This window comes from Phenylobacterium sp. J367, assembly GCF_024699985.1.
GTDB lineage: Bacteria > Pseudomonadota > Alphaproteobacteria > Caulobacterales > Caulobacteraceae > Phenylobacterium.
The window spans coordinates 2,781,913-3,007,200 of the sequence record NZ_JAJONA010000001.1 but is presented as its reverse complement, the minus strand read 5'-3'; the positions used below and the strand labels follow the sequence as shown (position 1 = coordinate 3,007,200).

Annotated in this window: 205 protein-coding genes and 45 pseudogenes (2 of these 250 cut by a window edge); 110 read left to right on the top strand and 140 right to left on the bottom strand. The window is 69.9% G+C overall.

Translation table 11 applies throughout. The features are described 5' to 3' along the window. A protein-coding gene (mnhG, locus tag LRS04_RS16105; protein WP_257817220.1) for a monovalent cation/H(+) antiporter subunit G crosses the window boundary here: on the top strand, positions 1-248 show its 3' portion. 115 nt of this gene lie to the left of the window's left edge; 248 of the gene's 363 nt are visible here — the last part of the coding sequence; its start codon lies beyond the left edge, outside the window; it ends in the stop codon at positions 246-248. A gap of 397 nt (positions 249-645) precedes the next feature. On the opposite strand, the gene LRS04_RS16100 is transcribed toward mnhG, so the two are convergent. Next, positions 646-1,152, bottom strand: a complete 507-nt coding sequence (locus tag LRS04_RS16100) for a hypothetical protein (protein ID WP_257817219.1) — start codon at positions 1,150-1,152, stop codon at positions 646-648. Positions 1,153-1,307: 155 nt separating this feature from the next. Next, positions 1,308-1,670 carry a response regulator gene (locus LRS04_RS16095; protein WP_257817218.1) on the bottom strand — a complete coding sequence of 121 codons (363 nt, stop codon included), beginning with the start codon at positions 1,668-1,670 and terminating at the stop codon, positions 1,308-1,310. An 83-nt stretch (positions 1,671-1,753) separates the two neighbouring features. Between LRS04_RS16095 and LRS04_RS16090 the strand changes: the two genes are divergently transcribed. The 7 genes and pseudogenes from LRS04_RS16090 to LRS04_RS16060 all read left to right on the top strand — a co-directional run bounded on the left by LRS04_RS16090 (position 1,754) and on the right by LRS04_RS16060 (position 7,686). Then, positions 1,754-2,005, top strand: coding sequence for a hypothetical protein (locus LRS04_RS16090; protein WP_257817217.1), 252 nt, complete (start codon positions 1,754-1,756; stop codon positions 2,003-2,005). A 1,006-nt stretch (positions 2,006-3,011) separates the two neighbouring features. Beyond that, positions 3,012-4,168 (top strand): annotated as a pseudogene (locus LRS04_RS28120) (AMP-binding protein); the annotation flags it as partial. Then, entirely contained in the window at positions 4,166-4,660 is a 495-nt protein-coding gene (locus LRS04_RS28115; RefSeq protein ID WP_374577223.1) for a class I adenylate-forming enzyme family protein, read from the top strand. The pseudogene LRS04_RS28120 and the gene LRS04_RS28115, both read left to right, overlap by 3 nt. After that, a complete protein-coding gene (locus tag LRS04_RS16075; RefSeq protein ID WP_257817215.1) occupies positions 4,647-5,441 on the top strand; it encodes an enoyl-CoA hydratase/isomerase family protein in 795 nt (264 codons plus the stop codon). The genes LRS04_RS28115 and LRS04_RS16075 overlap by 14 nt, the downstream gene beginning before the upstream one ends. Further along, positions 5,438-6,214, top strand: a complete 777-nt coding sequence (locus LRS04_RS16070; protein ID WP_257817214.1) for an enoyl-CoA hydratase-related protein — start codon at positions 5,438-5,440, stop codon at positions 6,212-6,214. The genes LRS04_RS16075 and LRS04_RS16070 overlap by 4 nt, the downstream gene beginning before the upstream one ends. A gap of 16 nt (positions 6,215-6,230) precedes the next feature. After that, complete coding sequence (locus LRS04_RS16065; protein ID WP_257817213.1) at positions 6,231-6,635, top strand: hypothetical protein; 405 nt, start codon at positions 6,231-6,233, stop codon at positions 6,633-6,635. 79 nt (positions 6,636-6,714) lie between these two features. After that, positions 6,715-7,686 carry a PaaX family transcriptional regulator C-terminal domain-containing protein gene (locus LRS04_RS16060; protein WP_257817212.1) on the top strand — a complete coding sequence of 324 codons (972 nt, stop codon included), beginning with the start codon at positions 6,715-6,717 and terminating at the stop codon, positions 7,684-7,686. On the opposite strand, the gene LRS04_RS16055 is transcribed toward LRS04_RS16060, so the two are convergent. The 16 genes and pseudogenes from LRS04_RS16055 to LRS04_RS28095 all read right to left on the bottom strand — a co-directional run. Next, on the bottom strand, positions 7,683-8,504 hold the full coding sequence (locus tag LRS04_RS16055; protein WP_257817211.1) for a Phenylacetic acid catabolic protein: 822 nt from the start codon (positions 8,502-8,504) through the stop codon (positions 7,683-7,685). The two genes, LRS04_RS16060 and LRS04_RS16055, sit on opposite strands and share 4 nt — an antisense overlap. 48 nt (positions 8,505-8,552) lie before the next feature. Further along, positions 8,553-9,746: an FAD-dependent oxidoreductase gene (locus LRS04_RS16050; protein ID WP_257817210.1), complete on the bottom strand. Its 1,194-nt coding sequence runs from the start codon at positions 9,744-9,746 to the stop codon at positions 8,553-8,555. Beyond that, positions 9,743-10,435 carry an alpha/beta fold hydrolase gene (locus LRS04_RS16045; RefSeq protein WP_257817209.1) on the bottom strand — a complete coding sequence of 231 codons (693 nt, stop codon included), beginning with the start codon at positions 10,433-10,435 and terminating at the stop codon, positions 9,743-9,745. The genes LRS04_RS16050 and LRS04_RS16045 overlap by 4 nt, the downstream gene beginning before the upstream one ends. Before the next feature lie 148 nt (positions 10,436-10,583). Next, positions 10,584-10,796, bottom strand: a pseudogene (locus LRS04_RS28110) (epoxide hydrolase N-terminal domain-containing protein); the annotation flags it as partial. Between the two features lie 132 nt (positions 10,797-10,928). Beyond that, a complete protein-coding gene (locus LRS04_RS16040) occupies positions 10,929-12,335 on the bottom strand; it encodes a long-chain fatty acid--CoA ligase (protein WP_257817208.1) in 1,407 nt (468 codons plus the stop codon). A gap of 29 nt (positions 12,336-12,364) precedes the next feature. Next, positions 12,365-12,763: pseudogene (locus LRS04_RS28105) on the bottom strand (AMP-binding protein); the annotation flags it as partial. 68 nt (positions 12,764-12,831) lie between these two features. Next, positions 12,832-13,380, bottom strand: coding sequence for a flavodoxin domain-containing protein (locus LRS04_RS16035; RefSeq protein ID WP_257817207.1), 549 nt, complete (start codon positions 13,378-13,380; stop codon positions 12,832-12,834). Between the two features lie 110 nt (positions 13,381-13,490). Then, the gene (locus LRS04_RS28100) at positions 13,491-13,583 is read right to left on the bottom strand and encodes a hypothetical protein (RefSeq protein ID WP_374577221.1); all 93 of its coding nucleotides are present in this window, start codon (positions 13,581-13,583) and stop codon (positions 13,491-13,493) included. Beyond that, positions 13,540-14,454: an NADPH:quinone oxidoreductase family protein gene (locus tag LRS04_RS16030; RefSeq protein ID WP_257819148.1), complete on the bottom strand. Its 915-nt coding sequence runs from the start codon at positions 14,452-14,454 to the stop codon at positions 13,540-13,542. The genes LRS04_RS28100 and LRS04_RS16030 overlap by 44 nt, the downstream gene beginning before the upstream one ends. A 17-nt stretch (positions 14,455-14,471) precedes the next feature. Then, on the bottom strand, positions 14,472-15,020 hold the full coding sequence (locus tag LRS04_RS16025; RefSeq protein ID WP_257817206.1) for a 3-phenylpropionate/cinnamic acid dioxygenase subunit beta: 549 nt from the start codon (positions 15,018-15,020) through the stop codon (positions 14,472-14,474). Further along, entirely contained in the window at positions 15,017-15,892 is an 876-nt protein-coding gene (locus LRS04_RS16020) for an RHO alpha subunit C-terminal catalytic domain-containing protein (RefSeq protein WP_374577218.1), read from the bottom strand. The genes LRS04_RS16025 and LRS04_RS16020 overlap by 4 nt, the downstream gene beginning before the upstream one ends. 504 nt (positions 15,893-16,396) lie before the next feature. Beyond that, complete coding sequence (locus tag LRS04_RS16015; protein WP_257817204.1) at positions 16,397-17,215, bottom strand: hypothetical protein; 819 nt, start codon at positions 17,213-17,215, stop codon at positions 16,397-16,399. Further along, complete coding sequence (locus tag LRS04_RS16010; RefSeq protein WP_257817203.1) at positions 17,215-17,487, bottom strand: hypothetical protein; 273 nt, start codon at positions 17,485-17,487, stop codon at positions 17,215-17,217. Before LRS04_RS16010 ends, LRS04_RS16015 begins: the two co-directional genes overlap by 1 nt. Further along, on the bottom strand, positions 17,484-18,329 hold the full coding sequence (locus tag LRS04_RS16005) for an alpha/beta fold hydrolase (protein ID WP_257817202.1): 846 nt from the start codon (positions 18,327-18,329) through the stop codon (positions 17,484-17,486). Before LRS04_RS16005 ends, LRS04_RS16010 begins: the two co-directional genes overlap by 4 nt. Before the next feature lie 124 nt (positions 18,330-18,453). Continuing rightward, positions 18,454-20,181, bottom strand: coding sequence for an AMP-binding protein (locus LRS04_RS16000; protein WP_257817201.1), 1,728 nt, complete (start codon positions 20,179-20,181; stop codon positions 18,454-18,456). Positions 20,182-20,908: 727 nt separating this feature from the next. Then, positions 20,909-21,034, bottom strand: a pseudogene (locus LRS04_RS28095) (hypothetical protein); the annotation flags it as partial. A gap of 212 nt (positions 21,035-21,246) precedes the next feature. Between LRS04_RS28095 and LRS04_RS26990 the strand changes: the two are divergent. Together LRS04_RS26990 and LRS04_RS15990 are read left to right on the top strand one after the other, a co-directional pair. Continuing rightward, on the top strand, positions 21,247-22,086 hold the full coding sequence (locus tag LRS04_RS26990; RefSeq protein WP_308238158.1) for a hypothetical protein: 840 nt from the start codon (positions 21,247-21,249) through the stop codon (positions 22,084-22,086). Then, on the top strand, positions 22,083-24,719 hold the full coding sequence (locus LRS04_RS15990) for an indolepyruvate ferredoxin oxidoreductase family protein (protein WP_308238157.1): 2,637 nt from the start codon (positions 22,083-22,085) through the stop codon (positions 24,717-24,719). Before LRS04_RS26990 ends, LRS04_RS15990 begins: the two co-directional genes overlap by 4 nt. A 135-nt stretch (positions 24,720-24,854) precedes the next feature. Here the strand turns inward: LRS04_RS15990 and LRS04_RS15985 are convergent, their stop codons facing one another. The 10 genes and pseudogenes from LRS04_RS15985 to LRS04_RS15940 form a co-directional block, all read right to left on the bottom strand. Continuing rightward, complete coding sequence (locus LRS04_RS15985) at positions 24,855-27,164, bottom strand: TonB-dependent receptor (protein ID WP_257817199.1); 2,310 nt, start codon at positions 27,162-27,164, stop codon at positions 24,855-24,857. A gap of 239 nt (positions 27,165-27,403) precedes the next feature. Next, entirely contained in the window at positions 27,404-28,207 is an 804-nt protein-coding gene (locus tag LRS04_RS15980; protein ID WP_257817198.1) for an aldolase/citrate lyase family protein, read from the bottom strand. A gap of 1 nt (position 28,208) precedes the next feature. Beyond that, the gene (gene hpaH, locus LRS04_RS15975) at positions 28,209-29,009 is read right to left on the bottom strand and encodes a 2-oxo-hept-4-ene-1,7-dioate hydratase (protein WP_257817197.1); all 801 of its coding nucleotides are present in this window, start codon (positions 29,007-29,009) and stop codon (positions 28,209-28,211) included. A gap of 116 nt (positions 29,010-29,125) precedes the next feature. Next, positions 29,126-29,932 carry an SDR family NAD(P)-dependent oxidoreductase gene (locus tag LRS04_RS15970; RefSeq protein ID WP_257817196.1) on the bottom strand — a complete coding sequence of 269 codons (807 nt, stop codon included), beginning with the start codon at positions 29,930-29,932 and terminating at the stop codon, positions 29,126-29,128. Between the two features lie 10 nt (positions 29,933-29,942). Further along, positions 29,943-30,521, bottom strand: a complete 579-nt coding sequence (locus LRS04_RS15965; protein WP_257817195.1) for a 3-phenylpropionate/cinnamic acid dioxygenase subunit beta — start codon at positions 30,519-30,521, stop codon at positions 29,943-29,945. A gap of 2 nt (positions 30,522-30,523) precedes the next feature. Beyond that, positions 30,524-31,852, bottom strand: coding sequence for an aromatic ring-hydroxylating dioxygenase subunit alpha (locus tag LRS04_RS15960; RefSeq protein ID WP_257817194.1), 1,329 nt, complete (start codon positions 31,850-31,852; stop codon positions 30,524-30,526). Further along, positions 31,849-32,184: a non-heme iron oxygenase ferredoxin subunit gene (locus tag LRS04_RS15955; RefSeq protein WP_257817193.1), complete on the bottom strand. Its 336-nt coding sequence runs from the start codon at positions 32,182-32,184 to the stop codon at positions 31,849-31,851. Before LRS04_RS15955 ends, LRS04_RS15960 begins: the two co-directional genes overlap by 4 nt. Positions 32,185-32,296: 112 nt before the next feature. After that, a complete protein-coding gene (locus LRS04_RS15950; protein ID WP_257817192.1) occupies positions 32,297-33,502 on the bottom strand; it encodes a CaiB/BaiF CoA-transferase family protein in 1,206 nt (401 codons plus the stop codon). Between the two features lie 31 nt (positions 33,503-33,533). Further along, complete coding sequence (locus LRS04_RS15945; protein WP_257817191.1) at positions 33,534-34,454, bottom strand: MFS transporter; 921 nt, start codon at positions 34,452-34,454, stop codon at positions 33,534-33,536. Between the two features lie 100 nt (positions 34,455-34,554). Next, positions 34,555-34,803: pseudogene (locus tag LRS04_RS15940) on the bottom strand (MFS transporter); the annotation flags it as partial. 320 nt (positions 34,804-35,123) lie between these two features. Between LRS04_RS15940 and LRS04_RS15935 the strand changes: the two are divergent. Continuing rightward, positions 35,124-35,663 (top strand): TetR/AcrR family transcriptional regulator, encoded by a 540-nt coding sequence (locus tag LRS04_RS15935; protein ID WP_257817190.1) that lies wholly within the window; start codon positions 35,124-35,126, stop codon positions 35,661-35,663. Positions 35,664-35,736: 73 nt separating this feature from the next. On the opposite strand, the gene LRS04_RS15930 is transcribed toward LRS04_RS15935, so the two are convergent. Both LRS04_RS15930 and LRS04_RS15925 read right to left on the bottom strand, forming a co-directional pair. Then, entirely contained in the window at positions 35,737-36,021 is a 285-nt protein-coding gene (locus LRS04_RS15930; RefSeq protein WP_257819147.1) for a hypothetical protein, read from the bottom strand. Positions 36,022-36,070: 49 nt separating this feature from the next. Continuing rightward, the gene (locus LRS04_RS15925) at positions 36,071-37,168 is read right to left on the bottom strand and encodes an AMP-binding protein (RefSeq protein WP_257817189.1); all 1,098 of its coding nucleotides are present in this window, start codon (positions 37,166-37,168) and stop codon (positions 36,071-36,073) included. A 378-nt stretch (positions 37,169-37,546) separates the two neighbouring features. Here LRS04_RS15925 and LRS04_RS15920 point away from each other — a divergent pair, with 378 nt between their 5' ends. From LRS04_RS15920 to LRS04_RS15900, 6 genes and pseudogenes are all read left to right on the top strand, one after another. Beyond that, positions 37,547-37,810 carry a hypothetical protein gene (locus LRS04_RS15920; protein ID WP_257817188.1) on the top strand — a complete coding sequence of 88 codons (264 nt, stop codon included), beginning with the start codon at positions 37,547-37,549 and terminating at the stop codon, positions 37,808-37,810. A gap of 10 nt (positions 37,811-37,820) precedes the next feature. Further along, a complete protein-coding gene (locus LRS04_RS15915; RefSeq protein ID WP_257817187.1) occupies positions 37,821-38,654 on the top strand; it encodes a hypothetical protein in 834 nt (277 codons plus the stop codon). 23 nt (positions 38,655-38,677) lie between these two features. Continuing rightward, on the top strand, positions 38,678-39,508 hold the full coding sequence (locus LRS04_RS15910) for an alpha/beta fold hydrolase (protein ID WP_257817186.1): 831 nt from the start codon (positions 38,678-38,680) through the stop codon (positions 39,506-39,508). Positions 39,509-39,528: 20 nt separating this feature from the next. Further along, the gene (locus LRS04_RS15905) at positions 39,529-40,698 is read left to right on the top strand and encodes an NAD(P)/FAD-dependent oxidoreductase (RefSeq protein ID WP_257817185.1); all 1,170 of its coding nucleotides are present in this window, start codon (positions 39,529-39,531) and stop codon (positions 40,696-40,698) included. Continuing rightward, positions 40,695-41,498 (top strand): annotated as a pseudogene (locus tag LRS04_RS28090) (spinster family MFS transporter); the annotation flags it as partial. The gene LRS04_RS15905 and the pseudogene LRS04_RS28090, both read left to right, overlap by 4 nt. A gap of 49 nt (positions 41,499-41,547) precedes the next feature. Further along, positions 41,548-42,132 carry a hypothetical protein gene (locus LRS04_RS15900; RefSeq protein WP_257817184.1) on the top strand — a complete coding sequence of 195 codons (585 nt, stop codon included), beginning with the start codon at positions 41,548-41,550 and terminating at the stop codon, positions 42,130-42,132. Positions 42,133-42,582: 450 nt separating this feature from the next. On the opposite strand, the pseudogene LRS04_RS15895 reads toward LRS04_RS15900, so the two are convergent. Then, a pseudogene (locus tag LRS04_RS15895) lies at positions 42,583-43,608 on the bottom strand (IS110 family transposase). A 610-nt stretch (positions 43,609-44,218) separates the two neighbouring features. On the opposite strand from LRS04_RS15895, the gene LRS04_RS15890 reads away from it, so the two are divergent. Beyond that, entirely contained in the window at positions 44,219-45,523 is a 1,305-nt protein-coding gene (locus LRS04_RS15890; RefSeq protein WP_257817183.1) for an acyl-CoA dehydrogenase family protein, read from the top strand. Between the two features lie 18 nt (positions 45,524-45,541). Here LRS04_RS15890 and LRS04_RS15885 read toward each other — a convergent pair whose 3' ends face one another. Next, positions 45,542-45,862, bottom strand: coding sequence for a 2Fe-2S iron-sulfur cluster-binding protein (locus LRS04_RS15885; RefSeq protein ID WP_257817182.1), 321 nt, complete (start codon positions 45,860-45,862; stop codon positions 45,542-45,544). Positions 45,863-46,004: 142 nt separating this feature from the next. On the opposite strand from LRS04_RS15885, the gene LRS04_RS15880 reads away from it, so the two are divergent. Together LRS04_RS15880 and LRS04_RS15875 are read left to right on the top strand one after the other, a co-directional pair. Next, the gene (locus tag LRS04_RS15880; RefSeq protein ID WP_257817181.1) at positions 46,005-46,979 is read left to right on the top strand and encodes an MFS transporter; all 975 of its coding nucleotides are present in this window, start codon (positions 46,005-46,007) and stop codon (positions 46,977-46,979) included. Next, positions 46,952-47,362 carry a hypothetical protein gene (locus LRS04_RS15875; protein WP_257817180.1) on the top strand — a complete coding sequence of 137 codons (411 nt, stop codon included), beginning with the start codon at positions 46,952-46,954 and terminating at the stop codon, positions 47,360-47,362. Before LRS04_RS15880 ends, LRS04_RS15875 begins: the two co-directional genes overlap by 28 nt. Before the next feature lie 6 nt (positions 47,363-47,368). Here the strand turns inward: LRS04_RS15875 and LRS04_RS15870 are convergent, their stop codons facing one another. From LRS04_RS15870 to LRS04_RS15855, 4 genes and pseudogenes are all read right to left on the bottom strand, one after another. Further along, positions 47,369-48,589, bottom strand: coding sequence for a xanthine dehydrogenase family protein molybdopterin-binding subunit (locus tag LRS04_RS15870; RefSeq protein WP_257817179.1), 1,221 nt, complete (start codon positions 48,587-48,589; stop codon positions 47,369-47,371). 484 nt (positions 48,590-49,073) lie between these two features. Next, a pseudogene (locus LRS04_RS15865) lies at positions 49,074-49,529 on the bottom strand (molybdopterin cofactor-binding domain-containing protein); the annotation flags it as partial. A gap of 62 nt (positions 49,530-49,591) precedes the next feature. After that, entirely contained in the window at positions 49,592-50,071 is a 480-nt protein-coding gene (locus tag LRS04_RS15860) for a (2Fe-2S)-binding protein (RefSeq protein WP_257817178.1), read from the bottom strand. A 215-nt stretch (positions 50,072-50,286) separates the two neighbouring features. After that, positions 50,287-50,973, bottom strand: a pseudogene (locus tag LRS04_RS15855) (phytanoyl-CoA dioxygenase family protein); the annotation flags it as partial. 167 nt (positions 50,974-51,140) lie between these two features. On the opposite strand from LRS04_RS15855, the gene LRS04_RS15850 reads away from it, so the two are divergent. Next, positions 51,141-53,111 carry a PQQ-binding-like beta-propeller repeat protein gene (locus LRS04_RS15850; protein ID WP_257817177.1) on the top strand — a complete coding sequence of 657 codons (1,971 nt, stop codon included), beginning with the start codon at positions 51,141-51,143 and terminating at the stop codon, positions 53,109-53,111. Here the strand turns inward: LRS04_RS15850 and LRS04_RS15845 are convergent. Then, positions 53,108-53,389, bottom strand: coding sequence for an alpha/beta hydrolase domain-containing protein (locus LRS04_RS15845; RefSeq protein ID WP_257819146.1), 282 nt, complete (start codon positions 53,387-53,389; stop codon positions 53,108-53,110). The two genes, LRS04_RS15850 and LRS04_RS15845, sit on opposite strands and share 4 nt — an antisense overlap. A gap of 25 nt (positions 53,390-53,414) precedes the next feature. Between LRS04_RS15845 and LRS04_RS15840 the strand changes: the two are divergent. The 5 genes and pseudogenes from LRS04_RS15840 to LRS04_RS15820 form a co-directional block, all read left to right on the top strand. Continuing rightward, positions 53,415-54,290 (top strand): annotated as a pseudogene (locus LRS04_RS15840) (acyl-CoA dehydrogenase family protein); the annotation flags it as partial. Continuing rightward, complete coding sequence (locus LRS04_RS15835) at positions 54,241-54,612, top strand: acyl-CoA dehydrogenase family protein (RefSeq protein WP_308238362.1); 372 nt, start codon at positions 54,241-54,243, stop codon at positions 54,610-54,612. The pseudogene LRS04_RS15840 and the gene LRS04_RS15835, both read left to right, overlap by 50 nt. Positions 54,613-54,672: 60 nt before the next feature. After that, positions 54,673-54,879 (top strand): annotated as a pseudogene (locus LRS04_RS15830) (acyl-CoA dehydrogenase); the annotation flags it as partial. Between the two features lie 106 nt (positions 54,880-54,985). After that, complete coding sequence (locus LRS04_RS15825; protein WP_257817176.1) at positions 54,986-55,432, top strand: acyl-CoA dehydrogenase family protein; 447 nt, start codon at positions 54,986-54,988, stop codon at positions 55,430-55,432. Then, positions 55,432-55,793 (top strand): annotated as a pseudogene (locus tag LRS04_RS15820) (acyl-CoA dehydrogenase family protein); the annotation flags it as partial. The gene LRS04_RS15825 and the pseudogene LRS04_RS15820, both read left to right, overlap by 1 nt. Positions 55,794-55,928: 135 nt before the next feature. Here LRS04_RS15820 and LRS04_RS28085 read toward each other — a convergent pair. Together LRS04_RS28085 and LRS04_RS15810 are read right to left on the bottom strand one after the other, a co-directional pair. Then, positions 55,929-56,294, bottom strand: coding sequence for an SDR family oxidoreductase (locus LRS04_RS28085; RefSeq protein WP_374577214.1), 366 nt, complete (start codon positions 56,292-56,294; stop codon positions 55,929-55,931). Next, positions 56,185-56,733, bottom strand: a pseudogene (locus LRS04_RS15810) (SDR family NAD(P)-dependent oxidoreductase); the annotation flags it as partial. The pseudogene LRS04_RS15810 and the gene LRS04_RS28085, both read right to left, overlap by 110 nt. 83 nt (positions 56,734-56,816) lie before the next feature. Between LRS04_RS15810 and LRS04_RS15805 the strand changes: the two are divergent. The 7 genes and pseudogenes from LRS04_RS15805 to LRS04_RS15775 all read left to right on the top strand — a co-directional run bounded on the left by LRS04_RS15805 (position 56,817) and on the right by LRS04_RS15775 (position 63,835). Continuing rightward, a pseudogene (locus LRS04_RS15805) lies at positions 56,817-58,023 on the top strand (acetyl-CoA C-acetyltransferase). Positions 58,024-58,025: 2 nt separating this feature from the next. Then, positions 58,026-60,140 carry a 3-hydroxyacyl-CoA dehydrogenase NAD-binding domain-containing protein gene (locus LRS04_RS15800; protein ID WP_257817174.1) on the top strand — a complete coding sequence of 705 codons (2,115 nt, stop codon included), beginning with the start codon at positions 58,026-58,028 and terminating at the stop codon, positions 60,138-60,140. Positions 60,141-60,173: 33 nt separating this feature from the next. Continuing rightward, the gene (locus tag LRS04_RS15795; RefSeq protein WP_257817173.1) at positions 60,174-60,860 is read left to right on the top strand and encodes a fumarylacetoacetate hydrolase family protein; all 687 of its coding nucleotides are present in this window, start codon (positions 60,174-60,176) and stop codon (positions 60,858-60,860) included. Positions 60,861-60,891: 31 nt separating this feature from the next. Continuing rightward, the gene (locus LRS04_RS15790; RefSeq protein WP_257817172.1) at positions 60,892-61,620 is read left to right on the top strand and encodes a cytochrome P450; all 729 of its coding nucleotides are present in this window, start codon (positions 60,892-60,894) and stop codon (positions 61,618-61,620) included. Between the two features lie 13 nt (positions 61,621-61,633). Continuing rightward, entirely contained in the window at positions 61,634-62,173 is a 540-nt protein-coding gene (locus LRS04_RS15785) for a cytochrome P450 (protein WP_257817171.1), read from the top strand. After that, complete coding sequence (locus LRS04_RS15780; protein WP_257817170.1) at positions 62,170-63,030, top strand: alpha/beta fold hydrolase; 861 nt, start codon at positions 62,170-62,172, stop codon at positions 63,028-63,030. The genes LRS04_RS15785 and LRS04_RS15780 overlap by 4 nt, the downstream gene beginning before the upstream one ends. A gap of 31 nt (positions 63,031-63,061) precedes the next feature. Next, positions 63,062-63,835, top strand: coding sequence for an SDR family NAD(P)-dependent oxidoreductase (locus LRS04_RS15775; RefSeq protein ID WP_257817169.1), 774 nt, complete (start codon positions 63,062-63,064; stop codon positions 63,833-63,835). A 3-nt stretch (positions 63,836-63,838) separates the two neighbouring features. On the opposite strand, the gene LRS04_RS15770 is transcribed toward LRS04_RS15775, so the two are convergent. The 9 genes and pseudogenes from LRS04_RS15770 to LRS04_RS15735 form a co-directional block, all read right to left on the bottom strand. Further along, a complete protein-coding gene (locus tag LRS04_RS15770; RefSeq protein ID WP_257817168.1) occupies positions 63,839-64,630 on the bottom strand; it encodes an SDR family NAD(P)-dependent oxidoreductase in 792 nt (263 codons plus the stop codon). 16 nt (positions 64,631-64,646) lie between these two features. Continuing rightward, positions 64,647-65,804 (bottom strand): acyl-CoA dehydrogenase family protein, encoded by a 1,158-nt coding sequence (locus LRS04_RS15765; protein WP_257819142.1) that lies wholly within the window; start codon positions 65,802-65,804, stop codon positions 64,647-64,649. A gap of 48 nt (positions 65,805-65,852) precedes the next feature. Beyond that, entirely contained in the window at positions 65,853-66,350 is a 498-nt protein-coding gene (locus tag LRS04_RS15760) for a VOC family protein (protein ID WP_257817167.1), read from the bottom strand. Between the two features lie 110 nt (positions 66,351-66,460). Then, a pseudogene (locus tag LRS04_RS15755) lies at positions 66,461-68,653 on the bottom strand (indolepyruvate ferredoxin oxidoreductase family protein); the annotation flags it as partial. Beyond that, positions 68,554-69,960, bottom strand: a complete 1,407-nt coding sequence (locus tag LRS04_RS15750) for a hypothetical protein (RefSeq protein ID WP_257817166.1) — start codon at positions 69,958-69,960, stop codon at positions 68,554-68,556. The gene LRS04_RS15750 and the pseudogene LRS04_RS15755, both read right to left, overlap by 100 nt. Before the next feature lie 48 nt (positions 69,961-70,008). Continuing rightward, the gene (locus tag LRS04_RS15745) at positions 70,009-70,647 is read right to left on the bottom strand and encodes a hypothetical protein (protein ID WP_257817165.1); all 639 of its coding nucleotides are present in this window, start codon (positions 70,645-70,647) and stop codon (positions 70,009-70,011) included. Between the two features lie 47 nt (positions 70,648-70,694). Then, positions 70,695-71,561: a 12-oxophytodienoate reductase gene (locus LRS04_RS15740; protein ID WP_308238156.1), complete on the bottom strand. Its 867-nt coding sequence runs from the start codon at positions 71,559-71,561 to the stop codon at positions 70,695-70,697. 40 nt (positions 71,562-71,601) lie between these two features. Then, positions 71,602-71,727 (bottom strand): annotated as a pseudogene (locus LRS04_RS26985) (12-oxophytodienoate reductase); the annotation flags it as partial. A 190-nt stretch (positions 71,728-71,917) separates the two neighbouring features. Continuing rightward, a complete protein-coding gene (locus LRS04_RS15735; protein ID WP_257817164.1) occupies positions 71,918-72,739 on the bottom strand; it encodes a nuclear transport factor 2 family protein in 822 nt (273 codons plus the stop codon). A gap of 149 nt (positions 72,740-72,888) precedes the next feature. Between LRS04_RS15735 and LRS04_RS15730 the strand changes: the two genes are divergently transcribed. From LRS04_RS15730 to LRS04_RS15720, 3 genes are read left to right on the top strand one after another with little or no spacing between them, the layout of a single operon-like run. Beyond that, positions 72,889-73,314 (top strand): hypothetical protein, encoded by a 426-nt coding sequence (locus LRS04_RS15730; RefSeq protein WP_257817163.1) that lies wholly within the window; start codon positions 72,889-72,891, stop codon positions 73,312-73,314. Then, positions 73,311-73,454, top strand: a complete 144-nt coding sequence (locus tag LRS04_RS15725; protein ID WP_257817162.1) for a MaoC/PaaZ C-terminal domain-containing protein — start codon at positions 73,311-73,313, stop codon at positions 73,452-73,454. The genes LRS04_RS15730 and LRS04_RS15725 overlap by 4 nt, the downstream gene beginning before the upstream one ends. After that, positions 73,451-73,696: a hypothetical protein gene (locus tag LRS04_RS15720; protein WP_257817161.1), complete on the top strand. Its 246-nt coding sequence runs from the start codon at positions 73,451-73,453 to the stop codon at positions 73,694-73,696. Before LRS04_RS15725 ends, LRS04_RS15720 begins: the two co-directional genes overlap by 4 nt. Before the next feature lie 40 nt (positions 73,697-73,736). On the opposite strand, the gene LRS04_RS15715 is transcribed toward LRS04_RS15720, so the two are convergent. The 10 genes and pseudogenes from LRS04_RS15715 to LRS04_RS15675 form a co-directional block, all read right to left on the bottom strand. Beyond that, positions 73,737-75,632: a CocE/NonD family hydrolase gene (locus LRS04_RS15715; RefSeq protein ID WP_257817160.1), complete on the bottom strand. Its 1,896-nt coding sequence runs from the start codon at positions 75,630-75,632 to the stop codon at positions 73,737-73,739. A gap of 100 nt (positions 75,633-75,732) precedes the next feature. Further along, positions 75,733-76,614: a hypothetical protein gene (locus LRS04_RS15710; RefSeq protein ID WP_257817159.1), complete on the bottom strand. Its 882-nt coding sequence runs from the start codon at positions 76,612-76,614 to the stop codon at positions 75,733-75,735. Then, positions 76,611-77,885 (bottom strand): TonB-dependent receptor domain-containing protein, encoded by a 1,275-nt coding sequence (locus tag LRS04_RS15705; RefSeq protein ID WP_257817158.1) that lies wholly within the window; start codon positions 77,883-77,885, stop codon positions 76,611-76,613. Before LRS04_RS15705 ends, LRS04_RS15710 begins: the two co-directional genes overlap by 4 nt. Continuing rightward, positions 77,845-81,285, bottom strand: coding sequence for a TonB-dependent receptor (locus tag LRS04_RS15700; protein ID WP_257817157.1), 3,441 nt, complete (start codon positions 81,283-81,285; stop codon positions 77,845-77,847). Before LRS04_RS15700 ends, LRS04_RS15705 begins: the two co-directional genes overlap by 41 nt. A 312-nt stretch (positions 81,286-81,597) precedes the next feature. After that, complete coding sequence (locus LRS04_RS15695; RefSeq protein WP_257817156.1) at positions 81,598-81,822, bottom strand: hypothetical protein; 225 nt, start codon at positions 81,820-81,822, stop codon at positions 81,598-81,600. Beyond that, a complete protein-coding gene (locus tag LRS04_RS15690; RefSeq protein WP_257817155.1) occupies positions 81,785-82,687 on the bottom strand; it encodes an MFS transporter in 903 nt (300 codons plus the stop codon). The genes LRS04_RS15695 and LRS04_RS15690 overlap by 38 nt, the downstream gene beginning before the upstream one ends. After that, a complete protein-coding gene (locus tag LRS04_RS15685) occupies positions 82,575-83,054 on the bottom strand; it encodes an MFS transporter (protein WP_257817154.1) in 480 nt (159 codons plus the stop codon). The genes LRS04_RS15690 and LRS04_RS15685 overlap by 113 nt, the downstream gene beginning before the upstream one ends. 64 nt (positions 83,055-83,118) lie before the next feature. After that, positions 83,119-84,408 carry a cytochrome P450 gene (locus LRS04_RS15680; RefSeq protein WP_257817153.1) on the bottom strand — a complete coding sequence of 430 codons (1,290 nt, stop codon included), beginning with the start codon at positions 84,406-84,408 and terminating at the stop codon, positions 83,119-83,121. 67 nt (positions 84,409-84,475) lie between these two features. Continuing rightward, positions 84,476-84,865 carry an FAD-binding protein gene (locus LRS04_RS28080; RefSeq protein ID WP_374576592.1) on the bottom strand — a complete coding sequence of 130 codons (390 nt, stop codon included), beginning with the start codon at positions 84,863-84,865 and terminating at the stop codon, positions 84,476-84,478. 199 nt (positions 84,866-85,064) lie between these two features. Then, a pseudogene (locus tag LRS04_RS15675) lies at positions 85,065-86,219 on the bottom strand (FAD-binding protein); the annotation flags it as partial. Between the two features lie 442 nt (positions 86,220-86,661). On the opposite strand from LRS04_RS15675, the gene LRS04_RS15670 reads away from it, so the two are divergent. The 10 genes and pseudogenes from LRS04_RS15670 (at position 86,662) to LRS04_RS15630 (ending at position 92,664) form a co-directional block, all read left to right on the top strand. Next, a complete protein-coding gene (locus LRS04_RS15670) occupies positions 86,662-87,240 on the top strand; it encodes a TetR/AcrR family transcriptional regulator (RefSeq protein ID WP_257817151.1) in 579 nt (192 codons plus the stop codon). Between the two features lie 43 nt (positions 87,241-87,283). Next, positions 87,284-87,718, top strand: a complete 435-nt coding sequence (locus LRS04_RS15665; RefSeq protein WP_257817150.1) for a nuclear transport factor 2 family protein — start codon at positions 87,284-87,286, stop codon at positions 87,716-87,718. Between the two features lie 119 nt (positions 87,719-87,837). Further along, the gene (locus LRS04_RS15660; RefSeq protein WP_257817149.1) at positions 87,838-88,005 is read left to right on the top strand and encodes a hypothetical protein; all 168 of its coding nucleotides are present in this window, start codon (positions 87,838-87,840) and stop codon (positions 88,003-88,005) included. Next, a complete protein-coding gene (locus LRS04_RS15655) occupies positions 87,962-88,654 on the top strand; it encodes a phytanoyl-CoA dioxygenase family protein (protein ID WP_257817148.1) in 693 nt (230 codons plus the stop codon). Before LRS04_RS15660 ends, LRS04_RS15655 begins: the two co-directional genes overlap by 44 nt. Before the next feature lie 35 nt (positions 88,655-88,689). Further along, entirely contained in the window at positions 88,690-89,166 is a 477-nt protein-coding gene (locus tag LRS04_RS15650; RefSeq protein WP_257817147.1) for a nuclear transport factor 2 family protein, read from the top strand. Between the two features lie 22 nt (positions 89,167-89,188). Then, entirely contained in the window at positions 89,189-90,028 is an 840-nt protein-coding gene (locus LRS04_RS15645) for an NAD(P)-dependent oxidoreductase (protein ID WP_257817146.1), read from the top strand. A 20-nt stretch (positions 90,029-90,048) separates the two neighbouring features. Next, positions 90,049-90,372 (top strand): 2Fe-2S iron-sulfur cluster-binding protein, encoded by a 324-nt coding sequence (locus LRS04_RS15640; protein ID WP_257817145.1) that lies wholly within the window; start codon positions 90,049-90,051, stop codon positions 90,370-90,372. 137 nt (positions 90,373-90,509) lie between these two features. Then, complete coding sequence (locus tag LRS04_RS15635) at positions 90,510-91,007, top strand: VOC family protein (RefSeq protein ID WP_257817144.1); 498 nt, start codon at positions 90,510-90,512, stop codon at positions 91,005-91,007. 42 nt (positions 91,008-91,049) lie between these two features. Beyond that, positions 91,050-91,373, top strand: a pseudogene (locus LRS04_RS28075) (AMP-binding protein); the annotation flags it as partial. 31 nt (positions 91,374-91,404) lie between these two features. Beyond that, positions 91,405-92,664, top strand: coding sequence for a fatty acid--CoA ligase family protein (locus LRS04_RS15630; RefSeq protein WP_308238358.1), 1,260 nt, complete (start codon positions 91,405-91,407; stop codon positions 92,662-92,664). Here the strand turns inward: LRS04_RS15630 and LRS04_RS15625 are convergent. The 3 genes from LRS04_RS15625 to LRS04_RS15615 all read right to left on the bottom strand — a co-directional run bounded on the left by LRS04_RS15625 (position 92,661) and on the right by LRS04_RS15615 (position 94,800). Then, positions 92,661-93,299 (bottom strand): SDR family NAD(P)-dependent oxidoreductase, encoded by a 639-nt coding sequence (locus tag LRS04_RS15625; protein ID WP_257817143.1) that lies wholly within the window; start codon positions 93,297-93,299, stop codon positions 92,661-92,663. The two genes, LRS04_RS15630 and LRS04_RS15625, sit on opposite strands and share 4 nt — an antisense overlap. Before the next feature lie 149 nt (positions 93,300-93,448). Next, positions 93,449-94,048, bottom strand: coding sequence for an MATE family efflux transporter (locus LRS04_RS15620; RefSeq protein WP_257817142.1), 600 nt, complete (start codon positions 94,046-94,048; stop codon positions 93,449-93,451). A 47-nt stretch (positions 94,049-94,095) separates the two neighbouring features. Then, a complete protein-coding gene (locus LRS04_RS15615) occupies positions 94,096-94,800 on the bottom strand; it encodes an MATE family efflux transporter (RefSeq protein ID WP_257817141.1) in 705 nt (234 codons plus the stop codon). Between the two features lie 211 nt (positions 94,801-95,011). Here LRS04_RS15615 and LRS04_RS15610 point away from each other — a divergent pair, with 211 nt between their 5' ends. Next, on the top strand, positions 95,012-95,989 hold the full coding sequence (locus LRS04_RS15610) for an aldo/keto reductase (protein WP_257817140.1): 978 nt from the start codon (positions 95,012-95,014) through the stop codon (positions 95,987-95,989). Positions 95,990-96,070: 81 nt separating this feature from the next. On the opposite strand, the gene LRS04_RS15605 is transcribed toward LRS04_RS15610, so the two are convergent. The 8 genes from LRS04_RS15605 to LRS04_RS15570 form a co-directional block, all read right to left on the bottom strand. After that, on the bottom strand, positions 96,071-96,931 hold the full coding sequence (locus tag LRS04_RS15605) for an enoyl-CoA hydratase/isomerase family protein (RefSeq protein ID WP_257817139.1): 861 nt from the start codon (positions 96,929-96,931) through the stop codon (positions 96,071-96,073). A 44-nt stretch (positions 96,932-96,975) separates the two neighbouring features. Then, positions 96,976-97,827 carry a phytanoyl-CoA dioxygenase family protein gene (locus LRS04_RS15600; RefSeq protein WP_257817138.1) on the bottom strand — a complete coding sequence of 284 codons (852 nt, stop codon included), beginning with the start codon at positions 97,825-97,827 and terminating at the stop codon, positions 96,976-96,978. Positions 97,828-97,914: 87 nt separating this feature from the next. Beyond that, positions 97,915-99,357 carry a TonB-dependent receptor gene (locus LRS04_RS15595; protein ID WP_257817137.1) on the bottom strand — a complete coding sequence of 481 codons (1,443 nt, stop codon included), beginning with the start codon at positions 99,355-99,357 and terminating at the stop codon, positions 97,915-97,917. Continuing rightward, positions 99,354-101,759 carry an MFS transporter gene (locus tag LRS04_RS15590; protein WP_257817136.1) on the bottom strand — a complete coding sequence of 802 codons (2,406 nt, stop codon included), beginning with the start codon at positions 101,757-101,759 and terminating at the stop codon, positions 99,354-99,356. Before LRS04_RS15590 ends, LRS04_RS15595 begins: the two co-directional genes overlap by 4 nt. A gap of 331 nt (positions 101,760-102,090) precedes the next feature. Beyond that, complete coding sequence (locus tag LRS04_RS15585; protein WP_257817135.1) at positions 102,091-102,720, bottom strand: hypothetical protein; 630 nt, start codon at positions 102,718-102,720, stop codon at positions 102,091-102,093. Next, positions 102,717-103,547, bottom strand: a complete 831-nt coding sequence (locus LRS04_RS15580; protein WP_257817134.1) for an NAD(P)-dependent oxidoreductase — start codon at positions 103,545-103,547, stop codon at positions 102,717-102,719. Before LRS04_RS15580 ends, LRS04_RS15585 begins: the two co-directional genes overlap by 4 nt. 57 nt (positions 103,548-103,604) lie before the next feature. Beyond that, positions 103,605-104,384, bottom strand: a complete 780-nt coding sequence (locus LRS04_RS15575; protein WP_257817133.1) for a hypothetical protein — start codon at positions 104,382-104,384, stop codon at positions 103,605-103,607. A 30-nt stretch (positions 104,385-104,414) separates the two neighbouring features. Then, positions 104,415-105,005, bottom strand: a complete 591-nt coding sequence (locus LRS04_RS15570) for a hypothetical protein (RefSeq protein ID WP_257817132.1) — start codon at positions 105,003-105,005, stop codon at positions 104,415-104,417. Positions 105,006-105,257: 252 nt separating this feature from the next. Here LRS04_RS15570 and LRS04_RS15565 point away from each other — a divergent pair. The 3 genes and pseudogenes from LRS04_RS15565 (at position 105,258) to LRS04_RS15555 (ending at position 108,015) form a co-directional block, all read left to right on the top strand. Next, positions 105,258-106,455 (top strand): annotated as a pseudogene (locus LRS04_RS15565) (NAD(P)/FAD-dependent oxidoreductase). A gap of 602 nt (positions 106,456-107,057) precedes the next feature. Beyond that, positions 107,058-107,510 carry a hypothetical protein gene (locus tag LRS04_RS15560; RefSeq protein ID WP_257817131.1) on the top strand — a complete coding sequence of 151 codons (453 nt, stop codon included), beginning with the start codon at positions 107,058-107,060 and terminating at the stop codon, positions 107,508-107,510. 88 nt (positions 107,511-107,598) lie between these two features. Continuing rightward, complete coding sequence (locus LRS04_RS15555) at positions 107,599-108,015, top strand: hypothetical protein (RefSeq protein ID WP_257817130.1); 417 nt, start codon at positions 107,599-107,601, stop codon at positions 108,013-108,015. Between the two features lie 282 nt (positions 108,016-108,297). Here LRS04_RS15555 and LRS04_RS15550 read toward each other — a convergent pair. The 9 genes and pseudogenes from LRS04_RS15550 to LRS04_RS15515 form a co-directional block, all read right to left on the bottom strand. Next, a pseudogene (locus tag LRS04_RS15550) lies at positions 108,298-109,322 on the bottom strand (IS110 family transposase). A 145-nt stretch (positions 109,323-109,467) separates the two neighbouring features. Beyond that, the gene (locus tag LRS04_RS15545) at positions 109,468-110,424 is read right to left on the bottom strand and encodes a hypothetical protein (protein WP_257817129.1); all 957 of its coding nucleotides are present in this window, start codon (positions 110,422-110,424) and stop codon (positions 109,468-109,470) included. Positions 110,425-110,661: 237 nt separating this feature from the next. Beyond that, positions 110,662-111,084 carry a molybdopterin cofactor-binding domain-containing protein gene (locus LRS04_RS26980; RefSeq protein ID WP_374576590.1) on the bottom strand — a complete coding sequence of 141 codons (423 nt, stop codon included), beginning with the start codon at positions 111,082-111,084 and terminating at the stop codon, positions 110,662-110,664. Further along, on the bottom strand, positions 110,982-112,859 hold the full coding sequence (locus tag LRS04_RS15540; protein ID WP_374576588.1) for a molybdopterin cofactor-binding domain-containing protein: 1,878 nt from the start codon (positions 112,857-112,859) through the stop codon (positions 110,982-110,984). Before LRS04_RS15540 ends, LRS04_RS26980 begins: the two co-directional genes overlap by 103 nt. 3 nt (positions 112,860-112,862) lie before the next feature. Further along, the gene (locus LRS04_RS15535; RefSeq protein ID WP_257817128.1) at positions 112,863-113,813 is read right to left on the bottom strand and encodes a xanthine dehydrogenase family protein subunit M; all 951 of its coding nucleotides are present in this window, start codon (positions 113,811-113,813) and stop codon (positions 112,863-112,865) included. Beyond that, entirely contained in the window at positions 113,810-114,322 is a 513-nt protein-coding gene (gene paoA / locus LRS04_RS15530) for an aldehyde dehydrogenase iron-sulfur subunit PaoA (RefSeq protein ID WP_257817127.1), read from the bottom strand. The genes LRS04_RS15535 and paoA overlap by 4 nt, the downstream gene beginning before the upstream one ends. A 356-nt stretch (positions 114,323-114,678) precedes the next feature. Beyond that, positions 114,679-114,747: pseudogene (locus LRS04_RS15525) on the bottom strand (hypothetical protein); the annotation flags it as partial. A gap of 277 nt (positions 114,748-115,024) precedes the next feature. After that, positions 115,025-115,801, bottom strand: coding sequence for a carboxymuconolactone decarboxylase family protein (locus tag LRS04_RS15520; RefSeq protein WP_257817126.1), 777 nt, complete (start codon positions 115,799-115,801; stop codon positions 115,025-115,027). Then, a complete protein-coding gene (locus LRS04_RS15515; protein WP_257819140.1) occupies positions 115,801-116,628 on the bottom strand; it encodes an aldo/keto reductase in 828 nt (275 codons plus the stop codon). Before LRS04_RS15515 ends, LRS04_RS15520 begins: the two co-directional genes overlap by 1 nt. A gap of 291 nt (positions 116,629-116,919) precedes the next feature. On the opposite strand from LRS04_RS15515, the gene LRS04_RS15510 reads away from it, so the two are divergent. Then, positions 116,920-117,702, top strand: coding sequence for a LysR family transcriptional regulator (locus tag LRS04_RS15510; RefSeq protein WP_257819139.1), 783 nt, complete (start codon positions 116,920-116,922; stop codon positions 117,700-117,702). A gap of 359 nt (positions 117,703-118,061) precedes the next feature. Here LRS04_RS15510 and LRS04_RS15505 read toward each other — a convergent pair whose 3' ends face one another. The 3 genes from LRS04_RS15505 to LRS04_RS15495 all read right to left on the bottom strand — a co-directional run bounded on the left by LRS04_RS15505 (position 118,062) and on the right by LRS04_RS15495 (position 120,694). Continuing rightward, on the bottom strand, positions 118,062-119,087 hold the full coding sequence (locus LRS04_RS15505; RefSeq protein WP_257814818.1) for an IS110 family transposase: 1,026 nt from the start codon (positions 119,085-119,087) through the stop codon (positions 118,062-118,064). A gap of 63 nt (positions 119,088-119,150) precedes the next feature. Beyond that, positions 119,151-120,176: a relaxase/mobilization nuclease domain-containing protein gene (locus LRS04_RS15500; protein ID WP_257817125.1), complete on the bottom strand. Its 1,026-nt coding sequence runs from the start codon at positions 120,174-120,176 to the stop codon at positions 119,151-119,153. Next, entirely contained in the window at positions 120,173-120,694 is a 522-nt protein-coding gene (locus tag LRS04_RS15495) for a MobC family plasmid mobilization relaxosome protein (RefSeq protein ID WP_257817124.1), read from the bottom strand. Before LRS04_RS15495 ends, LRS04_RS15500 begins: the two co-directional genes overlap by 4 nt. 222 nt (positions 120,695-120,916) lie before the next feature. Here LRS04_RS15495 and LRS04_RS15490 point away from each other — a divergent pair, with 222 nt between their 5' ends. Then, positions 120,917-121,651 carry an SOS response-associated peptidase gene (locus tag LRS04_RS15490; protein WP_257817123.1) on the top strand — a complete coding sequence of 245 codons (735 nt, stop codon included), beginning with the start codon at positions 120,917-120,919 and terminating at the stop codon, positions 121,649-121,651. Between the two features lie 9 nt (positions 121,652-121,660). Here LRS04_RS15490 and LRS04_RS15485 read toward each other — a convergent pair whose 3' ends face one another. The 4 genes from LRS04_RS15485 to LRS04_RS15470 all read right to left on the bottom strand — a co-directional run bounded on the left by LRS04_RS15485 (position 121,661) and on the right by LRS04_RS15470 (position 122,776). Beyond that, positions 121,661-121,864: a hypothetical protein gene (locus LRS04_RS15485; RefSeq protein WP_257817122.1), complete on the bottom strand. Its 204-nt coding sequence runs from the start codon at positions 121,862-121,864 to the stop codon at positions 121,661-121,663. Beyond that, on the bottom strand, positions 121,861-122,211 hold the full coding sequence (locus LRS04_RS15480; protein WP_257817121.1) for a hypothetical protein: 351 nt from the start codon (positions 122,209-122,211) through the stop codon (positions 121,861-121,863). The genes LRS04_RS15485 and LRS04_RS15480 overlap by 4 nt, the downstream gene beginning before the upstream one ends. Continuing rightward, entirely contained in the window at positions 122,208-122,369 is a 162-nt protein-coding gene (locus tag LRS04_RS15475) for a hypothetical protein (protein WP_257817120.1), read from the bottom strand. The genes LRS04_RS15480 and LRS04_RS15475 overlap by 4 nt, the downstream gene beginning before the upstream one ends. 95 nt (positions 122,370-122,464) lie before the next feature. Beyond that, positions 122,465-122,776, bottom strand: coding sequence for a DUF736 domain-containing protein (locus LRS04_RS15470; RefSeq protein WP_257817119.1), 312 nt, complete (start codon positions 122,774-122,776; stop codon positions 122,465-122,467). A gap of 597 nt (positions 122,777-123,373) precedes the next feature. Here LRS04_RS15470 and LRS04_RS15465 point away from each other — a divergent pair. After that, positions 123,374-123,676 carry a DUF736 domain-containing protein gene (locus LRS04_RS15465; RefSeq protein WP_257817118.1) on the top strand — a complete coding sequence of 101 codons (303 nt, stop codon included), beginning with the start codon at positions 123,374-123,376 and terminating at the stop codon, positions 123,674-123,676. A 60-nt stretch (positions 123,677-123,736) separates the two neighbouring features. Here LRS04_RS15465 and LRS04_RS15460 read toward each other — a convergent pair whose 3' ends face one another. Next, complete coding sequence (locus tag LRS04_RS15460; RefSeq protein ID WP_257817117.1) at positions 123,737-123,949, bottom strand: helix-turn-helix domain-containing protein; 213 nt, start codon at positions 123,947-123,949, stop codon at positions 123,737-123,739. Between the two features lie 56 nt (positions 123,950-124,005). Further along, positions 124,006-124,215, bottom strand: coding sequence for a helix-turn-helix domain-containing protein (locus tag LRS04_RS15455; protein WP_257819138.1), 210 nt, complete (start codon positions 124,213-124,215; stop codon positions 124,006-124,008). 118 nt (positions 124,216-124,333) lie between these two features. Between LRS04_RS15455 and LRS04_RS15450 the strand changes: the two genes are divergently transcribed. Beyond that, positions 124,334-124,849: an RNA polymerase sigma factor gene (locus tag LRS04_RS15450; protein ID WP_257817116.1), complete on the top strand. Its 516-nt coding sequence runs from the start codon at positions 124,334-124,336 to the stop codon at positions 124,847-124,849. A gap of 274 nt (positions 124,850-125,123) precedes the next feature. On the opposite strand, the gene LRS04_RS15445 is transcribed toward LRS04_RS15450, so the two are convergent. Then, the gene (locus LRS04_RS15445) at positions 125,124-125,708 is read right to left on the bottom strand and encodes a hypothetical protein (protein ID WP_257817115.1); all 585 of its coding nucleotides are present in this window, start codon (positions 125,706-125,708) and stop codon (positions 125,124-125,126) included. Positions 125,709-125,973: 265 nt separating this feature from the next. Between LRS04_RS15445 and LRS04_RS15440 the strand changes: the two genes are divergently transcribed. Further along, complete coding sequence (locus LRS04_RS15440; protein WP_257817114.1) at positions 125,974-127,308, top strand: nucleotide sugar dehydrogenase; 1,335 nt, start codon at positions 125,974-125,976, stop codon at positions 127,306-127,308. Between the two features lie 5 nt (positions 127,309-127,313). Here LRS04_RS15440 and LRS04_RS28070 read toward each other — a convergent pair. Together LRS04_RS28070 and LRS04_RS15435 are read right to left on the bottom strand one after the other, a co-directional pair. Then, positions 127,314-127,589 (bottom strand): annotated as a pseudogene (locus tag LRS04_RS28070) (AGE family epimerase/isomerase); the annotation flags it as partial. 40 nt (positions 127,590-127,629) lie between these two features. Further along, on the bottom strand, positions 127,630-128,406 hold the full coding sequence (locus LRS04_RS15435) for an AGE family epimerase/isomerase (RefSeq protein WP_257817113.1): 777 nt from the start codon (positions 128,404-128,406) through the stop codon (positions 127,630-127,632). A gap of 145 nt (positions 128,407-128,551) precedes the next feature. Between LRS04_RS15435 and LRS04_RS15430 the strand changes: the two genes are divergently transcribed. From LRS04_RS15430 to LRS04_RS15420, 3 genes are all read left to right on the top strand, one after another. Then, a complete protein-coding gene (locus LRS04_RS15430) occupies positions 128,552-129,493 on the top strand; it encodes a mannose-1-phosphate guanylyltransferase (RefSeq protein WP_257817112.1) in 942 nt (313 codons plus the stop codon). Next, positions 129,427-129,972, top strand: coding sequence for a cupin domain-containing protein (locus LRS04_RS15425; RefSeq protein WP_257817111.1), 546 nt, complete (start codon positions 129,427-129,429; stop codon positions 129,970-129,972). The genes LRS04_RS15430 and LRS04_RS15425 overlap by 67 nt, the downstream gene beginning before the upstream one ends. A 329-nt stretch (positions 129,973-130,301) precedes the next feature. Then, entirely contained in the window at positions 130,302-130,964 is a 663-nt protein-coding gene (locus LRS04_RS15420) for a sugar transferase (protein ID WP_257817110.1), read from the top strand. Positions 130,965-130,974: 10 nt separating this feature from the next. Here the strand turns inward: LRS04_RS15420 and LRS04_RS15415 are convergent, their stop codons facing one another. The 3 genes from LRS04_RS15415 to LRS04_RS15405 form a co-directional block, all read right to left on the bottom strand. Continuing rightward, a complete protein-coding gene (locus tag LRS04_RS15415) occupies positions 130,975-131,106 on the bottom strand; it encodes a hypothetical protein (protein WP_257817109.1) in 132 nt (43 codons plus the stop codon). Between the two features lie 89 nt (positions 131,107-131,195). Continuing rightward, positions 131,196-131,453, bottom strand: coding sequence for a hypothetical protein (locus LRS04_RS15410; protein ID WP_257817108.1), 258 nt, complete (start codon positions 131,451-131,453; stop codon positions 131,196-131,198). Positions 131,454-131,601: 148 nt separating this feature from the next. Then, on the bottom strand, positions 131,602-132,159 hold the full coding sequence (locus tag LRS04_RS15405; protein ID WP_257817107.1) for a polysaccharide biosynthesis/export family protein: 558 nt from the start codon (positions 132,157-132,159) through the stop codon (positions 131,602-131,604). 297 nt (positions 132,160-132,456) lie between these two features. On the opposite strand from LRS04_RS15405, the gene LRS04_RS15400 reads away from it, so the two are divergent. After that, complete coding sequence (locus LRS04_RS15400) at positions 132,457-133,320, top strand: transglutaminase-like cysteine peptidase (RefSeq protein ID WP_257817106.1); 864 nt, start codon at positions 132,457-132,459, stop codon at positions 133,318-133,320. Positions 133,321-133,518: 198 nt separating this feature from the next. On the opposite strand, the gene LRS04_RS15395 is transcribed toward LRS04_RS15400, so the two are convergent. After that, a complete protein-coding gene (locus tag LRS04_RS15395; protein ID WP_257817105.1) occupies positions 133,519-133,827 on the bottom strand; it encodes a hypothetical protein in 309 nt (102 codons plus the stop codon). A 4-nt stretch (positions 133,828-133,831) separates the two neighbouring features. Here LRS04_RS15395 and LRS04_RS15390 point away from each other — a divergent pair, with 4 nt between their 5' ends. Beyond that, positions 133,832-134,698, top strand: a complete 867-nt coding sequence (locus tag LRS04_RS15390) for an O-antigen ligase (RefSeq protein WP_257817104.1) — start codon at positions 133,832-133,834, stop codon at positions 134,696-134,698. A 264-nt stretch (positions 134,699-134,962) separates the two neighbouring features. After that, the gene (locus LRS04_RS15385; RefSeq protein WP_257817103.1) at positions 134,963-135,298 is read left to right on the top strand and encodes a hypothetical protein; all 336 of its coding nucleotides are present in this window, start codon (positions 134,963-134,965) and stop codon (positions 135,296-135,298) included. A gap of 399 nt (positions 135,299-135,697) precedes the next feature. Here the strand turns inward: LRS04_RS15385 and LRS04_RS15380 are convergent, their stop codons facing one another. Beyond that, on the bottom strand, positions 135,698-135,844 hold the full coding sequence (locus tag LRS04_RS15380; protein ID WP_257817102.1) for a hypothetical protein: 147 nt from the start codon (positions 135,842-135,844) through the stop codon (positions 135,698-135,700). Positions 135,845-135,912: 68 nt separating this feature from the next. On the opposite strand from LRS04_RS15380, the gene LRS04_RS15375 reads away from it, so the two are divergent. From LRS04_RS15375 to LRS04_RS15300, 18 genes are all read left to right on the top strand, one after another. Beyond that, the gene (locus LRS04_RS15375; RefSeq protein ID WP_257817101.1) at positions 135,913-136,263 is read left to right on the top strand and encodes a hypothetical protein; all 351 of its coding nucleotides are present in this window, start codon (positions 135,913-135,915) and stop codon (positions 136,261-136,263) included. Between the two features lie 87 nt (positions 136,264-136,350). Further along, positions 136,351-137,712, top strand: coding sequence for an outer membrane beta-barrel protein (locus LRS04_RS15370; protein WP_257817100.1), 1,362 nt, complete (start codon positions 136,351-136,353; stop codon positions 137,710-137,712). A 142-nt stretch (positions 137,713-137,854) separates the two neighbouring features. Continuing rightward, positions 137,855-139,558, top strand: coding sequence for a GumC family protein (locus tag LRS04_RS15365; RefSeq protein WP_257817099.1), 1,704 nt, complete (start codon positions 137,855-137,857; stop codon positions 139,556-139,558). Further along, positions 139,459-140,058, top strand: a complete 600-nt coding sequence (locus tag LRS04_RS15360; RefSeq protein WP_308238154.1) for a CpsD/CapB family tyrosine-protein kinase — start codon at positions 139,459-139,461, stop codon at positions 140,056-140,058. Before LRS04_RS15365 ends, LRS04_RS15360 begins: the two co-directional genes overlap by 100 nt. 49 nt (positions 140,059-140,107) lie before the next feature. Continuing rightward, a complete protein-coding gene (locus LRS04_RS15355) occupies positions 140,108-141,259 on the top strand; it encodes a WcaI family glycosyltransferase (RefSeq protein WP_257817098.1) in 1,152 nt (383 codons plus the stop codon). 120 nt (positions 141,260-141,379) lie between these two features. Next, the gene (gene gmd, locus LRS04_RS15350) at positions 141,380-142,456 is read left to right on the top strand and encodes a GDP-mannose 4,6-dehydratase (protein ID WP_257817097.1); all 1,077 of its coding nucleotides are present in this window, start codon (positions 141,380-141,382) and stop codon (positions 142,454-142,456) included. Further along, a complete protein-coding gene (locus tag LRS04_RS15345) occupies positions 142,449-143,390 on the top strand; it encodes a GDP-L-fucose synthase (RefSeq protein WP_257817096.1) in 942 nt (313 codons plus the stop codon). The genes gmd and LRS04_RS15345 overlap by 8 nt, the downstream gene beginning before the upstream one ends. Positions 143,391-143,410: 20 nt before the next feature. Then, complete coding sequence (locus tag LRS04_RS15340) at positions 143,411-144,661, top strand: lipopolysaccharide biosynthesis protein (protein WP_257817095.1); 1,251 nt, start codon at positions 143,411-143,413, stop codon at positions 144,659-144,661. A gap of 6 nt (positions 144,662-144,667) precedes the next feature. Then, entirely contained in the window at positions 144,668-145,783 is a 1,116-nt protein-coding gene (locus LRS04_RS15335) for a glycosyltransferase family 4 protein (protein WP_257817094.1), read from the top strand. Next, positions 145,783-147,036: a hypothetical protein gene (locus tag LRS04_RS15330; protein WP_257817093.1), complete on the top strand. Its 1,254-nt coding sequence runs from the start codon at positions 145,783-145,785 to the stop codon at positions 147,034-147,036. The genes LRS04_RS15335 and LRS04_RS15330 overlap by 1 nt, the downstream gene beginning before the upstream one ends. Then, complete coding sequence (locus tag LRS04_RS15325; protein WP_257817092.1) at positions 147,033-147,854, top strand: glycosyltransferase family 2 protein; 822 nt, start codon at positions 147,033-147,035, stop codon at positions 147,852-147,854. The genes LRS04_RS15330 and LRS04_RS15325 overlap by 4 nt, the downstream gene beginning before the upstream one ends. 46 nt (positions 147,855-147,900) lie before the next feature. Further along, complete coding sequence (locus LRS04_RS28065) at positions 147,901-149,001, top strand: glycosyltransferase family 4 protein (protein ID WP_374577210.1); 1,101 nt, start codon at positions 147,901-147,903, stop codon at positions 148,999-149,001. Next, the gene (locus tag LRS04_RS15320) at positions 148,998-150,215 is read left to right on the top strand and encodes a glycosyltransferase (protein ID WP_257817091.1); all 1,218 of its coding nucleotides are present in this window, start codon (positions 148,998-149,000) and stop codon (positions 150,213-150,215) included. Before LRS04_RS28065 ends, LRS04_RS15320 begins: the two co-directional genes overlap by 4 nt. Before the next feature lie 57 nt (positions 150,216-150,272). Continuing rightward, positions 150,273-150,857 carry a colanic acid biosynthesis acetyltransferase WcaF gene (locus tag LRS04_RS28060; RefSeq protein ID WP_374576565.1) on the top strand — a complete coding sequence of 195 codons (585 nt, stop codon included), beginning with the start codon at positions 150,273-150,275 and terminating at the stop codon, positions 150,855-150,857. A gap of 373 nt (positions 150,858-151,230) precedes the next feature. Continuing rightward, entirely contained in the window at positions 151,231-151,968 is a 738-nt protein-coding gene (locus LRS04_RS15315; protein WP_257817090.1) for a glycosyltransferase family 4 protein, read from the top strand. Positions 151,969-152,080: 112 nt separating this feature from the next. Next, positions 152,081-152,470: a hypothetical protein gene (locus LRS04_RS15310; RefSeq protein WP_257817089.1), complete on the top strand. Its 390-nt coding sequence runs from the start codon at positions 152,081-152,083 to the stop codon at positions 152,468-152,470. A gap of 135 nt (positions 152,471-152,605) precedes the next feature. Beyond that, complete coding sequence (locus tag LRS04_RS15305) at positions 152,606-153,547, top strand: glycosyltransferase family 2 protein (RefSeq protein WP_257817088.1); 942 nt, start codon at positions 152,606-152,608, stop codon at positions 153,545-153,547. Positions 153,548-153,699: 152 nt separating this feature from the next. Further along, complete coding sequence (locus tag LRS04_RS15300; RefSeq protein WP_257817087.1) at positions 153,700-154,362, top strand: class I SAM-dependent methyltransferase; 663 nt, start codon at positions 153,700-153,702, stop codon at positions 154,360-154,362. A gap of 158 nt (positions 154,363-154,520) precedes the next feature. Here LRS04_RS15300 and LRS04_RS15295 read toward each other — a convergent pair whose 3' ends face one another. Next, the gene (locus LRS04_RS15295; RefSeq protein ID WP_257817086.1) at positions 154,521-155,108 is read right to left on the bottom strand and encodes a hypothetical protein; all 588 of its coding nucleotides are present in this window, start codon (positions 155,106-155,108) and stop codon (positions 154,521-154,523) included. Between the two features lie 265 nt (positions 155,109-155,373). Here LRS04_RS15295 and LRS04_RS15290 point away from each other — a divergent pair, with 265 nt between their 5' ends. Then, positions 155,374-156,708, top strand: a complete 1,335-nt coding sequence (locus LRS04_RS15290; RefSeq protein WP_257817085.1) for a nucleotide sugar dehydrogenase — start codon at positions 155,374-155,376, stop codon at positions 156,706-156,708. A 6-nt stretch (positions 156,709-156,714) separates the two neighbouring features. Here the strand turns inward: LRS04_RS15290 and LRS04_RS15285 are convergent, their stop codons facing one another. Continuing rightward, entirely contained in the window at positions 156,715-157,806 is a 1,092-nt protein-coding gene (locus LRS04_RS15285; RefSeq protein WP_257817084.1) for an AGE family epimerase/isomerase, read from the bottom strand. Positions 157,807-157,952: 146 nt separating this feature from the next. Here LRS04_RS15285 and LRS04_RS15280 point away from each other — a divergent pair, with 146 nt between their 5' ends. Beyond that, positions 157,953-159,371 (top strand): mannose-1-phosphate guanylyltransferase/mannose-6-phosphate isomerase, encoded by a 1,419-nt coding sequence (locus LRS04_RS15280; protein ID WP_257817083.1) that lies wholly within the window; start codon positions 157,953-157,955, stop codon positions 159,369-159,371. Positions 159,372-159,382: 11 nt separating this feature from the next. On the opposite strand, the gene LRS04_RS15275 is transcribed toward LRS04_RS15280, so the two are convergent. Beyond that, positions 159,383-160,849 (bottom strand): ATP-binding protein, encoded by a 1,467-nt coding sequence (locus LRS04_RS15275; protein WP_257817082.1) that lies wholly within the window; start codon positions 160,847-160,849, stop codon positions 159,383-159,385. A 1,202-nt stretch (positions 160,850-162,051) separates the two neighbouring features. Between LRS04_RS15275 and LRS04_RS15270 the strand changes: the two genes are divergently transcribed. Beyond that, on the top strand, positions 162,052-162,273 hold the full coding sequence (locus tag LRS04_RS15270; protein ID WP_257817081.1) for a hypothetical protein: 222 nt from the start codon (positions 162,052-162,054) through the stop codon (positions 162,271-162,273). A gap of 912 nt (positions 162,274-163,185) precedes the next feature. Here the strand turns inward: LRS04_RS15270 and LRS04_RS28055 are convergent. The 15 genes and pseudogenes from LRS04_RS28055 to LRS04_RS26970 form a co-directional block, all read right to left on the bottom strand. Beyond that, positions 163,186-163,692: pseudogene (locus LRS04_RS28055) on the bottom strand (ATP-binding protein); the annotation flags it as partial. A 146-nt stretch (positions 163,693-163,838) separates the two neighbouring features. Next, the gene (locus LRS04_RS15260) at positions 163,839-164,126 is read right to left on the bottom strand and encodes a hypothetical protein (RefSeq protein WP_257819136.1); all 288 of its coding nucleotides are present in this window, start codon (positions 164,124-164,126) and stop codon (positions 163,839-163,841) included. Continuing rightward, positions 164,109-164,348 (bottom strand): annotated as a pseudogene (locus tag LRS04_RS15255) (calcium-binding protein); the annotation flags it as partial. The gene LRS04_RS15260 and the pseudogene LRS04_RS15255, both read right to left, overlap by 18 nt. 58 nt (positions 164,349-164,406) lie before the next feature. Further along, positions 164,407-164,706 (bottom strand): annotated as a pseudogene (locus LRS04_RS15250) (calcium-binding protein); the annotation flags it as partial. Beyond that, a complete protein-coding gene (locus LRS04_RS15245) occupies positions 164,591-166,120 on the bottom strand; it encodes a calcium-binding protein (RefSeq protein ID WP_257817079.1) in 1,530 nt (509 codons plus the stop codon). The pseudogene LRS04_RS15250 and the gene LRS04_RS15245, both read right to left, overlap by 116 nt. A gap of 55 nt (positions 166,121-166,175) precedes the next feature. After that, positions 166,176-167,015: pseudogene (locus LRS04_RS28050) on the bottom strand (calcium-binding protein); the annotation flags it as partial. Between the two features lie 136 nt (positions 167,016-167,151). Further along, positions 167,152-169,236: pseudogene (locus LRS04_RS15235) on the bottom strand (hypothetical protein); the annotation flags it as partial. Then, positions 169,151-172,927: a calcium-binding protein gene (locus LRS04_RS15230; RefSeq protein WP_257817076.1), complete on the bottom strand. Its 3,777-nt coding sequence runs from the start codon at positions 172,925-172,927 to the stop codon at positions 169,151-169,153. The pseudogene LRS04_RS15235 and the gene LRS04_RS15230, both read right to left, overlap by 86 nt. A 39-nt stretch (positions 172,928-172,966) precedes the next feature. Beyond that, positions 172,967-173,077: pseudogene (locus tag LRS04_RS28045) on the bottom strand (hypothetical protein); the annotation flags it as partial. 48 nt (positions 173,078-173,125) lie between these two features. Beyond that, on the bottom strand, positions 173,126-175,624 hold the full coding sequence (locus LRS04_RS15225) for a calcium-binding protein (RefSeq protein ID WP_257817075.1): 2,499 nt from the start codon (positions 175,622-175,624) through the stop codon (positions 173,126-173,128). A 25-nt stretch (positions 175,625-175,649) separates the two neighbouring features. Beyond that, positions 175,650-176,966 (bottom strand): annotated as a pseudogene (locus LRS04_RS15220) (calcium-binding protein); the annotation flags it as partial. Further along, positions 176,944-178,254 (bottom strand): hypothetical protein, encoded by a 1,311-nt coding sequence (locus LRS04_RS26975; protein ID WP_308238153.1) that lies wholly within the window; start codon positions 178,252-178,254, stop codon positions 176,944-176,946. The gene LRS04_RS26975 and the pseudogene LRS04_RS15220, both read right to left, overlap by 23 nt. Positions 178,255-178,367: 113 nt before the next feature. Next, on the bottom strand, positions 178,368-181,214 hold the full coding sequence (locus tag LRS04_RS15205; RefSeq protein ID WP_257817074.1) for a calcium-binding protein: 2,847 nt from the start codon (positions 181,212-181,214) through the stop codon (positions 178,368-178,370). 90 nt (positions 181,215-181,304) lie between these two features. Beyond that, positions 181,305-181,439 (bottom strand): annotated as a pseudogene (locus LRS04_RS28040) (hypothetical protein); the annotation flags it as partial. Then, a pseudogene (locus tag LRS04_RS26970) lies at positions 181,411-183,078 on the bottom strand (hypothetical protein); the annotation flags it as partial. The pseudogenes LRS04_RS28040 and LRS04_RS26970, both read right to left, overlap by 29 nt. Positions 183,079-183,437: 359 nt before the next feature. Here LRS04_RS26970 and LRS04_RS28035 point away from each other — a divergent pair. From LRS04_RS28035 to LRS04_RS26955, 12 genes and pseudogenes are all read left to right on the top strand, one after another. After that, positions 183,438-183,710, top strand: a pseudogene (locus LRS04_RS28035) (urease accessory protein UreD); the annotation flags it as partial. Positions 183,711-183,792: 82 nt separating this feature from the next. Beyond that, positions 183,793-184,269 (top strand): urease accessory protein UreD, encoded by a 477-nt coding sequence (locus LRS04_RS15180; RefSeq protein ID WP_308238355.1) that lies wholly within the window; start codon positions 183,793-183,795, stop codon positions 184,267-184,269. A 5-nt stretch (positions 184,270-184,274) separates the two neighbouring features. Then, the gene (locus tag LRS04_RS15175) at positions 184,275-184,577 is read left to right on the top strand and encodes an urease subunit gamma (protein ID WP_257817072.1); all 303 of its coding nucleotides are present in this window, start codon (positions 184,275-184,277) and stop codon (positions 184,575-184,577) included. Positions 184,578-184,587: 10 nt separating this feature from the next. Continuing rightward, positions 184,588-184,815: a HupE/UreJ family protein gene (locus LRS04_RS15170; RefSeq protein WP_257817071.1), complete on the top strand. Its 228-nt coding sequence runs from the start codon at positions 184,588-184,590 to the stop codon at positions 184,813-184,815. Beyond that, positions 184,812-185,117 (top strand): urease subunit beta, encoded by a 306-nt coding sequence (locus LRS04_RS15165; RefSeq protein ID WP_308238152.1) that lies wholly within the window; start codon positions 184,812-184,814, stop codon positions 185,115-185,117. The genes LRS04_RS15170 and LRS04_RS15165 overlap by 4 nt, the downstream gene beginning before the upstream one ends. A 1-nt stretch (position 185,118) precedes the next feature. Beyond that, positions 185,119-186,234: pseudogene (locus tag LRS04_RS15160) on the top strand (urease subunit alpha); the annotation flags it as partial. An 85-nt stretch (positions 186,235-186,319) separates the two neighbouring features. Then, positions 186,320-186,406, top strand: a pseudogene (locus tag LRS04_RS26965) (amidohydrolase family protein); the annotation flags it as partial. Positions 186,407-186,872: 466 nt separating this feature from the next. Further along, positions 186,873-187,025, top strand: a pseudogene (locus LRS04_RS15155) (urease accessory protein UreE); the annotation flags it as partial. Continuing rightward, on the top strand, positions 187,017-187,280 hold the full coding sequence (locus LRS04_RS15150) for a hypothetical protein (RefSeq protein WP_257819130.1): 264 nt from the start codon (positions 187,017-187,019) through the stop codon (positions 187,278-187,280). The pseudogene LRS04_RS15155 and the gene LRS04_RS15150, both read left to right, overlap by 9 nt. Next, positions 187,270-187,914, top strand: a complete 645-nt coding sequence (locus tag LRS04_RS15145; protein ID WP_257817070.1) for an urease accessory protein UreF — start codon at positions 187,270-187,272, stop codon at positions 187,912-187,914. Before LRS04_RS15150 ends, LRS04_RS15145 begins: the two co-directional genes overlap by 11 nt. After that, on the top strand, positions 187,911-188,234 hold the full coding sequence (locus tag LRS04_RS26960; protein WP_308238151.1) for a GTP-binding protein: 324 nt from the start codon (positions 187,911-187,913) through the stop codon (positions 188,232-188,234). The genes LRS04_RS15145 and LRS04_RS26960 overlap by 4 nt, the downstream gene beginning before the upstream one ends. Then, entirely contained in the window at positions 188,137-188,538 is a 402-nt protein-coding gene (locus LRS04_RS26955) for a GTP-binding protein (RefSeq protein ID WP_308238352.1), read from the top strand. Before LRS04_RS26960 ends, LRS04_RS26955 begins: the two co-directional genes overlap by 98 nt. On the opposite strand, the gene LRS04_RS15135 is transcribed toward LRS04_RS26955, so the two are convergent. Then, positions 188,535-188,897 carry a hypothetical protein gene (locus tag LRS04_RS15135; RefSeq protein ID WP_257817069.1) on the bottom strand — a complete coding sequence of 121 codons (363 nt, stop codon included), beginning with the start codon at positions 188,895-188,897 and terminating at the stop codon, positions 188,535-188,537. The genes LRS04_RS26955 and LRS04_RS15135 overlap by 4 nt on opposite strands. Before the next feature lie 336 nt (positions 188,898-189,233). Between LRS04_RS15135 and LRS04_RS15130 the strand changes: the two genes are divergently transcribed. Next, positions 189,234-189,419: a hypothetical protein gene (locus LRS04_RS15130; protein ID WP_257817068.1), complete on the top strand. Its 186-nt coding sequence runs from the start codon at positions 189,234-189,236 to the stop codon at positions 189,417-189,419. After that, entirely contained in the window at positions 189,419-189,919 is a 501-nt protein-coding gene (locus LRS04_RS15125) for an exopolysaccharide biosynthesis protein (RefSeq protein WP_257817067.1), read from the top strand. Before LRS04_RS15130 ends, LRS04_RS15125 begins: the two co-directional genes overlap by 1 nt. An 18-nt stretch (positions 189,920-189,937) precedes the next feature. On the opposite strand, the gene LRS04_RS15120 is transcribed toward LRS04_RS15125, so the two are convergent. The 5 genes and pseudogenes from LRS04_RS15120 to puuE all read right to left on the bottom strand — a co-directional run bounded on the left by LRS04_RS15120 (position 189,938) and on the right by puuE (position 193,350). Beyond that, positions 189,938-190,894: an alpha/beta hydrolase gene (locus LRS04_RS15120; protein WP_257817066.1), complete on the bottom strand. Its 957-nt coding sequence runs from the start codon at positions 190,892-190,894 to the stop codon at positions 189,938-189,940. A 77-nt stretch (positions 190,895-190,971) separates the two neighbouring features. Continuing rightward, entirely contained in the window at positions 190,972-191,952 is a 981-nt protein-coding gene (gene alc / locus LRS04_RS15115) for an allantoicase (protein WP_257817065.1), read from the bottom strand. A 4-nt stretch (positions 191,953-191,956) separates the two neighbouring features. After that, the gene (locus LRS04_RS15110) at positions 191,957-192,145 is read right to left on the bottom strand and encodes a 2-oxo-4-hydroxy-4-carboxy-5-ureidoimidazoline decarboxylase (RefSeq protein WP_257819129.1); all 189 of its coding nucleotides are present in this window, start codon (positions 192,143-192,145) and stop codon (positions 191,957-191,959) included. A gap of 109 nt (positions 192,146-192,254) precedes the next feature. Next, positions 192,255-192,452 (bottom strand): annotated as a pseudogene (locus LRS04_RS28030) (2-oxo-4-hydroxy-4-carboxy-5-ureidoimidazoline decarboxylase); the annotation flags it as partial. Then, on the bottom strand, positions 192,442-193,350 hold the full coding sequence (puuE, locus tag LRS04_RS15105) for an allantoinase PuuE (RefSeq protein WP_257817064.1): 909 nt from the start codon (positions 193,348-193,350) through the stop codon (positions 192,442-192,444). The pseudogene LRS04_RS28030 and the gene puuE, both read right to left, overlap by 11 nt. A gap of 110 nt (positions 193,351-193,460) precedes the next feature. On the opposite strand from puuE, the pseudogene uraH reads away from it, so the two are divergent. The 8 genes and pseudogenes from uraH (at position 193,461) to LRS04_RS15070 (ending at position 200,136) form a co-directional block, all read left to right on the top strand. Then, positions 193,461-193,803: pseudogene (gene uraH, locus LRS04_RS15100) on the top strand (hydroxyisourate hydrolase). After that, positions 193,804-194,208 (top strand): annotated as a pseudogene (locus tag LRS04_RS26950) (2Fe-2S iron-sulfur cluster-binding protein); the annotation flags it as partial. A gap of 211 nt (positions 194,209-194,419) precedes the next feature. Continuing rightward, the gene (locus tag LRS04_RS26945) at positions 194,420-195,235 is read left to right on the top strand and encodes an FAD binding domain-containing protein (RefSeq protein WP_308238150.1); all 816 of its coding nucleotides are present in this window, start codon (positions 194,420-194,422) and stop codon (positions 195,233-195,235) included. Continuing rightward, on the top strand, positions 195,228-197,546 hold the full coding sequence (xdhB, locus tag LRS04_RS15090; RefSeq protein WP_257817063.1) for a xanthine dehydrogenase molybdopterin binding subunit: 2,319 nt from the start codon (positions 195,228-195,230) through the stop codon (positions 197,544-197,546). Before LRS04_RS26945 ends, xdhB begins: the two co-directional genes overlap by 8 nt. Continuing rightward, on the top strand, positions 197,539-198,033 hold the full coding sequence (locus LRS04_RS15085; RefSeq protein ID WP_257817062.1) for an XdhC family protein: 495 nt from the start codon (positions 197,539-197,541) through the stop codon (positions 198,031-198,033). The genes xdhB and LRS04_RS15085 overlap by 8 nt, the downstream gene beginning before the upstream one ends. Further along, positions 197,922-198,470: a xanthine dehydrogenase accessory protein XdhC gene (xdhC, locus tag LRS04_RS15080; RefSeq protein WP_257817061.1), complete on the top strand. Its 549-nt coding sequence runs from the start codon at positions 197,922-197,924 to the stop codon at positions 198,468-198,470. The genes LRS04_RS15085 and xdhC overlap by 112 nt, the downstream gene beginning before the upstream one ends. Beyond that, on the top strand, positions 198,470-199,651 hold the full coding sequence (locus LRS04_RS15075; RefSeq protein WP_257817060.1) for a urate hydroxylase PuuD: 1,182 nt from the start codon (positions 198,470-198,472) through the stop codon (positions 199,649-199,651). Before xdhC ends, LRS04_RS15075 begins: the two co-directional genes overlap by 1 nt. Further along, positions 199,651-200,136, top strand: a complete 486-nt coding sequence (locus LRS04_RS15070; protein ID WP_257817059.1) for an ureidoglycolate lyase — start codon at positions 199,651-199,653, stop codon at positions 200,134-200,136. Before LRS04_RS15075 ends, LRS04_RS15070 begins: the two co-directional genes overlap by 1 nt. On the opposite strand, the gene LRS04_RS15065 is transcribed toward LRS04_RS15070, so the two are convergent. From LRS04_RS15065 to LRS04_RS15000, 13 genes and pseudogenes are all read right to left on the bottom strand, one after another. After that, positions 200,129-200,581 (bottom strand): nitrate reductase associated protein, encoded by a 453-nt coding sequence (locus LRS04_RS15065; RefSeq protein ID WP_257817058.1) that lies wholly within the window; start codon positions 200,579-200,581, stop codon positions 200,129-200,131. The genes LRS04_RS15070 and LRS04_RS15065 overlap by 8 nt on opposite strands. After that, complete coding sequence (locus tag LRS04_RS15060) at positions 200,578-200,994, bottom strand: uroporphyrinogen-III C-methyltransferase (RefSeq protein WP_257817057.1); 417 nt, start codon at positions 200,992-200,994, stop codon at positions 200,578-200,580. Before LRS04_RS15060 ends, LRS04_RS15065 begins: the two co-directional genes overlap by 4 nt. Positions 200,995-201,103: 109 nt before the next feature. Next, positions 201,104-201,346: pseudogene (locus LRS04_RS15055) on the bottom strand (SAM-dependent methyltransferase); the annotation flags it as partial. Continuing rightward, positions 201,336-203,972, bottom strand: a pseudogene (locus LRS04_RS15050) (molybdopterin-dependent oxidoreductase). The pseudogenes LRS04_RS15050 and LRS04_RS15055, both read right to left, overlap by 11 nt. Positions 203,973-204,148: 176 nt before the next feature. Continuing rightward, positions 204,149-204,487: a nitrite reductase small subunit NirD gene (gene nirD / locus LRS04_RS15045; protein WP_257817056.1), complete on the bottom strand. Its 339-nt coding sequence runs from the start codon at positions 204,485-204,487 to the stop codon at positions 204,149-204,151. Further along, a pseudogene (gene nirB / locus LRS04_RS15040) lies at positions 204,484-206,930 on the bottom strand (nitrite reductase large subunit NirB). Before nirB ends, nirD begins: the two are co-directional and overlap by 4 nt. 11 nt (positions 206,931-206,941) lie before the next feature. Then, positions 206,942-208,160 (bottom strand): annotated as a pseudogene (locus LRS04_RS15035) (nitrate/nitrite transporter). Between the two features lie 219 nt (positions 208,161-208,379). Next, a complete protein-coding gene (locus tag LRS04_RS15030) occupies positions 208,380-209,228 on the bottom strand; it encodes an ABC transporter substrate-binding protein (protein WP_257817055.1) in 849 nt (282 codons plus the stop codon). Continuing rightward, a pseudogene (locus tag LRS04_RS15025) lies at positions 209,123-209,347 on the bottom strand (ABC transporter substrate-binding protein); the annotation flags it as partial. The gene LRS04_RS15030 and the pseudogene LRS04_RS15025, both read right to left, overlap by 106 nt. Then, positions 209,344-209,922: an ANTAR domain-containing response regulator gene (locus LRS04_RS15020; protein ID WP_257817054.1), complete on the bottom strand. Its 579-nt coding sequence runs from the start codon at positions 209,920-209,922 to the stop codon at positions 209,344-209,346. The pseudogene LRS04_RS15025 and the gene LRS04_RS15020, both read right to left, overlap by 4 nt. Positions 209,923-210,025: 103 nt before the next feature. Further along, entirely contained in the window at positions 210,026-210,448 is a 423-nt protein-coding gene (locus tag LRS04_RS15015) for a molybdenum cofactor guanylyltransferase (protein WP_308238447.1), read from the bottom strand. A gap of 295 nt (positions 210,449-210,743) precedes the next feature. Next, a pseudogene (locus tag LRS04_RS15010) lies at positions 210,744-210,797 on the bottom strand (hypothetical protein); the annotation flags it as partial. Between the two features lie 244 nt (positions 210,798-211,041). Next, the gene (locus LRS04_RS15000) at positions 211,042-212,460 is read right to left on the bottom strand and encodes a tyrosine-type recombinase/integrase (RefSeq protein WP_257817053.1); all 1,419 of its coding nucleotides are present in this window, start codon (positions 212,458-212,460) and stop codon (positions 211,042-211,044) included. A gap of 345 nt (positions 212,461-212,805) precedes the next feature. Between LRS04_RS15000 and LRS04_RS28025 the strand changes: the two are divergent. The 6 genes and pseudogenes from LRS04_RS28025 to LRS04_RS14975 all read left to right on the top strand — a co-directional run. Further along, positions 212,806-212,904, top strand: a pseudogene (locus LRS04_RS28025) (DUF4880 domain-containing protein); the annotation flags it as partial. 54 nt (positions 212,905-212,958) lie between these two features. After that, positions 212,959-213,759, top strand: coding sequence for a FecR family protein (locus LRS04_RS14995; RefSeq protein ID WP_257817052.1), 801 nt, complete (start codon positions 212,959-212,961; stop codon positions 213,757-213,759). A 428-nt stretch (positions 213,760-214,187) separates the two neighbouring features. Then, positions 214,188-214,991, top strand: a complete 804-nt coding sequence (locus LRS04_RS14990) for a TonB-dependent siderophore receptor (protein WP_257817051.1) — start codon at positions 214,188-214,190, stop codon at positions 214,989-214,991. After that, positions 214,988-216,958 carry a TonB-dependent receptor domain-containing protein gene (locus LRS04_RS14985; RefSeq protein ID WP_308238349.1) on the top strand — a complete coding sequence of 657 codons (1,971 nt, stop codon included), beginning with the start codon at positions 214,988-214,990 and terminating at the stop codon, positions 216,956-216,958. Before LRS04_RS14990 ends, LRS04_RS14985 begins: the two co-directional genes overlap by 4 nt. Next, positions 216,958-218,499 carry a hypothetical protein gene (locus LRS04_RS14980; RefSeq protein ID WP_257817050.1) on the top strand — a complete coding sequence of 514 codons (1,542 nt, stop codon included), beginning with the start codon at positions 216,958-216,960 and terminating at the stop codon, positions 218,497-218,499. The genes LRS04_RS14985 and LRS04_RS14980 overlap by 1 nt, the downstream gene beginning before the upstream one ends. Continuing rightward, entirely contained in the window at positions 218,496-219,266 is a 771-nt protein-coding gene (locus LRS04_RS14975; protein WP_257817049.1) for a S9 family peptidase, read from the top strand. Before LRS04_RS14980 ends, LRS04_RS14975 begins: the two co-directional genes overlap by 4 nt. Before the next feature lie 32 nt (positions 219,267-219,298). Here LRS04_RS14975 and LRS04_RS14970 read toward each other — a convergent pair whose 3' ends face one another. From LRS04_RS14970 to LRS04_RS14935, 8 genes are all read right to left on the bottom strand, one after another. Beyond that, positions 219,299-220,708, bottom strand: coding sequence for an asparagine synthase C-terminal domain-containing protein (locus tag LRS04_RS14970; RefSeq protein WP_257817048.1), 1,410 nt, complete (start codon positions 220,706-220,708; stop codon positions 219,299-219,301). 366 nt (positions 220,709-221,074) lie between these two features. Continuing rightward, positions 221,075-221,716: a lasso peptide biosynthesis B2 protein gene (locus LRS04_RS14965; RefSeq protein WP_257817047.1), complete on the bottom strand. Its 642-nt coding sequence runs from the start codon at positions 221,714-221,716 to the stop codon at positions 221,075-221,077. 43 nt (positions 221,717-221,759) lie between these two features. After that, the gene (locus LRS04_RS14960; RefSeq protein ID WP_257817046.1) at positions 221,760-221,885 is read right to left on the bottom strand and encodes a hypothetical protein; all 126 of its coding nucleotides are present in this window, start codon (positions 221,883-221,885) and stop codon (positions 221,760-221,762) included. Between the two features lie 88 nt (positions 221,886-221,973). Further along, the gene (locus tag LRS04_RS14955; RefSeq protein WP_257817045.1) at positions 221,974-222,225 is read right to left on the bottom strand and encodes a hypothetical protein; all 252 of its coding nucleotides are present in this window, start codon (positions 222,223-222,225) and stop codon (positions 221,974-221,976) included. Positions 222,226-222,353: 128 nt separating this feature from the next. Continuing rightward, on the bottom strand, positions 222,354-222,605 hold the full coding sequence (locus LRS04_RS14950; protein WP_257817044.1) for a GntR family transcriptional regulator: 252 nt from the start codon (positions 222,603-222,605) through the stop codon (positions 222,354-222,356). Positions 222,606-222,781: 176 nt separating this feature from the next. Further along, the gene (locus LRS04_RS14945) at positions 222,782-223,723 is read right to left on the bottom strand and encodes a DUF2493 domain-containing protein (RefSeq protein ID WP_257817043.1); all 942 of its coding nucleotides are present in this window, start codon (positions 223,721-223,723) and stop codon (positions 222,782-222,784) included. Between the two features lie 294 nt (positions 223,724-224,017). Further along, positions 224,018-225,010 (bottom strand): hypothetical protein, encoded by a 993-nt coding sequence (locus LRS04_RS14940; RefSeq protein WP_257817042.1) that lies wholly within the window; start codon positions 225,008-225,010, stop codon positions 224,018-224,020. Then, positions 225,000-225,288 carry the final stretch of a ParB N-terminal domain-containing protein gene (locus tag LRS04_RS14935; RefSeq protein ID WP_257817041.1) on the bottom strand. The gene runs 524 nt beyond the window's last position, so only the last 289 of its 813 coding nucleotides appear in the window; the start codon falls outside the window, past its right edge; its stop codon occupies positions 225,000-225,002. The genes LRS04_RS14940 and LRS04_RS14935 overlap by 11 nt, the downstream gene beginning before the upstream one ends.

The following is a 225,288-nucleotide window of genomic DNA, read 5'->3' as shown; positions in this document are numbered from 1 at the left end:
ACGACCGCGTGCACGCCCCCACCTTGGGCGCCACCCTCGGCATGGCGCTCGTGCTGCTGGCGTCCTGGCTCTACTTCGCGGTCGGCCAGGGGCGGTGGCTGCCGCGTGAGATCCTTGTGGCGGTCTTCTTCACCGTGACAACACCTGTCACGCTGATCCTGCTCGCGCGGGCGGCGCTTTTCCGCGACCGCACCCAGGACTCCGAGGCCGAGGAAAAGCCCGTTCCCGCGGAGGGCGAGCGGCCCTGAGCTCTAACAGGCGCGCGCCCGTTCCCGGCGCCGCCCGGAGCTTGCTGCCGCCGGCTCTGGATCTTCATCGCCGCGCCTTCTGCAGGTCCCGGCGACTGCCGCTCACTACGGTGTGGGACGGAGCCCGAGGGCGCTTGTCTGCGGGCGCGGGGGCTGGAGCGGCGCTTAGGCCCGGGAGCGGCAGCTGGGCCTGTCCCGCCGGGGAGCGCGACGCGCGATCTCGCCACGATCGGGTCGGCGGCCTCCCGGACCTCGACGACGCCGGAATGGTACCAGGCTCACGACGAGGGGAAGCCGGCTGTGCAGGGCTGAGGTCTGCGGACCGCGGCCGAGGCCGTTTGCCGCTCCGCACCGACGCGCCCTGCGCGCTCGCATTGACCCGTGACGGGGCAGCCCTTCAAGCTTGGGTGGGGAGCAGTGTGACCAGTCCGATCAGGGCGGCCTGCACGGCCGCTGTCACGGGGCGCTTGAGCCGAAGCAGGAGAACGATGCTGATGAGCGCCAAGCCCAGCACCAGATAGTACGGTTTGTGGTCCCCGCCCTGCACGAGGGCGGCCGCTCCAGGCAGCGCGAAACCGACCGCCGCTGCGATTACGGCGCAGGCCAGCCCGACGAGCCCCAGCCGGACCTCCGTCGCGCGCTCGCTCTCCGCAGCCGGAATGTCGGCGATGCTGCGGACGGCGGCGAGCAGCGAATTGAGATCGCCGCGATCGTAATCCCGAGGAAGGATTCCGACCGGGTGGTGATCGAGCAGGCGGGCCCTCTGCCGAGGGTCTTCGCTCCAGAGAAAGGCGATGCACAGCGCGTAGGCCCCAGCCTGTGCGACCAATGCCGGAAGCGAGTCGCCCACCCGGTCCCCCTCGATCACGAGGAGGTGTGGTCGCCAGCTCCGCAGCACCTCCATCAGGTGGGTCCGCGACGCAGTCCTCTGGATCTCAAGACCCGGAGAGGCCTCAGTGGACGCCACGAACCGTCCGGCTTCACGATTAGACGCGTGGACCACAATCCGCATGGGTCGGCCTCCTTTCGGCTCGTACGAGCGACTTGCCTCCGCCCCGCTCAGCAGCGCCGCTTCACCCGGCCCAGCAGGGCCCGGAGCGCCTCCGGCTGGACGGGAGGTCGGAGGATGCCGATCGGCTGCAACGCGCCCAGCGCCTCGTGCACGATGTCCTCCTCGCGCGTGAGGAGGACGACATCCACGTCGGTATGCGACCGGATCGAACGCAGCGTCTCGTTGGACATGGCGAAGACGTCGGACATCGCGTCCAGGATGAGCAGGTCCGGATCGTGTCGCGCTAGCAGGCTGAGCATGTCCTCGACATTGATAGCCCAGCCTGCCACCTGGTGGCCGGCGCGTTCTATCTCCTCCCGCAGCAGAACGGCGTCGACTGGGTCTTCCTCGAGGATGATGATTTTCAGCATGGGCCCTCGGGCTGCGGCAGGACAAGGTGGAAATCGCCATCCTCTGAGCGGATCGAACCCCGAAAGGCGGAGGCCTCCTCCGGGTGAAGGAAGACACGGGGGGCGAGGAACACCTCTTGGAACTCGTTCAGGAGAACGATCCCAAAGTCGTGCAGGTCCGCCAGCGCCTGCATCGCCCGTTCGGGCGTGAGCCTGCCCGCGCCCTGCACGTGGGCCAGCAGGTCAGCCTTGTGGACGGGACGAGCCGCCCCGCCGCAGGCATGGAGGCTTCGCAGCAGGCCGTACTGAGCGTCATCAAGGATCAGTCGCTCAGCCATATCGCCGCGCAGCACTGAAGGGAGGCGGGACGATCATCTGTAGGCGATAATCCTCGCGATCGAGTTGGTCCATCATGCCAGCGGTGTGGGCGGGCGCCCAACCCAAAGCCTGGGCGCGCTGATGGTTTCCGCCACCCCGGGGAAGCGCCCTGGCGGTGGAAGCAGACCTACCGAGGGCGCAGTCGAGGATGGGAGCGAACTCCGAAGTGGCGGGGGGCCTAGCCACGCCCCTCTGCCCAATCGGGCGTTGATACGTAGCGGCTACTGCATTTTGTGACAGCCCTGTCGCCAGCAGAGTACCGCGCCCAGGCCGCCGCATCTCGTGCGCCGGCACAGCTATTCGAACGCCACATCGGTCGCCGCGCTCGTCCAGGACTTCGGCATTGGCCGTGTGATCGGAGAGCAGACCACGGACGTGCCCACGACCTACGCCTCGGTCCTTCAGTTCCCGCCGCCGTCCGGATCGTCGTCACATACCCCAAGAGCAGGATCGTGCGCCCGAGCGGGGATGAGGGCATGCAGGGCGTGATGCCCGACCACGCCATCGCGCGGGAACCGATCGCGCAGGCCGCGGATGTGGTCCTGGAGGCGGCCCTGACGCTGGTCCGCGCGTCGCGCAGCGAGAGCCGCTAAGCGCCAGAAGCAGCATAGACGCGCCTTGGGTTGACGCCCCTCGCCTGCCCCCCAGCGTCAGCGATGTAGATACCGGACGTGAACTCCGGCGACGGGGGAGAGCTTCGGCTGCCATCGGGGCTGCCGCTCCGCAGCCCCGGTGGGTTGCCGGAACGACAACATGATGCGGCTCGCCTGACGGCGCGGCCGCGTGACCGCTGTAGTCGGCAGCCGGACCATACGATACTGTCTCTTTTTATAAACTGCCTCCTCCGCGTTTTTCGCAGGCGGCCGAGGCCGTGGTGGGCAGGATGCGACGCCCATACAGCTGCGCCCGGATAAACTACATTTTGGTTGTGATAGCGCCGCGATTTGCCGCATATTGAAGCAACCCAGAGGTCATAAGCCCGCGATGCAGCACGCACCCGACGAACCGCTCCCGTTCTCCGCCCTGGCTGAGTTCCAGCGCTCGACGCCGCCGCCCGAGCCCCTGCCGAACCTGCTCGGACGCGCCGCCGAACGGTGGGGAGACCGGCCGCATCTCACCTATCGGGACCGCAGCTGGACATTCCGCGAAACGGAGCTCCTGGCCCGTCGGCTAAGCACTGGCCTCCAGGAGCTGGGCGTCTCGGCAGGGGACCGTGTGGGCGTTTGCCTGGCCAACCTGCCGCACTATCCCCTGGCGTGCTTCGGACTCTGGGGCATCGGCGCCGCGGGCGTCGGCATGAACCCCCTCTACTCGCTGCGCCAGCTCGCTCAGATCGCGTCGGACTCCGGCGCGCAATGGGTGATCGTGTCCGACCATCCCGATAGCATCGGCAAGGTTCGCGAGCTTGCCGCCCAGGCGAACTGCCGCCTGATCATCTGCCGCGCCGACGGCTTGGATCTGGCGGGGGGGCCAGGCGCAGCCACGGAAGGGGGCGAGGTGGCCCTTGCCGAGCTGCTCGGCGCGGATCCGGCGGGGGCCTGGGGTGTGTCCGACACCGAACGCCTTGCGATGATCCAGTACACGGGGGGCACCACGGGCCCCCAAAGGGCGCCACGCTTTCCCACCGGAACATCTGGTACGCCGCCCATCAGATCCGCAACTGGCTGCACCGGATCCGCGACGGACGCGAAGCCTGGTATGCGGCCGCGCCCTTCTCCCACATCACCGGACTGATCAATTATATCGTCGAGCCGACGATCGTCGGCGGTGAGGCCATCCTCACCGAGCGGTTTTCGTCCCGCGAGCTCCTTGACCTGGTGCGTCAGGACCGCATGACGATCCTCACGGCCATCCCGACGATGCTCAGCGCGATCGTCGCCGAACCGGACGCCGGGGAACTGGACTGGAGCGGTGTGATCCACGTCCTGGTCGGCGGCGCCCCGGTGCCCGCGGAACTCGCCCGGCGTTTCCATGCCCTAACCGGCCTTTGGCCGCAGCAAGGCTACGCCATGACCGAGACCGCAGGCAGCGGCGTGGCCATGCCGAACACCGCTGTTGACGGGCACGAGAGCGCCACCGGCCTACCGATGCGCGAGATGAAGATCGAGATCCGCTCGCCCGAAGAGCCGGGCCGCAGGATGGCGGCCGGCGAGTCCGGCGAGGTCTGCTTCGGAGGCCCCAATGTCATCGCCAGCTACTGGAACCGGCCGCTCACCGCGCAGGAACTGACCCCGGACGGACTGTTCCGAAGCGGGGACGTCGGCTTCTTGAGCGTGGATGGGGCGCTCTATGTGGTCGATCGGCTCAAGGACGTGATCATCTGCAGCGGCTACAACGTGTATCCCCGGACCATCGAGGAGGCGGTGCTCGAGCATCCTTCCGTGGCCGAGACCGTTGCGGTCGGCGTGGCCGACGACTACCGCGGCGAGACGGTGCTGAGCGTCGTCACGCTGCGGCCCGGTCGCACCCTCTCACTGCCGGAGCTCCAGAGTTTCCTTCGTGAGAAGCTGTCGCCGATCGAGATGCCCAAGCGGCTCGAGATCCTGGAGGCGATCCCGAAGACGGAGAATGCCAAGTTGTCGCGCCAGGCGATCCGCGCGCTGTTCAGCCGGACCGCGCATGCTTCAGCCTGATCTCGAGCGAGCTCCATTCGAGGCGGAACAGGCCGAGGGCCTCCTGCGCATCCGGCTCGCCCGTCCCGAGAAGATGAACGCCCTCGCCGACGGGGATTGCCGCGCGCTCGTGAGGCTCCTGGAGGATGCCGCCGGCGACCCGGCCGTCCGCTGCGTCCTGATCACCGGCTCCGGACGCGCCTTTTGCGCCGGGCGCGACATCTCGAGCGCCACCGCTGGGGAGGATGCGTCGACCATCCTCACGGAGGTCGTCAATCCGCTGTTGCAGATCCTTCACGACCTCCCCCAGCCGACCATCGCCGCGGTCAATGGCGCGGCCATGGGCATCGGCCTGGGGCTGGCCCTAGCCTGCGACATCGTCTTCGCAGCCGAGAGCGCACGGTTCTCGTCCCCCTTCGCCCGGCTGGGCGCCGCGCTGGACAGCGGCGGACACTATTTCCTTCCCCGCCGCCTCACGCCGGGCCGAACGCTCGAGATGATCTACACCGGCGACGTGATCGAGGGCCCCGAGGCGCTCCGGTTGGGCCTTGTGGACCGCCTCACGCCCGACCGCCTGCTGGAGCCCGCGACCGAGGCGCTGGCTCGCCGCATCGTCGAGGGCCCGCAGGCGGCCTTCCGCGCGCAGAAGGCCCTGATCCGCGCGAGCGAGACCCTAGGCCTGGCCGGCGTCCTGGCTGAGGAGGCGCGGATCCAGGGAGAGCTCGCGCGCACCTCCGACTACGCGGAGGGCGTCGCGGCCTTCCAGGCGCGTCGGGCGCCGCAGTTCCACAGGGCGACATGAGCTCCGAACCGATCCTCGTCGAGCGTCGCGGCGCGGTCGCCGTGGTGACCCTGAACCGACCGGAGGCGCGCAACGCCCTGAGCAGCGCGCTGATGAAGGCTCTCGGCGCGGCCCTGATGGAGCTCGAGGATGACGAGGCGGTCGGGGCGATTGTGCTGACCGGCGGCGACCGGATGTTCTCGGCCGGCGCGGACATCAAGGAGATGACCGCCAAGACCTTTGCACAGGCCTACCTTGAGGATTTCGTCACCCGCGACTGGGACGTGATCCCGAAATGCCGCAAGCCGATCCTGGCGGCGGTCGCCGGCCATGCGGTCGGCGGCGGCTGCGAGGTGGCCTTGATGTGCGACATCGTGGTCGCCGACGAGACCGCGAGGTTCGGCCAGCCGGAGGTGCGGGTGGGTACGATCCCGGGCGGAGGCGGCACCCAGCGGCTCGCGCGGATACTGGGCAAGAGCAAGACCATGGAGCTGTGCCTGAGCGGGCGGCTGATCGACGCCTACGAGGCGGAACGCATCGGGATCGTGGCGCGGCTGGCGCCCCCAGGGCAGGCGATCACCGCGGCGGTGCAGCTGGCCGAGGACATTGCGAGCTACTCGCGCCCGGTGGTCATGATGATCAAGGAAAGCGTCAACCGCGCCTTCGAGACCTCCCTGGCCGAGGGCCTGCGGTTCGAGCGCCGCATGTTGCACGCCACCTTCGCGCTGGAGGACCAGACCGAGGCGATGACCGCCTTCGCGGAGCGTCGCGCCCCGGTGTTCCGGAATCGATGAGGCTGGAGAACGACAGATGAGACCCGCACCGCTCGCCAACGAGGAGGGACGCCGAGGGGTCCTCAGGAAGTTCGGCTACCAGCCGACCCACAAGCCCGCTCCGGCGCCCCTCCCGAGCGCGGCCTGGGAGCTGCTGCGCTGCGACTTCTCCGCGGCGGGCGGCGACACGGCGCCCGCGCTCGACGAGCTTCCCCCGACCGTGCGGGAGCAGGCGCTGGCGTATGTCGAGCAGCGCGCGCGCCTCGACCGCCTGATGGACGCCTGCGACGCGGCCCACCTGCGGATTCTCGAGGCGGGGCCCCTGCCGGCGCTCGTCGAGGCCTATGCCGCGGACCGTGACGCCTATGAGGACGCCGTCGAGGCGTTCGGCGCACTCCGCGTCCGGACGCAGGACGCCCTGGACACCTTGCGGCTCGGCTAGCTTTCCCGCTTATCGTAATCGCAGTGACCGTCGCCGACCCCGCCCGGCGCACGGCGCCTCATGCTTGGACGGAGTTTCGATGGTCCGCGGTCCCATCAGGAAGCCTATTGAGCGGCTGCTCGGAACCGTTCGGATCAATCCCAAGAATCTGATCGCCACCATCTATGGCGACATGCTGGTGCCCCATGGCGGCACGGTGTGGCTGGGCAGCCTCGTCAAGATGGCCGAGCCGTTCGGGATCGCCGAATATCTGTCACGCACCACAGCCCTGCGCCTGGTGAAGGACGGCTGGCTCCATCCCACCCGGGTCGGCAAGCTCAGCTACTATTCGATGACGGACGAGCACGTCCGGAACGTCGTCGCCTACTACCCGCGCGTCTACGGGAAACCATCCGCGGACCAGACTGCGGTCTGGCGACTGCTCCTGACCGGAGCGGCGGGGCTGGACGCAAAGGCATACGCCACACTGCGGCGGAACCTCCTCTGGAGCGGCGTCGGACAGGTCGCGCCGCATGTGTTCATCAGCGCCGCAGAGGACCTCTCCCCGCTCCAGGCCCTGCTGAAGGCGGCGGGGCTGCTGGACCGCGTCCAGATCCTGGACGCCACCGCGACCTCGCCCCCCGGCCCATCGCTGATGCGCTCGATCGTCGCGGACGCGTGGAACATCGAGGCGCTCGAGACGAGCTACCAGGAGTTCCTCGCCCGGTTCCGCCCGATCTGGTCGCACCTCGAGGGTGGCCAGCATCCCGATCCCGAAGCCGCCTACACCACCCGCGCCCTGCTGATGATGGAGTATCGCCGGATCGCCCTGCGCGACCCGCGCCTGCCGCGCGACCACCTGCCGACCCTGTGGGCGGGGGAGATGGCGTTCGCACTCTGCCGCAACATCTATGAGGCGGTTCTGGAGCCGTCCGAAGCCTATCTCGCCAGCGTCGTCCGCACCGCCGATGGCCCGCTCCGCCGCCCTCTGCCCGAGTTGTATGCGCGGTTCGGGGGCCTCTCGCCTCGCTCATGGGGGGCGGGCAAGCCGCCCGCCGCAGCGTCCGCCTAGGCGGCGCCCGCCACCCGCATCTCCAGCTCGGCGTCGTCCATGGCGTAGCCTATGCGCTGGTCGTAGTCGGGGACGACGCCTTCGACATACTCCAATCCCACGTCCTTGAGCCGCTGCTGAACGAGTTCCAGGTACTGCGCCTGGCACTCCTCGGGCTTCATGATCTTCAGGCCCATCTCGTAGTATTTGTCGAAGTACTTCGACTGCACCGAGCCGGGCTCGGAGGGCCGGCCGTACATGCCCATCCCCATCGCGATGAACTTCGGCACCCGCCGCTGGAGCTTGGCGCGCGCGTCTTCGCCGCCGAACTCGATGATCCGCTTCACAGCCCAGACCCCGAAGCCCATGTGACCCACTTCCTCGCGGGCGATGCGCTCGGAGACCCGCGCCCAGGGCAGGTAGGAGCACTTGGCGTACTGCCCCAGGAAGATCACCGCGCCTGGCGTGGCGACACAGGACATCATCGCGACGTCTTCCCAGCACTGGAACTGGTCCTGCCAGTAGGAACGACGGAAGCCATTGATGATGTTGACCTTCTTGGGATCGGGGTTCTCCGGGTTGTCGCGGAGTTCCTCCATGCGCGACTTCACGTCGACGCCCAGGTCCTCGACCAGGGTCCACAGGTAGAAGGCGTGGCCGTACTCCTCCATCGTCTTCTTCGCGAGACGATAGGCCTCCTCCGGCCGGGGCGCGAACTGCAGGTTTTCACCGACCCGCTGGGCGCCGGCGTATTCGGAGTCCGCCTGGAACGTCAGCAGGTGCAGCAGCGCCTGACGGTACTCGGCCGGCAGTTCGTCACCCTTGTCATAGGTCTTCATCGCAGGCCTCCACGCGTTCATATGCTACATTTTCGTTATTCTATATGATCAGACTGTTTCATACAATCGCGCGACGCGCCGCAGGGACTCCCAGGACGCAAGCTTTTCGCGAGGACGGGGCGGGACGGCGGCGGCCCGTTCGGCGGCGTCGATGCGTCGCCAGGCCGCCCAATCCAGGAGGTCGGCCCCGGAGGCCTCCAGCCACGCGTTCAGGCGGGCGCGGGCGGCCTCGCGCGGCGCCACGGTCGCGCCGGCAAGCATCCGCCGCACACTGTCCGCCGCCTCCGCCCGCGCGCCTGGAATGTCGCCGCGTCCGCCGGCCGCCCAGCCGACGGCGCAGGTCCGCTCCCTCGGTGGAGCCGGCGAGGCGGCCTGGCCAATGGCGAGGATCAGGGTGTCGGCAGCCACGTTCTCCTCCACACCGCCCGGGCCTTGGAGGCGCACCTGCTCGACCCGCCCGCTTCCGAGAACCTGGATGGGCTGAAGGGCGAAGCGGAAGCGGATCGATGTCGCTGCCGAAGGCGGACCGCCGGACAGCGCGGCCAGCGCGGCGACGGCCGGGACGGACAGGTCGGCCGTCGCGGGCAGCTCGATCGCCACCGAGGCCGTCTTCAGGCGGCCAAGAGCGGCGAGTTCGCTTGAAGTGAAGCGTGCCTTCTCGGGCGGCGACCGCACGACGACGGTTATGGAACGTGCGACGCCGGTGATGCGCCGGGCATGAGCACACAGGTCGCTGCTGGCCATCTCGGCCTCGGTCTTGGCGAGCACGCGCGTCACGTCGAGGGCGACATTGCCCCCGCCGACGACCACCACCTGTTCGCCCACCTGCGGCTCGAGACCGCGGTAGTCGGGGTGTCCGTTGAGCCACGCCATGAAGGCGGCCCCGCCATAGACCCCTGGCAGGTCCTCGCCGGACACACCCAATCTGCGGCCGACGGGCGCGCCGGTCGCCAGGAACACGAGGTCGTACGCCTCGCGGAGGAGCTCGAGCGGCACGGCGGGGCCCACGTCACAGTCCGCGATCAGCCTCACGTTCGGCCGCCCGAACGCCCGGTCGAACTGGCGCACGACCGCCTTCGTGCCCTGGTGGTCCGGCGCCACGCCGTGGCGGATCAGGCCAAAAGGGGTCGGCAGGCGCTCATATACGTCGACCCGGACCTCGGGCGCCTGTCGCAGCAGCGCGTCGAGCGTGAACAGGCCGGCCGGTCCGGCGCCGACGATGGCGACCGCCAGCCCGGTCATGTGACCTCGCCGACGAACCGGAGGAGGCTGGCAGCCAATGGTCCGGGCGTCAGCCAGGCCGGGAAGTGCCCGCCAGTGGCGTGAACGTCCCAGCCGCGAACGTTATAGGCCCGCTCGGCCCAGGTGCGCGGCGGAACCGGGAAGAAGCCCCGGTCGAACAGGGCGAAGCCCGTCGGGGTCGTGATCCGCTGACCGGGTTCCAGTCCGATGCCGCCCTCGTGCCGGTCCGCCCAGTAGATCCAGTTCGCCGCGGGCAGGTCGCCCAGCGCCCAGTAGAGGGTGGCTGACGTCAGGAGCGCGTCCCGGTCGAACGGCGGCGGCTCGTCGGGACCGGCCCCTGACCAGCCGTGGTACTTGTCCACCAGCCAGGCGCAGAGCGCCGCCGGCGAGTCCGAAAGGCCCACTGCCAACGTTGTGGGGCGCGTCGCCTGCTGCTCGCGGTAGCCGCCGTCGCGGTCCAGCCGGCGCTTGGTCTCGCCCAGCCAGGTCGTCTCCGGTTCGCTCAGCGGCGCACCGGCGCGATCGAGGGAAGGCCGCAGGCCCAGCATGCTGAGGTGCAGTCCTGTGACCACCTCGGGGTGATCGACCGCCAGCCAGGAACTGACCACCGCGCCCCAGTCTCCGCCGTGGGCGACGAAGCTCGGGACGCCCAGGACCTCCACCATGAGCTCGCGCCAGAGGCTGGCCATCCGGCGCGGCGTCATCGGTCGCGCGGGGGGCCTGCGAAAGGCCGAAGCCGGGCAGTTCCGCCGCCACGACGGTGACGGCGTGGGCCGGATCGCCGCCGTGGCGCCCGGGGTCCGTGAGCCGCCCGATGAGGTCGTGGAACTCCAGGAGGCTGGACGGCCAGCCTGGGGTGAGCAGGACCACCGGCGCGTTGGGCCGGGCGGCTGGCTGCACGATGAGGTGCACATCAAGGGGACCATCCGGATCGGTCGCGAGGGTCGCGCGGTAGTGCGGGAGGGCGTTGAGTCGGCGCTCGGCGGCGCGCCAGTCGAAGCCTTCGCGCCAGTAGGTCAGGAGCTCGGCGAGGTACCCGCCGTCGATCCCATAGCGCCACCCCCGCCCGCCGGCTCACGCGGCGGCCGGTACGCGGCGAGGCGATCGCGGAGATCCACCAGCGCCGGCTCCGGGACGCGGATCTCGCACGGAGTCAGGTGCCTCAGGGTGAGCGGCATCGGCCTAGGCCCGGCCGGCGACGGGATACATCTCCGCCACGAGATCCTGGTAGAGGTCGATCAGGACCCGCCGCTTGAGCTTCAGCGTCGGCGTCATCGCCTCGTCCGTGGGACTGAGCTGTCGCGGGATGATCCGAAAGGCCTTGACGCCTTCGGCCCGCGACAGCTGGCGGTTTGCTCGCCAGACGGCTTCGGCGACCAGCGCCTGGGTGCTCTCCGCCGCGGCCAGCGCGGGGAAGTCGGTATACGGCTGCCCGGCCGCGGCCAGGGCCTGCTGCGCCACCGCGGCGTCGATCATGACGAGGGCGGTGACGTAGTTGCGGCCGTCGCCCACGGCCACGGCGTCGGCGATGACCGGCGAGGCGGCCTTCAACGCCCCCTCCACCTCGGACGGCGTGATGTTTTTTCCGCTGGACGAGATGATGATGTCCTTGATCCGGTCCAGCAGGATCAGCCGCCCCGCCTCGTCGAACCGGCCGACGTCGCCAGTGCGGAACCAGCCGTCGCGAAAGGCGTCGGACGTCTTGTCCGGCAGGTTGAGGTAGCCCGCAAAGACGTGTGGCCCCCTGACCAGGATCTCGCCGTCGGGTGCGAGCGTCACCTCACCGTGCGAAAACGGTCGGCCCACCAGGCCCGGCACGGTGCGGAAGTCCTGGTTCAAGGCGATCGTCCCGCACTCCGTCATTCCGTAGATGTCGTCGACGCGCGCCCCGATGGCGTGCAGCCACTGCCCGAGCTCCACCGGGAACCGGGCGCCGCCCGACATGAGCATGGCCACGCGGTCGAGACCGATAGCCGCGCGCAGGAGCCGCAGGGGCCCCTCCTGGTCCTGCCGCCAGACAGCCTCCGCGGTGTCCGAAAGCCGCCCCGCGGCGGCCAGATCCGCAGCAGCGACCGCCCGGCTCTCGGCGAGACGGATTTCGGCGCGGAGCTCCTCGGGCTGAACGGAAAGCCAGGCCATGGCCTGGGCATGGAGCTTCTCGTACACGCGGGGCACGGCGAGCATGAACTGAGGGCGCAGTCCGGGCATCGTGGCCAGGAGCTCGTTGGGTCCATCGACGAAGCAGGAGACCATCCCGCCGGCCATCGCCATATAGGTGAACAGCCGTTCGGCCACGTGGCAGAGCGGCAGGAACGAGGGCCGAAGCCAGCCCGCCTGCAGCCCGATCACCTCCGGCGCATGGGTCAGCTGGTAGACGATGTTGCCGTGGGTGATTATCGCCCCCTTCGGCGGCCCGGTGGTGCCCGAGGTGTAGATCAGGATCGCGGGCGAGGCGGGCCCGGCGGAGGCGCGCGCCGCCTGCAGCACGGCCGGTCGGGCCGCAATGCACTCACGGCCGGCGCGCCGCCATTCGGCCAGGCTGACGAACCACGGGTCGTCGGCCGGCGTGGCGGAGGACTCGATGACCACGACGGCCTCGACCCGGGGGCACTGGCGCGGGCGGCCTTCAGCTTCTCCACCTGTTCCGCGTCATCGACGAAGACGACGCGCGCGCCGCAGTCGTTGAGAACGAAGGCGACCTTATCGGCGGGTTCGGTGGGGTAGATTCCCGCGCAGACGATCCCGCAGGTCACCGCGCCCAGGTCGGCCAGCAGCCACTCGGCGCGGGTCCGCGCGAGAACGCAGATCGTGTCGCCGGGCTCGAGGCCAAACGCCAGGTTCCCGGCAGCCACCTCGTCCAAGTCGGAGGCGAACGCGGCCCAGGTGAGGTCGCGCCAACTTCCAGGCGTCCTCTGCCGGAAAGCCAAGGTGTCGCCATTCGCACGCGCCAGCGCCAGGAACACCTCGGCCACGTTCCGCCAAGTTCCCGCGCGGCTTTCCGGCGCCGCCGCCGCCATCCTGGCTTCCACCCTAACCTCCCGCCTTTTTTGATCCGGTCTTTCCCCCGCGCACCTGCGCCTCCCCGTCAAAGTCCTCGCAGCCAGGCCTCCAGCCAGGCGAGCGCTTCCTCGTCGGCGAAGGGCTGTATCGAGGCGTCGATGGTGCAGGGATCGCCCACGCGGCGGGCGCCGAGCTGTCCAAGGAGGGCGTCGACCTTCCAGGCGCCGCCACAGAATGTCGCGTACGTCCGATCACCGAGGCCGATGAGCCCGTAGCGCAGGTGGGACAGGTCCGGCCGTTCCGCGATCAGCGCCTGGTAGGTTTCGAGGAACCCGTCCGGAACGTCGCCGTCGCCGTGGCTCGCCACACAGGCCACGAGAACGTCGCTCTGCGCGAGGGCAGCGGCCGGATACTCCCCCTCCCCCACGAGGCATACCCGTTCGGCGCCACGAAGCGTCAGCCGCGCCGCGACCATTTCGGCCACGAGCAGGGCGTTCCCGGATTGGGTGGCCGCGATCACCGCGAACTGAATCGCGCCAAGCGGCGAATTCGCTGGCTCTGCCGCCGCACAGATACGGCCAGGCCCCTCGTTCAGGTTCATCGCCGCACGCCGCCGCAGATCGTCATAGGACACTTCCGTACCATATGAAGCAGAATTTGTCTTACAACGGAAGTCGCCATCGCCGAGTCCGAACGGGGCTGCGTATGGAGGTCCCGCGGCTGCCCGCAGGCGTGGCGCAGCGACTACAGGTCCAGGATCACCTTCCCGGTAGTGCGACCGCTCTCGAGCTCGTCAAGCGCCGCGAAGAAGTCGCTCACGGGATACCGGGCGCCAATGCGTGGACGGAGCTGGCCGCGGCCCGCGCGCTCTGCCAGCTCGGCCTGTACGGCGGTCACCAGGGGACGGTCTTTGACATAGTCCCAGTAGACCCCCCATCGCCGCCGCAGCCTTCACCAGCAGGCGGTTCGCGGGAAGCTGGGCCGGGGCGCCCGAGGCGAAGCCGATCAGCAGGATGCGCCCGCGCCATCCGAGCAGGCCGATGCTGTCGAGGGTCGTCTGGCCGCCGACCGGATCAACGACGAGGTCTACGCCGTCCGGGCACAGCCGGCGCACCTCGTCGGTCCAGCCGGACTCGCGATAGTTGATCAGAGCCTCCGCGCCATGGGCCTGGGCGATGGCGAGCTTCTCGTCCGAGCTGGCGGTGGCGATCACCCGCGCGCCGCCGGCCCTGGCAAGCTGGACCGCCGCCCCGCCGACGCCCCCGGCGGCGGCGTGGACCAGCACTGTCTGGCCGGGCGTCAGGCGGCCCTCCTGGAAAAGGGCGATGTGGGCGGTGGTGTAGGAGACCGGCAGCGCCGTCCCCTCCGCAAAGCTGAGGCCCTCCGGCAGCCGGATCAGCCGGCCTTCATCGACGGCGCAGTATTGCCCGTAGGCGCCGGTCCAGACCTGGGCGGCGACCCGATCGCCGGCCCGGAAGGTCGAGCCTGGCGTGGTGGCGACCACGACGCCGGCCAGTTCGGCCCCAAGCACGAATGGCGGCGCGGGCCTCAGCTGGTAGCGTCCGGCGATCATCAGGCCGTCGGCGAAGTTCAGGGCCGCCGCCCGCACCTCGACGAGCGCCTCGCCCGGCCGAAGCTCCGGGGCCGGCCAGGCGGTGTAAGCGAGCTGCGACCGGTCCCCGAAGCCGGACAGCACCCACGCCTGCATTTCCGACACCGCCGGCATCAGAGGAAGGTGTTGAAGTTCTTGGCCAGCAGCACCGACTGCGTGACGAAGACCTTCCGGTGGGCGAGCTTCAGGCCTGCCGGCGTCTCGCGCACAAGGTCCTCACGGCGCGCGCCCAGCCAGTTTTCCTCGTCCTCGTTGCGGTTGCGCAGGCTGATCACCACGGATCGGGCCAGCCATTCGCCGTCGAGCTCGGCGGGCTCCACCTCGATGTTGGTCACATAGTGGACGTGCCGCGTCGGCGGGTCCTCGCTCCATGCGGTGGCCTCCTTCCAGCGCGAAGCCCGCAACTTCAGCTCGGCAAGGCTGTCGTCGAAGTGAGCCATTCGGCCCGGCTCGAAGACGCCCTTGCTGTCGCGCCGGTAACGGGACTGCGGGACCGGCACCCAGAAGCGGAAGTCCTCGGTCATGAGGTCGAACCACTCGTCGTACCGCTGCTCGTCGAGCAGGCGCGCGTCCCTGTAGAGAAGCTGCTGCACGTCATGGACCAGCTGCAGGGAGGCCTGGCGCGCGCCGGCCGTGGGCGTTTCCAGCACGTCGACGCTCATTGGTCGGCTCCGGTACGGGCCGGCACCTCGGCCCAGCTGGCCGCGGACATCAGGTCGGCCCAGCGCTGGTAGAAGGCGCGCTGGTTGGCGTCGTTCAGCTGCACCTTGTAGACGGCGCCCGGGAACTCCTCGTGCTCGATCTTCGAGTCCATCCCCAGGCCGTAGTGCAGCTTCTGGCGGCGGGTGACGACGCCCGCGTTTGACCGGGTGCAGTGCTCCCAGTTCTCGCCGTCGTCGGATTCGAACATGCCGGTGGGCGAGAAGGTTCGCGAGACGCCGCGGCGATAGGCTTCCTTCAGCCGGTCGGGCATGTCCTTGTTCACCAGCACCCAGGTGTGCAGCTCGATCTCGTGCGGCCCCTTGGGGGTCCAGGTGCGCCAGGTGTTGAAGCCGGTCAGATAGGCCAGATTCGGGAACACATTGGACGAGCTCATCCCGCCGACCATGCGCGAGCGCAGCTTGCCCAGGCGCTCCGCGAAGCGCGCCTCGTTCTCCTTCAGGTATTCGACGACCTCCGGCTCCGCGAGGCCCATGGCGTTCCCGATCAGGTCGAGGCCGAACTCGGTGCCGTGGCCGTTGATGTTGGCCTGGTAGGATCGCTCGACATTGACCTTCACGTCCTTCTTGAAGATGGCCGCGGCGGCTGAGGCATGGGTCCAGCCCGCGTGATAGGCGTCGCCGACGAAGTTCTCCGCTGCGAACTTCCAGTTGCAGCCAAGCCGCGACTTGACGTTGCCCTCGATGAACTCCGTGCCTCCGGCATCGTTGTCCAGGAGCACGTCCAGATAGTAGCGATAGTCCCCAAGGTAATCGTCGAGCGAAGGGGCATCGGGATCGAACGTGGCAAAGACCAGACCCTTGTAGATGCCCACGCGCGCGCGATGCAGCCCCAGCTTCGACTTGTCGAAGGTGGCGCACTTTGAATATTGCTCTTCCTCGTGGGCGCGAGCAGGCCCCCGTCCAGCCCAAAGGCCCAGCCGTGGAAGTTGCAGGTGAACCGGCGGGTGTTGCCGGCCTCTGCGAAACACACCCGGTTCCCGCGGTGCGAGCAGGAATTCAGGAAGACGTTGACGTCCCCCCTTGCGGTCCTTCGCCGCGATCACCGCGTCCTGGCCGATGTAGGTGGTGACGAAGTCGCCGGGCTCGGCGAACTGCGACTGGTGCCCCACGAAGACCCAGCAGCGGGCGAAGATCCGCTCCAGCTCGAGCTGGTAGATGCCCTCGTCCCAGAAGATCCGCCGGTCGATCCATCCGTTGTCCACGTCGACCAGACGGTGGAAGTCGAGGTCTGCCGCGGGCGACGCGTGCCGCGCCTGTAGGGTGTCAGCCATTGGGATGTCCTCGAACCGATTGGATTTGTCCGGAAGGCCGCGGGTTCATGCCGCGGACCGAAGCTCGGCGAAGCCGAGGCCGGTGACGCCGCCCGGCCAAGCCACATAGTCAATCACCCGCCCGCCGCCTTGCGTGGCGCCCATGGCGCACAGCAACTGGCGGATCTCCAGTGCGCCATTGCCGCCGTGCTCGAGCACATGATCGTCGGACATCGCCATCAGGCTCTCCGCGTCGCCGCGCTCGACGGCGTCCAGGACGATCTTGTCGAACTCCCGGTTGATGCGTCCCATCTGCGGCAGCCCGACCCAGTGGCTGAGCCCGCCCGACCCGATCACCACCACCCGCTCCTTGCCGGGGAAGCTGTCGACCGCCCGACGGATGGAACAGCCGAGCGCGTAGGCGCGGCGCGGCCGGATCAACGGCGCGACGCCGGCAGCGAGGTAGACCGGCACCGTGGCGACCGACCCGTCCTCCGGCAGGCAGCGGCGGACCGGCACGCCGACGGAGTGGTCCACGGCCATGGTGCCGGCCGCCACCCAGTCGAATCCTTCGTCCTGCCCAACCTCCAGGATGTGCCTGGCCAGCGCCGGATGGCTGGCGATCGCACCGCGCGGGACCCCCGGGAGCGGATCGACCGGTCCCTGCACGTCGCCGATGCCGATGGCCATCTGCGGCAGGCAGTTGGGCCCGAACAGGATGTAGTGGTCCGCCCCGACGACGACAGCCGCGGTGGCGCCGAGCTCGACCACCCGCGCGCGGATGGCCGCATAGGCGGCAAGGGGCCGGCTGGCGTCCTCCTTCCTGGGATTGAGGAACAGGAGCGGGTCGTGAGACACCAGGAAACCGCCGACGATCTCAGCCATCAGGATCGCCCCTGCGCGTGGCCGGCCACCGCTTCCAGGTAATCCAGCAGCGTCTGTGGTCCGCGCAGGCACATCCACAGCCCGAGCGTCAGCATCGGGCTCACCCCGACGTCGAGCAACCGGCCCACGTCGAGGTCCTTCAGCATCGCCTGCTCGTCGGCCTCGAGCGCATAGCCAGCCACCGCGACGTCGGGCGTGGCGATGAACTGCTTCCGCACCAGGCTCTTGGTGGTGATGTCGTAGAGCGCCAGCTCGAGGCCGTAGACGCTCACGCGATGACCCCCTCGCCAACCCGGCGGGCCAGGAAGTCGCGCGCCAGCAGCACGAAGGCATCGGGCCGCTCGAGCTGCACCCAGTGGCCGCACTGGCCGAACAGGTGGAGCTCGCTGTCGGGGATATGGCGCGCGGCGTCCACCGCCACCTGCATGGGGATGACGATGTCCTCGCGGCCGTGCAGCATCAGCGTCGGCTGGGTGATGGTGGCGAGCCGCTCGAACGGCGCGCCCCGGACGATCACCGGCTGCCCGTCGGCCGGCTTGTCCGACATCAGCGCGCGCAGGGCGGCGTTGTCTGGGTGGCGCAGGCTCATCTCATAGCGCGTCCGCACCATCTCGTCGGTGATGATCGCCGGGTCGTGCGGGAACTTGGAGAGCACGTCGCGCATGTTCTCGAGCGAGGGCGTGTACCCCGTGCCCTGTTGCAGGGCGGCGGTCTGCTCGAAGCGACCGAAGGGCGTGCCCATCAGGATCAGTCCGCGCACCCGCGCCGGGTCTCGGAACGTGGTCGCCAGCGACAGACCGCCGCCGAACGAGTTGCCGACCAGGACGGCGGGGCCGACGTCGAGGGCGTCCAGGAAGCCGGTCAACTGGGCGACCCAGAGCTTGATGTCGAGGGCCTGACCGGCCGGCGTCTCGGTGAGGCCGAAGCCGGCCATGTCGGGGGCGAGCACCCGATACCCGTCGGCGAGCCGCGGAATCACGCCGCCCCAGTTCTCCCAGGCGCTGACGCCGGGGCCTGACCCGTGCAGCAGGACCACGGGCGGACCAGACCCGGCGTCGTGGTAGTGCGTGCGCACATCCCCGACCGAAATGAACGATCCCTGCTGACTCGCCACAGCGTGTCTCCCTGAAACCCGAATACCGCCCGTAACATTCGCTACCGTATGGTTTGAATGTCCCCGCCCGAGACCCTTGTCAACCCGTGGGCCGCACCGCGCGCAATCACAGGTGAGGCGGGTGCTAGCCGGCCGCGCCAGGCGCCGAGACGCCGGTAAGTTCGCGCTCGCGTTCGCGAAGGGCCTGGCGGGAGACCTTCATCGTCGGGGTGCGCGGCAGCTCCTCCAGGATCTCGAGGATCTTCGGCATCTCGACCGGCGAGAGCTTTCCGGCCATGTCGGCCTGCAGCTCGGCGAGCGTCAGCTGCGCGCCCGGTCTGAGCCGCACGACCGCCTTCACCGTCTCTCCGCGATAGAGGTGAGGGGAGCCGATCACCGCCGCCTCTGCGATCGCCTCATGCTCGACCAGGACGCTCTCCACCTGTGCGGGGTAGATGTTGTTGCCGCCCGCGATGATGACGTCCTTCAGGCGGTCGATGACGTACACGAAGCCTTCAGGGCTCACGTAGCCGACGTCGCCCGTCCTGAAGAAGCCATCGACGAAGAACACGGCGTTCTCGTCGTCCCGTTTCCAGTAGCCGCGCGTCACCTGCGGCCCGGCGAAGCACAGCTCCCCGGCCTCACCCATGGGCAGGCAGCGGCCGGGATCGTCCTTCGCACGTACCTGGATCCGCGTCCCTGGAAGCGGACAGCCGGTGGCCGCCTCGCCGCCTGGGACGGTCGGCATCCCGTAGACGACGGCAGGGGACGTTTCGGTCATGCCGAACAGGTTGACGATGGGTTGGCCGGTGATGGCCTGGAACACCCGCATCAGGTCCGGCGTGAGCGGGGCCGCGCCGCACTGGATCAGCTTCACGCGCGACCAGTCCACCGGGCGGCTCTCCATGAGGTCGCGCATGCCGACCAGCATGGTGGGGGTGAGCAGAAGAAGGCTGACGCGCCCCTCGTCGACCGCCTGAAGCAGGCCCGCGGGGTCGAAGCGCGGCTGTATGATGATCTCCCCACCGAGAAGCGTCATGAAGTTGAGGATCGGGCTGATCCCGGCGATGTGGGTCATCGGCGCCCCCACACACGTGGCCTCCACCCCGGCGGCGAGCTGCGGGTACCAGCTCTTCATCTGCTGGCAGTTCATCGAGAGGTTGGCGTGGGTCAACATGACGCCCTTGGGCGCACCGGTGGTCCCGCCGGTGTAGGCCAGCGCCGCCAGGTCGTCGGGCTCGACGTCCGCCGGGAGCGCCTCGGCCCGGGTGGCCAGCAGGTCCGACAGCCGCACGGCGGACGCGGCCTCGGCGGCCTCGGACAGCCGCGCGGGTTCGCGAACGTCACCCGCGTCGTGACGGGCGAGGATCAGCCGGGGGCGCTCGGGCTCCACGCGGGCCAGCGGCAGGAAACGGTCCCCCAGCTCGGGCTCGTCAGTGACCAGGATCGCCTTCACGCCGGCGTCTGCAGCCTGCTCGGCCAGCCGGGCCATGGGGTAGAGAGGGTTCATGCTCACCGCGACGGCGCCGATCCTCCACAGCGCGAAGTGGAGCAGCCCGAAGGCGGAGTGATTGGCCATGCAGTAGCCGACCCGGTCGCCCTTGCCGACACCCAGCCCGGCGAGTCCGGCGGCCAGCCGCTCCACCAGCTCGAGCGCCTCCGCATAGGTGACGGTGTGGCCCTGGAAGGTGAGGTAGGGGCGCTCGGGGAAATGCCGCTCGGCCCAGGCCAGCAGCTCGAACAGCGCGAAGGGCCGCAGCCGCTCCGCGCGACGCGCCGCCTCGCCATAGTGGGCGCGCCACGGCGCGGCCGCGTACTGGGCGGCGGCGTCCAGGCCGGCGAGCGAGGCGTCTGACGGGGTGGGTCGGGACATGCAGGTTTCCTCCGCCGGCCGTCCTGGGCGCCCCGATCGACCGCCCAGCCGTGGGGTCCCGGCGGAGCTGCAGCCGACGCGTGGACGCTAGCCCAGCCCGCCCGCCGGCACAATACGGATGCGTATTGCCCGGGTCAGCCGCGCGCCATCGCCGGCCGCGGCCGGACGGCGCTATCCTGCGCGCTTGGCAGTCGCAGAGGCCGCCTTGCGCCCCCGCCTGGGCGCGGCCGGATCGGCCCGTTCCGTCCCCCCTGCCCGTCGGCTGCGCCTGCACCACCGGTTCGTCGATGAGGAACTGCAGCAGGTTTTCCAGCCTCCCCCGCTGCGCCCGCTTGGCCTCATCGCGGAAGATGTTCCGCTCGCCCACGGCAAAGCCGAACAGCAGGGCGCCGCGCGCCTCCGCCTCCCGCTCGCCCAGGCCGCAGTCGCGGAACAGCTGCGAGAGGTAGTCCATGCGTTCGCGGTCGCATTCGGTGAGCACCGTTCTCACGCGGGCGTCGCGGCGAGCCCAGGCGCGCATCGCCACCTCCATGCGGGCCAGCGCATTGGCCGGCGACATATCGATGGCGATCTTGGAGAGCAGGTGCAGCTTTTCCACCGGGTCCTGCGCCTTGGCCTCCACGTAACGGATGACGTTCCGGGTGGAGTTGTCGCGCCAGTAGTCGATGACCGCCGCCAGCAGATCCTCCCGGTCCTTGAAGTGCCAGTAGAAGCTGCCCTTGCTGACGTTCAGCGAACGGGCGAGCGGCTCGACCGCCACCGAATCCACGCTCTGGTGGACGAGCACGTCCAGCGCCGCCTTCACCCAGTCCTCACGGTCCAGTCGCTTGCGCGGTTCCAGCCCGACGTTCATACGCCACCGTATTGACCGGCAGAAGCCTGCGACCTAGGCTCGCCGGAAGGCTGGAAGGCGCCGCGCGCCGGCTCCGCCGAAACCGAAACTCTCAAGAATAATCTCCAAGGACCTGGAGCTACCGCATTCCCGCCCTAGGGCTCCGCACTCGCGGAAAAACCATACGGCTCCGAATGTTCTGCGCCAGCGATTGAATTTCAAGGGCTTGTCGAATGCTGCAGAACGTCACCCTCGAAGACAAGTACGAACTCGACGAGGGACGTGTTTTCGTCTCCGGCACCCAAGCCCTCACGCGCGTGCTGCTGGCGCAGCAGCGGGCCGACGCCGCCGCCGGTCTGAACACCGCCGGCTTCATCTCGGGCTATCGCGGATCGCCGCTCGGCGGCCTCGACATGGCCCTGTGGCGGGCCCGTCGGCAATTGCAGGCGCATGGGGTCGTGTTCCAGCCCGGCGTGAACGAGGAGCTGGCCGCCACGGCCGTCTACGGATCGCAGCAGCTCGACTTCTTCCAAGGCGCCAGGTTCGACGGCGTCTTCGCCGCCTGGTATGGCAAGGGCCCCGGGGTGGACCGCGCGGGCGACGCCCTGAAGCATGGCAACCTCGCCGGCGCCCACCGTCACGGCGGCGTGCTGGTGTTCGCGGGCGACGACCATGCCGCCAAGTCCTCCACCACCGCCCACCAGTCCGAGCAGGCGCTCGCGGCCGCGCTGATCCCGGTCCTTTATCCGGCCAACGTCGAGGAATTCCTGGCGTTCGGCGCATTCGGCTATGCCCTCTCCCGCTTCACCGGGCTGTGGGCCGGCTTCAAGTGCGTGAACGACACCGCGGACGCCACCATGAGCGCCCGACTGGAGACGGTGCCGCGCGGCTTCCACACGCCCAACGACCTGGCCCTGCCGCCGGAGGGCCTGAACATCCTGGTGGGCGAGTCCCAGCTCAGCATGGAGCGCCGCACGGTCGAGTTCCGGCTGCCGGCGGCCCAGGCCTTCGCCCGGGCCAACAGCTTCGACAAGGTGATCTTCCAGGCGCCCCCGGCGGGCTCGGCATCGTGACGGCCGGGAAGGCCTACCTCGACGTGCGCGAGGCGCTGGCGGCGGCGGGAATCGACGAACGGCGCGCCCGCCAACTCGGCGTGCGCCTGCTCAAGCTGGGCCTGACCTGGCCGGCGGACGGCGAAACGATCCGCCGCTTCGCCGACGGCTGCGTCGAGATCCTTGTCGTCGAGGAGAAGCGGGCCTTCATCGAACCGCAGGTCAAGGAGGCGCTCTACCACCTCCCCGCAGATCGCCGCCCCCGCGTGTCCGGCAAAGGGACACCCGACGGCGCGCCCCTGCTGCCCGGCTTCGGGGAATTGTCGGCCGGACCGATCCTCAGCGCCCTCGCCGACCGGCTGGAGGCGCACGACCTGCTGGACGACGAGGCCCGGGCCCGCATCGCGGCCGTCCGGTCGCGCCGCAGCGACGTGGCGGCCTCACCTTTGACGGAGCACGCCCGCGCGCCGTTCTTCTGCTCTGGCTGCCCCCACAACACCTCCACAGTGGTGCCGGAGGGCAGCGTCGGCCTTTCGGGAATCGGCTGCCACGTGATGGCCGCGCTGATGCCGCACCGCAAGCATGCATGGCCTGTGCAGATGGGCGGTGAAGGCGCGAACTGGATCGGCGCCGCCCCATTCACCGAGACCCGGCACGTGTTCCAGAACCTTGGCGACGGGACCTATTTCCATTCTGGCGTCCTCGCCGTGCGCGCGGCGATCGCCGCCGGCGTCAACATCACCTACAAGCTGCTCTACAACGACGCCGTGGCGATGACCGGCGGCCAGCCGGTCGAGGGCACGCTCACCACCCTGCAGATCGCCCAGGAGCTCAGGGCGGAGGGTGCGGCCCGCGTGCTGATCATCGCCGACGATCCGGGTCGCTACGTCGCGGTCAGGGCACAGCTCGGCGACATCCCGCTGCACGGCCGCGACCGGCTGGACGCGATCCAGAAGGAGCTGCGCGAGGTGCCCGGCGTCACGGTGATCATCTACGATCAGGTCTGCGCAGCCGAGAAGCGTCGTCGCCGCAAGCGCGGCGAGTTCCCGGATCCTCCGCAGCGCGTCTTCATCAACGACCTTGTATGCGAAGGCTGCGGCGATTGCGGCGTGAAGTCGAATTGCGTGAGCGTCCAGCCGCTGGAGACCGAGTTCGGCCGTAAGCGGAAGATCGATCAGTCCTCCTGCAACAAGGACTTCAGCTGCGTTCAGGGATTCTGCCCCTCCTTTGTCACGGTGGAGGGCGGCAGGCCCCGCGCCCGCGCGCCGGCTTCCGGCCGACTGAGCGTCCCCCCCCTCCCCGAGCCCGTGCAGAGCCCGGGCTCGAGCTCGATCCTGATCACAGGCATCGGCGGAACCGGCGTGATCACCGTGGGCGCCGTGCTCGGCATGGCGGCCCATGTCGACGGCATGGGCTGCTCCATCGTCGACATGACCGGGCTCTCGCAGAAGAACGGGGCGGTCATGAGCCACCTCAAGATCGCCCCCAGCGTGGACGAGGTCTTCGCGGCGCGCGTGGACACCGCCTCGGCCGACCTGCTCCTGGCCTGCGACATGATCACGGCGGGCGGCGCAGAGGCCGCGCAGATGCTGCAGCGGGGCGTCACCGCCGGGGTGGTCAACAGCGACGTCACGCCCACCGCCGCCTTCACGTTCACGCGCACCATCAACTTCAACGAGGCGCAGACGGCGCGGAAGCTGCAGGACCTTCTCGACCCGCAGCGCAGCGTCTTCCTGCCGGCGACGGCGCTGGCGGAAGGCCTTCTGGGGGATTCCATCGCCACCAACATGATGGTCGTCGGCGCTGCCTGCCAGCTGGGACTGCTGCCGGTCCGCCGCACCTCGATCGAGGAAGCCATCCGGCTCAATGGCGTGTCCGTCGAGCAGACCCTGCTGGCGTTCTCCCTGGGGCGGTGGGCGGTGGTCGAGCCGGACGCCGTGGCGGCTCTGGCGGCTCCGGCGCCGACCGATGCGGCCAAGGGCTCAACCGCCCTTTCGCTGTCTCTGGACGAGGTTGTCGAGCGCCGGAGCGCGTTCCTCACCGCCTATCAGGACAGGCGCTACGCCGAAGCCTACGGCGCCTTCGTCGAGCGGGTGCGGCGGGCGGAGCAGGCCGTCACGCCGGGCGGCGAGGACCTGACCATGGCCGTGGCCCGCAACCTGTTCAAGCTGATGGCCTACAAGGACGAGTACGAGGTCGCCAGGCTCTACGCCAACGGCGAGTTCGCCGAGAAGCTGAAGGCCCAGTTCGAGGGCGACCTCAAGCTCACCTTCCATCTGTCGCCGCCGCTCATCGCCCCCAGGGACAAGGACAGCGGCCTGCCAAGGAAGCTCACCTTCGGCCCGTGGATGATGACCGGCTTCAAGGTGCTGGCCCGCCTGAAGGGGCTCCGCGGCACGCCGTTCGACCCGTTCGGCCGCACGCCGGAACGGCGTATGGAACGGCGGCTGATCGAGACCTACCGCGCCGACATGGAGCGGACGCTCGAGCACCTGACGCCGGCCAACATGGCGGTCGCCGTCAAGCTCGCCGGCCTGCCCGCGGAGATCTACGGTTACGGGCACATCAAGGAGACCCGCGCGGCCGAGGCCGAGCGCATGCGCTCCGACCTGCTGGCGGCCCTCACTGCCCCGCAGATCGTCGCCGCCGAATAGATCAGCCTGCCGGGGACGCGCCCAACCGGCGCGCCCCCGGCAGGCCTCCCGTTCCCCGCCAGAAAAACGGCCCCGGGCGTGAGCCCGGGGCCAGTCCTTCGCCGCCCGGAGGACGACGGGGCGGCGATGTCGCGCCTAGAAGCGGGTGGAGAGCTCCACCCCGACCTGCCGGGTGCGCTGGGTGTCGCGGAACCTGACGCCCGTGACGCTGGGCGCATCCGTCCCATAGTCGCTGTAGAGTTCGTCGGTGAGGTTCTTGCCGAACACCGCGAAGGTCCACCGCTCGTCGGCCGTCGAAAGGGCCAGCCGGGCGTCGAGCAGGCCGAACGCCTTCTGGATCTGCATCGGGTCGTTCGACAGGCCCAGGTTGGACTTGGTCCGATAGCTGTAGTTCGCCTGCGTGGTCAGCACGAACGATCCCAGCTCGGCGGTATGGCTGAAGCCGAGTGCAGCCGACCATTTCGAGTTCACGGGGGCGGGCTTGCCGGTCAGATCCTGGCGACAGACCGTGCCGGCCGGCGTGGCGAGGCGCTGTTCCACATAGCAGGCCGAGTTCGGGTAGCTGACCCAATAGGCGTCGCTGTACGCCAGCGCCCCGTTGATCCGCAGCGCCGACGTCGGACGCCACGTGAAGTCGGTCTCGAAGCCCTGCGCCCGCTGCTCGGCGGCGTTGCCGACGACGTAGCTGGTGCGGCCATCGAAGACGCTGACCTGCAGATCCTCGATGTCCATCCGGTAGATGGTGGCGCCGAAGAACAGGCGGCCATTGAGGAGGGTTCCACGATAACCGGCCTCATAAGAGGTCGCCTTCTCGGGCAGGAACTTCAGGGCGTTCCTGTCGGCGCCGGCATAGACCCAGTCGAAGCCGCCGGCTTTGGCGCCGCGGACCACCTTGGCGTAGAACATGCCGTTGTCGATTTCGTACTGCAGGCCGACTTCCGGCATGAAGTGCGATTCCGAGAGCTCCAGGTCCCGGAAGATGTGCGGGAAGCCGTAGACCCGGGAGTAGATCGACGGGACGCCCGGCGCCGGCGACTGCTCGATCGACGGGTCGGGGATGGTGGTGTTGATCCGCACCGAATAGGACCCCTGCTCGGCCTCCTTCTCGACGCGCATGTAGCGGCCGCCGACGTTCACCTTCAGGCTGTCGGTCAGCTGGTAGTTGGTGTCGAAGAACGCCGAATAGTTCGTGGTCTGCTGGTCCAGGTAGCTCAGGCGCGCGATGGGCGGCAGCGGCGCGCCGAACGGTGCGGGCTGGGCTGACAGGTTGAGCTTGTTCTGGGCCGAGGGGTTCAGATCGTCGCGCTGGTAATAGACGCCGACGATGTAGTTGAGCCGCTGGTCGCCCGTCGAGGTGAGCCGGAACTCCTGGCTGAACTGGCCGTAGTGCTCGTGGTGGTCGTAGTCGAAGATCGGCAGAGGGCTCATGTCGCCCTCGGTGTCCTGCGAGAAGCCGTACCAGGTGTAGGCCGTGACGGAGGTGATGGTGCCTAGCGCCACGTCATAGTTCACCGTCCCCTGGACGGCCTGGTTGTTCATCCGCGCCGTGTCCTGCGTCTTCCCGTTCTGCGGCGGGCCATTGCCGAACGCGCGCACGCGGTCGAACCGGAACTCGGTGACAGAGGCGTTGCCGATGTTGGCGGTGGCCTGGTTGGTCCCGCCCAGGCTGAGGAGCGAGTAGGAGTCGTACTTCAGCTCGATCGACAAGGCGTCCGTGGGCTCGAACTCGGCGATGATGCGCCCGGCCCGGTCGCGACGCCGCGGATCGTGGGTGACGCCGGTCGGACGGATGGTCTTCAGCCAGCCCTTGTCGAGATCCGCCACGTAGCCGGCGAGGCGGATACGGAACCTGTCGGTGACCGGCACGGTGACCCCGCCCTGCAGGACCGTCTCCTGATGCTGCGTCTCGTAGGTCGCCGAGAAGTCGCCTTCGAAGGTGTCACCCGGCTTGCGGCTGATGACGCTGATCGCCCCGGCGATGGCGCTGTTGCCATAGAGGGTCACCTGCGGCCCCCGCAGGACCTCGACCCGCTCCAGGTCATAGTAGGGAAAGCGCGATTGCTGGCCGCGTCCGGCATAGACCCCGTCGACGAAGCTCGCCACGGACTGTTCGAAGGAGGGGTTGCCGCCGGACCCGACGCCACGGATGAACGTGTAGGTGTTCACGCCTGCGGTGGTCTGCTTGAAGGCGGGAACCCGCATGGCCAGGTCGACCTGATTCACGATCTTCTCGTCCCGCAGGACCTCGCCGGTGACCGCCGCGACCGACACAGGAACGTCCTGCAGGGTCTCCTCACGCTTGCGGGCGGTGACGACCAGTTCCTCGAGCGCCACCGCGTCGTCGTTCGACACGGCTGTCTGGGCCGCGGCGCCCGTCACGACGCTGGTGAGGAGCGTGGCGCAGATCGCGGCGCTCGAGAGATAGGCCTGCCGTCGGAGCTTCATCAGATCCCCCCTTGGGTGCTGCGCGACCCTGTTTCGGGTTCGCTTGATTGACCGGACTACAACATACGCTGGCGTATCTTGCAATCATGTGATTCCGGCCGGGAGCTCTGCTCAACCATGCCGCAAGTTGTTCGATTTACTCGCCTTTCTTTGGCATTCAGGCAGACCGAAACCATCGCTGTCCGGTGGACGGCTATCCGCTTGAAACACTTCGTTTATGTCTGGTCAGATTTTTACCGTCATTCCGGAGGCGCTCTGACCGCATCCCCGATGCGACGCCGGAAGGCGCGCGCCAGGCGGTCGGCTCCGCGGGCGAGAAGGTGCACGTCCGCCCCGACCGCAACGAAGATGCAGCCCTTGTCCACGAGCGTGCGGGCGACGGTCTCGTCGACCGAGAGGGCGCCGATCGGCCGGCCCAGCGCGCGCAGGCGGCCGATGGCGTCATCGATGGCGGCGACGACCTCGGGATGTCCCGGCTCCCCGAGGTGTCCGAGATCGGCGGCAAGGTCGGCGGCGCCGATGAAGACCCCCTCCACACCCGGAGTCGTGGCGATCTCCTCGAGCCGCTGGAGGCCCAGGCGCGTCTCGATCTGCACCAGGAGACAGACCTCGGCGTCCGAGCGCTGCAGATAGCCCCCGATGCGCATCCAGCGCGAGGCGCGCGCGAGCCCCGCGCCGACGCCCCGTATCCCGACCGGCGGATAACGCACGGCGCGGGCCAGCAGCTCGGCCTGCGCGCGGCTCTCGACCATCGGCACGAGCAGCGTCTGCACACCGATGTCCAGCAGCTGCTTGATCGCGTCGGGATCACTCGAGCGGGGGCGCACCACCGGGTGCGTGTCGTAGGCGGCCAGCGCCTGCAGCTGGGCAAGGATGCTTCGCAGGTCGTTCGGGGCGTGCTCGATGTCGAGCAGCATCCAGTCGAAGCCGGCGCCGGCGCAGACCTCCGCGGCGAGCGCGTCGCCCATGACCGCCCAGAGGCCGATCTGGAGATCTCCTGCTGCAAGCCGGCCCTTGAACCGATTGGTGAGGGGATCTTGCATGCTAGACGAAGTGGCAGGAGATGGAGCCGAGCGGGCCGTATTCCACATGGAAGGTGTCGCCGGCCTGGATCGGCACGGCGCGGGTGAAGGACCCGGCGAGCACCACCTCCCCCGCCTCGAGCCGCTTCCCGAAGCGCGCCATCTTGTTGGCGAGCCAGACGATGCCGTTCGCCGGGTGGTTCAGCACCGCGGCCGCCACACCCGATTCCTCGATCTCGCCGTTGCGGAACAGCAGGGCCGAAACCCAGCGCAGATCGACCTCGTCGGGCCGCTTCGGCTGTCCGCCAAGGATCACGGCTCCGTTGGCCGCATTGTCGGCGATGGTGTCGAACACCTTGCGGGTCGCGCCGGTCTCAGGATCGACGCGCTGCACACGCGCATCGATGATCTCGAGCGCAGGCGTGAAATAGGCCGTCGCGTCCAGCACATCGAAGAGCGTGCAGTTCGGCCCTTGGAGCGGCGCCTTCAGCTGGAAGGCCAGTTCGACCTCGAGCCGCGGCTCGATGAAGCGGGAGATCGGGATCCGCGCGCCGCTCTCCAGCATCATGTCGTCGAGCAGGACGCCATGGTCGGGCTCATCAATCCGGGCGAGCTGCTGCATCGCCTTGGACGTGAGCCCGATCTTGTGTCCCCTCACCTCCCGTCCGGCGGCGAGTTTCAACTTCACCCACTGTTCCTGGACCGCGTAGGCCTGGTCGAACGTGATGTCGGGGTATTGCAGGGAAAGCTGTCGGACCGGCCGCCCCGTCCTCTCGGCTTCATCGAGCTGGCGGGCGACTTCAGCGATCTGCGCCTCATCCATGGTCCGAACGCCTCCTCCGGCGAGGGGCTTCCCCCGCATCACGAGCGAGCCAACCGGCCGCGCCACCATACAGTTATGTCTGGTTAAATGAGCCCCTGCGGGGTGTCAATCTGCAGCTAGAACGGGGCGATCGGACGGACGCCCACGCCACCGTCGCTGAGGATAAGCTGCCCCGTCACCGCACGGGAATCACGGCGGCTGGCGAGCAGGACATACAGGCCGGCGTGGTCTTCCGGTTCCTGGGCCAGCCGCAGCGGGTTGGTCTGGGCGATCCGCGCGGCGGAAGCTTCCCGGTCGGCCCCGAGCGTCCGCTGGGCCTGGCCGAGGCTCTCGGTTCCCCGCAGCTGGGTCAGCGTCCCGCCCGGTCCCACGCCGTTGACCCGGACGTCGGGCGCGAACTCCAGCGCCAGGCGTCGTAGGAGGCCCAGCACGGCGTGCTTGGAGGACACATAGAGGACGCCGCCGCCGCCGGCTTCCTGGCTCGCCACGGAGGCCGTGTAGACGAGGCTCCCGCGGCTCTCCGTCAGCGCTTCGCGGGCGGCGAGCGCCAGCAGCAGATAGCCCCGAACGTTGATCGCGTAGAGCTCGTCCATGGCGGCGACGAGGCTGTCGGGCGTGTACCGCGCCAGGGGGCGATGGAAGTCGAACACACCGGCGTTGCCGACGGCGACATCCAGGCGACCGAAGGCGCGACGTGCGGTGGCCACCGCGCTCTCGTGGGAGGTCCACTCCCGCACGTCGCCGACCACCGTGCGGATCCGGTCGGCATAGGCCTCCGCGAGCGATTCCAGTCCCTCGCCGTCGCGGTCGACGGCCACGAGGCCGCGGACGCCCTCTTCCATGTAGCGCGCGACGACCGCCCGTCCGATGCCCGTCGCCGCGCCCGTGACGATCGCCACCTGATCATCGAGACAGCCCGCCATGACATCCCTCTCAAAGGAAGACGTTGAGGTTCTTCGCGAGCAGGACCGTCTGGGTGATGCAGATCATGCGGCGCGCCAGCCGGAGCGCGCCTCCGGCGTCGCGCCGCAGCAGGTCGGTCCGGCGACCGGCGAGCCAGCTCTCCTCGGACTCGTTTCGACCACGGCAGTTCACGAAGGTGGAATAGACCCGGTACTCGCCCTCGGCCTCGGTGAGCTCCACCTCGATGTTGTTGATAATGTGGACGGCGCGCGTCGGCGGATCCTCCGCCCAGGCCGTGGCGTGCATGAACCGGGTCACGCGCCGGCGCAGGTTGAGCAGGTCGTCGTCGTAGAAGGCCATCCGTTCGATCAGCGGTCCGGCCGAGGCGTCGTCGCGGTAGCGGGCCTGCATCCCGGGCATCCAGTAATGGATATCCTCCGTCATCAGGCCCAGCCACTCCTCATACCGCTCCTCGTCCAGCAACCGCGCCTCGCGGTAGAGGAACTGCTCGACCTCGAAGACGAGGTCGCGGTCCGGCAGGGCCGGGAACTGTGGCGCCTTCGGCGACCGGATCATGTCCGCAGGGTTGGTTTCGGCAGCCTGGCTCACGATCAGCGCCCCCCCGGGACTTGCGACCAGTCCTCGGCGGCCAACAGGTCGAGCCACCGGCCGAAGAACGCCCTCTGGTTGGAATCGTTGAACTTCCTCTGGTGCACGTTGCCGGGAAGCTCTTCGTGCTGAACCTGGCTCCGCAGACCGAGCGCGTAGTGGAGCTTCTGGCGGCGCGCGACCACGCCGGCCGCCGTCCGCGTCACGTTCTCCCAGTTCTCCCCGTCGTCCATCTCGAGGGTCCCCGACGGCGAGAATGTCCGCATGACGCCGCGCCGGTACTTCTCCTTGATCGAAGAGGGGGCGTCCCTGTTCACGATGACCCAGGTGTGGAGCTCCGTCCGGTGCGGACCCCGCGGATTCCACGTACGGACCGTGTTCAACCCCGCAAGGAACGAGAAGGTCGGGAATAGGGTGGCCGAGCCCATCGCCCCCACCATCCGCGACCGCAGCTTTCCGAGCCGCTCCGCCACCAACGCCTCACGCTCGCGGATGTACTGGACGACCTCAGGCTCTCCCAGGGTCATGGCATTGCCCACCATGTCGAAGCCGAACTGCATGCCGTGGCCGTTGGCGTTCGCCTGGTAGACGCTGTCCTGCTTGGCCTTGCCGACGCCCGTGCCGAGCATGGCCACGGCGCCGGAGTTGTGGGTCCATTGGGCGTGGAGGGAATCGCCGACGAAGTTCTCGGCCGGGACCTTCCAGTTGCAGTCGATGACGGACTTGATGTTCCCCGGGAGGAACTCGGTCCCGCCCTCGTCGGTGTCCAGCAGGACGTCGAGATACCAGCGGTAATCGCCGAGGAAATCATCGAGGCTGGGCGCGCCCGGGTCGAAGGTCGCGAAGATCAGCCCCTTGTAGGAGGCGACCCTGGCCTGCACGAGGCCGAGCTCGGACTTGTCGAAGCCGGGACAGGTCTGTTCGTACACCTCCTCGGCCGGCATCCCCAGGAGCGCGCCGTCACGCCCGAACGACCAGCCGTGGTAGTTGCAGGTGAACCGTCTCGCATTCCCGGCCTCTGCGAAGCAGACCCTGTTGCCACGGTGCGGGCAGGCGTTGAGGAGCACCCGCACCTGGTCGTCGGCGCCGCGGGCGACGATCACTCCGTCCTCGCCGATGGTCGTGGTCAGGAAGTCCCCGGGCAGCTTCACCTGGCTCTCGTGCGCCACGAAGATCCAGCACCGCGCGAAGATGCGTTCGAGTTCGAGGCGGTAGATCGACTCGTCCCAGAAGATCCGCGGCGAGATCCGCCCCGCCTCCAGGTCGACCAGCTCGCGCAGCGACTGCGCTGAGGGACGGGCCCAGGCCTCGTCCTGGCACTCTGCGCTCATCCGGAAACCTCCTGGTCTGTCCGCGCGGCCCGCAGATCTGCGAAGACCACCCCGTCCACCACCTGCACCGGGAAGGTGCGGATGGGATCGGTGGCCGGGAAACACATGGGTCGGCCGTCGCGTACGTCGAACCGGCCGTCGTGCACCGGGCAGCAGAGGTCGTGCCCCTCCACCCAGCCCTCGCTGAGCGAGGCCTTGGCATGGCTGCAGCGGTCCTGGGTGGCGAAGAACGTTCCGTCGATCCGGCAGACGGCGACCGCCTCCAGGCCGTTCGGACGCACCCGGCGCACGGCCCCCTCCGGCACCTCGTCCGCAGCGATCAGCCGGGTCATCCCCTCTGTCGCCGCCCCATCGCCGCTCACTACGAAAGCCCCCTTCACCGCCAGCACCCCAACACCTCACTCCATACACTTATGTACGGTTTAGGCAGCGGGTCCCCAGCTGTCAATCGCCGCGCGGGCTCCCCGACACCACCGCCGCCCGCCGGAGGCCGGCGATCCGGTCGGGGCCATAGCCGAGCCACTCCTGAAGGATCTCGTCCGTGTGCTCCCCGGTCCGCGGCGTCGGCCTGCGGGCCGCCACGGGCGTCTCGGAGAGGCGGGTGACAGGGCCCTGCATCGGCAGCCTGCAGCCGCCGCCCTGGTCGACCTCCACGATGAACCCGCGATGGCGCAGCTGCGGGTTCTCCACCACGTCGGCGACGGTGGCGATCCTGGCGCAGGGCACGCCGGCCTTGCCCATGATCGCCTCGATCGCCGCGCTGTCATGCTCCGCCGCCCAGGCCTGGACGATCGCCTCCGTGGCGGCGAGGTTGGCGACCCGCGCGTCGTTATTCGCGAAGCGCGGATCCTCCAGCAGTTCCAGGCGGCCGGCCGCCCTCAGGAAGCGCTGGAACATGTCGTCGCCGCCGCAGAGGATCAGCACCCAGCTCCCGTCGGCGGCCCGGAAGGCGTTGCTGGGCGCGACGGCCCGGCCCCGGGCGCCGTTGCGGGTCGTGGTGGCGCCGTTGAGGATCTGGTTGGGGATGGCGGCCATCAGCAGGGAGACGCCGCTCTCGAGCAGGGAGATGTCCACCACCTGGCCACGGCCGGTCCGCTGACGCGCCTGCAGGGCCCCGAGGATCCCGATCGTCGAATGCAGCCCTGCGACATGGTCGCAGACGAAGACGCCCATGAGCACCGGCGGGCCGTCGGCCTCGCCGGTGAGGTCCATCAGGCCGCTCATCGCCTGGGCGGCGGAGTCGAAGCACGGGCGCGCGGCGTATGGCCCGTCCTGGCCGAAGCCGCTGATACGCGCCATCACCAGCCGCGGGTTGATCGCGCTCAGCTCGTCCCAGCCACAGCCCATCTTCTCCATGGTGCCGGGGACGAAATTCTCCACGAGCACGTCCGCCTCCGCGACCAGGGCCTTGAGTATCCCCTGCCCCTCCGGTCGGCGCAGATCGAGCGCCAGGCCGCGCTTGCTGCGGTTCATGACGTGGAAATTGAGACTCACGCCGGCGAAGTCGGGCGGGTAGTGGCGCAGGCTGTCTCCGCCGCCGCTTTCGACCTTGATCACCTCGGCGCCCATGTCGCCCAGGATCATCGCGCAGTACGGGCCCGCCACGAAGCGCGCCAGGTCGATGACCTTCAATCCGTCGAGGGGCCCCACGACTTGCTCCTTGCTGGTTGCGGCGCGAGGCCTAGCTGACGGTTTCGTCCCGGATCGTCCTCGCCGCCTTCAGGAACAGGACGATGGAGACGACGATCGCGAGCTCGCCGATGATCTTCGCCCATCGCAGCCCCTCGGCGGCGCCCATGCCGCCGGCGGTGGCCAGGAGATCGCTGATCGCGCCGACCGCCAGCGGACCGAAGCCGAGGCCGATCAGGTTCAGGATGAACAGCAGCACGGCCGCGGCGGTGGCCCGGGTCTCCGGTCGCACCAGCCCCTGGATCGAGGCGTAGACCGGGCCGAACCAGGCCGTGTTGAGGAAGGCGGCGCCGGCCAGCAGCAGGATGCCGAGCCCCGCGGAGGGGACCAGCATGGCGCCGACGACGAACGGCAGGGCGAGACCTGCGAAGACCGCGGGAAGGTAGACGTGGGCCCGCAGGTCCTTGGCGATGAGCCGGTCCGAAAGACGGCCGCCGAGCACCGCGCCGAGGATGCCCGCCGCCCCGCTGGTCAGCCCGATGGCGATGCCCAGGAACCCGGCCGACTTCAGGCCGAACGACGCGCCCAGGGCGGCGAGCTCGGCGGCATGGTTCCGCAGGAAGAAGGAGGCGGTGAAGGCCGTCTGGCCATAGGTGACGAAGGCCTGGACGGCCGCCGCGAAGGCGATCAGCCAGAAGGTGCGCTTCGTCGCCAGCTCCCGGCACGCGTCGGCGAACTTCGGGCGTTGCGCCGCCTTCGCGGCCATGGCGGCGCGCAGCCTGCGTCGCGGCTCGTGCAGAGTCGTGGCCGCCAGGACCGCCAGCAACAGGCCTGGCGCGCCCGCCACGAGGAAGGCCGCCCGCCATCCGTAGGCGTCGGCGATCACCCCCCCGAGCGCCATGCCGAGCAGCGAGCCGAGCGGGGTCCCCATGGCGTAGAACGCGAGGCCGGAAGCCCGCTTCTCGCGCGGCATGTAGTCGGAGATCAGCGAGTGGGCGGGCGGGGGTGCAGCCGGCCTCGCCGATGCCCACCCCGAACCGGGCCAGGATCATCTGCGGGAAGCTGGTGACGAAGCTGCACGCGACCGTGAAGCTGCTCCACACCAGCACGGAAAGGGCGATGATCCGTGGGCGGTCGCCGTGCTCCGCCACCCGCGCGATGGGAATGCCCAGCACGCTGTAGAGGATGGCGAAGGCAAGCCCCGTCATCACCCCCAGCTGCCAGTCCGCCAGGCCGAGCTCGAGCTTGATGGGCTCGGCCAGGATGTTGATGATCTGCCGGTCGAGGAAGTTGAACGTGTAGATCAGCAGCAGGAGCCACATGGCGTAGCGGTGGTCCCGGGCGGTCCCGGCTACGGCGTCCGGCTCACGAACGGGCGTGGCGATCCGCACTGCGTCGTCGGTCATGAAACTTCCCCTCGCGCTCGTTCCGAGGCGAGCGGAACGTACAGTAGTGTCTGTGATATCGGCTCGACCATCGCGAGGCAATCGGCCAATCTGGGGACGAGCGCGTCAGCGCCGGCGGACTCCGCAGATGCGAAGCGGGTCGTGCGCGGAGTCGCGCTCCGCGCGCACTCGCCGTATGAACGAGTCGCTGGCGATCGCACGTTCGCCGCGAACGGCCAGAACGAGGGGCTTCACAGTTGGGGACCACCAAGGCGCAGGGAGCCGCGCGGCGAAAGGACGCCGCGAAGCGCCCACTGACACGTGACGACTGGATCGACGCCGCCACCCGGCGGCTCGTGAACATGAGCGTCGACGCCGTGCGCGTGGAGCCGTTGGCCGCCGAGATCGGCGTCAGCCGCGGCAGCTTCTACTGGCACTTCAAGAGCCGAAAGGAGCTTCTGGAGGCCATCCTCGCCAAGTGGCGGGAAAATCAGACCCGCCGCATCGTGGAGCGCATAAAGCAGGACCGCCGCCTGGGGGTGCGCGAGCAGCTCGCCCAGCTGCGCGTCCTGCCGAGCAACCGCAAGGCCGATGTCGCCGCAGCCCTGGAGCTGGCCATCCGCGCCTGGGCCCGTCGCGACAAGCTGGCCAAGCGGGTCGTCGAGGAGGTCGACCGCGAGCGGATGGAGTTCACCGTCAGCCTGATGATCGAAGGGGGGCGGACGAGAGCGAGGCGCGCTGCCTGGGCCTCCTCGGCTACGCCTACACGATCGGCGAATCGCTGCTCCAGGAGGTGATCACCGAGGAGCAGGTCCGCGCCTGCCGCGCCCATATCCTCAATGCCCAGATCGCCGCCCTCGGCGATTCCGCCTAGCGGACGGGCGTCGAGCCGGTGAGCACCTGACCCCTCAGGCGCAGGCCTTTCGCCTCCCGGTCCCAGGTGTCGGCCGTGACGCCTTCCCGCCGCAGCTGCTCCTTCAGGACCTTGTTCGTGCTCGTCTTCGGCAGGCCGGGCATGAAGCGGAAGAAGCGAGGCACCATGAAGTGCGCGCAGCGCTGCGCCAGAAAGGCGGTGAGCGCCTCCGGCGAGAGGGAGCCTCCGTCCGGGCAGGCGATCACCGCCATCACGTCCTGATCGCCGTGCGGGGACGGCACTCCGATCACCGCGACCTCCAAGACGCCGGGGAAGGCGGCAATCTCGCGCTCAACTTCCTGGGATGAGATGTTCTCGCCGCGCCGGCGGATCGCGTCCTTGATCCGGTCGACGAAATAGAAGTTGCCATCCGCATCCTGGCGGAAGGCGTCCCCCCGTGTGGAACCAGCCATTGCGCCACGCCGCGAGGGTGGCGGCCGGATCGTTGAGATAGCCGGCGTTCAGGGTCCAGGGTTGGTTGGCGCGGACGATCAGCTCGCCCACGGCGCCGACCTCCACCTCGTTGTCGTAGGCGTCAACCACACGGGCGTCGATCCCGTCGCGGGGACGGCCGCAGCTGCCGAACACCCGGCCGTCCACGGGGGTCAGGAGGGGCACCGAGACCTCGGTCATGCTGAAGGCCGCGAAATAGGAGAAGCCCTGGCGCGCCGCGAAGGCGGCCGTCTCGGGGGTGACCGGCGACATCATGCAAAAATCGAAGGGCGCCCTGCCTTGCGGATCCACAGAAGCCGCCAGATAGCTGGTGATGGAGCTGAGGAGCCCCACCAGGCGATTGCAGCCGGCGGCCTCCACGTCGGCCCAGAGCGTTGGCGCGCTGAAGCTTGGCGCCAGGTGCATGGACGCCCCGCTGGCGAGAGTCGCCACCGCCGCGCCCAGGGCCAGTGTGTGGAACAGGGGCGTGTAGATGTAGATCCGATCGCCCGCCTCGAGATATCCGTGCGAGGCCGCGCCCGCGGCGCCGATATGGCCGTACGGGCAGATGACCCCCTTGGCGCGGCCCGTCGTGCCCGACGTGAACAGCACCGCCGCGATGTCCCAGGGCTGCGGAAGGGCGGCCACGTCGGCCGGGGCGCCCAAGAGGACGTGCTCGCCCTGCGTCCCGACAGGGAGCTCCGGGGCGACGTCCGGCCCCACGAGGACCGCCGCTTCCAGCCGGCCGACATCCAGTCCGACGAGCCGGTCGGCGAGCTCGGAGTGGCAAACGATGACGCCGGCGTCCGCGGTCCGGATGGCATGCTGCAACATGTCGCCGCGGAGCGCGGTATTGAGCGGCACGATCACCGCTCCGAGCGTGCTGGCGCCGAACCAGGCGCGCAGGAAGGCCGCCCCGTTCGGCAGGAACAGCAGCACCCGGTCGCCCGCCTTCACCCCCCAGTCGGGACAGGCCCGTGGCCGCCTGCCGCGCGGCTGTCCAGGCGTCTCCATAGGTCCACGGCGCCCCGTCGGCGAAGGTGGCGCAGACCGCTTCGGGCGCTTCGGACGCGCGCCGCGCCAGGATCACGGGGACCACGCAGGTCTCAGCGGTCGCGGGGCGGTCTTCGAACCAGGAGGGAAACGTCATCGGAACAGACCTCTGAAGCAGCGCGCCCGGCCGCCGTCCGCCCCGCCCGGGGGAATTGTCCGCGGCCGGACCGGGGCGGTTTGACAAGCCCGCCCGGCGGTCATATCCATACACTACTGCATGTTCAATACGTGACCTGCGCCGACCGCCCGTCCAGGCGCGCGCCGAAACTCCAGGGGGATGGAATGAGCACCGACGCCGTTGAGGTGGCCCTCTACGACCTGGGCGTGAAGCGGGAGGCCCGCACCGGCTTCGCCGCGGACCCGGGCGCCTTCCTCGCCCGTTACGCGCTGGACGCGGAAGAGGCCGCGGCGATCCGCAACTTCGACGTCGCCGCCCTGCAGGCGCGCAAGGTCAGTCCGCTGCTGACCATGGGGTTCTGGATGATGAACCACCCGGGCAGGTCCCGAAACGACTACCTCGCGCAGTTGCGCGCAGGCGGTCAGTAGGAGCCAAGAGATGGGAACGATCGTCGGCGGCTTCGTCCTGCCACATGAACCCGGCCTGTTCTTCACCGCGCGCGACGAAGCCGGCCCCGGCCTGGCAGAGGTGCACGCCGCCTACGACCGGGTCCGCGACCGCATCGGCGAGCTGCGCGCGACGTCGGTGATCGTCATCGGCGCGGACCACTATGTCCTGTTCGGTCCCCAGTGCCTGCCGAACTTCCTGATCGGGGTGGGAGACGTCACCGGCCCCTATGAGCGGTTCCCGGGCGTCGCCCAGGACGAAATCCCCAACAATCGGGATCTTGCCGGGCACATCCTGCGGCACGGCCGCGCCAACGGCTTCGACTGGGCGGCCTCCAAGTCGCTGCGCGTCGACCATTCGGTGGGCCTGCCCGCCCGGATCTGCGCGTTGCCGAACAGCACGGTCACGGGGGTCATCCCGGTCTATCTGGCCAGTGGCGTCGAGCCGCTGATCCCCATGCGCCGCGCCTACGAGCTCGGCGGGGCCATCCAGGCCGCCGTTGCCGCCTACGACGCCGACGAGCGCGTCGTCGTGATTGGATCCGGCGGCATCAGCCATTGGGTCGGAATGGCCCGCATGGGCGACCACAACGAGCCGTTCGACCGCATGGTCCTGGACTGCGTCGTCAGGGGCGATCCGGAGCCGCTGTTCGCGCTCACCGATGAAGAGATCGTGGACCAGGCCGGGAACGGGGGCCTCGAGATCCGCAACCTGGTCTGCGCCATGGGCGCGATGCCGGCGAGCACGGGCAGCCTGATCGCCTACCACAACGCGCCGGACTGGGTGGCGGGCCTCGGCTTCGCCGAGATCCACGCCGCCGCCTGAGCCAACGGAAAGGAAACGAGACCTTGAACCATCCCGCCATCGGCAAGACGATCGTCGCGGCCGGCCTGAAGACCAATTACCACGAGATGGGATCGGGCCGGCCGGTCATCCTGCTGCATGGCTCGGGCATGGGCGTGTCGGGATGGGAGAACTGGCGCCGGGTCATGCCCGATCTCGCCAAGCGTCACCGGATCCTGGCGCCGGACATCGTCGGTTTCGGCTTCACCGAGCGTCCGGCCGAAGCCCAGTACAACATCAAGTTCTGGGTGCAGCACCTGACCGGCTTCATCGAGGCGCTCGGTCTGGAGAAGCCCGTCCTGATCGGCAACTCCTTCGGGGGCAGTCTGGCGCTCGCCTACGCGGCCCGGCAGTCGGACAAGCTCGCCGGCATGGTGTTGATGGGAACGCCGGCGGGAGACTTCACGCGCACCTCCGGCTCGAGCGCCTGGTACTACGAGCCTTCGCTGGAGAACATGGGCGCGCTGTTGCGCGAGTTCCCGTACGACAAGTCCATCGTCGACGACGAGATGATCGCCTCGCGCCACGAGGTCACCATGATGGCCGGCGGCCTCGACGCCTACCGCGCCCTCTTCCCCGAGCCGGGGCCGGCGGGTGAGCAGCGGACGGTCCGCGGATTGCCGCCCGCCACCCTCGAGCAGGTCAGCACCCCGGTGCTCGCGCTCCACGGGCGAGAGGACAAGATGATCCCGCTGGAGTGCAGCCTTCGGATCGTGGAGCACGTTCCGAACGCCGAACTGCATGTGTTCGGCAAGTGCGGTCACTGGGTTCAGATCGAGCGCAAGGACGCGTTCGTGGAGCAGACGCTGAACTTCATCGCGCGCCTGGCCGCCTGAAGTCCGGACCGGAGATCCACATGACGAGCCGGACGGGTCCCGTCGTCATCGTCGGGGCTGGCCAGGCCGCCGCGGCGCTGGCGCGCAGCCTGCGGGAGATGGGGTTTGCCGGTCCCATCACCATGCTCGGCGAGGAGCCGCGACCGCCGTACGAGCGGCCGCCGCTCTCCAAGCAGGTGCTGCTGGAAGGTCATGTCCCTGAGGCCCTCTGGCTGATGGGCGAGGACATCCAACGCACCCAGGTGGTGGCGTTGAGTACCTCGGCGCGGGTGGTGCGAATCGAGCGCGCCGTCCGGCGTGTCGTGACGGATGCCGGCCAGTCGCATCCCTACGAAACGCTGGTGCTGGCCACCGGCGGCCTCGCCCGGGCGCTTCCCAACCTGCCGGTCGATGGCCGCTACGTCTTCGCACTGCGCACCCTGGAAGATTCCCTCGCCCTGCACGCCCGCCTTGCGGACGCCCGTCGGGTGCTGGTGATCGGGGGCGGCTGGCTGGGGCTGGAAGTCGCCGCCACGGTCCGCCAGCGCGGCTGCGAGGTGACGGTCGTTGAGGCCGCCTCACGGCTCTGCGCCCGCTCTGTTCCGCCAGAAGTCTCGGCGTATCTGCTCCAGCTTCACCGCGCCCAGGGTGTCGACGTCCGCCTGGGGGAGTGCGCGACCCCGACGTTGACGCCGGATCATGTCCGCCTGGGCCCCGACGCCTACGACCTCGCCGTCGTCGCCATCGGCCTGGCGGCGCGCGACGAGCTGGCCGCCACGGCGGGCCTGGCCACCGCCGACGGCGTGCTCACCGACTGCAGCGGGGCCACCGAGGACCCCAGCATCTTCGCGATCGGGGACGTGGCGCGGTTCTGTTCGTCACCCGGGGAGCCGGGGGTGCGCCTGGAATCCTGGCGCCATGCCGAGACCCAGGCTCGCCTGGCGGCCGCCGCGATCGTCGGCCGCCCGCTTGGATATGACGAACCCGCCTGGTTCTGGTCTGACCAATTCGGCCGCCTCATCCAGATCGCCGGGTTGCCGCGCCCTGACCTCGACCTGATTGAGGAGGCTCCAGGCGAGAAGCCGCTCTGGCGGTACGGCCGGGATGGGACAGTCGAGGCCGTCATCGGGGTCGACCGCGCCCGCGACGTCCGGATGGCGCACCGCGACCTCCCTGCCCTCGCCTGCAGCATCGGCGGACCCCGAGGATGAGGGCGGTCGGCGGCGACGGCGAGCCTGCCGGCTTCGGCTCAAGGCCGTACCGCAGCTATGTCCTCACCGCGCTCCTGCTCATCTACATCCTGAACTTCGTGGACCGCGGCCTGCTTTCGGTCGTGGCGCCGCAGATGAAGCCCGAGCTGGGCATCTCCGACACAGCCTTCGGCCTGCTCACCGGCTTCGGCTTCGCCCTGCTCTACACGGTCGTGGGCATCCCTCTGGCGCAATACGCCGAGACCCGCCACCGCGTCTGGATCATGAGCGTCTGCGTGGCGCTCTGGTCCCTGATGACCGCGCTTTGCGGCCTCGCCGTCGAGGTCACGGTCGGCTCGGTGACCATCGGCGCCTTCTGGATCCTGCTCGCCTGCCGGGTGGGCGTGGGGATCGGTGAGGCCGGCTGCACCCCGCCCGCCAGCTCCCTGATCGCCGACTACTACCCGCCGAAGAGCCGCTCCACCGCCCTCGGCTACTACTCCATGGGGGTGACGCTCGGCGCCCTGCTCGCGAACCTCATCGGCGGTCCTGTCACCGACGCCTTCGGCTGGCGAACGGCCTTCCTGGTGGTCGGGCTGCCCGGCGTCCTGGTGGCCGTGGCCTTCAAGCTGACGGTCAGGGAGCCGCCGCGCGGGTACACCGACCCGCCGAACACGATCCGTCGCGAGCGCCCCAGGTTCTCCGAAGGCCTCAGGGAACTGGCCTCCAAGCGCTCCTACTGGAGCATGACCGTCGCTTCGGTCACCGCCGCCTTCTGCGGCTACGGCATCGCCTCGTTCCAGTCGCTGTTCCTGAGCCGCAGCTTCGGGCTCTCCGCCGGGGAGGCGGCCCTGATGATCAACGCCCCCCGTGGCGCTGGCTTCGGCCGTCGGCACCGTCGCGACCGGGTGGCTCGCGGAGCGGCTGTCGGCGCGGCATCCGAACGCCATCGCCTGGCTGCCGGGAGCCGGAATGATATTGAGCGTGCCGTTCTACGTCTGGGCGTTCACGACGAGCAGCCTCTGGGCGGCGCTCGTCGGCCTCTGCGTCGGCGGCGCCATGAAGTACGGATACCTGGCGGGTCAGTACACGATCAGCCAGGGCGTGGTCTCGGCGCAGTTCCGCGCCGTCGCCACGGCCATCCTCCTGTTCCTCGCCAATCTCCTGGGCTACGGGCTGGGGCCGCTGTTCATCGGCGCGGCGAGCGACCTGCTGTTCTCGCTACAGGTGGCCGATCTGGGCGCGGCGGGCCTCTCGCGCCAGGCTTGCGAGGGTGCGGCCCGAGCGGCGCTCGCGGTCGGCCAGGCAGAGCTTTGCGCCACTGCCAGCGCCAAGAGCCTTCAGCGCGCCATGCTCATCACCTCCGGCTTGTACGCCTTCGGCGGGCTCTTCTTCCTGATCAGCTGCCGCTGGCTGCAGCGAGACATTGTGCGACCCGCCGCGGCTGATCGTTGAGGGCGCTCCAGGCTGGCCCGTGCTGCGAGCCTTGCGTGCGCCACCGATCCGCGGAGGTTCACCCGAGGCCGATGTCGAAGCGGGCCTTGCCATTCGCGCGCTGACCCGTCCGTGCGCTGAGGTTCTTGATGGGGACGAAACCGGCCGACCCCAAAGTACATGTGCGACGCGCACCCGCAGGTCGGCCTTGCGCCATGTGTGGACGGCTCCCCATTGGCAAGGGTGTTCTGGACTTCCGCTGAGCTGGTCGGTGCGGCCATGTGTTCGACCTGTTGGTGCGGCTCACGTGGCCGCTGGCCATAATGCCTTCCGCGAGGACCGGTCCCGACCAAAAGCACGCGCTCGAGGCGCCCTGGCGCAACTGGGTTTTCCTGTCCTTCGGTATCGACCGGCTGGATGCGTTAGTCTGTCACCGCCCTTCCCAAGCTTGGTGCGCCGAGGCGCTGGTTTCTAGGCCGCTCGGAGTTCCGGCTCGCGGTAGCCCTGGCCGCTGGTCATGATCGCCCAGGCCATGCGGGCCATCTTGTTGGCGAGCGCCACGGTGGCCACCTTCGTCGGCCGCCTGGCGAGCAACTGAACCAGCCACGGCCGCCGTGTCCCATGCCGCTCGGCATAGCGGACGACGGCCAGCGCGCCGACCACCATCAGTTGGCGCAGGTACCGATCTCCCTGCTTGGTGATCCCGCCCAGCCGCTCCTTGCCGCCGCTGGAGTTCTGCTTCGGAACGAGTCCGATCCAGGCGGCCAGGTTGCGGCCAGACTTGAACGCCGAGGGTTCAGCAACCGTGGCGACGAGGGCGCTGGCGAGCAATGGCCCGACGCCCGGAATGCCCATCAGCCTGCGCCCGACCTCGCTCGCTCGGACGCTTGCCCGGATCTGGCGGTCAGTCTCAAGGAGTTGCTGGTTCACCAGGCTTAGCTGCGCGGCCAGCATCTCCAGACAAGCCCTCGCCTCCTCAGGATCGACGGGTCACCCGCTTCGACCAACCTGATCAGGCTCTGCAGGCCCTCCCCGCCCGATCGGCGCCACCAAGCCGAACTCGGCCATGTGGCCACGAATGGCGTTCGACAGCTGGATCCGCTGGCGCATCAGCATCGTGCGCACCCGGTGCAGGACCATGACGCTCTGCTGCTCTGGGCTCTTCACCTCGACGAAGCGCATCGTCGGCCGGGTGACGGCCTCGCAGATCGCTTCGGCGTCGGCCGCGTCGTTCTTCTGCCGCTTCACGTAGGGCTTCACGTAGCTGGGCGGCATGAGCCGCACGGTGTGGCCCAGCCGGCTCAGTTCTCGCGCCCAGTAATGGGCTGTTGCGCACGCCTCGATCCCCACCAGGCAGGCCGGTTGATCCACGAAGAACCGCAACAACTGCGCTCGCCTGATCTGCCGCCGGAAAACGACCTCGCCGCCTGCATCAACCCCGTGCACTTGGAAGACGGACTTGGCGATATCCAGACCGACCGTGACGACCGGGCCCATGGCTTGCTCCTCCTGCTCTGCAGAAGCTCACGCTCCCGCGGTGGCGGGGAGCCGTCCACAGCATCAATAGCGGACGTTGGCTTGCCGCCGAAGAGCGGACGCTCTTACCTATTCGACGACGCCAGCCTTCGGATCAGCTTGGCAGGCGACGATCCCGTCTGACTGCCTTCTCGCGTAAGCAGCGGCGTAGTGCTCGGCGATTGTAGCCGAGCCGGACGCCGCCGCTTATCGGGCAGGCGCCCTAGCCGCGCCGTCCGGATCGGCTCCGCGGGGCGGCGGCGCAGGACGCCGCGCGGACCGCGAAGGTATGGCTCCGCGGATCGATCCCGCGCCGTTTCGGCAGCCCCGGCGAGGCGGCCGCCGTAGGTCCGCGGCCACACCGGATTTGCAACTTCACAAAAGCCACTCTCCCCAACGTCAAGCCTTCGCACGTTGCCGTTTGATCTCCCGACGGAATGACCGAACCCTGTACGACCCGCGCGACGCGGGGTCGGGGCGTTGCGGACGGCGGCTCGCGGAGAGGCTCTGACGAGCCCGTCCCAGGTCCGCGGGGGCGCCGGCCGAGCGGCCATACAGCGAAAACACGACCTGGACAGGACGAGAGGACACGATGGACCTGACGCAGAGCGGGCGGAGCCTTGACCTCGCTGCAAGGCTCCAGGCCTTCATGGCCGAGCACATCTATCCCAATGAGCGGCGCTACTATCTCGAAGCCGAACGGCTCGGGCCCTGGGCGGTCTACCCGGTCGTCGAGGAACTCAAGCCCGTCGCGCGCGCGGCCGGGCTGTGGAACCTCTTCCTGCCGGCCTCGGACTCCGACGGAGGCCTGACCAACCTCGAGTACGCGCCCCTGTGCGAGATCATGGGCCGAAGCCTGTTTGCGCCCGAGGTGTTCAACTGCGCCGCGCCGGACACCGGCAACATGGAGACCCTCCTGCGCTACGGCACAGAGGCCCAGCGCGAGACCTGGCTCGCCCCGCTCCTGGCCGGCGAGGCGCGCTCCGCCTTTGCGATGACCGAGCCGGACGTTGCCTCCTCCGACGCCACCAACATCAGCGCCTCGATCGTCCGGGATGGGGAGAGCTACGTGATCGACGGCCGCAAGTGGTACACCACGGGCGCGACAGACCCGCGCTGCCGCATCATCATCCTGATGGGCAAGAGCGATCCCGGCTCGCCCGACGCGCACCGCCGCCAGTCCATGATCCTGGTGCCCCGGGACGCCCCCGGCGTGCGCGTGGTCCGCGCCCTGCCCGTGCTAGGCTTCTATGGTGTGCCGGACCGCGCCGCCGAAGTGGTGTTCGACCACGTCAGGGTCCCGGCAGCCAACATGCTGCTGGGCGAGGGCCGCGGATTCGAGATCGCGCAGGGACGCCTCGGGCCGGGCCGCATCCACCACTGCATGCGACTGATCGGGCTCACCGAGCGGGTGCTCGAGCGGATGTGCCGCCGCGCCGAGCTCCGCCGGCCTTTCGGTGCGCCGCTGTCCGAGCAGTCCGTCACCCTGGAACGCATCGCCGAGGCCCGCATCGGGATCGAGCAGGCGCGCCTGCTGACCCTCAAGGCGGCCTGGATGATGGACACGAAGGGCAACAAGGCGGCGCGGCAGGAGATCGCGATGATCAAGGTCGCCGCCCCGCTCATGGCGCAGAAGGTGGTAGACTGGGCGATCCAGGTCTTTGGCGGCGGCGGCACCAACAACGACCACCTGCTGGCCGCCGCCCTTGCGACGGCACGTCTGCTGCGCCTCGCCGACGGGCCGGACGAGGTGCACCGCAATCAGATCGCGCGCCTGGAGATCCGCCGGCACGGGGCGACGGACCCGCGCATCACCGGCGGGGGAGCAGCCGTGCTGGACCTCGCCGAGTCGGAGCGGATGGGGCGCGAGGGCCTCTGGCCGCCGCCGGCCGCCTAGCCGGCCGCCCCGCGACACTCAGGACTGGTCTTCAGGGGTCCGCACGACCAGCCCGTCGAGCGCGTCGGTCACGCGGATCTGGCACGATAGGCGGCTGGTCTCCGCCACCGCGGAGGCGAACTCGAGCATTGAGGCCTCCATGGCCGACGCCTGGCCGGTCCGCTCGGCCCACTCGGGCTCCACATAGACGTGGCAGGTGGCGCATGCGCAGGCCCCGCCGCAGTCCGCCTCGATGCCGGGCACATTGTTGCGGACGGCGGCCTCCATCAGGCTCAGCCCCGGCTTGGCGTCGACCACTCGCGCGACGCCCTCGTGATCGATGTAGGTAATCCTGGCCATGGCGCCTGCTGCAACTGACGGACGGTCCCCCAAGGGGCCGGTCACCCTACTGGCCGCGTCAGCGCTTGACAACCAATCGGTTGGTGGATCAGGTCGGTCGTGAGACGGCTGGCCGCAGACCAGGCTCGAAACAGGAGGCGGCATGCTCGCGCAGCCGGACGACGCCCGGGAGAGGCCCGCCGACCGGCCAGGCGGCGCACCAGCGCCCCCGGCGCCGGGAGCCGGCGCCTGGTGGATGGTCTTCGTCCTCTTCACCTTCTACCTGATGTCCTACGTCGACCGGACGATCGTCGCGCACCTGGTCGGCCCGCTGAAGCAGTCGCTCTCGCTCAGCGATTTCCAGATGGGCCTCGTGCTGGGGCCGGCCTTCGCGGTCACCTATTCGCTCGCCATGCTGCCGGCCGGCTGGATCGTCGACCGCTTCGACCGCCGGCTGGTCGTGGGCGGGGCGATGATCTTCTGGTCCCTGATGACCATGGCCTGCGGGCTGGCGTCGAGCGCCATCGGCCTCGTGGCGGCGCGGATGCTGATCGCCGTGGGCGAGGCCCTGCTGACCCCGTCGGCCTACGCGCTCATCGGGGACCGTTTTCCCCGCCGCAGCCTGGCCAGCGCCCTGGCCCTCTACAATACCGGCGCGAAGGCCGGCACCAGCGTCGCCTTCTTCGTCGCCGCCGCCGCGATCGCCGCGGCCGGCGTGCTCCACGCCGCCGGGACCTTCGGCGGGCGGTTCGAGCCCTGGCAGATCGTGTTCTTCCTGGTGGGCGCTCCCGGTCTGGTCCTCGGCCTGTTGCCCCTCACCTTCGGCCGCCGCGCGCGGCGCTCGCCCAGCGCGCCGCCGCGGCCACCGAGGCGGAAGGGGCGATCGCCTTCATCCGGCGCCATGCCAGGGCCTTCGCGCCCCTGGTGCTCGGCATCACCTTCGTGGCGCTCGCCAACGGCGCGCTCGCGGCGTGGCTGCCCACCCTCATGCAACGCGCCTACGGCTGGGACGCGACGCGTTACGGCGCGCCGATCGGGACCCTGGCGGCCATCGCGGCGGTGCTCACCGTCCCCCAGGGCCTGCTCGTCGACCGGCTCTACGCCCGGGGCATGCGAGACGCCGCGATCCGCTACCTGACCTGGATCCTGGTGATCGCCGCGCCGCTGACCGCCCTCACCTTCCTGGCCGCGACGCCCGGCCTCTTCCTGCTTGGGATCGGGGCGATCCTGGCGCTGGTCGTCCCCTATCCGCTCTATCTGGCGACCACCCTGCAGCTGGTCTCGCCGGCCCAGATGCGCGGCCGCCTGACCGGCCTCCTGATCGGGGTCATCCCGATGTTTTCGCAGGGGCTGGGGCCCATGCTGATCGGCGGCCTCACCGACTTCGCCTTCCACGACCCGCAGAAGCTGCCGGCCGCCCTCTCGATCGTGATGGTCGGAGGCATGCTGGCGTCGTTCCTCTGCCTGCGCCTGGCGCTTCGCACCCTGCGCCCGCTCCTCGCACGGGACCGGCCGGCCTAGGGCGCCTCAGGCCCAGGCGAGGTCCTGCTTGCGGAGCGGCGTCTGCCGGACCCGCTTTCCGGTCGCGGCGAAGATCGCATTGGTGATGGCCGGCCCGACCGGCCCCACCGGAGGCTCGCCGGTCTCGCTGAACCGCTCGCCGTTCGACACGCCGCCGAAGTGGATCCTGAGCGTCGGGACATCGCCCAGGCGGACCATCGGGTACTCGTGGAAATTCCCCTCCACGACGCGGCCGTCCCGGATTGTCAGCTCCTCGTTCAAGGTCATGTTCAGGCCGAAGATCGCCCCGCCCTCCAGTTGGGCGAGAACGCCGTCCCGGTTCATGACGCTGCCCGGATCGAACGCCAGGTCCAGCTGCCGGACGCTGAGCTCGCCGGCCTTCGAGACCTCGACGCGCGCGACCGCCGCCACCGTGGTGCCCGCGCCGGGCTTGCCGCGCCCCGCCCAGTTGGAGATCGCCACGCCGCGGCCCTGCCCGCGTGGGAGGGGTTCGCCCCAGCCGGACTGGGCGGCGACCTCCCGCAGGCAGTGGGCCCAATGCGGATCGGGCCAGGCGGCGAGCAGGCGCAGGCGATACTCGAGCGGATCCTGTTTCGCCGCCGCCGCGCACTCGTCGATGAAGCTCTCGATGATGAAGGCGTTCGAGTTGTAGCTGGGCCCGCGATAGGGCCCGGTGAGCAGGTGGATCGGCAGCGCGTGCGTCTCCATCTGCACATTGGGGATCACTGTGGCGTAGACGCTGTCGCTGAGCCCGGTGAGGCTGTAGCCCGCCCCGGCCGCCCTGGCCCGAAGGGCGCCGGGCAGGCCGTCGGCGTCCAGGCGGGCGGTCAACCTGGCCGCCTCCATCGGGCGGTAGCGGCCCTGGCGCATGCTCTCCTCGCGCGACCAGATCACATGCACGGGCCGGCCGTTCGCCTTCTTCGCCACGGCGACCACCATCCGCACGTCGTTGCCGTACACGCGCCGGCCGAATCCCCCGCCCACATAGGTCGGGTGAACATGGACCTTGCGGGGGTCCATGCCGGTCTCCTCAACCGCGACGCAGAAGGCCGCCTCCGAGTGCTGCGAGGGGTGCCAGAGGTCGACGCGGTCCGCCGTCACCTGCGCCGTGCCGTTCAGCGGCTCCAGGTTCACATGGTCGCAGTAGGGGGTCAGGTAGGCGCCCTCGACGAGCGGGCCCTCGCCGGACGCCAGCGCCTCCGGCGCGCGCCCGGTGCTCAGCAGCACGTTGCCGGGCCTTTCGCAGGCCCGGGCCGCCGCCTCGTAGAGCTGCTCGGTGGATCGCCATTGCGCGCCGGGGCCGTCCTCCCAGACGAGCGGCAGCGCCTCCAGGGCCGTGCGCGCCTGCCAGTAATGGTCGGCCAGCACCGCCACGCCGCTCTGCGCCGCGCTGTTGACCATCGGCAGGGGGCGGCTCGAAGGGGAGAGTCGAGCGCGGTTCGGACGGGTCGACGACCACCACCCCATGCACGCCCGGGAGGTTGCGGATCGCCTCGAAGTCGTAGGACTTCAGCCGGCCGCCATGCACCGGGGCCTGCATGAGCGCCGCATAGAGCATCCCCGGCAGGCGCACATCCATGCCGAACTGGGCCTTGCCCTCCACGATGGCGGCGTTGTTCAGCTTCCCCGGCACGGCCCTGCCGAGCAGCGTCCACTCCGCGCGGGGCTTCGGCTCCGGCTCGCGGTCCAGCACGACCCCGGCCGCACGCCCGGCGACCTGGCCATAGCGCAGCGTCCGGCCGCTCGGCCTGTGGGTGAGGATGCTGTCCTTCGCCTCGATCTCGCTGACCGGCGCCTTCCAGACCTGGCCCGCCGCCGCCTTCAGGCGCTCGCGCGCGCTGGCCCCGGCCTGCAGGAGCGGCTTCAGCTTGGCTTCCGAGGTCGAGCGGCCCGCGAAGAACCCGAGCCGCGGGTCTGTCCGGGAATAGACCCGGCCCTGGGCGAAGTTGCGGTTGGCGGAGGCCGATTCGGCGCGGATGTGCGGCCAGGCGCAGTTCAGCTCCTCGGCGACGGTCATGGCGCACTGGGTCATCACGCCGTTACCGACCTCCGGGCTCGGCACCTGCACGGTCACGGTGTCGTCGGCCGCGATCGTCACCCAGGGGCAGAACTCGCCGGCCGCCCCGTCCCTGCCCGCCGCGACGGCGCCGGCCACGCCGAGCGACATGCCGCCGCCGACGGCCAGGACGCTGACCACGAAGCCGCGGCGGTTTAGGCTCACGACGCCGGTCATGACGGCCGGCCCGGCCGACCGGCGCCCAGGGCGTCCGCGGCGCGGTGGATGCCGGCGCGGATCCGGAGATAGCTGCCGCACCGGCAGATGTTGGTGATCGCCGCGTCGATCTCCGCGTCCGAGGGTCGAGGGTTGTCCTTCAGCAGCGCGGCCGCGGCCATCAGCACGCCGGTCTGGCAGTAGCCGCATTGCGGGACGTTGAGCTCCACCCAGGCCGCCTGCAGCGGGTGCCCGCCATCCGGCGACAGACCTTCGATGGTCGTGACGCTTACGCCCTCGAGGGCGCCGAGGGGCGCCTGGCAGGACCGGACTGCGGCCCCGTCGACGTGCACCGTGCACGCGCCGCACTGGGCGACGCCGCAGCCGTACTTCGTGCCGGTGAGCCCCAGGTGATCCCGCAGCACCCACAGGAGCGGCGTTGTCGGGTCGGCGTCCACCTGCTGCCGTACGCCATTGACGGAGAGCGTGACGCCCATCGGCTGGTCCTCGAGACTGACGGCTCGCGGCGCGCCGGCCGCGGCGCGGCTAGGGATAGACGGTCGGGAAGTTCGGATGGTCGAAGGTCTCGTACGGGACGAGGCCCAGGTTGTCGGTGTTGAAGTTCTGCTGGCCGGTGTACCGCGTGCGGCCGGAGAAGCGGTAGCTCGACATCGCCCAGCGCACCTTGTCGGTCTGGTTGACCCCCCGAGGCGTGCCAGGTGAGGCAGTGGTGGAAGATCGCGTCACCCTGGGCCAGTGGCCGGGGCGTGGACTGCGTGTGCCGCTCCCAGAGCTCGGGATAGATGTCGCGGGCGTCCTCGGTGGCGACCAGGCGGCCGCCGGGCATCTCGCGGTGCGAACCCGTCAGATGGGTCATCGGACCCATCTCGGTCGTGATCGGCACGAGCGCCAGCCAGAACTGTACCGCCTCCGCCCGGTCGATCGGCAGGGCCGGGAAATCCTGGTGCCAGCCCAGCGGGCGGCTGTGGCCGGAACTCACCGGATATTTGACGTGCAGGGTCTCGGAGAGCGGCTTGATCGACGGCACCTTCAGGAACCGCGCCGCAGCTTCGCCGAACTTGCGCTGGGTCACATAGTTGAACATCCACGGATCGTCCTGGCGGATGCCGAACGTGCCCCGGGGACGCTTCAGCACGCCCTCGATCGCGGCCACGAACGCCTTCTGGTCGGCGGGATCCCGCGGCCAGTCGCGCCAGCGCAGGCCGCTCCAGTCCATGTAGCGGGCGATCACGCGCTCGCAGAGCTCGGGGTCGACGAAGTTGGGGACGCTGACCCAGCCCTGCTCCCAGAACGTGACGATCTCCGCCTCGGTGATGTCGCGGATGCACCGCGAGAGGTCCTCGCCGGCAGCGGAAGCCGGAGCCAGGCCGGGGGACATGAGGGCGGTCATCCGGTGGCGGCTCCCTGCACCGGCCCCTAGGCGGCCGGCGTTCTCTCATTTACCATCCGTTCGGTAGAATGGTCAACGGCGGGCGGACGGTGCGATGGCGGGTACCAGGCGGCGGAACAGGTTCGCGGCGGCTCTGGCCAGCTTCCTCGTCCTGGGTGGGTGCGCGCTCCAGAACGGCGCGCCTGCCGCCGCCGACGCCGGCGCGTCGGCCGACCCGGCGAACTGGCCGTCGTACGGCCGCACCCCCCGGGTCGCAGCACTACAGCCCCCTGCAGCGGATCGACCCCGGCAACGTCGCCCGCCTCGGCCTCGCCTGGTCCTACGACCTTCCCCCGGGCAACAGCGTCTCCGCGCCGGTCGCCCACGAGGGGGTCGTCTACACCGCCACCGGCTACAGTGTGGTCACGGCGCTGGACGCCGCGACCGGCCGGGAACTGTGGCGCCATGATCCCCGGACCGCTGAGGCCGCCGGCTGGAAGCTGCGGCGCGGCTGGGGGAGCCGCGGGCTCGCCTACCGGGACGGGCGGATCTTCGTCGGGACCCAGGACGGACGGCTGATCGCCCTGGACGCGCGCAGCGGACGCCCGATCTGGAGCGCGATGACGGTCGGCAAGCATGACCAGCGCTACATCACCGGCGCGCCGCTGGTCTTCCGCGACAAGGTGCTGATCGGCCACGGCGGCGCCGACGCCGGCAAGACCCGCGGCTATGTCACCTGCTACGACGCGGCGACGGGCCGGCAGCTGTGGCGGTTCTTCACCGTCCCCGGCGATCCCGCCAGGGGGTTCGAGGACGAGACGCAGGCGATGGCGGCCGCGACCTGGTCCGGCGAATGGTGGAAGGGTGGGGGCGGCGGCACCGTCTGGAACGCCATGTCGTACGACCCGGAGCTGGACACGGTCCTGATCGGGGTCGGGAACGGCCAGCCGAAGGACCATGGCATCCGCAGCCAGGGAAAGGGCGATAACCTGTTCCTCGCCTCGATCGTCGCGCTGGACGCCGAGACCGGAGCCTACAGGTGGCACTATCAGGTGAACCCCGGCGAGAGCTGGGACTACACGGCCACCATGGACATCGAGCTCGCCGACCTGGCCCTTGGCGGCCGGGTCCGAAAGGTGCTCCTGCACGCCCCGAAGAACGGCTTCTTCTACGTGGTGGACCGGACCAACGGCCGGCTGATCTCGGCCGAACCCTTCGCGAGGGTGACCTGGGCCACGCGGATCGACCTCGCCACCGGCCGGCCGGTCGAGAATCCCGCCGCCCGCAGATACAGTGAGGCGCCGTTCGAGCTCTGGCCGGCGCCGACCGGCGCCCACCCCTGGCTGCCGATGGCGTTCAGCCCGAGGACCGGCCTCGTCTACCTGCCGGTCAGCGAGCGGCCGGTGATCATGGGCGGCGGCGAGGGCGGCTCCGATCCGCAGCTGCCGGGCAGCGACAGGAGCCGGCTGGTCGCCTGGGACCCCGTCCGGCAGCAGGCGGTCTGGCAGGTCGACACTCCCGGCATGTGGGGCGGCGGCGCCATCGCCACCGGCGGCGGGCTGGTCTTCCAGGGACAGATGGACCAGCTGTTCAACGCCTATGACGCCCGGACCGGCCGGCGCCTCTGGTCGTTCGACGCCCGCGCCCCGGTGATCGCGCCGCCGATCACCTACGAGGCCGGGGGCGTGCAGTATGTCACCGTCCTGACCGGCTTCGGCGTCAGCGCCGCGGTGTTCGGCCGGACCAACCAGGCCTTCAACCTCGACTACCGCACCATGCAGCGCCGCGTCCTGACCTTCGCCCTCGGGGGCAAGGCCGCCCTTCCCCCCCTCGCCCGACCCGCTCCCGCTGGCGGCGGCGGACGACCCCGGCTTCGCGCCCGACCCTTCGCGGTCGGCCCGCGGCAAGGCCGCCTACCGATCGACCTGCCACCTCTGCCATGGGATGAACGCCATCGCCGCCGGCGCGGCCCCCGACCTGCGCGCGTCCGGCGCCTCCCCGACCGCTCCGTCTTCCACGCGATCGTGAGGGAGGGCGCCCTGCTCACCCAGGGCATGCCGCGCTTCGACGACCTGCCGGAAGAGACCGTCGAGGACATCCGCTTCTATCTCCGGACCCGCGCCCGCGAACTGCCGGCCCCCGCTTAGGGAACCGGCGCCGCCCGCGCCTGCGCCTTCAGCGCCTCGTCATCGACCGCCGGCGGATGAGGAAGTAGTGAGGCGCCGCGTCCTGCGAGTTCACGGCGAAGCCCCCTGGCCGGGTAGCTGGTGGTCCGGCCGACGCCGGCATGGATGATGAACGCGTCATGGGCCGTGGCCTGCTGCGGATGATCATTGACGAAGGCCGTCAGCCGACAGGCCGACTGGGAGTTTCCGTCGCCGATCACCTGCTGCACGGTGAGCGGGCTCGCTCCCGGTCTAACGATCGCGCCGTCGACACCGGTGCAGAAGATGAGTTATCAAACCACCGTTTGGCTGATACGGCTGGGCAGCGCGTTCGCAGGGAGGTGGCTCTTGAACTTCGATTTCTCTGACGACCAGAAGCAGCTGCAGTACCAGGTCCGGCGCTACCTGACCGAGAAGTGCCCTCCGAGCGTCGGCCGCGCCGTGCTCGAGGGGGGCGAGCCCTTCGACCGCCAGCTCTACCGCGGCCTGGGCGAGCTGGGGGTGCTCGGCGCCGCCATTCCCGAGGCCTACGGCGGCGTCGGCCTGGGCCACACGGAACTCTGCCTTATGGCCGAGGAGCTGGGCCGGGTGCTGGCGCCCGTTCCCGTGGCCTCGTCCATCTATCTGGCGGCCGAGTTCCTCCTGCAGGCGGGGTCCGAGGCCCAGAAGCAGGCGCGGCTTCCGGGTCTGGCCTCGGGCGACGCGGTGGGGACCTTCGCCTTCGTCGAGGGCGCCGGGCGGATGACCGCCGACAAGGTCCACGCCACGGTGACCGACGGACATCTCTCCGGCGTGAAGTCCCCCGTGCCCGACGGATACGGGGCCGATCTCGCGGTGGTCGCGGCCCGCTCCGGCAAGGGCCGGGGCGAGGCCGCCGTCTCCCTGTTCCTGGTCGACCTGCGCGGCCCCGGCGTGACCCGCGAGCCGCTCCAGACCATCGACCCGGCCCACGGCCATGCGAAGCTGACCTTCGACCGCGCGCCGGCCGAACCGCTGGGCGCGGAGGGCGACGGCTGGCGCATCGCCTCCCAGGTGATGGACCGCGCGGCCATCCTGACGGCCTTCGAGCAGCTCGGCGGCGCCGACCGGGCGCTGGAGATGGCCCGCGACTATGCGCTGGAGCGGATGGCCTTCGGCCGCCAGATCGGCTCGTTCCAGGCGATCAAGCACATGCTGGCCGACATGTACGTCTCCGCCACCCTGGCCCGTTCCAACGCCTATTATGGGCGCCTGGGCGCTGGCCACGGGCGCGGCCGAGCTGCCGATCGCGGCCGCGACCGCGCGCGTCTCGGCGAGCGAGGCCTTCCAGCACTGCGCGAAGAACAACATCCAGGTGCACGGCGGCATGGGCTTCACCTGGGCCTTCGACTGCCACCTGTTCTACCGGCGGGCCAATGCGCTGGCCCTGTCGCTGGGCTCGCAGTCCACCTGGGAGAGCCTCCTGATCGAGCGGATGCGCGCCGCAAACACCGAAGCGGCCTGACGGCCCGACCAAGACAGGAATTGAGGGCCCTCCGGGGGAGGGCGCTCCGAGGAGACGCTCATGGACTTCGACGACACCCCGGAAGAAGCCGCCTTCCGCGCCCGCGCCCGGGCCTGGATCGACGCCAATGCGCCGAAGGCGCTGGAGCCGGAGCTGAAGCGGGCCGGCTTCGCTTCGATGGGGGTCGAGAGCGTGGATCCGCTGGCCGCGGCCAAGGCCTGGCAGAAGAAGAAGGCGGACGCCGGCTGGGCCTGCCTGCACTGGCCGAAGGCCTATGGCGGGGCCGCGGCGAGCCCGATCGAGCGGGTCATCTGGGGGCAGGAGGAGGGCGTCTACGGCGCGCTCGGCGCCCCCGTTCATCATTGGGCACGGCATGTGCGGCCCCACGGTGATGGCCTGGGCCGCGGAAGAGCAGAAGCGCGCGCTGCTGCCGCCGCTGGCGTCCGGCGAGGAGATCTGGTGCCAGCTGTTCTCGGAGCCGGCCGGCGGCTCCGACCTTGCCGGCCTGCGGACCAGGGCCACCCCCGCCGACGACGGCTCGGGAGACTGGATCGTGTCCGGCCAGAAGATCTGGACGAGCGGCGCCCAGCACTCCCAGTGGGGCCTGCTGATCACCCGGACCGACGTTGACGTGCCCAAGCACAAGGGCCTGACCATGTTCTTCCTGCGCATGGATTGCCCCGGCGTGGAGATCCGGCCGATCCGCCAGGCCAACGGCCAGTCCGGCTTCAACGAGGTCTATTTCACCGACGTCCGCATCCCCGACGCCCAGCGTCTGGGTGCGGTGGGCCAGGGTGGGAGGTGTCGCTCACCACCCTGATGAACGAGCGGCTGTCCATCGGCTCGGGCATGTCCACCGGTTTCCCGGAGCTGTTCCGGTTCTGCATGGAGGCCGAGATCGACGGCCGGCCGGCGGTAGACGACAGCGCCGTCCGCTCGCAGCTCGCCCGCTTCGCCGTCCGGCAGAGCGGGCTGAAGTACACCGGCATGCGCGCGATCACCGCCCTCTCCAAGGGTCAGACCCCGGTCCCGAGAACTCCATCGGCAAGCTGGTCGCCGGCGCGACGATGCAGGAGCTGGCGATGTTCGCCCTCGACCTGCAGGGTCATGGCGGCGTGGTCGAGGGCCCCGACAGCCCCATGGACGCCCGGTTCCAGGCCATGCTGATGCGCTCGCCCGCCACCCGGATCGAGGGCGGCTCGGACGAGATCCTGCGCAACATCATCGCCGAGCGCGTGCTCGGCCTGCCCGGCGACATCCGCGTGGACAAGACCGTCGCCTTCAAGGACATCCCCCACCAGCGGCCCCCGCAAGACCTAGGCGACGCTCGGACCGTTGGTGCGGCCCATGCCCGAGGCGACCATCAGCTGGGTCCGGGCGCCGCCGTCGACGACGATGTCGGCGCCGGTGATGAACCGCGCCTCCGGCCCCGCCAGGAAGGCGATGGCCGCGGCGGGATCCTCCGGCTCGCCCACCCGGCCGAGCGGATTTCGCCCCACCGTGGCGGGGTTGGGAGCCGACGGCGAGCCTGGGCCGCCGCTCAGGCCGGTCCGGGTCGTCCCCGGGGGAGACGGTGTTGGCGCGGATTCCGTCGGGGCCCCAGTCACAGGCCAGCTGGCGGACCAGCATGACCAGGGCGGCCTTGCTGGCGGCGTAGGCGCCCAGCGCCGGCGTCGGCTCATAGGCGGCGATCGACGCGGTGGCGACGATCGCCCCTTGCGCCTGCTTCAGCATCGGGTGGGCCGCCCGGGCGAGCAGCCAGGTCGCGCGCGTGTTGATGGCGAAGACCAGTTCGTACTGGTCGAGGCTGATGTCGAGCAGGGAGCCGCGAAGCACGACGCCAGCATTGCTGACCAGGGCGTCGAGGCCGCCGAACGTCTCGGCCGCCTGGACCACGCGGGCCGGCGTCGCCGGATCGGCCAGGTCGACGACGCACGTGATCACCTCGGCCCCCGCGGCGCGCAGTTCGCCAGCGGCGGCCTCGAGCATCGCGGCCGCCAGGTCCGCCAGGACCAGGCGCGCGGGCCCCCTCCCCGCGCGCCTGGGAGTCGGCGTTGAGGCGACGCGCCGTCGCCAGTCCGATCCCGCTCGCAGCGCCCGTGACGATCGCTCGCATTCCACCTCTCCTCCGCAGGGTCACTTCCGCTTGCAATCTACCAAACGAGCGTTAGTTTTGCGACCTCTCCCTGTGTGTAGGAAGGCCGATGAACGACGCCCTGATCTATGACCATGTGCGGACCCCCCCGCGGGCGGGGACGCCCCGACGGATCCCTGCACGAAGTCACGGCCGTGGAACTGGCGGCGGCGCCGCTCCGCAGCCTCGCCGCGCGCAACGCGCTGGACACCACGCTGATCGACGACGTCGTCTACGGCTGCGCCCAGCCGGTCGGCGAGCAGGGCGGCAACATCGCCAGGGCGGCCGTCCTCGCCGCAGACTATGCGGAGTCGGTCGCCGGCCAGCAGGTCCACCGGTTCTGCGCGTCGGCCCTGGAAGCCGTGAATGCGGCCGCCGCCCAGGTGATGGTCGGGGCGTCGCAGGCGGCTGTCGGCGGCGGCGTGGAATGCATGTCGCGGACCTACATCGGCGCGGACACGGGGGCCTGGTCCGCTGACCCCTGGCGCAGCTACCACAGCTACTTCACGCCGCAGGGCATCGGGGCGGACCTGATCGCCACCCTGGACGGCTATTCGCGCGAGGACGTGGACGGCTACGCCCTGGAGAGCCAGCGCCGGGCGGCCGACAGCCAGCGGTCAGGCGCCTTCGACCGGTCGGTGGTTCCGGTCGTGGACATCATCGGCCAGGTGGTCCTCGACCGCGACGAATACCTGCGGCCCAACACCACGATGGAGTCCCTCGGCGGCCTGAAGCCGGCCTTCGCCGCCATGGGGGCTGCGGCCTACGACGCCATCGCCCTGCAGCGCTATCCGCAGGTGGAGGCCGTCGAGCACGTCCACACCGGCGGCAATTCGAGCGGGATCGTCGACGGCGCCGCGGCGGTGCTGGTCGGCAGCGAGGGCTTCGGCAAGGCGGCCGGCCTGAAGCCGAGGGCCCGCATCCGGGGCTTCGCCAGCCTCGGCTCGGAGCCGACCATCATGCTGACGGCCCCGGCGGACGTGTCGCGCAAGCTGCTGGCGCGGCTCGGCATGACGGTGGACGACGTGGACCTCTTCGAGATCAACGAGGCCTTCGCCTCCGTGGCGCTGCGCTTCATGCGCAGCCTCGACCTCGATCCGGCCCGGGTGAACGTGGCCGGCGGGGCCATCGCGCTCGGCCACCCGCTGGGCGCCACAGGCGCGATGATCCTCGGCACCGTCCTGGACGAGCTGGAACGCCGCGACCTCAACACCGCCCTGATCACGCTCTGCGCCGGCAACGGCCTGGGCACCGCCACTCTCATCGAGCGCGTCTGACCATGACCGACTTCCTCAGCCTCGACGTTGTCGACGGCGTCGCCACCCTGCGGCTCGACGACCGGGACGCGCCGGTGAATACGGTCTCACCGGGCTGGCTGGCGGCGATGACCACCGCCTTCGAGCGCATCAAGGCCGACCCCGCCGTCACCGGCGTGATCGTCAGCTCCGGCAAGCCCGACTTCATGGCCGGCGCGGATCTAAAGTTCATCCTCAGCCACGCGGCCGCCATGACGCCGGCCGACGCCTACGGCTTCAGCCAGCAGGCCACGGCGCTGCACCGGCTCGTGGAGACCTGCGGCAAGCCGGTGGTCGCCGCGATCGGCGGCTTCGCCCTGGGCGGGGGCTTTGAGCTGGCGCTGGCCTGCACCCACCGCATCGTCGCCGACAGCCGCAAGGCCGTGGTCGGCCTGCCGGAGGTCAACGTCGGCCTCCTGCCGGGCTCCGGCGGCACCCAGCGCCTGCCGCGGATGATCGGGGTCGCCAAGGCCCTGGAGGTTCTGCTGGAGGGCCGCAACTACGCCCCTGCCGAGGCCCTGGCGGCCGGCCTGGTCGACGCCGTGGTCCCCCCGGACCAGCTGATGGCCGCCGCCCATGCCTGGCTCGCCGGCGCGCCGGACCCCACGCGCCCCTGGGACCGCAAGGGCTTCGCGATTCCCGAGTCGGACGGCCTGCTGAAGCAGTCAACGGCCGGCCTCTTCACCCAGCTCTCGGGCCAGCTACTGGCCCGCTACGGCCGCAACTACCCGGCCCCGATCGCCATCCTGACCTGCGTCTTCGAAGGGGTGCAGACGCCTTTCGAGACCGGGCTGCGGATCGAGAGCCGGCACTTCGCCCGCCTCCTGACCGACCCCGTCAGCCGCAACATCATCCGCACCACCTTCGTCAACAAGGGCCTGGCCGAGAAGGGCGCGCGCCGCCCGCCGGGCCATGAGCAGGCGACGGTGCGGAAACTAGGCGTCCTCGGCGCCGGGATGATGGGGGCGGGCATCGCCTTCGTGGCCGCCAAGGCAGGCATCGAGACCATCCTGCTCGACACCTCCCAGGAGCTCGCCGAGAAGGGCAAGGCCCACTCGGCCCGCATCCTCGCCAGGGAGGTCGAGCGCGGCCGGACCACCCGGGAGGCCGCCGACGCGATCCTGGCCCGCATCACCCCCACCACCGACTACGGTGACCTGGCCGGGGCCGGCCTGGTGATCGAGGCGGTGTTCGAGGACGCCACGGTCAAGGCCGGGGTCACGGCCAAGGCCGCCGCGGCGATCGCGCCGGACGCCCTCTTCGCGTCCAACACCTCGACCCTGCCGATCAGCCTGCTGGCGAAGTCCTTTCCGCGGCCGGCGGACTTCATCGGCCTGCACTTCTTCTCGCCGGTCGACCGGATGGCGCTCGTCGAGGTGATCATGGGCCAGGACACCAGCCAGGCGGCGCTGGCCCGGGCCCTCGACTTCGTGACCCAGATCCGCAAGACGCCAATCGTCGTCAACGACAGCCGCGGCTTCTACACCAGCCGGGTGTTCCAGACCTTCATCCACGAGGGTATGGAACTGCTGCGCGAGGGCGTCTCGCCGGCTCTGATCGAGAATGCGGCAAAGCTGGCCGGCATGCCGGTGGGGCCGCTGGCGGTCACCGACGAGGTGACGCTCGAGCTGCCGATGAAGATCGTCCGCGAGGCGGAGGCCCAGGACCCGGCCTTCCGGCGCCCGACCTCCATGGAGGTCATGGAGACCATGGTGGAGGGCCTGGGCCGGGCGGGCCGCAAGGCCGGCGCCGGCTTCTACGACTACCCCGCCGACGGGCCGAAGCGCCTTTGGAAGGGCCTCGCCAAGCACTTCCCTCCGGCGGACGAGCAGCCCGACGTGCAGGAGATCAAGACCCGCATCCTGTACATCCAGGCGCTGGAGACCGCGCGCTGCCTCGAGGAAGGGGTCCTGACCCACCCGGCGGACGGCGACCTGGGCGCCGTGCTGGGCTGGGGCTTCCCCACCCTGGGCCGGCGGGACGCTGTCCCTGATCGATACCGTGGGCGCCGCCGCCTTCGTCGACGAATGCGACCGGCTGGCGCAACGCCATGGCGCCCGCTTCGCCCCCACGGCCCAACTCCGGGAGATGGCCGCTGAGGGCCGCTCCTTCGCCTACTGAGGTCCGAGCCCATGAGCGCCTTCGCCTTCCCGCCGCCGCCTGTCGTCTCGGTCCCCGTCGAAGGCCGCGCCGAGGCCTTCCCCGTCCGCCGCATCCTCTGCGTCGGCCGCAACTACTGGGCGCACCGCAAGGAGATGGGCGCTGCCGACGACGACCGCGACCCGCCCTTCTTCTTCGCCAAGCCGGCCGACGCGCTTGTCCCGCCGGGCGCGCCGGTCCCCTACCCTTCGGCGACCGGCGCCCTGCACCACGAGATCGAGCTGGTCGTCGCGCTCTCCAGCGGCGGCGCGGACGTCTCGCCCGACCGGGCCCTGGAGCTCGTCTTCGGCTATGCGGTGGGCGTCGACCTGACGCGCCGCGACCTGCAGAACGCGGCCAAGGCGAAGGGCCAGCCCTGGGAGAGCTCGAAGGCCTTCGACGCCTCCGCGCCGATTTCGGCCGTCCGTCCCTGGCGGGGGGACCCGCCGCGGGGCCGCATCGCGCTCTCGGTGGACGGGATCGTGCGCCAGGATGCGGTCGTCGCGGACATGATCTGGAACGTCGCCGAGGTCATCTCCCAGGCCTCCACGCTCTGGACGCTCGCGCCCGGGGATCTCATCTTCACCGGCACGCCCGAAGGCGTCGGCGCCGTGGAGCGCGGCGCGACGGTGGAAGGCGAGGTGGAAGGCGTCGGCGCGCTGCGGTTCCAGATCGCGTGAGCCCCGGAGACCACGAACGCCGGGGAGCCGCATGACCGAACCAGCCGCCGCCCCGGGGACGGGCCTTGACCGCGACCTCGCGCGCCTCCTGGGCTCCGACCCCGACGCGATGGTGGACCCCTATCCGCTTTGGGCCCGCCTTCGGCGGGAGGCCCCGGTCCACGCCTTCTCCAACGCCTACCTGTTCAGCCGCAACCTCAGCATCCGTGAGCTGATCAACGATCCGCGGGCTGCCCACGGGGCCTATGCCCACGGCAAGCGCGCCGCCGCGATCCGGGCCGGTCATTCGCCAGCCGGGCAGAAGGCGTTCGACGAGGTGGCGGCCTTTGAGGCCCTCTACCTCAGCCGCACCGACGGCGAGGCCCACGTGCGCCTGCGCCGGATCGCCCAACGGACGTTCACCGCGCGGCGCATCGGCCAGATCGAGGCGCTGATCCAGGCGGCGACGGACGCCTACGTCGACGGCCTCGCCGGCCAGGCGACGGCGGACATCATGCCGTTCGCCTACGGCCTCCCGCTGAAGATCATCGGCGGCATGCTGGGCGTGCCTGACGAGGACCTGGAGAGGGTCCACGCGTGGTCGAGCAAGCTCGGCCGCAATCGCGGAGGCGCCGAGGAGCCCGCCCTGCTCGAGGCGCACGCCGCCCTGCTCGAGTTCCGCGCCTACGTCGAGGCGATGATCGGGGCGCCTCCGCGCCGACCCGCCCCGGGAGGAAGGCCTCAGCCTGATCACCGACCTGCTGGAGGCCAACGCCGGTGACGCGCTCAGCGACGTGGAGCTCTGCGCGATGTTCGTGGTCCTGCTGTTCGCCGGCCACGAGACCACCACCAACCTGATCGGGACCGGCCTGCTTTCGCTGCTGCAGCACCGCGACCAGTGGGACCTGCTCTGCGCCGAGCCCGACCTCATGCGGCCGGCCGTCGAGGAGCTCGTTCGCTACGTCTCGCCGGTCCAGTATCTTGGCCGCCACATGGTCGCGCCGGTGGAGATCGAGGGAATCCGGCTGGAGGCCGGGGATTCGGTCCTGCTGATGATCGCCGCCGCGAACCGCGACCCGGAAGTCTTCGATGATCCCGATCGGCTGAACATCCGGCGCGAGGGAGGGCAGTTCCATCTGGGCTTCGGGATGGGCGCGCATGTCTGCCTGGGCTCCCACCTGGCCCGGATGGAGGCGGTGAGCGCCTTCCGCGCCCTGAGCGCCCGCTATCCGGACCTGAGCCTGGCCCGGGTCGACCTGGCATGGCGGGGCAACGCCAAGCTCCGCAGCCTGGCGGCGCTGCCGGTCCACCTCGGCGCGGCGCGGACCGCATGAGCGGCGCGATCCCACCGGCGCCGCGCGGCGTCGCGTTCCGCGGGGCCGGCGGCCTCACCGTGGCGGGGGACGCCTACGGCCCGGCCGAGGGCGCACCCGTCGTCCTGCTGCACGGCGCCGGCCAGACGCGCCATGCCTGGGGCGAGACCGCCAGGGCGCTCGCGGCGCGCGGTTACCATGTTGTGTCCCTCGACCTTCGCGGCCATGGCGACAGCGCCTGGTCCGACTATGGCGACTACACGCTGTCGGCGCTGCTGACCGACCTGCGCGCGGTGCTGGCCACGCTGGGTCGGCCCGCGATCCTGATCGGCGCCTCGCTCGGCGGCCTCACCGCCCTGCTGGCGGCCGGCGAGGGCCCGCACGCCCGGATCCGGGCCCTGGTGCTCGTCGACGTGACTCCCAACCCCGATCCGGCCCGCGTGGCGCCGATCCGCGCGTTCATGGCCGCCCACACCGGGGGTTTCACCGATGTCGAGGAGGCCGCGGCCGCGGTGTCCGCCTATCGACCCGGCCGCGGCCCGCGGAGCGACGTCTCCGGCCTGCTCAAGAACCTGCGGGTGCGCAACGGGCGACTGCACTGGCACTGGGATCCGGCCCTGGTAAGTTCGATCTCTGGCCATCTCGAGGGCGCGCGCCGGCTCGTGGAGGCGGCCCGGCAGGTGACGGTTCCAACGCTGCTCGTCCGGGGCGCCCACAGCGAACTGGTCGGAGAGCAGGACGCGGCCGAGCTGGAGGACCTGATCCCGCACGTCGCCGTCGTGACGGTCGACGGCGCGCGCCACATGGTCGCCGGCGACCAGAACACCGAATTCGGAGCCGCACTGCTGCAGCACCTCGAGCGCGTCGCGCCGCCGTGACGCCCTGCCCATCGACATCCCGGAGGACCGCGTGACCTATCCCCTGCCGAACGCAACGGCCGACCTGTCCGGCCAGACGGCGCTCATCACCGGCGCGTCGTCAGGCCTGGGCCTGCGTTTCGCCCAGGTCCTGGCCGCGAGCGGCGCCAGGGTGGCGCTGGCCGCCCGGCGCGCCGACCGCCTGGAATCCATCGCGGCCGAGATCCGCGCGCGCGGCGGCGAGGCGGCGGTCATCCCGATGGACGTCTCCGACCACGCCCAGCTGATCGGCGGGGTCGCGGCGGCCGAGGCGGCGCTCGGGACGGTGTCCATCCTGGTCAACAACGCCGGCGTGCCGGATGCGCAGCGGGCGCACAAGATGTCGATCGAGCTGATCGACCTCCTGCTGGGCGTCAACCTGCGCGCGCCGTACATCCTGTCCTGCGAGGTCGCCCGCCGGCTGATCGCCGCCGGGCGGCCGGGGCGGATCGTCAACATCTCCTCGATCACCGCGTTCAACTACCAGGGGGAGGGCGCGGCCCTCTACTCGACCACCAAGGCCGCCATCGTGCGGATGACCGAGACGCTCGCCGTCGAGTGGGCGCGCTACAACATCAACGTCAATGCGATCGCGCCCGGCGCCTTCGGGTCGGAGATGATGGACGGAATGCTCGACCGGATGGGCGACATCACCCAGGCCTTCCCGCGCAAGCGGCTGGGCGACGCGGCCCAGCTGGACAGCACCCTCCTCTACCTGGCGTCGCCGGCCTCGGACTTCGTCACCGGGACCTGCATCAAGGTGGACGACGGCCAGAACAGCCGCTGACGCTCAGGGCGTGAGGTATCCGCCGCTGACGTGCAGCGTCTGGCCCGTGACATAGGCGGCGCTGTCGCTGGCCAGGAAGGCGCACATCTCGGCGACCTCCACGGGCCGGCCCAGCCGCGGGATGGCGAGGCGGCGCCTCAGCTCCTCCTCCGACATCGGCCAGTGGGGATAGTTCACGGGGTCGCGGGTGGTGTCCATGATCCCAGGCACGACGACGTTCGAAGTCACGCCATCGGCGCCGAACTCCATGGCGATCGCCTTCATCAGGCCGAGCAGGCCGGCCTTGGCGGTGTTGCAATGCGCCCGCGTGGCCGCGCCATTGTACAGCTCCGGCCGCTGCCCGTCCGGGCCGCCGACCAGGATGATCCGCCCGAAGCCGCGCTCCCGCATGCCCGCGAGCACCAGGCGCGACAGGTAGAAGGACGCCGACAGGTTGCTGCGCAGGATCCCGTCCCACTCCTCGACCGTGAGCTCGAGGAAGTGGCGCTTCGGCCGGCGCGAGGCGTTGGAGACCAGCACGTCGACCGGGCCGAGGGTTTCGACGGCCCGCCCGACCATCCGCTCCACGTCGGCGGGATCGGCCACGTCGCCGGACACCACGGCCGCCTTGCGTCCCAAGGCCCGGACCAGGGCCGCGGTCTCCTCGAGCGCCTCAACGTCGGTATGGCCCGCGACGGCCACTTCCGCGCCCGCGCCCGCCAGGGCGAGCGCGATCGCCCGCCCGAGGTTGCGGCTGGCGCCGGTGACCAGGGCCACGCGGCCCTGCAACGCATCTGCGGCGATGGCGCCCGGCATCCTCGCTCCCCCTGTCTCAGAACGAGCGCGGCAGGCCCATCTGCTCGGCGATGACGTTGCGGGCCATCTCGTCGGTGATCGGTCCGATCCGCTGCAGGCGGCTGTCGCGCCAGTACCGCTGCATGTCGGTCTCGGCCGAATAGCCCATGCCGCCGAGGATCTGGATGCCCATGTCGGCGCACTTGTTGCTCTGCTCTGCCGAATAGACCTTCAGGGCGGTGCTCTCGACGATCGACGGCTTGCCCATGGTGCTCTTCCAGGCGCAGTCCATCAGCATGCACTCCACCGCATACTGGGCGATCTTCATGTCGGCGATGTAGTGCTGGATCGCCTGGAACTGGCCGATCGGCCGGCCATAGGCCTTGCGTTGCTTGGCGTAGTCCAGGGCGTCCTCGATGACCCCGTCGATATAGCCCAGGCAGAACGCGCTCATCAGCAGGCGTTCGTTGTTGAGCGTCGGCAGCAGCATGTACCAGGCGTCATCCGGCTTCCCGAGCACCAGGTCGTCCGGCACGAACACGTCGTTCAGGTGGATGCTGCAACTGCCCATCGAGCGCATGCCGAGCTTCTTCAGGGGCGTGATCGTGATGCCCTCGCTCTTCGCGGGCACCCAGAACAGCGTCAGGCCCTGGTGGTTCTTCTGGACGTCCTTGTTGGTGCGGGCTAGGAGCAGCAGGTAGTCGGCGACGTGGGAGTTGGAACTCCAGATCTTCTCGCCGGTGATCCGCCAGCCGCCGTCGACCCTTGTGGCGTTGGTCCGCATCGCCCCCAGCACGTCGGTGCCGCCGCCCGGCTCGGTGAGCGCGATGGCGGCGCGGAGCTCACCGGCGGCGATCTTCGGCAGGAAGCGCTGCTTCTGCTCCTCCGTGCCGTAGACCCCAATCGACTTTCCGCCGGCGAAAGAGGTGATGCCCCAGAGCCAGGCGAGGCCCGCCAGCGGCCGCCCGAGCGCGCGCGCCAGCAGCACCTGCATGACGATGTCGCCGCCCATGCCGCCGTACTTCTCGTCGATCCCGATGCCGTGGAAGCCCGCGCGGGTGAACTTGTCCCAGAGCTCGAACGGGTAGTTGTCCTCATCCCGCTCGAGGTCGCGCGCCCAGGCCTTCGGCATCTCCGCCGCGATGTAGCGCTCGACCGAGTCGCGGAAGGCGCGGTGCTCCTCGCCCAGTTCCATGTCCACTCAGCTTGTCTCCTCCGTTCGGCGGCCGTTGATCGGCCGCGCTTATTCTGCGGGTTCGGCGACCTTTGCGCCGGCGGGGTGCCACTTGCCGTCGTCGTGCGATTCATAGGGCGCGGCGACTTCGATGAGGACCCCGTGGGCGGTGGTGGCGCCGACCCAGCCCCACTTCTGCCAGGGCATCTCGGGATCATGGTTGATGCCGCCGATCACGTCGACGCCCTTGGCGCGCATGGCGTCGAGGGAGGCGGGAAGGTCGGGGGTGGTGATGCAGATGTGGTGGATGTGCTCGCCCTTCTTGGCGAGCCGCTGGCCGAGCTTGGTGTCCGGGTCGGGCTGCATCAGCTGGATCTCGACCCCGTGGTCGGAGACGAAGGTCGCCCAGCTCATCTTGTCGCCGCCGCCGTCGGTCTCGTCATATCGGACGATCCGCTTCTCGAGCTGCTTGGGATCGAGCACCGACAGGATCTTGCTCCAGTCGTCGACCGCCTTGTCGAGATCGTGCACCAGGAATGAAATGTGGGCGATGGGGCCGCTCGGCATGACCTGCTCCTTGTCTCGCTGGCGTTCCTGCCAAACGTTTGGTCGTTGACTCCACCTTAGCCGAGATTTGGTCGGAGGGAAGCCGCAAAGCGGCCAGCCCTGCCGCGACGTCAGCCCGCGGCCTGGAGCGATGTCTCCCGCGACCGGCGGGATGGCGGCGCTGCGAAGGCCTGGCGGGCCGCGGCGAGCTTGCTGCGGTAGCTCTCGATCGCGGCGGCCTTCACCGGCCCGTACCCCCGAACCTCATCGGCCAGGCCGAGCAGTCGGACAGCCGACGGCAGGTTCGAGGCCGTAAGTCCGGCAAGCACCTCTTCGACCAGCGCCTCGTATTCAGCGATCAGCGCGCGCTCCGCCCGGCGCTCCGGAGTTCGTCCGAAGGGATCGAGCGGCCCGCCGCGCAGCCCCTTCATCCGCGCCAGCAGCCGCAGCCACGGCAGGAGGGTTTGGGCGGCGAAGGCGCGCTTGGCTGCGCGGCCGCCGTTCCGGGCCCCGCCGAGCGTGGGCGGGGCCAGGTTGAAGCTGAGGCGCGCGCCGTCCGCGAACGTTCGTCCTATCTCCGCGTGCAGCGCCGGGTCGGTCAGCAGGCGGGCGACCTCATATTCGTCCTTGTAGGCCAGCAGCCTGGCGTAGTTGCGCACCACGGCGTCGGTCAGGGCGTGGGCTCCGGGAGCGACGCCGCGCTCGGCCTGCCGCACACGGACCACCAGGGCGAGATAGCGCTGCGCATAGGCGGCGTCCTGGTAGCGGGTCAGCAACTCGATCCGACGGTCGATGCGCTCGTCGACCGACCCGCTGAGCGGCAGCCCCTGCACGCTCCGGCCGCCCCGCGCCAGGGCGGCGACCCGCTCGGGGGAGACGGCGAGAAGGCGCCCGAGCCGGAAGGCTTCAAGGTTCATCTCGACCGCCGCGCCGTTCAGCCGCACCGCCTGCTCGATGGCTTCGGCGCTGACCGGCAATACCCCGCGCTGCGCGGCCACCCCCAGCAGCAGCATGTTCGAGGCGAGGCTGTCGCCGGTCAGTGACAGCGCCAGCCCTACCGCGTCCACCGAATGGACGGCCGCCTCGCCGACCAGTCCGGCGAGGCGCGAGAGCAGCAGGCCGGGTTGGACCACGGCGGTGCGGTCGAACTGGAAGGCGATCGTCTGGGCGACATCGCTGTTGGCGATCACCTGCGTCCGGCGGCGCGCTAGCGTTCCGGCCGGCTCGTCGGCGAGCGCCGCCACGAGGTCGAAGGCCAGTAGGGTGTCCGCCTCACCCGGCCCGACACGCGGGGTGTCGAGCGCCGCGGTGTCGCGTCCGACTCGGACGTGGCTGTAGACCGCGCCGTTCTTCTGGGCGAGGCCGGTCATGTCGAAGAGCGACACGGCCAGGCCGTCGAGGTGGGCGGCCATGCCGAGGATGGCCGAGATGGTGATCACGCCGGTTCCGCCGATCCCGGCCACCATCACGTTGTGAGGACGCGCCGACACCGGCGCCGGCGTCGCGGGAGGCAGGCCGGCGAAGGTCGCCGGATCGATCCCGGCGCGCTCCGGCCGCCGCGACTCGGCGCCCTCGACGGTGATGAACGAGGGACAGAAGCCCTTAAGGCAGGAATAGTCCTTGTTGCAGTTGCTCTGGTCGATCGCCCGCTTCAGGCCGAACTCCGTCTCGACCGGCGTGACGCTGACGCAGGTCGACTGGACGGAACAGTCGCCGCAACCCTCGCAGACGGCCTGAGAGATGAACATCCGCTTCGGCGGATCGGGGTAGGCGTTGCGCTTGCGCCGGCGGCGCTTCTCGGCGGCGCAGGTCTGCTCGTAGATCAGCACCGTGACGCCGGGCGTTTCGCGGAGTTCGCGCTGCACCGCGTCGAGCTCGTCACGGTGGCCGATCCGGACTCCCGGCGGAAGGCCCGGGTCGTCCAGGTGCCGCGCAGGATCGTCGCTGAGCAGGACCACGGTCCCGACACCCTCGTGGCGCACCTGCTGGGCGATCTCGGCCACCGAGATTGGTCCGTCCACCGGCTGGCCGCCGGTCATGGCGACCGCGTCGTTGTAGAGGATCTTGAAGGTCATGTTGGCGCCTGCCGCCACGGCGGCCCGGATCGCCAGGCTGCCGGAGTGGTAGTACGTCCCGTCCCCCATGTTCTGGAAGATGTGCGGCGTGCTGTTGAAGGGCGACAGGCCCAGCCAGTTCACGCCCTCCGCGCCCATGTGGGTGGATGTCAGGGACGTCTCGGGCGCGGCATAGCGCACCATCGCATGGCAGCCGATGCCCGACATGGCGAGGCTGCCCTCCGGGATCCTGGTGGACGTGCTGTGCGGGCAGCCGGAGCAGAAGAACGGGGCCCGCTTCGGGGTCGCGGGGTGGTTGGACGCCGGCGTCGCAGGGCCGCCTCCGGCCGCCTGGGGGCGAACGCGAGGGAGCCGGCGGCGCCGAGCCGCGCGAGCCGTCCCGCGATGGCCGCGGCGATCTCCGCCGGGGTGAGCTGCAGAACGGCCGAGAGCAGCGCGTCCCCGGCCTCATCGGCCTTGCCCGTCAGGGAGGGGCCGGCCCGGCGCATTGAACAGCGCCGAGGCCACCTGCGGCTCCAGGAAGGGCTGCTTCTCCTCCACGACCAGGATGGTCTCGTGGCCCGCGGCGAATTCCAGCAGCCCCTCGGTCTCCAGCGGCCAGGTGCAGCCCGCCTTGTAGAGCGAGACCCCGAGCGCCTCGGCCCGCGCGGGGGTGAGCCCCAGGAGGCGAGGGCGCCCAGCACGTCGCTGTAGCTCTTGCCGGCCGTGACAATGCCGAGCTTCGGACTCGCGCTTCGGAAGATCGTCCTGTCGATCCGGTTGGCGCGCACGAACCGGCGCACCAGCGGCAGTCGGACGTCGATGACGATCTGCTCGTTGCGGAGGGGATTGAGATGGTGCCCCGGGCGGATGTTGAACCCTTCGGGCGGCGGCGGGCCACGTTCCGGCGCCACGGGCGAGAAGGCGTCGATGTCGATGTCGACGGTCGCGGTCTGCTCCACTGTCTCGTTGACGCACTTGATGCCGACCCAGCAGCCGCTGTAGCGCGACAGGGCGATACCCATCAGGCTGTACTCGAGGATCTCGCCGACGGTGGCCGGATACAGCGACGGGATCATGGCCGCGGCCATGGCCTGGTCGCTCTGGTGCGAGATCGACGACGACTTCCCCGCGTGGTCATCGCCATAGAAGCAGAGCACCCCGCCCCTCGGATGGCTGCCCGCCGAGTTGCCGTGCTTCAGCGCGTCGCCGGATCGGTCGACGCCGGGGCCCTTGCCGTACCAGGCGGCGAACACCCCGTCCCGCGTGGCGCCCGGAAGGATGTCGATCTGCTGGGTGCCGCGGATCGCGGTGGCGGCCAGGTCCTCGTTCACCCCGGGCCGGAACATGATGTCGGCGGCCTCGAGACGCGCGCTGATCGACCACAGCGCGGTGTCCACCCCACCCAGGGGCGAGCCGCGGTAGCCGGAGATGTAGCCGGCGGTGTCGACACCGGCGCGGCGGTCGACGGATTTCTGCAGCAGCAGGGCCCGGACGATGGCCTGGGTTCCGCTGATGAGGATACGACCGCGTTCGACCGTCCACTTGTCCTCGAGCGTCACGGCGGAAGAGCTCAACGGGGGTTCCTGCGGCATCGGTGTTCCTTCAGGCGCGCCGCACCGCGATCACGAGATCCGCTTGCGGTAGTCGTCGATCGGGGTCTTGCCCGACTTGAGGTCGGCGATGATCTGGTCGATCTCCGCGTCCGAGGGCTCGCGGTTGCCGACCATGGCGATGCTGCGCATGGTCGCCTGCAGGAAGAGGACGAACATGGCGTACTCGAGCGTCCCGCGCTCGCCGATGCGGGCCTCCATGCGCTCCCATGTGGGCGCGTCCATTGCGCCAGCGATGGTCTTGCGGATGAACATGGCGAGGAAAGCCTCGTCATCCGTCAAAGCCTCCTCGCGGCCATAGCGGAGTGCTTCGATCGCCTCCATGCGCACACCGGTCGAAAGCGCATCGTTGATGTGCATCTTGGCCACGATGTTGGTCTTGAAGTCCGCCGCCAGCACCTGGTCCACGAACTCACGGTCGGCGTGGGAGTAGCTGTCGCCCCGGTCGCCGAGCGCCCGGAAGATCCGGCCCATCTCCGACATGTGGTTGCTCAGCCGCGGGGCGAGCAGCATCCGCCCGTAGTAGCCTGCGTCCTTCTCCGGGTCCGCCGCGCCGCCGTGCGTGCGGGCGCGCTCGATCACCGACTCATAAGCCTCCAGGTCCTCGGGTCGGATTTCGGAGCGTGGCGGCTGGCGAGGGGGCCAAGGCATGGTGTTCTCCCGTTGCTGGTCTGGGTTGGGCCGTTCTGCGTGCCCCGTCAGGTCAGGATATCGAGCGCCGACTTGGAGAACGGCAGCAGCTCGTCGAACCGACCTTCCTTCACCTTCCGCGCCCAGGCCGGGTCGGTGAGCAGGGCCCGGCCCACGGCCACGATGTCGAATTCCCCGCGGGCCACACGGTCGGCCAGCGGCCGCAGGTCGGTGGAGACCGCGGTCTGCGCGCCGAGTTCGGTGACCGACATGGCGCCGGCCAGCCCGACGCTGCCGACGGTGATGGTCGGTCGACCGGTGAGGTGCTTGATCCAGCCGGCGAAGTTCCAGGGCGAGCCCGGGAACTCGATGTCCCAGTAGCGCCGCTCCGAGCAGTGGAAGATGTCGACGCCCGCGTCGGCGAGGGGCTGGAAGATCGCCTTCAGGAGCTCGGGTGTCTCCGCGAGCCGCGCCTTGTAGTCCTGCTGCTTCCACTGCGAGATCCGCAGCACGAGCGGGAAGTCCGGGCCCACCGCAGCCCGGATCCCCTCGATCAGCTCGACGCCGAACCGCGTCCGCTGGATCGCGTCGCCGCCATACTCGTCGTCGCGCTTGTTGAGCTCGCTCCAGAGGAATTGGTCGAGGATGTAACCGTGCGCGCCGTGGATCTCGACGCCGTCGCAGCCGAGTTCGCGGGCGCTGACCGCGGCGCGGGCGAAGCTGTCGACGACGTCGCGAATCTGCGCCTTGGTCATCGGCTCGTAGACCACCTTGCCGCCGGGCTTGAACATGCCCGACGGGCTGACGCTCGGGAGGTCCGGGTTCGGATAGGGGCCCGTGCGCGGATCGCGCATCACGCCCACATGCCAGAGCTGCGGGATGAACCGGGCGCCCGCCTCGTGAACCTCCCCCGACCACCCGCTTCCAGCCCTCAAGGGCGGCGCCGTGGAAGGCCGGCGTGTCCACATGGTACGAGGACACCGGATGGTCGATGGTCGTGCCCTCGCTGATGATCAGGCCGACCTCGTTCTCGGCGCGCCGCCGATAATAGGCCGCGACGTCTGGACCGGGGAACTGACCCGGCGACTTCCAGCGCGTCATCGGCGACATCGCGATGCGGTTCTTCAACGACAGGCCCGCCGCCTCGAAGGGCGTGAAGAGGGCCGCCAGCGCGGTCTGGGCCTTCGGATTCACAAGCTGCGACAAGGTCGGGACTCCCACCACGGAAGATTTACAGGTTCGCCGGAGACTTGCCAACCGGTCGTTTGGTCAATACACGCGCTGCGGGCCGTCATGCCGGCCGTGTGAGGCGCCGGTAGAGGCCCCAGCGGTCGCGGATCACGTGGCCCGCCGCCACCTGCCCGCCCGCCACCCGCACCAAGCCGCTCAGGTGGATGTGGGCGGGCCGCCCCGCCTCCGGGGGAAGATCCGAGGGGAAGTCCCCGGCGAGGACGCCGGACTGGATCGCGTGGAACGCTACCCTGTCGTCGCCCGACATGATCTCGAGGATCTCGATCTGGCCCTCGGCGATGATCGTCTGGAGCTGGCCGGTGGCGCGCGAGTCGTCGACCTCCACCCCCGGCGCGGCCAGGAACGCCCCTGAGGCGAGCCAGGCGGCGACCAAGGTCTCGGCCGCCGGGTTGGCGACGGATTCCGGGGTGTCCCAGGGCGCGATCGCCGGCGCCTCGACCCGCACCGGCTCGCGGGTGTCGAGCTGCCGTCGGCGAGAGAAGTAGTCCTGCTCGATGCTGCAGTGGGCGAGCCGGCCGTCCCTGAGGGTGTAGATGGCGATGCTGGGCCAGGCGGCGGCCGCGCCGCCGTGGCGGTTGGACGCGCCGTGCTCCGTGAAGCGGACGGCGACCCGATCACCCACGTGGACGAGCTCGTGCGGCGTGAAGGTCAGGCCCGGGAACTGCTCCAGCTGGCGCGCCACCGCAGCGCGGTAGTCGCCGTCGCGGCCCGCGACGCGAACGCCCGACGACGTGAGGGTGTAGTCGTCGGTCATGAATTCCGGGATCACCGAGAAATCGTGCCGGTTCACATAGTCGGTGACATAGCGACGGAACGCCGCAATCGCGGCGGACGCGCTCGTCCGGGTTTGCGGGTTCTGCATCTTCCCTCCCCTCTCGTTCTGCCCCGCCGAGGGCCGCTCGGCGGACGGTCTCTGCGCCAGTCGCCTGGAAAACTAGCTCAATCCCCGTTGCCAACCAACCTACCGATTGATTGCTTCGCTCGCATTTCGAATGCTATGCAAGCGGTGTCATGATCACGCAACGAAGCTTTCCCGGCGGGCGATACCGCATCACGAGGGCCGAGGACGCGGCCCTCCGCGAGGCCATCGGCGCGGGCCCCGATCCGGACGGTCGCGCGCACCCGATCTTCTACTACATCGCCTCCCAAGCCGAGATGGGCATCAGCGTCGCCGACCTCTGCGCGCTCTGCGATTTCGACGTCGCCGACGGCCCGATGATGGCCACCTCGAAGGTGGAGTTCGCAGACGACCTGCGGGTCGAGCACGACTACGACGTGAGCGGGGAGATCCTCTCCCTGGTGCGCAAGCCGAGCCGCACCTTCGGCGCGCTCGACCTGCTCACCTACCGGCTCACCCTCAGCGAGGCGGGCGGCCGCGCGGTGGTCTCCTGCGTCAACGAATGGGTGCTGCCGCGCCGGGAAGACCGCGCGTCATGAAGGCCGGCGACGCCCTGCCCTCGCGCGACCTGACGATCACCGCCGCACCGATGCGGGTGTGGGCCGAGGTCCTGCGCGACCCCAATCCGATCCACCTCGACAGGGCCGCCGCCGCGCCGCCGGCCTCGGCGACCGGGTGATCAACCAGGGTCCGGCCAACGTCGCCTATGTGATGGACGTCCTGCGCGAGAGCCTCGCGGACTACCGCCTGCAGGCCTTCCAGTGCCGCTTCCTGAGCAGCGTGCGCGACGGCGACCGGGTCGAGGCCGGCGGCGTGATCACCGCGGTGGCGGAAGACCGCATCGACTGCGAGGTCTGGCTGAAGCTGGAGGGCGGCGCCACGGCGCTCAGCGCCCAGGCGAGCCTGGTACGCCGGCCTTAGGGGCTGAAGGCGAAACACGCGCCCACCGCCGATCGGCGGCCTAGGCCGGGATGATCGGCAGGACCACCGAGGAGGCGTGCCGGGCCGAGCGGTGGAGGCTGACCACTGGCGCCGGGCTGACCTGGGGCGACGGCCCGGTGTCCAGGTCGCTGCCGGTGAGGGTCACGCGCAGGCGGTGCCCGGCCTTGAAGATGTAGGAGGTCGGGAAGAGCGCGAACACCAGCTCGTTCGGCTCGCCCTTGATGAGCGGCTTCATGTCCGCCTGGTGGCTGCGGTTCCAGGGCAGCCCCAGGAACCGGTACGGCGGCTCGCCCAGGGCCCGGTGCGAGGCGCGCAGGGCGCCGTTCGCCACATAGGTCGACACGCCGTTCGGATCGACGTCCTGGAGCTTGAGGAAGAAGTCGCCGTCCTCGGCGGTGGAGGTCACCCACAGGCGGGCCACGCCGTGACCGGTGACCTCCATGTCCGCCTCAAGCGGCTCCGAGGTATAGGTCAGGCCCTGGGCGTCGAAGCCGGCATGGTCGATGGGCGGCTTGCCGGGTTCGGCCGGCTCGCAGCCACCCTCGTAGTCGCAGTCGTAGCGCACCTGCAGGTCGTCGCGTCCCTCGGCCTCAGGCCTGGCGCGCGTCAGCCGGCCGTCGTTGACCGAACCCGCCGTGCCGGTCTTGCCGCCGGCCAGGAAGAACTCGGTGCGCCGCTCGTTGGCCAGCGGCCAGGCGGCCGGCAGGCCCTTCCAGGGTCCGCCGTTGCGGGTATGCGAACTCGGGATCGACGAATGGATCGCGGGCTCGGCCATGATGCCGTTCTGGACCCCCTTCAGCCAGTGGTCAAAGAACCGGTGGGCCTCGATGGCGCAGAGGTCGCGTTCCGTCTCGGTCCGCGCGCCCCCCGCGGCCCAGGGGCCGATCAGCATCTTTTGCGGCGTCCCACGGGCGTTGTCCCACCAGACCCACTGGTGGACGCCGACGTTCGCGAACCAGCCGGTCACGTGATAGACGGCGATGCCCGATTTCGCGAGCCCGGCGAAATGGCCGCCGTGACGGTTCAGCCAGTTCTGCTCGCCGGTGACCGGGTTTCGGCTGTCGCGATAGGGCAGCTTGCCGGCCGGCGCGGAATAGTCGTTCCTCGCCCTGTGTTCGGCCAGGGCGGCGTTCAGCAGCGACTTGTCCGCGTCGGCGTCCACAGGTCCGTTGTTCGGATCGGTGTCGATCCGCGCCAGCATGGTCGCGAACCCGGCCTGAGACGTCCGCGCGATCCCGCCGGGATGCACCGTCCAGTACCAGTCGAAGGGCGAGACCTCCGGCATGATCGCCCTGAGGTGCGGCGGTCGCGTCGCCGCAACCCGCAACTGCATCTCGCCCTCGTACGAGGCGCCGAACATGCCCACCTTGCCGGTGCACCAGGGCTGCGCCGCCAGCCACTCGCTGACGTCATGGCCGTCAGTCGCGTCTATCGGATCGCTCAGCTCGCTTCGCGAGCCGAACGACGCCCCGGTCCCGCGACGGTCGACGGAGGCGATCACGTAGCCGTGGCGGATCAGGGTCTTCGAACTCTTGGAGATATAGGACGCAGTCGGGCTGTCGCGCCCGCCCATCAGAGTGGCGGCAACGCCGTCCGGCTGCATGACGGCGCGCTGATACCTCTTCGGCTGCCAGACCACCGGCAGCGGCTCGGTGTGCAGGGCCTTGCTGCGGGTAGGCCGGTAGATGTCCACGGCCAGCCGTGTCCCGTCGCGCACCGGAACATAGAGGGAGGTCCGCACCCAGCCGTCGTAGGCCGCGGTCGAGTAGCCGCTGTACGCACCGAAGCGCGAAACCCGCTCGGCCGCCGGGGCGGTCGCGGGAAGCGCGCCCAGGAGGCCGAAGGCGGCGCCCGTGCGAAGCGCTGTGCGCCGGTGGAGCCCCTGGCGCGCGGCCGGTCCCTGGTCGTGTGTCATGGACGATCCTCCCTTGGCAGCCTGTTCTTGGACGGCCCCGCGCGTGCGCGGCGCGGGGCCGCCTGGCCTGGCGACGCGGAGCACCCGCGCCCCTCCGGGCTCAGAAGTCGTACTTGAGGCCCACGAGCGCCATCCGGGGCTCGTTGGCGCTCGGCGCGCCCGTGCCGCCGCTCACGAAGGTGTCGGCGGACCCCACGCGATAGAGCTCCTTCGTGAGGTTGGTGACCCGCAGATAGGCGCTCACGTTCGAGCCGCGGATCCGGCGCCAGTCGGCGCTGAAGTCGACCATGGTGAAGGGCTGATAGGCGTAGGCGTCCAGGCCCGACTGCGGCCCCATCCAGCTCTGCACCACGAAGGGCGTTACGCCGGCGAAGTTGGACGGGCCGAAGTCGAGGCCGGTCTCGCCCTCGCTCCGGTAGATGTTGAACCCAGCGGTTATCTCCTCGCCCAGCCAGGGCTCGAAGCGGAACTCGGGCCGCAGGGACCAGGTGAGCGGCACATTGAAGCGCGGTGGCCGGAAGGTGTAGGTCTGGGCCGGCCGGCCGACCGGGGCGATGGTCAGCACGCCCTTCGCGTGGTCGATGTTGATCGGGGTGTCCGCGGGAAGCCCGTCGCACGTCCCGCCCGGCACCTGACGCCAGGTCTGGTTCCGGCAGAACGAGGTCTCGGTGTATTTCGTGTAGCGGTTCCGTTGGTAGGACAGTTGTCCACTGATGGAGAACCAGGGCGACGGGTTGATGGTCGTCTCGAACTCCAGGCCCTTGAAATCGGCCTCGCCGCCGTTGACCTGGACCAGCGTGATGCCGCCGCCGAAGCGGGTCTGGGTCTGGATGTCGGAGTACCAAATCTTGTACGCGGCCAGATTGGTCCGGCCGGTGACCTCGCCGATCCGCCAGTCCGCCTTCACGCCCAGCTCAACGTCCCTGAGGCTCTCGGGCTTGTATTCCCTCTGGGGATCGTCGGCGGGAAGCGCCGCGTTCACGCCCCCGGCTTGAAGCCCTTGCGATGGGCCAGGTAGACGAGCGTGTCCTCATTGACCTTCCAGTCGGCGGTCAGCGTGTAGGTGAGGGACTTGTAGCCCGGCGCGACCGCGCGGGTGACCTGCGCTTGCTCGTACTGGCGCGGCTCGGCGACCGGCAGGGGCAGGACCGCGGTCCCGCCACCGCTGCCGCGATAGGTCACGAGCGTCGTCTGGAACGCGGCGGTCTCGGTCACGGCCTCGTCGATGATCGAGCGCCTGACGCCGGCGGTGAGGTTCAGGGAATCGGTCAGGGCGAAGGTGCCCTGGGCGAAGACCGCGTCTGACTTCCGCGAGAAGCGCGTCAGGAAGAAGCAGGGGGTCGGCGCCCCGGCCGCGGCGCAGGCCGCCGGCGTGGCGTTCCCCGCCGCGATCGCCGCGTTCTGGATGATCTGGACGCGCGATCCGCTGGCCTGCGGATAGGGATAGTCCCCGTAGAAGTCGCCTGGCCGGTCCTCGCGGTGGAAATAGCCGAACTGCATCTGCAGCCGTCCATCCCACACGTCGCCGACCAGCTGCACCTCGTTGGTCCACAGCCGGTTGTTCCAGCCATTGTCCAGGGTGTCGTAGTTGGCGTCATAGCCGTTGGTGGAATCGGTGTTCTTGAAGCCGGTGATTTGCAGGAAGGGCGCGTCGGTGCCGTCGTAGTTGGCCGCCCCGCCGCTCCGCTGCGGAATCCAGCGGACCCCGAAGATGTTACGGACATACCAGCTGTCGGTGATGTCGAAGCGGGTCTGGTTGACGATCCCGGCGGAGACCCGGTCGATCCGCTGATCGAGATCCGACCAGACCTCATATGGGCCGGCGGCGGTCTGCCGCGCCAGCTGCTGGAGCGCGATCTGCGACCAGCTGAGCCCGGGCGGGGGCGCGGCGCCGGTGAAGAACTCGAAGGCCGCCGCGGTAGTGGGATTGGCGGCGGGGACGGTGTTGCGCAAGGCGGCATTTATGAATCGCGGATCGGTATAGCTGATCGGCTGGACACCTCCGTTCGACCTGTCCCGCTGGTAGATCGCCACGGTGTAGTTCTCGAGCCGCTCAACCGGCTTCAGGACCAGCGATCCACGCAGGTAGAGCTGGTCGACGTCGCCGACCTTCTCGGTCCCGCCGAACGAATAGTGCGCGGTCGCATAGCCCTGGCGCTTCCGGTACTGGCCGGCGACGCGGAACAACACCTTGTCGTCGAGGAAGGCGTTCTCATAGGCGCCGGTGAGCTCGTGATAGCGGTGGTTGCCCACCTCGCCGCTGATGTAGCCCCCCGGTCTCGCCGCTCGGCTTGCGTGGCGTGTAGAGCAGCGCGCCGCCCGTGGTCGTGTCGCCAAAGAGCGTGCCCTGTGGCCCCTTCAGGACCTGGAGGTTGACCAGGTCGAAGCTCGACGTGAACATGCCCGGCGCGTCGGCGAAATAGGTGGCGATTGAGCCGAACGCCGTATTGCGGGTCGAGGTGAAGCCCCGGATCGTCACCTGGCACATGGAGCCGCCGGTCAGCGAGCCGCTGACGCAGCCGTTGATCTGCAGGCCCGGGGCGAGCTTGTTCAGGTCGCTGACATTGTCGACGACGAGCGCGTCGAGCCGGGTCTGGCTCAGCGCCGTGACGGCCAGCGGCACCTCCTGGATGTTCTCCTCCACCCGTCGGGCCGTGACGACCACGTCGCCGATCTCCACCGGCTCGGACCTGCGGGGCGCAGGCGCGGCCTGGGCCGCCGCCTCCCCGCTCCACGCCACGGCGCCGGCGACGACGAGCAGGCTCAGTCTGAGTTTCGATGATCTGACGGCGATCCGCCGCAGGCGCTTGGCTGCCACGTCAACCCTCCCCGTGATGGGCCGGACGGATCGCCGGCCAGATGCGCTTTCCACGCTTGGGGAGATGAGGCGCCAAAAAACGGCGTTTGGCAACTGAAACTGACAAACGGTTGGTAAAACGGCGTCAGAAAAAGGGGGCGCGCGGCGGAAGCCGCGCGCCCAGGCGACAGCCGTCAGAAGTCGTAGCGCAATCCCATCAGCACCATCCGGGGCTCGTTGTTGGTCGGCGCCGAGGTGCCGCCGCTGACGAAGGTCCCCGCGTCGCTCACACGGTAGCGCTCGTTGGTCAGGTTGGTGACATGCAGGTAAGCGCTGACGTTCGAGCCGCGGATGTGCTTCCAGTCCGCGTGCAGATCGACATTGGTGTATTTCGGGAAGCTGTACATATCGAGGCCCGACACCGGGCCGCTCCACGATTCCACGACGAACGGCGCGACACCCGCGAAGTTCGACGGGCCGACGCCGACGCCGGTCTCCCCCGTCGCTGTGGTAGATGTTGAGGCCCACGGTAATCCGCTCGTTCAGCACGCTCTCGAGATTCAGCTCGGGCCGGATCGACCAGGTCAGCGGGATGTTGAAGCGGTCCGGGCGGAACGTGTAGACGCGCTCCGCCTGGCCCGCGGGCTGGATCTTGAGCACGCCGTTGGCGTGGTCGATGACGATGGGCGTGTTGGTCGGCAGGCCTTCGCAGGAACCGCCCGGCACGGCGCGCCAGAGCTGGTTCGCGCAGAATGTGGTCTCGGTGTACTCGGTGTAGCGGTTCTTCTGGTAGGCGACGTGGCCGCTGACCGAGAACCAGTCGGTCAGCACCACCGTGGTCTCCAGCTCCAGGCCCTTGAAGTCGGCCTCGCCGCCATTGACCGTGATCGGCTGCAGGCTGGTTGGAATGCGGGTCTGGGTCTGGATGCTGGAGTACCAGTCCTTGTAGACTGCCAGGTTCGTCCGCCCGCGCAGGCTCCCGATCTCCCAGTCCGCCTTCACGCCGAGCTCGAGGTCCTTGAGGCTCTCCGGCGCGAACTGCGCCTGCGGGTCGCCCGTCGGCAGGGTGGTGTTGAGGCCGCCCGGCTTGAACCCCTTGCGATGGGCCAGATAGACCAGGATGTCGTCGTTCAGCTTGTAGTCGGCAGTCACCGAATAGGTGGTTGATTTGAAGCCTGGCGCATTGGTCCGGGTCGTCGGAACGTTCGCGTACTGCTGCGGGTCCGGCGTCGGCAGCGGCAGCGTCGCCGTGCCGCCGCCGACGCCGCGGTAGGTCACCAGGGTCGGCTGGAAGATGGCGCTTTCGGTGACCGACTCGGCGGTCTTGGTCCGTCGCACGCCGGCTGTGATGTTGAGCTGGTCTGTGACCGCGAAGGTCGCCTGGCCGAAGACCGCGTCCGACTTGCGGGAGAAACGGCTCAGGCGCACGCAGGGCGCGGGCGCCGGGATCGCCGCACAGGCGGCGTCGGTGAGCCGGCCGTTGTTCATGGCGGCGTTCGTCACCACCAGCTGGGTCGCCGGTCGCGGGAACGGATAGGGGAAGAAGCCAACGTAGTCGCCGGGCCGGTCCTCACGGTGGAAGTAGCCGGCCTGCGCCTGCACGCGGCCCTCCCAGAAGTCCCCGACGACCTGGATCTCGTTGGTCCACTGACGGTTGTCCCAGCCGTTGTCGACCACCGCATAGCCGCCGTCGTAGGCATTGGCCGCGGTCGGAGGACGGAAGCCGTTCTGCTGCAGGATCGGCGCGTCGGTGCCGTCGTAGTTCGCCGCCCCGCCCACCTGCTTCGGGATCCAGCGGAGCTGGTAGATATTGCGGATGTAGAGGTTCTCGCTGATGTCGAAGCGGGTCTGGTTCACGATGCCCGCGGATTCCCGCAGGTAGAAGCCGTTCACGTCGCTCCATATCTCGTTGGGACCGGCCGCCGTCTGGCGCGCCAGCGCAGCGAGCGCGATCTGCGACCAGCTGAGGCCGGCCGGCGGGGCGGCGCCGGAGAAGTACTCGTAGGCCGCCGCGGTGGTCGGGTTGGCGCTCGGCACCGCGTTGCGCACCGCGGCCGAGAAGAACCGGGGATCGGTATAGATGATCGGGCCCACGCCGCCGGCCGAGCGGTCCTTCTGCCAGAGCGCGACCGTGTAGTTCTCGAAGTTGTCGAAGGGCCTGAGGACCAGCGAGCCGCGCAGGTAGAGCTGGTAGGTGTCGTTGGCCTTGTAGTCCTCGCTCCGCGGCGCGTGGACCGTCACATAGCCGTCGCGCTCGCGGTACTGGCCGGCGACCCGGAACATCACCTTGTCGTCGAGCAGGGCGTTCTCGTAGGCGCCGGTCACCTCGCGGTAACTGTAGTTTCCGGCCTCGGCGCTCACAAAGCCGCCGGCGTCGCCGTTCGGCTTCTTCGGCGTGTAGAGCAGCGCTCCGCCGGTGGTGGTGTCGCCGAACAGCGTCCCTTGCGGGCCCTTCAGGACCTGGATGCTCTGCAGGTCGTAGGTCGAGGTGAACATCCCCGGCGCGTCGGCGAAGTAGATGGCGATGGCGCCGAAGTCCGTGCCGCGCGTCGACGAGAAGCCGCGGATGTTGATCTGGCAGGCGTTGCCCCCGGACAGGCCGCCGCTCGAGCAGCTGTTCACCTGCAGGCCAGGCGAGAGCTTGGTCAGGTCAGTCGTGTTGTCCACGACCAGGGCGTCCAGCTTGGTCTGGCTGAGCGCCGTGACCGCAAGCGGCACCTCCTGGATGTTCTCCTCGACTCGCCGGGCGGTGACGACCACGTCGCCGAGCTCGACCTCGCCGGCCGGCGGGGCGGTCTGGGCATGGGATGCGCCCCCCGCCGTCAAGGCGGCGACGCTGGACGCCAACAGCAGCATGAGCCGCGCCTTGGGATGGACCTCCGCGCCTGCGGAACCGGTATTGCCGCTACCTCGGTGGACCAATGTTACCTCCCCTGTGTTCTTCTTGGCTGAAGCACGATCGTCGCCCGATGGACGCGCCGTGGCTTGACGCTAGATACGGCTGCGCCCGCCGCATTGGCAACTCTAAACTGACAATCGTTTGGTAGTTGCGCTGAAAGCCCTTAGGGCTCCTGCCGGGTTTGCAGACGCCATGGATCGGCAGGGCGCGTAGCGTGCGTCCGCGGCGACGCGGCCGGACGCCCGGTGTGGATGGCCGTCGCCGCCGCTTCAGACCGACGTCGACTCCACCCCGGCGCGGGCGTCGATCGCCGCGCGGAGTTCCGCCTGTCGCTTGGAGCCCAGGGGAAAGTTCCACAGCAGCAGCCCCGCCAGCACCACGGGGACGGTCGGCGCGAGGGCGAAGGCGATCCGCACGGCGTCAATGGCCTCCGGGGTGTTGTTCTTGCCGGTGGGATCAAAGCCGACCGCCTGCAGGACAGGGAAAATCGCCATGACCACCAGGGCCGGGCGCCGCCTTGGTGGTGGTCTCCAGGACGGCGAAAAACGCGCCGGTCTGCTGCTTGCCCGTGAGCACGGTGTCGGAGTCCACGACGTCCACCATGATGGAGTGCATGAGGAAGTTCGGCCCGGCGTTCATCACCCCGTTCATGGCGATGGCGATGATGAAGAAGACCAGCTGGTCGGGTCCCCAGAACATCATGCTCGCCTGGGAGCAGCCATAGAGGAGCACCGATATGGCCAGCAGCCGGTGTTTCTCGCGGCCCTTCGCCAGCCGCATCCAGATCGGCGTGCTGAGGAGGGTCGCTCCGTAGACGAACAGCAACAGGGTCGCGGTGAAGCCCGGCGCCTTCATGATGTAGCTGACGTAGAAGACGAACAGGGCCCCCTTCACCGCCGTCGGGCCAGCCTGCAGGAGCTCCACCAGCAGTATGCGGCCGAGGTACTTGTTGCTCACCATGCGTCCCAGCGTCAGCCACAGGTCGCCCAGCGTGAACTTCGGCGCCGCCGCCGCGGGGTTGGCGTCCGCCGGCTTCTCCGGCACCGCCATAACCGCCACCACGGTGGTGAACGGCAGCAGGACGATCACCGTCCACATCAGCGCCTGCAGCTTGTCGCCGATGGACGCGTGCGGGATCAGCCATTCCATGGCGGCTGGAATCCCGAACGCCATGAGCTTGGCCAGCGCCGCGAACCCGGCGCGCCAGCCCATGATCCGCGTCCGCTCTGCGTAGCGCGTGGAGAGCTCACCGCCCCAGGAGATCACGTTGAGTTGCTGGACCGAGGTGGCGAGGTTGAACAGGATCGTCGCCAGCAGGACGTACCAGAAGGTGGGCTTCGAGGTGACGATCTGCGGCATGAACAGCATTGCGCAGGAGATCATGATGAAGGGGGGTGGCCCCGACCACCCAGTGCCTCCGCCGGCCCCAGCGGCTGGGCAGCCTGTCGGAGACGATGCCGACGAGCGGGTCCAGGACGATGTCCACGATCCGGGTCACGCCCAGGATGATGGCCCAGGTGGTCAGGGTGATGCCCAGCTCGCCCGTGTAGAAGGGCGCCAGGAATATGCCCATCGGCGCCAGCATCGCCTGCAGCGGGATGGTCGGCAGCCCATAGGCGGCCAGCTGGCCGGGCGAGAGGTTCTCGGGATCGCCCCGCCGGAAGAACTCGGCGACCCGGCCCCGCGGGGTCCGGATCTGAGGCTTGTCGATCGCAACTTCGGCCACGGCGTCTTCCCTATGCTGCCCCATCACTGGATGTGGGGCTTGGACTGTCTTCGCCCCGCTTGCCCTAAGGGGTGTCGAACTCGATGAAGAGCTTCTTGGGGACACGTTTCTGGAAGTTGTCGATGTTCTCGCGTTCTTCCTCGTGGCCCGGGGCGAAGCGGGGGTTCTTCAGGCGATCCAGCATCACCTCGAGGGCGATGCGCCCCTCGGCGAGCGCGATCGGAGAGCCGAGGCAGCGGTGGATGCCGCCGCCGAAGGCCATATTCAGCTCGCGGACGGAGGGGCGCTCGATGTCGAACTTGTCCGGATCGGTCCAGGTGTCGTCGCGGTTTGCGGAGCCGTAGAGCATCAGGACGAAGGCGCCCTTGGGCACGGCCACGCCGCCGATCTCTGTGTCCTGCATGACCAGGCGCGACGTCCACTGGGTCGGGCACTCGTAGCGCAGGGCCTCGTCGATGGCGTTGGGGACGAGGTCCCGGTCGGCGACCACCTTGGCGAGCTGGTCCGGATGCTCGATCAGCAGCTTCATCACGTTTGTGATCAGGCGCGAGGTGGTCTCGTTGCCGGCGGTGAGGATCAGGCGGATCTCGCCGATCAGGTACGGCAGGTTGATCTCGCCGTCCCGTTCGATCTGCGCCTGGATCACCTCGGTCAGGAAGTCGTCGCGCGGGTTCGCCAGGCGGTCCTGGATGATACGCTCGCAATAGGCCTGCTGCTCGGGCTGGTCCTTGGACTGCTCTGCCAACTGCTCGGCCGACAGGAAGCGGCGGCCGTGGCCGGTGCCGATCCTGTGCCAGCTCAGGAAGATCTCCCGGTCGTTGGGATCGAACCCGGCGAGCTCGCAGATCGTCAGCATGGCGAGCGGGTCGGCGAACTCGCCGCGCAGCTCGACCGAACCGCGGGACTGGAACCCGTCGATCAGTTCGTTGGCCAGCCGACGCAGGGTCTCCTCGCAGCTGTGGATGTAGCGTGGGTTGATCAGGCTACGGAGCGCACGGCGCTTCACCGAATGCTCCGGCGGGTCCGAAGAGGTCAGGCCGAAGGAGGTCTCGAGCACTCCGCCAGGCGGCTTCAGCTCCAGCTCGGCGCGCCGCTCTGCGCCCGGTGCCCACTCGTCCGCCAGGTAGGTCCGGTTGGAGAAGATGTCGGGCTGGCGCAGGACGAAGAGGATGTCCTCACGCCGCGAGATCAGGAAGTCGTTGCGGTCCGGGTACTTGTAGACCGGAGCCTCGGATCTCAAGGCTTCGTAGAAGGGATAGGGACACTTCGTCACCTCCGGCGACGGGAACTGGAACTCGGCCAGCGGCTTGCCGGCGGCCGCGCCCTTCTCGGCGATCTTTTCTCCGGTGGTCATGGCAGGTCTCCAAAGCGGGCGCGCGAGCGTGGCTCGGCGGCGAGAGGGATGGTCGAGGGCGGCCTCGTCATGATGCCCGGGCGGCGACTTGCCTGGCCGCGGGGGCCGCCGCCTTCGGCCGGTTCAGGCGGGCCTGCTCAGCGATGTCGTGGGCGGCGATCCAGCCGAACGTCATGGCCGGGCCCAGGGTCGCCCCAGGCCCCGCGTAGCTGTTGCCCATCACCGCGGCGCTGTTGTTGCCCACTGCATAGAGCCCGCCGATCGGCGACCCGTCGGCACGAAGGACGCGCGCGTTCTCGTCCGTGAGCATGCCGCCCTTGGTGCCGAGATCGCTGAGCACCACGGTGAAGGCGTAGAACGGCGCGCGCTTCACCTCGCCCAGGTTCGGGTTCCTGTACTTCGGGTTGCCGTAGAAGTTGTTGTAGGCGTCCTCGCCGCGGTGGAAGTCCTCGTCCACTCCCTCGCGGGCGAACCGGTTGAACCGCTCCGTGGTGGCCTCGAGGTTCTCCGGGGGGCACGCCGATCAGGCGCGCCAGCTCGCCGATGCTGTTGGCCTTCTTGACCATCCCGGACGTCAGCCACTCCTTCGGCATGGGCCGGCCGGGCAGGCCGCGGAAGAAGTAGTGATCCCAGGCGAACTGATCGAGGATCATATGTGACGGGAAGTGGCGCACGCCAGTGCGGTGCCCCTCGATCATCCGGTGACCGAAGTCCGTATAGGGGCACGACTCGTTGACATAGCGCTTGCCGTCGCCGTTGACGATGAACTGGTGCGGATACTGCCGCTCCGGGACCATCCCGAGGGCCTGGCCCGGAAGGAAGCTCAGGGCCGGCATCCACCAGGCGTCGTCCATCAGGTCGAGCGCCGCGCCGACCTCCGTGGCAGGGGCGATCCAGTCGCCGGTGTTGTCCGGGCTGCCCTGGGTGCCGGCGTGGATCGCATCCGGCTGATAGAGGGCGCGCTTCTCCTTGCTGCCTTCGAAGCCGCCCGCAGCCATGACGACCCCGTGCCGCGCCCTGATTCGGTAGGTCCTCCCGCCGCGCTCGGCCTGCACGCCCACCACATTGCCGGCGTCGTCCTGGATCAGCCGCCGCATCGGCGTGTTCAGCCACACGGGAACGCCCTCGTCGCGGAGCATCAGTCGCAGGCGCGTGATCAGCGCCGCCCCGCTGGTGATCATCTTCCAGCCGAGCAGATTGGCCACCAAGCTCCGCCAGCCGAGCCGCAGGAGCATCAACGGCCCCCGCAAGGTCCCCCACCTGAGCGTCATCAGGTCGTGCAGGTCGGCGCTGGTCATCCACATGCCGGGCGGCGTGCCTGCCAGGCGGCCGGCGCGGCCGTGGCCGCGGCGGGTCGTCATGTCCTCGCCGAGCACGCGCTCGTCGATCGGCTGTGGCCAGAGCCCCCGGCCCTTGGGATTCCCGCCGAGCTTCGGATGGTAGTCGGCGTAGCCCTTGATCCACAGGAAGCCCTTGCCGCCCTGGTAATAGGGCGTCGTCTCCATGGCGGCCGCCAGCCTCGGCGCCTCGGCGATGTAACGGCGATGCCGCTCCGGCTTCACGTTCGGCGCGATCGTCTGCAGGTAGCGGAAGAGGTGTTCGGGATCGTCCCCTTCCCCGAGGCGCTGGAAGAAGGGCGCGTTCGGAAGCCAGGCGCCGCCGCCCGACAGCGCACTGTTGCCCCCGTAGACCCCCGCCTTCTCGATGATCACGGCCTCGAGGCCGAGCTGCGCGGCCGTCCAGGCGGACACCATTCCCCCGGCGCCGGCGCCGACGACGACCACATCGACCGTCACATCGAAGTCTTCCATCCCCGTCTCCTCACCTTATTCTCCAGCCGCCCGCCGCAGGTGGGGGACCGGGCGTTCAGCGTCGCCGGGGAGCCACCCCCGCCATGGAGGCGGGAACATCCCGGTCACGCCGCGCATTCAAACAAGCGGAAGGTATTTTCAACCCCAGATGCGGTCAACGAGAATCGGCGGTGCGGCTACAGGGCGCTTCGAGCGGACGAGGCGCGGGCTCGCCAGCCGAACGGTCGTTGGAAAACGCGGCCCCGGCGTTCAAAATATTGCGCACAACCGGGAAATGAGCGATCTGAGGACCACGCCCTTACGTCATCCCCCCCGGATTCGGTCGACGGAAGGCAAAACGGGACAGAACTAGTGCGGTCGAATGGCTAGAAGCGCAGCAACTCTCGCAGATCCCGGACGCACTTCGTCTTATCGAAAGCCGCGCGCAGAGCGCTGGGAACAGTTGATCGAGGCTGCGGCCGACATCTTCTACGAAAAGGGCTATGACGCCGCCACGCTGCAGGAGATCGCCGAGCGTGTCGGCATCCTGAAGGGCAGTATCTACTACTACATCAAGACCAAGGCTGACCTCCGCGACCACCTCCTGCTCGATGTCCACAACCGTGGCCTCGAGATGATCCGGGCAGCGGCGGATTCGGACGGGAGCAGCCTGGACCGTCTCTCGGCGATGATCCGCGGCCACGTCACCTTCTTCTGCAACAACGTCGCCAAGACGACGGTCTACCTGCACGAACTCCGCCGGCTGGACGCCGCCGAGCGCAACAAGCTGCTGGGAGCCCACGCCTACCGCGACGTGTTCCAGCAGGTGATCGAGAAGGGCCAGTCGGAGGGACTCATCCTGCCTGAACTCGACCCGAAGCTGACGTCGCAGGCCATGCTGAGCTCCCTGAACTCGGTGTACCACTGGTATCGCTCCGCCCGGTCGCCCACGGTGGTCGCCGAGTACTTCGTGACGACGATCATCCGTGGCCACGCGACGGACAAGGGCATCCTCGCCACCTATGCGGGCCTCGCAAGGTAGGCCCCGCCCCTGGCCGGCCACCGCAATCGGACTCTCGAGACGCATGAGCTATCCGATCGAACTCTCTGAGGTCGCCGTCCAGCGGACGATGATCGCCAACACCCTGTGTCGGTACGCCTGGGCCTACGACTGGGACGAACTCGACATGATGGGCGAGTGCTTCTGCCGCGATGCCGAAGTGCTGTTCAACACGGGCCTGCGCAAGGGGCGCGACGACGTGGTCGCGGAGCTGGAGCGGCGGCGCGCCGTCTACCGGCCGAACGGCGACACGCCCTGGCACGTGAGCAGCAATGTCTTCGTCCGACCGGTGAACGCCACCCGCGCCGTCGTCGCCTCCTGGTACAGCTTCGGGGTGCGGCCCCGGGATGGGCAGATGCGGGAATTCCAGAGCTTCGGCTGGTATGACGACGTGTTCGCCTTCGAGGACGGCGACTGGCGCGTGCTCACACGCCGGATTCTGCGCGCCGGCGACCGCTGAGCCTCCGCGCGGCCGATGAAAGAGGCGGCAGGACGTCGCGCTATCGACCGAACGTTTGACAGATACGGGGGCGGAACCTAGGGTCTGGGGACAGAAGATACACGCCGGGAGGCCAAGGCATGAGCGAGACCCTCGAAGCTGTCCAGATCGCGCGAGAAGCGACCGAGGCGGAGGTCGCCCACTACCACGACAACGGTTGGGTGAAGATGGAAGGCCTGATCTCCAAGGAGGACCGCGGCCCAGATGCTCGAGCTCGCGAAGATCGAGATCCTCGAGAAGGCGCCTGACCAGGTCCGCGCCCACGAGCGCAAGGTATGGCGTGACGTCTACAACCTGGGACGCGACGACGGGATCGAGCCCTTCGCCACCCTTTGCCGCTCCAAGGTGATCGGCCGCAACGCCCAGCGGTTCATGCGCCGCGAGGTCCCGGTGGGCATGCACGCCGACATGCTCGCCGTGAAGATGCCAAGCGGCGTCGGCGGCAGCAGCGTCACGGGCTACCACCAGGACTTCCCGAACTTTCCGCTCGACCGGGCCGGACTGCTCACCTTCTGGATCGCGCTGGAGGACATGACGCCGGACCAGGGCGTGATGCGGTTCTTCTCCGGCTCGCACAAGGAGGGGCCACTCGGTCGCCGCAACCTCGAGCAAGACGAGCGGGGGCTGCTCGACCACTATCCGTTCGTGGAGCGGATCCACCCGCTTTCGCCGCCCATGAGCCTGAAGGCCGGCGACTGCACGGTGCACTCCAGCTTGGTGATCCATGGGGCGCCGGGCAACACGACCGACCGGGCCCGGTGGAGCTATCTGATGAGCTACTTCCCGGGTGACGCCTGCTGGACGGGGGCGCCACACCACATCTTCAACGCCGAGGCCGGCCTCGAGCCGCTGCAGCCCGTTCGCTCGCCCAAGTTCCCCGTCATCTACGGCGGCTGAGCGGCCAGGCCCCTCCCGCCGAGCTTCGTGTGAAAATGTCCTCTCCACCGGTCGACCCCTACACGCGCCTTCAACGCCTCGAGGACCAGCGCGCCGTCACGGACTGCATCCATTCCGTCTGCCATGTGGTGGACGGAACGGATGCAGCGGCCTGGCTGGACCTGTTCACACCGGACGGGGTGTTCACTTGGCGGGCCAACGACGGCGCCGCCCCGGCCCTGGACCTGCATGGGCACGACGCCCTGGGCGCGTGGTTCGCGCAGCACCGCAGCAACAATCCGGCCGGGTCGCAGATGCACATCGTGCTGCACCCCATCGTCTCGCTCGACGGGGACGCGGCGCGCGTCAGGAGCGCCTACCAGACCCTGCGCGTCGCCGACGGCCAGATCGTGGTCGCCTCCACCGGACGCTACGAGGACCTCCTCGTCCGTTCGCCGGACGGCGTCTGGCGGCTGGCGGAGCGCCACGCCATAGGCGCCATGATGCGCCAGGCCGCGCCGGCGCGCGCGTGAGCGACAGGTCCCGGGAAGAGCCATGAGCAAGGTCGCGATCATCGGACTGGGGTCGATCGGCGCGGGCGTCGCCAGGGCCCTCGCCCAGGGCAAGGGCGGGCGGCTCCACGAGCTGACCGGCTACGACGTTCGGCCGCAGTCGCTGGAGGAGCTTGCGGGCGTCCTGCGGGCGGCGGCGACCCCGGCCGCGGCGAGCGCAGGCGCCGACGTGGTGCTGCTCGCGGTGGTCGACGACGGCCAGGTAAGGGAGGTGTTGGAAGGCAAGGACGGCGTGCTGAGCGCCTCGCCGCTTCCCCGCGCCGTGGTCATACTGAGCACCGTCACCCTGCCGACCGTGCTGTGGGCGGGCGACACCTGCGCCGCACGGGGCGTCGCGCTGGTCGACTGCGGCGTGAGCGGCGGACCGCATGCCTTGGCGCACGCGTCGATCACCTCGATGGTCGGGGGCGACGAGGCGGCCTTCGAGATCGTCCGGCCGGTGATCGACGGCTTTTCGGACCCGACGATCCACTGCGGCCAGCTGGGCAACGGGATGCGGGCGAAGCTGGCGCGCAACCTGATCATCTACACCGACTGGATGGTGGCCTGGGAGGGCGCGCGCCTGGCCCGGGCCGCCGGCGTCCCCCTCGACAAGTTCGTCCAGTGTGTCACCGCCAGCGACCGCTGGGTCCGCCCGCACATGGGTCTGGTGGAGGAAGGTGTGGGCCTCGAGAGCGGCGCCAGCCGGCCCAGCACCGCCGCCGTCGCCGACAAGGATCTGCGCGCCGCCCTGGCGCTCGGCGCGGAGCTGGCCATGGACCTCCCGGCCGCCGAGCTGGCGCTGGCGAGATTCGGCGCCGTCGCGGGCGTCACGCAGCCTTAAACTCGATCCGGGGGTTCGCCTTGCCCAACGTTGAATTTCTTCTCGCCGACGGGGGCCGCCGGGTGGTGGCCGCGAAGGTCGGCGAGAGCCTCATGTATGCGGCCACGCGCACGCTCACGCCGGGCATCGTCGCGGAATGCGGCGGCAACCTTTCCTGCGGCACCTGCCACGTGTTCGTCGACGCCGCCTGGAGTTCACGGCTGCCGCCGAAGTCCGAGGAGGAGGAGATGGTCCTCGAAGGGGTCGCGGAGGAACCTACGGAGCACAGCCGGCTGTCCTGCCAGATCCGCATGACGGCCGAGCTCGACGGCATTGTTGTCCAGGTGCCTGCTTCCCAGCGCTAGGGTCCGCCCGGGACGCGGAGACAGGCTGACGCGGCCGACGGACCGGAGATTCGGCTTTTCAAGTCGGCGGGTTTCGTCCAATGTAAGTTTAACGACCAAACGTTTGGCAGGAACGCCAGCGAGACAAGGAGCAGGTCATGCCGAGTGGCCCCATCGCCCACATTTCATTCCTGGTGCACGACCTCGACAAGGCGGTCGACGACTGGAGCAAGATCCTGTCGGTGCTCGATCCCAAGCAGCTCGAGAAGCGGATCGTCCGATATGACGAGACCGACGGCGGCGGCGACAAGATGAGCTGGGCGACCTTCGTCTCCGACCACGGGGTCGAGATCCAGCTGATGCAGCCCGACCCGGACACCAAGCTCGGCCAGCGGCTCGCCCGCAAGGGCGAGCACATCCACCACATCTGCATCACCACCCCCGACCTTCCCGCCTCCCTCGACGCCATGCGCGCCAAGGGCGTCGACGTGATCGGCGGCATCAACCATGATCCCGAGATGCCCTGGCAGAAGTGGGGCTGGGTCGGCGCCACCACCGCCCACGGGGTCCTCATCGAAGTCGCCGCGCCCTATGAATCGCACGACGACGGCAAGTGGCACCCCGCCGGCGCAAAGGTCGCCGAACCCGCAGAATAGGCGCGGCCGCCAAACGGTCGCCGAACGGAGGATGATGACGCCATGCGACCGACAGCTCCGATGACGCTCTCCGACATGGTCAGGCGCGTGTCCGGATCGGTGGCCAACGCGCCGGCCGTCCGGATCGACGCCTCGCAGCGCAGCTATGCGGAACTGCTGCGCAACGCCGAGCGGCGGGCTCGGCAGCTGCTGGGCCTGTCGGTCGGCCGCAACGACCGCGTGGGCGTCCTGTTGCCGAACTGCGTCGAGTTCGTCGAGATCGTCCTCGGGGCCGCGATGATCGGCGCCGTGGTGGTGCCGATGAACACCCGCTTCAAGCCGGCGGAACTCAGGCATCTGATCTCCGACTCGGGCATGCGGGCGCTGTTCACCTCGCACGGCGTGGCCGGCGTGCTCGATTTCCCCCGAGGTCCTGTCCGAGACCCTGCCGGGCCTGCTGGACGCCTCCGACCCGCAGGCGCTGTCGCTCCCGGACGCTCCCGCCCTGCGGTGCATCGTCTCCATCGACGGCACGGCGAAGGGCTTCGCTCCGGACACCAACCTTTCCCTGGGCGACGGCCCCCTGGACGCCGGGATCGACCCGGAGGACGCCGCCCTCCTGATGTATACGTCGGGGACCACGGCCAAGCCCAAGGGCTGCATCATCCCCCACCGGGCGCTCTATGCGAACGCCGAGGCCATCGCCGACCGTTTCGCGCTCGGCCCCGACGACGTGTGGTGGTGCCCGCTGCCGATGTTCCACATCGGCGGCCTCCTCTTCCTGCTGATGATGCTGCAACGAGGCGGGTTCTACGTCGGCATGTCGTACTTCGATCCGGACACCGCTTTCGACCAGATCGAGGAGACCGCACCCACGGTCCTCTATCCGCTCTTCCCGACGATCACCCTGGCGCTGACGGAACACCCCCGTTTCAAGGGCCTCGCCCTGCCCCGCCTGCGGTATGTGTTCGACGTTGCGCCCGAGGACGTGCAGCGCAAGATCCAGGCGGCGTTCCCGCAGGTCCCGCTGCTCAGCGCCTTCGGCATGACCGAGACCAGCGGCACCGTCGCGTACACGCTGCCGACCCACTCTGAGACGGCCCGCCTGACGTCGTGCGGCACGGCCCTGACCGGCTGGGAGGTGAAGGTCCTCGATCCCGAGACCCGCGCGATTCTCGCGGCAGGTGAGAAGGGCGAGCTGGCGGTGCGGGGCGTGGGCCTGTTCAAGGGCTACTTCAACGACCCCGTCCATACGGCCAAGTCCTTCACGGCGGACGGGTACTTCATGACCGGCGACTCCGGGATGCTCGACGCCGAGGGGCTCGTCTATTTCTTCGGGCGCCTGAAGGACCAGCTAAAGGTCGGCGGCGAGAACGTCTCGGCGCTGGAGGTGGAATCCGTCCTGGCGAGCCATCCGGCGATCAACCTGGCCCAGGTCGTCGGAGCGCCGGATGACAAGTATGGCGAGGTGGTCGCCGCCTTCATCGAGCTGAAGCCGGGACAGACCCTCACGGCGGACGAGGCCATCGCCTACTGTCGGGAGCGGATTGCGCGCTTCAAGGTGCCGCGCCACGTGCGTTTCGTCCGCGAATGGCCGATGTCTGCGACCAAGATCCAGAAGTTCCGGCTGAAGGCCGAACTCGAGCGGGAGCTCGCCCAGGAGGCATCGCCCGCCTAGATGTGCAGGCCGCCGTCCACCGCGATGGTCTGGCCGCTGATGTAGGAGGCGCGAGGCGAGGCCAGGAACGCGACCGCCTCGGCAACCTCGGAGGCCTCGCCGAACCGCTGGAGCGGCACCCGCCGCCTCTGGTCGTCCCAGACCTGCGGTGTGAACACCTTGTCCTGCACCGCCCTGCCCAGGCCGGCGTCGATCACGCCCGGGGCCACGGTGTTCGCGCGGATTCCGTGCCGGCCCTCCTCCCGGGCGATCGCCCGGGTCAGCATCTCGATTCCTGCTTTCGGCACCGCGGAGATCGCGTCGCCCGGCGGGAACCTCAGCGTCGCGAAGGAGCCCACGGCGACCAGCACGCCGCCGCGCCGGCGCAGCCTGGGCAGCGCCAGGCGCACCACCCTGGCGAAGCCCAGCAGCTCGGTCTGGATGACGTCCTCCCACAACTCCTGACCCATCTGGGATACGAAGGGCTGAAGGATGTCCGCGCCAGCGGCGAACACCACGCCCGACACGCCGCCCGCCAGGTCGTCCGCCGCGGCGAAGGCAGCCTCCACGTCCGCCTCGAGGCGGATGTCGCAGCCGATCGAGAGCGCCGTACATTTCGCCGCGAGCTCGGCCTGGAGGCCCGGCGCCCTCCGCATTGCCGCGATAGGTGAAGGCGACGGCTGGCCACTCCGCGGCCAGGCGCCGGCAGATCGCCCGGCCAAGGCCGCCGCTGCCGCCGAACACCAGCACCGCACCGTCCGGCCCGGCCGAGGGTCGTGTTTCGCTCAAGGTCCTGGTCTCCTCCTCACGGACGCATACGCCAGCGGCCGAACCGGTAATAGGCTGCGGAGAAGCCGAGGATCGCCACGGAGGCGAAGGGGAAGCTCCACCAGATGGCCTCCGCGCCCCAGTGATGGGCGGTGATCGTGGCCAGCGGGATCCGCACCAGCCACATCGACACGAAGATGAAGATCAGCGGGGCGAGCACGGCGCCGGCCGCGCGCTGCAGGCTCGTCAGCACGATGCTGACGCTGAAAAACACGAAGCCCCACAAGGCGTGGTTGTTCACCGTCTGGGCGATCTCAAGCGCCTCGCCGGCGGGCAGGAAGATCCGCATGACCTGTCGGTTGAAGGCGTAGATCAGCATCACCGGCGCAGCGGTCACCGAGAAGCCGATGGCCATGCCCTTGAAGGCGAGCTGGTTGACCCGGTCCCATCGGCCGGCGCCGATCGCCTGGGCGCCCATGGACGTCACGGACTGGCCGACAGCCATGCCGGGCATCTGCACATAGACCCAGAGCTGGGTCGCAGCGCCGTAGGCCGCCGCGGTCGCCACGCCGTACCCGTTCACCAGCTTGATCATGGCAAGCGCGGAGCCGGTCACGACGACGGTCGTCAGGCCCATCGGCAACCCCTTGGCGACCAGCACGCGGAGGACCGAGAGGTCGGGTCTCAGCCCCCCAGTTCACCCGGCCGCGGAATGAGGAAGCTGCCGCGCCTGTGGAGGGCGCCCACCAGCAGGGTGAGGCTGCAGGTCTGGGCCACCAGGGTGGCGGCGGCCGACCCGGCCACGCCCAGCTGCGGGAACGGCCCGATCCCCAGGATCAGCAGGGGATTGAGCCCGATGTCGAGGACCACGGCCAGGGCGCTGAAATAAAGGGGCGTGCGGGAGTCGCCGGCGCCGCGCTGGGCCATCTGGAAATAGTTGAAGAAGAACATCGCCGGCATCGCGAAGAGGATGACCCGCAGATAGGCGATGGCCTGCGGGCGCGCCGCCTCGGGCGTCCCCATGGCCGAGAGGATCTGGGGCGCGAGCCAGAGGCCGGCCAGCGCCAGGCCGATCGAGGTGGCGGCGAACACCGTGGTGCAGGTCCCGACGATCCGGCGCGCCCGCTCCGGATCGCGCGCGCCCACGGCCTGGCCGATGAGCACATTGGCGGCCATGGACAGGCCAGAGACGCAGCCGAGCAGGAAGGCAAGCAGCAGGTTGGCGTTGAACGTGGCGGCCAGCGCCGCTGGCCCGAGCACGTGGCTGACCCAGATCGCGTTCACCACCACATTGGCCTGCTGGAGGATGTTCGCCGCCATCACCGGCAGCGAGAACAGCAGCAGGGTGCGGCCCACGGGGCCGGAGGTCAGGTCACGGGCGCCGCGCACCTGTCCGGCCTGTCCGACGCTCCCTGCAACCGCCACTTGGGTCCCCTCGGCTCTCGGGCTCGCGCCCCCGATCGCGCCCGGCGGGCGGCGGTCTCGACGCCGCTCAAAATGCCCGGCTCCAGGGCGCTTTTCAACCTTCTGATTGGTTGTTTCGAGGTAGATGCGGATGGTAGAAGGGGCGGACGCATCAGCAGCTCAGGGAACGCCCGCCATGAAGTTCAATCGCCTCGGCCGCACCGACCTCGAGGTCAGCCCGCTCTGCTTCGGGGGCAACGTCTTCGGCTGGACGATCGACGAGCCGACGTCCTTCCGCCTGCTCGACCAGTGGGTCGACGCCGGCATGAACTTCATCGACACGGCGGACGCCTACTCAACCTGGGTGGAGGGCAATGCCGGCGGCGAGTCCGAGACCATCATCGGACGGTGGCTGAAGGCCCGCGGCCGGCGCGACGACGTGGTCATCGCGACCAAGGTCGGCATGGAGATGCCCGGCGGGAAGAAGGGGCTGTCTCGGGCCTATATCAACGAGGCGATCGAGGCCTCCCTGCGCCGGCTGCAGACCGACTATGTCGACCTCTACCAGTCGCATTTCGACGATCCCGAGACGCCGTTCGAGGAGACCCTGGCCGCCTACGAGCCGCTGATCCGGGCCGGAAAGGTGCGCGCCATCGGGGCCTCCAACCTGACGGCGGAACGGCTGGCGGAGTCGCTCCGGGCCTCGAGCGGGGCCGGCCTGCCCCGCTACGAAAGCCTGCAGCCGCTGTACAACCTCCATGACCGCGAGGAGTTCGAAGGCCCTCTCGAGGACCTGTGCCGGGCCGAGGGGATCGGCGTGATCAACTACTGGTCGCTGGCGAGCGGCTTCCTGACGGGCAAGTACCGCTCGGAGGCGGACCTGGGAAAGAGCCCGCGCGGCGAACGGGTGGCGAAGTACCTCGACGCCCGCGGCCTGCGGATCCTCGGGGCGCTCGACGCGATCGCGGCCGAGGCCGGCGCCACCCCGGGTCAGGTCGCCCTGGCCTGGCTGATCGCCCGCCCCAGCGTCACCTCGCCGATCGCCAGCGCCACCACGCCCGGACAGCTCGCCGAGCTGGTCGCGGCGGCCGAACTGAAGCTCGACGCCGCGGCGATCGCCCGGCTCGATGCGGCCAGCGCGCCCGCCCGGGCGGCCGCGGCGGAACCGGCCTGACCCCCGAGGCGGCGCCGACACGGAAGCGCCCCGGCCCCTTCTGCAGGAGCCGGGGCGCCGCGCCCTTCCGCCTTCGCGGGGTCAGTCCATGGCGCCTTGGGCGGCGTGGGTGAAGAAGTCCAGGTGCTCGTAGGCCATGGCGAGGTCCTGGTGCAGGTTCCAGTTCTCGATCAGGCGCTTCTGGGCCACGCGCTTGGCGTGGGCCAGGACGAACGACGGGCGCTTGAGGATCTTCTCGACCATCTCGTCGACCTTGGCGTCCAGCTGGTCGGCGGGCACCGCATAGTTGACGATGTTCATCTGTTCCAGCCGCTTCATCGACCAGACCGGCGAGGTGAACAGGTACTCCTTCATGAGCGTCGGGGGCATGAACATGGCCAGGAACGACTGCGCGCCGTCGCCGGGCGTGACCGCCCAGGGGAAGCCGCGGACCTCGCCGTTGGAGTCCACCACCGTCTGCATGCCCGTATGGACATCCGAGATGATCGCGTCCTCGCGGGCGATGATGATGTCGCAGCCCCAGAAGAAGGCCTGGCCGAGACCGATGGTGTCGCCGTTCACCCGCGCGATGATCGGCTTCTCGATCAGGGCGAAGAGCTCCATGGCGTTCGGCGCGCTGAAGCCGATGGGGGCACCGCGCTTGATCGGGTTGAGGCGGTCACGGTTGCCCTTGTCGTCATAGGACCTGCCGCGCGCCACGCGATAGAACTCGCCGTCGTTCTCCCCGGTCAGCACGATGCAGCGCACCTCCGGGTCGTGCCGGAAGTCGTGGAGGGCCTGGCCCACGGCGTGCATGATGTGGGTATACTTCTTCGCCCTCAACGACTGGTTCGACGTCTTGTCGTAGTCGCGCATGATGATCCAGCCGACCGGGCCGCGCTTCTCGGTGTAGGCGCCGACCACCACGCCGTCGTCCACGTTCTCTTCAACATCCTTGGCCACGATTGCCTCCAGGCATCCTGTTGCTTCCGACCCGAGGCCTCGCCTCAGGGGTAGACCGTCGGGAAATTGGGGTGATCCAGGAACTCGCGCGGCGTCAGGCCGAGACCGTCGGTGTTGTAGTTGGCCTGGCCGGTGTAGCGGCAGCGTGTCGAGATCCGGTAGCTCGACATCGCCCAGCGGACACGGTCCGTCTTGTTGATCCCCGAGCAGTGCCACGTCAGCCCGTGGTGGAACACCGCGGTCCCCTGGCTGAGCGGTACGATCTTCGTCGGCTTGTACTCCTTGAACAGCTCCGGATAGAGTTCCCGGGCGTCCTCACCCAGCTCGGCCACCATCCCGCCCGGCATCGAGCGGTGCGATCCCTTGAGGTGGGTCATGGGGCCCATGTCCGGGGTTACGTCGACGAGGGCGCACCAGAATTGGACGGCCTCGGCGCGATCGATGGGCAGGCTCGGGAAGTCCTGATGCCAGACGAGCGGCTTGCTCAGACCTGAGCTCGCCGGCTGCTTCACATGCAGCGTCTCGGAGAGGATCTTCACCGAAGGCACCTTGAGCAGGCGCGCGGCCGCCTCCCCGAACTTGCGCTGGGCGACGTAGTTGAACATCCAGGGGTCTTCCTGGCGGATCCCGAAGGTGCGCTTCGGCTTGTTGAATGCGCCTTCCACCGCCGCGACGAACGCCTTCTGCTCGGCGGGATCGCTGGGCCACTCCTTCCAGCGCATGCCGCTCCAAGCCATGAAGTGCTTGATCACCTCCTCGCAGAGCTCCGGTTTCACGAAGCCGGGGATGTGCACGACACCGTCGCGCCAGAAGGCCTCCACATGGTCGTCGGTGACGTCGCCGATCAGCGGGGAAAGATCCTCGTACGCGTCATCAAGCTTGGCCGGGGCATTCATGCTGCTTCCTCCGATGCTCTGTGGTGCTCCCCCGACAAGGGTCTCGGCTGCCGAAGGGGCGGTAGGCGGTGGCCCGCGGAATGCGGACTAGAACTCGCGCGTGAGCTTGATCCCGTAGGTCATGGGCTTGCCGATGTAGAAGTTCTGGCCGTTCCCTCCGAGGTTGGCGCCGGCCTGGGCGTACTCCTCCTCGGTGAGGTTCTTGCCGTAGACCTGCACGGTCCACAGCTCGTCCGCCGAGGTGAAGGCGACGCTCGCGTCCACCAGGGTGTAGGCGCCGTTGCGGTTGGTCGGCGTGTTGACGTCGTCGAAGAAGTAGCCGCTCGTGTAGGACGCACCGAGGCGTGCCGCGACCCTGCCCAAGTCCCCCACCGGGGAACTGTAGTTGAGGCTCAGCCCGGCAGTGGTGTCCGGCACGCGGTTGAACTTCAGATCGGAGACCGGCGCATAGGCCGTGTAGACGCCCGCGGCGTTCGTGAGGCCGTCGAATGAGTCGTACTGGGCGTGCACATAGCCGTAGACGGCGTTGAGGCTCCAGTTCTCGGTGATGTTCGCCACGGCCTCAAGCTCGACGCCGTAGATGGTCGCGGTGGCCGCGTTGAAGGTCGACTGGATGATGCCGATTTGCGGGTCCTGCTGGGTGACAGTCCTCTGCAGGTCCTTGTACTTGTTCAGGAACACGGTGCCGTTCAACCGAAGGCGATTGCCGAGGAAGTCGTTCTTCGAGCCGAGCTCGTAGGCCGTCACCTCCTCGGCGGCATAGGGCGCGAAGGTCAGGGCCGCGCCGCGCAACGCGTAGCCGCCGCTCCTGAAGCCCGTGGTGACCGACCCGAACACCAAGTGGTCCTGGGAGATGGTGTAGGAGAGCCCCACCTTCGGGGAGACATTGCTGGCTGCATAGGTCCGCGTCGGCCCGAAGCGGCAGGCCGAATGGGAGACCGTGCAGTCCCCGAAGTTCTGGATCGGGGTGAAGCCCGCGACGACGGAGCGCTTGTGCTCCCGGGTCTGGCGGATACCCAAGGTGAGGACCAGCTGGTCGGTGATGCTGTAATCTCCCTCGGCGAAGAGGGCCGTGCTCCAGGTCGTTTGGTAGGCGCGCTGGACGTTGTCAGCGAAGGTGGAGCCGGTGACGCAGAGCGGGGTGGTGTTGTTCCGGTTGGTCGCGCAGATCGGGTTCACTGCGGCCGAGGTTGAGAAGATGTTGCTCCGCAGGGTCCGACGCTGCGCGGAGTCCAGCCACGTGAGGAAATAGTAGGCCCCCACCGTGTAGTTGAACCGGCCGATCTCCTGAGCGAACCGGATTTCGGTGCTGTCCTGCCACTGGTAGTAGTGGCCGGACGAACGGAAGGATTCCGCCGGGGTGCCGTCGAAGTTCTGGTCGCTGGAGCTCTTCACCTTGCGGTGGCCCTGGAGGAAGGTCGCGACGCCCCCGAGGACGTGCCAGTTCACCTCGCCGATCGCGCTGAAGGTCGCGATCTTCTGGACACTGTTGCCGGGGTTGGTGACGGTCCAGAAATCCGTGGGCGTCATGGCCCCCCGAGCAGTCGGATAGGTGAAGATCGGCACGGGGACGAGGGGCGACGCAGGAGCCGTGCTGGGCGCCAGGCCGCGCACCGGCTGGGCGTCCCCCCTCGATGAACTGGTGGACGAGTTTCACGCTGATGTCGAGGTCGTCGGTCGGCCTGATGATCAGGGCGCCGCGGGATCATCGCGTCGTCGTTCTCGCCGACATTGCGCCCTTTGTTGGGGTTCTTCGCCCAGCCACCGTTGTGCAGCATCCGAAGGGAAAGCCGCCCGGCCACCACGTCGCCCCAGAGCGGGCCATTGAGGACCGCAGTGCCTTCGTAGTCTCCGAACCGGCCGTAGCTGGCGCTGACCTCTCCTGAGTTCGAGAACGTCGGCGCGTTGGTGGTGATGACCACCGCGCCGCCCGTGACATTGCGGCCGAACAGCGTGCCCTGCGGGCCCCTCAGAATCGACACGTCCTGCACGTCGAAGAGGTCGAGGTTGGCCCCGGTGCCGGTGCCCAGATAGATGCCGTCGTAGATGATCCCGACGGGCGGCTCGTCCTGGGGCGAGGTCCCCGCATTGCCCATGCCGCGCATCTGGAAGTCGTTGTAGTAGGCGCTGTTGGCCTGCTGGAAGGACACGCCCGGCGTGAGCCGACCGACATCGATCAGGTCGACGGCGTGGGCCGCCTCGATCTGCTGGGCGGTCACCGCGGTGGCCGATATCGGCGTCTCCTGCAGCACTTCGGCCTGGGCGCGCTTGCGGCCGGTGACCATCACCTCGCCGACCTCGGTCGGGGCGACGGCCGTGACAGCTGACTGAGCCTGGGCCGCCGGGGCGAAACCGAGGGCGAAAGCCAGCACTGCCGAAGACGCGCCGAACCACTGCAGCTTCTCTAGGTGTTTCATGTTTCCCCCGCGATCTTGCGATCTTGATTGATGTTGGCTTGGCCGAGCGTGCGTCCCTCGGGTGTCATGACCTGCCCTCGGGGCCGGTAGCGCCGCCGGACGCGGCCCTGGCGCGCGCAGCCGCGCGGCGTCGATCTGAGCCCGGAGTTCGCCCTGGCGCTTTGAGCCGAGCGGGAAGTTCCAGAGCAGCAGCCCGGCCAGCAGGACCGGGATGGTCGGCGCGAGGGCGAAGGTCAGCCGCAGGGTCGACAGCGACTCCGGCGTGTTGCTCTTCCCCGTCGGATCGAAGCCCCAGATCTGCAGCAGCGGGAAGATCGCGACCACCACGAGGGTGGGCGCCAGCTTGGTGGTGGTCTCGAGCATCGCGAAAAATGCGCCGGTCTGCTGGCGGCCGCTGATGACGGTGTCGGAATCGACCACGTCGGCCATGATCGACTGCATCAGGAAGGCCGGCCCGGAATTCATCGCGCCGTTCAGGGCGATGGCGCAGACGAAGAACAGGAGCTGGTCCGGGCCCCAGAAGATCATCGAGGCCTGTGAGCAGCCGTAGAGCAGGATGGCGACAGCCAGGAGGCGGTGCTTCTCATGTCCCTTCGCGAGCCGCATCCAGATCGGGGTGGCGATCATGGTGGCGGTGTAGACGGCCAGGAGAAGCGTCGCGACGAGCCCCGGCGCCTTCATGACGTAGGAGACGTAGAAGACGAACAGGGCGCCCTTCACCGCCGTCGGACCGGCCTGCAGCAGGGCGACCAGGACCAGCCAGCCGAGGTACTTGTTGGTGAACATCCGCTTCAGCGTCGCGAGAATTTCCCGCACGGTGAACGAGGGCCGTGGGGCGAGCGCGTCGCCCGGTCGTTCCGGCACGAGGGTGACCGCCAGGAACGTCGTGATTGGCATCAGGATCACCGACGTCCACATCAGCACCCTGAGCTTGTCGCCCGTGGTCGGGTTTGGATGGACCCACTCGAGGATGGCCGGCAGGCCGAACGCCATCAGGCTGGCGACGGCCACCATCACATAGCGCCAGCCCATGATCCGCGTCCGCTCGGCGTAGTCCGAGGACAGCTCGCCGCCCCAGGCCGACAGGTTCAGGTTCTGCAGGGTGGTCGCGAAGTTGAACAGCAGCGTCGCGGTCAACAGGTACCAGAAGGTCGGCCTGGCGATGAATTGGTCGGGCGTGAACAGCAGCGCGCAGCCGATCATCGCCAGCGGGGTGGCGATCACCACCCAGTGGCGGCGCCGGCCCCAGCGGCTCGGAAGCCGGTCGCAGACCATCCCGATGATCGGGTCGGTGGCGATATCGATTGCGCGGGCCAGTCCCAGCACCAGCGCCCAGGTCGTCATCGAGACGCCCAGCTCGCCAGTGAAGAAGGGCGCCAGGAACAAGCCGATGGGCAGGACCATGGCCTGGAGCGGGATCGCCGGCAGCCCGTAGGCCATGAGCTGCCCGATCGAAAGGCGGTCGATGGCGCCGCGCCGGAAGACGCTGGCGAACCGGCCCGGCCTTGCGGCCACCCCTAGGGCTCCGACGGTTTCCTCGGCCATTCCACTCCCCTGCCCGCGTCGGACACTGGCGGTCCGTTTGCAGCACGTTAATCACAATTAACCACCAAACGAATGGTTGATCCAGTGCCAAATTTTGGCTTGAGACCGGGGCCTTCCCCATGGACGCCGACAGCTGGGCGACGGCGACCGGCCCGCAGGTCGACCGCTCCACTTGTCGTTTTTCTTGTTCTATTACCGTGGCCTATGACCTGCGACGGCGCGCCTGCGCCGCCGGGATCAAGGCGCCGATGCCAGAATCCGGCCTGCGCGCCAGGGAAAAGACACCAAACGATTGTTTGATCTATCCGCGGCGCGCTGCGGGGTCCGGCAGGGTCGCCTCCGCGTCCAGGAGGCGGGCAAGGGCGTCGTCGAACGCCGCCCGGCCCACGTCGGGCACGCCGAGCGCCTGCCAAAGGCGAAAGGTGCAGAGGAGGAAGCCGACGAAGCCCGTGAACTCCACCGCCCCCCGCGCGCCGAGGCGCATGCGGAGCGCCTCGTAGTCACGATCCGCGACCGTTCCCTCCACTACGCATCGCACGAAGTGGGTGAGCTGCCGCTCGTCAGAGGTCAGGCCCGCGCCGCCGCCGACCAGGCCGCGGATCGCCTCGGGGCGCACCCCGACCGCCAGTGCGTCTGGCAGGTGCAGCAGTCCGATCGTCCAGTAGTCCAGGTCGACGCTGAGGATCATGTCCACCAGCTCTCGCTCGGCGTCGCTGAAGGCGCCACGCAGCTGGGATTCGCGCACTACCCGACCGAGATCGGCGAGGGCCTGCGCCAGCGGCGGGCTGTTCAGCAGCGCGCCGAAGTAGGCGTTGGAGTCCAGCGCCGACCCCTTCCACAGCGCGGCCTGCCGCGTGCGCACCGCATCGTAGGCGGCGCGTTCCGGCTGGGGGATCGCTTCGCGATCCGGGAGCGGCGGCAGCCGGCTCATCGAAGCCCCGCGACCTCGGGGAAGAGGTCGAGGGCCAGCGTCGCGGCCGGCAGGTTCAGGCCGAGCTCCTCGCCGAGGGCCAGGGCGGCGCGCAGATCCTTGTCGGCGTAGGCGGCGGTGGCCGCGTTCGAGCCGCCGGTCAGACCTGTCCCTTCGGAGACCATCGCCATGTGCGGGCGGACCCAGCGGTCGCTGGCGGTGACACACTGGACGAACTTGTCGAGGGGGACGCCGGCGGCCCGGGCCAGGCGCGCGCCCTCCCAGGCCACCATCCAGTCGGTGTAGATGATCAGGTTGCGCGCCAGCTTCGCCCGCATCCCGTTGCCCAGCTGGCCGCAGTGGATCGTCGGGTCCGAAAAGCCGTCGATCACCGGCCGGACGATCTCGAAGGCCGCCTCGTCGCCCCCGACCATCGAGGTGATCGACGCGTGCGCCAAGGCATGCGGTCCGCCGCTCACGCCGCAGTCGACCAGCGCGACGCCCCGTGCGGCGCAGGTGTCGCCCGCCCACAGCACGGTCGGCAGGGTGACGGTGCTGAGGATCGCCACCGCACGCGGCAGCCTGGCGGCCGCCAGGACGCCGTCGGCGCCGTCGAGCACCGCACGCACCTGCGCGTCATCCATGACCGCCACCAGGACGACGTCGGCGCCCTCGCTGGCCAGCCGCGGCGAAGGCGCCGCGCGGACCGTGTCGCGGAGTCCGTCGAGCGTCTCCTGGCGGACGTCGAAGCCGGCGACCTCGAAGGTCCGGCCGCCCTTGCCCTGGGCGAGCGCCCTGGCCACGCCCGAACCGATGACGCCCAGGCCAATGATCGCGACCTTGCTCATGCGTTTCCCCCTGCCCTCATGCTGTTGGCGGCGGCGATACGCGCCGCCGCTGGCGGACTAGCCCGCCGCGCTCCCGGCCTCGCGCTCGGCGCGCGCCGACTCGAGGCGCGCCCGCAGCAGCTTGCGTTCGCTCTCCGGCGCCTTCTGGCTCGCGTCCTTCGGGACGAAGAAGGGGTCGGCCTGCCGGAAATTGACGAAGGTCAGCCCGGCCTCCCCCGACGTGAAGCTGTAGACCATCTCCCTGCCGACCGCCGCAGCGCCGCCGGCCGCGATCCGGCGGGTTCCGAGGTCGAGGTCGCCCTCGACGACGCAGATGATCTCGTCCTCGGTGTGATGGTGCGGCGCGGCGAACCGGCCGCTGCCGGATCCGGACCTGTGCAGCCACACCGCGCAGGTGGGGCAGCCGGAGTCGAAGTAGAGGGTATGGCGGCGGTCCGCGGAGCGCTCCGTCCAGCCCGTTCTCATGAGGTGCACGCAGCCGCCGGCTCGGTCCGGCCGGGTCGCGGCGTGGCCTATGAAGTGCAGGAGGGTCGCACCGGCCGCCCCGCCGCTCAGTTCCGCGGTGGCGCCCCGGCCGATCGACGCCGCCCCGCCGGGCTCGATCGGCGTGGCCCCGACGCGCATATCGCCCGTCAGGACATAGAACACGTGGTCCTCAGCCGGTCCATCGACCGTCAGCGCGGCTCCCGCCGCGAGCTGGTGCCGCCAAAGGGAGAGTGTGAAGTCGCGACTGGAGATCACACACCGGCTGGCGACCTGGCCGGACAGGCGCACCTTCGGCGCATCGAACGGCGAGAGCTCGTCGGGGACGCGGTCGGTGATGCTCAGCTTGCTCATGTCGTGAACCTCGTTCCCAGGATGTGGGCGCTAGCGGTCGAAGCGGCTCATCGGGGTAGCGGTGCCGATCCTGTAGTCCGGGCACCTGTGTGCGCCGCTCTCGATGTCCGCGATCAGCTTGTCGATCGCCTCGTCGGAATGGGTCCCGGTGTCGAGGGCCTGCATCATCCGCATGATCCACTGCAGCCAAAGGATGAAGCCGGTGTATTCGACGATGCCCCGCTCCGAACCGACGAGCGCCTCTACGGCGGCGTAGGTCGCATCGTCGACCGTACCGGACACGACCTGGCGGATATAGCGGACCAACAGCGTCTCATCGGCGCTGAGGTCCTCCTCGCGGCCGTAGCGCAACGCTTTGATGGTCCTCATCGGCACGCCGGCCGAGATGGCGTCCTGGATGTGCAGGTGGGCGACCACATTGGTCTTCCAGTCGGCGGCGAACACCTGATCGACCAGCTCACGCTGAGCGTGGGTGTAGGTATGGGGGCGGTTTCCGGCGTTGCGGAAAAAGGCTCCGATCTCGCTCGCCATGGCCCCGAGCGGCGGGCTTGCGAGCAGCGCCCCGAAGTAGGCGCCGAGGTCGTAGGTCTCCGGCACGGGATCGCCTGTCCTGCGGCGCACGGCGCGGTCCCAGTAGACGCGCTCCTCAGGTTGCACATCAGCGCGCTGTGGCTGCTTTGGTGGTCTCATGGGCGTCCTCGCGCGGCCGGCTCGACAAGGCCGGCCGTCCTGTGCAATCAACCAATCGGTAGGTGTTTTCGCGAAACAGTCAACCGTCTCTCACGCACGCCGCTTGGATCCTGAGGCAGTGAACCGTCCCCAACCGTCAATCGTGATCCTGAAGCCGGCCATGCCGGCGGCACGGCGGCGGCCCTGCTGCGCCAGTACGGCTTCGAGGGCCCCATCGTCCTGATCGGCGAGGAGCCGCACGCCCCCTACCAGCGCCCGCCGCTTTCCAAGGCCTGGCTGAAGGGCGAGGCCGACGCCGACAGCTTGGCCCTGAAACCGGCCGAGTGGTACGTCGAGGCGAACATCGACTTCCGGCCCGGCGTCGCCGCCGAGGCGATCGACCGCGCGGCCAGGACCGTCCGGCTGGCCGGCGGCGCCCAGGTTCCCTACGACCAGCTGATCCTCGCCACCGGCGCCCGGGCCATCGCCCTGCCGATCCCCGGCGCGGACCTGGCCGGCGTCATGTTCCTGCGCACCGCCGACGACGCCGAGCAGCTCAAGGCCGCCGTCGGGCCGGGCAGGAATCTCGCCGTCGTTGGGGGTGGGTACATCGGCCTGGAGGTCGCCGCCTCGGGCCGGGCGCTCGGCGCCGAGGTCACGGTCTTCGAGCGCGAGGCGCGCCTCCTGGCCCGCGTCGCCTGCGAGACCCTGTCGGACTTCTTCCAGGCCTATCACGAACGGCACGGCGTGGCCTTCGAGCTGGGCTGCAGCGTCGTCGGCTTCGAGGGCGACAAGAGCGCGGAAGAGGGCGGCCACGTCGCCGCCGTGGTCCTGGCCGACGGCCGCCGCGTCCCCCTGCGACGCCGCCGTGGTCGGCGTCGGCGCCCAGCCCAACGACGAGCTGGCCCGCGACGCCGGCCTGGAGACCGCCCGCGGCGTGGTCGTCGACCTGGAGGCCCGCACCTCCGACCCGGCGATCTTCGCCATCGGCGACGTCGCCCACCGCCCCATGCCGATCTACGGCGGCCGCATGTTCCGCATGGAAAGCGTGCCCAATGCCCTGGAGCAGGCCAAGCAGGCCGCCAGCGCCATCGCCGGCCGGCCCGCGCCGACGGGCGAATGCCCCTGGCAGTGGTCCGACCAGTACGACCTCAAGCTGCAGATCGCCGGCTACGCCTTCGACGTCGACGAGATCCTGGTGCGCGGCGACCCGGCGACGGCGAAGTTCGCCGTCTTCCACCTGGCCGGCGACCGCATCCAGTCGGTGGAGGCGATCAACGCCCCGCCGGAATTCATGATGGGCCGCCAGCTCATCCTCAACCGCAAGCCGGTGGACAAGGCGAAGCTTGCCGACCCCGCCGTTTCCATGAAGGAGGTCGAGGCCAGGGCTTCGGTCAGCTGAGACCCGCTGGACGTCCCGTGGAGCGCCGCCGGTCCCGCACCTCGGGCGGCGCGGCCCGCCGCGCGACCGGCGTGACGTCTGCATCGCTGCGGGCGCCATGATCGTTCCGTTGATGAAGCCGGCGTCCCTGCCTTTGTGAAGATCCCGGCGGCCGGAGGAGGACTCGTCCCACCGCGGCATGCGCGATGACGGCGCTAGAGCGCGGCGCTCCGAGCAGAAGGCTCTGAGGGATCTGCTCTCTTCAGAGCCCAGGATGGGACCTGGTGCGCAATCGCTCGTTGGCCCGACGCGGCGAGCCGCGAGCGCGCAGTGGCTGCCGTCGACCTCACTGCGCATCGCAACATCATGGAGGCCAGCGCCGAGCAACTGCTAGAAGTGCTGGAGCTGGCGGAGGAAATGAACCTCTGCGGCACCCTTCGGCTGCTTCAGACGACTAGCTTCGGCTACACGCCAGGAGCTGACATTGGCTCGCCGCCGAGAAGCGGACGTTTTGACCCTCCAGGGACGCGCGTGCCGGGCAGGAGTGGAAACCCTAGGCACGGCGTGGCTAAGTCCATCCTTCAATGTTGCTTCGCCCCCATCCTAGGCATGAGTTGGCCATCGTGGCTGTCCTGCTGCTCACGGCCTGCCGCGCACCGATCGCCGAGCCGGCCGCCCCGATCCGGCACACCTTCAAGGACTTCGTTCTGACTGTGCCGGACCACGGCGCCTGCCCACCCAGCGGAACGGAAGGCGCCGGCGTCCACATGACCCTGCGCATGCCTGACCCGGCGTGGCTCGCTGAAACAGTGTCGAAGCTGACGGTCCCGCCGTTCGCGGACCGGCCCTGCCCGAAATCTTCGGACGGCCTCGATGTCCGGCTCCATGAATTGGACGGGTCTCCCCCGATGCTTGGACGCGGCAACCTGCTGCAAGCCGCTCCCGATGGCCCCGCCACCACCCTCGCCGCCATCCCGATGTCTCAGTCCGAGGCGGTCATCCTGAAGACCTTCTTCGGGGAGCGGCCGGTCCGCCCCCTGACGGGGGAGGAGCCCGCCCGTCCTCTACACCTGTGACGGCGGCGCCTGCCGGGCGGCTTTCGCACATGGCTCCGCCATCGTTACGGCGACCTGGCGCGTCTCCGCCACGCCCGCGGCGCCGCACGTGATCGTCGACTACGTGGCGTCGCATCTCATGGAGTGGTCTCGCGAAGATCCGTGCCGAAACACGTCCCACTGCGCCGTTCGGAACAGGCAGGCCTACGAGGCCGGCCGATGGGCTGCCCAGACCGCCTTCGCCGCCGGCGACCGGCGCGGCGTCTCCGTTCAATCCATCGATCCCGAGGGCAATTTCCACACGCTCGTTCCCGGCTTCTTCTGCAGCCGCCTTGCTCCCGGCACGGTGAACGCCGTGACCGCGGAGGACGGCTCCAGGTCGCCTGGCGAAGACGAGTGGGCGCTGGGTTACAACGACCGCATCTGGCAGCTTGGCGGCGCTCTCAAGGAGGCAGGGTGCCGCCTTTCACCTGATGAGGCCATGCTCGCCACTCCGCCGCCGGGCGATCAGCGCTCCTTCCGATAAGCGCTTCCAGGGTCGCCGAAGCGCCATGTGTGGACGGCTCCCCATTGGCAAGGGTGTTCTGGACTTCCGCTGAGCTGGTCGGTGCGGCCATGTGTTCGACCTGTTGGTGCGGCTCACGTGGCCGCTGGCCATAATGCCTTCCGCGAGGACCGGTCCCGACCAAAAGCACGCGCTCGAGGCGCCCCTGGCGCAACTGGGTTTTCCTGTCCTTCGGTATCGACCGGCTGGATGCGTTAGTCTGTCACCGCCCTTCCCAAGCTTGGTGCGCCGAGGCGCTGGTTTCTAGGCCGCTCGGAGTTCCGGCTCGCGGTAGCCCTGGCCGCTGGTCATGATCGCCCAGGCCATGCGGGCCATCTTGTTGGCGAGCGCCACGGTGGCCACCTTCGTCGGCCGCCTGGCGAGCAACTGAACCAGCCACGGCCGCCGTGTCCCATGCCGCTCGGCATAGCGGACGACGGCCAGCGCGCCGACCACCATCAGTTGGCGCAGGTACCGATCTCCCTGCTTGGTGATCCCGCCCAGCCGCTCCTTGCCGCCGCTGGAGTTCTGCTTCGGAACGAGTCCGATCCAGGCGGCCAGGTTGCGGCCAGACTTGAACGCCGAGGGTTCAGCAACCGTGGCGACGAGGGCGCTGGCGAGCAATGGCCCGACGCCCGGAATGCCCATCAGCCTGCGCCCGACCTCGCTCGCTCGGACGCTTGCCCGGATCTGGCGGTCAGTCTCAAGGAGTTGCTGGTTCACCAGGCTTAGCTGCGCGGCCAGCATCTCCAGACAAGCCCTCGCCTCCTCAGGATCGACGGGTCACCCGCTTCGACCAACCTGATCAGGCTCTGCAGGCCCTCCCGCCCGATCGGCGCCACCAAGCCGAACTCGGCCATGTGGCCACGAATGGCGTTCGACAGCTGGATCCGCTGGCGCATCAGCATCGTGCGCACCCGGTGCAGGACCATGACGCTCTGCTGCTCTGGGCTCTTCACCTCGACGAAGCGCATCGTCGGCCGGGTGACGGCCTCGCAGATCGCTTCGGCGTCGGCCGCGTCGTTCTTCTGCCGCTTCACGTAGGGCTTCACGTAGCTGGGCGGCATGAGCCGCACGGTGTGGCCCAGCCGGCTCAGTTCTCGCGCCCAGTAATGGGCTGTTGCGCACGCCTCGATCCCCACCAGGCAGGCCGGTTGATCCACGAAGAACCGCAACAACTGCGCTCGCCTGATCTGCCGCCGGAAAACGACCTCGCCGCCTGCATCAACCCCGTGCACTTGGAAGACGGACTTGGCGATATCCAGACCGACCGTGACGACCGGGCCCATGGCTTGCTCCTCCTGCTCTGCAGAAGCTCACGCTCCCGCGGTGGCGGGGAGCCGTCCACAGCATCAGAAGCGGACCTTCCGGTCCCGCCCTAAAGCCGACATTGCGTACCGTTGGCGCTGGAGGTCCGTAACAGCTCTCGACGGTTCAGCGGACCGCGCGTCGTGGCAACCAATCAACCCACTCCAAAACCCGATCCGCGATCTGCAGGTTGTTCCTGTCCTGCATCAACATGTGAGTGTTGCCCCGCAGACCGTCTTGGGCCGCGGCCAGGATATCGACACGGCCACCCGCCGCCTTGATCCGTTCGGCATAAGCCCGGCAGCCGTCCAACCTCTGCTGCCATGTGAGCGGACTAAGCCCGGTGGGCTGGGCCAGGTGGTCGCCGAAGATCACCAGCGTGGGGATCTTGGCCAGCGTCACGATCTGGGCGTCGGTGTAGGTCGCGCGGCAGGTCCCCGGTTCAAGCGCCACGATCCCGCGGATGCCGGTCGGATCGACCAGCGCCGCGTCCATCGGGAACGGTCCCGACTGCGAGTGGCTGACGAGCACCGCACCGCCCAGGTCGGACGACAGGTCGGCGAGCGCCTTCAGCGTCGGATTGGGCGACGGCACCTGCGGGGTCAGGTCGGGAATTCCCTGCTTGGACAGCTCGGCCGCCGCCTCGACCGGAAACTGGGTGTCGGGGAAGGCCTCTCCTGGCCGCGGGCCGAAGCGAAAGTTCTGCCAGACTCCGATCCGGTCGCCGAGGCGGAAGGCTGCGCCCGTCGCACTCGGCGCGCCCGGCGCGGTTGGCGCGGCGGCCTGAGCAGGGGCCGCATCCCCCGCGAGCCTTCGGTTGAGCGCCGCCTGGTTGAAGCCCGACCGCGCCCGGCCAACCTGGTCGATCACATAAGTCGGGTGTGCCTTGCGGACGAAATACTCGTACCAGCCCATCCGGCCGTCGGGCGTAGTGTCGTAGGTCTTGCCGCTTAGCGTCGCGCCGTGGATTAGCACCACCGGCGTCTTCACCCGGCCGTCCGGGATCATGTATTCGACGTACATCTGATCGACCGTCACGCTGTCCGCCGGCCCCAGCACGATCTCGGCGGCGGTCTGCTCCACCTGACGGCCGCCAACGAAGAAGCTGCCACGCGCCTTCAGCGTCAGGGGCTGGGCCGGCGTCTGCAGTGAGCGGAACGACTGGGCCGAAGCGCCGCCGGCCAGGATCGTCGAAGCCGCGACAGCGAGCGCAAGGGCGCATGGCAGACCGGAATGGCGCAGCATGGTTGTCCTCCGAGCTCTGATCTGGGGAAGTCTGCCCCGGAGCGCGCCGCCGGCGGCGCTCCGGGCCTGGGCATCTCAAGCGATGACGGGCATCTGGCCGATCAGCTTGTCGAGCGTGACCGGGTAGTCGCGCACCCGCACGCCGGTGGCGTTGTAGACGGCATTGGCCACCGCGGCGGCCACGCCGCAGATCCCGAGTTCTCCGACGCCCTTGGCCTTCAGCGGCGACGCGATCGGATCCACTTCCTCCAGGAAGATGACCTCCTGGTGCGGGATGTCGGCGTGGACGGGCGCCTCATAGCCCGCGAGGTCGTGGTTGACGAAGAAGCCCCGCCGCTTGTCGACGACCAAGTCCTCCATCAGGGCCGCGCCGGCGCCCATGGTCATGGCGCCGATCACCTGGCTGCGGGCGGAGATCGGGTTGAGGATCCGGCCGGCCGCGCACACCGCGAGCATCCGCCGGATCCGGGTCTCGGCCGTGTAGGCGTCGACAGCCACCTCGACGAAGTGGGCGCCGAAGGTGGACTGTTCGGTCTGCCGCATGAACTCGCCGAACTCGATTGCATCCTCCGCCGAAAGGCCGGCGGCCTGGGCAAGCGCAAAGGTCTTCCCCCGGAGCTCACCCGCCCATCGGCGAACGCCGTCTGGGCCGGCTCGAAGCCGAACTTGGCCGCGACCTGCCCGCGCAGGTTCATGCAGGCGGCATAGACGCCCGAGGTGGAGCTGGCCGCGCCCCACTGCCCGCCGGAGCCCGCCGACACCGGGAAGTCGGAATCGCCCAGCCGCACGCGCACCTGATGCAGCGGAACACCCAGGGTCTCGGCCGCCGTCTGGGCGATGATCGTGTAGGTGCCCGTGCCGATGTCGGTCATGTCGGTCTCAACCACGACCAGGGGCCCCGCCTCCAGCCGAACGCGCGCGGCCGATTTCTGCACCGGCGCGCCGCGGAACGCGGCGGCCATGCCCAGCCCGACCAGCCAGCGTCCGCTGCGCGTCTGGCCGGGGCTCGGATTGCGCCGGCTCCAGCCGAAGCGCTCGGCGCCCTGGCGCAGGCATTCGACCAGCTGGCGCTGCGAGAAGGGCCGCTCCGGCCGCTCAGGATTCACCTGGGTGTCGTTGAGAATCCGGAACTGCACCGGATCCATGCCGAGCTTCTCCGCCATCTCGTCCATGGCGATTTCGAGGGCCATCATGCCGCTGGCCTCGCCTGGTGCGCGCATGGCGTTGTGCTCGGGCAGATCGAGGCGCGCGAGCCGGGTCTGGGTCATCCGGTTGGCGCCGGCGTAGAGCAGTCGCGTCTGGCTGACATGGCCGTCCGAACGGCCACCCGCCTGATCGCCCTGCCAGCTTTCGTGGCCGATCGCCGTGATCCTGCCGTCCCGCGTGGCGCCAATCCGGATGCGCTGGATCGTGGCGGCCCGGTGGGGCGTGTTGTTGAACATCGCAGGGCGCGGCAGCGCGACCTTCACCGGACGCCCGGCGGCGCGGGCGCCCAGGGCCGCCAGCAGGCACTCGGCGCGCACGAACAGCTTGCCGCCGAAACCGCCGCCGACGAAGGGCGAGACCACGCGCACCCTCTCCTTGGGGATCGCCAGCATCTCGGCGAGGTCCGTGCGGCCCCAGTCGACCATCTGGTTCGAGGTCCAGACGGTCAGCTGTTCACCCTTCCAGACGGCGAGGGTCGCATGCGGCTCCATCATCGCGTGGGCGTGGCCGGGCGTACGGTAGGTCGCGTCGAGCTGGACCGGCGCCGCGGCGAAGGCGCCTGCGAAATCCCCGACGGCCGTGTCCGGCGCCCCGCTCGTGATCCGCTGCGGACGGACCGCAGCCTCCTTGGCGGCCTCCAGGTCGTAGGCGCCTGCCTCGGTGTCATAGGCGACGCGCACCAGCGCGGCCGCGGCCCGCGCCTGTTCGAGCGTCTCGGCCACCACCATCGCGACGACCTGACCGTAGTGCTGAATCTCCGGACCGCCGAGAAGCCGCACCGTGTTGCGGCGAGCCTTGGCGATCGGACCGGCAGTCTCCGCGGTGACGACCGTCAGCACTCCCGGCGCGCGCCGGGCGGCCACCACATCCATCGTGCGGATGCGACCATTGGCGATCGAAGCCACGACCACCCATCCATAGGCGGCGTCAGGCGCCACATCGTGGCGCTCATAGGCGTAGGGCGCCGTTCCGGTGGTCTTGAGCGGTCCTTCGATCCGCGGGGTCGGCTGACCCACGACCTTCAGCTGGTCGATCGGGTTGGTGGCGGCGGGCTTGTCGAACTTCATGGGTCAGGCCCTCGCTTCGGCCAGGGCGCCGGCGAGCGTTCGCGCGGCGAGAGTCAGCTTGAAGGCGTTCTCGTGGGTGGGTTTGGCGCCGGTGAAGACCTGGTCGGCAACGGCCTTGGCGCCGCTCGGCATGGCCGCTTCGGCCGCCTCCACCCGCCAGGGCCTGTGGGCGACCCCGCCGAACGCGGCGCGGCCCCGGCCGTCCTTCTGGACGATGGCGGCCACGGAGACGAGGGCGAAGGCGTAGGACGCCCGGTCGCGGACCTTCCGGTAGGTGTGGAAGCCGCCCACCGGCTTCGGCAGGGTCACCGCGGTGATCAGCTCGCCGGGCAGCAGCACGGTCTCGATATGCGGCGTGGTCCCGGGCAGGCGGTGGAAGTCGGCGATGGGGATCCTGCGGGCCTGGCCGTCCGCGCGGACGGTCTCGACCGTGGCGTCCAGAACCCGCATGGCGACGGCCATGTCGCTGGGGTGGGTGGCGATGCAGGCGTCGCTGGAGCCGATCACCGCGAGCTGACGGCTGACCCCGCCGATCGCCGAGCAGCCGGAGCCGGGCTGGCGCTTATTGCAGGGCTGGGCGGTGTCGTAGAAGTAGGGGCAGCGGGTCCGTTGCAGCAGGTTGCCGGCGGTGGTCGCCTTGTTGCGGAGCTGGCCCGAGGCGCCGGCCAGCAGCGCCCGCGAGAGCACGGCGTAGTCCTTGCGCACCCGGGCGTCGGCGGCGAGGTCGGTGTTGCGGACCAGGGCGCCGATGCGCAGGCCGCCGTCCGAAGTCTTCTCGATCTCGTCCAGGTTCAGGCCGTTGACGTCGATCAGGTGGCGGGGCGTCTCGATCTGCAGCTTCATCAGGTCGAGCAGGTTGGTGCCGCCGGCGATGAACTTGGCGCCCGGGGTCCGGGCGACGGCCGCCGCGGCCTCGGCGGGCGTGCGGGCGCGTTCGTAGGTGAAGGCCTTCATGCGCGGCTCCCGGCCACTTCGGTCATGGCGTCGACGATGTTGGAGTAGGCCCCGCAGCGGCAGATGTTGCCGCTCATCCGCTCGCGCAGTTCCTCGGGCGTGACCTTCGGCCTGTCGCCGAGGTCGGGGGTGACGTGGCTGGGCACGCCGGCGCGGATCTCCTCCAGGACCGCCACCGCCGAGCAGACCTGGCCGGGCGTGCAGTAGCCGCACTGGTAGCCGTCGTGCTTCACGAAGGCGGCCTGCATCGGGTGCATGGCCTCGGGCGTGCCCAGGCCCTCGATGGTGGTCACCCTGGCGCCCTCGTGCATCACCGCCAGGGTCAGGCAGGAATTGATCCGCCGGCCGTCGACGATGACCGTGCAGGCCCCGCACTGGCCATGGTCGCAGCCCTTCTTCGTGCCGGTGAGCTTCAGGTTCTCGCGCAGCGCGTCGAGCAGGCTGGTTCGGGTGTCGAGTTCGAGCTTCTGCTTCGCACCGTTCACCTCGATCGAAACCCGGGCGGTCACGGGCGCTTCGGAAGGCTGTGACTCCTGGGCCGGCCGGTGTGACGGCGACGGCGGCAGAAGCTGCGCCCGCCGCCAGCAGACTGCGCCGGGATACGTCGAGCTCGTCCAATAACGGCATTGCACTTCCAATCTTCAGAGTGGGCGCGGACTTCGGCTTGGGGGATGGGCGCTGAGCGAGCCCGCGTGCGCTATGGCTTCTCCTCGGCCGTGAGGCGGTACTCGGCATCGGTGACCTTCTGCAGCCACTGCACGCTCTCGCCCTCGGCGGTCTCGCTGATCGCTACGTGGGTCATGGCCGAGGTCGGCGTGGCGCCATGCCAATGGAAACCGCCCGGATCGACCCACGCGACATCCCCGGCGCAGATCTGTTCAACGCGACCGCCCCTGACCTGGGTCCAACCACAACCCTCCGTCACTACCAGCATCTGGCCCTGCGGGTGCGAGTGCCACGCCGTGCGGGCGCCGGGCGCGAAGGGAGACGCTGGCGCCGCGCACCCGTGAACCGCCTGGGACGCGTACGGGATTGCGGACCCTGACTTGGCCCGTAAAGTTGGCTTCGGGCCCCGGGCTAGGCGCTCCGTCGGCCAGCCGCGCCACATGGGTCACGTCCCCCCGCCCCCGTCGCAGCGGGCGCGGCTGTCGGAAAGGCCGAGGCCTGGACCGCCAGCACGCCGGCCGCAACGGACAGGATCAGAACGCCGCTCACGGTTGGCCTCCCTGCGCGGGCCACACCCGCGCCACTTCGGATAGCGCCGTCGTGGCCTTGGGCCAGCCCGCATAGAAGGCGAGATGCGTCAGGGCCTCCGCGAGGTCCTCGCGGGGGAGGCCAACCTGCGGCGCCAGGCGCAGATAGGGCTCCAGCATCGCGTCGTCGCCGGCCGCCGCGAGCGCGACGATGGTGACGAGCGCGCGGTCGCGGCGGGTCAGATCGCTCCGCCGCCAGGCGTCGCCGAACACGACATCGTTCGTCAGGCTCGCGTACTTGGGCGCCAGTTCGGCGACGCCTGGCGGCACGCTGGGCCGAACGGACGGGGCCAGCGGCGCGAGGCGCTCACTGACCGCCTGCAGAGCGGCGAAGTCGATGTTCCGCGAGCTGTAGACCTGGTCGTAGACCTCGAGCGCCGAGACCGCATTCGGCCAACCGGAATAGAGCGCCAGGTGGGTCAGCACGCCGGAGGCCTGCACGGGCGTGACCCCATTCGTTAGCGCCCGGTTGAGGTGCCCGGTGAGCTGAGCCGGCCGGTTCATGGCGATAAGGGCCGAGATCACCACGAGACTGCGATCGCGCTGCGAGAGCTGGGGACTTGGCCACACCTTCCCGAACAGCACCTCGTCCGTGTACCCGGCCAGGCCGGGCGCCACCTTCGGCTGAAGCGCCCCTGACGGGCGGGCCGCAGGTTGAGACGACGCCGGCTGAGCGGCTGCGGTCTCGGCACCCCCCAGCCACAGGGCCCCGACCAGAATGGCCAGCTGCTTCATCAGCACTTTCCTTCCTCTTCGCCTGTGGAACGGATTCCTAGAGCTTGCGCGTGCCGAGCCACTTCGCCATCGCCGGGTCGCGATGGTCGAAGAAGCTGCTGGCATTCTGGTCGAGGGCGGCGATGGCTTCGCGGTCGGCCTGGTCGAGCTCGAAGTCGAACACGACGAAGTTCTCCGCCATCCGCGCCGAACCTCCCGGTGAGGAAGCCCTTGCCCAGTGGGCTGAACGGCACGAAGCCGATGCCGAGGTCCTGCAGCAAGGGCAGGATCTCCGTCTCGGGTTCGCGCCACCACATGGAGTATTCGCTCTGCAGCGCCGCCACGGGTTGCACGGCGTGCGCACTGCGGATGGACTCCGCGCCAGCCTCGGAGAAGCCGAAGTGGCTGACCTTGCCGGGCTGGATCAGGTCGCGGACGGCGCCGGCCACGTCCTCCATCGGCACGTCGGGGTCGACCCGATGCTGGTAGAACAGGTCCATCCGGTTCGTGCGCAGTCGTTTCAGCGCCTCCTCGGCGACCTGCCGAATGCGCTCCGGCCGGCTGTCCAGCCCATCGGCAGGTCTGCCGTTTCTGAAGCCGAACTTGGTCGCGATCACCACCTCGTCCCGGAAGGGCTCCAGAGCCTCGCCAACGATCTCCTCGTTGAGGCCCGGCCGATAGGCCTCCGCCGTGTCGAAGAAGGTGACCCCGCGCTCCCGCGCGGCGCGAATGAGAGCAACGGCGTCGGCCCGTTCGGTCGCGGTACCATAGCCGAAGCTCAACCCCATGCAGCCAAGGCCGATGGCCGGAACCTTCAAACCCGAGTGACGGAGTTCACGCGTTTCCATCACTTGATCCTTCGTCAAGGCTCGCGGCACCTCGTCGAGCGGCTGCGCGCATTCATCCGGGCTCCTCATTCCGCAAACGTGGAGCCCCCAGCGCCTTCGCGATGCCTCGCAAGATAGCCTTGGCGCGTTCGATGGATTAGACGCAGCAATCGCCATGCTCTTTGAAGCAGGACTTACAAATGCCTCAGGGGTTCGACGAACTGGCCGCCTTCACCGTGGTGGCCAAGGAGCGCAGCTTTTACGCGCGCCGGGGCCAAGCTCGGCGTCTCGCCCTCCGCGCTCAGCCAGACGATCAAGGCGCTGGAAGCGCGCGTCGGCGTCCGGCTGCTGGCGCGCACAACGCGAAGCGTTGCGCCCACCGAAGCCGGTGAGCGCCTGCTGGCCACGATCAGCCCTCGGTTCGAAGAGATCGAACAGGCGCTCGCAGTCCTCGGCGAGCTCAGGGACAAGCCCGCCGGCACGATCCGCATCACGGCTGGCGAGCATGCCGCGCGCGCCGTCCTCCAGCCCGGCCTGGCCAGGCTGCTGCCGGCGTATCCCGAGATCCGGGTGGAGGTGATCGTCGACTACGGCCTCGTCGATATCGTCGCCGAGGGCTTCGACGCCGGCGTGCGGCTGGGGGAACAGGTGGCGAAGGACATGATCGCCCTTCGCATCGGCCCGGACATGCGCATGGCCGTCGTCGGCTCGCCGGCCTATTTCGACAATCGCCCCATGCCGCGTACCCCCCAGGACCTCACGGAGCACAACTGCATCAACATGCGCATGCCCACCTATGGCGGGCTCTACGTGTGGGAGTTCGAGAAGGACGGCCGGGAACTGCGGGTGCGCGTCGACGGGCAGTTGGTGTTCAACACCCTTCGTCAGCGGCTGGATTCCGCGCGCCAGGGGCTAGGCCTGGCCTATCTGCCCGAGGACGTGGCGACGCCCTGCATCCGATCAGCCGAACTCGTCCGCGTCCTGGAGGACTGGTGCGCCCCCTTCAGCGGGTACCACCTCTACTACCCCAGCCGGCGGCACAGCTCCCCGGCGTTCTCGCTCATGGTCGAGACGCTGAGATACAAGGGCGCGTGAGACTTGGCCTCCAGGGGTTCCCCGGCGACCTTCACTCTCGTTCCGTCCAAGCCTAGGCAGCCTAGTTCGAAGACGCCGTGGCTGGTGTGGGCTGCATTGCGCCATGTGTGGACGGCTCCCCATTGGCAAGGGTGTTCTGGACTTCCGCTGAGCTGGTCGGTGCGGCCATGTGTTCGACCTGTTGGTGCGGCTCACGTGGCCGCTGGCCATAATGCCTTCCGCGAGGACCGGTCCCGACCAAAAGCACGCGCTCGAGGCGCCCTGGCGCAACTGGGTTTTCCTGTCCTTCGGTATCGACCGGCTGGATGCGTTAGTCTGTCACCGCCCTTCCCAAGCTTGGTGCGCCGAGGCGCTGGTTTCTAGGCCGCTCGGAGTTCCGGCTCGCGGTAGCCCTGGCCGCTGGTCATGATCGCCCAGGCCATGCGGGCCATCTTGTTGGCGAGCGCCACGGTGGCCACCTTCGTCGGCCGCCTGGCGAGCAACTGAACCAGCCACGGCCGCCGTGTCCCATGCCGCTCGGCATAGCGGACGACGGCCAGCGCGCCGACCACCATCAGTTGGCGCAGGTACCGATCTCCCTGCTTGGTGATCCCGCCCAGCCGCTCCTTGCCGCCGCTGGAGTTCTGCTTCGGAACGAGTCCGATCCAGGCGGCCAGGTTGCGGCCAGACTTGAACGCCGAGGGTTCAGCAACCGTGGCGACGAGGGCGCTGGCGAGCAATGGCCCGACGCCCGGAATGCCCATCAGCCTGCGCCCGACCTCGCTCGCTCGGACGCTTGCCCGGATCTGGCGGTCAGTCTCAAGGAGTTGCTGGTTCACCAGGCTTAGCTGCGCGGCCAGCATCTCCAGACAAGCCCTCGCCTCCTCAGGGATCGACGGGTCACCCGCTTCGACCAACCTGATCAGGCTCTGCAGGCCCTCCCGCCCGATCGGCGCCACCAAGCCGAACTCGGCCATGTGGCCACGAATGGCGTTCGACAGCTGGATCCGCTGGCGCATCAGCATCGTGCGCACCCGGTGCAGGACCATGACGCTCTGCTGCTCTGGGCTCTTCACCTCGACGAAGCGCATCGTCGGCCGGGTGACGGCCTCGCAGATCGCTTCGGCGTCGGCCGCGTCGTTCTTCTGCCGCTTCACGTAGGGCTTCACGTAGCTGGGCGGCATGAGCCGCACGGTGTGGCCCAGCCGGCTCAGTTCTCGCGCCCAGTAATGGGCTGTTGCGCACGCCTCGATCCCCACCAGGCAGGCCGGTTGATCCACGAAGAACCGCAACAACTGCGCTCGCCTGATCTGCCGCCGGAAAACGACCTCGCCGCCTGCATCAACCCCGTGCACTTGGAAGACGGACTTGGCGATATCCAGACCGACCGTGACGACCGGGCCCATGGCTTGCTCCTCCTGCTCTGCAGAAGCTCACGCTCCCGCGGTGGCGGGGAGCCGTCCACAGCATCACGAGCGGTCCTTCCCGCCATACGTCCGATCCACCTGCCGCCTCACCCGCGCGTTGGCGGCCCTCAGCTCCCGCGCCAGGGCGAGCCGTTCGGTGTCCGGCGGGCGGAGGCTTCTGACGAAGGCTTCGACCGCCAAACCGAGCGACCGGTCCGCCGCGTCACCGGACGCCTGCAGGAGCTTGGCCTGGGCGAGGTAGAGCCGGCGGATGCGCTGCTGCCGCAGCGCCAGCTGCTTCTCCCACGGCGTCGGCTCGGGGGCCCCGCCGAACGCAAGCACCGCGGCCTGACGGATCTTGTCTCGCGCCACCCGACCGAGCTCCGCCCGCCCCGCCTCCATCCGCTGCCGCATCCGCCGCAGCGGGCCGCGCTCGGCCTTGCGTGTCACGCCGCGCGCCCGCCGTGGCGTCGCCTCCGCCTCGATCCCATGCTCGCGCAGGCTGCGGGCGAAGCCCTGCCGCCAGGCCTCGAGGTCCGCCTTCTTCGGCGAGAGCCGGCGACCGTCGTCAGACCGCGCCCGGAGCGCCAGGTGCACATGCGGGTGCGGCGTGTCCGTATGCAGGACGAGCACGTACTCGCGCTCCGCCGCGAAGGCTTCGGCTGCGAACGCCCGCGCCGCGTCCCGCAGCCGGATCGCATCGGTCCCGGCCGGCATCGAGAGGATGAGATGCAGGCTGTAGGGCGAGCCGGTTCTCCGCCGACTGTCCATCAGTTCGGCCGCCGCCCAGTCCCGGGCGAGGTCGGCGACCTCCCGACGGCCCTCCACCGCGAAACCATCCCGGTCCTCCGCCGCGAGCTCGCCGTTGCGGGTGATGTAGCTGAGGTGGGCGGCGAGATGCGCGGCGTCGCGGGTCCGCCCGGTCACCTTGACCATCACCTCCGGCGCCCGCCTGACGATGCGCCGAAGGCGCGCCCGCACCGCGCCGGCGCCGGCCCCGGACAACACCTCCTCCGGCCGCCGCGCGCCGGTCCGCACCGGCGGGCGCCAGACGTCCTCGAAGCCCGCGACCGTCCGGAACTCGGTCACAGGTCGGCCGCCCAGTAGGCGAGGTTGCCGGCGAACGCCTCGCCCAGGCCGGCGACGTGGGCGCGCAGCTCGCGCCGGAAGTCCTCGAGCCCGTCGAGCTCCAGCTCCAGCACGCGGCCCTCCACCACCGCCGTGTTCAGGGCCCGGGCGATCTGGTTGACGTTGACGCCGATCCGCCGGAGCTCGCCGTGGACGGCGACCAGCAGCAGCTCTTCCGGACGCGGAAAGCGCGGCGCGGCCAAGGCATGGCGGCGCACGAGCGCCGCGACCCAGGCGGCGCGGGGAAGACCCAGCCGCGCGGCCTGATCGCGGACATGGCGCGCCTCGGGCATCGCCAGGCGCACCATCAGCCGCATGGCGTCACGGCGGCCGGAGACCTCCGCCGGCGGCGGCCCCGCGCCGCCGGCCGCGCCGTCCACCAGGCGGCGCAACAGCGCCGAGCGGCCGCCCGCCGCCGCCGCCGCGGCGTCGAACCGCGCCGCCGTCTCGTCCGGAACGCGCGTGCTGAGCACGGGCATCGACAGGGCTCCTGTCTACAAAGCTGCCGGCAAGGCTATCCTGCCCTAGACCGCTCCACCGACCTTGGCCCCTCCCCTCGGCCGTCGCGAGGGCGCAAGGCTGCGCCCCCGCGACGGCCACCCGCCGGCCCCCAAGGGCCGCCCCAGCCGGGCCAAGGACGATGGGTTTTCACGCCTGGATTGCTGGCCCGGACAGCGCCGCTCGGCCTAGGCTCGCGCCCCATGTGCAACCTCTATTCGATGACCAAGGGCCGGGCGGCGATCGCGGCCCTGGCCCGCGCCATGACCGACCGCAACCACAACCAGCCGCCGATGCCCGGGATCTTCCCGGACTATCCGGCGCCGGTGGTCGTCCGCGGCGAGGACGGGCTGCGCGAGATGCGCGACATGCGCTGGGGCATGCCGTCGTCGAAGAAGGCCCTGCTCGACGCCGCCACCCGGCGCGCCGACCGGCTGCGGGCCAAGAACCAGGCCTTCGACTTCAACGAGCTCCTGCGGATGGAGCCCGACAAGGGCACGACCAACATCCGCAACACCGCGAGCCGGCACTGGCAGCCCTGGCTCGGCCCCGCCAACCGCTGCCTCGTCCCCTTCACCTCGTTCAGCGAGCCCGACCAGGTCGGCGGGTCGCTGAAGCCCGTCTGGTTCGCGCTTGGCGAGGACCGTCCGGCCGCCTTCTTCGCCGGCGTCTGGACGCCCTGGGGCTGCGTGCGGAAGATCAAGACCGGCTGGGAGGACTGCGAGCTCTTCGGCTTCCTCACCACCGACGCCAACGCCGAGGTCGCGACCTATCATTCGAAGGCCATGCCGGTGATCCTCACCGACCCTGCCGAGTGGGACCTCTGGCTGAGCGACGCGCCCTGGGCCGGCGTGCAGCATCTCCAGCGTCCGCTGTCCGACGGCGCCCTGACGGTCGTCGCCATGGGCGCTCGGCAGGACGAAGCGGCGCCCGCCTAGACCGCGCCGTCAGATGGATATCCGCGCCTGACCCGCGGCGCCGCAGGCCCCGCACCTCAGCCGGCGGCGGACGTCCATCGGCGTGGCGTCCGGCCCCAGCCGGGCGATCGCCTCGCCACAGAGCCAGGCCGCCTCCCGACCGCAGGCCCCGCAGCGGATCCTCAGGGTGTCCTGCGGCGACATCATCCGGCGCAGGGTCTGGAACATGGTCACGGGTCGCGCGGCCCCGCGTAGGTCGGATTGCGGCTCCTGTAGGCGGCCATCGCCAGCTGTCCCGGCGCCTGGTTCATCGCCACCCAGGACCCGCCGCGCAGCGCCTGGGCCGCGTAGGTGAGCACGCCGCCGCCGCACTCGAAGCCCGGGCAGCGGGGCGCGCGTCCCCACCAGACGGCGTCCGGGCCATGCGTGCGGATCAGCGCCGGGAGGCTGGCCCTGAGCTTGAGCGCGCAGCGGTTGCAGGTCGCCTTGAGCGTCCAGCGCCGGACATGCATCTCCGCCAGCGTCAGCGCTGTCAGCGGGCTCGGCGGCTGGACCAGGACGTCGGGCCGCTTGGTGCTCATGATGCGCCTTCGGGCGGCTGCGGGGCGCGCGGCGGGGCGGCCGGCGAGGCCGGCGGCCCCGGACGCAGGACGATCCGGCCGTCCCGCCGGACCTCGCCCAGGATCGGCAGGATGCGCGCCCCCGGCGCGCGGGCATGGTTGTCGTTGGCGTTCCGCATGCCGCGAACAAAGACAGAACACGCCAGGCCTGGCGAGTCCAAATCGCACGCGGAACGGCGGCTCCCTGTGGAGGGAGCCGCCGCCCGTCGCGAGGTCAGTTGGCGGTCCGGCTGCGGGACCAGACCAGGCTGTAGCCTTCCTCGGCGTCCACGAGGTTCGCGTAGATCGGCGCCGGGAAGCTGGGATCGTCGAGCTTGACCGAGAGGTAGTCGCGGTCCTCGCGGGAGGTCCGCTTCCAGGCCGCCCCGAACTCGGTGCCGCCGGCGAAGATGCGGAAGTCCGGGGCGTTCTCGCTCTCCTTGTCGACGGGCCGCAGCTGGGCCTGCTTGACGTTGAGGCTGAGGGTCTTGATCGAGCCCGCGTAGGAGCCGTCGCCGCTCTTGGTGAAGGCGCCGATGGTCGCCATGGGATGTCTCCTTGATCTGATCGGGCCGCGCCTGCCGCGGCCTCGATGGCGATCCGGAGTCGAGGTCCGCCAGGGCGTGCCGCAGCCGCCAGGCCCGCAGCGCCAGCGGAGGACGGCGACGAGCGCCGGCTTTCCTGCCTCGCGAGGAATGCGCGCCAGCGCAGGGGAAGAAAGCCGGAGCCGCCGTTGCGGCATGACCGGACCTTGACCCCATGCGCCACGAAGAGGCCCGCGCAGCCGAGCCGAACCCGAAGGAGCGACCGGCGAACCCCGCATCCACCCAGCGCCGCCGAGACCCTGCAGCGCCGATCCACCCCAGCCGTCCAGCCCGCACCGCGCCCTGCGACATGCGCGGAACCGCCCCGCCCGCACACCGTGACCCAGCCACCCCAGGATGGCCTGGAAGCTCCCCTCACGCGCGCCGCACCGCCACGGCTCCATCGGCTCAAGCCCGGCCGGGCCCGTCCGGCCGGCAACGGCTGCGCCGTCCTCCGCTGCCGCTGCGGGCCCAAGGGCTGCCGCCCGGCCTCAGGTCCCGGCCCGAGACCGCCATCGGAGCCGCGGCTGGCGCGGCCCGCCCACCAGAGGAGCCCCACCATGACCACGATCGGCACGTTCACGAAGGCCCAGGACGGCGCCTACCGCGGCGCCATCCGCACACTCGGCTTCCACTTGAAGGCCGTCGAGATCCGCCCCACCGAGCGCACCGGCGACAAGGCCCCGGACCACCGGATCTTCGCCGGCGACCTCGAGCTCGGGGCAGCCTGGACGATCACCCGCGACGGCAAGCCCAGCTGCCTGTCGGTCCGCATCGACGACCCCAGCCTTCCCGCCCCGATCCACGCCCTGCTCGTCGAGACCGAAACCCAGCACGAGCTGCGCTGGTCGCGTCGCGGCTGACCCCTCGCCTGGGGCCGCGCGGCTTCGGCCGCACGGCCCCGAACGCTGCCCACGTCAGCCTTAGCTAGGTGGCTTCAGGAGTTCCCAGGTCTCCACATCCAGAGCACGCGCCAGTCGATCCAAGACGTCGATCGTGGCCCCGTACACACCGCGTTCCAAGGCGCTGACGTAGGTCCGGTCGATGTCGGCTCTGGACGCAAGTTCTTCCTGGGAGAGGTTATTGCGGCGTCTGGCTGAACGGAGGTTCGCCGCCAAAATCTCCCTCGATCCCATTCAGGGATGGCGCGCCGATGGCGAGGATTCCTCCACGGAGTATCCTCGACAACCGGCTATTCGCCCGACAGTAGAAGAGCAGGCTCCACGTCCAGCCCGCGCGCGACTTTCTCAATGACATCGATGGAGACGGCCGCCTTGGCTGTCTCAAGCTTGCTCAGCCAGGTCCGATCAACTCCAGCCCGATCGGCGAGCGCTTCCTGCGACAGGCCGACGGCATTACGTCGCCTGATCACGTTCCGCGCGAGGATCCGCCGAAGCTTCATCGGCAAGAAGCGACGGGATTGTCGAGTATTTCACCACGGAGTATCCTCTACAATCAGTCCCGGGCATGCTCACGGCTCTGGAATCTTTCCGCTAGCCTCTCAATGGACGCTGTACCTCGTGTCAAAGGCGGACCCGGCCAATCAATCGCCCGAGCGTGGTCGCGAGGCTTGGTCAGTCGAGGTCAGCCACCTCTACCGCGTCTACGGCGCCTGGACCGTCGCCTTCCTCGCCCGCCGCTTCGGCTCCGAGATCGCCGAGGATCTCGCCCAGGAAGCCTTTCTCCGCCTCGCCCGCCAGCCCATCGACTGGCGCAGTCCGAAGGCGCTGCTCGCCCGGGTCGCCCTCAACGTCGCCCAGGACCATCTGCGCCGCGAGCAGGCCCAGAAGCGCCCCCGGCTGGTCGGCAACGAAGACCCCGTCGACGGCGTCACGCCTCCCGACCAGCACGAGGCGCTGCTTCACCGGGAAATGGTCGCGAAGCTCCCCCGCAATCTCCGCGACGTCTATGTGTTGAGCCGCTTCGGCGGCATGACCTATGCCGAGATCGCGGTACACCTCGGGATCTCGGTCAAGGCCGTCGAGAAGCGAATGACCCAGGCCCTCAAGCTCTGCATGGCGAGATACCGGACCTAGGCGCATGCGTCGGCCACTGACGGACCTGGGGTTGGCCCAGCGCCGTGCAGAACCGTTGTGGGCGGCCGGACCCCGACCGGATCAGCTGAGGACATGCCACGAAGGCCCGACGGCCAAGGAGGCTTCGCTGGGATCTCCGATCTCACGCCGCGGAGAGGAACCACGAGACCCGCTGGGGCCAGACTATCGACCCGCTTATTGCGTCGGTCCCTGGAGGGACGAAAGCCGGAGGCGGAGCGGCCGCCTCCGGCTTCCCTAAGGGTCGGGGGCCTGATCAGCCGCCGTTGGTCGCCGCGTCGAGCGCCATCGCCCGCTCGTCCGAGATCCGCCCGCCCGGCAGGCCGCCGACGGTGGCGGAGACCGGCGTGCCGAAGCTCTCGGCCGACAGGACGCCGGAGGCCGGGGCCGGGGCGAAGGCCGGGTTGCGGGCCTCGATCTGGGCGAGGCGGCGCGCCGACTCGTCGGCGATGTTGAAGCGCCGCACCGGGACGTTGCGGTTGTCCATCGGCCGGTTGCTGTAGGCGTAGGTGAACTGGCCGTCGCGGACCAGTTCCCGGTAGAGGGCGGCGGCCTGGGCCTCGCGGCCGGTCACCAGATAGGCGCCGGCCAGGTTGAAGCGCTTGCCGACGCTCGCCCGGTCGTCGGTGGCCCGTTCGAACAGGTTCGCGGCCGTAAATCTGTCGCCCCAGGCGATCGACGTCTTGCCGACCACGTCGGCGGCGTCGGTGCCGGACAGCTCCGCGGCGTTGGCCAGGGTGGTGCGGGCCTCCATGCGGGCCGCGTCATGGGTGGTGGTCGCGCAGGCCGTCGCCAGGACGCCGGCGGCGGCGATACCGAGAACGCTAGCAACTTTGGTCATCAGTCTCTCCAAGCTTCGCCGCAAGGGCCGCGCCGGAGAGCTGCAACTCACACTCTCGCCCATCAGGCTGCGCCATTGCGTCTGTTTCGCGCGCGCCCAACCAGCAGAGCTTTTCGATTGTTCCGGCCCTCGGAGATTCTTGTTCTGCGGATGCGCAGGCGGGCGCGACGCCCCCGGACGCCGCCCTGCCCTTGACCCGCCGCCCCGAACTCCGGATGGAGGTTCCCGGCCGCCGGACGCGCGGCCGGACCGAGCCCGGGAAGACATGCAGCCGAACCCCTTCGAGGCCCTCCGCGGCAAGCTCGCCGACCGCTCGGCCGCCGTCGGCGTGATCGGGCTGGGCTACGTCGGCCTACCGCTGGCCGTGGCCTGCGCCCGCCAGGGCTTCCCGACGCTCGGGTTCGACATCGATCCCACGAAGATCGAGGCCATCGCCGCAGGGCGCTCGTACATCGGGGCGGTGTCCAGCGCGGAGCTGGCCCGCCTGACCGGCGCGGGGACGCTGGACGCCACCACCGCCTACGACCGCCTGGCCGCGTGCGACGTCATCGTGATCTGCGTGCCGACCCCGCTCGGCAAGCAGCGGGACCCGGACCTGTCCTATGTGGAGGACACCGCGCGGGAGATCGCCGCCCGGCTGCGGCCCGGCCAGCTCGTGGTGCTGGAATCGACGACCTATCCCGGCACCACCCGCGAGGTGCTGAAGCCGATCCTGGAGGCCGGCGGCCTGGTCAGCGGCCGCGACGTCTTCGTGGGCTTCTCGCCGGAGCGCGAGGACCCCGGCAACACCGCCTTCGAGACGGTGACCATCCCCAAGGTCGTGGCGGGCGACGGGGCGGAGGCCTCCGAGCTCGTCCAGGCCTTCTATGGCGCGGTGGTCAAGGAGGTGGTGCCGGTCTCCTCGCCCGACGTGGCCGAGGCGGTGAAGATCACCGAGAATGTGTTCCGGGCGGTGAACATCGCCCTCGTGAACGAGCTGAAGCTGATCTACGACGCCATGGGCATCGACGTCTGGGAGGTCATCGAGGCGGCCAAGACCAAGCCCTTCGGCTACATGCCGTTCTATCCGGGCCCGGGCCTGGGCGGCCATTGCATCCCGATCGACCCCTTCTACCTGACCTGGCGCTCGCGGGAGTTCGAGGTGCCGACCCGGTTCATCGAGCTGGCCGGGGAGATCAACACCGCCATGCCGAACCATGTGGTGGAGGTGCTGGCCCGGGCGCTGGACGCACGGCGACAGACGGCGCTCAGCACCGCCCGCATCCTGGTGATCGGCCTCGCCTACAAGAAGAACGTCGCCGACGTGCGCGAGAGCCCGACCTTCAAGCTGATGACCCTGCTGGAGCGCCGGGGCGCCGAGGTGGCCTTCCACGACCCGCACGTGGAGGCGATCCCGCCGACCCGGGAACACGCGGAGTTCGCCGGCCGCCGGTCGGTCGCGCTGACCAGCGAGGCCGCCGCCGGCTATGACGCCGTGCTGATCGCCACCGACCACGACGCCGTGGACTATGCGGCGCTCTCGGCCGCGCCGCTGGTGGTCGATACGCGCAACGTCATGGCCCGGCTGGGGCTCGACCTCACCAATGTCGTGAAGGCCTGACGGCCTTAGGCGCCGCGCCGCTCCAGGAGCGGCAGGATCCCGCCCACGAGGTGGTAGAGCGAGGTGGCCGGCGCCGGCTCCTCGACGAAGCTCCCGTCGGCCCGCTGCTTGTCGCGCCAGGCGCCGCGGGCGGGCGTCGCCAGGAAACCGGCCAGGCCGTTGGCGGCCTCCAGCGCCTCGCGGTCCGAACCCAGGGTCAGGGCGGCGCGCAGGTGCTCGGTCTGCGCCCAGATGCGGGCGGTGGGTTCGCGGACCGAGAGGTCGCGCCAGAGCGCGCCGACCGCGACGCCGCGGGCCGGATCGACGCCGCGCCGGCCATGCTCATAGAGCCGCCGGGCGGCGGCGCGCGCCCCTCCCCTCGCCCCGGCTCAGGCCCCAGGCGTCCAGGAGATAGGCCCACTCGAACTGGTGGCCGGGCTCGATGAGGCCGCCGGCGTCGTCCGCCAGGGCCCGCCAGTCGGCGTCGAAGAATTCGCGCAGCACGCCGGCTTCGGCGTCGATGAACCGCGTCAGGGCCAGACGGGCGATCTCGTCGGCCACGGCTTCCCAGCTCGGATCGCCGGCCATCTCCCAGGCGAGCGCCGCCTCGAAGAGATGCATCTGGGCGTTGGCCTGGAACGGGTGGCCGCCGACCTCCCGCCAGCCGCCCTCCGGGTGGCGCAGCGCCTGGAGGGCGTCGCGGGTGGCGCGCGCCGCGTCGCGGCGGCCGAAGGCGGAGAGCGCCAGGAGCGCAAAGGCCTGTTCGTAGAGGGCGGCGGTTCCATCGACCACCGCCCCCGCCTCGTCGGCGGAGAAGACGTAGAGCCCGTCCGGGCGGCGGTAGCGAGCCTCGAAGGCGTCGAGGCCACGCCCGGCCAGCGCGCGGTAGGCCGGTCCGAAGCCCGCGTCGGCGGCGGCGGCGAAGACCCAGACCTGGCGGGCCTGGACCCGGGCGCGGCGCGGGGCGGGCAGCGGCGCGCCATCCGGCGTGAGCTTCTCCTGGAAGGCGCCGGTCGCGGCGTCGACGCCGACGGTCGACCAGAGCGGCAGGGCGGCCTCGCGCAGCCAGGCCTCGTACCAGGCGGCGGCCTCGGCCAGGCTGTGGAACGGCGCTCCCATGCATGCCCCATACAGGCGGACCGGCGCCGTGACCAAGGCCGCCTGCCGATTTTGTCCGCACTCCGCGCCCGCCGCGGCCGCGTAGCCTCGCGGTAAGGCGTCGGCGCCAGTATAGATGGATGTGTTGTGAGCGGTCGGGGGCCGTATGTCGGCGAAGATCTTTCCGGTGATCCTCTCGGGCGGCTCGGGCTCGCGCCTGTGGCCGCTGTCGCGCGAGAGCTATCCCAAGCAGCTCCTGCCGCTGATGGGCGCGCGCACGATGCTGCAGGAGACGGCGCTGCGCGTCGCCGATCCGGCGCGCTTCCACCCGGTGACGGTGGTCGCCAACGCCGAGCACCGCTTCGTCATCGCCGAGCAGCTCCGCGAGGCGGGCGCGCGGCCGCCGACCATCGTGCTGGAGCCCATGGCCCGCAACACCGCGCCGGCCGTCGCCACCGCGGCGCTGATCGCCGAGGGCCAGGATCCGGAAGCCCTGATCCTGGTCATGCCCGCCGACCACGTGATCCCGGACGCGGCGGCGTTCAACGCGGCCGTGGACGCCGGCCTGCCGGCCGCGGCGGCCGGCGCGCTGGTCCTCTTCGGCATCCAGCCGGACAGCCCGGCCACGGGCTATGGCTACATTCAGGGCGGCGAGGCGCTGGGCGGCGCCGCGCGGACGGTCTCGGCCTTCGTGGAGAAGCCCGACCAGGCGACGGCGGAAGGCTACCTGGCCCGCGGCGACTACTACTGGAACAGCGGCATCTTCCTGCTGCCGGCCCGGGCCGTGCTGGCCGAGATGGAGGCCCACGCGCCGGGCGTGCTGGCCGCCGCCCGCGCGGCGCTGGCCGCCGCCAGCCGCGACCTGGACTTCCTGCGCCTCGACTTCCGGACGCCTTCGCCGCCAGCCCTTCGATCTCCATCGACTACGCGGTCATGGAGCGCACGAAGCGGGCGGCCGTCGTCCCCTCCACCTTCGTCTGGAGCGACGTGGGCGCCTGGGGCGCGCTCTGGCAGCTCGCGGATCGCGACGGCGACCAGAACGTGGAGATCGGCGACACGCTCGCCGAGAACACCCGCGGCTCGTACCTGCGCAGCGAGGGTCCGCTGATCGCCGCGGTGGGCGTCGAGGACCTGATCGTCATCGCCACGCCGGACGCCGTGCTGGTGGCCAGCCGCCACGCCGACCAGGACGTGAAGAAGGTCGTCGAGCGGCTGAAGGCGTCGAACCATGACACGGCGGTGCAGACGCGGCGGGTCTACCGCCCCTGGGGCTGGTACGAGGGCCTGCACGCCGGCGACCGCTTCCAGGTGAAGCGGCTGACGGTGAACCCGGGCGGCAAGCTCTCCCTGCAGAAGCACTTCCACCGCGCCGAGCACTGGGTGGTGGTGAACGGCACCGCCGAGGTCCACGTGGACGGCGTCCATAAGCTGATCGGCGAGAACGAGAGCGTCTATATCCCGCTGGGCGCGCAGCACCGGCTGGCCAACCCGGGCAAGGTGCCGCTGAACCTCATCGAGGTGCAGTCCGGGGCCTATCTCGGCGAGGACGACATCGTCCGCTTCGAGGACGTCTACGCCCGGGCCTGAGGTCCTCGCCGCAGGAGCCCCGTCTGGAAACTGCGGCCTGCGGCAGGCGGCGCAGCAAGCCGACACGCCGCACGACTATTCGCGCCCGGCCTGTCGAGCAAAGCACGCAATGCGTGTGACCCACGTCACTTCGCGCACGCCTGGCGACAGCCATTCTCAAGGTTAACAGGCGGGCGAGTGCTGCATCAAATTGCGTCATCGCCTTGAATTTTTTGCGTACCAATGAAATGTGCAGCTTCACGGTAGGCGGTTTTCTGGTAACCAGCCGCCGACCTTGGGGCACAAGCATTGCTGTTGGTCTTCGGCCACAGACAGTGATGGGGGCATAAGTGACCGATTTTGGCACAGTCGTCCGCCAAGCCCTGGACTCCGGGGTTGAGGTCGACAATCCGCCGGCTGTCGCCTGCAGCCGCACCAAGCGCGCCTTCGACATCCTCGCCGCCCTTGCGTCGCTCTGGCTGATGCTCCCGCTGATGATCGTCATCGCCGTGGCGATCAAGCTGCAGGACGGCGGCCCCGTGCTGTTCCGCCAGCGGCGGACCGGCCTCGGCGGCCACCCGTTCGTGATCTACAAGTTCCGCTCGATGTTCGTGGCCGAGGATACGCTCGACATCAACCAGGCGACGCGCGGCGACCTGCGCGTGACGCCGGTGGGGCGTCTGCTGCGGGCCCTCAGCCTCGATGAGCTGCCGCAGCTCTTCAACGTCCTGAAGGGCGAGATGTCGCTGGTCGGACCGCGCCCGCACGCGCTGGGCCACGATCAGCAGTGGGGGGCGACGATCGCGAGCTACAGCGACCGTTTCCGCACCCGTCCGGGCCTGACCGGCTATGCGCAGGTCTGCGGCTGGCGTGGCGAGGTGCAGGACCTGGAGCAGATCCGGTCACGCATCGCGGCCGACAATTTCTATATCGAGAACTGGTCGCTGAAGCTCGAGGCGGTCATCCTCGCGCGGACCGTGAAGCTGCTGTTCCGGGATCCCCAGGCCTACTGAGCCGGCGCGGTCAGACGACGCCGATCAGCCTGAAGAAGCCGATCCACAGCACAACCGACACCGTCGCGCCGGTCAGCAGGCCGACGCCCCGCGACAGGGCCGGCCGGCGCGCGTCCGCATGGGCGATCTGAACAAAGGCCACGGCGTTCTCCCTTGGCTTCCGGGGTAAGGAAACGACGAGGGCGGTTAAAGGTTCGTGGCGATTCCAAGTAAATGTACAGTTCGGGCCGCTCAGAGGGCGGTCGTGGGCTGCCGAAGGGGCGTCCGCCGCCTCGCGCGCGCGGCCCGCGCCGCCTCGAGCCGGCGGATCGCCTCGGCGAGCGCGCGATAGTGCGACGTGCGCCGCACGGACTGGCCGGCGATGCCGCTCTCGGCCAGGGCGACGGCTTCCGCCCGGGCCCCGTAGTCGCGGATAAACGCCTTCGCCTTCGCGACAAGCCGGCGGCGGCGGCGCCACCGGCGAAGGCTGAGGACTGCGCGAACATCCATGCCTGCGCCCCCGGATCCATCCGGAACCCAGGAAGACAGGCCACGCCGCGCCGTCAATCGCTGCGATGCACAATCGCGCCGCATCGCAGCATATCGGGGGATTGCGCCCGCGGCATGGGCCCGGCGTCCGGATCGCGATCAGCCGCGGCTAGAAGAACCGCTCCGCGATACGGATGGTGTCCCCGGGCGCCACCTGCGTCGTGCCGGTCAGCGGGAACTCCTCTTCCTTGGTTCCGTCGGCGCGCTTGATGAACACCTTGCCCTTGTTGGCGCGGTAGGTGAACCCGTTGGCGGTCGCCACCGCGTTCAGCACCGTGAGGCCGTTGGTGTAGGGGTATTCGCCGGGCTTGGTGACCTCGCCCAGGATGTAGAACGGACGGTAGTTCAGGACCTCGACGCTCACGCGCGGGTCCTTGAGGTAGCCGTCCTTGAGGGCGGTCTCGACGCGGGCCTGGAACTCGCGGGCGGTGAGGCCGGTGGCGTCCAGCTCGCCGATCAGCGGCATCGAGATCTTTCCGGAGCCGCCGACCTGGAACTCGCCGGTGAGGGATTCCTCGCCGTAGGTGATAACCCGGACCTTGTCGCCCGACCCCAGCCGATACTCCGGCACCTCGCGCGTGGCCGGCGCCTCCTGGGCCTGGGCCGGCGCGGCCATCCCCACAACGACGAGGACTGCGCCCAACAGCAGCCCGACCATATTCTTCATGACGCTAAGCTCCGCACACGCGGTCCCCTCGAACGCTGTTTCTACTTCAGCCTGAGCCCCGGCGGAATACCGCCCCCGCCCGCACGGCGGTACAAATGGCCACACGGCCGCCTTTGCAAGCATCCTCAATATACTTAACGCCGCGAGAAAGTTGATGCAACAGGGTTAAGTCGACGTTTACGGTAAACGGCGCTGGAACCATAGAGGTTTGGAAGTACTACATCATACCTCTAGAGGCGGCATTAAAAGCATTCGGGCCACAACTCACCCAACAACTACGAAATTGGGTGTGGTGTGGTGTCTTCTCTCAATACCCTGGCGAAGGGTGTGCTTGCGCTCGGCCTGAGCCTGTCGGCCGCCGCCTGCGCGACGACGCCCGAAATGTCGGCCCCGATGGCCATCGGCCCGCAGGCGCCCGCGCCGCGCGGCTTCGTGGAGTTCTGCGAGCGCCTGCCCACCGACTGTGGCGCGACGCCGGCGGAACTCAGCGCCCTGCGCGAGGAGGGCGTCCGACAGCGCGCGGCGGTCATCCTGGCCTCGCTGGCGCGGGACTGGAGCAGCGTCTACGCCGCGTCGGCCCGGGGTTCCGGACCGACCTCGGCGGTCGCCTTCCCGGCGGTCGTCCCGGCCGCGGCGGCGGCGAGCCCGCCGACCGCCAGCGTCGCGCCCGCGCCGACCGAGAGCCCGGCCGACGTCCAGCTCTCGGCCGGCAAGGTCGAGCTGACCCCGGACGCCTGGACCCTGATCACCCGGACCAACGACCGGGTGAACCGCGCCATCGCCCAGAAGACCGACATCGAGGCCTATGGCGTCGAGGAGCTGTGGACCATGCCCATCGAGGCCGGGACCCGCTACGGCGACTGCGAAGACTATGTGCTCGAGAAGCGGCGCGCCCTGCTCGCCGCCGGGATGCCGAAGGCCGCGCTGTCGATCGCCGTGGTCCACACGGCCAAGGGCGACACCCACGCCGTCTTGCTCGTGGACACCAGCGCCGGCGAGTACGTGCTCGACAATCTGACTCCCTGGGTGCTGCCCTGGACGAAGACCAGCTACCAGTGGCGGGAACGCCAGGTCGCCGGCTCGGCCGCGCACTGGGCCATGGCGGCGGGCGTGCAGCTCGAACCCGACACCTCCAGACTCTTGCTCGCCAGCCTCCGTTAGGGTCTGCTGCCCCGGAACTGTCCGGGGGCGAGGGTGGAGAGTCGATCCGATGGCCGCGCGGCCACGCGCTGGTGGTCGCCCGGGTGGTGGGCCAGGGATGCGCGCTGGATCGCGCTCCTGGTCCCCGTCCTGATCTTCGCCGGCCATGCCCTGCAGGGCGCGATCCTTCCCCAGACCGCCCTCGCGCTGGCCCTGGCCCTATCGCTCCTGCTCGGCGCGGCGCTCGCGACCCCCTCCGCCCGGCGGGGCCTCCATCGCGTCCGCAACCTCGTCTGGCCGGCAGGCCTGGTCGCCGCCGTCGTGGTCGTGGTCGTCTGGTCGCTGACGCCGTGGCCGCCCGGAGGGCCGCATCCGGTCTGGGACTTTGTCCGCATCCATCCGGCCGCCGGCACGCTCGACAAGTCGCTGACGCTCATCGAACTGATCAAGCTGCTCGGCCTGGCGGTCGCCTTCGGCCTGGGCCTCCTGGTGGCGGGGGAGCGACGAGCGGACGCGCCTGTCGCTCAACGTCGTGCTCGTCCTGGGGGCCGGCCTGGCGATCTGGTCGGTCGCCGACGCCTTCGCCGCCGGCCTGAACATCCGCACGCAGCGCCTGGCCGGCCCCTTCCTGATCCCGAACACGGCCGCGACCCTGTTCGGAATGCTGGTCGCCCTCTGCCTCGGGGGGCTGGTCAGCCGCGCGTCTGGGTCGCGCCGCGCCCAGGCCTTCGAGCGCGCCGGGCCCTACGGGGGCCTCGCCCTGCTGTTCGCCGCCTGCCTGCTGGCCACCGCCTCGCGGGGCGGCGGCCTCGCCGCGGGCGCCGGCCTCGTGGCCTTCGCGGCGCTGCTGATGTTCGCAGGCCGGCTTCGCTGGTCGCGGGCCCTGCTCGCCGGCGCGGCCGCCCTGGTCGCCGGCGCAGTGCTGCTGGCGATCAGCGGCGACCTGATCCTCGACCGCGCCTTCGGGACGACGCTCGCCGACACCAGCCGCCGGTTGATCTTCACGCCGCACTGGGAGGCGTTCGCCGCGGCGCCGGTCGGCGGCTATGGCCTGGGCGTCTTCGACATCGTGAACCGCACGCTGCTCGACACCGGCAACATCCGCGAACTCTGGGTCGTGCGGGCGGCGCACAATGTCTTCCTGACGTGGCTGGAGCACACCGGCGTCGTCGGCGCGCTGCCGATGTTCGCCTGCGTCGGCGCGGTGATCGCGCTCAGCCTGCGCGGGGCCCTGAGGCGCCAGCGCATGACGGCGATCCTGTTCGGCCTGCTCGCCGCGGACGTGGTGATCGTCGTCCACGGGCTGTCGGACTTCGCGCTGGAGACCTATTCCATGGCCGCGTTCTGGTCCTACCTGCTGGGCCTCCAGTTCGCCGCCTCGCAGAGCGCCGCCCGATGATGACGCCCCGCCGCATGGTCCTCGTCGGCGCATCGCTGGCCGCCGTGACAGGCGCCCTGGCCCTGGCGGCGATCGTCAGCCTGTCCACCGGAAAGGCGGTCGGCGTCGGGCCGGTCTCGGTTGGGCTCAGCTACGGCTACGATCTCGCCGCCTACGAGGCCCTCACTCAACGAACCCCCACGCCGGCCGACCTCCAGCGCGCGCGCGCTTGCGACCCGGGCGCTGCAGCAGTCGCCCTACCTCAACGGCGCGCGGCTCAAGCTGGTGCAGATCGATGTCATGGAGCACGGGCGCCTGACGCCGACCGGCGCGCGCCTGTTCGCGGAGAGCTACGACCTGATCCCCTATGACGACGACGTCGCGGCCTGGCGCATCCGGTTCGGACTGGAGAACTGGGCGCAGCTCTCCCCGGGCGCGCGGCAGGCCATGTGGCGCGAGGTGCAGGCCTGGTCGACGGTGGACCGCCGCGCCACGGCCATGCAGGAGATCCTGATGTCAATCTCCAACCCGGACGGCAGGTTCGCAGCCGGCCTGTGGTTGCACGTTCTTAAGACGAAGACGTCACATAACTCAGCACATCGGCCACAGGGGCGAGAATAGAGTCCCGAGAACTCGCGGAAGATTCGACTTTCGTTACGGTCTGGCTTAAAGAACTGGCAACCGTAATGGACTTCTCGCGCAAGTGGTGGCTCTCATGACTCTCCGCAACCTGACCATCGGCGCCGTTGCTCGCGCCGCAGTTGTTGTCGGCGCCGTGGGCGGCGTGGCGACGATCGGCGGGCTCGCCTTCGCGCAGACGACGGCCGAGGCCGCCGCCGCGGTGGAAGCCGCCGTGCGCGCCAACGCCAACGCCGACACCGCGACGGTCAAGGCCGCCATCGACGCGGCGCTGGCCGGCCTCTCACCGGAAGATCAGCAAGCCGCCCTCGCCGCGGCGAAGGCGGATCTCGCCGACGAAGCGGCCTCGGCCGATCCGGACGTCGCCGCCGCGATCCTGGCTCAGTCCATCGAGGTGAACGTCGAGGTTGTCGTCGCGGCCGCGGCGGCCACCGGCGCCCCCGTCTCGCAGGCGGCCGTCGAGGCCGCGATCACCGCCGCCGTGCAGTCGACGCCGGCGGCCACGCCCGCCATCGTGAACGCCGCCATGGGCCAGGCGGCCGCGGCGCTCAACAGCAATCCGGCGGTCGCCGCGGCGCCCGGCCGCCCTGGCCGGGGTGCAGGCCCAGCAGACCGTTATCGTCGCCACCGCGATCCAGACCGCGGTCGCCCAGGCTGTCGCCACCAGCGGCGGCGATACGGCCGCGCAGCAGCAGGCCGCCGCCGAAGCCGTGGCTCAGGCCCTGACGACCGCGGGCGTGAGCGCCACCGTCGCCAACACGGCGCTGGCCCAGGCCTCTACCGCCCTGGCAAACTCGGGCCAGGCCGGCGCGGCGGGCGCGATCAGCGGACTGGGCGCCGCCGCCCAGGGAACGCAGCTGGCGACGGGCCAGACGCAGGTTCCGACCGGCACCATTGTGACCCCGGTCACGACGCCGACGCCGCCTTTGGTGATCTATCGAGGCTAAGTTCTCGACTTAGGGCCGACTGGGGAGACGGTCCTCGGGCGCTTCGGCGGCCGCAAGCATCGTAATTTACGAGCAGGGGATAGTTCTGTGATCGGGGATAAGCGGATTCTGGCCGCCGGTACGGCCATGTTCCTTGCGGGTGGCTACTCCAGCCTGGTGCTGGCGCAGACGCCGGCCGGGCAACCCTCCACGGCGCCGGCCGGCCAGCCCGCCGCGCCGGGCGCGGAACGCCAGGGCGTGGCGCTGTCCACCGACGCGGCGGACCTCTTCGCCCGCGACCGCAACGTGGCGGTGTCGCAGCGACCGCGCGAAGGCTACGAGGCGCGCGGCCTGCGGATGGGCGCCTTCCTCGCCTATCCGAAACTGTCCGTGTCGGCCGAGGCCAACGACAACATCTACGCCACCGACCTCAACGAGGTCGACGACATGATCTGGCGCATCACGCCCGAGGTGAACCTCAACTCGGATTGGTCGCGGCACGCGCTGGGCGCCTATGCCCGGGCCGTCCTCGCCCGCTACCAGGACAACGACAACGAGAACACCACCGACTACGCCCTGGGCGTGAACGGCCGCCTCGACCTGCTGCGCTTCACCAATATCCGCGGCTCCTTCGACTGGGGCGACCTGACGGAACCGCGCACGTCGCCGGACAGCCCCGGCACGGCGGCCGAACCGGTGAAGTACAACCTGTCGACGCTGAATCTGATCGGCGAGCACACGGTCAACCGCCTGCGCTTCATGGGCCGCTATCAGTACCAGCGGTTCGATTACGAGAGCCCGGACCGCATCGGCGGCGGGATCGTCGAGCAGAGCTACCGGGACCGCGACATCAATCTGTTCCTGGGCCGCGTGGATTACGCCGTCAGCCCGGCGACCGCCGTGTTCTTCGAGGTGACGGGCAACAACCGCAACTACGATCTTCCCGGTGTCGGCGGCGCCCTGAACCGCGACTCCGACGGCATCCAGTTCCTGGCGGGCGCCAATTTCGAGCTCGGCGCCGTCGCCCGCGGTGAAGTGGGGGTCGGCTACCTGGAACAGGAGTTCGACGACCCGGCCCTCGAGAAGATCGACGGCTTCGGCGCCCGCGCCCAGGTCGAGTGGTTCCCGACCCAGCTCACGACGGTGACCTTCAACGGCAGCCGAACGGTCGAGGACAGCGCTACCGGAGGCACCGGCGCCTACCTGTCGTCGAACGTCGGCGTCACCGTCGACCACGAGCTGATGCGCAACGTCATTCTCACCGCCCGCGCCGCCTACGGCGAGGACGAGTACGACGAGATCGGCCGGAAGGATGAACGGCAGAACGCCGGCCTGAGCGCCACCTACCTGCTGAACCGCAGCATCGGGCTCAAGGCGAGCTGGGCCTACGACCGTCGCGACACGGTCAAGGGCGCCGGCGACAGCTTCAAGCAGAACATCTTCGCCGCCACGATCACAGCGCAGTTCTGAGCATTAGGATAGCGCCGATACGTCGCACGGCCAGCGCTTCCCGCGCCGGCCGCCGTTGGCCTATGTCCTGCAGGGCGCGGCCGCAAGGGTGAGCGAGGCTTCTCAGATGAACGTCCATAGTCCCGTTTCGGAACTCGAGACGATGGACCGTCCGGCTTTCAGCGGCGCGGAGGGGTTCGGCCGGATCGATCCGAGACGGCTCCTCAACGCGTTCCGCCGGCGCATCCGCCTCTTCTCCGCCATCGTGGTGCTGGTCTTCCTCGGGGCCGTGCTCTTAACCCTGTCGGCGACGCCCAAGTACACGGCGACGGCCAGTGTCATGCTGGATCCTCGCAAGGAAACCATCACCAGCCAGGAGGCGGTGCTTTCCGGCCTCCCCGCCGACTCCAGCACCGTGGACACCGAGGTCGAAATCCTCAAGTCCCGGCAACTCGCCGGCCGCGTGGTGCGGGCCCTGAAGCTGGACGAGGATCCGGAGTTCAACGGCGCGCTGCGCAAGCCGGAAGGCCTGCGGGCCGTGACGGCCGGCCTCAAAGGGCTGGTTTCGGGCGCGACGCCGCCGCGGAAGCTGACGCCCGCGGACCTGCAGCGCCAGCAGGACAGTGTGATCGACGCCGCGCTGGCGGGCATCGAGGTCCGGCGCGCCGGCCTCACCTATGTGATCCGCATCAACTATGAGGCCCAGTCTCCGGGCCGCGCTGCGGAGATCGCCAACAAGTGGGCCGAGCTCTACCTGCTGGAACAGCTCGAGGCGAAGTTCGACGCCACGCAGCAGGCCTCCAACTGGCTCAACGGCCGGCTTGGCGAACTCCGCGCGCAGGTCATTGCGGACGAGGCCGCGGTCCAGCAGTTCAAGATCGCCAACAACCTGCTCAGCGCGTCCGGCACCAGTCTGACGGAGCAGGAGATCTCAAGCTACAACATGACCCTGGCCCAGGCCCGGGCGCAGGTCGCCGAGGACGAGGCCCGTCTCGCGACGGCCCGACGCCAGCTCGCCGGCGGCTCGAGCGGCGACGATGTCGGCGAGGCGCTCAGCTCGCCGGTGATCCAGTCGCTGCGCGCCCAGCGCGCCCAGGTCAGCGGCCAGGTCGCGGACCTCCAGGGCCGCTACGGGGATCGCCACCCCGAGATGCTGAAGGCCAAGCGCCAGCTCTCCGACATCGACACCCAAATCGAACAGGAGATCAGCCGGATCATCTCCAACCTCGAGGCCCGCGCCTCGGTGTCGCGGCAGCGCGCCGGCGCCCTGGCCGGCAGCCTGGGCGGCGCGAAGGGCACGCTGGCGGCCAACAACCGCGCCATGGTCCGGCTGAACGAGCTGCAGCGCACGGCCGAAGCCTCGAAGACGCTCTATGAGAGCTATCTCAACCGCTACAAGGAAACGAGCACCCAGCAGGGCATCGAGCAGTCGGATGCGCGGGTCGTCTCGAAGGCGAAGATCCCGGGCGGGCCGAGCTCCCCGCGGGTCCCCCCTGAACCTCGCGCTCGGCCTCGCGCTGGCGCTCGGCCTGGGTGTCGCGGCGGTGTTCGTCGCCGAGATGCTGGACGCCGGCCTGACGACCGCCGAAGACGTCGAGCGCCGGCTGGACACCCCCTATTTGGGCGCGGTGCCGCTGCTCGCGTCGGTGGCCGACGGCGCGTCGATCTCCCCCGATCGATTTCATCGTCGCCAAGCCGCTCTCCGGCTTCTCGGAAGCGTTCCGCAATCTCAAAACGTCCCTGCAGTATTCACGCCTGGGCGAGGCCGTGCAGGTGGTGGCCGTCACCTCCGCCCTGCCCGGCGAAGGCAAGACGACGACCTCGGTCTGCCTCGGCCGCGCGGCGGCCCTGCAGGGCGCCCGGGTGATCGTGGTCGACTGCGACCTTCGTCGCCGTACCGTGAACCGCCTGCTCAACGCCGAGCCGACCACCGGCCTGCTCGAGGTGCTCAGCGGCGAGGCCACGCTCCAGCAAGCGATCACGCCCGACAAGGAGACCGGCGCGGACTTCCTGCCGCTGGCCAAGAGCGCCTTCACCCCGCGGGATGTCTTCGGCTCGCAGGCCATGGACCGGCTGATCCACGACCTTCGCAGCCGCTACGACCTGATCGTCCTGGACACCGCGCCGGTGCTGCCGGTCGCCGACACCCGGGTGCTGGCGCCGAAGGCGGACGCGGTCCTGTTCCTGGCGCGCTGGCGCAAGACGCCGCAACACGCGATCGAGGCCGCCTTCCGTCAGCTTGCGGGCACCGGCGCCCATCTTGCGGGCGTCGCCCTGACCCAGATGGATATGAAGGAACAGTCGAAATACGGCTACGGTGACCCTGGTTACTACTATGCCGAGTACAAGAAGTACTACGTGAGCTAGAAACGCTCCGGGCGGATGTCCGGAGCGCTCTGCGGGGGCGGGGCAGACTTTGAAGCAGCGGGTCGTCATCTACGGCATGAACTACGCCCCCGAACTGGCGGGCGTGGGCCGATACACCGGCGAGATCGGCGAACACCTGGCCGCGCAGGGGCATGAGGTGGCGGTCGTGACGACCCCGCCGCACTATCCCGGCTGGCGGGTCCAGGCCGGGCATTCGGCGCGATCCTGGACCGTCCGGCAGGTCGCAGGGGCGACGGTGATCCGGTGCCCGATCTATCTCCACGCGGGCATGCGCGGTTTCCGGCGCCTGTTCGCCCCCCTCTCCTTCGCCTTGAGCTCGGCGCCCGTGGCGATCTGGCACGCCCTGAAGCGCCGCCCCGACGTGGTCATCGCCGTGGAGCCGACGCTGTTCGTGGCGCCCGTGGCCCTGCTCGCGGCCCGCCTGGTGGGCGCTCGGACCGTCCTTCACATTCAGGATCTCGAGGTCGAGGCCGCCTTCGCCATGGGCCATCTGTCCGGCGGCGGCGTCCTGAGCCGGATAGCGGCCGCCTTCGACCGCTGGGCGGTCCGGCGGTTCGACCGGATCGTGACCATCTCAGAGCGCATGGCCGAGAAGGTCCGGGCCAAGGGTGTCGCCCGTTCGAGGGTCGAGGTCGTGCGCAACTGGGTCGACCTCAGCAAGATCCACCCCGATCTCGACGGCGGCGCCTATCGTCAGGAGCTGGGGCTGCGGACCGACCAGTTCGCGGTGCTCTATTCCGGCAACCTCGGCGCCAAGCAGGGCGTGGGAGTCCTCGCCGAGGCTGCGAAACGGCTCTCCCACCGGGACGACATCGTCTTCGTGATCGCGGGCGATGGACCGATGCGCCGGGACCTCGAAGACGCCGCCCAGGCGCTTCCCAACCTGCGGGTTTTGCCCCTGCAGCCCGAGGCGCGGTTCGGAACCTTCCTCGCATCGGCCGATCTTCACGTCCTGCCCCAGGAGCGCGACGCGGCGGATCTGCTGCTGCCCTCCAAGCTCGGGGGCATGCTGGCGTCCGGCAAGCGCATCCTGGTGACCGCCGATCCGGGCACCGAGCTCACCGACTTCCTGGGCGACAGCTGTGCCTTCTCGCCTCCGGGCGACGGCCAGGCGCTGGCCGACGCCATCGCCGCCCTGGCGGCGGAGCCCCCTGCCCTGTCCAGCGCCGCGAGCGCCTGAACCGGGCCGGCCAACTCAGCCGGACGGCCGGGATCGAGGCCTTCACCGAGGCGGCCCTCATCTTGCAGGCGCCGGCCCCACAGAACACGAGCCGCCGGCAGGCGGCCTAGGAGACTCGCGATGGCGGACAACGAAACGCGCAAGGTCGCCCTGATCACCGGGGTCACCGGCCAGGACGGGGCCTATCTGACCGAGCTCCTGCTGGAGAAGGGCTACATCGTCCACGGGGTGAAGCGCCGCTCATCGTCCTTCAACACGGGCCGGATCGAGCACCTGTACCAGGACCCGCACGAGGAGAACCCGCGGCTCATCCTGCACTACGGCGACCTTACGGATGCGACGAACCTCATCCGCATCGTCCAGGAGGTCCAGCCGGACGAGATCTACAACCTGGCGGCCCAGAGCCACGTCCAGGTGAGCTTCGAAACGCCGGAGTACACCGCCAACGCCGACGCCGTCGGCACCCTGCGGCTGCTAGAGGCGATCCGGATCCTCGGCCTGGAGAAGAAGACGCGCTTCTACCAGGCCTCCACGTCCGAGCTCTACGGACTGGTGCAGGAAGTGCCCCAGAAGGAGACGACGCCCTTCTATCCCCGCAGTCCCTACGGCGTGGCCAAGCTCTACAGCTACTGGATCGTCGTGAACTACCGCGAGGCGTACGGCATGCACGCCTCGAACGGCATCCTGTTCAACCACGAGAGCCCGCTACGCGGCGAGACCTTCGTCACGCGCAAGATCACCCGGGCCGCCGCCGCCATCGCCCACAAGCGTCAGGAGACGCTCTACCTAGGCAACCTCGACGCCAAGCGCGACTGGGGCCACGCCAAGGAGTACGTCCGCGGCATGTGGATGATGCTGCAGCAGGACGAGCCGGACGACTTCGTCCTGGCCACGGGCGAGACGACCACCGTGCGGCAGTTCGTCGAGTGGGCGTTCGAGGACGCCGGCTTCACGCTGCGCTGGGAAGGCGAAGGGGTCGACGAGAAGGGCTACGACACCAAGAGCGGCAAGCTTCTGGTTGAGATCGACCCTCGCTACTTCCGGCCGACCGAGGTCGACCTGCTGCTGGGCGACCCGACCAAGGCGCACACCCTGCTTGGCTGGAAGCATGAGACCAGCGTCCGCGAGTTGGCCCGCGAGATGGTCCGCGAGGATCTGAAGGCTATGGTCTCCGACCCGATCGCCAAATATGCCTGAGGCTTTTTCCCTTTCCGGCAAGCGGGTCTGGGTCGCCGGCCATCGCGGGATGGTCGGGGCGGCAGTCGTGCGCCGCCTGGCGTCCGAAGACTGCGAGGTCCTTACGGCCGGCCGAGCGAAGCTCGACCTGAACCGTCAGGCGGACGTCGAGGCCTGGATGGCGGCAAACCGGCCGGACGCGGTCGTGCTGGCGGCGGCGAAGGTCGGTGGAATCCTGGCCAACGACAGCTATCCGGCGGACTTCCTCTACGAGAATCTGATGATCGAGGCGAACGTGATCCACGCCGCGTACCGGTTCGGCGTCGAGAAGCTGCTCTTCCTCGGTTCGTCTTGCATCTACCCGAAGTTCGCCCCACAGCCGATCCCCGAGGACGCTCTCCTCACCGGCCCGCTCGAGCCGACCAACGAGTGGTACGCGATCGCCAAGATCGCGGGCATCAGGCTGGCGCAAGCTTACCGCAAGCAACACGGTTGCGATTTCATCAGCGCGATGCCGACTAACCTCTACGGCCCGGGCGACAATTTCGACCTCGACAGCAGCCATGTGGTGCCCGCGCTTATACGAAAGGCACATGAGGCAAAGCGATCAGGCGCCCGCAGCCTAACGATATGGGGGACCGGCACTCCTCGCCGAGAGTTCCTCTACGTAGACGATTGCGCCGACGCTCTAGTACATCTCCTCACTCATTATTCGGGCTATCAACACGTCAACCTCGGATTCGGTGACGACGTCACCATCCTTGAACTCGCCAACATGGTATCACGCATCGTGGGCTTCGAGGGTGCGATCGCGTGTGACGCGACCAAGCCGGATGGAACGCCGCGCAAGCTTCTGGACTCATCATCTCTCAGCGCAACGGGGTGGCGACCTAAGACGAGCTTATCTGAAGGTATCCGCCTAACTTACGATTCTTTTCTGAGCGCAAACATTTAGACGAAGAATAATCGCGCTTCATGCAAATAAAGGGTCGACTTCTTCGAAACATCGCCTCCGCCTTGGCCACTCGGGGCATTAATTTGGCCGCCTCGATAGTCATTGTTCCACTGCTTCTGGCAGAGCTCGGTCCGCACGGATACGGGGTCCTGGCGATCATATTAAGCGCGACCATTTTCTTTAGCTACGCCGACCTTGGGCTGGCTCTCGCAGTCGTTAACGTCGTTAGTTCACCAACTGAAAGTCCGGAGAATATCCGCTCTACTGTTAATCGCGTTTGGTGGATCCTGTGCGCCATCTCGATTGCGACCAGCCTCATCGGGATTGCGGCGCTCATCACCCTATCCTTTTGGATGCCTGCGCTACGTACTCACCTTTTCGCTTGGATCGTGGCAGTTGCGTCAATCTCCGCATCCATCCCAACGGGCCTAGTTCAGCGCATCTTGTTTGCCCAACAGCGCGGCCTCACTTCCGGCCTGTGGAACGCCGCAGCGCGTATTGCTTCTGCAGCCGCCGTCTGGTTCGCGATGCCTCTGAACCTACCGCTCGAATACTTCTCGTTTGCAGTTCTTGGGATACCTGCGGTCGTTGGATGGCTATGCGTGATCTACTTCTTCGGCGTGAACTCTCCTGCGCTTAGACCAGGCTTTTCAATTCCTCACCCCCGACACTGGGGATCCGACCTCAAAGCAGGGCTGTCTTTTACAGTCCTCCAACTCGGGGTGTACGTCGAAACTGGGCTCGACAATGCACTGATTGGGGCGTTCTACTCGGCGACCGTGGTCGCGCATTATGATCTCCTTGCGCGTCTGTTCAACTATATCCCAGCGCTAGTTTCGATCGGAGCCTTCCCCCTTTGGCCGGCATTGCGCAATGCCAACCTCGGCAAGGCTGAAGCTCAACGGCTGATGCTAGCAGCCTACACAACAATGGCCGGCATTGTTATTCCACTTGTCTTGGCCCTCATCCTTTGGCACGACGCTATTATTGAGCTGTGGACCGGACAACCGTACGAAAGATCAGCATCGCTCGCGACAGCACTCGGACTATTTACCCTGCTGACTTGCGCCGCAACGATCCAAGGCATGGCGCTCAACTCTCGGAATTTAATTACTACGCAGGCGCGCACGCAACTCATCACGTTACCAATCTTGTTAACGGCGAAATCACTTGCGCTCTCCGCCGCTGGCGTTAGCGCAGCGCCGGTCATGACCTCGCTGACCGTCCTAGGGCGGAGCGTCTACTACTCCTTCGGCCTTCGTAGGCGCTGAGCGACCATGACCTCCCATCCTCGCCTTCGCGTGCTGGTCGATACGCCAAAATACTTTGTTCGACCGAACAATACCGACTGGTCCTACATGCGTTCTTTGGGGCTGATGGAGACGTTTATCCCTGTAGACTTCCTATATCCATCAGATCCGCTCGACATCGTAGACTCTGCGTTTTTGATCGGCGGTCGCATCTGCCCACCACTCGCGCGGAGACTTTACACCCCGCACATCCGCACTTTGAACTTGCGTCGCGTCGTGAATATGCGCCCGGATATTGTGTTGTCACATCGTCGCTTTCCAGTGAACTGTCGGAACATCCCTGTAATTTGGCACCATGCAGTGCTCGACCCTGAGATGCAGCTCTTTGCTCATCCACAATGCGATATCGCGCGTAAGTATGACGAGCAGAGCGAGATGTACCATCTGGCCACAGGTGTCCAAGTTTCCACCGTCTCGGAAGCGTCCCGGCATGCCGAGCGATATCCCGACATTGGAGAAAGATTTCATCCAGTCCCGTTTTTCCTGCCCCACCTGACACCGGTTGAACTGGATTCGTTGCATCGAAAGCATTTCGACGATCAGCTTCTTCGCGTTCTGTTCGTCGGCCGTGACGCCAAGCGCAAAGGCCTCGATCTATTGTTACACGCAGTTGCTCTGCTGCCTCCGGACGCGCGAAGGAGGCTGCACATCACAATAGTCACATCCTTCGGAGACGGTGAGATCCCACTCCCCGCCGGAACCTCTATAGAGCATTACGCAGCCCTGCCCCCGGCCGACGTCGTCGCTCTCATGCACCGCTGCCACATCTTCGCAATGCCGAGCCGCTTCGAGTCTTTCGGGTTCACCTACGTTGAGGCCATGGCGTCCGGGTGCGCAGTCGTCGGACCGGCTTGGGAAGTTCAGCGGGAGCTTCTTGGGAATGGCGCAGGCCTGACCGTACGCCCCGACCCTGGCATGATCGCTGACGCGCTGCTGACGCTCATCGCGTCTCGCCAGCGGCGGATTGACCTCGCGCTAGGAGCCTTGCGTCGCTACAAGGAAAGATATTCTCCAAGTGTTGTAGCTGACGCTCATCTAAGGATGTTCGAGCGAGTTGTCCGCGACTGGCAGGACAAGCAGTGATGCCGGGCATTCGCAGCGACAGCATCATCCTATTGATTGCTGGGCTTCTCTCCGCAGTCCAGATTAGAGCTATTGGCACCCTGTTCGGGACCGATCTTCTATTAACGCTTGCCTTTCCAATCGTGCTTTGGAAGCGTTTCGGTTCCATCGATTGGCGACATTTGGCTCCCTTGCTTCTCCTGATGGTCCTTTGGTTGGGTGGTCAGATCGTGTCCGATTTGGTCAGAGACACCCCGTTTGTGGACTACGCGCGCGGTTGGGCTCGAATTGCCCTCATGTTCACCGGCCTTGTTACCGTCGCCCTGATCTCGCGGATGCGAATTGTCCCCATCATGGCCTTTTCTGTGGGCCTAGCCATCTCCGGGGTGATCGCCGCCACGCTGTTCCCCAACGCCTATCAGCAAGGGCAGCCCTGGAAGTTTGGCTTTGCGCTTCCTGTCGCGCTTTTGACGACCGCACTCGCAAGTTCCGTGAGCCTTAGAGGCCCGGCGGGAGCAGCCGTCCGGTACTCACCACTCGCGCTTGGCGCTCTAAATTTGTTCCTTAACTATCGATCGATGTTCGCCTTGCTATTGGGAACATCGGGGATGATCGCCATCGCGGACGCTTTTCGTCGTCGACGCCCTGGCGCTCGGATCGCATCACCAATTTTTGCTGCGGTTCTCGTAATAGGTGTGATTGCCGGGGGCCTTTTGGCAGCGAAGACCTATGAGATCCTTGCTTCAAACGGGACGCTGGGCCCTGTGGCACATGAAAAGTACGTTCAGCAGAGCCAAGGCGACTTGGGCGTGATCTTGGGAGGGCGTGGCGAGTCCCTGGTTACGTTGCGCGCTATCGCCGACTCTCCGTGGCTAGGACACGGGTCATGGGCCAAGGACCGATACTACGTTGGTCTAAGAGTCGTACTCCTCCGCGCCCGAGGAGTTAACGCGAGAGACGTGGGCATAGACTCTGAACTGATACCGACTCACTCGTACTTCTTTGGTTCCTGGGTCGAAGCGGGATTGCTCGGCGCGGTGTTCTGGGCTGCTGCCTTTTTAGTGGGTGCTCTCGCACTCATTCGCCTCGTAGACTGTCCGCCAGCTGCCGCCCCGTTTGTGGGATTTTCGCTTCTACAGCTCCTTTGGAATATCCCCTTTTCTCCTTTCGGAGCGGATGTCCGTTTCCACGTGACTGTACATATCCTGTGTGCAATCTGGGTATTGCAGCAATCTCGCTCGGTCGAGGCTCCGCGTCGAGCAGGCCAACAATGAAAACACCGCCCCTCATCTCTGTGATCACCATATCATTTAACCAGGCCGCTTATCTTCGGCAATGTATAGATTCGGTACTTGCCCAGGATTTCCCGGACCTTGAGTATATAGTAGTCGATCCCGGCTCTACAGACGGGAGTCGCGATATAATAGCCAGTTACGGGGACCGTATTTCGCAGGTCATACTGACTCCCGACGATGGGCCAGCAGACGGACTAAACAAGGCCCTTTCGGCCTGCAGGGGGCGTTATCTCTACTACCTTAACTCTGACGATGTCGTCTTGCCTGGTGCATTCCGGGAGGCGATGCTGGAATGGGAACGCCGACCGGATCTCGCTGTGGTTTACGGTCACGGACTGGTAATCGACCAGAACGATCGAGTTCTGCGCCGTGTCTATTCCGCGCCGATCATGACCCCACTTCTGTACGCGCTGGGCGTTGCGGTCATTGTCCAGCAAGCTGCCTTTCTTCGCGTGGATGCAGTCAAGGCGGTGGGCGGCTTTAACACGACAAACCGCACATGTTGGGATGGCGAGTTGTTCCTTCGCCTAGCCATGGCGGGACATAAGTTCAGACGAAAGCACGTAGATTTTGGATGCTTTCGCATCTACCCCGGGTCAATCAGCGGCAGCGGTCGATTAAATGATGCCTATGAAGTCGATCAAGCAAGGCTCCGCGCTCTTGTTGGATTGAATTTGCCCGATCCGCTTCGACTCTTGCTGAAACTTACCATCTGGAGCCTGATCCGCATCTTGGACTGGCAAGCGACTCTCGGTCGGCTGACTCGCAAGGCAGTACCACTAGCGCGATCGTGCTGACGTGGTTTACATCTACCTCTGGGAGCCCTGCATCTCCCAACATAAGATGCCGCTCTTCAGAGCCTTGGCCCAATCCAGAGGCGTCTCAGGTGCAGTTTACATCAGCCACGATGGCGTTCCCGCGGCGCGGGCTGCCCAGGGCTGGCGTTCTGATTGGGCACGCACGCCTTCGGTCGTGGTTGCGCCGACGCCGGAACAAATCAGCGGAGTGATAAGAGAGGCTCCACCGAACACAGTCCACATTTTCTCAGGAATCCACGGACCGTCGACGATAAGTCACGGCCTCCAAGAGGTGCTCACACGGGGAGATACTTTCGGGATTATGAGCGAGCCGCGGGCAATGGATGGCGCCGGCACGTTCCTTCGCCTCGGGCACTCCTGGGCGACTGAGGGTCGGATTCGCACTCAGGCCTCTTTCGTGTTGGCGATTGGGCGTGAAGGCCCGATATGGTTTCGACTTGCGGGATATGACCCGGGTAAAATATTCCCCTTTGCCTACTTCCTTGATAGACCAGACACCCCCTCGCTATCGGCCGCGGCAGGCGAGCATTCCCTCCACATCGGATATGTGGGGCGGCTTGAACGAGCCAAAGGCTTTCACTTGCTCCTATCGACAATGTCGCAACTCCCGGAAGCGCATTTGACGGTAGTAGGGAGCGGAACCTTGGAGGCGGCGCTCGGGCGATGCGCACGGCGCCGACCAGGGTCTGTAACGCATCTCGGCATCTTACCGTCGGAGCAGATCCCGGCTTTCATGGCTTCGATCGATGTCCTTGTCTTGCCGTCGGTAAGGAAGGACGGTTGGGGTGCGGTGGTGACTGAAGCACTGCTCAGCGGCACCCCAGCCGTAGTGTCCCGCCGAGTCGGCGCCTCACTGGTGATCGAGCGGCACCCCTTCCTAGGGAGAGTCGCGCCCGAGAACTCGGTGAGAGCACTTTCCGACGCCATCAGATCCGTTGCGAAAGGCGTGAACAGAGCCGACCTACGCAGTGCTCGAGCCCACTGGGCGCGTGCTCATTTGTCTGCCGAAGCAGGGGCAGAAGCGCTGCTTTCTATCGTGCAAGGTCGCACGACGAGTCCGGATAGCGCCTGGCTAGCCGCCGTTCGCGAACGGGACGACGACCCGCATAGGTCGAGGTTGCAATGACGAAGCAGCAAGACAGTAACTTCAGCGCAATCCGACCCCTTCGTCTCCTCCACGTCATCGCAAGCGCGAACCCGATCGGAGGAGGTCCGATCGAAGGCATCCTCCGCCAGAACGAGGCGTCCGCGGGATGGGGGACCCGAGAGATCGTTACGACAGACGACCCTTGCTCTGCGTTTCTCCAGGAAATTCCACTAGTGGTTCATGCCACAGGCAAGACGCTTCCCAAATCACCTCTTCGACCAATCCTTCGCAGGTATAGCTATTCACCGTCTATAACCGCTTGGCTCAGGGAGAATGCGTCCAACTACGACGCAGTCGTAGTCAATGGGCTCTGGAATTTTGCTGCGATGGCGGCTGCTCGCGCGTTGCGAAAATCAAAGACACCGTATTTCGTATTCCCTCACGGGATGCTCGATCCATGGTTCAAGAAACAATATCCACTCAAACACGTCGCAAAGCAGATTTTCTGGCTATTCAATGAAGGGCCGCTCTTGCGAAAAGCTGCAGCCGTCCTATTCACTACTGATGAAGAACGCCTTCTCGCACGGAAGTCATTCTGGCCGCTCGGGTATTACGAACTTGTTGTAGGCTATGGCACGGCCTCGCCACCGATCGCTTCGCCAGAACAACTCGCCGCTTTCGCAGAGCGTGTCCCACATTTAGGTGCCCGGCCATACATTCTATTTCTGAGTCGCATTCACCCCAAAAAGGGATGCGACATGCTTATTGAGGCATTCTCTTCCACCTGTCGGCTGAATACGGAACTCGACCTTGTTATCGCCGGGCCCGACAGCGAAGGAACACTGGATAAGTTGAAGCGCCGAGCTGCTGTGTTGGGAATCTCTGATCGGGTGCATTGGCCGGGGATGCTCCAGGGTAACGCTAAGTGGGGTGCATTCTATGGGGCCGACGCATTCGTCCTCCCGTCTCACCAGGAGAATTTTGGGATTGTTGTCGCTGAAGCGCTAGGTTGCGGTAAACCAGTTCTGATAACTGACAAGGTCAATATATGGCGCGAGGTCCATCGGGCCAAGGCTGGCCTTGTTGCAGCAGACACTCCACAAGGCATCTTAGAGATGCTTAGGGAGTGGGACGAAATGAGTGACCTTGAGCGGGAGGACATGGGCCAAGCGGCGAGAGGCCTCTTTCGCCAGCAATTCGACGTGCGGCAGTCCTCACTTGCAATGATGCAGGCTATCGCGTCTCGGATTTAATCTGGTGATACTGAGACTGATGAAAAATCCAACAAACGCGATCGGCAGTCTAGGTTGATGTCTCACCCCTTATCAGCCGCATCTTCGCGACCGCTTGCTGGCGGGCCCAGCTTTTCATTTCGGAACAGGATCACCCGCCTTAGTTGGGGGGTGACTTGGGCGCTCTTCGCCAGATGGACGCCGAATTCGTTCAACATCTGGCGCCTATTCCTGCTCCATCTTTATGGAGCTAAAGTGCGAAGAACTTCGGCAATCTCTCCGAGCGCAAAGATTTGGTTCCCTCCCAACCTTGTCCTTGGCGACAGATGTGCGCTGGGCCGGCGCGTCAACTGCTACAACATGGCGCCGGTAACCATCGGTGACCACGCAATTGTGTCGGAGGGAGCCTTCCTCTGTGCGGGATCACACGATGTCGACGACCCGAATTTCCAGCTGGTCGTTGCCCCGGTAGTCATTGGCCCTTCGGCATGGCTCGCTGCAGATGCGATGGTTGGGCCTGGCGTGATCGTTGGCGAAGGGGCGGTCCTCGGAGCTCGCTCGGTCGCATTTCGCGATTTGCAGCCCTGGACCATCTACGTGGGAAACCCTGCGAGCGCGGTTCGTGCTCGCGCCAATCCGCGGAAAGAGCCACCGAGGTTCTGATGCGCATCAACTGTCTAATGGGGCCCTTCCTACCGGTGCCGCCGGCAAGAGGAGGCGCAGTCGAGCGGATCTTTGACGGCTTGTGTCGCGAATTCGCCGCTGCGGGCAACACGGTAACGGTGATCTCGCGGAGATTCGCTGACTGGCCTGCCTCCGAAAGCATCCAAGGGGTAAATCATATTCGGGTTAAGTCGTGGGATGCTCCGCGAAGCCGCATTGCCTATCGGTTACTTGACTTCGCATACGCCCTGCGAGCTGCAAGGGTCCTCCCCCCGCGGATGTCACCATAACCCATAGTGTGATCGCCCCAATTCTGCTGCCACGCCGCGCTGGCGCAATATATGTGAGCGTCGCACGGTATCCCAAGGGGCAGATGCGCCTCTACGGCCGCGCCACTCGCTTACAAGCTGTTTCGACCACAGTAGCGGCGGCAATAGCCTCTCAGACACCGAGTATGGCAAACCGAGTGGTGGTCCTCCCTAATGCGGTAGCAGAGGAGTTTCTGCGCAACCCCAATCCCCCTCAGGCGCTCCGCCGCAACCAGATTCTTTATGTTGGCCGTATTGCTCGTGAGAAAGGGCTGCACCACTTGGTGTCAGCCTTTCGCGAGGTCCGAGATGCTTATCCGGAATGGACCTTACGTCTCGTTGGCCCGCACACCGCTGACGGCGGAGGCGATGGCCCGGCTTATCTTGCTGAACTGCGGAGGCTCGCAGTTGGTGACCCCAGGATAGCGTTTGAGGGCGCAAGCTATTCGCCGGAAGCGCTTGCCGCCCACATGCGCCAATCGAGCATCTTCGTATATCCGTCGATCTCCGAAAGAGGCGAATCCTTTGGACTTGCACCTCTCGAGGCCATGGGATGCGGCTGTGCAGTGCTAGTTTCAAACCTTGCTTGCTTTGGGGACTTCTTAGTCGCCGGCGTCAATGGTGATACCTTCGATCATCGTCAAGAAGGCCATTTGGCAGTGAAACTTCGCGACCTCCTTGGATCTCCTGCGTTAAGGGCGCGGCTCTCTGCAAGTGCCCAGTTAACTGCCCAACGTTATTCGACTGCAGAAGTGTCACACCTCTTTCTGACCGAGTTTCAGCGCACAATCTCCCACTCATAAGGCCGCCCAAATGCAAGGAAATTTGATCGAGAAGTCCGTACGGGCAGCGCTCGATTTGGCCGGAACACCTACGCGGATACCGAAACACCTAAGGCACCTCCGCGTGAGGCCTGTGGATGCAGAGATCCCCTGGTTTTCCTGGTCATCGATCGAATTCTTACAGTCATACGTGAATCCTGAAGCGACCGTCTTTGAGTATGGCAGTGGAGGCTCCACTCTTTTCTTCTCACGGCGAGCGAAGAGCGTCGTTTCGGTCGAGGACAATCATGCGTGGCATGCTCTCATGACCAAGACCCTCGCAGAACGGGGCGTTCAAAATGCAGAATTAATGCTCGCCAGCGCGGACTTGGGAACGGCTAATTATCGCGACACTCCCTACGTCCGGGCTCTGGATAGGCCCTTCGATATCATCATCATCGATGGCACTGAGGACTGGCCTAGCGAGTTGGTGCGCCCGCACTGTTTCAACCACGCGGAAACCAAGGTGACAGCTGGGGGGTGATCATCCTAGACGATGCATGGCGATATGACGGACGGCTCACGCCTGCGCGAGAGTACAAACAGGTGAGGCGGTTCGAGAGTGTTGGCCCAGCTCGGCCAGGGGTAACGCGCACCGATATCTATTTCTACTAAGATCATGCCCGAAATCACCGCCGTCGTTCTCACGAAAGACGAAGAATTACATCTCGCACGTGCCATTCGCTCCATCTCGGGCATCTGCAGGAAGGTGTTCGTCGTAGATTCCGGCTCCACGGACAGGACAGTGGATATCGCAAAGACGCTCGGCGCGGAGGTATATACGCGGACCTTTCTAAATCATGCCGACCAGTTGCAGTGGTCGCTTGATAACCTTCCGATAGACACTGAGTGGATTCTCCGTCTCGACGCAGACGAGGTACTCGAGCAGGATCTTGTCCGATATGTAAATGCCCATCTAGACAACCTGCCGGACGAAGTTGCAGGCGTAACGCTCAGCCGCAAGCATATTTTCATGGGGAGATGGATTCGGCACGGCGGTCGCTATCCGATGCAGATGCTTCGGCTCTTTAGGCGAGGGCGCGCCTTTGTTGAAGATCGTTGGATGGATGAGCACGTCGTACTCTCCAGTGGGCGCACCGTACACTTTCCCGGCGGCTTTTCCGATTGGAACCTACGCCCGCTCAATGACTTCATAGAAAAGCATAATAGATATGCTACGCGCGAGGCCCTGGATATCGTATTACTTGAGCTCGGAGCCAGGCGAGACCCCCTCCTATTGCCCCAACGGACATCATTAAAAGCCGCAGGCACGCGCGTAATCAAGAGGTACGTATACGGAGCGATCCCATTCTACGTATCGGCGTGGCTGTACTTCATTTACAGATACGTGTTTCGACTCGGCTTTCTTGATGGTGTAGAAGGAGCTATTTACCATACGCTGCAAGGCTTCTGGTACCGATACTTGGTAGGCGCCAAGGCTCTTGAACTACGTCGCGCTATCCGCAGTCGGGGGGAAAATACTATCGCTCACGCCATCAGCGTGACCGTTGGATTCAATGTCGATTTCTTGGAAGATTCGCCAGAGAGGCTGAATTGCTAATCAGATCGGATGATCCAGCCGCGGCAGCAGATCTCGCGTCACTAGAACGCGCTCTAACTACGTTTTACGCTACGGCAGACGACTACTACGGGATTGCAGCCGGATCGGGAAAAGATCACCTTTTCGCGCCTCTTGTTCCATACATTGAAGAGATGTTACGCGAAAACCACATCGTCCGTCTTCTTGAGATCGGCGCCGGAAAATCGCACTTACCTGCGTATCTAAGAAGATATTTCGGACCTGACCGGCTGCACATCACACTCCACGACATAAATGACCGGAATACTAGCCACAACTCCGGGCTTGGCGTTGAACACATTAATTGCAAGGTTGAAGAAATTCCCGAGAGATTGCGCTTTGACATTATCGTTTCTTTTTTTGTTTTTGAGCATATTATTCGACCTTTTGACTATATTCGTCAAATGGACAACATCCTGAATCCCGCGGGGCTGTTTCTGTTTGTTTGCCCACGGTATGATATACCCGGATACATACCGCCTGCTGTCAGGCATCTGTCTCTGGTGTCGCAGCTTGCGATCAACGCAAGACTTGTAGCGAGCGCCGCCTTAGCTCATCTGACGCGAAAGCCACGCTTTTGGGTAACCAGCGATCCAGCCGTATTGAACCGATCGTGGCGCCGCGATTGCGATGCTGTTCACCTAGTTTCAGGATCTGATCTTCATGTCGCGCTCGGAGAGCGCGGCTACCAGAGAGCGCACTACCGAGTGAGGCTTGGGAAGGGGCTCGGGAGCAACATCTTGAGGATCATCCTCCTCAGGGAACTCTACAGAAAGTCGGTTAGTGGTGTCGGTTAGATCGTCGGCCCGAGTAGAGCGCAATCTTCATGGCTCGGACGATTTCTCACGCCTAAAGAGAACAGCTCTTGCGGAGGCGGAACTAGCTTAATCCACAAAGGCAAAGAGACCCACGGGCAGGCGTCGAAGCCACGCCCGCCCGCTTCTCTTTGCGGTCTTCAGTTGCCGCCGCCGGCCGCGTCGAGGGCGATCGCCTGGGCGTCCGAGATGCGGCCGATGATGGGCGTGCCGCCGACAATCGCGGCGACCGGCGTTCCGAAGCTCTCGGCCGACAGGACGCCGGAGGCCGGGGCCGGGGCGAAGGCCGGGTTGCGGGCCTCGATCTGGGCGAGGCGGCGGGCCGACTCGTCGGCGATGTTGAAGCGCCGAACCGGGACGTTGCGGTTGTCCATCGGCCGGTTGCTGTAGGCGTAGGTGAACTGGCCGTCGCGGACCAGCTCGCGGTAGAGGGCCGCGGCCTGGGCCTCGCGGCCGGTCACCAGATAGGCGCCGGCGAGGTTGAAGCGCTTGCCGACGCTGGCCCGGTCGTCGGTGGCCCGTTCGAACAGGTTCGCGGCCGTAAATCTGTCGCCCCAGGCGATCGACGTCTTGCCAACCACGTCGGCGGCGTCGGTGCCGGACAGCTCCGCGGCGTTGGCCAGGGTGGTGCGGGCCTCCATGCGGGCCGCGTCATGGGTGGTGGTCGCGCAGGCCGTCGCCAGGACGCCGGCGGCGGCGATACCGAGAACGCTAGCAACTTTGGTCATCAGTCTCTCCAAGCTTCGCTGCAAGGGCCGCGCCGGAGAGCTGCAACTCACACTCTCGCCCACCAGGCTGCGCCATTGCGTCTGTTTCGCGCGCGCCCAACCAGCAGAGCTTTTCGATTGTTCCGGCCCTCGGAGATTCTTGTTCTGCGGACGCGCAGGCGGGCGCGACGCCCGCGGATGCCGCCCCGCCCTTGACCCGCCGCCCCGAACTCCGGATGGAGGTTCCCGGCCGCCGGTGGCGCGGCCGGACCGAGCCCGGGAAGACATGCAGCCGAACCCCTTCGAGGCCCTCCGCGGCAAGCTCGCCGACCGCTCGGCCGCCGTCGGCGTGATCGGGCTGGGCTACGTCGGCCTGCCGCTGGCCGTGGCCTGCGCCCGCCAGGGCTTCCCGACGCTCGGGTTCGACATCGATCCCACGAAGATCGAGGCCATCGCCGCAGGGCGCTCGTACATCGGGGCGGTGTCCAGCGCGGAGCTGGCCCGCCTGACCGGCGCGGGGACGCTGAGCGCCACGGGCGCCTACGACCGCCTGGCGCCGTGCGACGTCATCGTGATCTGCGTGCCGACCCCGCTCAGCAAGCAGCGGGACCCGGACCTGTCCTATGTGGAGGACACCGCGCGGGAGATCGCCGCCCGGCTGCGGCCCGGCCAGCTCGTGGTGCTGGAATCGACGACCTATCCCGGCACCACCCGCGAGGTGCTGAAGCCGATCCTGGAGGCCGGCGGCCTGGTCAGCGGCCGCGACGTCTTCGTGGGCTTCTCGCCGGAGCGCGAGGACCCCGGCAACACCGCCTTCGAGACGGTGACCATCCCCAAGGTGGTGGCCGGCGACGGGGCGGAGGCCTCTGAGCTCGTCCAGGCCTTCTACGGCGCGGTGGTCAAGGAGGTGGTGCCGGTCTCGTCGCCCGACGTGGCCGAGGCGGTGAAGATCACCGAGAACGTGTTCCGGGCGGTGAACATCGCCCTCGTGAACGAGCTGAAGCTGATCTACGACGCCATGGGCATCGACGTCTGGGAGGTCATCGAGGCGGCCAAGACCAAGCCCTTCGGCTACATGCCCTTCTATCCGGGCCCGGGCCTGGGCGGCCACTGCATCCCGATCGACCCCTTCTACCTGACCTGGCGCTCGCGGGAGTTCGAGGTGCCGACCCGGTTCATCGAGCTGGCCGGGGAGATCAACACCGCCATGCCGAACCATGTGGTGGAGGTGCTGGCCCGGGCGCTGGACGCGCGGCGACAGACGGCGCTCAGCACCGCCCGCATCCTGGTGATCGGCCTCGCCTACAAGAAGAACGTCGCCGATGTGCGGGAGAGCCCGACCTTCAAGCTGATGACCCTGCTGGAGCGCCGGGGCGCCGAGGTGGCCTTCCACGACCCGCACGTGGAGGCGATCCCGCCGACCCGGGAACACGCGGAGTTCGCCGGCCGCCGGTCGGTCGCGCTGACCAGCGAGGCCGCCGCCGGCTATGACGCCGTGCTGATCGCCACCGACCACGACGCCGTGGACTATGCGGCGCTCGCGGCCGCGCCGCTGGTGGTCGACACGCGCAACGTCATGGCCCGGCGGGGGCTCGACCTCACCAATGTCGTGAAGGCCTGACCGGCCTTAGGCGCCGCGCCGCTCCAGGAGCGGCAGGATCCCGCCCACGAGGTGGTAGAGCGAGGTGGCCGGCGCCGGCTCCTCGACGAAGGTCCCGTCGGCCCGCTGCTTGTCTCGCCAGGCGCCGCGGGCGGGCGTCGCCAGGAAACCGGCCAGGCCGTTGGTGGCCTCCAGCGCCTCGCGGTCCGAACCCAGGGTCAGGGCGGCGCGCAGGTGCTCGGTCTGCGCCCAGATGCGGGCGACGGGTTCGCGGACCGAGAGGTCGCTCCAGAGCGCGCCGACCGCGACGCCGCGGGCCGGATCAACGCCGCGCCGGCCATGCTCATAGAGCCGCCGGGCGGCGGCGCGCGCCCTCCCCTCGCCCCGGCTCAGGCCCCAGGCGTCCAGGAGATAGGCCCACTCGAACTGGTGGCCGGGCTCGATGAGGCCGCCGGCGTCGTCCGCCAGGGCCTGCCAGTCGGCGTCGAAGAATTCGCGCAGCACGCCGGCTTCGGCGTCGATGAACCGCGTCAGGGCCAGACGGGCGATCTCGTCGGCCACGGCTTCCCAGCTCGGATCGCCGGCCATCTCCCAGGCGAGCGCCGCCTCGAAGAGATGCATGTGGGCGTTGGCCTGGAACGGGTGGCCGCCGACCTCCCGCCAGCCGCCCTCCGGGTGGCGCAGCGCCTGGAGGGCGTCGCGGGTGGCGCGCGCCGCGTCGCGGCGGCTGAAGGCGGAGAGCGCCAGGAGCGCAAAGGCCTGTTCGTAGAGGGCGGCGGCTCCGTCGACCACCGCCCCCGCCTCGTCGGCGGAGAAAACGTAGAGCCCGTCCGGGCGGCGGTAGCGGGCCTCGAACGCCTCGAGGCCGCGCCCGGCCAGGGTGCGGTAGGCCGGTCCGAAGCCCGCGTCGGCGGCGGCGGCGAAGACCCAGACCTGCCGGGCCTGGACCCGGGCGCGGCGCGGGCCGGGCAGCGGCGCGCCATCCGGCGTGAGCTTCTCCTGGAAGGCGCCGGTCGCGGCGTCGACGCCGACGGTCGACCAGAGCGGCAGGGCGGCCTCGCGCAGCCAGGCCTCGTACCAGGCGGCGGCCTCGGCCAGGCTGTGGAACGGCGCTCCCATGCATGCCCCATACAGGCGGACCGGCGCCGTGACCAAGGCCGCCTGCCGATTTTGTCCGCACTCCGCGCCCGCCGCGGCCGCGTAGCCCTCGCGGTAAGGCGTCGGCGCCAGTATAGATGGATGTGTTCTGAGCGGTCGGGGGCCGTATGTCGGCGAAGATCTTTCCGGTGATCCTCTCGGGCGGCTCGGGCTCGCGCCTGTGGCCGCTGTCGCGCGAGAGCTATCCCAAGCAGCTCCTGCCGCTGATGGGGCAGCGCACCATGCTGCAGGAGACGGCGCTGCGCGTCGCCGATCCGGCGCGCTTCCACCCGGTGACGGTGGTCGCCAACGCCGAGCACCGCTTCGTCATCGCCGAGCAGCTCCGCGAGGCGGGCGCGCGGCCGCCGACCATCGTGCTGGAGCCCATGGCCCGCAACACCGCGCCGGCCGTCGCCACCGCGGCGCTGATCGCCGAGGGCCAGGATCCGGAAGCCCTGATCCTGGTCATGCCCGCCGACCATGTGATCCCGGACGCGGCGGCGTTCAACGCGGCCGTGGACGCCGGCCTGCCGGCCGCCGCGGCCGGCGCCCTGGTGCTGTTCGGCATCCAGCCGGACAGCCCGGCCACGGGCTATGGCTACATCCAGGGCGGCGAGGCGCTGGGCGGCGCCGCGCGCACGGTCTCGGCCTTCGTGGAGAAGCCGGACCTGGCGACGGCGGAAGGCTACCTGGCCCGCGGCGACTACTACTGGAACAGCGGCATCTTCCTGCTGCCGGCCCGGGCCGTGCTGGCCGAGATGGAGGCCCATGCGCCGGGCGTGCTGGCCGCCGCCCGCGCGGCGCTGGCCGCCGCCAGCCGCGACCTGGACTTCCTGCGCCTCGACGCCGAGGCCTTCGCCGCCAGCCCCTCGATCTCCATCGACTACGCGGTCATGGAGCGCACGAAGCGGGCGGCCGTCGTCCCCTCCACCTTCGTCTGGAGCGACGTAGGCGCCTGGGGCGCGCTCTGGCAGCTCGCGGATCGCGACGGCGACCAGAACGTGGAGATCGGCGACACGCTCGCCGAGAACACCAAGGGCTCCTACCTGCGCAGCGAGGGTCCGCTGATCGCCGCGGTGGGCGTCGAGGACCTGATCGTCATCGCCACGCCGGATGCCGTGCTGGTGGCCAGCCGCCACGCCGACCAGGACGTGAAGAAGGTCGTCGAGCGGCTGAAGGCGTCGAACCACGACACGGCCACGCAGACGCGGCGGGTCTATCGCCCCTGGGGCTGGTACGAGGGCCTGCACGCCGGCGACCGCTTCCAGGTGAAACGGCTGACGGTGAACCCGGGCGGCAAGCTCTCCCTGCAGAAGCACTTCCACCGCGCCGAGCACTGGGTGGTGGTGAACGGCACCGCCGAGGTCCACGTCGATGGCGTCCATAAGCTGATCGGCGAGAACGAGAGCGTCTATATCCCGCTGGGCGCGCAGCACCGGCTGGCCAACCCGGGCAAGGTGCCGCTGAACCTCATCGAGGTGCAGTCCGGGGCCTATCTCGGCGAGGACGACATCGTCCGCTTCGAGGACGTCTACGCCCGGACCTGAGGGCCTACCCCCTACCCCGTCTCCGCTCCCTCCCCCACCGCATACACGCCCCAGTCCACGGCCCGGGCGGCGGCGCGGATGGCGCGGAGGGCGGATTCCGGTGGCGCGGGGGTGAGGGCGGCGTCGGCGAGGGCTTCGCCTTCGAGGCGGCGGCTCTGGGCGGCGACTTCGGCCAGGCCGAAATGGGCGGCGAAGCCGGCGAGGCGGTGGGCGGCGGCGGCGACCTGGTCGGCGGGGGCGGCGGCGCGGATCGCGGCGGCAAGCTCGGCCAGCAGGCGGTCGAGCTGGGCCGGCAGCTCCCGGAAGATCGCGTCGGCCTCCGGCCCGAGCGCCTCGAAGAGCTCCTGCACCCGCCCGTGAACCACGTCCGGCGCCGGGCCGACGGCCGGATCGGCGGCCAGCCAGGCGCGCAGGCCGTCGCGGTCGAGCGGCTTGCGGATCACGGTGACGCCGTCGAGATCGGCGACCTCCGCGCGCAGGTGCGGGTCGTCGGCGCCGGTGGCGATGGCGATACGCCCCCGGAAGCCCTGGGCGCGGGCCCGCCGGCAGAGCTCTGAGCCGGTCATGCCCGGCATGCGCTGGTCGGTGAGCACGAGGTCGAAGGGCCGGGTCGTCAGGAGGGCGAAGGCCTCCGCGCCGTCGGCCGCCTCGGCCACCTCGCAGCCCTCGGCCGCGAGCAGGCGGGCGAGCACCCGGCGGCTCAGCTCCACGTCCTCGGCCAGCAGCAGCCGCCGGGGCAGGCCGCGGTCGGGAGCCACGGGGGCCTCGGAGGCGAGCGGCAGGCGCACCTGGAAGACGAACACCGTGCGGCCCTCGCGCTGGCGGGCGCGCAGTTCGCCGCCCATGGCTCGGGCGATCCGGCGCGCGATCGGCAGGCCGAGCCCCAGGCCCTCGACGGCCTGGCCGGCGGGGCCGCGCTGGAAGGGCTCGAACACCCGGGTGAGCTCGGCGTCGGGCAGGCCCGCCCCTTCGTCCCAGACCTCGAGCCTGAGCTCGGCGTCGCCGTCGAGCGGCGTGGCGGCCAGGGCGACGGTCACCGTCCCCTGCCCGTGCTTCAGGGCGTTGGAGACCAGGTTCGACAGCACCTGGCGCAGGCGCACCTCGTCGCCGACCAGGGCGGGGGGCGGGTCGCCGGTCACTTCGAGCCGGCGGCCGCCCGCCTGGAGCATGAACGTGGCGCGCACCTCGTCGACCGTGCGGGCCGGCGAGAACGGCGCGGCGGCCAGCGCGATCCCGCCCGCCTCCAGCGCGCCCATGTCGGCGAGGTCGTCGACCACGGTCGCCAGGTGACGGAGCACGCCGCGCAGTGCGCCGGCGTCGATGCTCTCGGCCGCCTCGCCGCCCAGGAGGCCCACCGCGCCCTGGAGGGGCGTGCGCAGTTCGTGCGCCACCTCGGCGAGCAGGCGCGACTTCGCCCGGCTGGTGCGCTCGGCGGCGGCGCGGGCGGCGTCGAGTTCGCGGAGCTGCTCGCCGACCACGCCCTCGCCGGGCGCCCGCCGTGGGGGCGGTCGGCGGCGACGCGTCGAGGCCGTGCTCCAGCAGCGAGCGGGCGCCCAGCCGCGCCCAGACCGCGTCGCGCTCGGCCTCGAAGCGGCGCGCGGCGTCGTCCGCCTTCAGCAACCGGGCCCCGCTGCCGGCCGCCGCGGCCACCAGGCTGTGTTCGACGGCGCATCCGCTCGATCGCGCCGCGTGGAGGGCGGTCTCGTAACGGACCAGGGCAGCAACCCGGCGGCCGCGCGCCCGAAGCGCCTCCGCCTCCAGCAGCAGGACGCGATGGGCGTGGTCGGTCGGATTGTGCCGCGCGTGGTGGCGCAGCACGGCCATCCGCCAGGCCGAGGGGCGACGCCCGGTCCGGTAGAGCGCCAGGGCGGTCGCGAAGAACCATCCCTGGGGCAGGAGCTGCAGGGCCGGCGGCTTGAAGTGGCGCTGCGTGCGGTCGTAGAGGGCCGCGCCGGCCTCCCAGGCGCCGAACAGCGCGGCCAGCAGGGCCTCCAGCATGACCACGTGGCGGGCGGCGTGGACGGCGTCCGAGAGGCTGCCCGCCTCGAAGGCGGCGACGTCGAAATGCGGACCCGCCAGCCGCCACGGCCGCTCGCCGGCGTCCTCCAGGCAGGCGACGAACTGGCGGAGCGCCTGGATGGTGACGAGCGTCGGCTGATCGCCAAGCCGCCTGGCGGTCTCCACGCAGCCCTCCGCGACGACCGCCATGCGCTCCAGCGGCAGATCGCCCAGGACCGTGTCGAGGGCGCGCCGGCGGTTGGCGTAGGCAGCGACCGGCAGATCGCCTTCCGCATAGGCCATCCGCTCCATGGCCGCGATGCGGGGGCCGCCGGTCTGGCGCGGGCGGGTCATGGCGTAGCCGAAGTTGGTCGAGTAGTGCAGCGCCGTCGCCCGGAGTGGCTGGCCCGGCCCCTGCTTGGCGTCGGAGAGCACCGCCCAGCGCTCGGCCCGGCGGAAGGCCCCGAAGGCGGCGCAGACCACGCTGTACGCCGCCGCCCCCGAGGCGGTGCCGCCCACCAGGCGCGGCGGGATGCCCTGGAGCGCGAAGAGGACCGCGCGCATGGGCTCCTTCTCGTAGAGCAGCGCGCCGCCGGCCCCCAGGATGCGCATCAGCGGGGCCTGCACCTCCAGGGTCTCGGGCGGCAGGCGGCCGAGCCGCGCGGCCCGGTCGACGTCGGTGGTGAGCACGCTGATCGCGGTGCGCACGAACTGCAGCGCGCCGGCCTTGACCGGCAGGTGGACGCCGGCGCGGCCGAGGGCCTCGCGGGCCACCGCGAGCGCGCCTTCCAGGTCGCCGGCCGCGCGGCGCACCAGGGCGCGCATCTCGTCGGCCTCGGCCCGGCCCCGGGCGGTGGTCGAGACGGCCAGCATCTCCTCGGCCATGACGCCGGCGCGGACGTAGTCCCCCCTGCTCGACCGCCGCATAGACCGCCTCGCGGAAGACCTGGGCGGACGCCCCGCCGGAGCGCCGGGCGAGCGCCAGGGCGGCGGCCGACCATTCCGAGGCGCGGCGCGCGGCGCCCACGCCACGCGCCTGTTCGGCGCCGCGCAGGAACAGGGGCGCCCAGGCGGCCGCATCGAGGGTGGCGAGGCCGGCGATCAGGCGAGCATCGAGCATGGCCGCGCCCCGGCCGTAGGCGGCCGGACGGGCGCCCAGCCGGCGGAGCGCCTCGGCGAGGCGGCCGGCCGCGGCCACCTGCCCGGCCTCGTCCACCCCGGCCACGACGGCGGCCAGGACCTGGTCATGGGAGAAGGCCACGGTGGACGCCGTCCGGCGGACGACGCCCAGGGCCTCGAGCTGGCGAAGGCCTTCGTCGGCCGCTTCGGCCGAGAGGCCGGCGCACGCCGCGAGGTCGGCGGGGTCGGCGCTGTCGCCGAACAGGGCGAGCGCCTCGGCCAGCGCCTGGGGCCCGGGCCCGGCCTCGGCGACGCGCCCGGCCAGCCGGTCGGCGACCGCGCCGGCCAGGGTCTCGGCGGCGCCGGCGCGGCTGAACTGCCAGCGGTCCCCGTCACGGGCGAGCGCTCCGGAGGCCTTCAGGACGGTGAGCGCATCCAGCAGTTCGAACGGCAGGGCGGACTCGAGGCCGAGGAAGTCCAGCACCTCGGCGGCGGCGCCGGCGTCGTCGTCCAGTTCACCCGCGACCAGCGCCTGGCGTCCGCCCGCGTCGAGAGCTTCCAGGCGGACATGGAGCGTCCGCACCGCCGGCGGCCGCACGAAGGTCTCGTCGGGGCGCTCGGTGGCCAGCACGACAAGCTGCGGCGTCGCCTGCAGCAGCCGCTCCACGAGGCGCGCGGTCTCCGGTCCCCCGCGGCCCCAGTCGTCGAGCAGCAGCACCACCGGTCCGCGAAGGCCGGTCAGCCAGCCGCAGACCGTCATCAGGGCCTGGCCCAGGCGCTCGGCCGCAGCGGTGACGCCGACGTTGGGCGCGGCTTCCGCCCGCGCCCGGGCAAGCTGGCCGAGCACGCCGGCGCTGAGACCCGCGAAGGCTTCGGCGGTATCGCCCAGGCTCTCGGCCAGGGGCTCCAGGGCCGCTTCAGGATCGAACAGGCCCTCCAGCGCCGTCGTCAGCGCGTCCTCCACCGCCGCGGTCAGCGGGGCGACCCCGAAGGCGTTGCCCGGCGGGAAGCGTCCGGCCCCGGCGAGGGGCGCGTCCGGTCCCGAGACCGCTGCGGCGGCGAGCGCCGACTTGCCGACCCCCGCCGGCCCGGAGATGACGATCAGCCGGGTGCGCCGGTCGGCGAGGCCGCCGCGGACCGCCGCGAGCTCCGTCGCCCGGCCGCGGAGCGGTCGGTGCGGCGGCGAAGGCGCAGGCGAATCCATGACCGGCGAAGGTCTCCAGCGAGCGGCCAAGGTTAGGAGAGATGCCGGCATGGCGCGAGCGCATCCTCAGCGCGGGCGATGCGCGCCTTCGAGGGTGAGGGTGGGACCGCCGCCGTGGTCGCCCACGACGGCGGCGCCCTCCAGGATCAGTCGCCGAAGATCCAGCCGGACGGCAGGCTCGACAGCTGCACGCCCAGCAGGATCATCTGGCCGCCGCCTTCCATGGTGATGACCACGTCCGAGCCGACCTGGGCCAGGCTGTACTCCGTGCCCGGGTCGAGCTGGACGCGATCGCCTTCCGCGGCGCTGAAGTCGACGACCCAGTCGAACCCGGCCTCGCCGAAGGTGTGGAAGACGTCGGCGCCCGCGCCGCCGGTGACGGTGTCGTCGCCCCGGTCGCCGGAGAGCCAGTCGTCGCCCAGCCCCCCGCGCACCGCGTCGTCGCCCTGGCCGCCGCGGACGATGTCCGCGCCCGCCCCGCCCTGACAGGTGTCGGCCCCGAGGTTGCCGTAGACGATGTCGTCGCCGTCGTCGCCGGAGAGGACGTCGTTGTCCTTGCCGCCGACCACCCAGTCGTCGCCCTGGCCGCCGACGACCGTGTCGTTGCCCTCGTTGCCGTGGGCGTCGTCGAAGTCGGAGCCGCCGCGGACGATGTCGTCGCCGCCCCCCGCCGCGCAGGTAGTTCTCGCCGGAGCTGTCGGTCACCACGTCGGCGCCGTCGCCGCCGAACGCCCGGTCGTCGCCGGCGCCGCCCGACAGGGTGTCCGCCCCGAGATCGCCCGACAGGTAGTCGTCGCCCTCGTCGCCGTTCAGTCCGTCGTCGCCCTGGCCGCCGTAGAGAACGTCGGCGCCCTCGCCGCCGGAGATGCTGTCGGCGCCGGCGTTGCCGTGCACCCAGTCATCCCCGCCGCCCGCGGAGACCGTGTCGTTCCCGAAGCCGGCCGAGAAGACGTTCGGGGTTGAGTCGAACTGGGCCGTGTCCGAGCCGGAGGTGCCGGTCGCGCCGCTGGTGATGATCGGCGAGACGCCGCCGCCCCCGCCACCGCCACCACCGCCACCGCCGCCGCCGCCGCCGCTCGTGGGCGTCGAGACGGTGAGGGTCAGGGTGTTGGCGCTTGCGTCCTCGTTCGAACCCCAGCCCGCCAGGCCGTCGTCCTTCACGCGGAAGCCGAGGGTGAAGGGTCCCGGCGCCGTCCGGCGTATAGAGCAGGTCGCCGAGCGAAATGTCGGACGCCAGGATGACGTCGCCGACGTCCACGGCCAGGCCCGCGAGCGTGAGCTCGCCGCTGGTCGGCAGGGCGGTGATCGTCACCGACTTCATGTCGTCGCCGTTGGCGTCGCTGAAGCCGAAGTCGGCCAGCACGATCGTCCGCGTCCCGGTGGTCTGCAGGCTGGCCGAGCGGTCGCCGCCGGTGGGCGCGGTGTTCTGGCCCCAGGCGCCGTCGTCGAACTGCAGGGTCTCGATGCCGGTCAGGGTGTCCGTGCCGTCCGGCGAGCCGGAGCGGAGGTCCGTGACGGTGAGCGTCCCGCCGTTCACCGTGATGGTGTAGTCGGTGGAGTTCCCCGAGAAGACCGCCGTGTCGTTGCCGAGGCCGCCCTCCAGGGTGTCGTTGCCGGCGCCGCCATCCAGGATGTCCGGCCCGCCGTTGCCCTGCAGGCTGTCGTCGCCGTCCTCGCCGTTGAGGGTGTCGTCGTCGCCGCCGCCGCGGATGGTGTCGGCGCCCGCGTCGCCGTTGGCCCGCACCGATTCCAGGGAGGTCATCCCGGACGCATCGAGCAGGTCGTCCCCGGTCGTGCCGTTCAGGTAGATGGTGTTGGGGGCGAGGCCCGTCGCCGACAGGTCGCCGGAGACGACCACCCGTTCGCCGTTCAGGACCAGCTCGGCGGTGCCCTTCACGACGATGTCGGGCTGGCCGTCGCCGTTCAGGTCGAGCTCCAGACTGAGGCCGTCCGCCGACGGCGTGATCGTCGTCGCCGTGCCGACCTGGGTGACGATCTCGAGCACGTCGCCGCCGCCGCCGCCGTCCACCTCGACGGTCTCGTTCGGCTGGATCGCCGTGAGGTCGAGCTTGAAGGTGTCGGCCCCGGCGCCGCCGATGATCCGCGGCTTCACGGCATAGCCGAGGTTGTCCACGGTCAGCATGAGCGCACTGGTGTTCTGCAGCGTCAGCAGGTCGACGAAGTCGTCGCCCTGGCCGTCGACGTTGATCTGCAGGACCGTCGCGGTCCCGTTCTGCACGAGTTGCAGGAAGCCCTTCTCGAAGACGTTGTCCGTGCCGTTCCAGCCGGTCAGGCGGCTGGTCAGCAGGGCGGCGAGATCGAGGAAGTCGCCGCTGGCGCCCGTGGCGAAGTCGGTGACGGCCAGGCCGCCGGCGAGCGTCGGGGAGACGATCAGCCGGTCGGAGCCGGCGCCCAGGCCGACGATCACGCTGTCGCCCGTCCCGGCGTGGGCCGAGACGGTGTCGTCGCCGGCGCCCGCCGTAGAGGGTGTCCGAGCCGCCGCCGCCGGTGATCGAGTCCGCGCCGGAGCCGCCGGCCAGGTAGTTGGCCGTGGTCGTGCCGGAGAGGGTGTCGTCGAAGCCGGAGCCGGTGATCCCCTCGATGCTGACCAGCATGTCGAGGCCCATGCCGCCGCCGACGCTCTGGGCGCCGCTGGCGTTGGCCAGGTCGATGGTCAGGCCGCTGGTGGCCTGGGTGAAGGCCGCCACGTCGATGCCGGCGCCGCCGTCGATGCGGTCGTCGCCGAAGCCGCCCTCGAGGATGTCGTCGCCGCCACCGCCGGAGACGGTGTCGTCGCCCGCGCCGCCGTAGAGGAAGTTCGAGGCCCCGTCGCCGGCCAGGCTGTCGCCGTGGGCGCTGCCGATCAGGTTCTCGATCTCGACGAGCGTGTCGGAGCCCAGGCCGCCGCCGACGTTCTGGGCGCCGCTGACCGCCAGGCTGACGGTCACGCCGCTCGTGGCGTCAGAATAGACCGCCGAGTCGCCGCCGAAGCCGCCGGGGATGGAGAGCACGCCGTTGTTCGCGCCGCCCTCCAGCCGGTCGTCGCCCGCCCCGCCCTTCAGGGCGTCGTCGCCAGCGCCGCCGGAGAGGGTGTTGGCCACGCCATTGCCGACCAGGGCGTCGTCGAAGGCCGAACCGATCACCCGCTCGACGCCGCTGATGACGTCGGCGCCGCCGCCGCCGGAGGCCGTGCCGGCCCCCAGGTCCACCGTCACGGCGGAGGCCGCGCCAGCGTAGCTGGTGGTGTCGAGGCCCGCGCCGCCGTCCAGGGTGTCGGCCCCGAGCCCGCCGAACAGCAGGTCGTCGCCGCCGCCGCCCTTCAGGAGGTCGTCGCCCGCCCCGCCGTCGAGGGTGTCGGCCGCGCCGGCGCCCCTGGTCCTCCAGGGTGACGATCGCGCCGCCGAAGCCGCTGTTGGCCGGGTCGATCTGGGTCACGCCGTCGCCCAGCAGGGTGTCGCCGCCGGCCCCGCCGGAGAGCGAGTCCGCCCCGTCGAAGCCCGCGAGCACATTGGCCCCGGCGTCGCCGGCGAGGGTGTCGCCGAAGGTCGAGCCCGAGAGGTTCTCGAAGCCGCCCGCCCGGACCGTGCCCTGGCGGGTCACCTGGGCCGTGCCCTGGGCGGCCAGGGAGATGGTCACGCCGGCCGAGCTGATCTCGGACCCGTTGCCGTGGAAGGACAGGGTGTCGGACGCCCCTGCCCCGCCTTCGACGCGGTGCGTGCCGGCGCCGACCTGAACAAGGTCATTGCCCGCGCCGCCGTCGAGGTTGTCGTTGCCGGTCTGGCCCCAGATCCAGTTGTCGTTGGCGTCGCCGGTCAGGGTGTCGTTGAAGGACGTCCCGGACACGTGCTCGATGCCGATCAGGGTGTCGACGCCCTGGCCCGTCGCCTGGGCGGTGGTGATGGTCAGGTCGACCTTCACGCCCGTCGTGGCGTCGGAGGCGAAGCCCGCGCGGTCGAGACCCGCGCCGCCTTCCATGCGGTCGGAGCCCAGGCCGCCGACCAGGTAGTCGTGGCCGTCGCCGCCGAGCATGGTGTCGTCGCCGTCCTGGCCGCGCAGCCAGTCGCCCTCGGTCCCGCCGTCGAGACGGTCGCCGCCCTGGCCGCCGCTGAGCGTGTCGGCGCCGCCGAGGCCGCTGAGGGTGTCGTCGGCGTTGGTGGCGATCATGATGTCGCCGGCCGAGGTGCCCGCCCGGTTGACGCCCAGCTGCAGCGTCTGGTCGGAGAAGCGGATGAATTCCACGTCGGTGAGCGTGTCGACGCCGTCCGGACCGTTGGCCCTGAGGTCGGTGACGATCGTCGTGCCGTCGGTATTGACCACCACCTGGTAGTCGGACCGGGCGCCCGAGAAGACCGCCGTGTCGACGCCGAAGCCGCCGTCGAGGACATCGGCCCCGCCGCCGCCGAGCAAGGTGTCGGCGCCGGAGCCGCCGCGCAGGGTATCGGCGCCCACATCGCCGGCCGGCGCGCCGGACGCGGTGGACGGAGCGTCGAGGAACAGGAACTGGCCGTTCGCGAAGGTGATCTCGCCGTCGCCGAGCAGATAGTCGTCGCCGTCGCCGCCGGAGAGGCTGTCGGCGCCCTTCTGGCCCGCCAGCCGGTTCGCCAGCCCGTCGCCGGTCAGTACGTCGTCGAAGTGCGAGCCCGAGACGTTCTCGATGCCGCTGATCGTCATCGCGCCCTGGCCGGTGGCCTGAACCGCCGCCTGGGCGAGGCTCAGGGTCACGCCGCCGGTGACGTTGTAGCTGAGCACGAGGCTGTCGATACCGGCGCCGCCGTCCAGCGTGTGGTCGCCGTTGTGGATCAGCAGCAGGTCGTCGCCGCCGCGGCCGGACAGCACATCGTTGCCGCCGCGCTCGGTCCAGAGCAGGTTCGCGCCCGCGTCGCCCGCCAGGGTGTCGCTGCCCGTTGTGCCGTAGACCCACTCGATCCCGACGATGACATCGGCGCCCTGCCCGGTGGCCGCGCCGGCCTGGAGGTCGACGCTGACCGCCGGCCCGCCGGCGAACATCAGCCGGTCGACGCCCGCCCCGCCGTCGAAACGGTCGTTCCCGGCGCCCGAGTAGAGGATGTCGAGGCCCGCGCCGCCCTGGAGGGTGTCGTCACCCTCCGCGCCGAGGATGACATCGTCGCCCTCGCCGCCGTCGAGGCTGTCGTTCCCCTGCAGGCCGCTGAGGAGGTCGTTGCCCGCCAGGCCCGCGAAGGTGTCCGCGCCCGTGCCGCCGAGGAAGTTGTCGGCGCCGGCCGTGCCGGCCACGCCGCTCGCCACGATGGTGACGCCGTCGCTGAACTCCAGGTACTCGCCGCCGGTGACCGTGTCGGTCCCGTCCGCGCCGGTGACGATCACGTCGCCGTTGATCGTGCGGCTGACGGTGTAGCTGGCGCGGGTCCCGCTGAAGACCACGCGGTCGACGCCCGCGCCGCCGTCGATCAGGTCGTCGCCGATCCCGCCGATCAGGCGGTCATCGCCCTGGCCGCCCTTGAGCGTGTCGGCGCCCGAGCCGCCGTCGAGCGTGTCGGCTCCGGCGCCCGGCGTTCTCGTCGAGATAGGAGGCTCCGGCGGTGCCGGCCGCCGACGCGGCGATGACCACGCCGTCGCCCAGCAGCAGGTCGGCGCCGTCGCCGCCGATCAGGCTGTCCGAACCCTCGAAGCCCGCCAGCACGTTGGCGTTGTCGTCGCCCGTCAGGATGTCGCCATAGGCGGAGCCCGAGAGGTTCTCGAACCCGCTGATCTCCATGGCGCCCTGCCGGGTGGCCTGGGTCGCGCCCTGCGCAGCCAGCGAAGCCGCAACGCCGGCCGTCGTGATCTCGGGCCCGCCATTGCCGTGGAAGGACAGGGTGTCGATCCCCTGGCCGCCGATCAGGGTGTGATCGCCGACGCCGACCTGCACGAGGTCGTTCCCGTCGCGGGCGTCGATCACGTCGTTGCCGGTGACGCCGGACCCGTCGGCGCCGCCCCACAGCCAGTTGTCGCCGGCGTCGCCGGTGAGGGTGTCGCTGTAGCGCGTGCCGGAGACGGCCTCGATGTCCACGAGGACGTCGTTGCCCGCGAACGTGTTCTGGACCTGGCCCTGGAGGTTGAGATCCACGCGCACGCCGTTCGTGGCGCCGGAGGAGAAGGCCGCACGGTCGTAGCCGTCGCCGCCCTCCAGCCGGTCGTCGCCGCCATAGCCGGCCAGGAAGTCGTTGCCGGCCTCGCCCCGGAGGGTGTCGTCGCCCGCTTCGCCGCGCAGGCCGTCGTCGCCCTCGCCGCCCTTCAGCAGGTCGGCGCCCGCACCACCGAAGATCACGTCGGAGCCGCCGAGACCGGAGATCGTGTCGCCGCCCGCCGTGCCGGACAGGGTGTCCGAGCCGGACGTGCCGGTGTTGTTGCCGCCGATGGTGGACGCCGGGACGTCGCCGTCGGAGAAGCGCAGGACCTCGACCGCGATCAGCGTGTCCACGCCGTCGGGCGCGCCGGAGCGCAGGTCGCTGACCCGGATCGAGCCGTCGGCCTGCAGCGCGAACTCGTAGTCCGCCCGCGCCCCGGAGAACCGGGCCACGTCAGCGCCGTCGCCGCCCTCGAGGCGGTCGGCGCCCGCGCCGCCGACCAGGGTGTCATCGCCCAGGCCGCCGATCAGGACGTCCGCGCCGGCCGGGACCGTGCCCTCGATGCCGTTCTCGAACAGCGTGATCGCGGCGTCGCCGTCCAGCAGCACGTAGCCTTCACCGAGCAACAGGTCGTTGCCGCCGCCGCCGTTCAGGGTGTCGGACCCGCCCCAGCCGGCCAGCACGTTGGCCGCGCCGTCGCCGGTGAGCACGTCGGCGCCGATCATCGTGCCGCTGAGGTTCTCAATGCCGGAGAGGGTCATCACGCCCTGGCCGGTGTTCTGGGCCCCGGTGTTCGCCAGGGACACGGTGACCGGCGCGACGAGGGTCTCGCTGTAGAAACTGACCGTGTCGTCGCCCTGGCCGCCCACTAGTGTGTGGGCGCCATTCCCCACCGACAGCAGGTCGTTGCCGTCGCCGCCGACGAGGGAATCCGAGCCGCCCGTGCCCCACAGCCAGTTGGCGTTGGCGTCGCCGACGAGGGTGTCGTTGAAGTTGCTGCCGGTCAGGTGCCGGATGTTGATCAGCGTGTCGCTGCCCTCGGCCGCCTGGGCCTGGCCCTGCAGCAGCAGGCTGACATTCACGCCCGCGGAGGCGCTGTTGAAGCTGGCGCGGTTGAGGCCCGCGCCGCCGTCGAGCAGGTCGTTGCCCGCCCCGCCGGCCAGCAGGTCTGGTCCGTCCTCGCCCAGGAGGGTGTCGTCGCCAGCCTGGCCGCGCAGGATGTCGAAGCCGTCGCCGCCCACCAGCCGGTCGCCGCCGCTGCCACCCGACAGCACGTCGTCGCCACCAAGGCCGGAGATGGTGTCGGCGTTCGCCCCGCCCTGAAGCGTGTCCGGTCCCGAACCGCCGAACAGGGCGCCGCCCACGTCGCTGGCGGTGAGGGTCAGGTCGCTGAACTTCAGGAACTCGACCTGCCACAGCGTGTCGGTACCGTCCGGGCTGTTCGCGCGCTGGTCGGTGACGATGATCGAGCCGTCCGAATTGGCGCTGATCAGGTAGTCGGCCCGGGCGCCGGAGAAGACAGCGGTGTCCGCGCCATCCTCGCCGCGGATCTCGTCGTCGCCCGCTCCGCCGTCTAGGGTGTCGTCGCCGTCCTCGCCGAGCAGGACGTCGTCGCCGGCGCGGCCGACGAGGGAGTCCGCCCCCTCCTGGCCGTCGATGTAGTTGGCCGCGCCGTCGCCCCTGAGGGTGTCGCCGTGCTCGGAGCCGAACAGCTCCTCGACGCTCACGAAGGTGTCGGAGCCGAGGCCGCCGCCCACGTCCTGGGCGCCGGTGATCGCGAGATCGACGGTGACGCCGCTGGTGGCGGTGGTGAAGGCCGCAATGTCGATGCCGTCGCCGCCGTCGAGGAGGTCGTTACCAGCTCCGCCTTCCAGGCCGTCGTCGCCCTGGCCGCCCAGCAGCGTGTCCGCGCCGCTCGCGCCGTAGAGGAAGTTGCGCCCGCCGTCGCCCTTCAGGGTGTCGTCGAAGTTCGAACCGTAGACCTGCTCGATGTTTATCAGGACGTCGGTCCCGCCGCCGCCCGTGTTCTGCGCGACGCCCTGCAGGCCGAGGTCGACCGTGACCGCAGCCACGGCATCCCCGTAGCCGGCGATGTCGCCGCCGACTTCCTCGCGATCGCCGGCGGTATTGGCGCCGCCGTCGAGGGTGTCGTTGCCGAGACCGCCCTGCAGGAAGTCGTCGCCCGCCCCGCCGGAGAGGAGTCCGCCCCTTGCTGGCCGAAGAGATAGTCGGTGCGGCCCGTGCCCACGAGGGTGTCGGCGCCCAAGGCCGCCGACCGCCTGGATGATCTCGTCCGCGCCGGCATCGGTGTAGAGCTGGGCGAGGTCGAGGGTGTCGGCCCCGGCCGTGCCGAAGGTCGTGCGGATGCCGCTGAGCACCGTCTGGGTGTTGACCAGGCTGAGCGTCAGGCTCTGGCCCTGGCCAGGCGGCTGGAGGTCAAGCAGGAACTGGAGCCGCTCCATGCCGCTGACGGTGTCCGTGCCCAGGAAACCCATCGGGCCCAGGCCCTCGACCGTCGCCGCGCCGTCGCCGGCGATGGTGACCCGGAAGACGTCCGTGGTGGTCTGGCCTTCCACCAGTTGGACGATCAGCTTGCCGGCGTCGCCGCCGGCGCCCTCGACCACCTGGACCGTGCCCGTGGTCTGGCCGGTCATGCGGAACGCCGCGATGTCGTTGCCGCCGGCCCCGCCGTCGAGAGTGTCGCTGCCCGCCCCGCCGATCAGGTAGTCGTCGCCGCCCTGGCCGGAGATGCGGTCGGCGCCGCCGCCGCCGTCGAGCGCCTGGTTGTTCCCGGCGTGACCGGTGATGGTGTCGTCGCCGAGGCCGCCGTTGGCGCCGACGCTCCCCGCGAGGTTCACGCCCGACAGGCTGGCGATGTCGATGACGTCGTTGCCCGCCGTGCCGCCGACGAAGGTCGAGCTGACGTTCAGCGTCCGGTCGATGGACAGGAAGGGCTGGTTGGAGCCCTCGGGATAGAAGTGAAGGTGTTCGACCCCCGCCAGCGTGTCGGACCCCATGCCGGCCATCGGGCCGACGCCCGTGACGACCGCCGCGCCGTCGTCGCCGAGCGTGACGTTGAAGACGTCGGTCACGGTCTGGCCCTGGACGAGCTGGACGATCAGGCCGCTCTGGCCCTGGACGACCTGCAACGTGCCGGTCGTGCCGGCGGCCAGGTGGAAGGCGGCGGTGTCGTCGCCGGCCCCGCCATCGATGCTGTCGTTCCCCGCCCCGCCGATGATGTAGTCGGGCGCCGTCGCCGGCCAGGATGGTGTCGCGGCCCGCGCCGCCGTCGATCGGATTGTCGGACACCGGCCGGCCGGTGATCAGGTCGTCGCCGTAGCCGCCGCTCACGCCGAGGGGCAGAGCGGGATCGCCCGGATAGAAGGCGCCCACGTCGATGACGTCGCCCCCGGGGTGCCCTCGACGAAGCCGCGGCCGTTCAAGAGGTCGTGGGCCCGCGGGGTCAGCGGCACGCCGAGGTAGAAGTTCCCCGGATTGGCGGCGTCCGACGAGAAGTCCAGCCGCTCCACACCGGTGACCGTGTCGGTCCCCATGTGCGCCATGGCGCCGATGCCCTGGACGGTGGCCGCGCCCTCGCCGGTGATCGTGATCTTGAAGACCCCGACGCCGACGCCGTCATTGACCAGTTCGACGATGAACGCGCCGGCGTCGCCGCCCGTCCCCTCCACGAGGCGCAGCGATCCGGCGCTGTCGGCCGGCAGGCGGAAGGCCGCCACGTCGCCGAGGCCGCCGCGGCCGTCGATCGTGTCGTCGCCCTCGCGGCCGATGAGATAGTTCGAGCCGGCGTTGCCGCGAAGGATGTCGTCGCCTTGGCCGCCGTCGACGCCGATCTCCGCGTCGGTCGCGCCCGGATAGAGCGCGGCGAGGTCGATGGTGTCGGGCGCGACGGTCCCGCCGACCCAGGTGCTGTCCGGCTGGACCTGAAGCAGGCCGATGTTGAGGTTCAGTCCGGCCGGAGGAGTCGGCACGTCCGCGGTGAAGTGGAGGTTCTCGACGTTGGTGACCGTGTCCGTCCCGAAGGACGCCATCGGGCCGAGGCCCTGGACGGTCGCCGCCCGGTCGCCGGTCATGGTGACCTTGAACACGGCCTGGGCGACGCCGTCGTTGACCAGCTCGATGATCAGCGAGCCGGCGTCGGCGCCCGTGCCCTGCACGTAGCGCAGGGCGCCCGTCGTGCCGGCCGGCATCCGGAAGGCGGCCGTGTCGTTGCCGGCGCCGCCGTCGATGGTGTCGCTGCCCGCGCCGCCGATGAGGTAGTTCTGGCCGGCGTGGCCGATCAGGACGTCGTCCCCCGCCTCGCCGCCGGCGTTGAGCTCCACCTCCGCGGCCGCCGACGGATAGAGGTCCGCCATGTCGATCACGTCGTCCAGCGACGACCCGGTCACATGGGCGCGGTTGTCGACGATCGGCGGCGCCTGGACGCCGAGGCTCAGGCTGACGGCAGAGCCGGCGCCGCTCGACGAGGCGATGAAGAAGTTGAGCCACTCCACGTCGGTGACGGTGTCGGTTCCCAGGTGCGCCGCCTGGTTGAAGCCCGTGACGACGGCGTCGCCGTCTTCGATCGTGACCTCGAAGACCCTGGTGACCGTCGATCCGTCGACCAGCTCGACGATCTGCTTGCCGGCGTCGCCGCCGGATCCGGTGACGATGCGCAGGATCCCGGCCGTGCCCTCCGGCAGCCAGAAGCCGGCGGAGTCATGGCCCGCGCCCCCGTCGATACGGTCGTCGCCTTCCTGGCCGTAGAGCCAGTCGTCGCCGCCGCCGCCGTCGAGGGTGTCCTTGCCGGCCCCGCCGAACAGGGTGTCGGAACCGACCGGCGCGGTCGGCGCACCCACCGATGTGGACGGGCCGTCGAGCACCTCGAAGGCGCCGGCGACGATGGTGATCTCGCCATCGCCGTACAGCAGGTCGTCGCCGTCCCGGCCGTCCAGCCGGTCGGCGCCGCGCATCCCGGCGAGCACATTGGCCTGGGCGTCGCCCGTCAGGGTATCGTCGAAGGCCGTGCCGGACAGGTTCTCGATGCCCTGCAGGGTCATCGAGCCGCGCAGGGTGTCCTGCGGGCCGCTCAGGTTGAGGTCGATCCTCGCGCCGCCGGTCACCGCGTAGCTGAGGACGACGGCATCGATGCCGTCGCCGCCGTCCAGGGCGTGATCGCCCTGCGCCACCAGCAGCAGGTCGTCGCCGCCGCGGCCGGACAGCACGTCGTTGCCGCCGCCGCCGGTCACGGTGTCGCCGAACGACCACAGGAAGTTGGCGTTGGAATCGCCAGTCAGCGTATCGCTGCCGACCGTGCCGGACAGGTGCTCGATCCCGACCAGGGTCTTCGAGCCCTGGGCCGTCGCCTGGGCCCCGGAGATCTCCAGGCTGATGTTGACGGCCGGGCCGCCCTGGAAGGCCGCACGGTCCAGGCCCGCACCGCCGTCGATCACGTCGGCCCCCGGGCCGGCGAAGAAGATGTCCTGCCCCTCGCCGCCGCGCAGGGTGTCATCCCCGCCGCCGCCGATGAGCACGTCGTCCCCCTGGTCGCCCTCGATGAGGTCGTTGCCGTTCAGGCCCTGCAGGTTGTCGTTGCCGCCGAGGCCCGAGATCGTGTCGTCGGCATTGCCGCCGAGGATGGTGTCGGCGCCCGGCCCGCCGAACAGCGCGCCGGCCAGGCTGACGGTCCCGTCGCTGAACGCCACCCGTTCCACGTCGACGAGAACGTCGACCCCGTCGGGGCTGCCGCTGCGCAGGTCGGTGATCGTCACCGGCCCGCCGACCGGCGTGTCGATCCGGTAGTCGGAGCGGGCCGGAGAAGACGGCGATGTCGGCGCCGTCGCCGCCATCGATCGCGTCGTTGCCCGCGCCGCCGGTGAGGCTGTCGTCGCCGACGCCGCCCTTGAGGGTGTCGGCGCCGCTGCCGCCGATCAGGTCGTCGGCCCCGCCGGCGTACATCGTGCTGTTGAAGTTGGCGGAATACCTGATCGGGCCGGAGCCGCCGAGGCCGTGGTTGTCCACGTCGATCTCGCCGTCGCCGTAGAGCCAGTCGTTGCCGTCGCCACCCACAAGGGTGTCGCTGCCGCCGTCGCCGGCCAGGATGTTGCTGGTGTCGTCGCCGGTCAGCCGGTCGCCGTGGATCGTGCCCGACAGGTTCTCGATGCCGGACAGCGTCATCGAGCCCTGGCCGGTCGCCTGGGCCACGCCGGGCGTCGCCAGCGAGATCGTGACCCCGCCGTCCACGTCCTGCACGACCACGGAGTCGTAGCCTTGGCCGCCGATCAGGGTGTGGTCGCCCTCGGCAACGGTGAGCAGGTCGTCGCCGCCGCGGCCGTCGAGGACGTCGTTGCCGCCGCCCGAGCCCCAGAGCCAGTTGGCCCCGTCGTTGCCGCTGAGCGTGTCGGACTTCTCGCCGCCGGAGACGTGCTCGACGTTGACGAGCGTGTCCATTCCCAGGCCGGTGTCCTGGGCCGTGGTCAGGGCCAGGTCGGCCTTGACCCCGGTGGTCTCGCTGTAGAGCGAGACTCGGTCGATGCCGGCCCCGCCGTCGAGCAGGTCGGCGCCGCCGCCGCCGGACAGGTAGTCGTCGCCGTCCCCGCCGAGCAGGGTGTCGGCGCCCGCCTGGCCGCGCAGGAAGTCGTGGCCGCCGCGCCCGTCGAGCTGGTCGTCGCCCTGGCCGCCGGCGAGATCGTCGGTCTGGTCGTGGCCGAAGACGACGTCGGCGCCCTGGTAGCCGTTGGCCACGAGGATCACCGCCGGGTCGACGCCCGGGTAGAGCGCGGCCAGGTCGATGGTGTCGCCGCTGAAACCGCCGCCCACGAAGGCCTGGTTGTTCTGCACCTGGCCGGTGAACTGGCTGAGGTAGACCGCCGCGAACTGGCCCTGGGCGATCGGCTGGCCCTGCTGGGCGGCCGGCACCAGGAAGTGGAGCTGGTCGACGTTGGAGACCGTGTCGGTCCCGAGCCAGGCCATGGAGCCCTGGCCCTGGACGGTGACGGACCCGCCGTTCACCACGACGCGGAAGATGGTTTCGCTGGAGCCGTCCGCCTGTTCGAGCTCGACGAACATCTCGCCCGGCGCGCCGTCGTAGGTATAGAGCACGCCCGTCGTGCCGACCGGCAGCTGGTAGGCGGCGACGTCGTTCGCGCCCGTCCCGCCGTCGATGGTGTCATTGCCCGCGCCGCCCGACATGTAGTCGTCGCCGCCGCGCCCGGAGATGCTGTCGTCCCCCCGCGCCGCCATTCAGGCCCTGGCTCTGGCCGTCGTGGCCGGAGATGATGTCGGCGCCGAGGCCGCCGTTGGCGTTGATGATGCCGGCGAGGTTCACGCCCGGCTGGGCCAGGAAGTCGATGAGGTCGGCGCCCGGCGTGCCGTCCACGAAGCCCGAACTGACGTTCAGCGTGCGGTGGATGGTGATGGCCGGCTGGCCGCCGCCGTCCGGGTAGAACTCCAGATGCTCGACGCCGGTGACCGTGTCGGTCCCCAGGTGGGCCATCGGGCCGACGCCCGTCACCACCGCGTCGCCGCCGTCGCCCAGCGTAACGTTGAAGTAGTCGGTGACCGTCGAGCCGTTGACGAGCTGGACGATGATCTGGCCCGGCTGCTGGCCCTCGACGAGGCGCAGCGTGCCGGTCGTGCCCTGCGGCAGGCGGAAGGCCGCGCTGTCGTGGCCGGCGCCGCCGTCGATCGTGTCGCTGCCGTCCCCGCCGACGAGGTAGTCGTCGCCGCCCTGGCCGATCAGCTTGTCGGCGCCCGCGCCGCCTTCGAGGTTGCGGTCGTTACCGGAATGGCCGGTGAGGGTGTCGTCGCCGAAGTCGCCGTTGGCGCCGACCGGGTTGCCGTTCGGGTTCGGGTGGTAGGCGGCGACGTCGATGGCGTCGTTGCCCGCCGAGCCGCCGATCCAGTAGTTCGAGCCGTTGACCCCCGACTGCGGGATGAGGTTCACGCCCAGGAACATGCCGTTCGGCACGTTCTGGACCTCCGGGAAGATGTGGAGCTGCTCGACGTTCGAGACCGTGTCCGTCCCCAGGTGGGCCATGTAGCCGATGCCCTGGACGGTCGCGGCGCCCTGTCCGGTCACCGTGATCTTGAAGATGTCGAAGGTCGCGCTGCCGTCGATGTGCTGGACGACGAGCGTGCCCGGCTCCTGACCCGCCACGAGGCGCAGGAATCCGGTCGTGTTGCCGGACGGCAGGTGGAAGGTGGCGATATCGGCGCCCGCGCCGCCGTCGAGGGTGTCGGAGCCCGCGCCGCCGATCAGGTAGTCGTCGCCGCCGAGGCCAAGCAGCTTGTCATTGCCCGCCCCGCCTTGAAGCGCCCAGTCCTTGCCCGCGTGGCCGGTGATGGTGTCGTCGCCGAACCCGCCGTTGACGCCCATGTCCACGGACGCCGCCGCGCCCGGATAGGCCTGCGCCAGGTCGATGACGTCGTTGCCGAGCGCACCCTCGACGAAGCCGAAGTTGTTGCTGACCGCGTCCACCCGTGGCGCGAGGTTGACGCCGACGAACGACCCATTGCCGCTCGACGACGCGACGAAGAAGTGCAGCTCCTCGACGTCGGAGATCGTGTCCGTGCCCAGGTGGGCCGCCTCGTTCAGCCCCTGGACGATGGCGTCGCCGCCGTCGACCGGGGTGATCCGGAAGATCTGGCTGACCGTCGCGCCGTCGACCAGCTCGATGAAATACTTGCCCGCATCGCCGCCGGCGCCGGCACGAGGCGGAGCGTCCCCGGCGTGCCCTCGGGCAGCCAGAACGCGGCCACGTCCTTGCCCGGACCGCCGTCGATCCGGTCATTGCCCCCGAGGCCGTGCAGGCGGTCGTCCCCCTGCAGGCCGTCGAGCATGTCGGCGCCCGAGCCGCCGTCCAGGGTGTCGGCGGCGGACGTGCCGGTGACCACGTTCTCGTCGACGTCGAAGAGATCTGCGGCGGCCACCACCACACTGCCGCCGCTGAAGGCGAAGACCTCTACGTCGGTGACGGTGTCGGCGCCTTCGGGGCTTCCGCTGCGCAGGTCGAGGACGTGGATCGAGCCGTCCGACTGGAGCTGGATGTCGTAGTCGCTGCGCGCGCCCGCGAGGGTGAAGCGGTCGACGCCCGCACCGCCGCGGATGTGGTCGGCGCCTGTGCCGCTGAACAGGGTGTCGGCGCCGGACCCGCCGGACATGTCATCGTCGCCGTCGCCGGCGGCCAGGATGTCGTCGCCGGAGCCGCCGTCCAGCGTGTCGGCGCCAGAGCCGTCCAACGCCGTGGTGAGGGGACCGGAGGTGCCGGCCCCGTGAGTGTCGACGCGGGCGACGGCGTCGCCGCGCAGCACGTCGTTCCCCGCCCCGCCGGAGAGGGAATCCGAACCCGCATGGCCGAGCAGGATGTTGGCGAACTGGTCACCCTGCAGGGTGTCGGCGAAGCGCGAACCCGACAGGTTCTCGAACCCGCTGACGACCATCTGGCCCTGACGGGTGTCCTGCGGCGCATCCTGGAGCGCCAGGGAGACCGCGACGCCGGCCGAGGTGATGTCCGTGCCGTTGCCTTCGAAGGACAGGGTGTCGACGCCGGAGCCGCCCTGAACGGTGTGGTCGCCGGTCCCGACCTGGACCAGGTCGTTGCCCTCGCGGCCGTCGATCAGGTCGTTGCCGGTGACCCCCGAGCCGTCGGAACCACCCCAGACCCAGTTGTCGCCGGCATTGCCGGAGAGGGTGTCGCTGTAGCGGGTGCCGGAGACATGCTCGACGCCGATCAGGGTGTCCTGACCCTGCAGCGTGTTCTGGGATTCGCCCTGGATCGCGAGGTCCACACGGACTCCGCCCGTGGCCCCCGGGCTGAACGAGGCGCGGTCGATGCCGGCGCCGCCGTCCAGGATGTCGTCGCCGTCGCCGCCTGAGACCAGATCGTCGCCCGCCTCGCCCTGGACCGTGTCATTGCCCGCCTGGCCGCGCAGGCCGTCGTGGCCGTCGCCGCCCATGACGCTGTCGTCGCCGCCGGCGGCGAAGATGGCGTCGTTGCCTCCCCCGCCGGAAACCAGCTCGCCGTCGTCCGTGCCGTTGAGCGTGTCCGCGCCGGAGGACCCGAAGATCGGGTCGGCCGGCTGGCCGGTGGCCGCGGAGATCGAGAGCGTCTGGTCGGAGAACGTCAGGAACTCGATGTCCCAGAGCGTGTCCGTCCCATCCGCGTCGGGCCGCTGGTCGGCCACGGTGACCGAACCGTCGCCGTTGGCGGTGACGAGGTAGTCGCTGCGCGCGCCCGAGAAGACCGCCGTGTCGGTCCCCGTCCCGCCGGCCAGGGTGTCATTCCCCGCGCCGCCGGTGAGGGTGTCGGCGCCGCCGGCCTCGCCGACGTCGGCCACGTCGGGATAGACGGTGATCGGGCCGACGCCGTTGCCTTCCAGGTCGATGGCCCCGTCGCCCAGCAGGATGTCGCCGCCGCCGCCGCCGTCGAGCCGGTCGTCGCCGCTGTAGCCGGCAAGCACATTGGCGCCCGCGTCGCCGGTCAGGGTGTCGGTGTGGACCGAGCCCGAAAGGTTCTCGATGCCGACGAGCGTCATGGCGCCCTGGCCGGTGACCTGGCTCTCGCCGTCCTCAACCGCCAGGGAGACCTTCACGCCCCCGGTCGCCGCCGTGAACGCGGCCGTGTCGTCGCCGTCGCCGCCGGTCAGGGTGTTGTCGCCCGCCGCGACCATCAGCAGGTCGTTGCCTGCGCCGCCGTTCAGGCTGTCGTTGCCGCCGCTGGAGCCCCAGAGCCAGTTGTCGCCCGCGTTGCCGGTGAGCGTGTCGGAGAGCTCGCCGCCCGAGATGTGCTCGATGTTGACCAGGGTGTCCGTGCCGAGGCCGGTGTTCTGCGGCCCGGTCTGGCTCAGGTCGACCTTCACGCCGACCGTCGCGCTGTAATAGGAGGCGCGGTCGAAGCCGTCGCCGCCGTCCAGGCTGTCGTCGCCCTCGCCGCCGGAGAGATAGTCGCCCCCGGCGCCCGCGCTCAGGGTGTCGTTGCCGACCCCGCCGGTCAGGGCGTCGGCGCCCGCGAAGGTGGTCACCTTGTCGTCGCCGGCCGCGCCGTTCACCGAGGTGTTGGCGTTGGCGCGGCCCGAGATCGTGTCGTCGCCCTGCTGGCCGTTGACCTGGGACGCGATGTTGTCGGCCAGGCCCGATTGCATGGCCGCCAGGTCGATGTTGTCGCCGTTCGGCGTGCCGCCCACGAAGGCGGAGCCGTTCTGGGGAGCGTTCACGCGCGGGGTCAGGTTGATGGTCGCGAACTGGCTCTGGCTGAACGGCGTGACCATGAACTGGAGCTGGTCGGCGCTGGTGACGGTGTCGGTCCCGTGCCACTCGAAGTCGCCCAGCCCCTCGACCGTCGCCGCGTCGCCGTTGACCACCACGCGGAAGACCGGGACGCCGACGTTGTTGTCGACCAGCTCGACGAAGAACTCGCGCGGCTCGTCGCCTTCGACCACGCGCAGCGCGCCCACCGTGCCGGCGGGCAGCTCGAAGACCGCGAGGTCGTTGTTCCCCGCGCCGCCGTCCATGGTGTCGTCGCCCGCCCCGCCGACCAGGCGGTCGTCGCCCGAGCCGCCGTTCAGCGCGTCGTCGCCGGCCTGGCCCTGCAGGTTGTCGCCGCCGTCGCGGCCTTCCAGGACGTCGTCGCCCGAACCCCCCCTCGAGATAGTTCTGGCCCGCATGTCCGGAGATGGTGTCGGCCCCGAAGCCGCCGTTGGCGTTGACCCCGCCGGCCAGGTTCACGCCCGGCTGCGTCGCGATGTCGATGGTGTCGTTCCCCGGCGTGCCGCCGACGTGGGTCGGGCTGACGCCCAGGACGCGGTCGATGGAGACGAACGGGCCGTTGTCGCCGCCCTGGTCGACCAGGAAGTGCAGGTGCTCGAGGTTGGTGACCGTGTCGGTCCCGAGGTGCTCGGCGAGGTTGATCCCCGTGACGGTCGCGGCGCCGTTGTCGCCAAGCGTCACCTGGAAGACGTCGGTGACGGTCTGGCCCTGGACGAGCTGGACCACGAGCTGGCCGTCCTGGGCGCCTTCGACGACCCGCAGCGCGCCCGTGGTTCCGGCCGGCAGGCGGAAGGCCGCGGTGTCGTCGCCCGCGCCGCCGTCGACGGTGTCGGCGCCCGCGCCGCCCACCAGATAGTCGTCGCCGCCGAGGCCCAGCAGCTTGTCGTCGCCGGCGCCGCCGTCCAGCGCCCAGTCCTGGCCGTCGTGGCCGGAGATGGTGTCGGCGCCGAACTCGCCGTTGACGCCCACATCGACGTTGGTCGCGTTCGGATAGAGCGCCGCCACGTCGATGCTGTCGCCGCCCGCCGAGCCGCTGACGAAGGCGAAGTCGTTGCTGACCGGGCCCGGCTGGTAGACGAGCAGCAGGCCCTTCGAGAGGTCGTTGGGTGGGTTCTGGAGATCGGCCGCGAAGTGCAGGCTCTCGGTGTTGGTGACCGTGTCGGTCCCCAGGTAGGCCATGTCGCCCAGGCCCTGGACGGTCGCCTGGCCCTGGCCGGTCACCGTGACCTTGAAGATGGCCTCGCCGACGCCGCCGTTGACCAGTTCGACGATCACCGAGCCCGCGTCGGGGCCCACACCCTCGACGAACCGCAGGGCGCCCGTGGTGTTGGCCGGGATGCGGAAGGCGGCCGTGTCGGCCGTGCCCGCGCCGCCGTCGATGGTGTCGTCGCCCGCCCCGCCGATCAGGTAGTTGCGGCCGGCGTGGCCCGTCATGACGTCGTCGCCGTGGCCGCCGTCGGCGTTCAGGTCGGCGCTCGCCGCGGCCGACGGATAGAGCTCCGTCATGGCGATGACGTCGGCGGCCACCGTGCCGTTCACGTGGGCGAAGTTGTTGACGATCTGCGGGACGGTGAGGGTGAAGTTGATGCCCACGAACGACCCGGAGCCGTCCTGCGAGGCGACGAAGAAGTGCAGCTCCTCGACGTCGACGACCGTGTCGGTTCCCCAGGAGGAGCCCTGGTTCAGGCCCTGCACCACGGCGTCGCCGTCGGCCAGAGTGACCCGGAAGACCTGGCTGGCGTCGCCGCCGTTCACCAGCTCGACGAAGAACTCGCCTGTCTCGTCGCCCGGGACGAGACGAAGGGTCCCCGCCGTGCCCTCGGGCAGGTAGAAGGCCGCCACGTCGTGGCCCGCGCCGCCGTCCAGCAGATCGTTGCCGCTGTCGCCGTGCAGGCGGTCGTCGTCGTCGCCGCCCCGGACGGTGTCGTCGCCAGCCCCGCCCGAAAGCGTGTCCGCGCCAGCCAGACCCTCCAGCAGGTCGGCTTCGACCGTCCCCGGAAGATTGTCGTTCCCGCTCGTCCCGAAATCCGCAGCCACGGCAAAACCCTCCACGCGCGCGGAATCCGCGCGTTGTTGAACCCTTGCGGACCGATGAGATTCCCCCACTCCAGCCGACGAGCGGCCGGTCCTTACTCAAGCGTTAAGAGGGGGCGGGGCGCCCACATCCCCCATTTGGGGGACAAGCGGGTTGGTTTATCCCGTCAACTGACAATCCCGGCGAGAGCCGTTCCGCGCGCACAACCTGAGGCTGGCCGCTGCAGGGTCTCCTCGCCGGGCGGTCGAGCCGCTCCGACGACCGGGCGGCAAGGCGCCTATTTCCTGGGCGCCTGGCCCGGCGCGCCGCCCGGCGGCGCGCCTTCGCTGGACTGGCCGGGCGGTCGGCGCACCGTGATCCGGTGTTCCAGGGTCCCGTTCCACAGCCGCTCGACGGCCTTCTGCAGCGCGCCCGCGGCGCCGGACGGGTGAGCGTGCGGCATGACGGGATCACCCGGCTGGGCCGGCTCTACCAGGACGGCTGCGCCAAGATCCGCCTGCCCCGCAGCGCCGAGGCGCCGGGCCTGGAGGCGGTGCTGATCAACACCGCCGGCGGCCTGACGGGCGGCGACCGCCTGGCCTGGCGGGCCGAGGCGGGCGAAGGCGCCGAGCTGACCGTCACGACCCAGGCCTGCGAGCGGATCTACCGTTCGGCGGGCGGCGACGCCGAGGTGCGCTGCGAGCTCACGGCGGGGGGCCGGCGCGACGCTCGCCTGGCTGCCGCAGGAGACCATACTGTTCGACGGGGGCGCGCTGACCCGCACGATCGACGTGACGCTTGCCGCCGGAGCGCGCTTCCTCGCGGTCGAGGCGGTGATCCTCGGCCGCCAGGCGATGGGCGAAAGCGTCCGCGCCGGCCGGCTGCGCGACCGCTGGCGGGTCCGGCGGGCGGGCGGGCTGGTCTTCGCCGACGACCTGCGGCTGGAGGGGGCCGTGGCGGCCACCGCAGCACGCGCGCCGCTCCTGGCCGGCGCCCGGGCGTTCGCCACCCTGCTGCTGGTCGCCGAGGACGCCGGGCGCTTCCTGGAGCCGGCGCGCGCGGCGCTGGGCGAGCTCGGCGGCGCGAGCGTATTCGACGGCAAGCTCGTGGCGCGCGTCGCCGCGCCGGACGGCCTGACGCTGCGCCGCGCGCTGATCCCGACGCTGGAGGCGCTGCGCGGCGGCGCGCCCCTGCCCCGCGTCTGGCGGAGCTGACGCCCATGAACCTGACGCCCCGCGAGAAGGACAAGCTGCTGGTCGCGATGGCGGCCATCGTCGCGCGCGCCCGCCTGGCGCGCGGCGTGAAGCTGAACCATCCCGAGGCCATCGCCCTGATTACCGACTTCGTGGTCGAGGGGGCCCGCGACGGCCGCTCCGTCGCCGATCTGATGGAAGCCGGCGCCCATGTGGTCGGCCGCGACCAGTGCATGGCCGGCGTCCCGGAGATGATCCACGACGTCCAGGTCGAGGCGACCTTTCCCGATGGCACCAAGCTGGTGACCGTCCACCACCCGATCCGCTGAGGAGGCGCACATGGACCGCAAGTCCTGGAACAGGCTCATCCCGGCCGGCGCGGCGTTGGCCGCGGTGGTCATGTCCCTGCCCGCCGTCGCCCACGAGGGCCATCACGAGCAGATGGCCGACGCGGCGGCCCTGCGGCACCTGCTGACCGAGCCCGACCACCTGGCGATCCTGGCCGCGGTGGTCCTGTTGATTGCGGTCCCCGTCGCGCGGCTCGCGCTGAAGCGCGTGCGGAAGTGATCCCGGGCGAGATCATCCCGGCCGAGGGCGACCTCGAGCTGAACGCCGGCGCGGAGACCGTGACGCTGCGGGTCGCCAACACCGGCGACCGGCCGGTGCAGGTGGGCAGCCACTACCACTTCTTCGAGACCAATCCGGCGCTGGACTTCGACCGGGCGGCGGCGCGCGGCATGCGGCTGGACATCGCGGCCGGTACGGCGGTGCGCTTCGAGCCCGGCCAGGCGCGGGAGGTGACGCTCGTCCCCTTCGCCGGCGGGCGGACCGTCTACGGCTTCCGCCAGGCCGTCATGGGCGGGCTCTAGGATGCCGGCCCGGATCACCCGCGCGGCCTATGCCGACATGTTCGGCCCGACGGTGGGCGACCGCGTGCGGCTGGCCGACACCGAGCTCTTCGTGGAGGTGGAGCGCGACTTCACGACCTACGGCGAGGAGGTGAAGTTCGGCGGCGGCAAGGTGATCCGCGACGGCATGGGCCAGTCCCAGGCGACGCGCGCGTCCGGCGCCGCCGACACGGTGATCACCAACGCCCTGATCGTCGACCACTGGGGGATCGTGAAGGCCGACGTGGCGCTGCGGGATGGCCGCATCGCCGGCATCGGCAAGGCGGGCAACCCCGACGTCCAGCCCGGCGTCGACATCGTCATCGGACCGGGGACGGAGATCATCGCCGGCGAGGGCAAGATCCTGACGGCCGGCGCCATGGACGCCCACATCCACTTCATCTGCCCGCAGCAGATCGAGGAGGCGCTGATGAGCGGCGTCACCTGCATGCTGGGCGGCGGCACGGGACCGGCGACCGGCACCAACGCCACCACCTGCACGCCCGGCCCCTGGCACCTTCAGCGGATGATCGAGGCGGCCGAGGCCTTTCCGATGAACCTCGCCTTCGCCGGCAAGGGCAACGCGTCCCTGCCGGAAGCCCTGGTGGAGCAGGTGGCGGCGGGCGCCTGCGCGCTCAAGCTGCACGAGGACTGGGGCATCACGCCGGCCGCCATCGACTGCTGCCTCTCGGTGGCCGACGACCACGACGTCCAGGTGATGATCCACACCGACACCCTGAACGAGAGCGGCTTCGTCGAGGACACCATCGCCGCCTTCAAGGGCCGGACGATCCACGCCTTCCACACCGAGGGGGCCGGCGGCGGCCATGCGCCGGACATCATCCGGGTCGCGGGCCTGGCGAACGTCATCCCCTCGTCGACCAACCCGACGCGGCCCTACACGAGGAACACGCTCGCCGAGCATCTCGACATGCTGATGGTCTGCCACCACCTCGACCCGTCGATCCCCGAGGACGTGGCCTTTGCCGAGAGCCGCATCCGCCGGGAGACCATCGCGGCGGAGGACATCCTCCACGACCTCGGCGCCTTCTCGATCATCTCCTCGGACAGCCAGGCCATGGGCCGGGTCGGCGAGGTGCTGATCCGCACCTGGCAGACCGCCGACAAGATGAAGCGGCAAAGGGGCGCCCCTGCCCGGCGACGGCCCCGCCGACAACCATCGGGTGAAGCGCTACATCGCCAAGTACACGATCAACCCGGCCGTCGCGCACGGCCTCTCCGCCCACATCGGCAGCGTCGAGGTGGGCAAGCGCGCCGACCTCGTCCTGTGGAGCCCGGCCTTCTTCGGCGTGAACCCGGACCTGGTTCTCCTGGGCGGCTCCATCGCCGCCGCGCCCATGGGCGATCCGAACGCCTCGATCCCGACGCCGCAGCCCGTGCACTACCGGCCGATGTTCGCCGCCTACGGACGGTCCCTGACACGGTCCGCCGTGACTTTCGTCTCGCAGCTCTCGCTGGACCGCGGCCTGTCCGAAAAGCTGGGCCTCGCGAAGGAGCTGCTGCCGGTGGCCAACGTGCGGGGCGGCATCTCCAAGGCCTCGATGATCCACAATTCGGCGACCCCGGTGATCGAGGTCGATCCCGAGACCTATGAGGTGCGCGCCGACGGCGAGCTGCTGACCTGCGAGCCGGCCGAGGTGCTGCCCATGGCCCAACGCTACTTCCTGTTCTGATGGAGGCCCCGATGACCCCGATCACCAGCGTGCTGCCGGCGGGGCCTGGCGCGGACATCCCGCGGACCAGGTGGTGCTGGACTATGACGGCCGCCATCGCCGCCGGATCGTCATGACCAGCGCGTCCGGCTCGCAGTACCTGCTGGACCTGGAGGGCGCGAAGCATCTGCGCGACGGCGACGGCCTGGTGCTGAGCTGCGGCGGGGTGGTGCAGGTGGTGGCCCGGCCAGAGCCCCTGCTGGAGGTCCGGGCGCGCTCCGCCGCGGCGCTGGTGAAGCTCGCCTGGCACATCGGCAACCGGCACCTCCCCGCCGCCGTGGAAGCCGACCGCATCCTGATCCGCCGCGACCACGTCATCGCCCATATGCTGGAGCACCAGGGCGCGGAGGTCCGCGAGGTGGAGGCGGTGTTCGATCCCGAGGGCGGCGCCTATCACGACCATGCCCACTGAGAGCACCACGCTCCGGCTCCTGACCTGGTTCTCGCCGGCCTTCCCGACGGGGGCGTTCGGCTATTCGCACGGCCTGGAGACGGCGATCCGCCAGGGCGCGGTTGGCGACGCCGACACCCTGACGGCCTGGCTGTCGGGCCTTGTCGAGCTGGGCTCCGGCTGGACCGACGCCGTGCTGTTCGCCGCCGCCTGGCGCGATCCGGCCGCACTCGCCGAGCTCGCCGAGCTCGCCTGCGCCTACTGCATCTCCGCCGAGCGTCGGCGCGAGACACTCGGCCAGGGCGCGGCCTTCCTGGCCGCCGCCCGCGCCTTCGAGCCCGCCCTGCCGGAGGGGCCGGTCCCCTATCCGGTCGCCGCCGGCCATGCCTGCGCCGCCGCCGGCCTGCCGCTGGACGCCGCGCTCACGGCCTACCTCCACGCCTTTGCCGCCAACCTCGTCAGCGTCGCGATCCGCGCCGTGCCGCTGGGCCAGACCGACGGGGTGGCGGTGCTGGCGGCGCTGGAACCGGTGGTCCTGGAGACCGCGGGCCGCGCGGCCGTGTCCACCCTCGACGACCTCGGGGCCTGCGCGGTCGTCTCCGACATCATGGCGTTGCGCCACGAAACCCTCGACGGGAGGCTCTTCATCTCATGAGCGCCAACGGACCCTTGCGCGTCGGCATCGGCGGCCCGGTCGGCTCGGGCAAGACGACGCTCACCGAGAAGCTCTGCAAGGCCATGCGCGGCCGCTACTCCGTCGCGGTGATCACCAACGACATCTACACCAAGGAGGACGCCCTGATCCTCAACCGGCTGCAGGCCCTGCCCGAGGACCGCATCCTGGGGGGTCGAGACGGGGGGGTGTCCGCACACGGCCATCCGCGAGGACGCCAGCCTGAACCTGGCCGCCGTCGCCGAGATGAGCCGGCGCCATCCCGGCCTGGAGGTGATCTTCATCGAGAGCGGCGGCGATAACCTGGCGGCCACCTTCTCGCCGGACCTCGCCGATCTCACGCTCTACGTCGTCAGCGTCTGCCAGGGCGAAAAGATTCCCCGCAAGGGCGGGCCGGCGATCACCCGCTCCGACCTGCTGGTCATCAACAAGGCCGACCTCGCGCCCCACGTCGGCGCGGACCTGGCCGTCATGGACCGAGACGCCCGCGTCCAGCGCGGGGAACGGCCGTATGTGTTCACCGACCTGACGCGGCTCGTCGGCGTCGACACGGTCGTGGACTTCATCGTCCGCGCCGGCGGGCTCGGCGCCCGCGCGGCCGCCTAGCCTCTGGCTCGGCTCGGGGTGAACAGGCGGCAGGCCTGCGGCGCGCCCTGGAAGACGGAGCGGCTGATCGTCTGGCGGAACGCCGTCTCGACGCGCAGCTCGCAGTAGGCGGCGCCGGTGTCGGCCACCACCGCACGGCGCCAGATGTAGGTCGGCGTGCCTTCCAGCGTCAGCCGCTCGTTCCACGAGCCGTAGCGGCCGAGCGCCGCGTCGAGCTGCTGGCCGTCCAGCCCGCTGCGCGCCGTCGCCACGCCCACCGGCCCACCGGCCACCGCCCCGTCGGCGATCGACACGCGGCCGCCCGCCGTCGCACAGGCGCCCAGCGCCAGCGCGCAGGCGGCCGCCATCAGCCTAACCATCACACCCCACCCGATTTCTTTGAATATTGAACGGTGTAGGCGCAGACCCTGGCCTGGCGGCGGTAGCGCTGTGCTTAAATCTTCTGGTTAACGCGCGGGCTGCTGCCACAGGGCTGGCAGCAGGCCGGCGCTAGGCTTCCGCTTCAAGCTCCGGAGGCCCCGTGATCGCCGTCTCGTCCGCCCTCGCCCGCAGACTCGCGTTCGCCGCCGTCCCGGCCGCGGCGGCGCGAAGACCCGCGGCTACGGCCAAGGCTGATGCTCCGGCGCCCACACCCCCCAACGATTGTTTTCAGGCGACCTCGGGAACCGCCCCTGCCGTGACGGCCTACCCACGTCATGAGCTGCCCGTGCCACAGCATCGATCTCGCCGCCCCCGCCCTGATCCAGGCGCGGAGCGCCGGCGCGCAGGCGGACGGTGAGAAGATCTCCGACATGATGGAGGCCCTGGCCACACGGGTGGGAGACCGGATCACGCTGCGCGAGCTGCTGGACGGCTTCGGCGAGCGCGCGCTGGGCCCCTGATGGTGGTGTTCGCGGCGCCGCTCGTGCTGCCCATGCCGCCGGGCGTCTCGGCAGTGCTGGGCCTGCCGCTGCTGCTGTTCTCGGCCCAGTTCATGCTGGGCATGCGCCGTCCGTGGCTGCCGGGCGCGCTGGCGGATCGCGCCATCCGCGGCCGCGACGTGAAGGCCATGGCCGAGCGCGTCGTGCCGATGCTGCTGCGGATCGAGCGCCTGCTGCACCCGCGGCTGACCTTCCTGGCGCACGGCCCCTTCGCGCGGCTCGTGGGCGTGGTGGCCTTCGTGCTGTCGGTCATCGTCTTCCTGCCCGTGCCGTTCGGCAACATCCTGCCGTCGCTGGCCATCGCCGTGCTGGGCCTCGGCCTCGTCGAGCGCGACGGCCTCGCCCTGCTGATCGGCGGGGCGGTGGCAGGCGCGAGCCTGGCGCTGCTGGCCTGGCTCGGCCATGTGGTGTTCGACGCCGGCGTCGGCCTGCTGGCTTTCGCGGGCGCCTTCCTGGCCTGACGTTCTGCCAGCGACGGCCTATGGCTTCAGGCGCGTTTCGAACCAGCCGACCATCGCCTTCATGGCTTCGGTGGCGTAGGCGTCGGTCTTGGCCGGGTCGCCCTTGACGTAGAAGTCGTGGTCGGCGCCGGCGAACATCCTCAGCTCGTTTTCCACACCGACCTTGTCGAGGGCGGCGCGCATCATCTCGCCCTGCGAGGGCGGCACGCCCCGGTCGGCGTCGCCGTGCAGGATCAGCGTCGGCGGATCGCGTGCGTCCACACTGTGGATCGGCGAGACCGCCGGATAGAGACTGTCGTCGAACGCGATGGCGCCGCCCTTGGGCCGTCCCTGCAGCAGCACGGCCAGGTCGGTGGGCGGGAAGTAGGCGACGACCGCCGCAACGCGATTGCCGGAGCGTTCCAGCGGGTTGGCGGCGGCCGGGTCTCCGTCGTCGGCCATCATGCCGGCGACGAGCGCCAGATGGCCCCCGGCGCTCGCACCCCAGACGCCGATCCGCGCCGGATCGGCGCCATAGTCGGCGGCGTGCCGCTTGATGTGGCGCATCCCGAGCCGGACGTCCGACACCGCGTCCGGAACCTGGAAGCGCGGCGCCGAGGAATGGTACAGCGCGACGACCGTGAAGCCCTTGTCGATCAGCGCCTGATAGCGGGCCTGGCGTTCTTCCGGCGGGGCCCATGACGATCGCCAGCCCGCCGACACCATGTTGACCACCAGCGCGCCGTTGGCGCCTTTCACGGGCTTGAAGACGTCGTAGGTGAGCGCCATGCCGTCGCGGTGGCCGTAGATGACATCGCGGACGTAGGTGGCGGTCTTCAGTTCCGCGGGCGTCGGCGGCCGAAGGGCGTCGCGAGGGTAGCCGCTGAGCGGCGGGCCGGGGTCGGCGGGCGGCTGAGCCGGCGGCTGCGCCACGGCCGCGGCGCATGCGCCGAGCGCCAATACGAAGGCGGTCGCAGCGAGCGGTTGCCTACTCATGAACCTCCCCCTTGGTGGTTTTACTTTGGAGCGTAGCTAAACCGGCTCTGGCCCGGGAGTCCGCGCGGCGCCTGCCCCTATCGCACCACCCTGCCCAGCAGCCTCAGCCGGCTGACGCCGCCGTCGGGATAGATGTTCAGGCGCACGAAGCGGACCGGGCCGAGCGCCGCAAGCTCGTCCCGGAAGGTGTGGACGTGGTCGGCCTGCAGCTTCACCTCGGGCAGCAGCACCGGCCAGCCCTCCGCCTGCCGGGCGATCTCCTCCGGCGCGCCATGCGCCCGGGCGCTGGCCTGGATCGAGCAGCGGTCGGGGTAGTTGCCCTTGAAGTGGGCGGTGTCGACGACGACCTCCTCGATCCGGCCGAAGGTCCCCAGCTCCAGCACCGCCCAGTCGTGGCCCGGTTCGCGCCGCCGCCGGGTCTCCCAGCCGTCGCCCATGTCCACGCCCCGGCCGGGCGCGGTCAGGTTGCCGACCTTCCCGTAGTGCTCGTCGTTGGCGATGATTCCGCGCCCGCCCCACTCCACGGCCAGCAGGTCGATGAGGTCGTCGCCGGCCCTGGCGAAGTCGGGCATCACCTTGCCCCAGACCCGCAGGCGCGCCACGCCGCCGTCGGGATAGATGTGCAGGCGTACGTGGGTGACGGGCGCCTCATGGGCGATCGGAACCCAGATCCGGTCGTCGCCCAGCAGCTCCAGCCTCGGCGTGACCTTCGTCCAGCCGTCCTCGGGGACGTCGCCCTCGGCATGGGCGACCTCGATCTCGGCGCCGGGCGGGTAATTGCCGGTGAAGTGGCGGGTGTCGACCTCGAAGCCCGCGACCACGCCGGGGACGCCCAGCCGGATCACGCACCAGTCATGGCCCGGGATACGCTTCCTGCGGCTCTCCCAGCCGTCCATCCACTTGCCGTTCTCGTCGTAGAGCCCGGGGACGAACTTCGGCTCCTCGGGCGAGATCAGCCGGCTCTTGTCGGCGAAGAAGTCGTCGGTGGCGAAGACGACCTCGCTGCCCAGGCGGGGCTGGGCGAGGTCCACGTAGCGGCGGCGCAGGTCGTCGAACACGAGACTAGTCCTCGAGAAGGTCGGCCAGCCGGAAGCCGGCGATGCGGTGGATCTGGGTCAGGGCGGCCTCGAACTCGGTGTCCGGGTCGTTCGCCAGCCGGGCCTCGAAGGCGGCGAGGATATCGCCCCGCGTCAGCCCCTTCACGGCCACGATGAAGGGGAAGCCGAAGCGGGCGTTGTAGGCGGCGTTCAGGCGCTGAAAGGCGTCGAACTCTTCGGGGGGTGCACTGGTCGAGGCCGGCGCCCGCCTGTTCCCTGACCGAGGCGTCGGCCATCTTTGCCCGTCCGGCCAGCTCCGGATGGGCGCGGATGAGGGCGAGCTTCATCTCGCGGGGCGCGTCGTCCACCTCGATCCGCATGGCGTCCGCCAGCAGCGACAGCCGGTCCAGCCGCCCGGCCTCGGCCGCCGGCCACACCCCCTCGGCGACCCAGGGGCTGGCTTCGTAGACCGGGCCGAACCGGGCGATGAACTCGGCATGGGTGAGGTCGCTAGGCTTCATACGGATGCCGCTCCCGCCAGTGCCGGGCGAGCTCCACGCGCCGGCAGAACCACACGTCCTTATGGCCGAGCGCGTACTTCAGGAAGCGCTCCAGACCCGCCATCTTGCCCGGCCGCCCGACGATCCGGCAGTGCAGGCCTATGGACAGCATCTTCGGCCGCTCAGCCCCCTCCGCGTAGAGCACGTCGAAGGCGTCCTTCAGGTAGCTCTCGAACTGCGCGCCGGTGTTCAGGCCGGTCCCGGAGAACCGCATGTCGTTGGCTTCGAGCGTGTAGGGCACGATCAGGTGCGGCTTGCCGGCGGGCGTCGTCCAGAAGGGAAGATCGTCGGAGTAGTCGTCGGCGTCGTAGAGGAAGCCGCCCTCCTCCGCGCAGAGCCGGCGCGTGTTCGGGCTGGTGCGGCCGGTGTACCAGCCGAGGGGCCGTTCGCCGGTCAGCCGCGTGTGGATCTCGATGGCGCGCGCCATGTGCTCGCGCTCCACGGCCTCGGGGACGTCCTGGTAGTTGATCCACCGCCAGCCGTGGCTGGCGATCTCGTGGCCGGCCTGCAGGAAGGCCTCCACCACCGCCGGATTGCGCTCCATGGCCATGGCGACGCCGAACACGGTCACCGGCACGCCGTAGCGGTCGAAGAGGCGGAGCAGCCGCCAGACGCCGGCCCGCGAGCCGTACTCGTAGATCTGCTCCATGCTCATGTGCCGGGCGCCGACCACGGGCGCCGGATTGATCATGTCGGAGAGGAAGGTCTCGGAGCCAGGGTCACCGTGCAGGACCGAGTTCTCGCCGCCCTCCTCGTAGTTCAGCACCATCTGAACCGCGATCCGCGCGCCGCCGGGCCAGTCGGCGTGAGGCGGATCGCGGCCGTAGCCGATCAGGTCGCGGGGGTAGGCGTCGGTCATGCTGTCCGCTTGGCAGGCTGGCGCGGTCGGCGAGCGTCGCAGGGCCTCGGGAAAGTTGCAATTGCCGAGCGACGGGCAGAGGCTGGACGGCTGGCGATCACGGAACCTCTATGAGCGGCCTCACCACCCACGTCCTCGATACCGCCCACGGCCGGCCGGCCGCCGGGCTGACGATTCGCCTGTTCCGCGACGGACAGGAGATCGTGCGGACGGAGACCAATGCGGACGGACGCTGCGGCGAGCCGCTGCTCACCGGCGACCAGCTCGAGACCGGCTTCTACCGCCTGGAGTTCGACGTCGGCCCCTACTTCCGGGCCCGGGGGCTGGACCTGCCGGAGCCCGCGTTCCTGGAGACCGTGGCCATCGACTTCGGTGTCGCCGACGCGGCCGCGCACTACCACGTCCCCCCTCCTCGTCAGCCCGTTCGGCTACTCCACCTACCGGGGCAGCTAGATGGGCCGACCGATCCGATTCCTGCTGGACGGCGAGGTCCGTGAACTCACGGACGTCGACCCGACGCTCACCGTGCTGAACCTGCTGCGCTACCATCTACGCCGCACGGGCACCAAGGAGGGCTGCGCGGAGGGCGATTGCGGCGCCTGCACGGTCGTCCTGGCCGAGCTGGAGGGGGACAGGGTCCGCTTCCGGGCGCTGAACGCCTGCATCCTCTTCGTCCCCATGCTCGACGGCCGGGCGCTCTTCACCGTGGAGAGCCTGGTCCGCGACGGCGCGCTGCATCCGGTGCAGCAGGCCCTGGTCGAGACCCACGGCTCCCAGTGCGGGTTCTGCACGCCGGGCTTCGTGATGAGCCTCTACGCGCACCAGCGGGAGGACGGCGCGACCGACCGGGCGAGCCTGCGCAACGCGCTCGCCGGCAACCTCTGCCGCTGCACCGGCTATGGTCCGATCCTCGCGGCCGGCGAGACCATGGGCTCCGATCCCGAGGCGGCGGACATTCCCGCCCTGGCCGAGGCCCTCGAAGCGATCCAGCCGATCGACGACCTGGTGGTCGAGCACCGCGGCCGCCGCTTCCTGGCCCCGCGCAGCGTCGAGGGCCTTCGCCGCCGCCGTGGAGGCGAACCCGGACGCGACGATCCTGGCCGGCGCCACCGACGTGGGGCTCTGGGTCACCAAGCAGGACCGCGTGCTGCCCACGGTCATCTCGATCAGCGAAGTCCCCGAGCTGAAGGCGATCGAGGACCTCGGCGACCGCATCCGGATCGGCGCGGGAGTCCGCTACGCCGAGGCGGAGGGCGCGCTGACCGTCCTGCACCCGGAGTTCGGCGAGCTGCTCCGCAGGCTGGGCGGCCGGCAGGTGCGCAACGCCGGCACGGTCTGCGGCAACATCGCCAACGGCTCGCCGATCGGCGACATGCCCCCGGCCCTGATCGCGGCCGGCGCGACGCTCCACCTGCGCAAGGGCGGCGAGACCCGCAGCCTGCCGCTGGAGGCCTATTTCCTGGCCTACGGCAAGCAGGACCGTCGCCCCGGGGAATTCGTCGAGGCCGTGGAGGTCCGCAAGCCCGATCCCGCGTCGGTCTTCCGGATCTACAAGCTCTCCAAGCGCTTCGAGCAGGACATCTCCGCGGTCTGCGCCGGCGTCCACGTCACGCTGAAGGACGGCCGCGTCACCGAGGCTCGCCTGGCCTTTGGCGGCATGGCCGCGACGCCCAAGCGGGCCGCCGCCGCGGAAGGCGCGCTGGCCGGGGAGCCGTGGACCGAGGCGACGGTGCGCGAGGCGATGGCCGCGCTCGCCTCCGACTTCGCGCCGATCGACGACATGCGGGCCTCGGCGGCCTACCGGCTGCAGGCGGCGCGGAACCTACTGCTGCGCGCCTTCCTGGAGACGGCGCAGGTCATGACGCTGGAGCCGGTCGATGGCTGATTCCGGCGCCACGCCCCGCCCCCTGTCGACCGTGCACCGTCCGATCGCGCACGACAGCGCCGAGCGCCATGTGGCGGGCGCCGCCGTCTACATCGACGACATCCCCGAACCACCGGGCCTGCTGCACCTCTTCGTCGGCCAGGCCGCCCGGACCCACGCCCGCGTCGTCTCCATGGACCTCTCGGCGGTCCGCGCCGCACCGGGCGTGGTCGCCGTGCTCAGCGCCGGCGACGTGCCGGGGAAGAACGACATCAGCCCCTTCGCCGGCGACGACCCGATGTTCGCGGAAGGGATCGTCAGCTTCCGCGGCCAGCCGCTGTTCTGTGTCGCCGCCGAGACTCTGCCCAAGGCCCGCGCCGCCGCCGCCCTGGCGAGGGTCGAGTACGAGGACCTGCCGGCGCTGGTCACCATCGCCGACGCCCGCGCGGCCGACGCCCATATCGAGCCCACCCAGGTCATGCGCCTGGGCGACGCCGCCGCCGCCATCGCCGCCGCGCCCCATCGGCTCGAAGGCTCGCTCGCGATCGGCGGGCAGGAGCACTTCTACCTGGAGGGCCAGGTCGCGCTGGTGATCCCCGGCGAGGCCGGCGACCTGCACGTCTTCACCTCCACCCAGCATCCCACCGAGACCCAGCACGTCATCGCCCGCTGCCTCGGCTGCCGGGACAACGCCATCACCGTGGAGGTCCGCCGGATGGGCGGCGGCTTCGGCGGCAAGGAGACCCAGTCGGTCCAGTGGGCGGCCATGGCCTCGCTGGCCGCGCTGAAGACCGGCCGGCCGGCGAAGATCCGCCTCGACCGCGACGACGATATCCTCATGACCGGCAAGCGGCACGACTTCGAGGTCGGCTGGACCGTCGGCTTCGGGGCGGACGGCCGCCTCGCCGGCGCGCGCTTCGAGCTGGAGAGCCGCTGCGGCCACTCCACCGACCTCAGCCGGGCGATCAACGACCGGGCGATGTTCCACTCGGACAACGCCTACGCCCTGGCGGCCGCGGAGATCGTCTCCCACCGCTACCGGACGCACACCGTCTCCAACACCGCCTTCCGCGGGTTCGGCGGACCACAGGGTATGATGGCCATCGAGCGCGCGCTCGACGCGGTCGCCTGGAGCCTCGGCCGCGACCCGCTGGATGTGCGGCTGGCCAACCTCTACGGCGTCGCCGGAGACCTGACGCCCTATGGCCAGACGGTCACCGACAGCGTCGCACAGGAACTCATGACCGAGCTGGCGGAGAGCTGCGGCTACCGCGCCCGGCGCGAGGCGGTGCGCGCCTGGAACGCCGGCAACCCCTGGATCAAGCGCGGCCTGGCGCTGACGCCGGTGAAGTTCGGCATCTCATTCACCACCAGCCACCTCAACCAGGGCGGCGCCCTCGTTCACCTCTACACCGACGGCTCGATCCACCTGAACCACGGCGGGACGGAGATGGGCCAGGGCCTCTACATCAAGGTCGCCCAGGTCGTGGCCGAGCAGTTCCAGGTCCCGCTGGACGCCGTGAAGATCAGCGCGACGCGGACCGACAAGGTGCCCAACACCTCGGCGACGGCCGCCTCCTCCGGCAGCGACATCAACGGCATGGCCGCCCTCGACGCCTGCCGGAAGATCAAGGCTCGCCTCACCGAGTTCGCGAGAGCCGAGTTCGGCGCCGAGCCGGTGTTCACGCCGGACGGGGTGATGCTCGGCGAGCGGCTGATGAGCCTGCGCGAGTTCGTCCAGCTCGCCTACATCGCCCGCATCTCGCTCTCGGCCACCGGCTACTACCGCACGCCCGACATCCACTACGACCGGGAGAGCCACACCGGCCGGCCGTTCTATTATTTCGCCTACGGCGCGGCCTGTTCGGAGGTCGTCGTCGACACCCTCACCGGCGAGAACCGGACGACCCGGGTCGATATCCTCCACGACGTGGGCCGCTCGCTGAACCCCGCGATCGACCTCGGCCAGATCGAGGGCGGCTTCGTGCAGGGGATGGGCTGGCTCACCACCGAGGAGCTGGTGTTCGACGCCGATGGCCGCCTCAGGACCCACGCGCCCTCGACCTACAAGATTCCCACGGCCGGCGACCGGCCCGACCGGTTCGACATCCGCATCTGGGCCCGTGGCGAGAACCGCGAGGACACGATCCACAAGTCGAAGGCGGTGGGCGAGCCGCCGCTGATGCTGGCGATCTCGGTGTTCTCGGCCCTGACCGACGCCGTCGCCAGCGTGGCCGACCACCGGGTGATCCCCGCGCTCGACGCGCCGGCCACCGCCGAGCGCATCCTGGCGGCGATCGAGGACGTCCGCCGGAGGGCCGGCGATGTCTGAGTGGATCGGAGAAGCGCTGTCGGCCGTCAGGCGCGGCGAGCGGCTGGCGATGGTGACGGTCGTGGGCGCCCGGGGGTCGACGCCGCGGGAGATGGGCGCGCGGATGCTGGTCTGGCCGGACCGGTTCACCGGGACCATCGGCGGCGGCTCGCTGGAGCGGCAGGGGCTGGACCAGGCGCGGAAGCTGCTGGGCCAGGAGGGTCGCCGCCACGCGCTGCAGGACTATCCGCTCGGGCCGCTGCTCGGGCAGTGCTGCGGCGGGCATGTGCGGCTGCTGGTCGAGCGGATCGACGGGGACAGCCTCGATTGGCTGGAGCCGGCGGCGGCTGAGCGGGGCGCCGTTCCGGCTGGCGGCGGCGTTCGAGGGGGGAGCGGATGGAACGCAGGCTGGAGCCGGCGGGCGAGGCGGCGTCGGACGGGCCGGCGATCCCGATCGTGGAGGTGCGGCGACTGTCCGAAGAGATCCGGCCGGAGCGGCCGCGCGTGATCCTGTTCGGGGCCGGGCATGTGGGCCAGGCAGTGGCGAGGGCCTTCGAGCCCCTGCCCTTCCAGGTGGACTGGCTGGCGAGCCGGGAGGACCTGCGGCCCGAGGCCGGGGGGACGCGGGCGACGATCCTTTCCGAGGACGAGCTGGAGGCCTGCGTCCTGGCGGCGCCGGCGGGGGGACACTTCGTCGTATTCACCCACAGCCATGACCTGGACTACCGGCTAATCCGAGCAATCCTCGGAAAAGGGGATTTCGCCTATGCGGGGCTGATCGGGTCGGGGACCAAGCGGGTGCGGTTCGAGAAGCGGTTGCAGGCCGAGGGCGTGTCGACAGAGCGGCTCACCTGCCCGATCGGGCTGCCGGGGCTGAAGAGCAAGGCGCCGGCGGTGATCGCGGTGGCGCTGGCGGCGCAGCTCCTGCAGCTGGTGGAGGGCTGATGGACTGGGCCGCCTGGGCCAATCTGGGGATCCGCTGGCTGCACCTGATCGCGGGCATCGCCTGGATCGGATCGTCGTTCTATTTCATGTGGTTGGACAGCCATCTGAAGCCGCCGGCGGAGAAACGCGACGGCGTCTCGGGCGAGCTGTGGGCCGTGCACTCGGGCGGCTTCTACCACAAGCGCAAGTTCATGGTGGCCCCGCCGGAGATGCCGGAGGAGCTGCACTGGTTCAAATGGGAGGCCTACACGACGTGGATCTCGGGGGCCCTGCTGCTCTCGCTGATCTACTACCTGGGCGCGGGCCTGAACCTGGTCGACGCCTCCAAGGTGGCGCTGGAGCCCTGGCAGGCGGTGCTGATCGGCGTCGGCTTCCTGGCCGGCGGCTGGATCGTCTACGACCTGATGTGCCGCTCGAAGCTCGGGCAGAACCTGCGGCTGTTCGGGGTGGTCTGGTTCCTGACCCTGACGGCCGCGACCTGGGCGCTCACCCGCATCTTCGCCGACCTCGGGGCCTTCATGCACGTGGGCGGGATGATGGGCACCATCATGGCCGCCAACGTCTTCCTGGTGATCATCCCGAACCAGAAGAAGATGGTCGCCCAGATGCTGGCGGGCGAGACGCCGGATGCGAGCCTGGGCAAGAAGTCCAAGCAGCGCAGCGTCCACAACAACTACATGACCCTGCCGGTGCTGCTGATCATGATCAGCAACCACTACCCCATGCTGTTCGCCAGCCACCTGAACTGGCTGTGGCTGGCGGCCCTGGGGCTCGTGGGATGGGCGATCCGGCACTACTTCAACCTGAAGAACGCCGGCCGGCACCATCCGGAGGTGCTGGTGGGCGGCCTGCTGGCCTTCGTGGTGGTGGGCATCGTGCACGACGGGACGAAGCCGAAGGTGAAGCTGGCAGAGACCGTGCCGCCCTACCCGGTCGTCCGCCAGATCGTCGACAAACACTGCATCGCCTGCCACGCGGCGGCGCCGACGCACCGCGGCTATCCGGCGGCGCCCAACGGGGTGATGCTGGACACCGGCGAGGCGCTTTCGAAGCACGCCGGGAAGGTGTTCGTCCGCGCCGTGGAGACGACCAGCATGCCGCTCGGCAACGAGACCGGGATGACGCCCGCGGAGCGCCAGCAGCTCGGCGCCTGGATCAAGGCCGGAGCGAAGGCCGAGTGATGCGCGCGCTGGTCCCCGAACCCCTGACCGCCGACGCCTTCGCGCCGTTCGGGGACGTGATCGAGGCGTCGGACCGCGCCGAAGTCATGCCGATCAACTACGGCTGGACGACGCGCTTCAACGACCTGGCCGACGTGGAGGTGGGCGACGGCCGGGCGATCGTCAGCCTGTTCCGCTCCAAGCCGCTCGATCCGGTCTTGCTGAAGATCTTCGAGCGCCACCCACTGGGCAGCCAGGCCTTCGTGCCGCTGAACGGCCGGCCGTATCTGGTGGCCGTCGCGCCGCGCGGCGACTTCGATCCGGCGGCGGTCCGCATCTTCCGGGCCCGCGGCGACCAGGGCGTGAACTACGCCCGCGGCGTCTGGCACCACTTCCTCCTGGCCCTGGAGGCGGAGAGCGACTTCCTGGTCGTCGACCGCCAGGGCCCGGGCGACAACCTCGACGAGGTGGAACTGGCCGAGGCGGATTGGATCAGCGTCAGATAAGCCCGAACTCGCGCATGGCCGGGACGAAGTTGACGTTGTCGTGGTTGTCCCGGCTGAGCTTCACGAGCACGAAGCGGCGGAGTTCGGGCAGGCTCGCCCAGGTGTCGTCGGCCGGCGGCGCGACCCCCAGGCAGGCGGCGAAGCTCCGGACCTGATCCGGAACGACCGCCTCGCGCCAGTCCTCCGGCGGCGGTTCGATCAGCGGCGCCGCCGGCTCGCCGGCCCGGGCCAGGACCAGCAGTTCCAGCAGACCTCGGTAGGTCCGGGCCTCGGCGTCGGTGATGCAGGGCGTGTCGAGCAGGGTCTGCCGGTCCTCGCGGCGGAACCGGCTCCACTGGCGCAGACTGAGCTTGATCCCCGCCCGGTCGAGCTTGAAACGGACGGCCATCGGGATGCAGCGCAGGCTGGCGACGAAATCGCTCTCGAAGGCGAAGAGCTCGCTCATGCGGTGGCCCTCAGCGAAGCGTCGGCGAGGCCGGCCCTCTGGGCGAGCACCTCGCCGACGACGATCAGCACCGGGCCGCCCGCACCTTCGACCCGTGCGTGGAGAAGGTCCGAAAGACGGCCCTCGAACAGCTTCCGAGCCTCGGGACGGCCAGCGGACTCCACGAGGGTCACCGGCGTGGCCGGCGGCCGGCCGGCCTCCACGAGGCGCGCGGCCAGTTCCCCCGCGGCCGCGCCGCCCATGTAGACGCAGAGCGTGGCTTCAGGGTCGGCGGCGACGGCCCAGTCGGCGGAGAGCGCGCCGGCCTCGAGCCGAGCCGTGGTGAAGACCACGCGACGCGCCTCGCCCCGGTGGGTCAGCGGGAAGCCGTACTGGGCGGCGGCGGCGCAGGCGGCGGTGACGCCGGGGACCACCTCGGTGGCGATCCCGCGGGCCTGGAGGAAGGCTTGCTCCTCCCCCCACCCGGCCGAAGATCGAGGGGTCGCCCCCTTTCAGCCGCACCACCGTCAGGCCGCGGCGCGTCAGGCGCAGCATCAGGCGGTTGATCGTCTCCTGGCGCATGGAAGCGCGGCCTGCCCGCTTGCCGGTCTGGATCTTCAGGCAATGGGCGGGGGCGAGCGCCAGAACGTCGTCGGAGATCAGGGCGTCGTAGAGCAGCGCCTGGGCGCCCTTGATGAACCGTAACGCGCGGACGGTGAGCAGGTCGGCGGCGCCGGGGCCGGCGCCCACCAGCAGGACGCGGCCAACGTTGGGTTTAGGCGGCATGACGGACCTCCTGGCGGGCGATCAGGCGGACGATCTCGGGGCGGCAGGAGCCGCATGACGCACCGGCGCCGGTGGCCTCGGCGACGGCGTCGACGGTGGCGCAGCCCTCGCTGACAGCCGTCTCGATGCGGGCCTGACGCACGCCCCGGCAGGCGCAGACGACAGGCCCGGTCTCCACGGCGCGGCCCAGCGGGCGGCCGACCAGCAGGGCGGTGCGTGCGGCGGGACCCAGCTCATCGAGCGCGAAGAGCTCGGCCAGCCAATCGCGGGGCGGCAGACTGCCGGCGCTCGTGGCGAAGAGCACATGGGTCAGGCGCCCCTGGGCGACATAGGCTTCGCGGAGGGTGCCGGCGCCTTCGTCCTCGAAGCGCAGGACGTCGCCGGGCGCGTTCCGGGTCACCAGCCGGCGCAGCACCTCGCGTTCCTTCGCGTCGCCGCGGCCGGCGAACTCGTGGAGCTGGCAGCTCGCCTGGGGGATGCGCCGCCAGACAAGGTCGAGGTCGGCGGGCGCGGCGAGCGGCTCGCGGGTGAGGACGAAGCCGCGCCAGGTCTCGCGGTAGGGGCGGACGCGGGCCGGGGTGTGCTTGAACTCCGGCTGGCCCGAGCGCGGATCGACATTGGCGGCGACCAGCGGATTCGCGCGACCCGAGGGAGCGTAGGCGGCCGTCCAGTGCATGGGCAGGAAGATCGAGCCCGGCCGCTGGCGCCCGGAGAGCCGGGCCACTGCGACCGCCTCGCCCTGGCGCGTGGTCACGCGGACCAGGCGGCCCTCGTTGATCCCCTGCGGTTCCGCGTCGGCGGGATGGATCTCGACGTAGGGCTCGGGCGCATGGCGGCAGAGTTCGGGCGCGAGGCCGGTGCGGGTGAGCGTGTGCCAGTGGTCGCGGACCCGGCCGGTGTTGAGCGACAGCGGAAAGACGGCGTCAGTGGCCTCCGCGGGGCCTTGGGCGGGGACCGGAACCATGCGGGCGCGGCCATCGGGGGTCTGGAAGCGACCGTCGGCGAAGAGCCGGGGCGTCCCGCCGGCGGCGGTCACCGGCCATTGGATGGGCTCAAGGGAGTCGTAGGCCTCGGGCGTCAGGCCGACCAGGCGGCCGAGGTTCAGGGAGGCGGCCGGTGTTCTCATAGGCGGTGAGACGGGCCCATTCGCGGAACACCTGGGCGGGCGAGGTCCAGGCGAAGGCTTCGTCGTGGCCCATGGCGGCGGCCACGCCGGCGACGATCCGCCAGTCGGCGCGGGCCTCGCCGGGCGCCGGAAGCGCGGCCCGCTGCCGGGAGATGCGGCGTTCCGAATTGGTGACCGTGCCGTCCTTCTCGCCCCAGGCCAGAGCCGGCAGCTTCACATTGGCGAAGGCGGCGGTGTCGGTCTCGGCCATGACGTCGGACACGACCACGAACGGGCAGGCGGCCAGCGCCTCGCGGACCCGGCCGGCGTCCGGCAGACTGACCGCCGGGTTGGTGGCCATGATCCACAGCGCCTTGATCCGGCCCTCGCGGACCGCCTCGAACATCTCCACGGCCTTGAGACCGGGCCGCGGGGCTATGGTGGGCGAGCCCCAGAAGCGCTGCACGCGGGCGAGGCTCTGGGCGTCGAAGTCCATATGGCCGGCGAGCGTGGTGGCCATGCCGCCGGTCTCGCGCCCCCCATGGCGTTGGGCTGGCCCGTGATCGAGAACGGGCAGGCGCCGGGCTTGCCGATCCGGCCGGTGGCCAGGTGGGCGTTCAGGATGGCGAGCCCCTTCCCAACCCCTTGTGCCGACTGGTTCGCGCCCATGGAGAACAGGCTCACCGTGCGCGGGGTCTCGGCGAACCAGCCGTAGAAGCGCTCGAGGTCGGCGGCGGCCACGTCGCAATCCTGGGCGACGGCGAAGACCGACTGGTCGACGCGGGCGAGTTCGGCCTCGACGTCTGCGAAACCTGCGACGTGGGCGGCGACGTAGCCCCGGTCGACGGCGCCGCGGCGCAGGAGGTCGGCGAGCAGGCCATTCCAGAGGCGGACGTCGGTCTGGGGCGCCAGGGCCAAGTGCAGGTCGGCGACCTCGGCGGTGTCGGTGCGGCGGGGATCGATGACCACGTGGCGCTGGCCGCGCGCGCGCGCGCCTTCCATGCGCCGGAATAGCACCGGGTGGGTCCAGGCCGCGTTGTGGCCGGACAGGACCACGAGGTCGGCGAGGTCGAGGTCCTCGTAGCAGCCGGGGACGATATCTGCGCCAAAGGCGAGCTTATGCGCCGTCACGGCCGACGCCATGCAGAGCCGGGAATTGGTGTCGATGTTCCCCGAGCCGATGAAGCCCTTCATCAGCTTGTTGGCGGCGTAATAGTCCTCCGTGAGCAGCTGGCCCGAGACGTAGAAGGCGACGCTGTCCCGCCCGTGCCGGGCTATCGTCTCCTTGAAGCGCCGGGCGACCAGCGCCGTGGCCTCGCTCCAGCTGGCGCGTCGGCCGCCGATGGTGGGGTGCAGCAATCGGCCTTCGAGCCCCACTGTCGAGCCGAGGGCCGCGCCCTTGGAGCAGAGGCGGCCCTGGTTCGCCGGGTGGGTCTCGTCGCCGGCCACCGTCAGGCTTCGGCCCTCCGCCGTCGCCGCGATCCCGCAGCCGACGCCGCAGTAGGCGCAGGTGGTGCGGATACTCACGCCTCCTCTCCCCCGCGAAGCGGGACGGAGATGGTGGGGAGAGGGCTGCGGCTGCCGGGGATGGCACGGAGGTCGGCACGGGGCGGACGGTCGTAGGCCCTCTCCCTGCCCTCTCCCTTTCGGGCTGCGCCGGGGGAGAGGAGGCGATGAGGACTGCGCCGCAGCTCATCTCAGGCGCGCCCCAGCATCAGCCGGCCGTCCTCGACGCGGAGCGGGATCACCGGGGCGCAGCCCTTGCCGCGGTCGGCGCCCAGCGGCTCGCCGCTGGCGAGGTCGATGGACCAATTATGCAGCGGACAGGCCACCGCCCGCCCGTGCACGATCCCCTGGCTGAGCGGGCCGCCCTTGTGCGGGCAGGCGTCGCGCAGCGCGAAGACCTGGCCGTCGCCGGTGCGGAAGATGGCGATGTCGCCGTCCGGGGTGGGCACCCGGCGGGCGCCGCGCACGGGGATGTCGGTCACCGCGCCCACGTCGATCCAGGCGATGGGGTCCTTCACGAGGGCGTTCATGCGAGCTCCATGCGGCGGGAGAGCGGGTTGAACTCGGCGGCGTCGCGGCCGGCGACCCGCTCGGCCCAGGGGTCGATGCGGCTGAAGCGCTGCGAATAGGCGAAGCGGTCGTGGAGGGCCCGGCGCTGGTCCGGGTCCTCGACAGCGGCGCGGATGCTCGGGAGGCCGACCCGGGCCATCCACTTGTAGATCCGCTCCAGGTACCAGCCCTGCTCGCGGTAGAGCTGGGTGACCGCGCAGATCGTCCACAGCGCTTCCTGCTCGGTGGCGACCTTGGTGAGCAGTTCCGTGCCCTGGATGTGCAGGCCGGCGGCGCCGCCCACATGGATTTCATAGCCGCTGTCGACGCAGACGACGCCAATGTCCTTGCAGGTCGCCTCGGCGCAGTTCCGCGGGCAGCCGGAGACCGCCAGCTTCACCTTGGCGGGGGTCCAGGAACCCCACATGAACTTTTCCAGCCGGACGCCGAGGCCCGTGGAATCCTGGGTGCCGAACCGGCACCAGTCGGAGCCGACGCAGGTCTTCACGGTCCGCAGGCCCTTGGCGTAGGCGTGGCCGGAGACCATGCCGGCGCGGTTGAGGTCGGCCCAGACGGCGGGCAGGTCGTCCTTCTTCACGCCCAGGAGGTCGATGCGCTGGCCGCCGGTGACCTTGACGGTCGGGATGGCGAACTTGTCGACCACGTCGGCGATGGCGCGCAGCTCGGAGGCCGAGGTCAGCCCGCCCCACATCCGCGGGACGACCGAATAGGTGCCGTCCTTCTGAATGTTGGCGTGGACCCGCTCGTTGATGAAGCGGCTCTGCCTGTCGTCACGGTATTCGCCCGGCCAGGCGCAGAGCAGGTAGTAGTTGAGCGCCGGGCGGCAGGACGCGCAGCCGTCGGGGGTGGTCCACTCCAGCGCCTGCATAGCGGCGGGCATGGATTTCAGGCCCTCCGCCACCAGTCGGCGGCGGACCTCGTCGTGGCCCTTGGCGGTGCAGCCGCAGACCGGCTTCGGCCCCGTCTGCACCTGGAAGGCGTCGCCCAGGGTGAACTGCAGGATCTTCTCGACCAAGGGCGTGCAGGAGCCGCAGGAAGCCGAGGCCTTCGTCTTGGCGCGGACCGCGTCGAGCGTCGTCAGGTCCTGGCTAGTGATGGCGGCGGTGATGGTCCCCTTGCAGACGCCGTTGCAGCCGCAGACCTCGGCCTCATCGGCTATGGCGGCAACGGCGGCGCTAGGGTCGAGCCCCCGAAGGCCCTCCGTGACGGCCTGTCCGAAGACCAGCGTCTCGCGGATGTCGCCCACATCGGCGCCGGAGCGCATGAGGTCGAAGTACCAGCCGCCGTCGGCGGCGTCGCCGAACAGCACCGCGCCGGCGACCTTGCCGTCCTCCAGCACGATCCGCTTGTAGACGCCGCGGCCGGCGTCACGGAACACGATGTCCTCGCAGCCGGCGCCGCCCAGGTGCTTGCCCGCCGAGAAGACGTCGACGCCGGAGACCTTGAGCCGGGTGGAGAGCGCGACGCCCTCGAAGGTCCCCTCCCCGTCGGTGAGCGTGTCGGCCAGCGCCCGGCACATGTCCCAGATGGGGGCCACGAGGCCGTAGCACTGGCCGCGATGCTCGACGCATTCCCCGACGGCCGCGATCGCCGGGTCGGACGTGGTCATGGTATCGTCGACGACCACGCCGCGGGCCGTCGCCAGGCCGGCGGCCTTGGCGAGCGCAGTGTTCGGACGGATGCCGACGGCCATCACCAGGAGGTCGCAGGGAAGCACCCGCCCGTCCTTCAGACGCAGCCCCGCAACCCGGCCGTCCGCGCCCAGGATCTCTTCCGACTGCGCGTCCAGCACGGTCTCGACGCCGCGCGCCGCGAGCGCCTCGGTGAGCAAGAAGCCGGCCGAGGCGTCGAGCTGCCGCTCCATCAGGACGTCCATCAGGTGCACGACGGTGGCGCCCATGCCGCGGCGCGAGAGGCCGTAGGCCGCCTCGATGCCCAGCAGCCCGCCGCCGATGACGACGGCCTTCGCACCAGGCTTCGCCGCCGCGACCATGGCGTCCACATCGTCGAGGTCGCGGAAGGTGACGACGCCCGCAAGATCTGAGCCCGGAAGCGGGAGGCGCACCGGGTCCGAGCCGGTCGCCAGGATCAGCCGGTCGAAAGGGACCTCGAGGCCACCCTCGGCGCTGACGGTTCGGCGGTCGCGGTCGATGGCGGCGACCGCGCGGCCGGCGTGGAGGACGATGCCGTTGTCCCGGTACCAGGCCTCGTCGTTGATCACGATGTCGGCGAAGGATTTCTCCCCGCCAGCACCGGCGACAGCATGATCCGGTCGTAGTTCACCCTGGGCTCGGCGCCGAAGATCGTGACCTCGTAGCGGCCGGGGTCGCGTTTCAGCACCTCGGCGACCGCCCGGCAGCCGGCCATGCCGTTGCCGACGACGACCAGTCGTTCCTTACGCATGGTCGATACTCCTAGAGACGCAGGGCCGCGGCGCCGGCGAGTTCCGGCCAGGTCCGCCGCCAGCGGGCCTTGACCCCAGTGAGGCCAAGCAGCGCGACGAGCGCCAGGGCGGCGAAGGCGAGCAGGCCGGGCTGGTAGGAGCCAGTCGCCTGCTTGGCCCAGCCAAGGCTGGAGGCGAGGTAGAAGCCGCCGACGCCGCCGGTCATGCCGACGAGGCCGGTGACCACGCCGATCTCCTTGCCGAACCGCTGGGGCGCGAGCTGGAAGACTGCGCCGTTGCCGGCGCCGAGCGCCATCATGGTCGCCATGATCAGGGTGAGCGCGGCCCAGGGGCTGGCGTGCTGGAAGCTGGCGAGCGCGAGACCCAGCGCTGCGAGAACCAGCACCACCGAGAGCGTGCGCACGCCGCCGAAGCGGTCGGCGAGCGCGCCGCCCACCGGCCGGACGAAGGAGCCGGCGAAGACGCAGGCGGCGGTGAAGAAGCCGGCGGTGACCGCGGCCAGGCCGTACTCGGCGTTGAAATAGATGGTCAGCGAGGACGAAAGGCCGACGAAACCGCCGAAGGTGACGCTGTAGAGGCCCATCAGCCACCAGGCGTCGCGAACCTTCAGGACGTCGAGGTATTCGGCGAGCTTCTTGGGCGGCGGACGGTTCGGGGCGTCCTTAGCGAAGACGACGTAGACGACGAAGGCGACAGCCAGTGGCAGGACCGCCAGGCCGATGACGTTCTGCCAGCCGTAGAGCTGGGCGAGGCCCGGCGCGAAGAGGGCGGCGAGCGCCGTGCCGGAGTTGCCGGCGCCGGCGATGCCGAGCGCCAGGCCCTGGTGCTCGGGCGGATACCAGCGCGAGGCGAGCGGCAGGGCGACGGCGAAGGAGGCGCCCGCGACGCCCAGCACGATGCCCAGGATCAGCACCTGGCTGTAGCCGTGGACGCCGAGCATCCAGGCGGTGGCGAGACCGGCCATGACCACGAGCTGGCCGAGGATGCCGGTGCGCTTGGGCCCGATGTGATCGACGAGGACGCCGGCCGCCAGGCGGAGCAGCGCCCCCCGACAGCACCGGGACGGCGACCATCAGCCCCTTCTCGGCGGGCGTCAGGCCCAGGTCCCTGGCGATGGCGACGCCGAGAGGGCCGAGCAGCACCCAGACCATGAAGCTGAGGTCGAAGTAGAGGAAGGCGGAGAGCAGGGTCGGGGTGTGCCCCGACCTGAGGAACGAGCGGCTGACCATCGGAGAAGGCCCCGTATGAGGATGGTGAGCGGCGGCGTCGCCGTGGGAGGAAGGGCTCGTCGTCGAGCGTTTCCGAATGCCGCGAACGCCGTTGTCCTCGGGCCTGAGGCCAGGAGAACCGCATTCCGCCGATGGCGACAGTCCCCGCGGGGCGGCGGCGGTCCGGTTCCATATTGCAGCGCAAAATCGAGGGCGCCGGCGCGCCGCCCTGAGCGATTTTCAGGCGATCGCGCCCTGGGCGGCCCGGTCGAAGAGGTCGGTCCGGAAGACCTGGGCCGCGACGGCGGCGGCGTCGAGCGGGCCGATCTGGCCGGCGCGCGCCATCTCGCCCAGCAAGCGGACGCCGTCTTCCAGGGTCGGGCGGTTCGCGGCTCCGGCGGCGAAGCTGACCGGCTCCAGCGCCGCGACGATCAGGGCGGCGTCGAGGGCCAGCCGCTCGGCCAGGATGGCGGCTAGAGCGGGGCGGTTGCCCGGCGCGTCGGCCCAGGCGCCCGCGCGGATCAGCGCGCGAAGCAGGGCGATGAGGACTTCCGGCTGGCGCTCGGCCCAGTCACGGCGGACACCCAGCACCTTGTCCGGCGCGCCCTGCTCGGCCCGGGCCACCACGACGCCCACGCCGCGCGCCTCGGCGGCCGTGTTCCAGGGCTCTCCGGCGCAGAAGCCCTCCATCACGCCCTCGGCCAGGAGGTCGGCCATGCGCGGCGGCGGGGCGACGGTGATGCGAACGTCCTCGGCCGGGTCGATGCCGGCGTCGTTCAGCCAGCGGCGAAGGAGGTAGGCGTGGGCCGACCACGGGAAGACGACCCCGAAGGTGAGCTGGCTCGCCCCCTGCTCTTGACGCCGCGCGACGAGGCGGGCGAGCGCCGGGGCCGCCTCCCCCTCCCCCGAGGCTTTCTCGCAGGCGCCGGGGAAAGTGTGATGGCCGCACCGCCGCGGTTCAGCGCCAGGGGCGCCAGGATCGCCACGGGATCGCTGCCCACACCCAGCGTCATGGCGAGCGACAGGGGCGACAGGAGGTGCGCGCCGTCGAGGGCGCCGACCGCGAGCTTGTCGCGCACCGTGGCCCACGAGGCCTCCCGGTTCAGCGTCACGGACAGACCTTCATCGGCGAAGAACCCGAGCGCGTCGCCGACCAGCAGCGGGGCGGCGTCGAGGAGCGGGACATAGCCCAGGGCGACGGCGGTCATGGACGGTCTCCCTTGAGCACGCCGGCGAAGGCCAGCAGGTCGGCGGCGACGGCGCCGATCGGGCGGCCGGTGTCCATGGAGAGCTTGCGCAGAAGGGCGTAGGCGGCCTCTTCCTCCAGTCCACGCTCCTTCATCAGCAGCGCCTTGGCGCGGTCGACGGTCTTGCGCGACGCCAGGTCGGCCTTGGCCTTCTCGAGATCCTGGCGCAGGCCGTTCATGAGCTGGAAGCGGCTCATGGCGACCTCCAGCACCGAGCGGACCCGGGCCTTGGCGAGGCCGTCGACCACATAGGCGGACACCCCCCGCGCGGACGGCGGCCTCGGCGAGGCCGGGTTCGAGCGGTCGACGAACATCACCACGGGGCGCGGATTGGCGGCGGTGGCCTCGCGCAGGCTGTCGATGGTGTCGCGGTCGGGACTGTCGGACGCCACGACGATGACGTCCGGCTCGAAGACCGCGGCCTCCACATGGTCGAAGAGCGCGGCGTGCCGGACCTCCAGCGGTTCCACGCCGGCTAACCCTTCCGCCACGAGGGCGGCCCGGGCGGGATCGGGATCGACGACGAGCACACGCATCTGTCGCGACTTAAGCGGGGCGTTCCGGCTGCGTCGCAGCGGGCTCGACGCCGCAGGCGGGCGCGCAGGCGACAATCGCCCAAGACCCGGGCGCCCGGCGCCCCTAAATTGCGGCAGGCCCCCGGGCGAGGAAGGCCTCCAGCAGGGCCGCGCGCTCCTCCGGCGTGTTCGCGCCGCGGAGGCGGGTCGCGGCCGAGGGATCGGCGTCGAGCAGCGGCAGGCCCGCGGCGGTGATGAGGCGCGCCATGGACCATCCCGGGCCGGCGTCGGCCGGCAGCGCATCGATGTCGATCACCAGCGGCAGGTGGAGGTGGGCGTAGGCCGCGCCGGGCGCCGGGGCTTCGATCAGGGGGGCGAGGTCGTCGCCAAGAACGGTCGGCGCATCCACCGCCAGGACGAGCGCCCGACGGCAGCCCGCGGCGGCGAGCGCCCGAGCGCCGGCGACGATGCCGCCCACCGGGCCGCCGCTCGGCTGGGGCTCCCGGACATTGGCCCGCCCGAAGTCGCGCGCGCCGACCGTCAGCACGGGCGAGGGCGCCGGCCTGTTCGGCGCAGATGGCCACGAGGTCGACGGCGCGCAGGCCGCCCCACTCGAGCGCGGCCTTGTCCTCGCCCATGCGGGACGAGGCGCCTCCGGTCAGGATGAGGGCTCCGAGCATCGCCCCGGTTTGCCTCAGCGGGCGCGGGGCGTCACGTCCCTCAGGTCGTCCGGGGCGTAGCTGAGGGTCGTCCACGGGCGGGCGGCCGTAGCGCAGCTCGATGTCCTTCTGCAGGACCCGCGCCGCCATCATGTGGCCGCGGAAGAAGGTGTCGATCGCCCAGCCGACGACGGGCACGCTCGAGAAGGCGCTGTCGGCGGCGAGCCAGGCCGCCATCTTGCCGAGCGTCGCCTTCGAGGGCGCCGCACTGGCTGGCCTCGTACAGCAGCAGGCCGCCGGCTCCCAGCGAGTAGACGGTGCCGACGCCCGGCGCCCAGGCCAGCACGCCGTCGAGGCCGAGGCCCCAGGGACCGACCTTGATCAGGTCGTCCGACAGCTTGCGGATGCGGTCGGCGGCGCGCCAGGCGCGGTGCGCGCGCTCACGGTCAGGGTGTTCCATGGTTCTTCCAACGCGAGGCGCTCAATCGGGTTCGGGTGACTCATGATCGTCTGCCGCCGTCTCCCCCGAAGGAGACGGCCGTCTGGCGCGCCGCGCAAGCTCTCTTCGTACGTTGGCGTCCTCCATGAGGAGCACGGCGTCGGCGTCCCCGCCGGGATCGCCCGCCCAAACGTTCACCGGCGCCGCCTTGGCGTAGAGCGCCACGGACTGGATTGAGCGCCATCGCCCGGCGCGCATGATCTGGAGCAGGGTCCGGCCGGCCACCGCAAGGTCCTGCGCCGCGCCGACCCGCATGGAGTGGCCGGAGAGACCGGCGACCAGGTCCGGCGGGAGGCCCGCGGCCATGGACGCCAGCCGGATCCGCACGCGCACCACCCGGGGCTCCATCTGTCGGTTGATGATGACGGTTCGGGCGACCGGCCTCAGGATCGGCCCTGGGTCGCGGATCCCGGCCGCCGTCAGCCAGGCCCGGACATCCCCTGCAGCCTGGGCGGAGAGGAAGGCGAACTGGCTTCCCTCATGGAGTGAACCCTTGGTCCGACGGACGCGGACCTTCGCCGTCCCGTCGGGGAGCGGGACGAGGTCTTCCGCCCGGAGCGCCACCAGTTCGAAGGCGCGGCAGAGCGTGTCGTACCCGAGGCTGATCATCGCCCGGTCGCGAAGGCCCAGCAGGGTGGCCGGACAGGCGGAGCGGAGCTGATCGCGGACCGCGGCCGTCATGCCGGTCGCCTGCTTCTGTGCGGAACCGTAGGTCCGCAGTCCTCGCCGGAACGCCGTCTGGACGAGCATGGCGCGGGTCGGATCGTCCCGGCCGGCCAGGGCGTGCACCTTCCTGATGAAGCTCAGCCTGGTTTCGATGCCGGAGGCCGCAACGCGCCGAAACGCGTCCTCCACATAGGCGGCCACCGTCTCCGCCGACGCCGGGAGGGACTCGCGCGCCTCACTCCGGCACCAGGCCTCGAACTCACGGAACATCTGGATGATGGCCCGGATCGTCTTGGGGGCATATGCCCCTTCGAGCGACCGGACCGTCGCGATCCAGTCCGCCTCGCCCGCCGGCGTGGACTGCACCCGCGGCGCCCGGACGAAGCCCTTCGGCGCGCCGGGCGTCAGGGCCTCGGGGTTCATGCGCATGCCGAGCGGCTGGGTTGGATCCGCATGGCCGAGAAGCAGGTGAACCTTCCGGATGGTCCCGACGCGCAGGCGGATGCTGGAGAGCTGGAAATGGCTGGCGAGGCCGGCCACGTAGAGCCGAACGGTCTCGGGCTGGGCTGGGAGCGCCGATCGGCCGAAATCCTGGCACCAGGCTTCGAACTGCCGGAAATGCCGCAGGGCCAGGGCGAGCGTGGTCGGCTGGTAGTGCGGCCGCAGGGCCGCGATCGCGGCCCGCCAGGGGATCTCGGCGATCAACGCCGCATCTTCTTCCTCGCCGACCGCCATCCGCCACCTCCGTCCTGCGATAGACGCAAAAGGCGGCGGGTGACCCTACCGCAATAGGAATCCCGAGGCCGCGGGCGACGGCGTTTATCGCGATGCGAATGCGATCTGAAACATGCCCCGGGGCGTTGGTCGCGAGGCTCCCCTGCAACCAGCCCGACGCATATGGCTTGAGCGGTTTCGCCGGAATGACCTATGCTCGGGCCTGCCGTTCACCTTGGGATCTCGGTCAAGGCCGTGGAGAAGCGGATGACCCAGGCCCTCAAGCTCTGGATGGCGCGATACCGGGCCTGAGGCGGCGATGACCCTTCCCCCGACAATCGGACGCGCGCACAGGAGGAGGCCGCCGAATGGCTGGCCCGCCTCGGAACCGTTCCCATCTCCACCCGGACGGTCCGCGAATTCCGCGACTGGCGTGACGATCCGGCGAACGATGCCGCCTACGAGGAGGCCGAGGCCTTCTGGGAAGCCTCGGGCCGGCACGCCGCCGATCCCGGCGTCATGCGTATGACCCAGGAGGCCCTCGAGCGCGGCCGCCGCCGCCGCCGCTGGACCACCTGGTTCCGCGGCCCCCGGCTCGTCGGCGTGCTAGCGGTGGCGAGTCTCGCCGCCGCCGGCGCCCTGTTCGCCACACTCCAGCGGCTCGACCCGGCCTACGCCACCCAGGCCATCGAGCAGAAGGTCGTCCGCCTGGAGGACGGCAGCCGGGTGCACCTCAACGTCGACAGCCGGGTGAAGGTCGCGTTCCGCGACGGCGAGCGCCGCGTCAGCCTCACCCGCGGCGAAGCCTTCTTCGAGGTGGCCCACGACGCCAGCCGCCCGTTCGTCGTCGAGGCCGACGGCGCCCGCATCCGGGCGCTCGGCACCAAGTTCGACGTCCGCCGCGAGAACGGCGCCGTCAACGTGACCCTGCTGCAGGGCGCCGTCAGGGTCAGCCCGGCTTCCGGGGCGCAGCCCGTCGTGCTGGCGCCCAACCAGCAGGCCGTGGTCCAGCGGTCCGGTCCGATCCGCACCGCGGCCGCCGACGCGGCCCGCACCACCAGCTGGACGACGGGACGCCTGATGTTCCGGCAGACTCCGCTCGCCTCGGCGATCGCCGAGGTGAACCGCTACAGCGACCGCGAGGTGGTCCTGTCCGATCCGGCGCTCGGCGCCCGCACGGTGAGCGGCTTCTTCGACGTCGGCGACGCCGAGTCCTTCGCCAAGGGTGTCGCCGGCCTGTTCGACCTCTCCGTGACCGACGAGCCTGGCGGCCGCCTCCTTCTCAGCCCGCCCGCCGCCAAGGCGGCGCCTGGCGCATGAAGATATTTTTCGTGCGCCGGTAGGGTGAAGCGTTCCGATTTCCGTCTTGCCCGCCCGACGGTCCGCGTCAGAAGGCCCGGCTGAGGTAGCCGTTCCCGCCGCGGACCGCGCGGGGGAAGCATCCGTGTCCAAGGTTCGTCATTCCGGTCCACTGCGGCAGGCGCTCATGTGTTCGCTCGCGGTCGCCGCCCTGCTGGCCGCCGCCCCGGCCTCGGCGGCGGGCGAGCGGCCCATCGACATTCCGGCCGGCAGCCTGGAGGCGTCACTGGCGGCGCTTTCCGCGCAGTCCGGCGACCAGCTGATCTTCACGCCGGACCTGGTGCAGGGGCCGCACCGCACCGGCGGTCCAGGGCCGGCTCAGCACCGAACAGGCCATCCGCCGCCTGCTGGCCTCCGACGACATCGTCGCCAGCCGGGTCGGCCCGCGGATGGTGGTTCTGAAAGCCCGCGGGGCGCCGCCGGAAGGCCGCGCGACCCCGTCCCGCGCGGGAGGTGCGCCGTCCGGCCCTTTCGAAACGGGCCGAGGCGCTGAAACGACGCCCTTCTCGGCCTCCGCCCCTGCCTCGATCGCCCGGGCGGAGAGCCACACCGTCGAGGAACTGCGGGTCACCGGCACCCTCGTCCGCGGCGCGCGGGCGAAGGAAGCTCCGGGGCTTGTGCTCGGCCGCGAGGACCTGCTCCAGACCGGCCACGCGACGCTGGCCGGCGCGCTGAACACCCTGCCGCAGGTGTTCGGTGGCCGCAGCACGGAGGCCACCTCGCTGCTCAACTCCGACCGCTCGGGGACGAACGGTGCGCTGGCGACCGGCGTGAACCTCCGCGGCCTGGGCTCCGACGCGACGCTGGTGCTCGTCGACGGCCGCCGCCTCGCGGGCTCCGGCCTGAAGGGCGACTTCGCGGACGTCTCCTCGATCCCGTCGATCGCCATCGAACGGGTCGAGATCCTGCTTGACGGCGCCTCGGCGCTCTACGGCTCCGACGCGGTCGGCGGGGTGGTCAATATCATCCTGCGGGACGATTTCGAGGGCGGCCAGCTCCGGGCCAGGGGCGGCGCCGCCAGGGCGGGCGAGCCCCGCGAGGGGCTGGTCGCCGGCCTCATCGGCCACCGCTGGGAGACCGGCAGCGGCCTGATCGCGGTGGAGGCCTACCAGCGCGAGGCGCTGGCCGCCGCCGACCGGCCCTATACCGCCACCGCCGACCTGCGTCCGCTGGGGGCAGCGACTGGCGGCTGACCTTCGCGGCGCCCGGCAACATCCTGCGGCAGGACCCGGTCACCCGGGTCACCGGTCCCTACTGGGGCATCCCGCCGGGCCAGCCGGGCGTCGGGCTGCAACCCTCGGACTTCCTCGCCGGCCAGCTGAACTACGACGATCCCCGCGCCGGTCAGGACATCCTGCCGGCCCAGCGGCGGATCAGCCTGGTCGCCAACGCCCGCCAGGAGCTGGGCAAGGTCGAGCTGCAGGCCGACGCCCGCTACAGCTTCCGCCGGAGCAAGGCCGAGATCCGGGCCCAGACCGCGACCCTGACGGTCTCCCGGAACAACCCGTTCTTCGTCTCGCCGAACGGATCGACCTCGCACCAGATCGCTTACGCGTTCGGCGACGACATCGGCGGCCCTTTCACCCGGCCGACCTCCGAGAGCCTGAGCCTGGCGCTCGGTGCGGCGGCGCCGCTGGCCGGGGACTGGCGGCTCGACGCCTACGCGGGCTTTGCCCAGGAGATCCAGGAGACCGGCTCCGCGGGCCAGCTCAATTCGGCGCTTCTGCAGGAAGCGCTCGGCAACGTCGCGGACCGCCCGGACACCGGCTACTCGCCTCAGCGCGACGGTTACTTCAATCCGTTCAGCGGCCTCCCGAACCAGCGCTCGGCGGTGCTCGCGGCGATCGGCTCCGGCTTCTCCGACACCCGAACGGTGACGCGGGTGGCCACCGGCAACGCCCAGGCCGACGGGACGGTGCTCGACCTGCCCGGCGGCGCCCTCAAGGTCGCCCTGGGCGGCCAGCTCCGGCGCGAAGCGCTCGATCGCCACGGGTCAAGCTACACCTCTACGACCGCGCCGGTGGCGATCGCCGCCGCCGACGTCGGGCGCACCGTCGCCGCAGCCTTCGCCGAAGCCCGCGCGCCCCTGTTCGGGGCCGAGAACGCCCGCCCGGGCTTCCGCAGCCTGGAGTTCTCGGGAGCCGTTCGGGTCGAGCGCTATTCCGACTTCGGAACCACGGCCAATCCCAAGGCCGGCCTATCCTGGGGCCCGGCCGAAGGGCTGAACCTGCGGGCGACCTACGGTCATTCGTTCCGCGCGCCTGCCCTGACGGAGCTGAACGACACCCAGCTCTACACGGCCGCGCAGTTCCCTCTGGGGTCCGGCCGGATCCTCGGCCTGTTGCTGCAGGGCGGCAACGCCGACCTCGAGCCGGAGACGGCGAAGACCTGGACGCTCGGCGCCGACGTCCAGCCGAGCGCCATCGCCGGCCTGCGGATCTCGGCCACCCTCTTCGAGACGGCGTTCGAGGACCGGATCGACCAGCCGGCCCGGCAGAACCTGGCCGGGGTGCTGGCCGATCCCACGCTCGCGCCCTTCGTCCGGCGCATCCAGCCGGACACCAGCCCCGCCGACCTGCAGCTGATCACCGCCCTGCTGGCGGACCCCGCGGCCGCCAGCGCCGGCCTGTTCCCGCCACAGGACTACCGCGCCATCGTCGACGCCCGCCTGGTCAACACCGGCAGGCTGACCGTCCGCGGGCTGGACCTGCAGGCCAGCTACGCCCCGCCGCTGGCCGGCGGGGACCTGAACCTGTCGGCCAACGCCAGCTGGCTGTTCGACTATGTCCAGCAGCTGACCCCGACGTCGGCGGCCGTGGACCGGTCCGGCCAGGCCGGCTACCCTGCGGACCTTCGCGCCCGGCTCGCCGCCGACTGGACCCGCGGCCCCGTGTCGGCCGGGCTTGCCCTCAACCACATGGGCGACCTCCGCACGCCCGACGGCCGGGGCATCGACAGCCTCTCCACCGTCGACCTCCGTGTCAGCCTGAAGGGCGGCGACGGCTCGCGGCTCAGGGGGGTGGCCCTGGACCTCACGGTCCGCAACCTCTTCGACACGGACCCGCCCTTCTACGACAACCCCGACGGCTTCGCCTTCGACCCGGCCAACGCCGACGTCGTGGGCCGCTTCGTCAGCCTCGAGCTCTCCCGGAGCTGGTGATGCGGCGGTGGCTGACGCGCAGCGGGCGCGCCCTCGCGGGCGCGGCCCTCCCCATGCTGCTCGCGCTGACCGGCGCCGGCATCGCCCTCCCCTCGCCCGCCCTGGCGCGACCCGTGACCCTCGAGGACCTGCTGCAGCGGGAAGGCGTCGGCCAGGCTGCCTTCGACCCCGCCGGGCGGTGGGTCGTGGTGGAGCGCCAGGGCCCCTACGCCTCCGGCGTCCGCTTCGACCTGGAGGGCTTCAACGACATCGCCCGGACGACGATCTGGGCGGCGCCCGTGCAGGGCGCCGAGCCCCTCGCGCCCCTGTTCCCGTCCGAGACCGACGCGGGATACAAGCTGGGACCGATCAGCCCCGACGGACTTCACGTCGCGGTCTACAGGCTGAAGGGCGACGCCTGGCGGCTCGGCGTCGCCAGCTTCGCGGACCGCACGGTGCGCTGGTTCGACATCGTCCCGGAGCTGTCGCTGTTCGGACGCGCCCTGCAATGGCGGACCGCCACGGAACTGCTGGTCCTGACGACCCCGGACGGCGACCTCCCCCGCCCGCTGCGATTCCGGAACGAGGCGGCGCGCAAGCTGCCGGCCCGCTGGGCGGCGAGCCGCACCGGGGCCGGGGCGCATACGGTGTTCGGCAGCGGCCGCTACCTCGACGCCCGGCCCCAGGCGCCGCCACGCAGCCTGCTCAGCCTGGACCTGGCCCAGGGTCGCACCACCGTCCTGGCCCAAGGGGACTTCACGGACCTGGAGCTTTCGCCGGGCGGACGCCGGATCGCGCTCCTGGAAGGCGCGGAGGATATCCGGCTCACGGCGGGGACCCCACTGCAGGGCGACTACGGCCTCGCGACCCGGCGCCAACGGCTGCGGATCCTCGACCTCGCCACCCAGGCGCTCACCGCCCCTGCCGCCGGCCTCGACCTCCTGCCGCTGCTGGCCTGGTCGCCGCAGGGAGATGACCTGCTGATCTACGGCCGCCGGGACGGCGAGCCCTGGACAAGCGGGGCGCTGCTTCGCCTCGACGTGTCCGACCAGAGGCTGGTGCCGGCCGCCCCCGGCCTGGCCGTCCACCTTGACCTGCGGCCGGAGCTCGTCCGGGCGGGCTGGGTGGCGGACAACCTCGTGGTCTTCGGCCGGCGGGCGGCGGGCGGGGCCGCCGCCTGGTTCCGCGTGACGGCGCACGGCCCCCGCCCGGCGACCGGGATCGGCCTGCCGGCCAGCGCTGGCGTTCCCTCGCGCCTGGATCGGATCCCCATCGCCTTGCCCGACTCCTCCCCCGCCGCCCCCGCGGCCGGCCGCCTGCTAGCTGCGCGGAAGGGCGTCACCCTGCGGGCCGTACGCCTCGAAGGCGGCGCGGAACAGCTTGTCCTGGCGGAGCGGAGCCTCGCCCGCCGGCTGGCCCTGCTCAACGCCGGCAGCCGTGACATCGATGCCCCGGACATCCGACGCATCGTTCACGCCGGCCCCGGCGGGGAAACCCTGAGCAGCTGGCTGCTGCTTCCGCACGCCCGGCCGGCGCAGGGCTCCGGGCCCTCCCCCTGGTGATCGTTCCATACCTCGGCCGACGGCATGCCGCGCCGCCGGCCGCGGCGGACTGGCGAAGCCCTGGACCCATCCAGGCGCCGCCGCTGCTGGCGACCGCCGGCTATGCCGTGCTCATCCCCAGCCTGCCGATCCCGGCGGGCGCCGAGGACCCCGCGGCGGGCGTGGCGGACCGCATGCTGGCGATCGTCGACCAGATCGCCAAGGATCCGGAGTTCCAGAAGGTCGTCGCCCCGGACCGCGTCGCCCTCTGGGGCGCCAGCTACGGCGGGTACACGGTGTTGTCCGCGATCACCCAGACCGGGCGTTTCCGGGGTGCCCTGGCGCTCGCCGCGCCCAGCGAACTGATCAGCAAGCACGGCGAGTTCCATCCGCAGTGGCGGGTGGATCCCGCCGCCGGAATCGAGGCGGCGATGTCCATGGGCTGGGTTGAAACAGACCAGGGGGCGATGAAGACGCCGCCCTGGAGCGATCCCGACCGCTATGTGCGCAACAGCCCCGCGTTGCAGGCGGGCAAGATCAAGACGCCGCTGCTGTTGCTCCACGGCGACCAGGACAACATCCTGCATACCCAGGCAGAGACGATGTTCACGGCGCTCTACCGCCAGGGCAAGGACGTCCAGCTCGTCACCTACTGGGGCGAGGGGCATGCCATCCGCAGCCCGGGCAACCTCAGGGACCTCTACGAGCGGGCCTTCAGGTTCCTCGCCGAGGTCATGGGACGGGACGAGGGCCTGTCTTCCCGGGCGACTGTCGGCGCACTGCCTTGACCCGGACCTCGTCGCATCCATCTGCACGCAGGTCAGGCGCTGTCGACGGAGGGCCGACGGCCGAGGTCCGGGACGCGTCCCTGCCAGTGCCGGATCCAGAACTCGAGCGCTGCGGCCGACAGCAGACCCCGCGCGTCCGACCGATAGATCAGCCGATCGGGGTCCAGGGCCTCGGCGACAGCGGCGCGGTCGACGAGGCCGGCGTCCGCCAGGACGCCGTCCCGCAGCACCGGCAGCAGGCTGTCCCGGCTGGCGGCGATCCACCGCGAATAGTGTGTCGTCAGATCGCCTTTCGAACGCCGCCAGACCACCGTGGCCGGAAGGCTGTCCGAGAAGGCCCGCCGGGCCAGAGCACGCCCGTGCAAGGTCCCGCTATCCTCCACGAGCCGCCACGAAGGAATGGCGAGGCAGAGCTCCATGACCGGCTGGGACAGCAGCGGATGAAGCACGTCGGCGGTCAATGTCCGCCGGTTGACGCCGCGGTGCCCTTGGGCCGCCGCCAGGGCGGCGACCTGGAACCGCTTGCCAGGCGGCAGTGCCTCCAGATCGTACAGCCAGGGGTGGGCGCCCAGCCCGGCGGCGTACCGGCCCGGCGGCGCCTTGGCCGCGCGCGCGGCTTCCCAACCCACCGACCAGATCGAACGTCGAAGCCAGCGCGCGGTCTCCCGCGCGAATGGCGTCAGCAGCGCCTGCGGCCCGTCGGCCTGAGCCCGGTCGGCCAGCACCAGGGCGGTGGCGCGCTGGAAGAAGACGCCATCTCCGCCCTTGCCGCTGAAGATCGCCGTGGCGCCCGCCCGGCGCGCAAGGTCCGCGCCCAGCCGATCCCGCGGCGTGTCCAGGGCGTTCACGGGCGGACGGGCGTGACGTGAGAGCTCCGCGTAGTCCTCTTCGCGCCAGGGCGGCGTAACCCTCGGGACGCAGCGCAGCGGCAGGTCGAGATGGCCACACACCGCCCGCGCCCAGTCCCGCTCGTCAGCGAGGACAGACCGGGCATGATAGTTCACCGCCTCGGCGACCTGGGCCCGACGTCCGGTCCGCATCAGCGCCGCCGCGACGATCGCGGAATCGAGCCCGCCCGAGACTTCCACGGAGAACCGTCCGTCTGCGGCCAGCCCATCGACGGACCTCTCGACGCACGCGCGAAGCTGCGCGGCAAGGTCGTCCGCGTGGGCCAGGTCGGATCCCACGAAATCCGCTGGGCGCCAGAGGGCGACGGCGTCGCCGCGGCTGCCGCCGAGCGGCTGCATCGCCCCCGGCGCGACGCTCTCAACGTTGAGCGCCGTTCGGTCCGCTGCGAGCCCCGGGGCGGACAGGATCGCCGGGATGACGGTCCAATCGAGACGGACGGACTCCGGTCCGCCGGCGCGGGGCAGGCCGCAGAGGTCCGACGCGGCAAACGCAAGCTCGCCCCGGCGCCCAGGTGAGCACGTCCAGGCCGCCACTCGGATCGCGAAAGGCCCAGCTCGCGCCGAGTTGCGGGTCCGGCAGCAGGGCGAGGTACTCGCCCCAATGCTCGTCGCAAAGCCTGCGCGCGGCGCGCTCCGCCTCCGCCACCAGGGACGCGGACCGTGCGGTCCGCGGCGGGCGCGGACCGGCGCGGGCTGCTATTCGCCCGATGATCACGCCCTCGCCCGCCGGGCCGGCCTGGACACCGACCGGGCGGTCCGGAGAGGTCCAGACCTCCAGCCCGGCCCGCCGCCAGGCCAGACGCCAGCGGGGGTCGGCGGCGAGGTCGTCCGCGAGCCTCGCGGCCTGTCCGCTCGCGGTCACGCTGGCCGGGGGCCATGCATAGGCGAGGTAGGGGCGGCTCATCCGAGGACGAAGATCGGCGTGTACTCGCCGACGAGGTCGGTCGCCTCGTCGAGGGCGGTGTCGCCCACCTGCAGCCAGCAGTGCGCGCCGAACGGCCAGGTTCGCACGCCGAACACCCAGCGGGCATTCCGTCCGGCGCGTTGCAGGAAGCGAAGCAGCAGGAAGCTACGCGCGAGGCACTTGCCCGGCGCGGGCAGCCAGATTGCGGCATGCCGGAAGCGGGCGCAGAGCGCGACGAGGTCCGCGTCGGCCTGTTGGTCTTCGGCGAGGGGTGCGACCTTGGCGGCCGCCTTCAGCACGCGGGACAGGGGCTGTCCGCGATACCGGGTCGCCAGGTCGATCGCGCAGCCGGCAAGCGCCGCGAGATCCCGGGGGCGCAGGCTGGGCGGCTCCGTCGAAAGCAGGTCTCGCCGAACGGGCGGCGGGAACGGCGACCGGGCCTCTCCGACCGCGGAGAGATAGCCCGCGGATTCGAGCATCTCCGCGGCGTCCGGCGTCGGGCGAAGGCGGCGGCGGTCCGGCTGCAGCCCGATCGCCGACCGTCCTTCCGGAAGGCAGAAATAGGCATCCGTTTCGATGTCGAGGAGGACGACATCGTCTCCGATGACCGCCGCATGGACGTGGGGGGCGAGTTGCATGGCCAGGAAGGGCCGGCGCCGGGGTCGCCGGCGCCGGACTCGATCAGGCCTGCCGCGGCGTGATCAGGTCGTCCTCGACGAACGGACCTTCGAGGTCGCCGTTGGTGTGCGCCTTGGCGCTGCCGAGGCGCAGGAGGCGAAGGCTCCGGAGGTTGAACAGCTTGGTCATCGTCCACTCCTTCAATCTACCGCAGGATAGCGGCGGACACAGACCACAACCTCAGGTCTATATATTCAATCTATATTCCGACTATTCCTCAGCGCCTTGCGACGGACGCCTCCAGAAGGGCCGACAGGCGCTCGGCTTCGCGGATCCGCAGGGCATGGAACTGCCTCAGCGCGGAAAGACGCTCCGCGCGGGTGGCGTCCTCCTCCAGCAGCCCGGCCGTCTCGCCCGCCAGGTCGCCGAGCACCGCGACCTCGAGCCGGCGGACCGGGCCGAGCTGGACCTGGACCGCGCGGAACGCCGCGACAAGCGGGCGGCTGCCGGTCGCCGCCACCAGCTGCATGAACCTGGCCTCGACGGCGGCGACAGGGTCCGGCGCGGCGGCCTGCGCCGGCGCATCGCCCGCCGCCGGCCCCGGGCTCAGGCGGCTGGGCCGCCCGGGCTGCAGGGCGATCAGCAGGTGGGCGAGGCTCAGACGGTAGAGGTCGGCGATGTCGCGGGCGGCGAGTTGCCGGACGAAGTAGCCTTGCCCGCGGCGGTCCTCCAGCAGCCCCTCCCCGCCAGGCGGGAGAGGGCTTCGCGCACCGGCGTGGTGCTGAGGCCCAGTGCGTCGGCGAGGTCGACGGCGCCGGCGCGCGTCCCGGGCCGCAGCTCCCCGCTCTGAAGGCGGTCGCGCAGCGCGCTCAGCGCCACATGGAAGGGTTCGGCCTGGTACGCGGCCATGGCGGACTCCGGGGGCGCTGGGGCGCGGGGGCCGGAGGAGGGCCGCCCGGGAGCCCGGTGACAAGGGCGATATTTTTTCCACCCGGTGGGGCCGCCTGCGGCGACCCCGCAATATTCACAATGCACGCCGGGAACTGGCGGGCCGACCGACGCGAGCCGGACGGTCCGAGCCGGCGCTAGGCCGCTGCGGGTGGCCTGGCCGTGATCCGGATGCAACGGACGCCCTGGCGGCGGGCCTGTTCGGCGAGGTTGAGGGCCGGCCCGAACGGCGGCGCCCCGGCGCTCGCGGCGACACCGAGGCTCTCGGGCAGGATCAGCACGCAGACCGGCTGCAGGGCCATGAGTTGGTCGTTGGCGCGGAACGGCGCCGCGCGCCCGAAGCGGGTGAAGTCCGGCCGGGCCAGCACCAGGCGGACACCCTTCTGCTGCGCCCAGCGCTTCGCCAGGCGCTCGCCGCCCTTGGCGCCAGTCAGCGCAAGGCTCATGCCGGGGTGCTGGTCGCGCGCCCAGTTCAGGGCGTCGAAGATGCGTCCGGCGTCTTCCGGCGCATCGCTGAGCGGCGAGGCCCGGAAGGCCACCACGGCGTCGCCGGGATCGGCGCCCTCGCGGCGGCGCTGTGCGATCGACCGGATCGCCGCCTGGGCGTCCAGCTGGGCCGCGGTCGCGCCGGAGTGGACCGACCCGCGCCAGGGGCTCCAGACCTCGCCGGTGGCGATGGAGTAGGCCTCGGCGGCGGCGTCACGGACGAACCCCATGGCCGCCGTGGCCACGTCGAGGGCGTCGGCGCGGGCCTTGGCTTCCTGCAGGTCGACGTCGGCCACCTCCGAGCCGTCGAAGTCGCGCAGCAGCCCGGCGAGCTTGTCACGCTCCCGGTCGGCGTCGCGTCCGAGGCGCTGCACGCCTGAGTGCAGGCCGCCGATCAGCGTCTCGCAGATCGTGACGGCGTGGTCCTCGAGGGCGCCGCCGAGCAGCATGTCGAGCACCTCGCCCATCAGGGCGCGCCCGAGCTGGGCGAGCTGCGGCTCGGTCGGATGGGGACGCGGGTCCTGCAGCGCCGCGGTGCGGGCGTCGAAGGCGTCGAGGTCGGCGGTGTTGAAGAAGCTGGATTGCGGTCGCATGGCGGTCTCCTGGGGTTCGCGAGCCGAAGCTCGCGACCACCGGCCGCCGGCGGGCCGCGCCGGCCAGGGCGCCGCAGGCGGCGGAGCGCACCCTGGCGGGCGCGGCCCGGCGGTGGCGCTCCGTCGCGACCCTGGCTTCGGCGCGCAGCCAGGACCACGCCACGACATCGCGGATATCCAGCCCGTCCGAACCTGCCCCCGTCGGGCGCCCAGGCCGCTCTCGCGGCGCCGTGGGATCAAGCAACGCACGCCCCCGCCCGACGGCGGAGGCGTGCGCGTGACGCAGCCTTGTCGCTATTCGGCGGCGATCGCCGGGGCTTCCTCACGCTTCAGCGACGCCTCGGCCCGCCGCAGCATCGGCTGGACCGTGCGCGACCGCTGCGCCGGCGAGAACGGCCGCCGGGTGTAGGCCTGGGCCGGGAAGCCCAGCCAGCGGGGCGTCCAGCCCTCCGCCTTCGGCCGGCCGTTCTCGCCTGCGACGAAGTCGTGGAGGATCGAGGCCTGGGTCTTCACCTTTTCGGTGAGGTTGCCGTCGGCGACCTTCTTGCCGCCGACCTCCTTGAGCATGGCATTGACCGTCTCCCGGTCGCGGAGCAGGTCGAAGAAGGCCTCGTCGGGCGACCAGAAGCGGCCCACGTCGACCTTCAGCCAGGCGCCCGCCGCCTCGACCTCCTCGCTGCCGGCCGCCAGGCTCTCGGCCATGGCCACGGCGGCGAGGTCCAGCACAGCCTGATCCGGAAGCGTCAGCAGGCGGGCGAAGACCGCCGCCGCCCGCTCGCCCGAGCGCCGGCCGAGCACACGGTCGGCGTCGCGCGGGAGCGCCAGCGCCCGGCACACCGCGCGCCGACGCTCGGCGAAGGCCGCCACGGCCGGGCTGGCCTCCAGGCTGGCGGCCACGGCGGCGTCGTGCGGCGTCCGCGGATCGGGCTTCACCTGCCAGTAGGCGGAGCCCGCGATGGCGTGCGCCACCATCAGCCTGAGCGCCACGCCGGGGTTCTCCGCCAGCGCGACCTGCACCGCCGCGTGCCGGTGCAGGTCGATGTAGGCGGCCTGGGCCTGGGTCACCTCCGGCCGCGCCGGCTTCGCCTCGCCCGCCTCCGGGCCCTCGCCCCGGGCCGTCCGCTCGGCGGCCGCCCGCGCAGCCCGCGCCTCCTTCTCGATGAGCCAGCCCTCGTGCACCTCGACCTCGCCCTTTGGCGCGACGGTGATGAACACCTTGCCGCCCCGGTCCTTCGGGGTCCGCTCGTGCTTCCATGAGTAGAACGGAGCGCCGGTCTCAAGGATCACGACGTCCGCCCAGCCGTCGGCCAGGAGGGCCTCGCGGCGGGCGGCGATCGCCTCGTTCTGGGAGCGCCAGAACTGGTCGGACTCGACGAAGTAGCTCTCCTCGCCGAACAGGTCCGCCCGGATCTGGCCGGGGTAGTCGTCCAGCGGGAAGAGCGCATGCTTGGTCGGGATGGTCGCGCCGCCGAACAGCCAGGCCTTGAGCGAGGCTCCGGTGGGCCCGCTGGCCCGGGTCGTCGAGCAGCGCCAGCCACGCCTTCTGCTGGGCCTTGCTGGCCAGC

Coding starts and splice junctions, on each gene's coding strand:
- LRS04_RS16100 (WP_257817219.1), bottom strand. CDS start 1,152: ATGGAGGTGCTGCGGAGCTGGCGACCACACCTCCTCGTGATCGAGGGG.
- LRS04_RS16095 (WP_257817218.1), bottom strand. CDS start 1,670: ATGCTGAAAATCATCATCCTCGAGGAAGACCCAGTCGACGCCGTTCTG.
- LRS04_RS28115 (WP_374577223.1), top strand. CDS start 4,166: ATGGCGGCCGGCGAGTCCGGCGAGGTCTGCTTCGGAGGCCCCAATGTC.
- LRS04_RS16075 (WP_257817215.1), top strand. CDS start 4,647: ATGCTTCAGCCTGATCTCGAGCGAGCTCCATTCGAGGCGGAACAGGCC.
- LRS04_RS16070 (WP_257817214.1), top strand. CDS start 5,438: ATGAGCTCCGAACCGATCCTCGTCGAGCGTCGCGGCGCGGTCGCCGTG.
- LRS04_RS16065 (WP_257817213.1), top strand. CDS start 6,231: ATGAGACCCGCACCGCTCGCCAACGAGGAGGGACGCCGAGGGGTCCTC.
- LRS04_RS16060 (WP_257817212.1), top strand. CDS start 6,715: ATGGTCCGCGGTCCCATCAGGAAGCCTATTGAGCGGCTGCTCGGAACC.
- LRS04_RS16055 (WP_257817211.1), bottom strand. CDS start 8,504: ATGAAGACCTATGACAAGGGTGACGAACTGCCGGCCGAGTACCGTCAG.
- LRS04_RS16050 (WP_257817210.1), bottom strand. CDS start 9,746: ATGACCGGGCTGGCGGTCGCCATCGTCGGCGCCGGACCGGCCGGCCTG.
- LRS04_RS16045 (WP_257817209.1), bottom strand. CDS start 10,435: ATGGCCAGCCTCTGGCGCGAGCTCATGGTGGAGGTCCTGGGCGTCCCG.
- LRS04_RS16030 (WP_257819148.1), bottom strand. CDS start 14,454: ATGCAGGCGTGGGTGCTGTCCGGCTTCGGGGACCGGTCGCAGCTCGCT.
- LRS04_RS16025 (WP_257817206.1), bottom strand. CDS start 15,020: ATGAGCGTCGACGTGCTGGAAACGCCCACGGCCGGCGCGCGCCAGGCC.
- LRS04_RS16015 (WP_257817204.1), bottom strand. CDS start 17,215: ATGGCTGAGATCGTCGGCGGTTTCCTGGTGTCTCACGACCCGCTCCTG.
- LRS04_RS16000 (WP_257817201.1), bottom strand. CDS start 20,181: ATGTCCCGACCCACCCCGTCAGACGCCTCGCTCGCCGGCCTGGACGCC.
- LRS04_RS26990 (WP_308238158.1), top strand. CDS start 21,247: ATGCTGCAGAACGTCACCCTCGAAGACAAGTACGAACTCGACGAGGGA.
- LRS04_RS15985 (WP_257817199.1), bottom strand. CDS start 27,164: ATGAAGCTCCGACGGCAGGCCTATCTCTCGAGCGCCGCGATCTGCGCC.
- LRS04_RS15980 (WP_257817198.1), bottom strand. CDS start 28,207: ATGCAAGATCCCCTCACCAATCGGTTCAAGGGCCGGCTTGCAGCAGGA.
- hpaH (WP_257817197.1), bottom strand. CDS start 29,009: ATGGATGAGGCGCAGATCGCTGAAGTCGCCCGCCAGCTCGATGAAGCC.
- LRS04_RS15970 (WP_257817196.1), bottom strand. CDS start 29,932: ATGGCGGGCTGTCTCGATGATCAGGTGGCGATCGTCACGGGCGCGGCG.
- LRS04_RS15960 (WP_257817194.1), bottom strand. CDS start 31,852: ATGAGCGCAGAGTGCCAGGACGAGGCCTGGGCCCGTCCCTCAGCGCAG.
- LRS04_RS15955 (WP_257817193.1), bottom strand. CDS start 32,184: ATGACCCGGCTGATCGCTGCGGACGAGGTGCCGGAGGGGGCCGTGCGC.
- LRS04_RS15945 (WP_257817191.1), bottom strand. CDS start 34,454: ATGCCGCGCGAGAAGCGGGCTTCCGGCCTCGCGTTCTACGCCATGGGG.
- LRS04_RS15920 (WP_257817188.1), top strand. CDS start 37,547: ATGAGCACCGACGCCGTTGAGGTGGCCCTCTACGACCTGGGCGTGAAG.
- LRS04_RS15915 (WP_257817187.1), top strand. CDS start 37,821: ATGGGAACGATCGTCGGCGGCTTCGTCCTGCCACATGAACCCGGCCTG.
- LRS04_RS15905 (WP_257817185.1), top strand. CDS start 39,529: ATGACGAGCCGGACGGGTCCCGTCGTCATCGTCGGGGCTGGCCAGGCC.
- LRS04_RS15890 (WP_257817183.1), top strand. CDS start 44,219: ATGGACCTGACGCAGAGCGGGCGGAGCCTTGACCTCGCTGCAAGGCTC.
- LRS04_RS15885 (WP_257817182.1), bottom strand. CDS start 45,862: ATGGCCAGGATTACCTACATCGATCACGAGGGCGTCGCGCGAGTGGTC.
- LRS04_RS15880 (WP_257817181.1), top strand. CDS start 46,005: ATGCTCGCGCAGCCGGACGACGCCCGGGAGAGGCCCGCCGACCGGCCA.
- LRS04_RS15875 (WP_257817180.1), top strand. CDS start 46,952: ATGCGAGACGCCGCGATCCGCTACCTGACCTGGATCCTGGTGATCGCC.
- LRS04_RS15860 (WP_257817178.1), bottom strand. CDS start 50,071: ATGGGCGTCACGCTCTCCGTCAATGGCGTACGGCAGCAGGTGGACGCC.
- LRS04_RS15835 (WP_308238362.1), top strand. CDS start 54,241: ATGCGCTGGAGCGGATGGCCTTCGGCCGCCAGATCGGCTCGTTCCAGG.
- LRS04_RS15825 (WP_257817176.1), top strand. CDS start 54,986: ATGTGCGGCCCCACGGTGATGGCCTGGGCCGCGGAAGAGCAGAAGCGC.
- LRS04_RS28085 (WP_374577214.1), bottom strand. CDS start 56,294: ATGAGCCGACGCCGGCGCTGGGCGCCTACGCCGCCAGCAAGGCCGCCC.
- LRS04_RS15800 (WP_257817174.1), top strand. CDS start 58,026: ATGACCGACTTCCTCAGCCTCGACGTTGTCGACGGCGTCGCCACCCTG.
- LRS04_RS15795 (WP_257817173.1), top strand. CDS start 60,174: ATGAGCGCCTTCGCCTTCCCGCCGCCGCCTGTCGTCTCGGTCCCCGTC.
- LRS04_RS15790 (WP_257817172.1), top strand. CDS start 60,892: ATGACCGAACCAGCCGCCGCCCCGGGGACGGGCCTTGACCGCGACCTC.
- LRS04_RS15780 (WP_257817170.1), top strand. CDS start 62,170: ATGAGCGGCGCGATCCCACCGGCGCCGCGCGGCGTCGCGTTCCGCGGG.
- LRS04_RS15770 (WP_257817168.1), bottom strand. CDS start 64,630: ATGCCGGGCGCCATCGCCGCAGATGCGTTGCAGGGCCGCGTGGCCCTG.
- LRS04_RS15765 (WP_257819142.1), bottom strand. CDS start 65,804: ATGGAACTGGGCGAGGAGCACCGCGCCTTCCGCGACTCGGTCGAGCGC.
- LRS04_RS15760 (WP_257817167.1), bottom strand. CDS start 66,350: ATGCCGAGCGGCCCCATCGCCCACATTTCATTCCTGGTGCACGATCTC.
- LRS04_RS15745 (WP_257817165.1), bottom strand. CDS start 70,647: ATGCCTTGGCCCCCTCGCCAGCCGCCACGCTCCGAAATCCGACCCGAG.
- LRS04_RS15735 (WP_257817164.1), bottom strand. CDS start 72,739: ATGCAGAACCCGCAAACCCGGACGAGCGCGTCCGCCGCGATTGCGGCG.
- LRS04_RS15730 (WP_257817163.1), top strand. CDS start 72,889: ATGATCACGCAACGAAGCTTTCCCGGCGGGCGATACCGCATCACGAGG.
- LRS04_RS15725 (WP_257817162.1), top strand. CDS start 73,311: ATGAAGGCCGGCGACGCCCTGCCCTCGCGCGACCTGACGATCACCGCC.
- LRS04_RS15715 (WP_257817160.1), bottom strand. CDS start 75,632: ATGACACACGACCAGGGACCGGCCGCGCGCCAGGGGCTCCACCGGCGC.
- LRS04_RS15700 (WP_257817157.1), bottom strand. CDS start 81,285: ATGCTGCTGTTGGCGTCCAGCGTCGCCGCCTTGACGGCGGGGGGCGCA.
- LRS04_RS15695 (WP_257817156.1), bottom strand. CDS start 81,822: ATGGCGATTTTCCCTGTCCTGCAGGCGGTCGGCTTTGATCCCACCGGC.
- LRS04_RS15690 (WP_257817155.1), bottom strand. CDS start 82,687: ATGCCGCAGATCGTCACCTCGAAGCCCACCTTCTGGTACGTCCTGCTG.
- LRS04_RS15680 (WP_257817153.1), bottom strand. CDS start 84,408: ATGACCACCGGAGAAAAGATCGCCGAGAAGGGCGCGGCCGCCGGCAAG.
- LRS04_RS15665 (WP_257817150.1), top strand. CDS start 87,284: ATGAGCTATCCGATCGAACTCTCTGAGGTCGCCGTCCAGCGGACGATG.
- LRS04_RS15660 (WP_257817149.1), top strand. CDS start 87,838: ATGAGCGAGACCCTCGAAGCTGTCCAGATCGCGCGAGAAGCGACCGAG.
- LRS04_RS15655 (WP_257817148.1), top strand. CDS start 87,962: ATGCTCGAGCTCGCGAAGATCGAGATCCTCGAGAAGGCGCCTGACCAG.
- LRS04_RS15650 (WP_257817147.1), top strand. CDS start 88,690: ATGTCCTCTCCACCGGTCGACCCCTACACGCGCCTTCAACGCCTCGAG.
- LRS04_RS15645 (WP_257817146.1), top strand. CDS start 89,189: ATGAGCAAGGTCGCGATCATCGGACTGGGGTCGATCGGCGCGGGCGTC.
- LRS04_RS15635 (WP_257817144.1), top strand. CDS start 90,510: ATGCCGAGTGGCCCCATCGCCCACATTTCATTCCTGGTGCACGACCTC.
- LRS04_RS15625 (WP_257817143.1), bottom strand. CDS start 93,299: ATGCGGAGGGCGCCGGGCCTCCAGGCCGAGCTCGCGGCGAAATGTACG.
- LRS04_RS15620 (WP_257817142.1), bottom strand. CDS start 94,048: ATGGGCCTGACGACCGTCGTCGTGACCGGCTCCGCGCTTGCCATGATC.
- LRS04_RS15610 (WP_257817140.1), top strand. CDS start 95,012: ATGAAGTTCAATCGCCTCGGCCGCACCGACCTCGAGGTCAGCCCGCTC.
- LRS04_RS15600 (WP_257817138.1), bottom strand. CDS start 97,827: ATGAATGCCCCGGCCAAGCTTGATGACGCGTACGAGGATCTTTCCCCG.
- LRS04_RS15595 (WP_257817137.1), bottom strand. CDS start 99,357: ATGACGCCCACGGATTTCTGGACCGTCACCAACCCCGGCAACAGTGTC.
- LRS04_RS15585 (WP_257817135.1), bottom strand. CDS start 102,720: ATGAGCCGGCTGCCGCCGCTCCCGGATCGCGAAGCGATCCCCCAGCCG.
- LRS04_RS15580 (WP_257817134.1), bottom strand. CDS start 103,547: ATGAGCAAGGTCGCGATCATTGGCCTGGGCGTCATCGGTTCGGGCGTG.
- LRS04_RS15575 (WP_257817133.1), bottom strand. CDS start 104,384: ATGAGCAAGCTGAGCATCACCGACCGCGTCCCCGACGAGCTCTCGCCG.
- LRS04_RS15540 (WP_374576588.1), bottom strand. CDS start 112,859: ATGAAGTTCGACAAGCCCGCCGCCACCAACCCGATCGACCAGCTGAAG.
- LRS04_RS15535 (WP_257817128.1), bottom strand. CDS start 113,813: ATGAAGGCCTTCACCTACGAACGCGCCCGCACGCCCGCCGAGGCCGCG.
- LRS04_RS15520 (WP_257817126.1), bottom strand. CDS start 115,801: ATGAAGCAGCTGGCCATTCTGGTCGGGGCCCTGTGGCTGGGGGGTGCC.
- LRS04_RS15515 (WP_257819140.1), bottom strand. CDS start 116,628: ATGGAAACGCGTGAACTCCGTCACTCGGGTTTGAAGGTTCCGGCCATC.
- LRS04_RS15505 (WP_257814818.1), bottom strand. CDS start 119,087: ATGGGCCCGGTCGTCACGGTCGGTCTGGATATCGCCAAGTCCGTCTTC.
- LRS04_RS15495 (WP_257817124.1), bottom strand. CDS start 120,694: ATGCCCGTGCTCAGCACGCGCGTTCCGGACGAGACGGCGGCGCGGTTC.
- LRS04_RS15490 (WP_257817123.1), top strand. CDS start 120,917: ATGTGCAACCTCTATTCGATGACCAAGGGCCGGGCGGCGATCGCGGCC.
- LRS04_RS15480 (WP_257817121.1), bottom strand. CDS start 122,211: ATGAGCACCAAGCGGCCCGACGTCCTGGTCCAGCCGCCGAGCCCGCTG.
- LRS04_RS15475 (WP_257817120.1), bottom strand. CDS start 122,369: ATGCGGAACGCCAACGACAACCATGCCCGCGCGCCGGGGGCGCGCATC.
- LRS04_RS15470 (WP_257817119.1), bottom strand. CDS start 122,776: ATGGCGACCATCGGCGCCTTCACCAAGAGCGGCGACGGCTCCTACGCG.
- LRS04_RS15465 (WP_257817118.1), top strand. CDS start 123,374: ATGACCACGATCGGCACGTTCACGAAGGCCCAGGACGGCGCCTACCGC.
- LRS04_RS15460 (WP_257817117.1), bottom strand. CDS start 123,949: ATGGGATCGAGGGAGATTTTGGCGGCGAACCTCCGTTCAGCCAGACGC.
- LRS04_RS15455 (WP_257819138.1), bottom strand. CDS start 124,215: ATGAAGCTTCGGCGGATCCTCGCGCGGAACGTGATCAGGCGACGTAAT.
- LRS04_RS15445 (WP_257817115.1), bottom strand. CDS start 125,708: ATGACCAAAGTTGCTAGCGTTCTCGGTATCGCCGCCGCCGGCGTCCTG.
- LRS04_RS15440 (WP_257817114.1), top strand. CDS start 125,974: ATGCAGCCGAACCCCTTCGAGGCCCTCCGCGGCAAGCTCGCCGACCGC.
- LRS04_RS15435 (WP_257817113.1), bottom strand. CDS start 128,406: ATGGGAGCGCCGTTCCACAGCCTGGCCGAGGCCGCCGCCTGGTACGAG.
- LRS04_RS15430 (WP_257817112.1), top strand. CDS start 128,552: ATGTCGGCGAAGATCTTTCCGGTGATCCTCTCGGGCGGCTCGGGCTCG.
- LRS04_RS15410 (WP_257817108.1), bottom strand. CDS start 131,453: ATGGATGTTCGCGCAGTCCTCAGCCTTCGCCGGTGGCGCCGCCGCCGC.
- LRS04_RS15405 (WP_257817107.1), bottom strand. CDS start 132,159: ATGAAGAATATGGTCGGGCTGCTGTTGGGCGCAGTCCTCGTCGTTGTG.
- LRS04_RS15380 (WP_257817102.1), bottom strand. CDS start 135,844: ATGGCGGCGTTCACGATGGCGGGCGTGGCCGCCGGCGTCGACTGCACG.
- LRS04_RS15365 (WP_257817099.1), top strand. CDS start 137,855: ATGGACCGTCCGGCTTTCAGCGGCGCGGAGGGGTTCGGCCGGATCGAT.
- gmd (WP_257817097.1), top strand. CDS start 141,380: ATGGCGGACAACGAAACGCGCAAGGTCGCCCTGATCACCGGGGTCACC.
- LRS04_RS15345 (WP_257817096.1), top strand. CDS start 142,449: ATGCCTGAGGCTTTTTCCCTTTCCGGCAAGCGGGTCTGGGTCGCCGGC.
- LRS04_RS15340 (WP_257817095.1), top strand. CDS start 143,411: ATGCAAATAAAGGGTCGACTTCTTCGAAACATCGCCTCCGCCTTGGCC.
- LRS04_RS15335 (WP_257817094.1), top strand. CDS start 144,668: ATGACCTCCCATCCTCGCCTTCGCGTGCTGGTCGATACGCCAAAATAC.
- LRS04_RS15330 (WP_257817093.1), top strand. CDS start 145,783: ATGCCGGGCATTCGCAGCGACAGCATCATCCTATTGATTGCTGGGCTT.
- LRS04_RS15325 (WP_257817092.1), top strand. CDS start 147,033: ATGAAAACACCGCCCCTCATCTCTGTGATCACCATATCATTTAACCAG.
- LRS04_RS28065 (WP_374577210.1), top strand. CDS start 147,901: ATGCCGCTCTTCAGAGCCTTGGCCCAATCCAGAGGCGTCTCAGGTGCA.
- LRS04_RS15320 (WP_257817091.1), top strand. CDS start 148,998: ATGACGAAGCAGCAAGACAGTAACTTCAGCGCAATCCGACCCCTTCGT.
- LRS04_RS28060 (WP_374576565.1), top strand. CDS start 150,273: ATGTCTCACCCCTTATCAGCCGCATCTTCGCGACCGCTTGCTGGCGGG.
- LRS04_RS15315 (WP_257817090.1), top strand. CDS start 151,231: ATGCGCCTCTACGGCCGCGCCACTCGCTTACAAGCTGTTTCGACCACA.
- LRS04_RS15305 (WP_257817088.1), top strand. CDS start 152,606: ATGCCCGAAATCACCGCCGTCGTTCTCACGAAAGACGAAGAATTACAT.
- LRS04_RS15300 (WP_257817087.1), top strand. CDS start 153,700: ATGTTACGCGAAAACCACATCGTCCGTCTTCTTGAGATCGGCGCCGGA.
- LRS04_RS15295 (WP_257817086.1), bottom strand. CDS start 155,108: ATGACCAAAGTTGCTAGCGTTCTCGGTATCGCCGCCGCCGGCGTCCTG.
- LRS04_RS15290 (WP_257817085.1), top strand. CDS start 155,374: ATGCAGCCGAACCCCTTCGAGGCCCTCCGCGGCAAGCTCGCCGACCGC.
- LRS04_RS15285 (WP_257817084.1), bottom strand. CDS start 157,806: ATGGGAGCGCCGTTCCACAGCCTGGCCGAGGCCGCCGCCTGGTACGAG.
- LRS04_RS15280 (WP_257817083.1), top strand. CDS start 157,953: ATGTCGGCGAAGATCTTTCCGGTGATCCTCTCGGGCGGCTCGGGCTCG.
- LRS04_RS15225 (WP_257817075.1), bottom strand. CDS start 175,624: ATGGCGGCGACGGCGCCGACATCGCCGTCTTCTCCGGCCCGCTCCGAC.
- LRS04_RS15175 (WP_257817072.1), top strand. CDS start 184,275: ATGAACCTGACGCCCCGCGAGAAGGACAAGCTGCTGGTCGCGATGGCG.
- LRS04_RS15170 (WP_257817071.1), top strand. CDS start 184,588: ATGGACCGCAAGTCCTGGAACAGGCTCATCCCGGCCGGCGCGGCGTTG.
- LRS04_RS15145 (WP_257817070.1), top strand. CDS start 187,270: ATGCCCACTGAGAGCACCACGCTCCGGCTCCTGACCTGGTTCTCGCCG.
- LRS04_RS26960 (WP_308238151.1), top strand. CDS start 187,911: ATGAGCGCCAACGGACCCTTGCGCGTCGGCATCGGCGGCCCGGTCGGC.
- LRS04_RS15135 (WP_257817069.1), bottom strand. CDS start 188,897: ATGGTTAGGCTGATGGCGGCCGCCTGCGCGCTGGCGCTGGGCGCCTGT.
- LRS04_RS15130 (WP_257817068.1), top strand. CDS start 189,234: ATGAGCTGCCCGTGCCACAGCATCGATCTCGCCGCCCCCGCCCTGATC.
- LRS04_RS15125 (WP_257817067.1), top strand. CDS start 189,419: ATGGTGGTGTTCGCGGCGCCGCTCGTGCTGCCCATGCCGCCGGGCGTC.
- LRS04_RS15120 (WP_257817066.1), bottom strand. CDS start 190,894: ATGAGTAGGCAACCGCTCGCTGCGACCGCCTTCGTATTGGCGCTCGGC.
- puuE (WP_257817064.1), bottom strand. CDS start 193,350: ATGACCGACGCCTACCCCCGCGACCTGATCGGCTACGGCCGCGATCCG.
- xdhB (WP_257817063.1), top strand. CDS start 195,228: ATGGCTGATTCCGGCGCCACGCCCCGCCCCCTGTCGACCGTGCACCGT.
- LRS04_RS15085 (WP_257817062.1), top strand. CDS start 197,539: ATGTCTGAGTGGATCGGAGAAGCGCTGTCGGCCGTCAGGCGCGGCGAG.
- xdhC (WP_257817061.1), top strand. CDS start 197,922: ATGGAACGCAGGCTGGAGCCGGCGGGCGAGGCGGCGTCGGACGGGCCG.
- LRS04_RS15075 (WP_257817060.1), top strand. CDS start 198,470: ATGGACTGGGCCGCCTGGGCCAATCTGGGGATCCGCTGGCTGCACCTG.
- LRS04_RS15070 (WP_257817059.1), top strand. CDS start 199,651: ATGCGCGCGCTGGTCCCCGAACCCCTGACCGCCGACGCCTTCGCGCCG.
- LRS04_RS15065 (WP_257817058.1), bottom strand. CDS start 200,581: ATGAGCGAGCTCTTCGCCTTCGAGAGCGATTTCGTCGCCAGCCTGCGC.
- nirD (WP_257817056.1), bottom strand. CDS start 204,487: ATGAACGCCCTCGTGAAGGACCCCATCGCCTGGATCGACGTGGGCGCG.
- LRS04_RS15020 (WP_257817054.1), bottom strand. CDS start 209,922: ATGCGTGTGCTCGTCGTCGATCCCGATCCCGCCCGGGCCGCCCTCGTG.
- LRS04_RS15000 (WP_257817053.1), bottom strand. CDS start 212,460: ATGGCGGTCGGCGAGGAAGAAGATGCGGCGTTGATCGCCGAGATCCCC.
- LRS04_RS14995 (WP_257817052.1), top strand. CDS start 212,959: ATGCGTATGACCCAGGAGGCCCTCGAGCGCGGCCGCCGCCGCCGCCGC.
- LRS04_RS14990 (WP_257817051.1), top strand. CDS start 214,188: ATGGTGGTTCTGAAAGCCCGCGGGGCGCCGCCGGAAGGCCGCGCGACC.
- LRS04_RS14980 (WP_257817050.1), top strand. CDS start 216,958: ATGCGGCGGTGGCTGACGCGCAGCGGGCGCGCCCTCGCGGGCGCGGCC.
- LRS04_RS14965 (WP_257817047.1), bottom strand. CDS start 221,716: ATGCAACTCGCCCCCCACGTCCATGCGGCGGTCATCGGAGACGATGTC.
- LRS04_RS14960 (WP_257817046.1), bottom strand. CDS start 221,885: ATGACCAAGCTGTTCAACCTCCGGAGCCTTCGCCTCCTGCGCCTCGGC.
- LRS04_RS14955 (WP_257817045.1), bottom strand. CDS start 222,225: ATGCAGCTGGTGGCGGCGACCGGCAGCCGCCCGCTTGTCGCGGCGTTC.
- LRS04_RS14950 (WP_257817044.1), bottom strand. CDS start 222,605: ATGGCCGCGTACCAGGCCGAACCCTTCCATGTGGCGCTGAGCGCGCTG.
- LRS04_RS14945 (WP_257817043.1), bottom strand. CDS start 223,723: ATGCGACCGCAATCCAGCTTCTTCAACACCGCCGACCTCGACGCCTTC.